We start from the raw sequence: 226335 nt of genomic DNA, 5'->3' as shown, positions 1-226335 counted from the left end.
CATGACCCTGGCGCTCGCGCCCCCCCGCACGGCCGGACCCACGCCTGCGGAGAACGCCCGCCGCGTGCTCGCACGGACGGCGTCCGTCTGGCGCATCGCGCCGGCCTCGCCGCGCGAGGTGGCGCGCCGCGCACCGCACGGCTACGTACCGGTCCGCGTCCTGCGGCGCAATCGCGCTGCGGCCGTGGCCTCCCTCGCGCATTCCTGGTGACACCTCTTCGGACACAACGACCATGTCGAACAACTGGAAATTCGAAACCCTGTCGGTGCATGCCGGCTACTCGCCCGAGCCGACGACCCGCGCCGTCGCGCCGCCGATCTACCAGACCGTGGCCTACGCCTTCGACAGCGCGCAGCACGGCGCCGACCTGTTCGACCTCAAGGTGCCCGGCAACATCTACAGCCGCATCAACAACCCGACGCAGGACGTGCTCGAGCAGCGCGTGGCGGCGCTCGAAGGCGGCATCGCCGCGCTCGCCGTGGCCTCGGGGCAGGCGGCGGTCACCTACGCGATCCAGACCATCGCCGAGGCCGGCGACAACATCGTCTCGAGCACCGCGCTCTACGGCGGCACCTACAATCTGTTCGCGCACACGCTGCCGCAGTTCGGGATCACGACGCGCTTTGCCGATCACCGCGATCCGCTGAGCTTCGAGAAGCTGATCGACGACCTGACCAAGGCCGTGTTCGTCGAGTCGCTCGGCAACCCGGCCGGCAACGTCACCGACATCGCAGCCATCGCCGAGATCGCGCACCGCCACGGCGTGCCGCTGATCGTCGACAACACCGTGCCTTCGCCGTACCTGAGCCGCCCGATCGAGCACGGCGCCGACATCGTCGTGCACTCGCTCACCAAGTACCTCGGCGGCCACGGCACCAGTATCGGCGGCGCGATCGTCGACTCGGGCAAGTTCCCCTGGGCCGAGCACAAGCAGCGCTTCCGGCGCCTGAACGAACCCGACGTGAGCTACCACGGCGTGGTCTATACCGAGGCGCTGGGCCCGGCGGCCTACATCGGCCGTGCGCGCGTGGTGCCGCTGCGCAACACGGGCGCGGCGATCTCGCCCTTCAACGCCTTCCTGATCCTGCAGGGCATCGAGACGCTGGCGCTGCGCGTCGATCGCATCAGCGACAACGCTCTGGCTGTCGCCCGGCACCTGCAGACGAGCAAGGCGGTGAGGTGGGTCAACTACGCCGGCCTCGAAGAGCACCCGGACCACGCGCTGGCGAAGAAGTACCTGGGCGGCAAGGCCAGCGGCGTGCTGACCTTCGGCCTCGACAGCAAGGGAGGCGACGCGCGCGCCGCAGGTGCGCGCTTCCTCGATGCGCTGAAGCTCTTCACGCGGCTGGTGAACATCGGCGACGTGCGCTCGCTCGCCACGCATCCCGCGTCGACCACGCACCGGCAGCTGTCGCCCGAGGAACTGGCGCGGGCCGGCGTTTCGGAAGACACGGTGCGCCTGTCGGTCGGGATCGAGCACATCGACGATCTACGCGCCGATCTGGACCAGGCGCTGGGCGCGGTCTGAGCACGCGCGCTGCCGCCACTCAGGCGGCCAGCAGTTCGCTGGCGCGCGGCACGCCGCATTCGCGGGCGCGCCGCGCCTCGTAGCTCCTCAGGTTCGCGTACGCCACCGGCAGCAGCACGGTGTCGGCGGTCGACCAGCGCCCGCGGCGCAGCAGGTCGCCGAGGATGTGGTCGGCCTCGGTCGGCGCGCCGCGCGCGATGTCCTTGGCCATCGACGCGGTGATCGGCGAGCCTGCCGCGGTGAGCGTCGCGCGGCCGCGCTGGATCGCCGCGGGACTCGGCGCGAAGCCGTTGTGCGCGGCGATGCGCGCGCATTCGGCGAAGAGGTCGAGCGCGAGCTGCTGCGCGCCGGCCTCCACGATGTCGCCGACGCTCGCGCGCATGAGCGTGGTGATGCCGGCGAGCGCGGCGATGAGCGCCCATTTCTCCCACATCGCCTGCAGGATGGATTCGCTCGGGCGGCCGTCGAAATTGGCGCGTGCGAAGGCTTGCGCGATGGCGTCGACGCGCGCCGAGCGCCCGCCGTCGAGCTCGCCGAAGACCAGCGTGTGGTCCTGCCCCAGGTGCCGCACGGTGCCATCGGCGGCCAGCGTCGCGGAGATCATGCCGAGGCCGCCGAGCACGCGCCGGCGGCCGAAGCGCTCGCTCAGGCGGTCGATGTGGCGCAGGCCGTTCAGGAGCGGCAGCACGACGGTGTCGGGGCCGACGGCCGGCGCGAACGCGGCGAGGGTCTCGTCCAGGTCATAGGCCTTGCAGCCGACGATCACGACATCGAAGGGCGCCTTGATTCGGTGAGCGAGCACGCTCGCGGGCGAGGGCAGGTGCAGGTCACCCACGGGGCTGCGGATCGACAGCCCGGTGGCGGCGAGCTGCACGGCCCGCGCGGGCCGCAGCAGGAAGGTCACGTCCTCGCCGGCCGCGAGCAAGCGGCCGCCGAAGTAGCCGCCCAGGGCGCCGGCGCCCACCACGAGAAATCTCATGCCCAGTCCTTTCGGTTCGGTTTGCCGTGTCGATGCTGCCGCAGACGCGGTGGCGAGGGAAGGAACGAAAACGTGCATCGATATGCGCGAGGGTGAGTCGAATCGTGCCGGCCGCACCGGCGTGGCGATATTCGGAATGCGAGCAAGCGTGTGCCTTTTTCTTCGTTTCCAAGCCGCGCGCACGCCTCAAGAATCGTGGGCTTCCCGTCTCGCTGGAGCGCACGCACATGCTGCATCGTCAAACTTTCCTTCGCCTCGCCGCTGCTGCCCTGCTGCTGGCGCCTGCACTTTCCATCGCCGCGCCGGCCGCGGGCGAGCCCGTCTGGTTCGGCGTGAGCGGCCCGCTCACCGGCCAGAATGCCCAGTACGGCGCGCAGTGGAAGGCCGGCTTCGACCTCGCGCTCGACGACGTCAACGCCAACGGCGGCATCGGGGGCCGGCCGCTCGCCTACGTCTTCGAGGACAGCCAGAGCGACCCGCGCCAGGCTGTCGGCCTGGCGCAGAAGTTCGTCAACGACAAGCGCATCAAGATCGAGCTCGGCGACTTCTCAAGCCCGGCATCGATGGCGGCGTCTCCGATCTACCAGCGCGCCGGTCTGGTGCAACTCGGCTTCACGAATTCGCACCCTGACTTCACCAAGGGCGGCGACTTCATCTGGAGCCCGTCGATCAGTCAGGCCGATGCGCAGCCGCTCCTGGCCGACCTCGCGGTCAAGACGCTCGGCTTCAAGCGCGTTGCCGTGCTCTACCTCAACACCGACTGGGGCCGTACCAGCCGCGACGTGTTCGTGAGGGCGGCCGAGGCACGCGGCGCGCAGGTCGCGATCACCGAGGGCTACCAGCCGGACGAGAAGGATTTCCGCTCGACCCTGGTGCGCGTGCGCGACGCGAATCCCGACGGCGTGGTGCTGATTTCCTACTATCCCGACGGTGCGCTGATCGCGAGCCAGGTGCGCAACGTCGGCCTCAGGCAGCCGATTGCCGCGAGCGGCTCGGTCTACTCGCCGAAGTTCATCGAGCTCGGGGGCGCCGCGGTGAACGGCATCTACACCAACACGTCCTTCTTTCCCGACGAGCCACGGGCGGAAGTGCAGGACTTCGTCAAGCGCTTCCGCGCCAAGTACGGCAAGGAGCCGGACGCCTTCAACGCCTATGCCTACGACGCGGTCGTCTATGCCGCTGCCGCGCTGCGCCACGCGGGACCCAACGGCGACCGCAAGGCCGTGCGCGATGCGTTCTACAAGATCAAGGACATCCCGAGCGTGGTCTTCGGCAAGGCCAACTTCGATGCCGACACGCGGCGCGTGATCGGCGTGAAGAGCGTCGACCTGGTGGTGAAGGACGGCAAGTGGGCGCTCGGCGACGGGAAGCCTGCCGTGGTCTCGGCGCGCTGAGCGCACGGCCCTCGGCTGCGGCATGAACTTCTCGTTCACCTCCTTCTTCGACTACACGGTCAACGGCCTGATCATCGGCAACATCTATGCGTTGCTGGCGGTCGGGCTGGCGCTGATCTTCGGCGTCTCGCACCTCATCAATTTTGCGCACGGCTCGGTCTACACGGTCGGGGCCTACATCGGCTGGGCCTCCATCACCTGGCTGCGCACGCCGCTGCCGATCACCATCCTGCTCGTGGTGCTCGGCGCCGGGGCGCTGGGCATGCTGATCGAGCGCGTGGGCCTGCGTCCGCTGCAGGGCGCGGCACGCATCGCGCCGCTCCTGGCGACCATCGGCATCAGCTTCGTGCTCGACATCCTGGTGCAGCTCGTCTTCAGTCCCGACCCGCGCGCACTGACGACGCAGCTGCCCGACTGGCGGCTCGCGATCGGCAGCGGCACCATCGGCGCGCTCGACCTGCTGATCGCCGGCATCGGTCTCGCGACCGCGGCGGTGCTCTTCGGCTTCCTGCGCTTCACCAAGCTCGGCTGGGCGGTGCGCGCCACGGCGCAGGACCGCGACGCCGCGCAGCAGATGGGCGTCGACGTGAACCGCGTGAACCAGGCGGTGTTCGCGATCGCGTCGGCCCTCGGCGGTCTCTCGGGCCTGTTGGTGGGCATGTACTACAACAACATCAGCCCGGCGATGAGCTTCCAGGCCACGCTCAAGGGCGTGGTCGCGACCGTGGTGGGCGGCGTCGGCAACGTGCCGGGGGCGATCGTCGGCAGCCTGCTGCTCGGCCTGATCGAGAGCTACGGCGTCGCGCTGCTGGGCACGCCCTACCGCAATCTCTTCGCCTTCGCGCTGCTGCTGGTCATCCTGGTGTGGAGGCCCAACAGCCTCTTCGGCCGCAAGCGCGCGCTGCCGCCCGAGCCGCTCACCGGCACCTTCATCGCGCCGAGCAAGCCGTGGCAGGTGCCGCGCCGCGTGCTGCTCGCGCTCTTCGTGGCCGCGGCGGCGCTGCCGCTTTTCGACCCCTCGCCCTACGTGCTGCAGACGCTCACCAACTCCTGGCTCTATGCCGCGCTGGCGCTGAGCCTCACGCTGGTGGCCGGCACCATCGGGCAGATCTCGCTCGGCCACGCCGGGCTGCTCGCGATCGGTGCCTACGCATCGTCGCTGCTCGTGCTCGACCTGCACCTGCCTGTGGGTACCGGCATCGTGCTCGCGGGCCTGCTGACCTCGGTGATCGGCACCGCGCTGATCTTCCCGGCGTTCCGGCTGCGCGGGCACTACGTGTCGATTGCGACGCTGGGCATCGGCGAGATCGTGGGGCTCACCATCCTCAACTGGGAGAGCCTCACACGCGGTCCGATCGGCGTGTCCGGCATTCCGCCGCTGTCGCTCTTCGGGCGCGACGCCTCGTCGAACAATGTCTTCTACTGGGCCTCGTTCGGCGCGATGGTGCTGCTGGCCCTGCTGCAGTGGCGCCTGTTGCGCTCGCACCTGGGGCGCACCTTCCGCGCGGTGCGCGAGGACGAAGTCGCCGCGCGGGCGTACGGCGTGAGCCCCGACCGCTACAAGGCCCTGGCCTTCGGCTTCGGCGGCTTCGCGGCCGGCGTGAGCGGCGCCTTCACCGCGCACCTCTATTCGTACATCAACCACGAGACCTTCACCTCGCAGATCTCCATCCTCGCGCTGACGATGGTGATCCTCGGCGGGCTCGGGAACGTCAGCGGTGCGCTGCTCGGCGCGGTCGCGCTGGTGAGCCTGCCCGAGCTGTTCCGCGTGACGGCGGAGTACCGGATGCTGATCTACGGCGTCGCGCTGTTGTTGCTGATCCGCTTCCGCCCGCAAGGTTTGCTGGGCACCGTTTGAACGACTCCACAAGGACACACACCATGAGCCACCTCAACGACTACCTCGCCGAGAAGCGTGCCGCCGTGCTCGGGCGCAACGCCGCCATCGACGCCGGCACGGCGCAGCCGCTGCAGCTGAAGGCGCACGTGCGCGCCGAGGGCCGCAGCGGCGTGCGGCGGCTGCGCATCCGCGACCACCAGGTGATCAGCGACAGCCCACCGGACTTCGCGGGCTACAACCTGGGCCCCAGCTCGCCCGAGCTGCAGCTCGGCGTGCTGGGCACCTGCGTCACGCACATCTTCCTGATCCAGGCGGCCGAGCGGCAGGTGCCGCTGGACAGCCTCGAAGTCGAGGTGACCGGGCTCATCGATCCGCGCGGCGGCCGGCCCGGCCACGAGGCGACGCCGATCTGGCCGCACGAGATCGGCTACACGGTGCACATCGACTCGCCGGCCTCGCAGGAGGACATCAACGCGCTCTTCGAGGCGGTCGAGCGCAACTGCCCGATCCTCAACCTGCTGCGCAATCCGCAGACCATCCGCGCCGAGGTGAAGCGGGTCGGCAAGAAGGCCGCGCCCGCGAAGGAAGCCGATGCCGTCGCTGCTTGAAGTCGGCGGCCTCACGCGGCGCTTCGGCGGACTCACCGCGGTGGATGCGGTCGACCTGCGCGTGGAGGAGGGCGAGCTGGTCAGCGTGATCGGCCCCAACGGCGCGGGCAAGACCACGCTCTTCAACCTCGTCACCGGGCTCGACCAGCCGGACGCGGGCCGGGTGCTTTTCGAGGGCGAGGACGTCACGGGCTGGCCCGCGCCGAAGCTCGCGCAGCGCGGCCTCGCGCGCACCTTCCAGCACGGCCGCGTGTTTGCCAACCTCACGGTGCTCGACAACGTGCTGGTCGGCGCGCACACACGGCTGCGCGCGGTCAAGCCGCGCATGGGCGGCGTGCCGGGCCTGCCGGCGCTGGCCGAGCTCGCGCTCGCGCTGTTGCAGCCGCCTTCGGTGCGGCGTGAAGAGGAGCGCCTGCGCGCCGAGGCGCTCGCGATCATCGCGCTCTTCGGCGAGCGCCTGCAGCCGCGCATCGACCACCCGGCCCACAGCCTCTCGTACGCGAACCGGCGCCGCGTCGAGATCGCCCGCGCGCTGGCGCTGAAGCCGCGGCTCCTGCTGCTCGACGAGCCGACCGCAGGCATGAACGAAAGCGAGACCGCCGAGATGCTGCAGATCATCCGCACGCTCAAGGTGCGGGGCCAGAGCATCCTATTGATCGAGCACAAGCTCGACCTCGTGATGCAGCTTTCCGACCGCGTGGTGGTGCTCGACGACGGTCGCAAGATCGCCGAAGGCCTGCCGGACGCGGTGCGCAACGACCCGGCCGTGATCGAGGCCTACCTGGGCCATCGCCAGGTGGGCGAGCGGGCCGCGGTGGCGGCATGATCGCCACGGTCGCACGAACGGGGCTTCCGCCCGCGCCGCTCTGGCACGAGGGCGGGGACGATGCGCAGCCCGAACGTTCCGTCGCGCCTGTTCAGCGGGCGGGCGAGCAACCCTTGCTCGAGCTCCGGAAGATCAACAGCTTCTACGGCCCGGTCCAGGCGCACTTCGATCTGGACCTCGAGGTGCGCCGCGGCCAGATCGTGAGCCTGCTCGGCGGCAACGCGAGCGGCAAGTCGACCACGATGAAGGTGGTGCTGGGCCTGCTCAAGCCGCGCTCGGGCGAAGTGCGCTTCGACGGCGAATCCCTGCTCGGCCTCGGCACGCCGCAGGTGATCCGGCGCGGGATCGGCTCGGTGCCCGAGGCGCGGCGGCTCTTTCCCGCGATGACGGTGCGCGAGAACTTGCTGATGGGCGCGTACGCGCGCAATGACCGCAAGGCGGTCGCCGAAGACCTCGCACGCATGCTTGATCTGTTCCCGCGCGTGGCCGAACGCATCGAGTTCCAGGCCGGCACGCTTTCGGGCGGCGAGCAGCAGATGGTGGCGATGGCGCGCGCGCTGATGGGCCGGCCGAAGCTGCTGTGCATGGACGAGCCAACCATGGGCCTATCGCCGCTCTACGTCGACCGCGTGCTGGAACTCATCGCGCAGATCAACCGGCAGGGCGTCTCGGTCTTCATGGTCGAGCAGAACGCCAGCCTCGCGCTGCAGATCGCGCACCACGGCTACGTGCTGCAGACCGGCCGCATCGTGCTGAGCGGCCCGGCCGAACGGCTCCTGGCCGATGCGCGCATCCGCGATGCCTACCTCGGCGGCGGCGATGCCGCGCGCACCACATCCTGAAAAAAAGACCGAACCAACACCATGCCGCTTTCGCTCGACCACATCGTCATCGCCGTCCACGACCTGGAGGCCACCATCGCCGACTACACCGCGCTCGGCTTCAACGTCCAGCGCGGCGGCGACCATCCGGGGCGCAGCACGCACAACGCGCTGGTCGTGTTCGCCGACGGCAGTTACTTCGAACTGATCGCCTGGAAGACGCCCGCGCCGGAGGAGCGCTGGTGGCAGCTGCTGCAGCGCCGCGGCGAAGGCATCGTCGACTTCGCGCTGCTGCCCGCAAGCACCGCGCAGACGGTGGCCGAAGCCGCGGGGCGCGGCCTGGCGCTCGATGGTCCGCTCGACGGCGGGCGCGTGCGCCCCGACGGCGAGCACCTGCGCTGGCAGACCGCGCGGCCGCCGTCGCCGGACCTGCCCTTTCTCTGCGGAGATCTCACGCCGCGCGCACTGCGCGTGCCCGAGGGCGAAGCGCGCGTGCATCCCAACGGCACCACCGGCGTCGCCAGTCTCGCGCTGGCGGTGCGCGACCTCGACGCCACGCTGGCACGCTACCGCGCCTTGCTCGGCGCACCGGAAGGCGAGGGCGCGACGCAGGTGGGCGGCGTGGTGAGCCTGCCCGGCGGCCGCACGCGGCTCGCACTGGTCACGCTGGGCGGCAGCACGCTGGTGCTGTCGTCGTCGCGCGCAGGTCGCGGCGCCGAAGAGGGGGACGCGCTTGCCCAGCGGCTCGCGCTGCGCGGCGACGGGCCGTACGCGCTCGTGCTGCGTGCGGATGCCTCGGAAGATCGCGCGGCGCCCGACCTCGCGCTCACCCACGGCGCCAGCATCGAGTTCGACGGCTTCCCCGCGCCCTCACGCCAGCCCGCGCGCACATCGCGATGACGGCGATCCGGCGCCTCGGCTTCTTCAGCCGCCTGCTCGACGACGCTCCCGCCGCCGAACGCTATCGACTGGTGGCCGAGCAGATCGCGCACGCCGAGGCCAACGGCTTCGATTCGGCGTGGGTGGCGCAGCACCACTTCCACGAAGCGGAAGGCGGCCTGCCGTCGCCTTTCGTCTTCCTCGCGCACGTGGCGGCACGGACGCGGCGCATCCGGCTCGGCACCGGCGTCGTGACGCTGCCGCTCGAGAACGCGGTGCGCGTGGCCGAGGATGCCGTCGTGTTGGACCTGCTCTCGTGCGGCAGGCTGGAGTTCGGCGTGGGCACCGGCGGCACGCCCTCGTCCTTCGCGGCCTTCGGCCTGGCCAGCGAGGATCGCGCCGAGGTGTTTGCGCGCCACCTGGCGCAGGTGCGGGAAGCGTGGGCGGGCCGTGCGCTCGCTGGCGGCGATCGGCTCTACCCGGCCTCGCCGCAACTGCTCGACAGGATCTGGCAGGCGACCTTCTCCGTCGCGGGCGGCGCGCGCGCCGGTCTGGCGGGCGATGGACTGATGCTGTCGCGCACGCAGCCGCGGCCGGCCGATGCGCCGCACGCCTCGCTCTCCGAACTTCAGCGCCCGATCGTCGAGGCGTACCTCGAGAAGCTGCCCGCGGGGCGCGCGCCGCGCATCATGGGCTCGCGCTCGGTGTTCGTGGCCGACGACCGGCAGCAGGCATTGCGCCTCGCCGAGCAGGGCCTGCGTCGCAGCGTCGCGCGGCTGGGCGATCCGAGCCGGCCGGGACCCGACGCGACGCTGCGCGAGCTCATCGACGGCTACGACGTGCACGTCGGCACCCCGAGCGACGTCATCGCATCGCTGCAGGCCGACAGCACGCTCGCGCAGGTGACCGACATGGTGTTCCAGGTGCATTCGGTCGATCCGCCGCACCCGCTCATCCTGCGCTCCATCGAGCTGGTCGCCACAAAAGTGGCGCCGGCGCTCGGCTGGCGCCCCGCCGCCGACCCCCTTCGCGACCCCACACCGGAGACCATCGCATGACCGCATCCCACGCACCGGACGTGATCGACAAGCTCGCGGGCCTCGCGCCCGGACACCCGCTCCAGGGCGTTCGCGCGCAGCGCGCTCAGGCGCGCGACCAGAGCCAGGAAAGCTACCGGGCGCTGTTCGAACCGGCCTCGCCGCCCGCCGGCGATTTCACGCTGGCGGAGCGCTTCGCTGTCGCCACCTTCGTGGCGGCGCTGCACGGGCCGGGGCCGGCGGTCGATTTCTATGCCGGCGGCCTCGCGGGCCACGGCGCCGCGCAGGCGCTGGTCGATGCGCTTGTGGGCGAGGCGGCCTTGGGCGCTGCATCCGGCCCCTACGGCCGCTTTCCGGCGGGGCCGTTGAGTGCGGAAGACGCGCCGGGGCCGATCTACCGCGTCAGTGATGCCGCCCGCGCGGTGCTAGGCGACCGGCTCGCTGCCGCGCTGGTGCATGCGCACCTGCTGCTCTTCCATCCGCGCGATGCGAGCGCGCCGGACCTGGCGGCGCTGCTGGACGCCGGATGGTCGCCGACGGACATCGTCACGCTGTCGCAGCTCGTCGCCTTCCTCGGCTACCAGATCCGTGCCGCGGCCGGGCTGCAGGCGCTCGCGTCGTCGCCGAGGGCCGTCCAGTCATGAGCCATTCCACCTTGAGCCATCCCGGCAACGTGCCGCCCGCCGCCTTCACGCAGGAGGAGCTCGAATGGCTGCCATGGCTGCCGCCGTTGCCCGAAGCCGAGCTGACCGACCGACATCGCGCGGGCCTCGTCGACGCCTCGCGCGCGAAGTCGCCTTACTTCATGCTGCTCGCGCGCGACCCGGACATCCTCGGCGCGCGCACGTGCACCGACAAGGACATCTTCCACAACCCCGAAGGCGGCCTGCCGCGCCCGGAACGCGAGCTCGCGGCCGCGGCGACTTCGCGGTACAACGGCTGCATCTACTGCGCGTCGGTCCATGCGCGATTCGCCTCGCACTTCTCGCACCGCACCGACGACGTGCAGCGCCTGCTCGACGAAGGCGTCGGCGCACGAATCGACGAACGATGGGACGCCATCGTGGCGGCATCGGTGGCGCTGACGTCGACACCGATCGCGTTCGGACCCGAGCACGTCGAGCGCTTGCGCACGGCGGGGCTGGACGATCTGGCGATCGTGGACGTCGTCCAGAGTGCGGCCTTCTTCAACTGGGCCAACCGCCTGATGCTGTCGCTTGGCGAGCCGTCGCGCAGTCGTCTCCGTTGAGCCGCTGGCCGCCGGCTGCGTCGAAGAGGTGGGCCTCCGCGGCTGCGGTTCAACGCCGCTGCCGTCGAAACCCTGGAGCTAGCCGGGCGCGTGCTCTGCTGCCCAGAAGACTGCTGAAACCTACGGCGCTTCCTGCTGCAGATGGCGCTCGAAACGCTCAAGGAGCGTGTGCATGTCCTGCCGGGCACGCGTGAATTCTTCGGAGGCGCCGCGCGCAGCCAAGTCGCGGTCGTAGTCCGCACGGGAATCGAACACGCACTCCCACCGCACGTCGGGGCCGCCACCTTCCAACTTCTTGAAGATGCGGCCCGCCGGCAATCCGAGTTGCGCCCGGAGTTCGCTGGCGCGCCGACGCTGCGCCAAGACAGCCTCAGCACGGCCGGGCAGCGCGTAGTAGTTGGTGATCTCGATGACCATGAAGAGGGCCTCCTTGCCCCACGCTAGCCGATCTCCAACGCACGGTGCGGATGCGTGAATCGCGCTATTGACAATCACATTATTTGATCACACACTGTGATCACAATAAAGGTTTCGCAGATGGGCTGCGCGGACCCGATCTCCAAAGTGAGGAATTCATCGATGCCGACGATCCAGTCCATAGACACCCTGCTGGTCCAGCTCCCCACGCGGCGAGAGCACAAGTGGACCGGCCTGACCGAGTCCATTGGTCGCTACCTGCTGACCCGCATTGTCGACAGCGATGGCCGCGTCGGCTGGGGAGAGGCCCCGGCCTTGAAGGACTGGGGCGGCGAGTTCGGCCGCTACTTCGGCGAGTCCACGTCGATCGCCAAGACCGTCATCGAGAAGTACCTCGCGCCCTGCCTGATCGGCGTCGAGCTCGGCAACTTCGCCGAGATGCATGCGCGCATGGACGCGGTCATCCGCGGCTATCCCTATGCCAAGGCCGCGGTCGAGTTCGCCGCTTATGACGTCACAGGCCGCTGGCTCGGCCTGCCGGTGCACATGCTGCTCGGCGGCAAGGCACGCTCGCGCATCATGGTGACCCATTCGATCGGACTGATCCCGATTGCCGAGGCCGAGAAGGAAGTGGCGCAGGTTGCGTCTGAAGGCATCAAGACGATCAAGATCAAGATCGGCGTCGATGCGAAACGCGACATCGACATGGTGCGCACCGTCCGCGCGGCCGTGGGTGACGACGTCGAGCTTTGCGTGGACGCCAACGAAGGCTATCGCACGCCTGGCGAGGCCATCACCACGGTGCGCGCGATGGAGCCATACAGGCTCAAGTACGTCGAGCAGCCAGTGATGGGTATTGAGCGCATCGCCGAGGTCGCGCGTGCCATCGACCAGCCGGTGATGGCCGACGAGTCGGCCTGGAATGCGCACGACGTGATCCAGATCAGCGAGCATCGGGCGGCGCAGATCGTGTCCATCTACAGCACCAAACCGGGCGGCCTCTACAAGGCGATGGAGGTCGCGGCCGTGTGCCGCGCAGCCGGAATCATCTGCAACGTCAACGGCTCGGTGGAGACCGGCGTCGGCAACCTCGCCAACATCCACCTGGCCGCCGCGGCGCCGGCCGCCACGCTGTCCTGCGTGGTCCCGGTGTCGACGCCGGCCGAGTGGCAGAACGGCCAGGTCGGCGGCATCTACTACCGCGACGACCTCATCGTCGCGCCGATGAAGCTCGTCGACGGCGGCATCGAAGTGCCGACCGCGCCCGGCATGGGCATCGACGTCGACCTCGCCAAGGTCGAGAAGTACACCGTCCGCGACTGAGCGTCGCCCTCAACATAAATCCAAGGAAGGTTCCAGATGCGCAAAGCAATCATCGAGCGGCAGGTCAAGGCGATCGCCGAACACAAGCTCGACGCCATGGTGTCATGCTCCCCCGAAAACTACGCGTACGCAACGGGCTTCGTCGTGCCGTCGCAGCCGTTGATCAGGCACCGTCATGCGATGGCGATCGTCACGGCAGACGGCCGCACGGAGCTGTTCTCCGTCGACATGGAGGCCAGCACGGTGAAGCGCCGTGCACCGGACGTGCCGACGCGCATCTGGGCCGAATTCACCGACGACGCGATGGTCGTGCTGGCCGACCAGCTGAGCAGGCTCGGGCTTGCGCGCGGCCGCATCGGCATCGAGATGGACTACTTGCCGGCAGGCGACCTGGCACGCCTGCAGAAGGCACTCCCCGAGGCGCGCTTCGAGCACTGCGAACAGATCCTCGCGCGGCTGCGCCAGATCAAGACACAGGATGAGATCGCCTTGCTGCGCCGGCTGTCGCGCATCGCCGACCAGGCGATCACCGATGCGCTCGCGTCGGTCAAGGCCGGCGACTCGGAGATGGACATCGCCGGGCACCTGACGCGCAACGTCTACGCGCTGGGGGCCGAGCACTTCAAGCTGATGATCATCGCGACCGGCGAGCGCAGCGTGCTGCCCAACGTCGGCCCCAGCGAGCGCAGGCTCAAGCCGCGCGACGTCTGCCGGGTCGAGATCTTCGCCGTGATCGACGGCTATCAGGCGGGCGTGTGCCGCACCGCGGTCGTGCACGAGACGCCGCCGAAGGCCGAAGCCATCTGGCAGCACCTGGTGGACTGCAAATACCGCATCATGGAAATGGTCAAGCCGGGCGCCAGCTGCCGTGCCATCTACGACGCCTTCATCGCCAAGCTGTCCGAGATGGACCTGCCGCCGATCTCGTTCGTCGGCCACGGCATCGGCCTGCACCTGCACGAAGATCCCTACCTGGGCAAGACACCCGTGCTCGGCCGGCCCGGGAGCGACGCGCTCATCGAGGAAGGCATGGTGCTCGGCTTCGAGCCGCTGTGCTATGAAACGGGTCACGGCTTCGGTATGCAGAACAAGGACATGCTGCTGGTGACGGCCAATGGCTGCGAACTGCTGTCCGACTACGCCAACACCGACAAGCTCCTGGTGGTCAGGGGCTGAGCGGCGACCCACAATCCAACCTGGAAGATTCCATGCGCACGCTCATCGAGCACCTTGAATTCGCATTCCTCGTCGATGCCGGCGACACAGTGGTGCGCGACGCCAGCATCCTGGTCGACAACGATCGCATCACCGACATCGGGCCCGCGGCGGAGATTGCGGCCCGACATCGCGGAGAGCGCTTCGACCACGTGATGGACGGGCGCATGCTCGGCATCTGCCCAGGCTTCGTCGACAGCCACGTCCACCTGTCCGAGACCCTGTCACGCGCCGTCTTCCCCGACAACCTGAACACGCGGGCCTGGGTCTTTCACTGGGCCAAGCCCTTCTACGCGCACATCACCGAGGAAGACGAGTACTGGGGTGCGCTGCTCGGCATCACCGAGATGCTGCGCAACGGCACCACCTGCTTCATCGACATGGGCTCGCAGTACGACCCCGGCATCACGGTACGGGCGATGGAGAAGACGGGCATCCGCGGCGTGACTGGCCGCCATGCAGCGGACAATCCGCCGCCCGAGTTGCCGCGGGGTTGGACCGAGGAGATGGCGCGGCACCACTTCTTCCCGAATGCGGAAGCGGCGCTCGCGGAGCTGGAGGCTTGCGTGCGCAAGTACGACGGCGCGCTCGATGGCCGCGTGCGCTGCTGGGTCAACATCGAAGGCAAGGAGCCCTGCACGCTAGAGCTGCATGTCGGCGCGCAGAAGCTCGCCGAGCGGCTCGGCGTCGGCACCACCTACCACCTGGCGACCTCGATCGAGGAGGCGAAGGTCTGCGAGGACAAGTACGGTTGCTGGCCGATCACCCGCATCGACCGCGCGGGCGGCATCGGCTCCAACCTGGTCATCGCCCATGGGGCTGCCGTCAGCGACGAGGAAGTGCAGTTGCTTGCGAGCCGGGGCGCCAAGGTCGCGTTCTGCCCGTGCTCGTCCTTCAAGCTCGGCAAAGGCGCGACGGCGATCGGCAAGTATCCCGAGATGGTCGCCGCCGGTGTCACCGTCGGGCTCGGCACCGATGGCGTGTCGGCCGCCGGCAACATGAACCTGATGCGCCAGATGCTGATCGTCGCCGGCATGTTCAAGGATGCGCGCATGAAGCCCGACGTGTTCACGGCCCGCCAAGCCCTGCGGGCGGCGACCATCGACGGCGCGAAGGCAGCGATGTGGGACCACGAGATCGGTTCGCTCGAGATCGGGAAGAAGGCCGACTTCATCCTGTTCGACCTCGATCACATCGAATGGACCCCGTTCCACGACCCGCTGCAGGCGCTGGTCTTCTCGGCGTCGACCGCGTCTATCTCGCAAACCTGGGTCGACGGCAAGACGCTCTACAGCGAGGGCAAGGTGCATGGGGTCGACGAGCCGGCGCTGCGCCGTAAGGCCAGGGAACTGGCAGCCGCCGCGGTGCAGCGCGCCGGCCTGCACGACGAAAACGTCGAAACAACGACCACGCTGTACGACAACGGCAACTGATGCGGGTCATCCGGTCCGTCGCGCTCATCGATCGAACGGGCAGTTTCGACCTGGCGCGGGGGGGCGATCGCGTGCGCGCCATCTCGGCCGCCGCCGATGCGACACCTCCGCGCTGGCTGGCCATGCCGTCGCTGGTCAACCTGCATGCGCATGCCAATCGCGCCTACGCGGCGCCGGCGCAGCGCCCGCTGTCGCTCGGCGATGCGGTGGCTTCGGCGAAGCGCGAGCGCGCCAGCGCCACTGTCGAGGACATCCAATCGCGCGCCACGCGGCTGATGCGCCGGTCGATCGCGCATGGCGTCTCCTCGGTGCGCACGCACACCGACATCGACGCCATCACCGGCATGCGCGCGATCGAAGGGGTGCTGGCGGCCGCATCCGAGGTGGCGTCATCGCTCGACGTTGAGGTCGTGGCCTTCGCGAGCGCGGCGGCCGACCCCTGCCACCCCGGGACACAGGCACTTTTCGCCGAGGCGGTCGGACGTGGCGCTTCGCTCATCGGCGCCGTGCCGGCGCTGTGCGCCAATCCGGCGGCGGCCCTGGAGGCGCTGCTGGACGCGGCGCTTGCGCTGGGCGTGCCGCTCGACGTTCACCTTGACGAACACCTCGACGCGCCGAAGGCGCTGATCCACCAACTGGTGGACGGAACCGTGGCGCGCGGGCTGCAGGGCCGCGTCACGGTCAGCCATGCCTGCGTGCTTTCGGCCATGTCTCGCGACGACGTCCGCCGGTTGCTCGACCGAATGGCCGAAGCCTGCATCGTGCTGGTGGTGCTACCTGAGCTGAATCTCTATCTGCAGGCGCGCGGCAACGGCGCACCACGCGTTCGCGGGCTGGCACCCGTCGTCGAGGCGCTGAAGGCAGGCGTGGCGGTGCGCTTCGGCACCGACAACGTCAGGGACTGGTTCTTTCCGTTCGGCGATGGCGACATGCTCGAGACCGGCTTCGTGGGTGCGATGGCCGCGCACGTCGATGCCCCCGAGGAGCTCAGCTCACTGATCTGCGGCGGGCGTCGGCGCATCGAGGTCGGCGACGTGGCGGATCTGCTGCTGATACCGGCCTCGTCCCTCGACGATGCGCTCGCGAGGCGCCCGGGCGGGCGCGTGCTGCTGCGCAGAGGATGCGTGGTCGACGCCGCCGGCGGTGCGGGTGCCGCGATCTCAGGCCAGGCTGGCCTCGTAGACGCTGCGGATTGAGTTTTCGATCGCCCGCTGCGTCAGGTCACTTGCGATGAAGACGATCCAGCCGGGCGCTGCCGCGGCGGGCGGCCATGCCGGCAGGCGCTCGATCGGGTAGAGCACGTGCTGCACACCTTGGATGACCACGGGGCGCGCATCGTCGCTCACTGCCAGCAGGCCCTTCACGCGCAGGATCGAATCGCCTCGGCTGGCAAGCAGCAACTCGAGCCACTCGACGAAGGCAGGCCATTCGACCGGTTGCTGCAGCGCGACCGTGAAAGTCTTGATGGCGTCGTCGTGCCCTTGCGCATGAGGCAGCGCCGGCGCCCCGGCTGCGGAGTGAAGAATGGGTCCGAGCTGGGCAGCCACGGGGGCTCGCCATTGCGCGTCGGCCTCCTTCAGGATCTCGCCGGCGGGCAGTTGCGCCTTGCGCGAGACGAGCAGCCCCGCAGACGGATTCATCGCCCGAAGCTTGTCACCCAGCGCATCGCCCTCGAATTCGCCGACCAGATCAGTCTTGGTCAGGATCAGCCGATCGGCCGTTGCCAGCTGCTGCCTGGCTTCTCGATGGCGAGCCAGCGTCTGCTCGCCGTTGACGGCGTCCACCGTCGTGATCACCTGGCCCAGGCGGAACCACGGTAAGAGCGTGGTCTCGCTCAAAATGGCTTGCATGATCGGTGCCGGGTCCGCCAGTCCGGTTGTCTCGACGACGACCCGGGCAAAGGCAGGAATCTCGCCGGCCCGCATCAGTCCATTCAGTTCGGCGAGCGTCGACACCAGGTCATCGCGCACCGAGCAGCACAGGCAGCCCGAGCTCAGCAGCACGACGTCTTCGGCGACCTCGCGCACCAGCAGGTGGTCCAGCCCGACCTCGCCGAATTCGTTGATGACCACAGCCGTGTCCGCCAGGCCGGGATCGGCCAGCAGATGGCGCAGCAGCGTGGTCTTGCCGCTACCGAGGAAGCCGGTCAGCACATGGATCGGTACACGGCCGTCAACCATGGGCGCGGCGTGGTCCATTGTCAGGCCAGCTCGAAGATGGCATCGACCTCGACGGCGACATTGCGGGGCAGCGAATTGCAGCCGACTGCGGCGCGCGCATGCCGACCCGCTTCGCCGAACACCTCGACCATCAGGTCGGAGGCGCCGTTGATCACCTTGGGATGGTCGCCGAACTCGGGGGTGGAATTAACGAAGCCGCCGAGGCGCACGCAGCCCGCGACGCCATCGAGGCTGCCGCCCAGCGCCGTGCGCAGCTGGGCAAGGATGTTGATCGCGCACAGTCGCGCCGCCTTCTGGGCGTTCTCGATCGAGACGTCCTGGCCGACCTTGCCCACGTACTGGTCCTTGCCGCCGGCGGTCGGCACCTGGCCCGCGATGTAGATCAGCGCGCCGCTCTTTCGGGCCGGCACATAGTTCGCTGCGGGGGCGACCGCCTTCGGCAGTTCGATGCCGAGTTGGGCCAGGCGTGCTTCGAATCCTTGCGTTGTCATTCTCTGGTGTCCTTGGGAAGGGTCAGTTGCCGAAATAGAGGTCGTCCAGCGGGGCAGAGAGCAGGTCGTCGGCGTTCGGCTCGCTGAGGGCGGGCGCAAGCGTGCCGCCCGTGGTGCGAATGTCGCGCAGCACGCCTTGCCTGGCCATGGCGGGCTTCTTGCTGCGCAGGCCTTCAAGGATCTCGACGTGCGCTGAAGCGTCCCAAGGGGTACTCGGGGACAGCAGGGACAAGTACATGGTCGGGCCGAACTGGAGCCACAGCGATTCGATCAGCGGCATGACCACTTCGGTGCCTGACGCTTCGTACAGCGTGAAATGGAAGCGCTGGTTCGAGGACAGGCAGCCGAGCAGATTGCGCTTTGCGATCGCCTCGAGCAACTCGTCGTTGATGGCGCTCAGCGTGCTCAGCAAAGCCGGCGTGCAATTGCGGCACGCCATCTCCGCTGCCATGCCTTCGATCAGCTCCCGCACCGCGAAAAGCTCCTTCAGCTTCTTGGGCGTCAGTCTGGGTACGCGAACAGATCCGGAGGGAGTGGCCTCCAGCGCATTGATGACGACCAGCCGCGCCAACGCGTCCCGGACCGGCATCGGACTGGTGCCGAAGCTGCTGGCGAGCTTGCGCAGGCTCATCACCTGGCCGGGCACGAAAGCACCGACCATCAGGCCGCGGCGAATGCGCTGGAAGACTTCCTCGGGGACGCTGCCACGCGCGCGTTTGCTCGGTGCCTCCGAGGCGCGCTGTTCAAGCCGTTCGGCGATCTGTTCCATGTGACTCTCTCTTGCTTGCCGTGATGCGGGTTAACCCGATTGTGTGTGATTATAGCTGTGATCACACTCTGTGATCAAGACGAGTTTACATCTACCCCAGTCGAACCCTAAGCCCCCGGGGCTGCGAGGGCAAGGGCTGATTCTTCAAACCTCAACGTCACGGGCGGTATTCCATGCGACTCCTGCAATCCGGCATTTCCTTGAGCTGCCACCTCAGAGCGGCTGCGCTGGCAGCCCTCATGGTCTCGACTTCCACCGCGTGGGCGACAGACCCGGTCAACGTTCGCTTCAGCTGGAAGCTCAAGGGTGAGTACGCTCACCTCTATCTGGCGCAGGAGCAGGGCGTTTACGCATCGAAGAACCTGGCCGTTCGCATGGGCGAGGGAGCGGGGGCGCCGGCGGCGCTGGGGGCCTTGCTGCAAGGACAGGAAGACGTGGTGGTGATGCCCGCAATCTTCGCGGTCTCTGCCATCCAGAAGGGCATGCCTGTCAAGATCGTCGCGCTCTACCATCCTCGCACGCCGGTCGTGCTGGTCTCGCAGCCCGACAAGCCGGTCGCGCAACCGAAGGATTTGGAAGGCAAGACGGTCGCACACTCGGTGGGCGAAACGGGAACCTCCTACTTGGCGGTCTTCTGCGCGGTCAACGGCATCGATTGCGCGAAGGTCAAGAAAGTCCAGATGGATGCGCAGTCGCGGGTGCCGCAGTTCCTGCAAAAGCAGGTCGACGCGGTGAGCCTCTATCGCACCAGCGATTTGCCGGTGCTCGAAGCCAAGGTCGGCACCAAGTTCACGATCCTGGACCTGGCGCAGAACGGTCTTGCGATCCCTGGTCTCGCCGCGGTCTCGAGCAATGCGGCGATCGCCAAGCGGCCCGACGTTCTGCGGCGCTACCTGGCAGCGGTCAACGAAGGCATCGCCGTAACGCGCAAGGAACCTAAGACCGCCGCGGCAGCATTGATGAAGGCCTGGCAGGGCAGCCCGCCGCAGGATGTCGTGGAGGCGCAGGTACGAGCGACGATGGACGCGGTCCCGTCCGTGCCCGGAAAGCCGGTCGGATGGATCGATGCCAAGGCCATCTCGCAGGCGCTGGATCTTCTCAAGACGGACGAAGCGATCGGGGCGCCCAAGCCCGTCGAAACCTTCTTCACCAACGACCTGCTGCCTGCCCAGTGAACCAAGCAAAGGTCCATGCATGACTCAACTCAAACATTCCCAGGCCGTTCCGATGCCCGCTGTGCGCAAGCCCAAGAAGAGAGCCGCCAGCGGCAGCTTCACGGAGCGCTACGCGTCCGTGCTGCTCGCCGCGGCCATCCTGCTCGTCTGGCAGTTCGCAGTCCCGCTGCTGGGCCTGTCGGAATTCGTGCTTCCGACGCCGCTGGCGATCGGCAAGCGGATGGTGACGGATTTCGATCTCCTGGCCGCCCATTCGTACATCACGCTGCTCGAAGTGCTCGCGGGCTTCCTGGCCGGCGTGTTCATCGGCATACCGCTGGCGCTGGCAATCTTCTATTCGAAGGCCTTCGAACGCGCGGTCTATCCGCTGCTCGTGGCGCTACAGACGGTGCCGAAGATCGCGCTGGCGCCTCTCCTGGTGCTCTACCTCGGCTATGGCTGGTGGCCCAAGATCAGCCTGGCGTTCCTGATCTCCTTCTTTCCCATCGTGATCTCGACCGTGGTCGGCCTGCAGTCCCTCGACAAGGGCCTGGTCAACATGGTGCGCTCGATGGGCTCCACCGAATGGCAGACCTTCTTCAAGGTCAGGTTGCCCGCAGCCTTGCCGAGCATCTTCGGGGGCCTGAAGGTGGCAATCTCCCTGGCCGTGATCGGCGCCATCATCGGCGAGTACATCGCGGCGGAACGCGGGCTGGGCTATCTGCAGCTGCAAGCCAACTCACAGTTCGACACGACGCTGAACTTCGCCACTGTCGTCACCATCTCCCTGCTCGGTGTGCTGCTCTATTTCGTTCTGGCGCTGATCGAGTCCAAGGTTTCCTATCAACGCGAAAGTGCCAAATGATGAAACGCGACGCCGTGCCATCCATGCAGGCCATATCCCTCGGTCAACCGGAGGGCCGCCATGAGTAATGCAGCCAATGTACGGATCGAGGGCGTGTCCAAGACCTATGAAGTGCGCGCCGGCGACGACGTGAAGGCGCTCGACCGGGTCGACCTTGACATCGCACCCGGCAGCTTCGTGGCCATCGTCGGGCCCAGCGGTTGCGGCAAGAGCACGCTGCTGTCGCTGCTGGCCGGGCTGACCCCCGTGTCCTCAGGCCGACTGCGCATCGATGGCGACGAGGTCGTCAAGCCGCATCCGAAGGCCGGCGTGGTCTTCCAGTCCGACCTGCTGCTGCCTTGGAGGAGCATCATCGACAACGTGCTGCTGCCGGTCGAGATCAAGGGGCTGGACCGGGCGGCCAGCGCCAGCCGCGCGCGCGAGCTGCTTGCCCAGGTCGGCCTGCAGGGATTCGACAACAAGTTCCCGTTCGAGCTCTCGGGCGGCATGCGCCAGCGTGTGGCCATCTGCCGCGCCCTGATCCAGGAGCCGGGGCTGCTGCTGATGGACGAGCCCTTCGGCGCGCTCGACGCGCTCACGCGCGAGCAGATGATCATGGATCTGCAGACCATGTGGCTGCGGCTGCGCAACACCGTTCTGTTCATCACGCATGGCATCGACGAGGCGGTATTCCTTGCGGACCGTGTCATCGTCATGTCCCCGCGGCCCGGCCGCGTGGATCTCGACCTGACCATCGATATCCCGCGCCCGCGCCGCTGGAGCGGCATCCACGAGAACCCGGCCTTCCAGCACCACGTGCGCCAGGTGCGGGAGATGTTCGAATCCAAGGGCGTCCTGGTCGCTCACTGAGGCACAGCATGAAAGTTTCAATTCTGGGCGCCGGCGCCGGCGGCGCCGCGGCCGTCGCCGAGCTCACGCAGGCCGGCCATGACGTGGTTCTGTGGAACCGATCCTCCGAAACGCTCGCGCCCTTTCAGGCACTCCAGGGCGTTCGCCACGACGGCGTGCTCGGCACGGGAATCGCACGTCCGCGCCTGATCACCGCCGACCTCAAGGCCGCGATCGAAGGCGCCGATGTTGCGGTCGTGACGCTTCCGACCTTCTCCCACGCGCCGGTCGCTCGTGCGCTGGCCGCTGCAGGCTGGCCCGTGAACCGGCCGGTCGTGCTGAACCCGGGCCACACCGGCGGTGCGCTGGAGTTCGCCCATGCCTGGCGCGAAGTGCGGGCCGACCTGCCGCCGATCGCCGAGTTCTCCACCCTGACCTACGTGGCGCGCAAGTACCAGGCGGACAGCGTGACCGTCACCGGACGTGCACGCCAGGTGCGTGCGGCCGCATTGCCGGGCGGGGATGCGGCATTGGCCGCCGCCTGCGCGCTGTTCCCGGGGGCCTCGCCCGTCGGTGACGTGCTCGCCTCCGCGCTCGCCAACGCCAATCTGGTTCTTCATCCGCCAGGCGCGGTGCTCGCGGCCGCGTGGGTCGAGGCGACGCAAGGCGATTTCACCTTCTACGTCCAGGCCATGACGCCCGGCGTGTCGCGCACGATGCGCGCTCTCGACGACGAACGGCTCGCGGTCGCCGCCGCCTTTGGCCATCAGCTGCCCAACCTGATCGAGGAAATGAAGCTGATCGGAACGGTCGAGTCCTCGGTCGACAACACGCAGGACTTCATGGCCGCGATCGCGGGCGGCGAGGCGAACAAGCGCATCAAGGGCCCCGACTCGCTCCAGCACCGGTATTACCGCGAGGACTTCGGGCATGGCCTGCTGCCGTTCCTGGAACTAGCGGCCATCGCCGGCGTCGCCACGCCGGTAGCGCGATCGCTCTTCACGCTGGCGCAAGCGCTGGTCGGCATCGACTACGTCAAGGGCGGGCGCACCGCTGAGGCGATGGGGATCGAAGGAATGTCCAGAAACGAACTTCTACAACATGTGAGGCAGCCATGAACTGGGATCAAGTCGTCATCGCGATCGTCGGCGGCGATCGCCGAGAACAGGAGATCGCTCGCTGCGCGGTGGCCGCGGGGGCGCAGGTGCGTGCCTACGGCTTCCCGTGGCCCGAACAGGGCATCGCAGGGGTTCGGCATACGGCCAATGCGCGCGAAGCTCTGGAAGGTGCCGATATCGCGCTCTTCCCGATTCCCGGCATCGCGCCCGACGGCGCGCTGTTCGCGCCCCAGTGCGCGCAACGCATCATTCCCGACAGCGCGATGCTCGGCGGCATGCGCCGCCCCGGCCACATCGTCCTGGGCTGGGCCGACGCCAAGCTCAAGGCGCACTGCGAGGCCATCGGCATCACGCTGCACGAGTACGAGTGGGACGAGGATCTGATGCTGCTGCGCGGGCCGGCGATCGTCGAAGGAATGCTCAAGGTGCTGATCGAGAACACCGACATCACGATACACAAGGCCAAGGTGTGCCTGGTGGGGCAGGGCACCATCGGGTCATTGGTCACGCACACCTTGCTGGCGCTCGGCGCGCGCGTCCACGTCGCGGCGCGCAATGCCGTGCAGCGCGCCGCGGCGCATGCCGCCGGCGCCGAGTCGCACGAGCTGCCAGCGCTGGCGGACGTGCTGCCCGACACGGACATCGTGATTGCGAGCGTGCCGGCGCGCGTGCTCGGGCGCGAGCTGCTCGAGAAGCTGCCCCCGCACGCCCTGCTGGTCGATCTGGCCGCGCCTCCAGGGGGCATCGACCGCGATGCAGCGCAGGAACTGGGCCTCAAGTTCGTCTGGGCGCGCGGTCTCGGCGCGCGAGCGCCCATCACCGTGGGCCGCAGCCAATGGAGTGGCGTGCGACGCCGCATCGACGACATCCTGAAGGGAATCCAATGAGCCAAGCCGACCTGGTGATTCGCAACGCACGCGTGGTGCGGCACGACGGAGAGTTTCACGGCGGTGTGGCCGTGAAGGACGGAAAGATCATCCTGACGGGCGCCGACAGCGCCCTGCCCAGGGGCCATCGCGAGATCGACGCCGGTGGCCGCGTGCTGATGCCGGGCCTCATCGACCCGCACTGCCACCTCGGGGTCAAGTACCCCTATGCCGAAGACATGCGCACGGAGATGGCCGCCGCGGCTTCGGGCGGCGTGACCACGGCGCTGCTGTATATCCGCAACCTGAAGCCTTCCTATCTGCCGTTCTACGAGGAGCGCAAGGCGGTCGGCGAAGAGAACTCGATCATCGACTTCGGGTTCCACTTCGGCATTCAGCGCGAGGAGCACATCGCGGAGATCCCCGAAATCGTCGCCAAGACCGGGGTGCGCTCGTTCAAGTGCTACTTCGGCTACGAGCCCGACAACCCGATCGGCATCGTTCCCGCGACCGACGGCTGGGTGTACGCAGCGATGCGCATCCTGGCGAAGATTCCCGGCGGCGTGATCAACGTCCACTGCGAGAACACGCAGATCGCTTCGTGGCTCAAGAACGAGATCAAGGCGACGGGTCGGCAGGACCTGGGCGCCTACACCGAATCACGCCCCGCCTTCTGCGAGGTCGAGACGATCCGCCGCATGATCTTCTTGGCCGAGCGCACGGGTTGCTCGCTGCACCTGGTCCACACGTCGGTCGGCATGGGGCCGGTGCTCGCCGCCGAGGCGCAGGCCCGCGGCGTGCACGTCACGGTCGAGACCTGCCAGCACTACCTCACGCGCACGGCCTACGACAGCGACCTCGACATGCGCGCGAAGATCTCACCACCGCTGCGCGACAAGGAGGAGCAGGAGGGCCTCTGGCGTGGCGTCCTGAACGGCTCCGTCTACAGCCTCGGCACCGATCACGTCCCCTTCCTGCCGAAGAAGCTGGAAGACCTCTGGAGCGAACTGCCGGGCGTGGTCTCCTTCCCCTGGGAACTTTCGCTGATGCTGCACTTTGGCGTTCACCAGCGTGGCCTGCCGCTTTCACGGCTGGTGCAGCTCAATTCCGCCAATCCTGCGCGCCGCTTCGGCCTCTGGCCGCGCAAGGGCAACATCGAGGTCGGCTTCGATGCCGACATGGTGCTGGTCGACCTCGACGAGGAGCGCACGGTCAAGCACACCGGAAAGGGCACCTGCATCTACGAGGGCTGGAAGCTCAAGGGCTGGCCCGTGCTCACCGTGGCCCGAGGCGCGGTCCTCTACGAGAACGGGGCGATCGACGAGAGCCACTTCGGGCGAGGACGCTGCCTCTCCGTTCCCGCCTCGTGACCGCAGAACATGGAAACCGGACTTGACACGCCGATGAGGGGCAGCGCTGCGCCGGCCGCGCGCAGCCTGGGCGAGCGCATCGACGCGCTGCACGCCGCGGCGCGCGACCTCGCGCAGCGCCCGCAGCGCCTGCGACGGGAGCGCCTGTCCGGCATGCACAACCCCTGGGGCCACGGGTCCGCGCTGGTCGATCCCTGGCTGCTGCTGGACCTCTGCGAAGACCCCGAGATCCTGGACGGCGTGGAAGCCCTCATCGGTCCCGACATCGTCCTGTGGGACACCGAGCTGTACCTGGAGGCCGCGGCCTACCAGCGCTTTGTCGGTGAAGGTCGGGAGGGCCGCTACTGGCCGGCGATGCCGCTGCAGGGCGCGGTGGTGCTGGTGCCGGCGGCCAGTGCCGCGCGGCCCCCGACCTGCATGGACCTTGCACAGATGGCACGCGAGGGCTTGCCGGCGCTGGATCCGCTGTCGCCGCTCTATGTGCTGCGCTACATGCCGGCGACGAGCCACTTCGTGCGCGACGGCCGCGCGCTCGCCAACTGGGTGGCGATGGAGGAGCAGCCACTCATCAACTACACAACCCGTCCGCTCTGGCTGATGCGTGGCGAGGATCGGGCCGGCAGTGATTTCGTCACGGGCTTTTCGCCGCCGGTGCCTCGCTGGGCCGGCAACCAACCTAAGGAGAAATGACATGCCATTCGTGATCGTCGAAATGTGGCAGGGCCGCACCGTCGAGCAGAAGCGCAACCTGGTCAAGGCCATCACGCAGGCCATGGTCGACCATGCGGGCTGCAAGCCCGACCACCTGCACGTGGTGATCCACGACACGCCCAAGGACAGTTGGGGACGCGACGGCGTGCTCGGCATCGACATGAAGGAAAACTGATGACACTCGACACTCTCGATCCGCGCAGCTCGGCCCTGTTAGTCATCGACCTGCAGAACGCATTCATCCATGACAAGGGCACCCTCGGCATCTCGGGCGTTGACACGAAGCGCCTCTCGGCGATCGTGCCGACGCTCGCCGAGCTGATCCCGCGCTGCCAGGCCGCGGGCATCCCGGTGATCTGGACCGTGCAGGAACACTTCGCGGTCGATGCGAGCCGCGCCCGCAAGAAGCTGGCCGGCCACACTTCACGGCGCAAGCAGGTCTCCGCGCTCGCGGGGACCTGGGACGAGGAGATCGTCGAGGAGCTCAAGCCGCTCGCCGCCGTCAATCCGGCCTACGTGATCCGCAAGCACCGCTTCGGCGCCTTCTACGAGACGCGCCTGGAGATGATGCTGAAGATGCTCGGAACCCGGACCCTGTTCGTGGCCGGCACCACCACGAACGCCTGCGTGGAGACCAGCATCCGCGAGGCCTACCTGCGCGACTACGACGTGGTGGCGCTCGACGATTGCATCTCCGGCGTCAAAGGCGAATGGGAAGCGACCGCCAAGCAGGTCTGGAAGCAGTACTTCTGCGAGATCTCCGATTCGAAGGAGATGCGCGCATGGATCGATGCGCAGTCGGCCCCCCGCACGCTCGGTTTCGGCCACATGCTGCTGATGGTGCAGGATGTACCGCGTTCGGTGGGCTTCTATGTCGACCAGCTCGGCTTCTCGGTTCGACCGGCGAAGCCGCTCGCGGACGGCAGGCCGTTCACCGCCTTCCATCAAGGCGTGGCCGTCGTGGGCGGGCGTGCGCCGTCGCACCGGCAGATCGACCACATCGCCTTCGAAGTCAACGACGTGCGCGCGCTGCGCGACAAGCTGAAGAAATCCGATGTCGAGTTCCAGCAGGACCTGCATGACGGACCCTACGGGCTCACGATCTACGTGACCGATCCCGACGGCACGCGCGTCGAGCTGTACCAGGTGGGCGCGACCGCCTGAGCGGTCGCCAGCATACGCCCGCAGGCGCGGGCTCCTTCCGCCAGGCGATGCACGGCCATGAGGGCCGTGCATCGCCGTGTCTGATTACAACTCCAGGGGAACATCCCATGCTGATTGGCGTGCCGGCCGAAACTGCGCCAGGCGAAACCCGTGTGGCCGTCACTGCGGAGACGGCCAAGAAACTCGTTGCACAGGGCCACACCGTGCGCATCCAGTCCGGCGCCGGCGTGGTGGCCAGCGTCACCGATGCGGCCTACCAGGCCGCCGGCGCCGAGATCACGGACGCGGCGGGCGCCTTCGGCGCCGACATCGTGCTCAAGGTGCGCGCGCCGAGCGATGCCGAGGCGGCGCTCATGAAGCCCGGCACCGTCGTCATCGGCATGCTCAATCCCTTCGATGCCGCCGGCCTGCCAAGGCTCGCGACGGCCGGCCTCACCGGCTTCGTACTCGAGGCCGCGCCGCGCACCACGCGCGCGCAGAGCATGGACGTGCTGTCGAGCCAGGCCAACATCGCCGGCTACAAGGCCGTGCTGATAGCGGCGACTGGCAGGCCTGTACGAGCGTGCGCCGAAAAATGGCCGGAAGGGCCGCGTTTGGACTTTAAGCTGACCTACCCGGCACGAACGATAGGGGTAAGGACGAGTTGAGCCTCCACAAAATCCCGGGCGATTCAGGACCAAACTCACGCGCTCACTCACGTGAAATGTCGACGTCTTTCGTCTCTGGCAAAAAGAAAATGCCAACAGCCAAAGCCACCGATGCGATTACAACGGGGTACCAGAGTCCGGCGAACATGTCTCCAAAACGATCGCGAGGGCGCTTGCGGGAAGCAGTCCACCGAACCAACCATTCCCCACGTGATACGGCACGCTCATCGACGTGTAGCGGATGCGTGTAGGGAACAGTTCGATGAGAGTTGCTGCCATGGGGCCGTAGATCATGGCGGCATAGATCACCAGGGGGGCGAGGATCGCTACGATGACCGGCTTGTTCATCTTGTTCGGATCCGCCTTGAGAGGATATCCGCTGCGCGACAGGGCAGTCGCTACATCTTTCTTGAAAGCGATCTAGCGGCCTTTGAGGTCCTCCGGCCAAACGCTAGCGGGACTGTACGACTCGATAATTTGATCTCCAACTGTTATCTTGGCTACCCCCGTCGACGCCACCGTGTCATAGCTCACAGAGTTGGCCGAGAGAAGCTGCTTGGCGATGTCGCATGACTTGGTGAATTTCGAAATACCCGTCATGTTGAATTGCACGGAGCAATCAGCTGGATCCGCAGTGACTGTCACACGGGATGCTGCTTGAGCTGCAGCGAGGTCAGGGTTTGCCGCTGCCGTCAGAGCCTTGAACAGCGGGAATATGGTGAGTACAGCCAGCAGAAAGCCGGCCATGATGATGGGCTTGCGACCGATCTTGTCGGACAGGGCGCCGAAGAAAATGAAGAACGGCGTACCGATTGCCAGGGCAATAGCCACCAGAATGCTTGCCGTCGTGCCATCAACCTTCAGCGGACCAAGCAAAAAGAAGAGCGCGTAAAACTGACCGGTGTACCAAATCACCGATTGCCCCATCACCAGCCCGAACAGCGCGATCAACACGAGCTTCAGATTGCCCCACTGGCCAAACGCTTCAGACAGAGGTGCCTTGGACGTGCGGCCTTCGGCTTTCATTTTCTGAAAGGTCGGAGACTCCCTCAGGCTGAGCCGAATCCAGACCGACACGGCAAGGAGCAAGATAGACGCAAGGAACGGAATGCGCCATCCGTAGCGCAGATGGGGGTGGCGTTGCACCACGCCAATGTCGATTCCATCGAGCAGCCAGTGCAGCTGTTCCACTGTCAGCGTGGGAACCACCTCGGCCGAGGGCCAGATGAACTTGTCCTCCTCGAGACGCTTCATCAGAAGCCAGAAGCCGTTGCGCTCCCACCCCAGGATCTTCACCCGATTGCGCCGGCGGTTGCTGAACACGTATGCGCACGAGGCGAAGGGGTCCAGGCCAAGGGCTTGCTCCACCAGCACTGCCAGGCCGTTGATGCTCAGGCGGAAGTCCACCGGCTCGCGGTGCAGGTACACCTTCAGCCCCTCGTCGAGGCGGAACATGGCAGTCGGCTCGACATCTGCACCAGAGTCGGTAGCTGTTGCCTGTGTCATCACCATGCCAATACCACCGATTAGGCGCGCACATAGTGAGCCGACGCTCCGATATCAAGAAGCTGACCGACAGCGCAATCATCGACTTAAGGTCCGACGCGCGTTAGAACTTTCTCTTGAATCACGGATCATCAAGCGCGTCCGATGGGCGGACACGACCCATGCGCTTCGAAAAGAAGGTCGTAGGCGAAACGCTATACCTGTTGTCAGTCCCGACGCCGAGACAGAGCCAATGCGAGCTTGCCTGAGGCAGTTGCAATACGGCCTCTGCAAAAAAATGCACGCGGGCCCTGCAAGAAAGGCTGGCCGTAGGTGCTCGAATTGCACCATCATTTCGCCATGGCCTTACGCAACTGCACACTCCACCGACGATGCACGCTTTTGGTTTACTTCGGCGCGCTGGTGCTGAGCCTCACGTCTGCGAGCGCTGCCGCGCAAGCTGCATCTGCGCAGCGGCTTCGCGTCGTCGGCGGACTCGCCAGCGTGAGTCAATACACGCGGCACGAGGAGCCCTTCTGGAACCAGGAGCTGGCCCGCCTGAGCGGCGGCAAGTACAGCGCAAGCATCGTTCCGTTCAACCAGGCCGGGGTTCCCGGGCCGGAAATGCTCAACCTCATGAAGCTGGGGGTGGTTCCGTTCGGCACGGCGCTGCTGAGCCAGATCTCCAACGACCATGCCGAGCTGGGGGCGCCGGACCTGGCGGGCCTGAATGCGGACATGCCATCGCTGCGGCGTGTCGTCAGTGCATTCCGACCGTATCTGGAGAGCACCTTGCGCGAACGTCACGACGTGGAGCTGCTCGCGATCTACGTCTATCCGGCGCAGGTCGTCTTCTGCAAGCAGCAGATGAAGCATCTGACTGACCTGGCGGGCCGGCGCATCCGCGTCTCGGGTGCCGCGCAAGCCGATTTCGTCCGGGCGCTGAACGGCACGCCGGTCTTCACCGAGTTCTCAGAGCTAATGTCCAACATGAACTCGGGCAACACGGACTGCGCGATCACCGGCGCGATGTCGGGCAACACCCTGGGGCTGCATCGCGTCACGAGCTCTATCTACACGATGCCCATCAACTGGGGGCTTGCGATTTTCGGCGCGAACAAGGATGCCTGGAATGCGCTGCCGACGGAACTGAAGACGCTGTTGCGACGCGAGCTTCCGAAGCTCGAAGCCGCTGTGTGGACCGAGTCGGCGCGCGAGACCAGTGAGGGCGTGGCGTGCAACACCGGTGCCGCCGCATGCACACCCGACAGGAGAGGCGCGATGGTCGAGGCGCGCCCCTCCGCAGAAGATCAACAGCGCGGGAGGGAGATCTTCGCGACGAAGGTATTGGCCAAGTGGCTGCAGCGCTGTGGCTCCCTCTGCGCGCAGGTATGGACCCAGACCGTCGGACCGGCGACGGGAATCAAGGCGCCGGCACAGTGAACAGGCGCCTGCCTCGCCGCACCACCGCATTCATCTACGGTGTGGCGACGCTGTTTCTCCTCGGGATCCTTTCGAGCGCCACCATCATGACATGGGAAATGCGCAAGAAGGCGATGTCCGACAGCGAGAGCCTGGCGATGCGATTCGTGAGCGGATCGGAAGCCGCGCTCAATCGCGGCCTGCTCAGCATCGACATGCTCCTCGCCGTCCAGGGACAGTTTCTGCAGTCGTCCACTGCAGCAACAGTGGCAACGAACGCGCTGAGACCCGACGCCTTGCAGCTGCTGGATGCGGTCGTGCGCCAGAACCTGCTGGTGCGGCACATTGCTCTTCTGCGGCCGGACGGCGCCGTGCTGTCGTCATCCGATCGACGGCGAGACAAGCTGACGGTGCAAGTGCCCCCTGAGTTCCTGGAGCGCGTTGCGGCACAGTCCGTCTCGACGCTGGACATCAGCACGCCGACGATCAGTCAGTTCAGCTCGCAGCAGGTGCTTTACTTTGCCCGCAGCATGCGGCTGTCCGACGGGAGCACGATCATGGCCGTGGCCGAAGTGCCGACTTCCCTGCTGACCACGATCCTTACGCAGGGTGCTGACATCAAGGGGCTGCAGGTCACGCTGGAGCGCAATGCCGGGCCGTTGCTGGCCAGCGTGCCTGCGCACGACGATCGCTCGGGTCGCGCCATCCTGCCGGCACTGAGCGAGCAGACCAGCGACGGACGCGCCATGCGAATGGCCGCGCGCCTCAGCGGCGAGCAGGCCATTGTTGTTGCACGTCCCACGCTGCACCGGAACCTGCTGATCGTCGCGAGCATCCCCCTCAGTTTTGTGCTGGAAGACTGGCGCGCGCAGCGCTCGTTCATCCTGGGAACGGCGCTGAGCTTTGCGCTGATGATCCTGCTGGTCAGCTGCTTCGCCCACATCCAACTGCGGCGCCTGTGGCGCTCCAGCGCTCAGCTTGTGCGCTCGAAATCAACATTGGACCAGGCGCTGGAGTCCATGGTGGATGGCTTCGTGCTGCTCGATGCGCAGGATCACATCGTGACCTGGAACCGGCGCTTCCTGAAAATCTTTCCCCGGGCCGAGGCGACGATCGCTTCGGGCCTGCCATTTCAGTGCGTCATGGACCAGACGCCCGCGCGCCTGGGCCGTGGGGGTCCTGAGAGCCAGCGCCACGCAGACGGCGGCGCGGAGTCGGCTCTGGCGAGCGGGGCGCAGGGCGAAGAGGAGATCGTCTTGCCCGGCGGCCAGATCATCGTCTGCATCAGAAGCCGCACACCCGACGGCGGGCTCGTGTGCGTGTATCGCGACGTCACCGAGAAAAGGCGGCATACCGCCGCCATCGTGGAAAGCAAGGCGCAGTTGCAGGCGACGCTGGATGCGTTGCCAGACCTGCTGCTGGAAGCCGGGCTGGATGGGCGTTGCCATCTGTTCCATGCGCCGCGCGCCGCGCCCTCCGTCGTCGACGCCCAGGACCCCGTCGGCAGGCTGCTGAGCGAGTTCCTGCCCGCGCAGGGCGCGGCGGAGGTGATGGCAGCGCTTCACGAAGCCCATACGGTGGGCTTTTCTCGAGGCCGCCAGTTCGAGCGTCCCGCCGCGCAGGGAGCGACATGGTTCGAGATTTCGGTGTCGCGCAAGTACCTTGACGAGGAGGAGGAACCGCGCTTCATCGTCATCCTGCGCAACATCACCGATACCAAGCTGGCAGCCCGGGAGATCGAGCACCTGGCGTTCTATGACGTTCTCACGGGCCTGCCCAATCGTCGGCTCTTGCTGAATCGGCTGGAGGGGGCCATCGACGCCAATGCACGACATGGCCGGCACGGCGCCCTGCTGTTCCTGGATCTGGACAACTTCAAGCTGGTCAACGACGCCCATGGCCACGAGACGGGCAACGTCCTGCTCAAGCATGTGGCGACGCGGCTCAACGCCAATACGCGCAATGGCGACACGCTTGCCCGGCTCGGCGGCGACGAGTTCGTGATGATGCTGCAAAGCCTCGGCGAGGACCCGGACGTGGCGTTGCGGCAGACCGCGGGCGTCGGCGAGGCGATGCTCGCCGAACTCAGCCAACCCTATCTCCTTGGCGCCCACCAGTACCACGGCACCTGCAGCATGGGGGTCACGCTCTTCGATGGCCAGCAGCAGTCGCTCGAAGCACTGCTGAAGCAGGCCGACATTGCCATGTACTACGCCAAGACTGCCGGCGGAAACGCCATGCGCTTCTTCGAGGCGCCGATGCAGGCCACGATCACGGCTCGCGCGACGCTCGAACGCGAGTTGCGCTCCGCGCTCGCGGGTGATCAGTTCCTGCTGCACTACCAGTCCCAGGTGACCTCGAGCGGTCAGATCGTGAGCGCGGAGGTTTTGCTGCGCTGGCAGCACCCGACGCGAGGCATGGTGCCGCCCTTCAATTTCATCGACCTGGCCGAAGAGACCGGGTTGATCGTGCCCTTGGGTTTGTGGGTCCTGGAGGCAGCATGCGAGCAGCTGGAACGCTGGAGTCATCATCCCGGTCGGCGAGACTTGGGGCTGGCCGTCAACGTCAGTGCGCGGCAGTTTCGGGAAAGCGATTTCGTGCAGCAGGTCCGGGAGGTGCTCAGCCGGACGGGCGCCGACCCGACACGACTCAAGCTCGAACTGACCGAAAGCCTCGTACACGACAACGTGACGGGCACCATCGAGAAGATGAAGTCGCTCGCTGCGATGGGCATCCGCTTCTCGCTGGACGATTTCGGCACGGGCTATTCGTCACTTTCCTACATGACGCAGCTTCCGCTGAACCAGATCAAGATCGACAAGTCCTTCGTCCAGAACATCGGCATCGATCCCAAGGTCGAATCGATCATCCAGACCATCATCGGCATGGCGCGCAACCTAGAGCTGGAGGTCGTGGCGGAAGGCGTTGAAACGCGACAGCAACTCGGCTTTCTCGAGAAGCATCGCTGCACGCTATTCCAGGGCTATCTGTTCAGCAAGCCGGTGCCGCTGCCGGAATTCGAAGCCCAGCTCGACCTCGAGATGGTGGGATGAACTCAGACCGCCGCGGGCCGATTTGCAACAGGAGCCGCTTCGGCCGCTGGGGCGGCCGAAGCCGGTCAACCAGGAGCGCCGGAGTGCAGGAGCTCGGACCTTGATGCTACTTTGCGTATGGATCCGGAACCATCGTAGGGCACTCGACGGGACCCATGCCTGGGTGTCATGGCCTTTGTGGTCGCAGGAGCCCCTGCAAGCCGCGCAGATCGAGGAAGGTCTCGCGCGGGACGCGATGGCGCGCTGGCCGCCGTGCCGCAACGCGCGCATCACCACGAAACCTCCCTGTGTAAGAACATGCGCATCAGCCTGAACACGCGCCTCAGCCTCGGCGTCGCTGCGGTGGTACTCGCAGCCACGCTGGCGGTTGCCACGGTCGCATTGCACCTGGTCAAGTTCAGCAGGCAGTCGTCGATTGCGAACGAGCAGTTCGCCCGCGTCACTGCGATCGCCGACGCGGTGGACCAGAAGTTCGTCAGCCGCCGAACGCTGCTGAACACCCTCGCCGATAGCACGAGGTCGCATGCCTTCGCCGATCCCGAGGCCTTGCAGGCTTTTCTCGGAGAGCACGCATCGCTGCGGGAAGCCTTCGCCAATGTCGCGTTCTTCGACACCGACGGCCGGCTGGTCGCAAGCCTCAACGCCTCGCCTCATATGGGACAGGTGAGCATCGCGGATCGGACGTACTTCAAGGAAACCGTCGCATCCAAGGCGGGCAGGATTTCGCAGCCGTACAGCAACCGCCTCAACGGCCAAGCCCAGGTTGCAATCACGCAGCCGGTGCTCGACCGCGCCGGGCAATTGCAGTTCGTGATATCCGGCGCAATCAACCTGGGAGAGCGCAACTTCCTGGGCGAGCTTGCAGACATCAAGTTCGGCGCCGCCGGCTACCTTTTCATCATCACCACCGACGGCATCGTGATCGACCATCCTCGCAAGTCGCTCATCCTGACGCAGTTCAACGCCGATGGCGGCGAGGACAGCGAGACCGACCAGGCGCTCGCCGGCTTCGAGGGCACGGCCGAAGGGTCCAACCGGGCAGGCCTGCGGGGCCTCTATTCGTTCAAGCGCATCCAGCAGACCCCCTGGATCGTCGGCGCCATGTATCCGCGCAGCGAAGCCTTCGCGCCGATCGAAGCCGTCGCGCGGGTCGCATGGGCCGGCGCGCTCACCCTCTCCTTGCTCGCAGGGGCACTCGGACTGGCCTTCGTGCGGCAGCACCTCAGGCCCCTGGCCGAACTGCACCTGCACATGCGCGTGGCGCAAGACGATCACGTGTCGGCCTCGCGTGCGCCGCCCACCTATGCCCATGACGAGATCGGCGATCTGGCCCGCACCTTCGACCAGCTGATGCAGCAGCAGCGCGCCGGCGAGGCACGGCTGCGCACCATCACGGACAACATTCCGGCGCTGGTCTCGCATGTGGACGCTTCCCTGCACTACACCTTCGTCAACGCGCAGATCAGGGCACTGCACGGCAACGAAGGGCTGATCGGAAGATCGGTGGCCGAGGTGCGGGGCGCGGAGGAATTTGCCGTCGTCGAGCCTCACTACCGCCGCGCACTCGCGGGGGAGACGGTCGTCTTCGAAAAGAACGGGGACCCGGCACGCGGCCTCGGCGATCGGACCCACAAAACGCACTTCATCCCCGACCGGGACACGGGGGGGACGGTCCAGGGCATCTTCGCGATGACCTTCGACATCACGGATGAAGTCAACGCCCAGAAGGCGCTAGGTCTGCAGGAGAAGCGGCTGCGAGACATCACCGACAGCATCCCTGCGCTGGTCGGGTACTTCGATCGCGGGGAGAATTTCCTCTACGGCAACAGCCGGGCGCGGCAGATGGCGGATCTTGGCGATGGAACGCCCGGCGGCGTGACCCTGCGTTCTTCCGTGGGCGATGCGGTATACGCGCAACACGAGCCACACCTCCCCAGCGTTCTTGCTGGAAAGCCCGTGCGTTTCCCGGTGCATGCCCCGCTGCGCGGCAAGGACGGCTACTTCCAGGTGAACCTGATCCCGGACAAGGACCCGGAGGGAAGGGTGTTGGGCTTCTACCTGATGACCTTCAACATCACGGCACTGAAGGAGGCGGAACTGCGGGTGATTGAAAGCGAGAAGCGCCTGCGCACGATCACGGACAACATGCCGGCGCTGATCACCTACATCGACCGCGACCAGAAGATCACCTTCGCCAATGGCACCTACCGGGAATGGCTCGGTGTGGAACCCTCCACCCTGGTGGGCAAGCACATCCAAGACATCGCCGGCCCCGATCTCTATCTCGTCCGCAAGGCAACGATCGAGCGAGCCTTGGCGGGCGAGCGGGTCGAGTTCGAGGCCGAGACCAAGCGCGGGGATTTCGATCGCATCACGCACGTCATCTACGTGCCGGACATCGGCGCAGACGGGAAAACCCACGGCATCTTCTCGCTCAGCCTCGACATCACGGCGCTCAAGCAGGTGGAGCGCAAGCTGATCGAGCTTGCCCGCGTGGACACGCTCACCGGCCTTCCGAACCGGCTTGCTTTCAACGAATACCTGTCCAACACGATCGCGCGCGCCAGGCGTACCGGCAGCGCGCTCGCCCTGATGTTCCTCGACGTGGACCGCTTCAAGTCCATCAACGACACGCTCGGGCACGCGAGCGGCGACGAGGTGCTAGTGGAATTTGCAAGACGCCTGCATGAGAGCCTGCGAAGCTCGGACATGGTGGCGCGCCTGGCGGGCGACGAATTCGTGATCGTGCTCGAGGACATCAACTCGGAGGATGCTGCGGCGCTGATAGCAGGCAAGATCGTCGAGGGGATTCGCGAGCCGGCGTTCCAGGTCGACGGCCAGCTGCTGGAGGTCACAAGCAGCATCGGGGTTGCCTTCAGCCGCCCTGGCGAGGGCCCGCTCACGGCGGCAGAGTTGCTGGCGCAAGCCGACGCCGCGCTCTACAACGCCAAGGCGGCGGGGCGCGATCGCTTCGCAATGGCTCGCAGTGCAGTGCATGCGACTTAGACCAGCAAGGCACGAGATGCTGGGACTTTTCGCTCTTGCCGCATGGAGCATACGCTGATGATCGCTCGGTTCCCTCCACGGACGGTGCGGCAATTGGGCTTTGATCTCCAGGAGCGTCGAAGCAGCGAGGGCGATGCGAATCCCGGGAACGTACCTGGCAGCGGGGCTACCAGAGTGGCAGGCGAGCGTTGGCCATGGCGGGAGCCTGTCCGGGGTGATCTCGGTTTTCATGCACTTTGTGGCGCCCCGGTTCCGCAGCCCTGCCGGGAAGCGCAGAATTCCGGTGCTTCGTCGCTGGCTACCCTGGCCCGGAGCCAGAACCGCAAGAGACCCCCGTGTCCAGCTACCACCTGCGTTTCGTCGGCGCCGACCGGCTTCCTCGGACCCTGTCCGAGTTCGATGTCGCCCGGTTCTTCAGCCTGCTGCCCGACGAAGCAAAGGAGATCAGGGAGCGATTCAGGGCGGACCGGGGCGCCACAAAGTGCATGAAAACCGAGATCACCCCTCATAGACCTGCGCGAGCGCCGAGACATTCGCAAGAGGAGCGAAACGTGACCTTGCCGTTCAACATGCCGGATGAGTTCGTGCAGGGCTTCCTGAAGCTCGGGCAAAGCCTGCTGCCATCAGGCCAGCAGGCCTGGGGCTCGCCCAGCGAGAGCAACCTTGCACGGCTGGTCGGGCTGCAACTGAACCACTTCCAGCAGCAGGTCATGCTGTGGTCGCAGATGATGAGCGGCGCCGGCGCACTTGCCGAGCCGCTCGTTGCGCCCGATCGTGGCGACCGGCGCTTTCACGGCAGCGACTGGCGCGAGAAGCCGGTGTACAGCCTGATCAAGCAGAGCTACCTCCTCAACTCTCGGCTGATCCACGATGTCGTCGAGACCTCCGGCCTCGATGATGCGGCCAAGTGCAAGCTGCGCTTCTACGCCAACCAGCTCATCGACGCCATGAGTCCGGCGAACTTCACGGCCACCAACCCCGACGTGCTCAAGCTGGCCATCGAGACCCTTGGCGAGAGCCTGCGCGCCGGACTCGCCAACCTGCTGGCCGATCTGCGCAACGGACGCCTGACGATCACCGACGAGAACTCCTTTGAAGTCGGCCGCAACGTCGCCGTCTCCGAAGGGTCGGTGGTCTTCGAGAACGACTTGTTCCAGTTGATCCAGTACGCCCCGCTGACCAAGCAGGTGGCGGCACGCCCGCTGCTGATCGTGCCGCCTTGTATCAACAAGTTCTACATCCTCGACCTGCAGCCCGAGAACTCGTTCGTGCGCTATGCCGCCGAGCAGGGGCAGACCGTTTTCCTGGTGTCCTGGCGCAACACCGATGCCAGCTGGGGCCACCTCACCTGGGACGACTACATCGAGCGCGGCGCCATGAAGGCGATCGCTGTGACGCATCAAGTCAGCGGTGCAGACAAGGTCAACGCCGTCGGCTGGTGCGTCGGCGGCACGATCCTGTCGTCTGCGCTGGCCGTACTGCGCGCTCGCGGCGACGTGTCCGTGGCCAGCTTGACCCTGCTGACGACACTGCTCGACTTCCGTGAGCCCGGCGACCTGGGCGTGTTCATCGACGAGCAGGGGGTTCGGCAGCGCGAGCAAGCCATCGGCAAGGGTGGCATCTACCCCGGCGCCGAGCTCGGCTTCGTCTTCCAGACACTGCGCGCCAACGACCTGATCTGGCCCAACGTCATCGACAACTATTTGAAGGGCAAACAGCCCGAGGCCTTCGACCTTTTGTACTGGAACGCCGACGCCACCAACCTGCCTGGTCCTATGTACTCCTGGTACCTGCGCAACATGTACCTCGAGAACAATCTGCTCGTGCCGAACAAGCTGACGGTGTGCGGCACGCCGGTGGACCTCGGGCGCATCGACGTGCCGAGCTTCGTGCTGGCGACCAAGGAAGACCATATCGTGCCGTGGCGCTCGGCCTACGCGACGACGCAGTTGGTCCGGCTGCGCGTCGCAATTCGTGCTCGGCGCCAGCGGCCACATCGCCGGCGTCATCAATCCTGCGAGCAAGTACAAGCGCAGCTACTGGAGCGGTGGCCAGCAGCACACCGACCCCGAAACGAAGTGGTCTACTCCCGAACACCAAACACATCGCCATTCCCAAGCGTTTTGGTCGACAGCAGCGCATGCTTTCGCAACGCGCTTGCAAACAGATCCGCACGATCACGCTCGCCCAGCGCAAGTGCCAGGAGGTCTTCGTGGCTCGCAACGAATTGGGCGCTCCAGCCCGGTGCTGCAGCCGGAAGGCGGCGGAAGTATCGGCTCTGCTGTTGTTCCAGCCATGCCTGCACGACCAGCAGGCGCTTCAATTGGCTGCCTGCAACCATCGCCGCGTGGAACTGATGATGGGCATCAAAGAGCGCAGCGTGATTTTCCGGTATTGCCAAGTCGGCGGTTGCCCTGCGACGCAGGCGCTCCATCGCGGAAATGAGATTGATCTCCCACTCTTCGTCCTTGTGCAGCATCGCATCCATGGCAGCTTCGCTCTCGACGATTCCGCGACTGACTGCAATGTCGATCAAGTCTTCCAACGTGAGCGGCGGGACACGGAAGCCGCGGTTGTTGGAAAGCTCGACCAACCCTTCGGTCTTTAGCCGCGACAGCGCCTCGCGCACCGGGGTCGCGCCCATCGTGTAACGCCGGCTCAACTCTTCAACGCGCAGCTTTGCTCCCGCCTCAAACACGCTGTTGACGATGTCGTGCCGCAAGCGTTGCTCGGCGACGTCCACTAAGCTGTCGTTCATCGCTCTGGTCTCCATCAGGGCTGCGGAATTTGCCTGGCTGTCAATGCAACGCGGGTGTCCGTCGGGCACTGGGCAAAGTTCAGGCGGAATTTATTTTTATCGACAAAACAGCATTGTAACGACAGCATGGCCTGATCGCCCAGGGCATAGGGCAGACATGCTGAGTCGGCGCGGACCGAGATCAGGCCCTGTTCAATGTGGGCCTTCCATCCCGAAATGTTTGAGCACCGCGTAGGCAAGTTTGTGAATCGGCGTCGGAACGCCATGTTCCTTGCCAAGACGGACCAACTCGCCGCTTATGCCGTCCAGTTCCAGTCTCTTGCCTGCGTCGAGGTCAATTCGCATCGATGCCACGGCATCCGGTGGGAAGGACTTCAGGAAGGCGAGGGTGTTCTCTGCGGTGCCTGCTGGAAGTTTGATCCCCACAGCGCTGCCCACGTCGATCACCTCTGCAATCGACTGCTGCACGATCTCTACCAGATCGGGGTCGTGATAAATCACGCCCGCAGGCAATCTGGAAAGACAATTCATGGCGGCGCCCGTCGCCAAACCCACAAATTTCGTCCAGAGAACTTCATTGATGTCGGCTGCGATCCTTGCTTCGACGCCAACTGCCTTCCAATGTTCGACCATCTCTTCGACGACCGGCGGGAGTGCGCATTCCGGGTTGCCCAGGATGGCGCGCTCCGCTCCGCCGTAAGTCACTTCGGTGGCGGACAGCAGCTTGGTCACGGAATAGACAGACCCGATCGCAACGCGCCGGGCTGGCAACAAGGGCTTGAGCGTTCGATAGACGTTGATGCCATTCTGGATTGCGACCAGGGCACCGTTGGGCTTCAACGCCGCAAGCGCCACCTTGGCGCTTGCTTCGACGTCGTAGAGTTTGACCGCAAGCAGCACGACATCCGCAGGCTTGGCGTGTGCCGGATCCTCGACGACCTCGATCTTGTCCAATCCAAACCGAAGGCGGCCCGTGGCGACGATAGGCCCCGCGCCGCAGGGCCTCCAAACGCGCTCCGCGCGCGATGAAGCAAACATCGGCGCCGGCCTTCTGCAGCCACCCGCCGTATAGCAATCCGATGGCGCCTGCGCCCATCACGACAACCCGCATGTTCACTCTCCGGGAAATTGATGTAACGTTGTCGGCCCGCGTAATGCAGCCTGCGTTAGGCCGCCTGTTGATCCGCGATCATGTGCGCATCCCGCTTGTTCCAAGAAAGAAACACAGGCTGCCCCTTTACCCTGGGCTCAGCCGCCTCACTGGTCGCCTCGCGCACCGTCCACGTGACACCTGGGCTGCCCGCGAGTGCCACGCGATAGGTCGTGAATCCGCCCTCATAAACCCATGAGCTGATCGTCGCGGTGACTGGTTGCCCGTTGGCGGGTGCTTCGTCATGCAGGCGCACGCGTTCCGGGCGCACGTTGAGCAGATATCGGCCTGCTGCGCGCGTTTGATGGACTTCGGCGTCGCAAGGCTCGAGGGCGATACCGTCCAAGGTCGTCAAGTTCGTACCCAGCTTGACGGGCAGAAGGTTGGGCGACCCCACGAATTCCGCCACGAACTGTGTTTTCGGCCGCTCGTAGATGTCGCGTGGCGATCCGATCTGGATGATTTTTCCGCCTTGCATGACCGCAATCCGATCACTCAATCGAATGGCTTCCTCCTGATCGTGCGTGACGAACAGGGCGGTGATGCCAACAGACCGAATGACATCGCGCACTTCCTGTTGCATCTCATCGCGCAACTTGCGGTCCAGCGCACTGAAGGGCTCATCCAGCAGCAACAGTTTCGGGTCGGTGACAATGGCGCGGGCCAAAGCAACGCGTTGGCGCTGCCCGCCAGATAACTGACCGGGCATGCGTTCTTCAAAGCCGCCCAAGCGCACGCGTTCGAGTGCAGCGTTGACTTTTGGGGTTCGATCGCGCGGACTCAAACTCTTGCATTTCAAGCCGAATCCGACGTTTTCTGCAACGGTCATGTGTGGAAACAAGGCGAGCGATTGGAACACCATGCCGATCTCCCGCTCGGCCGCCGCCTTGTTGGTCACGTCATGGCCACCGATCAAGATTTTTCCCTCATCCGCGCTCGCCAGTCCGGCAACCATGCGCAGCGTCGTGCTTTTTCCGCAGCCACTGGGGCCCAGCAAGGAAAGGATCTCACCGGAAGGTACCGTGATGGAAATGCCGTCAACCACCGGATAACCATCGTAGATTTTTCCGACCTTCATCAACTCAAGCGCGGCCATGCTCTGCTCCGTACAGGTTTTTAAGTCCGAACATCCGCTCGAGAAGCAGCGCGGCAGCGACGGTCAAGATGACTTGTGCCGCCGATATCGCCGATATCGCCGGGTCAAAGTTGTATTGGAGATATGACAGAACGGCCAGCGGCAAGGTATTGGACCGGGCGTCCGCGAGGAATAAGGAAACGGGAACTTCGTCGAGCGAAATAATGAAGGCGAATACCATGCCCGCGATGATGCCGGGACGCGCAAGGGGCAGCGTCACTTCCAGCAGGATGCGCAGCTCTTTCGCCCCCAGCGTGCGCGCGGCTTCTTCAAGCGTATTGCCTTGCGTCATCAGGCATGAGTAGGTGGTGCGGATGACATAGGGCATGATGACCAATGCATGCCCAGCAATCAGCCGGCCGTGGCCAAGGTCGAAACCGGCAAGCGCGGTCGCTTCCAGAAGGCCGATGCCGGTCACAAGACCGGGCACAAGGACAGGTAAAAGCAGGACCATATCGACCGTGCTTTTCCAGCTTGAAGTCCAGCGGTTCAATCCGATGGCTGCAGATACGCCGACGACAGTTGCGACAAGGGTCGCACAGCACGCCACTAAGGCACTGGTCAAGATGCCCGAGCGGAATGACGCGACCTCCCAAGCCGCTGTGTACCATTTGAAAGTCAGGGCTTGGGTCGAACTCAGCGCGGCGTCAAATCCAAAGGACACCGCCACGATCGCCACCAGCGGCAAGAGTATCCACACCAGCAAGATGACGACGACGGCGTTGAAGGAAATCCGAAGGAAGGAAGCATTCATCTCAAGTGAGAATCTCAAGTGTTCAAGCGCAGGGCCGCCAGACGCTTCCGGTATGGGGTCGTGAGCGCAGCTGTGATGGCGACAGTGCCGACAAGTGCTGCAATGAGGAAGATCATCGCCAGCCCGGCTCCGAAGCCCCAGTCGTAGGAAACGATGTACTTCTGGTAGATGAGCGGCGCCAGGGCGCTGCGTTCGCCGCCCATCAATGCCGGCGTAACGAAGGCCGACATCGCAAGCGTGAACGAGAAGGTGGCGCCAACGGCCACGCCCGGAATCGTCATCGGCAGCAGAATGTCGGCAAAGATTCGCCAAGCGCTGGCTCCGGCCATCTGCGCAGCTTCCAGAATTTCGTCGGTCACGCGGTCCAGGGAAGCGTGTATGGACAGGGCGGGGAAGGCGACGAGCAGATGGGTCAGTCCGAATATCACCGCACCCTCGTTGAACAGGAATTTGACAGGGTGATCGACCATGCCTACCTTCAAAAGGAGCGCGTTCAGCGCGCCCTTTTCACCCAGGACCAGCAACCAGCCGTAAGTTCGCGCAACCACGCTGATAAGCAGCGGGGCGACAACGATCATCATGAGCAGCATGCGCGCGCGTGGCCTGGATTTCCACAATTTCAATGCCAGCAGAAATCCGAGCACGAGCGTCAGCGCCGTGATCGCCAGAGACGACATCAGCGTGCGCGCCAGTACGCGGGGATAGAAATCATCGCGAAAAATGTCGAGGTAGTTCTCAATCGATAAATTCAGCGAGAGCTCGCCCGGCGAAGTTCCGTGATTGAAGCTGTTGACCGCAATCATCAGCAGTGGCAGCCCGAGCAGGACCACCACCATCAATAATGCGGGCGCGAGCAGGTAAAGCGCGCCACTGGAATGCCGGTTCATTTTGTCAGCGCGCGATGGTACGGTTCCACGTCTCGACGTACCTGCGCGTGTTCGGCAGAACCTTGCGCCAGTCAAAAATTATCAAACTTTCAAACGGCGTGACACGCTGAGCAGCTGTCGGTTTGAGCGCGATGTCCGGCCGTGCCGTGCCGCAAACGAGCTCATTGCAAAACGCGGTCTGGCCTTGCACAGAGAGTGCGAAGTCTATGAATTTCTCGCACTTCTCTGTGTGGGCCGTATTCTTTGCGATATGGAATGAGACCAGGGACGGGATCGCCCCCTCGGCAGGGCGTACGAAGCCTATCGGCTTGCCGGCGTCCTGCATGGCATACGCGCGAAAATCGGAAATCACGCCGACGATAGGTGCCTCCCCCGTGTCCAGGAGATTGGCGGCTTCGGTCTGATTCTTGTAGAAGCGCTTCACCCCGCCCCGAATCTTCTCCACTGCGGCGAGTCCGGGGTCGAGGTTGCTTTCGCTGCCGCCGTTCAGTTTGGCGCCCATCATCAACAATTCCCATCCACCGGGCGAGACGATGTCAGGCAGGGCAATTTGATTGGCGAAGCTTGGTGAGAACAGATCCGCCCAGGACTTGGGCGGCGCCTTGACGAGATCAGTTCGGTAAGCGATGCCGAAACTGACAAACTCGTGACCCACGCCTTTTCCGTCGTAGAGGTCTTTCAGACGGGGACGAACACTCTTCATGTTCGGGATTCTTTCCTCCGACAGGGGCTGCACGACATCTTCGGCGACAGCACGTACGGATTCCGGAAATCCAAGCCAAAGAATGTCGATCTCCGGCTTGCGCTTGTTAACGATGGCGCTGGTCAGCCACTCGCTCGGCGAGCCCAGCTTGGGTATCACCTTGATCCCCGTGGCCTTTTCAAACGGCTCAAGCAAGGCGGCACGGAAGGCACGTTCCGACGCTCCTCCATACATGGTCAAGACAATTGGATCGTCGGAGGCAGCCAGGCTGGCTCTCCCGCCCAATGCGAAGGCGCCCATTCCTAACAGCGCTGTGCGCCTCGTCTTCGAAACAATTTCTTTGCCTGTCATAAGGACTCCTGAGCGGTTGTTGAAGGAATGAGGAGGAAGTGACGATCAATGCCACCCAACAGTGCCACTTTGGTGCGGCGGGACTTCATGAGGGGGCAAAGTCGGCCCGGGTACATCTCGACGGCAGTCGCTGGTCGGTGGCTCTCGAGTTCGCCCTGTTTTGGGTCATCGCGCGCGCTCAAGGTGCGCGCATCCCCGCCGCTTGCATTGCCCCGTGGGGCGCTTCTTCGCCAACACGAGGAGGGCCGGCATCGAGCGACAGGCCCTGCCCACGATGTCGCGCATCGGCCGGCCGTCGCAGCGAGCGTCTTGCACCGCTTCTGCAGCCGGACCGAACGCTGGCAAATCGCAGCGGGTGGGTCGGTCCAAGTCGGATTGTCATGGCGCTCGCCGCACGCAGGATTCGGGCCAGCTTACTCGACAAAATTCATAGTTATCGACAAAACTAGAAATCCACGATAACATGCTTGGGCGCCATAGGTAGAGCGACCCCGTCGGTCGCCCAGGTGCCATTCAGCACAAAGGACTCGGCGATGTCGAACCGCAAGGCATTGATTGCAGGAGCAGGGATAGGGGCGCTTGCCACGGGGCTCGCCCTGCTGAAACGCGGTTGGAAGGTGCAGCTGTTCGAGCAGAGTGACGAGATCCGGATCCTGGGCGCGGGCATCTACATCTGGGAGAACGGCCTGCGTGTTCTGGAGTCGCTGGGTGTCTATGCCAAAGTCATCGAAGGCGCCATTCCGGTTCAGCGGCGTGAGCGTCGCGGCGACCGCGGCGAGTTGATGGGCTTCGAGAGCATTTCGCAGAGCGGACGCTGCTACATCCCGCTTCGCCATTCCTTGCTGACGGCCCTGCGCGATGGGTTCATCGAGGCTGGTGGCGAGATCTCATTCGGCATACCAGTCATCGGTGCCGATCCCGAGGGTGAATTGAAATTCGCCAACGGCACGTCGCTGCGGGGCGATCTGATCATTGGTGCCGACGGCATCAATTCGCGCGTTCGCGACAGTCTGGGCCTCTTGCGCTGGCGCCGTTCAGTCGGTCAGTTCGGCTATCGCATCATGATCGATCGCGAGCGTTGGGAGGCCGACGATCCGGTGCGCAGCGTCGTCAGCGAACACTGGAATCGCGGGCGACGGCTGCTCTACGCGCCGTGCACGCGGGAAAAGGCCTATGTGCAACTGACGACGCTGCGGAGCGATCCGCTCTCCGATGCACCGTATGACTGTGGCGCATGGCTGGCAACCTTCCCTCATCTCGCCTGGCTGATAGAGCGCATTCCGTCGAACGGCAAGAGCGACTGGTTCGAGGTCATCCGTTTGAAAGCGTGGTCATCCGGTCGGGTGGCCTTGATCGGGGACGCAGCCAGTGCGCAACCGCCTTTCCTGGGCCAGGGCGGCGGTGTGGCCATGACCTCGGGGCTGGCCCTCGCACACGCACTGACGCGGCACGACGATGTGGCGGCAGGTATCGCCGAATGGGAGCGCGGCGAACGACCATTCGTCGAATGGGTCCAGTCCGTTTCAAGCTGGTATGGCGAACTGGCGCGCCTGCCGCCGAAGCTTCGCCGCATGGCGATCGGCGTCATCGTGGGCAACGAATGGGTGCGTCAGCGCACGATCCGCTGCGCCGCCGTTCGTCCACCGGTTGGTGCCTCGTGATGCCTGCGCATGCCGTCGTCACCTACTTGGAGTGGGCCGCGTGAAACCCAGAGCTTTTCAGTACGAATCGGTGACGACGCTTGATGAGGCCTATGCGCTTCTTGCGAAGCACGGGGATAGCGCGAAGGTATTGGCCGGCGGCCAGAGCCTCGTTCCCATGATGAATTTTCGGGTGAGCTCGCCTGCTGTACTCATCGACATCAACCGGATTGACGCCTTGCGGCTCATCTCCGAGGACAACGGTGAACTGCGCATCGGTGCGCTCACGCGCCATCACCAGATGCAGACGAGCCTCTTGGTTGCGCGCCATGCACCCTTGCTGCGACTGGCGGTCGAGCATGTTGCGCACCTGGCCATTCGCAACCGAGGCACCTTTGGCGGCAGCCTGTGCCAAGCGGACCCGGCCGCGGAGTTTCCGTCTTGCGCTGTGTTGCTGGACGCCACGATGGAGATCGGATCGGCACGCGGCACGCGACTCGTCAAGGCGCGAGAATTCTTTCACGGGCCCTTCACGACGGCCGTTGAGGCCGACGAAATCTTGCTCGCCGTGCGCATCCCGAAGGCGTTGCCAGGCGCACGTTTCGCCATCGATGAAATCTCGCGTCGCCACGGCGATTTCGCAATCGCTGGTCTGGCTGTCAGCGTTTGTCCGCGCGCGGGAGAGGACGTTTTTGAATGGGTGGCGTTCGGTATTGCTGACCGGCCGCTATTGCTCAGCGCATTGCCAGCGCTCTGGGCGAGCCGCCGAGGCACACCCGATCGCCGCGCGCTTGCGCAAGCCATCGCCACCGATTTCGCGCCCCACGTTGACGATGGCGAAGAAGGCCAGTTCAAGCAACGCCTCGCAGCCGAGTTGGTCAGTCGTTGCCTCCAGTCCCTGTCCCAGCCCATACCGCACGGAGCCCCCTGATGGACGAATTTCATGCCGTCACCTTGACGGTCAACGGCCAGGTCCGGCGTTGTTCGGTCGCCGCGCGCACGAGCGCGGCGGACTTCATCCGCCATGATCTTGGCCTGACGGGCACCCACATCGGCTGCGAACACGGTGTCTGTGGCACCTGCACGGTGGTCGTTGACGGAGAGGTCGTGCGCAGCTGCCTGATGTTCGCCGTGCAACTGGAAGGCTGCGTTGTGGAAACCATAGAAGGTGCAACGCAAAGCGGACGCGTCCGAGGGCTACAAAACGCGTTCGTCGAGTGCAACGCGCTCCAATGTGGTTTCTGTACGCCCGGAATGCTGCTGACGGCGGCCGAATTCACTGCCAAGACGCCAACGCCGACGCGCCAGCAGATCCGTGACGCCCTGTCCGGCAACCTCTGCCGCTGCACAGGCTACGAAGCAATCGTGAACGCCGTCGAGCTTGATCTGCAGCGCAGGCCATGAATCCACATCAAACCAAGAAGTCTGGCATCGGGGCTTCCCGTCCGCGTGCCGACGCCCGAGTGCTGGTCGAAGGGCGCGGTCAATATATCGACGACGTCGCGGTTCAGGGAGTTCTTCACGTCGCCTTTCTGCGTTCCCCGTACGCCAAGGCCGAGATCCGATCGATCCGTGTTGACGAGGCAGCGCAATTGGCGGGCGTCGTGCGCGTCGTCGTTGCTTCCGATGTGGCACCGCATTGCAAGTCCTGGGTCACGTCCCAGACCTATCCCGGTCTGACCACGCGCGAGCAGACCTGCCTCGCCACCGACCGAGTCGTGTTCGTCGGTCAGCCTGTGGTTGCGGTTGTCGCGGAAAGCCGCGCCATCGCGGAAGACGCGGTCGAGTTGATCGAGGTTGAATGGGAACCCGAGGACGCCGCCTGCGAACTCGAATTGGCACTCGTTGACGGCGCGGCACGCGCGCACCGTGACCTGGACAGCAACCTTGCGTACCAGGCGCACCTGGGCGACTCCATAGACGATCAGACCTTTCGCCATGCCGCGCTGGTCGTCGAAGACAACTTCCGTTTCCACCGCCTCACGGGATGCTCGATGGAGACACGGGGCGTGGTCGCAAGCTATTTGCCAGGCGACGACAGCATCACCATCCATCAAAGCCACACGGCACCGCACCAATTGCGCTCGCTCTATGCGATGCACCTTGGCATTCCGGAAGGGCGCATCCGTGTCGTTTGTCCTCACATCGGCGGATCGTTTGGCGTCAAGATTCATCTCTATGCAGACGAGATCGCGACCGCCGCGATCTCGCGCTTGCTGGGTCGGCCGGTCAAATTCGTGGCCGATCGCATGGAGTCTTTCATCAGCGATATTCACGCGCGCGAACAGAACCTCTGGGCGCGCTTGGCCTTGGACCACGAGGGCAAGTTCCTCGCCTGGGAGGCGCGCTGCCTGCTGGCCATAGGGCCGTACTCGACGCACCCGGGTTCCAGCGTTCAGGAAGGCGACGAGGCGCTGCGCATTGCCATGGCGCCGTACATGGTTCCGCGTGTCAGCGGCGACCTCGACGTCGTCTTCCAGAACAAGACCATGGTGGGTCAGTACCGGGGCGTCGGCCATCCGATGGGTGCAGCCATTACCGAACACCTGATCGACAAGGCTGCAGCGCTGCTGAAGCTGGCGCCCGAGGAATTACGCCGTCGCAACTTGGCGCCTGACGACGCCTACCCGCTGGTGACACGCACGGGCGTGCCGCTTGAAGCGTTGTCGCATCAAAAATGTTTGAGCCGGCTGTGTGAGTTGATCGATCTTCCGGCGCTGCGCGCCGAGCATGCGGCGCTTCGCGTTCGCGGCATATACCGCGGCATCGGCTTCGCATGTTTCGTTGAACGCACGGCGACCAATGCGCCCACATCGGCGCACATACGCAAGGCCACTGCGCAGGACGGCATCACGCTGAATATCGACCCGTCTGGTGCTGTCCGATGCGCCATCACGGTCACGGACCAAGGTCAAGGCACGCACGAAGTCGTCGCGCAGATCGTCGCCCAAGGGCTGGGCGTGCCTGCCGAAACCATACGCGTGGTTTCGGGTGACAGCCAGGCCACGCCTTACGGTTCGGGGGTGCGTGCCTCGCGCGGCACGGCGGTCGGTGGCGAATTGGCGCTGAAGGCTGCGCGCGAACTTCGCCAAGTGGTGCTCAGCGCGGCGGCGGGTTACCTGAGGGCTTCAGTGGACGCACTCGATCTTCAGGGCGGTGTGTTTTCAGTCGCTGACTCGCCCGACCTGCGCCTGACGCTCGCTGAATTGGCGGAGGTCATTTACTTCAAGCCGCAGTTGCTGCCGCCGGGTCCGCAGATTAATTTCTCCTTGTCGATGCATTTGGGGCACGACTGGCCGTCGGTTGTTCCGACTAACGGCATCCAGGCCAGCCACGTTGAAGTGGACATCAACACCGGCTTCGTGCGGCTGTTGAAGCACTGGGCGGTCGATGACTTCGGCGTCGTCGTGAACCCTTTGCTCCTGTCTGAGCAAGTGCGCGGCGGCATCGCCCAAGGCATAGGTCAATCGCTCTATGAGGAATTGATTTATGCGGGGGCAGGGCAGTTGACGAACGGCACCTTGGCCGACTACCTCGTGCCGGTTGCCGGCGACCTGCCCGACATCGTCGTTGAGCACATCGAAACACCTTGGCCGCACACCAGCCTGGGCGCCAAGGGCGCTGGCGAAGCGGGTGCATCGGGTTCGGTGGGCGCGGTGATGAATGCCGTGAATGACGCGCTGCGCCCGCTGGGCGCCAGCGTGACCGACGTGCCGATGACCCCGGTGCGGATACTGAAGGCGCTGGGGCGTCTCCAGGCGCTTTGAGCTTCAATGAACAACACCTTGAACAATCTGCAATGGCCAGACGCCGGGCGCGTCCACCTGGCGAATGTGAATGTGCCGCGAGGCCTTCTCGATCCTTCAATTGAGCCGGCTGGCTGCAGCGGCCTGACGCGGGTCGATCTGGTCTTGGACCAAGGAACGATTGCCCAAATTCTGCCGGCCGGATCTCCGACCGACGGCGCCCTGGTCGATGCCGATGGCGGCCAATGTTGGCCCACCTTCGCTGACTTGCATACCCACTTGGACAAGGGCCACATCTGGCCGCGTGCACACAACCCGGACGGCACCATCGACAGCGCACGCACCCACGTGCGTGCCGACACGACCCATTACTGGCGCACCGAGGACGTCGAAGCGCGGTTCGAATTCGCGCTCATGTCGGCCTACGCGCACGGCACATCGGCGATACGCACGCACCTCGACTGCTACGTGCCGAGCCAGGAACGCATCAGCTTCGACGTCTTCCGGCGTCTGCGTGATCGCTGGGCGGGCCGGGTGGAATTGCAGGCCGTCGCCCTCGTCAGCACCGACCTCTACGACGACGGGCGCAACGCCGCACTCGTCGGCCTGGTTCAAGAGTCGGGCGGCCTCCTCGGCGGCGTCACGTTTCGCCTGAGTGACGGGGACGACACCCAGCCGCTCGACGGTCGGCTGGACCGGCTGTTCGGCCTGGCCCGGGCGCGGCGCATGAACGTCGATCTGCACGTTGACGAGAACGGTGCGGCAGCTTCGACGACGCTGGCGCAAATCGCACAGGCGGTGATGCGCGCCGATTTCCAGGGCCGAGTGGTGTGCGGTCATTGCTGCAGTCTTTCGGTGCAGGAAGACGCCGTGGCGGCGCGCACCATAGGGCTCGTCAAGGACGCCGGCATCACGCTCGTCAGCCTGCCCCTGGTGAACCAGTATCTGCAAGGCCGCCGGCCCGGGGCGACACCGCGCTGGCGCGGCATTCCGCTTCTGCGTGAGCTGCAGGCCGCCGGCGTGCCGGTGGTATTGGCCAGCGACAACTGCCGCGATCCTTATCACGCATTCGGGGACCTCGATTTGCTGGAGGTTCTGGGCGGTGGCATTCGGCTTGGGCATCTCGACACCGATCTCGCTGAGTGGCCCGGCGCGATCACTCGCCGGCCTTTCGAGGCGATGGGTGTTCAAGGTGGCGTTCTGCGCGTCGGGTCGCCTGCCGATCTGGTGCTGTTCCGCGAGCGCAGCCACAGCGAGCTGTTTGCACGGCGCGGCGCAGGCCGCGTCGTGATCCGCCACGGCAAGCGTATCGATGCGGCACCGCCCGACTACAGAACGCTGGACCACTTGTTCCGGGCGGATATCGAGAAACGTACGGCGCCCTGAAATCCCTATTGAGGAGCAATCAAAATGTCCAGTCAGAGTCTTCAGTCGGCATGGCATCACCTGATGTTGCTGAGCAAGGTCAGTCCCGAAGAGAAAGTGGTGGTCCTGGGCTCGCTCAGTGGCCGCAATCGCTACAAGGATGTAGCGCTGCGGGTGCTCGATGACATGGGTGCTGCGGTCAGCTATGTCGAAGTCGGCAATCCGCACCGTGTCTCGGCATCGGGGCTGCCGGCGCTGCGCGCCGCCGGGCTCATTGTTGACCTGACGCACAGCCACGATCCAGTGTTTCGCCAACTCGGGCGAGACGGCGTGCGCACTTTGACGGCTGTCGAGCCGCCTGAAATTCTGTTGCGCATGTTGCCCCAAGCGTCTGACAAGACGCGCGTCCAGCATGCGCAAAGTTGCATACGCGCGGCGAAAACGATGCGTGTAACCTCGCCCGCGGGTACCGACTTTGAAGTCGCTTTAGGCGAACTCAATGGCAATTGCCAATACGGCTTTGCCGACGACCCCGGTCATTGGGATCAATGCCCAGGCGCCTTTGTCGTCACTTACAGCAACGACGGCTCGGCGCAGGGCACGGTCGTGATTGACGCCGGCGACATGATCTTCCCGCAGAAGGAGTACGTGCATGCACCCATCACGCTGCACCTGGAGAACGGCTACATCACCGCCATCGAAGGCGGCATGGATGCGAAGTTGCTGAAGGCCACGCTGGATGCCTATCGCAATCCCGAGGTGTTCGCCGTGTCGCATCTCGGCTGGGGGCTCAGCCGCAATTCGCGCTGGGACGCTTTGAAATACTTTGACAAGGCAGAGATCGAGGGTCAGGACGGCCGTGGTCATCTTGGCAACTTCCTGTTTTCGACCGGTCCCAATCTCTCTGGCGGCGGTACCCGGCGCGCGCCCATGCATCTGGACATTCCTCTTGCGGGCTGTTCGGTCTATCTGGACGGCAAACCGATGGTGCTCGATGGTGACGTGGTCTCGCCTGAACAGCGCCCGAGTTGAAGTGACGACGCGATGGAACTCACCGGACAACAACTCATACCCGCTACGCTAAAACGCACCTGGCAGGCGCTGAACGATCCGCACACGCTCAAGGCCTGCATCAACGGCTGCGAGGCCATCGAGGAAACAGCGCCCAATGAATATGCCGTGACGATGACGGTGAAGGTGGGCCCTGTAAGCGCCCGCTTCAAAGGCCGCCTGCGTCTGTCAGACCTGAAGCCGCCGACCTCATACACGATATTTTTTGAAGGTCAGGGCGGTGTCGCAGGGTTCGCCAAGGGGACTGCCAGCGTCGAGCTCACGCCCGAAGGCGCGGCGACGCGCCTTGCGTATCGCGCCAACGCACAGGTCGGCGGAAAGCTCGCGCAGATTGGTTCCCGATTGATTGATGCGTCAGCACGCAAGATCGCAGACGAGTTTTTCGTGGCCTTCAATACGCGGCTTGGTGGCGAGCAAGCTGCGCTGGCCGGCGTGCCGGACGCAAAGCCAGACGCCGCGTCGCATCCGAACGAGACCGAGGCTGTCCAGCGGGGATGGTTCCCATCGCTGCTGGCTTTTTGCAGCCGCGTGTGGTCCCGGGTGTGGCAAGGCCGGTCACATCGCGAACCGCACCAGGAGAGCAAATGAAGGTGAACGTGAATCAACCTGCAAGCACGCAATCTGCTGGCGACGCATTTGTCGCAAAGTGCCATGAGGTTCGCGTCATCGAAGACCTGACATACGCCATGGCGGGTATTCAATACACGGCTGAAGGCGGGGCCGCGAGCTACCGGGCACTGCAACTCGACGTTTACGAACCGGTGGACGATGGCCGCGCTCTGCGCCCAGCGCTGGTGATGGCGTGCGGCGGGGCCTTTACGCGCGGCGACCGCAAGAGCGATGTGGTGCCCACGGGCGAGGTGCGAAATACGTCGGCTTCTGAATATTGCCGCGAATTTGCGCGGCGCGGCTATGTCTGCTTCGCTATCGACTATCGGTTGATGCAGGAAGCGCCAGACCCGGGCTGGACGCCGACATTGCCGCCGGGCACGCTGATCAACAGCGAACGCGTGAACTTCGTGCGCGCGCAGGAAGGCTTGATGCCCTGCACGCCGCAAATGATGAACAATACCTACGAAGCAGCGGCCGACGACATCAGCCAAGCGGTTGCGTTCGTGCGAGCCAGCGCGCTTCGTTTTCGCATCGACGCGAGCCGCATTGCATTGGCCGGATTTTCAGCCGGCGCAACCGCCGCGATGAATGCTGCCTATGCCCAAGGCGCTGGCGTCGCGGCCGTCGTCGCGCTGTCTGGCCGCATCATGCTGAGCATGGCCGAGTCGTGCATCCTCGGTGCACCGGGCGAGCCACCGCTCTTGCTCTTCGTCGGCGAGAACGATCTGCCTTCCCAACTGCAGAGCATGGTGGCCCCGGTTGAGCACATCCAGCGGGTCGGGCTTGTTCATCAACTGGTGCGTATCCCGGGAGCTAACCATTTCTATCCGCGCACAGTGGATGTCCATGCCGAAAGCGATGAGCGAACGACGCTCGAATCTTTGATGGCACTCTTTCTTCATCAACATCTGCGACTGAGTGCGATGCGCTGAAGGCTGCCGATGACGCCAGCAGGACAACAGACGAGTAGCAGCCGCACCGGCTGGCAAAGCTGGTAACCCAACTCAATAAAATTCAAGAGAATCGAGGCAGAAATGCGCATTGCAGTGATGGGAGCCGGGGCGGTAGGGCTGCTTTACGGCGGTTGGCTTCAGATGGCTGGCGCTGAGGTCACATTCATTGCCCGCGGCAGCAGGCTGCTTGCACTCAGGAATCAGCCGCTGACGGCTGTGGGTCGCGTTCCGTTTCGATTGGACAGTGTCGACGTTGTCGAAAGCGTCGCCAAACTGGCGCCAGTCGATGTCTTGCTACTGGCCACCAAACTCTACGATCTCCAGGCTGCGGCCGTCTCGGCACTGCCTGCTCTTTCCCGAACAGGTGTCGTCGTTGCAGTTCAAAACGGCATCAGTGCATACCGAGTGCTCAGTGCCTTGGTGCCTTCGACGCAGATCGCTGTCGGCCCCGTCTACGCCCTGACAAAAATGACTGGCCCGGCGTCAGTAGCGTATGGCGGCATTGAGCGTGCCATTCTCGGAAATCCAGATCACGAGGTCAAAGCGCCTGTTGCTGAGCTGGTACGGCTGTGGCGCGACGTTGGCATTGATGCCAGCTTGGCTGACGACATCAACAATGTCTTGTGGACAAAGTTCATTGGTTTAGCGACCAGCGCCGCCCTGAACTGCATCTCAAAGCTACCCGCCGGCATTGTTTATCACGAGGCCAGGCTGGTGGAGCTTGTCAAGCAGTCAATACATGAAGTGATAGCAGTAGGCACTGCGGAAGGCGTCAAATTTGCGCCTTCCGTGGCCCATGACGTTCTTGGCTATCTTCAATCCCTGCCGCCAGAGACCGTCGCATCGATGCGAAGAGACCTGGACGCTGGCCATCGGCTTGAGCTGGAGGGACTGAGCGGAGAGGTGATGCGACTCGGTCAGATGCATGGCATCGCGACGCCACTGCACACAACAACCTACGCCTTGCTGAAGCCGTTCTGTGATGGTCCGCCAGCTGCCCAAAAAGTCGATGGTCGGCCTAAGCCAGAAAGTTCAGGGCAAGACTTTTTTCCCCCCATCGTCTCAACCCTCTGAAGGAATCTACCATGAGCACCCGCAGGCAGGCCCTGAAGTCATTTGGCGCCACCGGTATCGCAGCCGGCCTGGGCTTCCCCCTGGCCGCCCATGCTCAGGCCCCGGCCGTGGAGACATTGCGCATCGTCGTGGGCTTTCCGCCCGGAGGCACCACGGACGCGTTTGCGCGGCGCCTGGCCGAAAAACTGCGCGGCAGCTACGCCGCCAACGTGCAGGTGGACAACAGGTCTGGTGCGGGCGGACAAATCGCTGTCACGACACTGCGAGACAGCGTCGCAGACGGCTCGGTCATGCTGCTCACGCCAGCGGGGATGCTGATCATCTACCCGCACACTTACCCTCGGCTGCCCTACAAGATAGACGATGTCACACCCATCAGCGCCGTGCTGTACAACTCGCATGGCTTCGGTGTCGGCCCGCAGGTGCCCACTTCGGTCAAGACGCTGCGCGAATTCCTGGACTGGGCCAAGGCCAACCCAAACCTGGCCAACTATGGCTCGCCGGGCGCCGGGTCCATGCCCCACTTGGTTGCCGCCCTGCTAGAAAAGGCTTCCGGCGTCCCTATGAGGCAAATTCCCTACCGCGGCTCCGGGCCTGGCATTCTGGAACTGCTAAGCGGTCAGATCGCTTCTTTCTCGTCCCCCCTGGGTGACTACTTGCCCTACCTCGCTAGCGGCCGGTTGCGTCTGCTCGCCCTCACCGGCTCAACACGCTCGCGCTTCGCACCAGACGTGCCAACCTATGCCGAACAGGGTTTCCCAGAGCTCAACATGCGCGAGTGGAGTGGGGTGTTCATGCCGCCTCATACGCCTCCGACCGTGGTAAATCGTGCTCATGCTGCCGTGCGCGCCGCACTGGCACAGAAGGACATGATCGACTCTGGCATACCGCTTGGTATGGACGTCATCGGCTCGCCCAGTCCAGAGGACTTCGGCCGTACCCTCAAGGCAGACGCCGACCTGTGGGGCCCGTTTGTGCGCCGCGTCGGCTTCACGGCCGAATCCTGACTGGAGCGGCGACTTCATGAGCGAAAGAGCCTATCGAATCGAAGCTATCGCGGATGACGGCTCGGGTGCTGCAATACCGAGACGAAATCACCTACCTGCTGAAGGGCAGTGAGTAGTCCGTGTCAAATAAGCCCTTGTGCTGCCATTGCCGTATTGGTCTCTACACAGCAAGACTAATTTTTTTGGGAGTGTTTCCAATGTCAAACGTCACCATTCATGAAGCTGGTAGCTTCCAATTCATCCCTGGTGGCTTGTTCTCTCTGGGTGTGGCTGCACTCCCAGGATATGAACTGCACCGCGTACGATTTCGGCAACCGCAAGCTCTGGGCGCTGGCTTTCGCGTCATCGCAGACTACCTGCAGAAGCAGGGTCGACCGTTAACTGCGCTGGCGGCCTGCGAATTGCGCTCACCTGCCGCTTTGACGCGCGCAGATTTCAATAAATTTAACAATTACTATGTAGATCTTCTAACCTCACTCGGTTTTTCTGGTCAGATCCCATACCCAATTGGGCGCAGCAATCTTGCCCCGCTTTTTAATCCCCCAACGGAGTGTGCGCTGTTTGCTTTCTCGTTCACGACACCAATCCAACAAGAAAGTATTGCAAAGCCCGTTGATTTCGTCATTTCTGGCAAACCGGAAATTATTGAAGAACCGCCAGGTGGTGTCTTTGGTGGCACCGATGTTTCTGCCGAAGGCCTTATAGGAAAGGCCGCTTTCATCATGCAGGCACTGCGCCAGCGGGTTACTAGTCTGGGCGCGGAGTGGTCATCTGTGAACGGTGCGCAAATCTATACCGTGCATCCGCTTGAAGCTGTGATTTCATCCGTGTTTGCAGGCAGCGGACTAACAAATGTAGGCCTCACGCTGTTTCCGAGCTATCCACCCGTCTTGGGTATGGAGTTCGAAGTGGATGTACGCGCTGTTAGCCGAGAACTCGTTCTCTAACGGCACTCCGTGTTGATTGATCTTTCCAAAAGTAGCGACGCGGCAATCAGGTCAGAAAATGTCCTCGCGCGATCAATGCGCGGCATGGTCACCAGCCCGCATGAACTGGCCACGCAAGCCGGCCTTGATGTCTTGAAGTCCGGCGGCAACGCGGTCGAAGCCGCCATTGCCATCGGCGCCAGTATCAATGTGACCTACCCGCATTTCTCCGGCTTTGGCGGCGATGCATTCATGATCATCCGTGACCGCAACGGCAAGGTGCGAACCTTGTCCGGCATCGGCCAGGCGCCGATGGAACTGCCGCAGTACGTCGGCGCGATCCCGGTGCGCGGTGCGCCCTCGATGCTCACCAGTGCCGGCAACGTCGATACGCTGGGCAAGGCGTTTGAAATCAGCCGCAGCGAATTGGGCGGCAAGAAGAGCTGGTCCGAGCTCTTGACGCCCGCCATCACATTGGCCCGCGAGGGCTTTCCGGTGACGCCGTCGGAACGCTTCTGGATGGATTTTCGCCAACAGGAGTTGGCGAGTCTGCCTGCCATTGCGGGCCATTTCATGGTGGCGGGGAAAGCGCCGGAAGTGGGGCAGTCGTTCCGGCAGCTGCAACTGGCCGACACGATGGAGACGTTGGCGGTGAAGGGCCATCGCGACTTCTATGAAGGGGGCCTGGCGGCTCGCATCGCAAAAGGCCTGAAAGACGCCGGCTCGCCGCTGACCGCGGCCGACCTTGCGAAGACCCACGCGCGCGAGGAGGCGCCGCTGCGTGTCGCCTATCGCGACGGCGTCTTGCTCTCGCACCAGCCGCCGACGCAGGGCATCACCACGCTGCAAATCATGGGCGTGCTGGACCGCTTCGACCTCAGCAAGATCGCCGAGGGCAGTGCCGACCATTACCATTTGCTGGCGGAAGCCGTGAAGCAAGCGTTCATCGACCGCAACCGCTACGTCGCCGATCCGGAATTCGCTGACGTGCCGACTGTGAGGCTGCTGTCAAAGGCCAACCTCGACATGCTCGCCGGGCGGATCCAGATGCAAAAGGCCTTGGCCTGGCCGGACACCTTCAAGACCGGGGACACGGTCTTCATTGCCGCCACGGATGCCGAACGCAATTCGGTGGCCATGCTGCAAACGTTGTACTTCGACTGGGGCAGCGGCGTGATCGTCGGGGATACCGGCATCCTGTGGCACAACCGCGGCGCGGCGTTCACCCTGCAGGCGGGGCATCCGAACCGGCTGCAGCCCGGCAAGCGGCCGTTCCATACGCTCAACCCTGGCATGTACCTGAGGAACGGCGACCAGCCGCACATCCTCTACGGCACGCAGGGTGCCGACGGCCAGCCGCAAACGCTGGCCACGATCCTGACGCGGCTGATCGACTACCGCATGGATCCGCTGACCGCGCTGTCGCGACCACGCTTCCTGCTCGGCAAGACCTTCTCCGACAGCCGCGATTCGCTGAAGCTGGAGAGTGATGCTGGCGAGCCGGTATTCCAGGAACTGGCACGACGCGGGCACGAAGTGAGCCCGCTTCCTGCGCAAAGCCCTCTCGCTGGCCACTCCGGCGCGATCGTGATCGATCCGGTCACCGGTGCCTTCTCGGGCGCGCACGATCCGCGCAGCGACGGCAAGGCCCTGGGCGTCTGACAGCGCAGAGGCGAGCACTCTGCGTCGCAGCACCATCGTCAGCTCACCGCGCCGCAGAGCCCGGCATGAACTTTCCCGCACCCGAACAGGGTTTCCTTCCGCACGGAACGGCGACACCAGTCAGGCCGATGCCGCCATCGTTCCCCGGCATTCGACAGATGAGCAGGCGCACGGATAGGCCTCCGGTGCATGGGTCGTGTCGATGGCCAAAGCGTAGTCGATGCACAGTTCTTCGCCGGCGAGAACGTCGCACAAGGTGACGATGTCCAAGCGCAGCGTGCCGTCGGGCGCCCATGTCTCCACTGCTTCGCAGTTCGGGCTGCAGCTATGGTTGAGGTGACGCAATTCATTGCCGCCCTGGGCACCATCGATGACGGTGCCATCGGACAGCCCGAACAGGTACGTGAGATGGCTTTCCCAGTCCGTCGCCTCCACTTCGGCCGGTGACATGCGCCGCCCCTCATACGTGCCCAGCCTGGTGTTCGCCGGCAGCGGCAGCATTGCAAAGAGCCCCACGCCATGGATATCGCTGGTTCGAACGTGGAAGAGGGGAGTAGGGCACGGCATCGGGGTTGGAGGTGGAAGTGGCAGTAACGCCGTCCGATTATCAAGCGATCGGGAAGGAGCGTTGGCGGCAATGACGAGCCTGACGAAGGGCAATCCCCTGGCCTTGGCGTCCGGCAGCAGAGCAAACCCACGGCAGCGCCAAAGTAGCGCAACCTGCCTCGGCTTCGGCTTGTAGCGTCCCTTGTCGTGCACATCCCATCAATGGGCTTAAGGAGGTGCGCGTAGCTCCCGGCGTCAAACAGGCGCACCGGCCGGTCAGCGCTCTCGGTCAGCGCCTCTCGTGCGACCAATTTGAACTCGGGCGCGCTTTGCATCTCGCAGGCGGCGAACGCATTGAAGGAAGCTGCGGCCCCACGGCGCGGCCGCCCTTCCAGGGCCAACGACCCGGTCATCCATCCCGACTTCCAGCGCCCGGGTGAAGAGCGCGTGCTGGAAGTCCACTACCGACGTCGCGCACGCTCGGAGTGATTCGGCTTCCACACCGAATGCCAATGCCCCAGACGAGCTCGTGGGGGCTTGGCCATCTCCTCGGCCTCCAATGCTTGATGGCAAAGAGGTCGTCGTAGGGCGCTATGGTCTTGCGGCGGGCTTCTCGCTGGCAGCCCAGGCTGTCCACAGGTCATCGCTGGCCGCCTTGTTGTCGCATCGATGCTTCCACGCGGCCATTCGGTAGCAGGCCAACTGCGAGAGTTTGCCGGCCGGATACCTCGTCTTGCTGTCCGCAGCGCCATGCTGCTCGACGGACTCGTCTGCGTGGTCGGAGTGGTGCTTTTCGCCGTCCTGACCCTCGTCCTCTGACCCCCGCGAAGCAAGTAGTCGTGCGTCCTTGAGGTCCCATTGCTAGCTCTGCCACACGCCGGCCGAACGTCGCCACTGGTTTCTCCGATGATGCTCCAGAGGGAGGTTGACACGCCCACCGGCGTTCCGCAGTATGGGCCGTTTCCGTGTGGTTCGACGGACGTCCGCGTACAGATAAACGTAAGGAGGTGCCATGGGAGCCACCGTCGTGCAGAAGGACGGCCTGATCAACAGCCGGGTGCGGCTATTTGTGTTCGGCGGCCACGACTGACATGGGCACCGTCACGCAGGAACACCTCGGGCCGGACACGCCCATGGGCGCCACCCTGGTGGCGGAGGGGGCAACATTCCGCGTATGGGCGCCGAACGCACACGAAGTGCACGTGCTGAGCGACTTCACAGGGTGGAACCCCGCGCCCGGTACTCGCCTGCAGCACACCGGCGGCTATTGGTGGGGCTTCGTACGGGGCGCGCGCGATCGCCAGGCTTACAAGTTCTGGGTGGTCGGTGACGCCGGCGGCGGCTGGAAGCGCGACCCCTATGCGCGCGAGCTCGAATGGGGCTCCGGCGAATGCATTCTGCGGCGGCCGGATTTCTCCTGGCACGACACTGGCTTCGTCACGCCCCATTTCGAGAACTTCGTCATCTACCAGGTGCACGTCGGCGCGTACTCGACGCCGCGCTGGCCGCATGGGGTCGGCACCTTTCTCGACGTCGCGGCTCGGCTACCGTATCTTGCCGACCTCGGCGTCACCGCCCTGCAGCTCCTGCCGATCCAGGAGTTCCCCTCCACCTTCAGCCTCGGCTACAACGGGTTGGACTACTTCTCGCCGGAATCGAACTTTGCGGTGCCGGACGCCGAACTGCCTGCCTATGTCGCATCGATCGATGCAATGCTCGCGTCGAAGGGCTTGTCGCCGTATGCAGAAGCGGACCTGAAGGGCGAGATGAACCAGCTGAAGGCGCTGGTGGATCTGGCGCACGTGCAAGGGATCGCAGTGATCTTCGACGTGGTCTACAACCATGCCGGCGGCGACTTCGGCGATCAGAGCTTGTACTTCTTCGACCGGCAGCACGGGCAGCTACTACCCGTGCGGTTCGAGAATTCCCTCTACTTCGGGCTGCGCGAGCACGCCGGCGGGCGCGTGTTCGATTTCGCAAAGCCCGAAGTGCGCGATTTCCTGATCCGCAATGCCTGCTTCCTGATGCAGGAGTACCGCATCGATGGCCTGCGCTACGACCAGGTCAGCGTGATCGACCGCGACGGCCAGCCGCACGGCTGGCGCTTCTGCCAGGACCTGACCTCGACCGTGCGCTACTTTCGTCCCGGCGCGCTGCAGCTTGCCGAATACTGGGACCTGAACCCCTGGGTCGTCCGTCCCGTCAGCGACGGCGGGGCAGGCTTCGACACGACGCTGAGCAACACGCTGCGCATCGCCGTGCGCGACGTGTTGCGGGCGGCAAGCTCCCCCGGCACCGACCCGCTGCCGATGCAGCGGCTCGCCGACAGCCTCTGGCCCGCAGGGTTCGACGAGGCTTGGCGCTTTGTCCAGGGTCCCGAGAACCACGACGTGGTGCTGCGCGATCCGGATGCGTCCAAAGGGCGTGAGCCGCGCATCCCGAGGCTGGCGGATCCGTCCAATCCCCGCTCGTGGTTTGCGCGCTCGCGCAGCCGCGTCGCAATGGGGCTGACGCTGACCTCACCCGGCATCCCGATGATGTTCATGGGCCAGGAATTCCTCGAGGACAAGCAGTGGTCCGATGATCTGGAGAACCGCCCCGAGCTGCGCCTGTTCTGGCCCGGGCTCGAGGCGCCAGACCCGGCGATGCGGGACTTTCTGCGCTGCACCCGCGAGCTGATCCGGCTACGCTGGCGCCTGTCGGCGCTGCGCGCCAACGGCTTTCGCGTGATTGATGCCCACGACGGCAACCGTTTCCTTGCCTTTCACCGTTGGGTACCTGGGGTGGGAGAGGATGTCGTCGTGGTCGTCAGCCTGGCCGACCAGCCCCGGTATAACTACCGCGTGGGCTTCCCGTCCGGTGGGCGCTGGCTGGAAGCCTTCAACAGCGACGTGTACGACAACTGGGTCAATCCGCAGGTCGTCGGCAATGCCGGCGCCGTCGAGGCGAGCCCGGTACCGATGCACGAGTTCGACCACTCGGCCGAGCTCACACTGCCGCCGAACTCCATCCTGGTCTTTTGTCGGACCTTCGCGTGAGAAGCCACTGCTGCGGAGGCTCGGAATGGCCAACGTTGTACACCGCGGCAAGTTCTGGCGGACCGCCGATGCCGGCCGGACTTGAGCGGCGGCTTCGGCCCTTCATCCTCCAGGTCTGATGCAATGCGGTCTCAATCGAGGTTCTGCAACCGGTCTAGCTAGTCACCGGGCGACTCAACGCACCCTCTTTGATCCGTTGTAAGCGTCGCAAGCGGCCGCGTCGCCGGGCAGGTGTCGGAAACCCTAAACCGCAGCCCATGGCCCGCGACCGGCTACAGTCGGCCAGGAGCGGTCCGTCGTTCTTGCGGCGTATGGCTGTCGCTCGACCTGGGCGACGGGCCTATGGCATACCGTCGGCCCTCCAACTGTGAGGTCCGAAAGCGGACTCTCGGTGGCGGCGGACAAGTGAACGTGATCTTGGCCAACGTGCATTCCTATGGCGGCGCCTCGACGGCCCGTTTGCGCTTGGATACTCAGGAGCGCATGATGCTTTGGCGCCCACGACGCAGTCTTTCTGTACCGTGACGGTAGGCTCCAACCGAGGAACACAATGGCGAGCGCCCCGATCCTGCCAAAGCTTTCAGCAGTTCTGCTCGCGGCATGCATGGCCGACGCCGCGCAAACTCAGACTGTGCAAGAGATCTCAGGTGCCGCTCTGGTTGAACTGGTCAGCGGGCGAACCTGGGGACTCTCTATCTATGGGATCCCGGAACGCCCTTCGCACACCAACCTCTTTGACTTTCGCAAGGACCGGTCGGTATGCGCGAGAGCGGTTGGGAGCAAGCATACGGACAAGTGCGCGGACCAGGGCAAATGGGAAGTTAAGAACAACGTGCTCTGCTGGGAACTGACATGGATGGGTGCTGAGTCAGGCTTGAAGGCTTCCTGCGTGTCCGTGAGGCAGGTCGCCGGCAACCGGTTTGAGCTGAGAAGCGAGAAGACGCCGGACCTGGTGTTCGCCGTAATGCAGGTCATGTGAGACTCGACGCGACAGCTCCATTCTCGGCTCCCCGCAGCGACGCTGGTACGGTAGATGAGTCAAAGCCGTGGAGGTTGAGCGCTCCACCGCGCTCTGCATTGAACGTCAACGCCTTCAAGCGGAGTCCCGGCATCCCTCGAACCTCTTGCGGATGCGACGGTTCACGATCGCGAACTGGAACTGTCGGCCAACTCCTGACGTTCGTGAATGGCGGGTTTGCGGAGGTGCGTGAGCGGCGTCATCATCGACGTCAACGGCCGACTGCGAGCGCCAAGGCACGACCCACGCTATTTGCCGCACTGAGCAGGCTGGACGGCACCGTGATCTCCAAGTGCCAGCCTCGCCTCCGGCACGAGGAGTGGCTGACGTCCTGTGGTGACGCCGTCGATCCCGCCCATTACATGCCGCAACCCGTCCACCGAGAAATGGGCGGACACGAGCGTTGCTCATTCATTGCCAACCTGGACGCTTGCATTGCAGCTACGGGCGACCCTGATCCGGTCTGCTGTAGTCGCATACGCCCTGCGGGAAGATCTGCTTGAGCTTCGCGATGGATGCGGGGTCGGGAACCCACGGTTCATAGATGCCGTCGTGTAGCGCCGTGTCCACACTCTTCAGCGCGCATTTGAAGATGCCTCCTTCGAACGGCGCGCCGGCGACGATACGCGAGGTGCTGAACAGCGGGAACGCGCGCGTGCAGGCGCCACTCGGCTTGCTGTCGAGAATACCGTCCCAGACGTTTGGCCCAGAAGCGATCAGATTGCCGTTGACGTCGAAGCAGCTATCTACCGCAGCGGCCGGCCGGTTCTCGCCGACGCTCAAGTTCGGGTTAGCGCGAATGTTGGCCATCCACTGGTCCATAACGTCGACCACGACGAAGTTCTTATCGACCTTCGGCACTCCGGGCATCGTGTCAGTGAACCAGATCACCAGGTGATCGCTGGTCCCCATCTTCTGCAGCACGCGCTTGCGCACCGCGAACGACTGGTGTGCGTTATGCATGTCGGCCTCGCGCTCGAGGTACTGACGACTGTCGATGGTGGGGAGCGGAATGTTGCCGCCGAACACGAGGCCGGAGGTGTAGGCCGCTCGCATTGCCTCGAGGTTGCCCTCGGTACGCGGTGCTGGCACGTCCGCGGCTGGGGAGAGTGTCATATTGCGCCGGCTCCAGGGGTCGAACAGCGTTGGGTCCGCGAGAACCATCGCCAGCGTAATGCCAGGAAACAACGGATAGACCTCCTGAACCATGTCCTTGGGCCTCTTCCAGCCGCCCACCTTGAAGTTTAAGTCGAGGAACTCCATCGGCGTGATCTTGCCTTCCTTCATCGACTTCAGGCCGTACTGGACGCCGATGTTGTCCCACGTATGGCGCGCGTAGCCGTCAGCGTCGAGGCCGTAGATGTTGCGCGCGTCGCTGTAGTGCGTCCACTGGATGGTGGCGATGTCGCTCTGCGGTACGTAGTTCGCCGAATTGGCTGCACGGCCGTACAACGGGTTCATCACCAGCGGGTGGACGCCGCGCCAGCCTTTCACGCATTCGGTCGAGCCGGTGCTCATGCTCGGACCATCCAGGCCGAGGTATGGCTTCACCAGTGACATGGTGTCAACCACCGCCGGTTCGCCATTCATGCCCACCAGCAGCACGCGATTCTTGACATTCTTCCACCGCTCGTTGTTTCGGTCGGTCACGTCCATGTAGTGCTCGAGCAGCTCACAATCGCCGACGTGGGTCACCTGCGAAATCATGTCGGGGTAGGACTGAATTGGCAGCGCGGCGTCCAGAACGCCGGGGTTGTTCTGCGCCAGGATGTACTGCGCGATTGCACCGCCCGAGCCGCCCAGGCCCACGGTGTACAACGGCACGCCGTAGCGTTCAATGAAGCGCTCCTTGGTCATCATCGCGGTCTCGCCGGCCAACTGGAGGTTGTAGTGGGTGCTCGTGACATTTCCGCTCGAGTGCGCAATAGCGTAGCCTCGCTTCAGCACTTCAGGCTCGAGCGAACGGCCATGAACGGCTCCTTGCGAATGGCCGACCCCGACGCCGCCCTGGAAGTAGTAGTTGAGGCGGCCGTTCCACAGACTCGTGTCCGGGTGAGCTGGATCTTCTCCGCGCGGCGCCAGCATCGCGAGGCTATAGAGGAAGCGATTGATGGTGCCGACTTCACGGCGCACGATGAAGTCCACCGTGCGTCCGTCCGCCAGCGTCACCTGAGTCATGTCGGCCGGCACCGAGCCATCGGGGGGCAGCGCCTTCCAGCTGTTATCGGCCGCCCAGTACAAATAGGCAACGACTGTATCGATGGAGCAATTGCGGCTGTAGCCGACGATGGTGACCCCTTCGCCGCGCACAGCGTAGCCAGGCGGGGTGTCCACGTCGATCTTCGGCTGCAGTCCAAACTGGTTCGTGGTGCAGACGAAGGGATGCTGGTGAGGCCCCGAAGACATCGGACCCTCGATCGGGTGATTGGTGAGGCGGAGCGACGCTGACACGCCTAGGCCTTGTCCGTGCGCGTGACGGACCTCGAGCGTGTTGTCGCCGACATCAAAGCCGCTGACGACGCCCTCCAGCCGGTCTCCGCGGGTGACCAGCGTCTGCGAAGTCTTCCGGCCATTGATCCAAATCTCCAGCTCAGCCTGCAGGTCGGGAGCCGCCCGCACCTCGATGCGAGCGTCGCCACCAGATACCCACTGTGGCGCACTCGATAGAAGCCGAATGGACACCGTCATCGGGGTCGCTTTGGCAGGGGTGGTCTGGCCAGCTACGGTCGGCTTGTCCACGGCACTCACAGGTGAACCACCACCACTACCGCCACCACCACATGCGATCAGCGAAACGAAGCCTACACAGGCAATTAACGATTGCATCGCCCTAAGAAGTTATCCGTAAATAATATTCACCGCCAGCGGCACCTTTCGGTAGGCAATGATTGCGGCGGCAAGATGATTCAGTGCGAGGAAGCTGCGTTCGAGCTTCTCGTAGCGCACCAACAGCTTGCGGAAGCGGTTGAACCAACTGTGGCATACCTCGACCACCCAACGGCGAGCCTTCTTCCACGGCTGGCGCCGTTTGGCCTCAGTCTCTTGCCTACGGTCCACGACATGAGGGATATAGCCGTGCGACTCAATGATGTGAAGGGCCTCCGCGCTTCGGTAGCCGGCATCTGCGCACAGGTGTTTGCTGCGTCGAATTGGCGTCCGCTCGCGCTCGACCACGATGGCGCTGAGGACCTCATCGATTCGCTTGCCGTCATTCACGTTGGCCCCGGTCACGATGAACGACAACGGGACGCCACGGCCGTCCACCAGCAGGTGGCGCTTGCTCCCCTTTTTTCCCCCGGTCCGTCGGGTTCGGTCCGACAGATTCTTGCGCCAAGGGAGCCTTGAACATCGCCCCGTCAACGCTCTGCCATCGCCAGGCGATGCCTTGCATCTGGTCATACTCCGCCAGCCCTGCCTTCCACAGTGCCTCGAAGAAGCCTGCCCTCTCCCACTCGAGAAAGCGCTTGTGGATGGCGCTGGCGCTGCCGAAGCGTTCCTTGGGCAATGCTTTCCACTGGCACCCCGTGCGCAGCACGTACACGATGGCCTCGAACACCTGCCGCGCAGGCTTCGGCGGTCGTCCTGCGCCAGGACTTCGAACGTACGCCTTCTTCGGCAATGCGGCGCGCGCCGGAATCAGCGGTTCGACCCGCTGCCAGAACTCATCCGTCACCACCCAGGACTCGACTCGCTTTGCCGTCATCGTCTCGCTCCGACACCGCGCTCAATGCGGCTCGGAGGCGTAGTTTACTATTTACGGATAAGCTCTAAGCGAGCCAAAAGTACCGGACGCGTAGCATTCGTGGTCGGCGGGGACAGACGGTTCGAACATGGCAACTCCTCATTGTTGTTGAGGTAGCCGTGCTGACCTTAGTCAGTAGCTGTGGGCCTGTAAATACAACTTCGAGCGTATTGCGCTCAGGTCCTGATCACGGGATTCTCTGATGACGCAATGAAACGCGCCGGCGAAATTGCATCAACGACTGTCGATCCTGAAGCAGGCGGCCTCGCGATCATCGAGCAGATGCCAACTTGCGGGGCGCCTCCAGCAGCCGGGGGATGACCACCAAAGTCCCTTCACCTACTCTTGGCGACAAATCAGCTTGACAGGAGTTCACAATGGCATCGCCTCGGTGGACGTCCTGATTTCATCCAATCCGCCAACATTCCGAAGTGCGCTTGCGGAAATGAAATGACTTTCTACGCACAACTCGACTCCATCAATGATGAGGTCGTGCTCGCCGACTGCGGAATGATCTACGTGTTCGTCTGCTTCGACTGCTTCGAAACAAAGTCGATACTGCAGTCTTGCTGAGGTCGGGCAGATGCGAGGCGGCGTCAGTTCACCTTGCACCACGGTCGCTTCTGGAGTAGAGATCCATTCCGGAACCGTCGTCCTGATCCAAGCGGTAGTGCCTTGACGCAGGGCTGCGGGTCCGCTTTGCGGATGAACGTGATGGTGTGGGCTTGGATTGGGTGACCATGGTGGATACGATCTTGTCGATCTAGTTAGCTCAGAAAACCCATCTCGCGACTCATCGATGCAACGGAGACAACAATGAGACACGTAGTCTGGCTCTTCTTCGTCTTGCTGGCTGTTGCCATCATCGGTATCGGATCAGCAATCAAGTTGAGTGCCATCGGGCCCGAAGTTATGAAGTATGAGAAGGAGTGGGTGACGGCTCTCCTGCAAGCCGGCCTTATCGCGGTTCTAGGAGCTGTAACCACTGCGGTCCTAGAACTGTTCAAGTCGGGGCTTCAGCAGAGTAAGGACCGTAGCAAGCTACAACTTGACGCTCACTCGGAACTCCGCAGCCACTACCAGAAAGTGAAGCTCATTCGACGCAGCTATCAGGCCACACAAACTCTAACCGCCCGTGACGTCCAGGCGCTCAACGAGGTTCAACTAGCGCTGGAAGGCCTTAGGGATGACAGTGGCTTGTTTGGGCGGAGTTCTGCGCAAGTCCGTGATGCCCTCTCACGTATGGAACGATACCTCAATCACCTCGCAAATGACGCCGCGTCTGATGAACGCACTAATTTCCAAAATAGCAAGCCACCGGATCAGTCGTTCAAGGTGTTCTCGCATGCGTACTCAATGGCCTCAACAGCTATGCGCCTGGAGATCGCGCCCCCTTCACTCTGGGCTCGTATTCGTTTCAAACCTTAGTCTTTTCGCGTATGTCCAAAACTCACGCCACTTCGTGCCGGGTCTGACTGTGCGGGTCTTGTTTGAGCGCCGCGCGATTTCACTTGGGCAAGCCGTTGTGTCTTTCCGCACGCCAATGAAGATCAGTGCACTCAACGTGGCGCAAGAATGCGGGAGGAGTCCATCCCATCATTCAAGCCGACGGCCCTCGGCAAGCCTCGGTCTGCGGCTCAACTCGGCTGTTGGGTGGCTGCTTTTTGCCCTTCCAATCGAGCCCTTGGTAGACCGCTTGGGGCTCCAGAGCCGACTCAGCGGACGTCACCATCGCCGGGAAGCAGCCATTGGGAGACCGGCCCCGCCATCGCCCGTGTACCGTTGAACGAGTCGCTCAAGCTGTCGTCGGCTCAGGCCCAGCCGCTGCCCGGCTTGACCGACGCGTACCATGCGATCCATCACGGCCTGGATCGTCTTGAGGCGGTCTGCTTCGCGCATCGTCATCGTGATCGTCGCCGCAGGTGTCGCCATGGCCGTACCCCAAGCCCAGAACCTGGGTCGGGCGACTTTGCGACATTTGAAATCGGCTAGAACACGACATTACTAAATCGCTCCCACAGTCAGCACAGCAACAAGCCTTGTTATGTTAAATCCACCGACGCACGAGTGAACGGCCGCTGAGAAGGGCCAACGGGGAGCGATACGATGGACCGTTGTGCAGCGATTGCTATCCTCGCCGCCAGCGCTGCAGCGACCGGTTGAATCCGCATCCAGAAAGCTGCCGCTTGCAGGCACGACCTTCAACAAGGCAATCACAACCGCGGCCAACACACCTGCTAGCCAGCTAGCAGCCCGACTCAGCCAGCACCCAGAGACCTACTCATCGCGCGAGTTGGACAGTCGGCGATAAATCGCTAAATCAGATGCTCAGAGAGTTGGAAGAGCAGTTTGCGATTCCGTCAAATGAGGCACTGATTGAGTGAAAGTAGGTTGTTGTTCCACTGGCCGTCCGCGTACGTGCGCAGGTACGGCAGCTTCCCGGACTCACGGACGACCCCGATGTCGGCGCGCTTACCGCTCGCCTGGTCCAGCACGTAGAAGGTGTTGCTCTTGTCCTCGATGCTGGCGATGACCTGCTCACGCGTCCACACCCACTGCCCAGCAGGGTTGCCGAGGTGGGTGATGTGCTCGTGCGGGCTTTGCACGTTCGGTTTGACAATGCAGGTGACTTGGGCGTCGGCCATGGCGTTCTTCCTAGAGCTTTCTAATATAAAGGCAGGCGAAACTTCGCCGTGGTAGCACCCAGGGCGAGGCGAAGCAGGTATCCGGACTGGCTAGCATTCCCAGCGTCTTCCGTGACTTGTTGGCAGGCTCCTCCGACTTCCCTTGGTGCAGCTTGTATAGGGCAAGGCGGGACTCCCGATAGTTCGGAGACGTCGGTGACCACGGGAGGTCCGGCAGCGTTGTCAGCAGTGATACGCCGAAGCCTGCTGCGACGGGCATGAAGGTGGCCGGCCTTATGCTCGCGGCCGGCTATGAACGAGCCAACGACGGCGCCGTTCACTTTCGCGACTCCTTGCGAACACCCTTGAAGGGGTCGCCGTCCTTCTTCTGGTCCATGAAACGACCGCTATCGCTATCGCGCTTGGTCCAGGATTGGTTCTGTGGATTGAAGACCTGCGAACGGTCGCGCACTGCACCGCGGCGGGCGTTGTCACCGATAGGAGGGTTCTTGGCCATGGCGGTTCCTTTCAAACTTCAATGTGATGGGTCCAGCCCGGCAAGCCGCTGCGGGACAAAAACTCGACGAGGGGACGACTGCCGAAGAACTGCGTCCGACCGCCGTTCGAGAAAGCCAATGCGGCTTGGTCTACGCGCAAGTTCGACGCCCTAGCCTGAGCAGTTAGCTGGGCGAGCAACCGCGAGTTGTCTGTGCTCGTTCCGGAGCTGGCACGTGCGTCGAAGACGGCGAAGTTGATCCACCCGCCGCTTTGAGCGCGTTCTCGAAGATGTGCGAAATTGACCCTCATCCTGTACTCCAGATCGGGACCTTCCCGAGCATGGAACGCATTGTTGAGGGGTGACTAGGACAAAGAACGTCCTAGCGAGAGGCCTTCAGAATGTACTTTTCTGCTGCAGCGCACAATACTTCATGCACCTTTTGGCGCAATTCAGGAGGCTCTAGCACCTCCACATCGGGGCCGTGCCGCAGCAGGTCCATGACCAACTCCTGGTCGTTTGAGTACGGCACCTGCAGGATGTAGCTGCCGTCGTGGAGGCTTTCACTAGTCTGATCGGGGTGCCAAGTCTCCAGCGAGACCGTTTCCGCGCGCCGGGGGCTGAATTTCAGGACCGCCTGGTGCTTGGCTTTACCGGCGAAGATGCCGTAACCGCTCTGGAAGTGCTCATGCATATCCTCGCGAGAGACCTTGATGGCGACCTCGTCTAGGACCTGCACCTGCCGAATGGCCTCCAGCGAAAAGGAGCGAAGCCCGTTGCGCTCATGACACCAGGCGTCCAAAAGCCAGTTCTCCCTGTAGTGAACCAGTTGCTGCGGCGAAATGGTACGCCGCGTGAGTTCCTGTCGGTCCAGAACCCAGTACTGTATGGTCATCTTCTTGCCGTCCAGTAAGGCGCTGGCCATGACTTGGAAGTGCTTTGGATCGACCTTGCGCGGAGCAAAGTGAATGAGCTTGACCTTGCCTTCGATGTTTTCCTTGGGAGCACCGACAGCCAGCATACGCCGCAGACGGTTTTCGAGAGGCCCAAGGTGCTCTGCCAGCAGGCCGGGCTGAACCCCCTCAACCAGGTGCAGCATCATGAGAAGGGCGAACACCTCCGAGGCTTCGAACCAGACGCCAGGGAGTTCAAAACGGCCTTCGTCGTCGATCACCCACCCGCCCTTGCCGCGGTGCCACTCAATGGGACACTCGAACCGATCTCGGAGGAAGTCGATGTCGCGAGCGATGGTCTTTTCGGAGAGGCCTTCAAACTCCTCGCGGAATAGTCGCATAGGCACGACGCCCTTTTTACGAATCAGCCGAACAATCTTGGCAATCCGCTGCAGGCTGATTTTTGTGACGCGAGGCTTCGCGGCGCTTACCCGGGCAGGCATGCGCGCGGCAGCTCGCATGACGTCTCCCTCGCCCTTCTGTACTGACGATCGACGCATAACGGCCCTCCTTCGGATTTTTTGCCTCGTCTAGAAAACAATACCTCGCGGGTCATCTATTCGTGTGTTCGACCGGCATCGGCAGGGCACAAGCTGCACTCATCGCACTTGAACAGGCGCGCGTTGCACTGAGCTCTATAGTGTCCAGCGAAATATCCGGCGGAAGAAGTTCTGGTCTCGCAGGAGGGCAAGCAATCAAGGATGTTCGCTTCCGGCAGGTAGTACCTATTCGCTTGCGCACGTTGAAGGTCCTCGGTCTGGAGTCGACTTCATTCACGATCTCTGTACTGAAGCGATCCGTCAGCGATCTTGATCGCGCCAGACGTCTCAAGTTTCGACATCACATCGGCGACTTCTTTAGGTACTGGCTCAGGGCCAAAACGCCACTGAATTCTCTTCTTCAGTGCGTCCAAAGTTTTTGGTTTCCCTGCTTCAACCAAATCCTTGAGTATTTCGGAAGAAATCTGATCCACGGACTTCGACTTCTTGGTCATTGGCACGGAAGGCATGATGACGGCTGAGTTGCTAGCCACAGGCCTTAATGCTGTCGGGGACTGCGAGAAAGTTGCCTGTTGGAGTGGTAGGGACTTGACTTCGACAGGTGCCGGCCCCAAGACTTCCACACGCTCGACCTGCCGCCCCTTCGATCGGGCATGCACGATCGCAGGGTCGTAGTCTCCATCGGCCGCGACGATCACAAAGCGTGCCTCTGGCTCGTGCCGGCCGACCAAGTAGCCTAGGTAGAGGACCAGGTGGAAATCGAGCGAGTTCTTTCCAGGCCTGGAGATGTCGACAAGGGAAACTTGGTCACCGAGTTCCATGTACTGCGCGAGCAGTCCGATCTCTTGTTCCCCAAAAAAGATCCAGGCCTCGCCGTTCGCGCCGATCCACGATGCGACGTCCTCCGGCGCAGGTTGCCGGTTCTGTAGATCGATCAACAAGTAGGTCTTGGTCACTGCCGGATGGCGTTGGCAACCATGAGGCGGGAGGTAGCACGCGTTGCACCGACGTAGAACAATCGCATCTCCTCCAATGCGTCGTCATCCTCGGCGAGCACCTCATCGCCCGCGACTGCTTGACGCGCACCCATCACTGCGACCACCGGAAATTCCAGCCCCTTGCTTGCATGAAGGGTCATCACTTTGATGGTGTCTGCAGTGGGGTCGAAATCGTGCGCGCCCTTGCGCACCTTGTGTGGCAAGCGACGACGGTTCAAGGCCTTGGAGCATTCGTCCATCAGCGCCCAGCTTCGGCACAGCACCGCCATGTCGCCCCAGGCGTGCCCTTCGTTGTGGGCGCTGGCCATGAGTTCCGCGATCCGATCGGCCTGCGCCCGGGCGCTTGGCAGGTCAATGACGATCGGCTCCGGCCCATCCCGGCCGCAGCTCACGGGCTGGAGGCGGGGAACGCCGTCGTCGTCCCTTTCCTGGGGCCGCAGAAGATCAGTCGCCATGGCACTCGCAGCTTGCAGGATCTGCCGGGTGTTGCGGTAGTTGATCTTGAGGATCGTCGTGCGGCCCTGCGCCTGCACCCCCACGCTTCTGAAGCTGAAGGGCTTGCCGCGCCGCTTGTCATAGATGCTCTGGGCGTCGTCATACAGCAGCAGGAGGCTGTTGGTCGTGGGGTCGACCATCTGGGTGACCAGCTTGAGCCACTCGGGCGCAAAGTCGTGGCCTTCGTCGACCAGTACCGCTAGGTATTGCCCTGACGGAATCATCCGGCGGTCAACGCCGTCGATGACGTTGCGCACCATCTGGTCCATCTTGGCGCCCACGTGGAGGTCGTTGGACGGCAGCGGCTGACCGAACGCCACCAACTGGTCCCGGCACCATTTGTGAAAGTGGCGGACGTGGACACGGTCTGCCAGTCCCTTGGCCTGCATCGTCGCCTGCAGCTTGACCGCCAGCGGCTCGTTGTAGCAGAGGATGAGCACGGGCTTGTGGATGTCGGTTGCAGCATTGGCCAGGTACTCGGCACGGTAGCCCAAGATCATGGTCTTGCCAGACCCTGCGACGCCGTGGATCACCCGGTGGCCGTCGCCCAGACTGCGCGCCAGCTGTTCCTGTTGCAGGTCCATCACGCGCAGAAAATCCGGGATGGTCGCCTTGTCGTCCGCATCGTCGAAGAGGGCACCCTGCTCGGGGACGCGCACCTCGGGAAACAGGTTCCAGCGTACCCGGTCGATCTGGGGCAACGACAGCGTGCCGCGCATCAGCTGCGGAAACATGTCCCAGAGCCGGCACTGAAAGGCCTCTGGTTCGGCGTCCTCCAGCATTTCGTCGGAGCAGACAACACGATTGGACTCAATCGCATTTCCGAGACCAGCTGCGTCGAACTGCTTGCGCGTGATGCGCGTAAAGACGACGCCGTAGCTCCACGGGAACGTGAGCATGCCTTGCCATTTGCCCTCATGCTGGACCAGCTGTGCATCGCGCTTGAGGGCATCGACTACCTGCAGCGTTTGATGCCGGGCTTGCTCGATCGGATTGGGGACGCTCTTGGGAACGCCGTCAGGCGCGATCAGCCAGTCGCCGCGACTGGCTTTCTGGATGGTGTCCAGGCGCCAATCCTTGGTTTCCAAGATAAGCAAGCCACGGCGGGGGTGCAGCACGACGAAGTCGGGGTGGCACTGCTTGGGGCCGATGGGAACGTCAAACCGCAGTAGGTAGTCCTCGTCGAGCTTCTGCTGCAGCCGCTCCGCCAAGCGGCGCTCGCCGGACGTCATGCGGGCGACGCATGTGCTCAATGCGGGAATCAAGACAGCCATCAAAGATTCGGTCGCCTGGTGGTGGACTGGGCAAGAGAGACCACAACCTACCGTAACATGCCGATACAGTCAACCACGTTTAGCCGCCGCCCCTGTGCGTCGGCAGCATCAGCGCCAGCAGTTGCTTAGCCCCAGTGCCTAGCCACCGAGCGACCTCAGCGCGGTCCTCATCACTACCCGATTCGGCGAGGTCGGGGGTATCGCCCGCACCGGCGCGCAACTGAGGGAAACCGGATTGACCTCCGTGCTGACATTGTGCGGCCCGACTCGGCGCGCGAGAGCGAGCACCTCTAGAGGCTTAGCGGCCTTCTCTCGCCGCCGATAGGGCGTCCGCAAGCGCAGAAAATCCCCCGTCGCGAGATCCGAGAAACTTGAGGTCAAGGCCCCGGGCGGTCGAGAGATTGAACTCGTTGTACAAACAAATAGGCAACTCACGGTTGTTCTTGAAGCGTTTGTCCGGGCCGCCCTTCTTGTTGACGTACTGCCAGGTTCGACCGACCACGTTGGCATCGACCGGCACCGTCTCGTTCTCAATGAACCTGGTGGCAACACTGTCGGCACGCAGTTCCTTGTACTCGATCGCACCGACAGCCTTGCCCTGGAAAGCAGGTATGCGATCGGGGAAGAATGCCAGAGTGGTACGGTCGGTCTTGAGAATCGGCACCGGGATGTTGGCGACGACACCAGGTGCTTGGCCCAAGAGCAAGGAGGCACCGCCAAACTTCAATCCATGCGCCGCGCCTGCAGAGTATTTGGTATCACGGTACTGCGACGTCTCGGTAACGGACTTCAGCTTGCGCGCGGAAGCAGCCTGCTGCGAGCCCGCAGACAGCTTCTCGAAGATGCGTGTTGCTGCAGGATCGGGTTCGTAGAAGAGCACGGTCAACTTCTTCATCCTATCGCGCCAAGACACCCATAGCGTGCTCCCAACAGCCACGGCACAAGCCGCCAACAGAAGCCACTGAGGTGACTCTCCCTTGAAGAGCCCGAAGACCAGCGCGCCAAACCCGGCCGCCACGAACGGCCACCAAGCTGTTTTGCTGCGCTGTTCATTCATGGACGCCAACAGGCCATCACTCGTTGAATCGCTCAAGTCGAGCACGTCCACTGTTTCATGACGAACCGTGGCGACCACATTCCTATCAGGAGGGGCGGGCTGGGGCGCGCCAGGCATTGCGGATGGCTGCGGTGTGCCATTCGCCACCGAAACGCTCTTCGAGCTGCGAGCGCCAAGACTTCTCCGGTAGCGAAATCCCGCCACGCCGCCACTGATATACGCCCCACGCGGTCCCGTTCCGACTCGGAGCCCTGGAATACCCGCAGACATGCCGATGCCCGAGCCCGAGAAGTTAAACCGGACGGCGCCGAACTTGACGCTCTTTGAGAAAGTGATCGACATGGCAGTTTCGTGAACGTGGGGCAGAGGAAAGAGTTACTGGACGTCGACGCTCAGGGAACGGCGCCCGCGCAGTTGTGTGGCAGCAGCACGGAGTTCATGCAATCAGATTCGCCGAGGCCTGGGAAAGCGCCTGGGCGGCGCGTTGCAACTGCGGCATCAGTTTGGCAACGGACGACTCGACGTCCGACTTAATCCGAGTCAAATGCTCCGGCCCTCCCTGAAGCACGCTTTCTACCTTTTGCCGCTGCGCCGCAACCTCTTGCCGCACCTTGGCAGTCTCTACGTGAAGTGCTTGCGGAGAACTGTTGAAGCGGAAGCCCCTGACCTTGTCTGCTTGCCAACGCATCATGGTCGCTGTGAGCTTCGGACCAAAGCCCTTGACGGCGCTCACACTTCTCGTACTGAGATCGGCGGCGGTTTCGATGCCGAACGAGCGCAGAGCCGCCTTCTTGGCCGGACCCAGGCCAGGGATCGACGCGCTGTCGAGGAAAAACTTCTCGAGGTACTCGGTCAGCTGCCGCTCTCTCGCCTTCTCTTGGACGGATAACAGAAGCTTGGCCTCCTTCGCCGCAAAACCGGCGTGCGTTTGCCTGGCGGCCTCGAGGGACTGCTTGGCTTCTTGAAACCGGTCGAGCTTGGTGGCATCTCTCAGCTGTCCAAGCAATTGCTGGTACGCCCGGTCGGCCTGGGCGTGCGCGGACGTCCGACGGTCCTTCTCCTCGATGAAGCTCTTACCGTTGCCGCCACTTGCAGTCCACCACGTGATGAGGCCACCGATGATCCAGAGCACTGCGATCTTTGGGAACATCACGCTCAACACGCCGATCGCGATAAGTGCAATCACGAGGGATCCTGCCCTGTTGGGCTTCTTTCGAACGCCCTCCGGTAGCGGAGCGGCAGTGGAGGCATAGTCGCCGGGTGCCGGTGGAGTGGGCATCCGTGGCGGCTGGATGCTCTCGATCGCAGCCCAGACTCGGGCGAGGACGAAGGTCGAGCCCTGTCCGGCCGCCACGTGTACGAGGTCAATGAAAAAGTAAGCGCCTGCCGAATCCAGCTTGCACCAGGGACATTCGGGCGAATGATTGGGGTAGACGTGCATGCGCGAACGGCCGCAGGTCTTTAGGCCCGCTCGAATTTTGTCCAGCTCCACCAGCCATTCGCTCGCTTTCGGCCGGCCGTTGGCTTGCGCTCCCACTTCGGTGAAAGCTCGATGGAACATCACCTGCGTGCTGCTGGGCACCAAAGAGAAGGCGATTGAGTTGGGCGGCGGCGCAAATCCTCGCTGTGCGGCGTCGAAACCGTACGCAAATCGGAACGCCTTGATGTCAGGCTCCAGACCGTTGCCGACCTCGTCACGCAGCGGCCTTCCGGCAAACGGATGGCGACCGCCGAAGAGAAGGTGAAAGATCAGCAGGGCCAACCCGAAGGCGTCGTGGTTCGCGGTGCGCGCGACCGTCGCAAACGAGGAGATCCCTTGCAACTCGGGTGGTGTGAAGTGAGAAACACCGACCTCGCACAGATGCAGTCGCCCGGCAGCATTGATCTGCATCGAGTCGCTGTCGATCAGCAACACTCGCGCATCGGCGCCGACCATGACGTTGCCTTGGTTCACGTCCCCGAGCACATGTCCGTGCCGATGGATGGTTTCGAAGGCGGCGGCGGTGTTGCGCGCAGCTACCAACAGGAAATCCCAGGCGGCCTTGGGGTAGTCCTGCTTACGATGAGCAGGGCTGTAGAGCATGTGGATCGGCTGCTTCTCCCGCACCCGCTCCATGAGGAAGCCCGTCACTGCGCCGCCAGGCGATGTGTGGAGGGTGTCCGTTGGCCACGCAGAATATGACAGCAGGTCCTTCGCTGCGCTGCTGGCCATGAACCGCAGCTTCTCCTGCTTCTGCTGCGTTGGCGCTTGGTGATAAAGCTTGGCAACCAGATTCGGTGAGGCCACCACTTCGAAAACGCTTCCCTCGCCACCCTTGCCGAGCTGGCTGCCCAGCGAGAGCGCAGCGCCGCTGCGAGTCCACAGGCTCTTGCTCATCTCAGTTCATTCCACCCACACAGCCAGTGCAAGGCTCTTGTCGTCGTCTGTGCGTTCGTTGACTTGCGGGCTGGCGAGGAACGCTGCGAGCTGGCTCTGCAGCATGTCCTCCTGCTGCGCGGTCGCTTTTGCAAGAACATCAAAGAATGGCGTGAAGAATGGCTCGTGCGGCGTCCCTTGCGCCATGTTGAGCGCAAGCCGCTGGATTCCGTCGCTGAAGACGGCCGCGCGCTGAGTCCGACCTTGATAGATCTTTTGAGCCATCACCTCCAGGTAATCGGGCTGCGTGACGAAGTGCGTCATGTTGGCGTATTCGCCCGTCATCGGCGGGGCCGTGAGCTCCAGTCCGGCACCTACATCCAGGACGATGGCGCCGTCGCCGATCTGAAACGCCAACGTCTTCTCTTTGCTGGAGACCAACCCAAGAAAAGTGCAAGCATAGTCGCGAGCCTGCAACGCATCGGTGGCGGCCTGGCCGTCGATCGCGGTGCGCACGGCTTCCAGGCAAGCGGGCGCCAGCGACTCTGTCAGTTCAAAACCCGGCCCTCGCATGGCAGCCGCCAAGTACGAGACTGCCGTCTGCACGGCTGTAGCCGCCCCCTCCAAACCCTTAGCGGCCGATCCCGCGCCGTCCGCAACAAAGATCGTCAGGACTTCTCCGTCGGATCGCGGCTCAACCATCGCCCAGCATTCATCCTGGCAAGGCGTGCCGTTCGCGATATGGGAGGTTCCAATCGACAGAGCCGAGACGACTCTCCAGGTCACACCGATGCCCAGCCGGTTGGTGCATCCAGCTTCACTTCCTGGCCCGGCGTGGATTGGGAAACCGATTTCAGCGACGACGAAAGCCAAGTGAAGAGCTCGCGGAACTTGAACCCATCGAGCGACAAGGGCGTGCGACTGCTGATCTGACTGAGCACTTCCATGTTCGCGCCCTTGACGCCGATCGCGAAGAACGCGAACGCCTTGGATGCCTCGCCTTCACGCACGGCGGCGGCCGCGCTCTTCCACTCGTCGGTTGGGCCGCCATCGGTGATCAGGAAGACCCATGGACGGTAATACGGAACGCCGTTGCTGCGGTACTCTTCCTTGCGAAGACGAACCAGATCAAGGCCTTGACGGATCGCCTCACCCATTGGTGTCGCGCCTTGAGCGGACAGCGTCGGGGGGTAGAAGCTTTCAGCTCCCGTAAAGGGCTGCAGCACCTGGGTGGGACCAAAGGTCACGATCGCCACCTCCACGCGCTTCATCGCCAAAGCATCTGCTGCGAGCTCGTCCTTGAATGTCACGAGGCCATCGTTGAGGTGCTGCAGGGGCTCTCCACTCATTGACCCCGACACATCGAGAAGAAGCACACACGGACACCGTGGCTCGGCATTGTCCGCGAAGTTCGTTGGGACGCCGAAGCTGATTTGTTCAGTCATTGAAGCAGTGATGGTTGGTTGATCGGGTGGTTTGACTTAAGGGCCATCGCTCTGCGGGCCGACACGCATAGGGTCTACATATCCTTGTTGAGACCGGCTTGACTCGACCGGCTCACCGCGCGTGACTACAACACCGCGTTCGATCGTCCGGCTGGGGAAACGCGAGGTCGTCGCAGGACCGGCGGACTCGTCTGAGGCGTACGCAGGCCCTCGGACCGGAGAAACTGTTGTCAGGCGACCGCGCGGCAACTCCGCAACCTCGCCGCGCGGCTGTATTCCAGTCTCCACCCCGATGGAGAGAGGGTCATCGGCGCCCGGAGGGCTACCTTCATCCACGGAAAGAGCCCGGACCGAACTCACTTGGCTGTGCTCACTAGCGAGCATCGATACCTGCGGCAGCTCGGTGAGATCGGAAACGGCAGGCGCATCCGACGCAGTCGGTGTAGCCGAGGTTGATTCGATGACCTTTGCCTCCTGCAATGGCGCGGTAGAGGCCGTCGACGATGCAGCGGCCGGCCGCCGATCCAGCACGGCGGTCGAGTCGGCGTAGTGAGTGAGACCTTCGGCGGTGAAGTACATGGCGATGCCGCCGACCACGAGGGTCATGCTCATTCGCGCTGCAGTGAAGGCGGCGTTGGAAGTGCCGCTTCGTTGATAGCGGGACCAGAAGTGAGGGTAGAGTCGCCAAGTCGCGAAAGCGGCCATCACGAACACGAGCGCTGAAGCGGCGGGCAGAACGAAAGATTTTCCGGCCAGGCAAGCGGCTGCAATCGCCCACAGCCCTGCCGTCCAGCCCAGTCGTGGCCCCATTGGCATTTGCGTGGGCACGATGTTGTCTTTGAAGCCTGTCTTGAATCGGCCGTCTCGTTTTCCAGAGTCGTAGTTGACAAGAACACCCAGGCCTGCCAGGAGGGCCAGCCATCCGATCGCTTCACTCACTGCTTCTTCTCCTATGCTCGCACAAATGGTAACAAGCCACAGGCAGGCAAACGCCGCGGCCGCAACAAAGCCGTCTGCGATGTGACATAGATCCGGTTGATTGAGCAAAGCTCTGGCGCAATAAGGTCGAAAAGTCCGAACTGTTCCGGTCCGATCGGTAATCCGGCGCCGCCCCAGTCGAGCACCGGCAAGGGGCGCCGTCGGTATCGCGAGATGACGTGCCACGACCGGACCTCGATCCAAGGGAACCCGGCCGCCTGGAACGCCGCCTTCTTGCGACCGGAAACGGCATGGGTGTGCCAGACTTCAATCACCAGCAGGATCCGGTCTGTCTGCGGGCACCGCACGACCAGATCCGGAACGAACCGGCTACTTCCAATCTTGATCGACTTTTCGTGTTCGACGACTACGGGCCTGCTCAGGTCAACGAGGCAGGCCAGGGCGCGCCAAGTGACTCCGGCATGAAACAGCCCCATCAGACCTTCGCGCGCTCTCAGTTCCAAAGTCAGGCGCCGAATCGCCTGATCATGCGGCGTCCCTTGCGGATCCTGAGGTCGCGGATTCTGATGCGTGCGCCGGGCGTTTCGCCGCCTGCGTGAATTCCGAAAAGTCTGCGTTGCCATGAGGGGCCCTTGAGGTGTTGGAGCGCCTTATGCTCTAGAGCATGACCCTCGCCGCGCAGTCCGAAACCCTCCTGGAAGCCTCCGCGGAGGACTCCCGCCCGCCAGAAGTGCAGGCCGCGGCGGTAGTGCTTGCTTACTTGGATAACACGCAGCTCGCGGTCCGACACAAGGCGTTCGAAGTGCTGAAGGAATTGGCCACGCAGACGGTGGCCCGCGCGTTGGAGGGAAAGTCAATCCACATCACAACGCTGAACCTTAAAACCGGCGTTGCGCCGGACATCGCCAAGGACCCCAGCGCATGGCTCAGCCCGCACTGGGCGCGACTGATCGAAGCCGAGAAGGAATGGCGGGAGGGCATGATTGCGGCGGCCCGTCGCGAGAGGTCGGAATTCATTCCGAGGCTCGAGAAGCTCCAAGGCAACCCTTCGACCTACCGGATCTTGGCAGATCCGCTTCCCCATGAAGGAGCGCCGGAGCCAGTGTCTCTCGTGCCGCAGGGCGGGATCTACTACACGCCGGAGAGCATCACTGCGCCAGGCGCGTGGCTAAGCAAGGCGCTGAATGCCGGCATCGTCCCATGGACGGCCGCTGCGCGATGGTCGTTGATGCTGACCGTCATGACGGGTTTGATCGCCGTGCTCATTCTGGCTTGGCTGTTGCTCTACTTCGGGATACGGGTCACACGTCCGCTCAGTCCGGCTGACGTCACGACCGTGTTCGTCTTTCTGATGCTGATCGCAGGCGTCGCATCAGTTTTCCGCTTCTTCGGTGAGCTGTTCGATCTTCGGATCGTCATGGCGCCCTCGCTGCTCACGCCTTTGTCGAAAGACAACGTCACGCTAGAACTCCGCCCGTCCACTGTGGACACCGCTGGCGAACTCGTTTTTGCCCGCTACACATCAACTTGTCCCATCTGCAACGCGAGCGTCGAGCTCTTCGATGGAGGCAAGGACTTCCCCGGCCGAATCGTGGGGCGCTGCCGGCGCTCCGCACGTGAGCACGTTTACAGCTTCGACCATGCGCGCAAGATTGGTCGACCCTTGCGCGAGTCTGCGAGCTGACCGGCAAATCAAGCAGTCTCGGCGCGCGGCTGCACCCAGAGGTCAGCGTCTTAGGTAGCTCTTCGCTCCTGTGTCACTCAAGCAATACTGGCCGCCACGCGGGCCAGTACAGATGTTGCCGGAACGGCAGGAGCATGTTTCGACAGCTCCACGCTGCGGAGTGATCAGGTTCAATGTGGGACTGCTGGATGGTGCGCCCGAACAAATCCTTTTGGAAGCGCTGATGGACCCGTCATTGCACACAAACCTGGCGCCAGCGCAATGCGCAATGCCACCCTTGCTGCCAGAGCAGGGATAGTTCGCGTGCGCCGCGAGGGCTGCCAGCAGAAGCGCGGCGCATATGAAAGCGCTCCGCAACGTCCGTCCGCTAGAGATGGCCATGTTGACGCAGGAGCGCTTCGAACTGTGCGCCGTCCATGACACGGATGTTTGCGCCGGCTGTGTTCAGCTGAGCAGCTTTTCGCTGCTTCGTGCTCATGCCGTCAGCGCCCACCAAAGACAGATCCTGCTCCCCGACCACGACGATGTTGGTTTTCTTGGAGACGCTGCTGCAGCTCCGGAGCCCGAGCGCTGCAGCCTTCGCTTCAGCGACGCCGCGCGGCATCGACAGTTCGCCAGTGAAAACAATCCTGAAGCCGGCCAGTGCTCCTGTGGGATTCGCTTCAGGAGCTGAGGCTTTTTGGGGCCGCATATCGCCGGCACCGGCAATTGCGCCGCGGACCATGTCAAACCAGTCCCGCGCCCAGGTATTGGTGTTCTCCTGCGCCTTGACAAACACCTGCCCGGCTGCGCGCGCATCTGCAAGCGCGTCGTGGTGATTGGATAGGCCGATGCCAAGTTGCGCACAAACCTTCTTCAATGCCCAGCCGCCTGCGGTGAACTCCGCGGGCCATGCCTGCTTGACGACGTGTTGCAGATCCAGCCACTGACCGTCCAGGGCGGGGAAGTTATAGCGCGCCGCAGCTTGAAGGAAAGCGCTGCGATCGAAATCACCGTAGCTGGCGACGCACGACCCATCAAGGCGTTTTCTGACTTCCCCCATAACCTCGGGCAACGTCGGCGCAGATGCAACTGCCCTGCGCCCGATGCCATGGATGCCAACGTTGATGACGTTGAATTCATCCTCGGGATTGACCAGCGTCGTCCACTCGTCAACGATTTTTCTGTTCTCGTAGACGACCAAACCGATTTGGCAGATTGACGCGCGACGGGAGTTCGCGGTTTCAACGTCGACGGCTACAAACCGAGCCATGACATCAACCTTCGTCGCACGGCGCCAAGGCCAACGCTTGAAGGTCATTGGTGAAGGTGACTTGCGTCTGAAAGCGAGTGCAGGTCAGACTGATCGTGGCGTCGGTGTCAATGTCGAGGTCTTCACCGCGCAGGCCCTGCCATGTCGCGAGGTAGTGCAGCGAACCGGTGCGTTTGCCTGCCTTCAGAGGTCTGTCCGACCCGCCCTTCCAGGCCAAGGGCGGCAACTCACCTTTGAGTGCGAGGACGCACAAAGCTGGCGATTCTTTGGCTTTCATAAGACCCCGCGCCCAAGAACAGATCAAACCCCCGTCGCGCCCCTCCCAGCGGTCGGCCCATGTCTCTTGGGGTGGCAGGGGGGCGCCGACAGCGTGGAGTATTCTTGTCATGGGATGTCTGGTTTTGAATATGAAAGGCGGCGGCGTGGATGCTTCCTTTGCCGGCGTCGGACGCAAGTCTTGTTTTCTTCTCTGGAGATCGTAGGCCGGGGTGCACAGTACGAGACGCGAACTTCTTGAAGATCCTCAACAAACGTGAACAAAGGCGCAGCCAGGCGAGCGTGATCGGTCGCCAGCGGAACGCTAAGCTGCTCGGCGCCGATCGGGCATCGCGTTAGCCTTGTCTCTAATGCGCCGCACGTCCGCCACGGCGTCGCCACAAACAAGGCCGTTCTTGCAGACAAAGCGAAGCATGCCGGCCAGCATCTGATAGCTGCTCGTCCCGTCATGGGAGTTCAGTAGGATGATTTCGTTGGCTTCCGCGCCGAGACCTGGGCCGGCCTCGTTGCAACCGTCTTTCCTGAGTTCATCGCCCGCGCAAGACCGAGACCGGGCGCGTGGTGACGGGCCGTCAAGGAAGAATGCGCGGGGTTGGTGCGGCCCGCAGCCGCAGACGAGGACACGGCCTCGCGCGCCTTGACGGCACGGAGGCATGCGCTACGTTCGCTGGAATGGTGATGAAAGAAGGGAAGACAGGGATGAGGCAACGACCGCACTTGGCGCCGACTCCACGCAAGCGAAGCGCGCAGGCCCGGATCAACGAGCCGGACCGAAGACGCCAGCCGACGGAGGGAGGGAACGCTGGATGCCCGAAAGGGGCGACACGCCGCAGGCGGCTCGATGCGCAGCACGACAGCGCGCCCGGTCGCCTTCTTGGCCGGGGACGCCCAGACTTGGATCGGCATTCGGTACCTGAACACCTGTTCGATCGCGGGCATTGAGGTACCGACAGAACTGGCTTGGTCAAATACGCTACCAGCCATCTTCACCATCAAAGACAGGCCATGAGCGCACCTCAATCCAAAAACTCGAAGCAGATCTGCGAGAACATCCTCATCGAGGGGAAGCACTACAACATCGAGCACAGCATCCTGCCCAGCGAGAACGCTGTGGCCGATCGGCTGCTCGCTCGCGGCATCGAGCTGACCGCGGCCTACGATGAACTGCATGGCAAGCTATACGCGCATCCCCACGCGCTGCAAACCTTTCTAGGACTCGTCCTGAGCACCGGCGCATCCTGGAGCCCAGACAAGATCGCGGCGGCGCGTACCGCACGCGGCGATCTCGCCAAAATCAACCAGCAGATTGCGAGGAGGGCGGCAGAGCTGACTGGTCTGCTACAGCAGCGCTCCGATCTGCACAACACCTCCGGCTTCAGCACCGACACCCACTACCACGTGTGCGATGTGATCGAGGCGGCGGCCAAGAGCAACTACCTTTTCATGTCGTACGTCCAGGAGCGCCTCAATGACCTTCACGGCCAGTTCGATCTGAAGTATTGGCCGTCGCTGAGCGACATCCTGCAAGAGCTGGCCTCCGATGCTGAGGACGCCGTCACGGAAGCCACAGACCCTTTGACTGCGGCCGCCACCATGGCTTCGCGCCCGTCCCGGGCCGATTTCATCAAGGCAGTGCTCGCAGCCATCGACGAGAACAGCGGGCGCAACTACGGCCAACTGCCCAAGGACTTCAAAGCCACCGACAACACTCTCGCTTCTTTGGCCAACTGCGTCCTGGACCTGAGCGCCGAAGACCTGGTCGATGGCCAGTACGTGAAGCGGCTCCGTCAGCGTGAACGCGATGGAGCCAAGTAGCCACCGACGGGCCTTCCGGTAACTTTGGTCCGGGCCGATCAGCCGCAGCCTATCCGGTGGCCTTCTGCAACGGGGTGCGCAAATGGCATGGGCCGGGGCCAGCAGTCTGTAGAAGTGGCGGTGGCGGATGTCGCAGTCCGCGAGGGCTTGCAGAGATTGACGCGCAGTGTGCGCCAAGGGGCCTTTCCCACCGCGCTGGCTCGACTGCCTGCGGGCTCGAGGGTGAGCCCCGTCTGGACTGGCGGCCCGTCAGGGACGCTGCTCCACGCTCCAAATTGCACTGCTAAGTGCAGTACATTTAAGCCTTTCTGTATCGGCTCACAGCATCACCAGCCTATGGCCACCACGCGCCGTCCAAAGGTCAAGACCGCCACGCTCACGGTCCGGCTCGACCCCAAGATCAAAGCCGCGGCCGAGGCTGCGGCAGAGCGCGAGCACCGCAGCCTCACCAGCTTTCTGGAGGTGCTCATCGTCAACCATTGCCGGACGCTGGGACTGAGCCCCGAACACTTTGCCAAGGAATCTCGTCAATGACCAAGACGCCGCAGACGGCGCGCAGACGTCCAGCCGCTCAGAGCGCTGCCATCCAGGACATCCGCTTCTATCGCGCCAATGAGAAGCCGTATGGCGCATTCAGCAACCTGTTCAAGCGGCCGATTGAGTTTGAGGGGACGATATATCCCACCTCGGAGCACGCGTATCAGGCCGGCAAGGCGCTCAAGCCCGCGGTGCGCCAATGGATTCTGAGCGCACCGACACCTGCGCTGGCTGCGATGGCCGCGCACGGCCTGTATGTGTGGGACGTGGTGCCCAATTGGGCCCAGATCAAGTTCGACCGGATGCGCGCCGTGCTGCGCGCGAAATTCGACCAGCACACCGATTTGCGAGAGTTGCTGCTGTCCACTGGTCGATCCAGACTGGTAGAGGCCGGGACCGTCAACAACGCCGTCAATCGACTCTGGGGCGAAGTGGATGGCAAGGGCGAGAACATGTTGGGGGTGATGCTGATGGAGCTTCGAACGGAGTACGCGAAGCAGCGCCCGGCAAGCGTACCTGCCGCGAAGAAGACGGCCGCATCCAAAAGGACTTCGGCAGGCCCGAAGGCGGCCTCCAAGCGGGTGACCGCGATCGCATGACCGCCCCCAACATGCTGTTGGCGCCCAATCATTACGAGGGCGAACTTGCGCAGTTGGGGAACAGCTACTCGGCGGCATGCGCTGCCGACATTGAGGCGTTGAAGCTTGCGATCGCCAGTACGGCCGAAGCTAGCATGATCGGCGTCGGCTCGGGAGGATCATTCACGGTGGCGTCCTTGCTGTGCAGCCTCCACGAGGCTTACACCGGCCGGGTTTCTCGCCCCTCGACACCGCTGGAGATCATCTGCACTCCGGCCCTGGCCTCGTCGAGTCCGGTCTTCCTCGTGTCCGCCGAAGGCAAGAATCCTGACATCGTGGAAGCGCTCGAACGCGCGCGCCGGTTCAGCTCGCGGACGGTCCACGTCTTGACCAACCGGCGGGACAGCCCTTTGATGACGCACGTGCAGTCCCTGCCGGGCGTCAAGCCCTACGTCTTCGAACTTGCGAAGAAGGATGGCTATCTGGCCACCAACAGTCTGCTGCTTGATGCAGTTCTGGTGGCGCGGGCTTACGGCGAACTCAACGGCCTCCGGCAGCCGATGCCGCCGGACATCGCAGCATTGCGGGTAGGCGAACAAAGCGTAGAAGAGTGGCTCGCGGTAGCCCAGCCCTTCATCGCCGAGGCGGTGCGGCGTGGCGTTCTCACCGTCGTCTACTCACCTTTGCTGCGGGCCATCGCGACCGACTTGGAATCGAAGCTTTCTGAGGGTGCGCTTCTGCACATTCAACTGGCCGATCTGCGTTCTTATGCCCACGGCCGACACTTGTGGCTCGCGCAGCGCCCGCAGGACTGCGCCATCCTTGCTCTGGTGGAACCGTCGCTGGACAAGCTGTGGGACGGAATGCGCAGCAAGTTCCCCAGCGGCATTCCGACGCTGACCATGTCCTTGTCCGGTGCCGATCCCGTTCACCTGATCGCGGGCCTGGTAGCGCAGATGCACCTGGTGGCTTCAGTCGGGCGCCAGCTTGGCAAAGACCCCGGTCGCCCCGAAGTGCCGACCTACGGGCGTGAGATTCACTACGCAAATCTGCGAGACGTGATACCGCTACCGATGCCGGCAGGACCTGCCGAGGAGCAGTCCAAGTACGAGGTGCTCGGTGCCCATTGGCCTTCGCAGCGAGACCACGGCACGATGCGCCGCGCGGCCCGTGCTTTTGCAGACACGATTCGCACACAGCGTTTCAAGGCCGTGGTGTTCGACTACGACGGCACGCTGTGCAGCTCGCAGAGCAAGGACGGCCCCCCGCCGCCCAGCGTCGTGGATCATCTCGTGCGGTTGAGCCGGGCCGGCATCGTCGTCGGCATCGCTTCGGGGCGGGGAGGCTCGATCCAGGCTTGCCTGCAAGACGTCATGCCGCACGACGTCCTGCCCAAGATCAGGCTCGGTCTGTACAACGGCGGCTGGATCGCCGCGGCGGATGTGCCGCCGAAGCCGGCAGCGGAAACCAGCGAGTTCCTCAGCCACGTGACGCGCATCGTGGTGCGCTTGAAGTCCCAAGGGGTGCCCATCCTGGCTCATCGCACCACCCATCCCTTTCAGGTCAGTGTTCGCTTCCGCGAGGGTCTGGCGACCGATGGCATGTGGTTCGTGATTGCCGACGCGCTGCGCCAAGCGGGTCTCGATCTCTCGACCATGGTTCGCAGCAAACACTCGGTAGACATCCTTGCCAAAGGTGTGAGCAAGTCGGCTCTCGTGGCGGACATCATCCAAAAGGACAAGGTCGACCCCTACGAAATCCTGACGATGGGCGATCAGGGGGCGTGGCCGGGCAACGATGCCGCACTGCTGGAGCACCGGTACTCGCTGAGTGTGGACATGCCCTCGCGTCGCTTGGACCGGGCTTGGAAGCTTGCGCCGGCTGAGAAGCGCGACGTCGATGCTACGTTGTGGTACTTGGAGCGGATGGTGCACGAGGAGGGCGGCGTGTTTCGCCTAGCTTTCCCGGATGCAGGCGACAGCGGGGGTGCCCAAGATGCGTGATCAGAACGCCGCCAAACTGCTGGCCAAGGTGATGGGATGGGAGGACTTGGAAACCGTGCCCCAAGTGTTGCCGACCCTGCAACTGCTGGCCGACTTCAAGTACGACCATTACCAGCGCTTCGGCCCCGGGCGCCGATTCATTGAGAGCCTGGCGTTGTGGCTCCACCAGTTCGAGCCGCAGGATCGGCAGACCGCCTTGCGGCTGGTCCTGGATCACTTAGTGTTCATCTCGGACGATGAATTCTCCCATCTGGTTCGTACCGCCTACCGTGACTGGATCGTTCAGGAACGCATGCGGTTGGTATCCGAGGAACACGAGATCCCGTCGTTCAGGGTCCAGGAAATCGCTCGCCACAGGCGCTTCGAGCAACTGCGTCTGACGTCGTTGTATCTCGGCCTGAGCGATGGTGCGCGCACCAACGAGCTGCGACGCGCCAGCGATGGCGAGATCGGCAACGAGCAGATTTGGCAGGCCTACGAGCTGGGCGACGAGAAAGCCGAAGACATGCTCCAGGACCTCGGCGCGTCGCTGCAACGCGCCGGCTTCGCATCCGAGGACCCGCGCTTCAATCTGATCTGGCTGCTAGATGATTTCTCAGGCAGCGGCAACACCTACATTCGCTATGACAATGTCTCGCGCCGATTCAAGGGCAAGCTGCCCAAGATCTATCAGCGGCTTCACCAGCGCGGCATGGTCGATCCTTCGCACTACGAAGTGTTTTTGATGCTGTACACCGCGACGCGCCAGGCGATCGACCACATCGAATATTGGTCGGAGCGGTTCACGACAGACCACGGCTACAAGCCACTCCAAGTGCGCGTCTTGTGCCCGATTGAGCCCGAAGTTTCGCTCACGTTCAATAGCAGTCCCGAGATGCAGGCCCTGCTGGCCAACCCGGCCTACAGCAACAACAGCGTGGTCGATAAGCACTTCCTTGTCGGTGGAACCGACGATGCCAGCCTGGGCTTTGGCGGATGCGCATTGCCGGTGGTCTTGGGCCACAACACGCCAAACAACTCGGTGTTCTTGTTATGGGGACCGGAGCAGTTCCAGCCGCACGGGCTATTCCCCCGCGTCAGCCGTCATCGGGAGTTCTGATGGCCTACAACGCCAATCCTTTTTTGGAGCGCATGTCAGAGCGCACGACCTCTGACACGGAGTTCGTCCGCCTGTTCTCTCCGAAGATTCTCGAGAAGCTGGCGGAGGATGCCTTTGATGGTGCCGTGCACGTGTTCCGAAGCTCGCCGGGTGCCGGCAAGACGACGCTTCTGCGCGCGTTCACGCCGCCGGCGTTGCGCGCCTTCTGGCATTCCCGCAATCGCCCCGAACTGTCCGAGTCGTTCCAGAAGCTGCTCAACCGCGGGTTGCTGACCGAAGGCGAGAGCCCGCAACTGCTGGGTGTCTATCTCAGCTGCGCGTCCGGATATGCCGATCTGCCCTCCAGCGAGGGCTTGCAGCAGGAGGGGCTTTTCCGGGCGCTGCTGGATTGCCGGATCGTGCTGCGCACGCTGCGCAGCCTGGGGGCGCTGCTGGGCTTCAGCGCCCCCGAGCAGTTGGCGGAGGTGTCGCTCGACCATTCGGCTTTGCCTGGCCTGCAGGGCATCCCGGGAATCTCGAACGCATTGGAACTGGCGACTTGGGCGGAGGAACACGAACAGCAAGTCTATGCGCAGCTCGACACGTTCATGGGGCCTGTCAACACGGCTCTGCCTGCCCAGGTCCGATTTGAGGGCGTGCTTTGGTTGCAATCAATTGCCTTCAGCCACGAGGGCCGGGCCGTCGGTGGCCAACGGCTCCTGATGGTCGACGACATGCACAAGCTGCGCCGCAAGCAGCGAGCGCTCTTGGTAGACGAACTGACGGTGATGCGCCCGTCCATCCCGATTTGGCTGGCCGAGCGCACCGTCGCGCTGGGGACTGAACTGCTGTCGCAGGGTGCCCGCGAAGGCCGCGATCTGCGCGAGTACAACCTAGACCGGATGTGGAGCGATGCCAAGGGGATGAGCCAGTTCGTCTCCTATGCGCAAAACATCCTGGATCGGCGTATGAAGAACCAGGACGCGGTGCCGGTGGGGTCGTTCACCCAATGCCTGCGTGACGAACTGGTCAGCGGCGAGGTGCGAATCCAGGTTGCCGAGGGCATCGAGCGCTTCCGCAATGAGGTGGAGCGCCACCAGTCCAAGCAGCGCTATGCCCAGTGGCTGGCGCGGGCGGACCAGTACACGTCCGACCAGAATCTGGAGTCGCTGCTGGAGCTCTATGTCACGCGAATCCTGCTGGTGCGGGACGAGTCCAAGCGCCAATTGTCCCTGGACCTGACCTTGACCGAGGAAGAGCTGGAGGACCGTGACAGTTCCCAGGTCCGCAGCGCCGCGGAGCTGTTCATGCACGAAGAACTGGGCATCCCCTACTACTTCGGATTCGACCGCTTGTGCGTGATGGCCACGAGCAATGTCGAGGAACTGCTGGCGCTCGCGGCAGCGCTTTATGTCGGCCTGCAGGCAAAGCAAGTGCTTCGCAAGTCCGAACCCATTCTCTCGCCTCTGGAACAGGACAAGCTGCTTCGCGAGGCTGCCGGCCGCAAGCGCGACTTCATTCCCAAGTCGCATACCGAAGGTACCCGGGCCCAGCGACTGCTCGATTCCATCGGCGCGTTCTGCTACGACCAAACATTCGCGCCAAATGCGCCCTATGCCCCAGGCGTGACGGGGGTGCGACTTTCGCGTGCTGAGTTGGCCAAATTGATCGCGCCTGGTGCCTTCGGTCCACCAGGAGTGGCGCTGCAACGCGTGTTGGCCGAATGTGCAGCGGAAAACTTGCTGGTGCAAAGGGAGAGCCAAGCCACCGGGTCGCGCGACAGCGGCACCATCTTCTACCTCAACCGATCGCTGTGTGTCAACTACGGCCTTCCATTGCAGATGGGTGGATGGCGCGACGTTTCCGTGGGTGAGCTGATGAGGTGGATGGAGCGTCGACTCACGCCCGGCCGTAAGAGCCTGGAGACAAGCTAGCATGCTTTGGGATCACTATGTTTTTCGCCGCGGCGATGGCGTCCACGAACTGTGGGACGACCTGCTGAAGGACCGGCCGGTCAAACTGCTGTACATCGCTGGCCGAGGTTTCGACGTGCGCGCGCAGTCGGTAATGCGCGAATTCGTGGCGGGTCAGCAAGGCGCGGGAAGGAAGACCGTGAGCGCCAAACTGCTGCTGCTGGGCTTTCAAGGCTACGAATTGGACGACGAGATCGAGACGCTCACGCAGGAAAACGCCGCAGCGCTGCAGGCGGTGTTCGCCCCTCTGGGCGAAACGGCCACGGTGACCGTCGCGCAGGCTGAGGGCGAGGAAGAGGCCAGTGCCAGCGACGCGCTGCGCCAGCGAGTCAAGGCCGTTCTCGACGAGATCGACGGCAAGACGGACATCGTCCTTGACGTCAGCTCGCTGCCCCGCGCGACCTATCTCGCGCTGCTCACAAATATTCTGCAAAGACTCGTGCCCAACAAGGTGCCGGTGGAGGGGGCGGACCACCCGTTGTATGCCAATGGCGTCAATTTCCAAGTGCTAGTCGCCGAGGATGCCAAGCTGGACGGACAGATCCGGGCCGAAGACCCGAGCAACGACCTCGTGAACATTCCGGGGTTTTTCGCGACCTGGCAGCTCGAGAGCGTGCAGGACTGGCCACTCGTGTGGTTTCCAGTGCTCGGTGAAGGACGGGTGAACCAGTTGCAGAAGATCGCAGCCTCGATTCCGACTGAAGCCGAGGTCTGCCCTGTAGTGCCGCATCCGTCGAAGGACCCGCGCCGCGCCGATCGGTTACTGGTCGAGTACCGGGAGCCGCTGTTTGACAGCCGCAGGACGCCGACGTCGAACATCCTGTACGCCCAGGAGTCTCAGCCGTTCGAAGCCTACCGGCAACTTTTAGGGGCCATGAAGCGCTACCGGAACAGCATGGCGATCCTGGGCGGATGCCGACTCGTGATGACGCCGTTGGGCAGCAAGCTCATCACCCTGGGCACGGGCCTGGCTTGTTTCGAGATGCGGCCGTCGGACTGGAACGCCAAGTATGGCGTTGCGATTCCCCACGCCGAGCCCAGGCGCTACATAGCGTCGGTCGATGCCCTGCGCCAGTCGAAGCCGGAAGTTTCGCTGCTGTTGCTCACGGGTGAAGCATATGGAGCGCCGAAGTGAGCGGGGAGTGCGCGAGCGATCCCCATGGCATCCGGCCCCGCCAGCTGGCCGTTTGGTAGCGTTGAGAACAGGACGACGGGATGCCGATCACTGCGTTTTCGAAGCAATGGGGGCGCGAACTCGATGTCGAACAATGGCTGCGTCTGCATGGGTATGCGGCGCAGGGCGATGCTGAACTGGCTGGCGTCCCAAATGCGTTGCGGGCATTGGCGTCCACCGACATCGAATGCAGCTGCTGCGGCGCCGCAGGCGCCATCCTGGTGGGGAGCGGCCGAGGGCGCGCGACGGACAGGGCGGTCACGCAGACCCATTTCCGCTTTCGGGGGCCGGACGGTAGCAATCCTCACGATCCACTATGCGACTATTTTGATGAGAAAAGAGTCTCTGGCGGCGATTACCTCACCAACTTCGCGAGCGACCGTTCGGCACTGACCCCGGCAATTCGCGAACTGGTATGCCGAGGCATTCAGGGCGGCCTGTTCAGCCTCGTCATCGTGGCCGACATCCGAGATTTCCCCCCAAAGTTCTGAGATGCCGGAGCTTTGCAGACTTTGCGGCCAAGACAAGCCATTGCTGCTTAGCCATATCCTGCCCGCCTTCGTTTTCAAGTGGAAGCGCGAGAGCGCGGGCGGCTCGCACTTGCGCAGCACCGCGGAGCCGAACCTTCGGGTTCAGGACGGCGTCAAGCTCCGCTGGTTATGCGTGGAGTGCGAGGAACTTTTCAGCAAAGACGAGCGCGCGTTCGCCGCTCGCATCTTTTATCCATTCCTTCAAGATTCAAGCCGCCGCCACCCATATGGCCCTTGGCTGCTCCGTTTCTGCTGTTCGGTGTCGTGGCGCCTCCTTCGTTTAGCGCTGGAGAAGAACGAGTTCGACGACTGGGACGCCGAATCCATTGAGCAGTGCAGACGCGTGGAAATTGTCTGGCGAGAATTTCTGCTGGGCAAGCGCGCACATCCAGGCGACTACCGGCAGCACATGGTGCCCTTCGACCTGATCGAGTCGACCTCCATGGATTCGGCCGCGCCCAACATCAATCGATACCTCACGCGAATGATCCAGATGGATCTTTGCCACGGTCGGACCTCCATCTTCACATTCGCGAAGTTGGGCCGCTTCGCCATATTCGGAACGGTGCGCCCCGACACCCAACGCTGGAGAGGCGCAGCAGTCGCAAGCAACGAGGGATGGGTCGGCCCGCGAGACTATGAATTGCCTGGCGCGCTTTGGGGATATTTGACTGATAAGGCCCTGGCGGCGGGCGCCGCATTGGCGGGTGTCACGGAGAAGCAGCAGGCGAAGATCGACGGCGCTTTCGCGAAGAACGTCGACGCTTTCGCAAGCAGCGACGCTTTTCGGGCGATGCAAGCCGATGTTGAAATGTTTGGCGAGGATGCATTTACCTCTCGTCGAGCAACAGTCGGACCGACCTGCCGCCAATAAAAAGTCGGAGGAGGAACGATGAAGGCGTTTTGGAGAAGCCGCGAGCTTTCGACTGTGTTCGGCGCCTCAGGCATCGACGAGAACAGCGCGACGGCTGCTTTGGGCTGGACGCTCGCGCAGTCACCGACCTTTGCGCGCGCCCTGCTGGAAGACTTGTTCGGCGAGCAGGTCGACGCGTCCGAGTTGCGGGTGGATATGCAGCGGCACGAGCCGGGAGCAGGCGGATTCACCGACCTTGAATTGCGCACAGGATCCGAGTGCCACGCGATCATCGAAGCCAAAGTTGGCTGGGTCATTCCGACCGAATCGCAGTTCAGGCTGTATGCCGAGCGCATTGACCCCAAGGTGTCGAGGCTCACTAAGCTGGTGAGCCTCACGGCCATGAATCGCAGGTTCGTGAAACTGCCCCCGAAACTCGCTGGCGTACCGACGACCCATCGGTCATGGGAGGACATCGTTAGGCTGGCGGCGCAGTGCCGTGCGAAGACGCGTCAAGCCGTCGAAAGATTGTGGCTAGAGCAATTAGGCAACCACTTGGAGCGTTACATGCAAATGCAGGACATTCTCAGCAGCATCGTCTACCTCGTTCCGCTTGGCACCAAGGAGATAATCGAAGGCCGAGGTTACACATGGATCGATGTGGCCACGGGTGATCCGCCGCAGTATTTCCATCCCGTGGGCGGCCCAACCTATCCGCGCTTCCCTAAGGTTCCTCAGAACTACATCGGCTTCCGGTATCACGGCAAGGTGCAGAGCGTGCATTTCGTGGAGAAGGTCGACGTGCTGGTAAATCTCAATCGCCTCAACAAGAATTGGCCGGTTGGGCAGGACCCGGTCTTTCTCTACACGCTGGGGCCGGCGATGACCCCAGCCAAAAAGGTTCGGTCCGGCCGCAACATCTGGCCGACGGATTCGCATTACTGCGCGCTCGATACCTTGCTGTCTGGCCGCTATGAGACAGTTGCCGATGCCATCGCCGAGACCAATCGTCGCCGAAGGCTCATGAGGCTCGACGAATCCGATCCGCTCGAACAGCAGTAGTCGAAATGCCTTCCGTTGCTCAATGCACGGTCAAGTCGCCCCAGGCGTGCTCGCAGGGTGAACTTGGCGAGTTCTTCGATCTAGTCGCTTCGGCCGGCAAGGTTGCGACAGCCGGACTCCGAGGTCGACTTCAGGAGGCGCACAGCCTGGCGTTTTTGAGGCTGGATGGCGTTCTCGTCGGCGTCGCCGGCTTGAAGCGCCCGAATCAGGGTTACAGAGAGCGGGTCGCGGTGAGTTCCGGAGAGTCGTTACCGGAGCCGACCTACGCGTTCGAGCTCGGCTGGGTGTCAGTCGCTCCTTCTGCAGTGGGCGGAAAGTCCATAGCGCTTTGCGAGCCGCTCATCTTGTTGACGGCGACTGACGGCGTTTTCGCCACGACGGGCACCGACAACGGCCGAATGCAAACGACATTGGGCAAGCTGGGCTTCGCGCGTGTGGGCGCGGAGTGGGAGTCTAAAGAGGCCGACGAGATGCTTTGCCTGTTCGTCAAGAAGGCGACGGCATATGCCGTCGATTGACTCCGTGCGGCCTCGCTTCAGTCGGCTCCAACTGAAGCATATGTCTTGATCTGCCCACCCCAGAAGACGATCTCAAAAAGCCCACTAACGCCATCTTCAGGCTCTATTGCATGATTGATTTGAATCCCGGGCTGGCGCTCCAAAGTCTTTCCATGTGTCCGGATAACCTGCACAAACTCGCTGCTTGGCATATCGGGGCCATCCGCAAAAAATTGAATTCGTAGCGGTGGCTCGACGAACCGCCCCGTCTCGACATACACGATGCCTCGAACGATTTTCTCCGTGACTTTCTCGAACAGTTCCTTGGGATCAGGAATGGGATTTGGTCGGAGCGGGCCCGTGCCGCTTCAGTGCCAGCAGTCGGATAGACGTTCCGTGCCTCAAACGGTCCGTGGTAGATGCTTGCGGTGACACGCTTGGCTGCAGCCGTCCGCGCCAGTGCATCGACTTCATTTCGTGCGAATTCGGGTTTCAGCGAGCGGAGCACTTTTTGCGGAATGCCGGCGGTCTCCCTCACCTTCGGATCCAGCGTCAAAGCGATCAAAGAGATAAAGCGGCTCTCAACGCGTCCCAGAGCAGAGTTGCATGCCAGGCAGCTTGGCGCCTTCCATTTGTCGATGTTTGCAGGTGTGGTGTCTGGGTACCACCCGACTGGGAACACATGGTCCCAGTTTCGCTCAACGCTGTCTTTTAGACAGTGAACACACTTACCGATGGGCGGTCGCTTGGCCATACGTCATTTTGCCGCCCTGGGCGTACACGGTGCAGCGCGCTCACGTCCACACCTTCGTCGCCTACCCAAGGCTCGAACACCCGCGCATGTCCATTCAGATCGAGTTCAACGTGCAGATTGAGCGAAGCCCATGAACGACAAGTCGGGGTGATCTTACTGTTCGTGCAGTTCGATATGTTCATCTTGAAAAACCCAATGCACGACAACCACTTATGTGAACCATGCCGCACCAGTGGCAGCGGTCGCCACGTCGATCGCTGAGCCTTGACGCTCATGCGCCAGCTGCTCCGCCAGGGCCGTCAATGCCTCGCCCACCGGCTGCACGACCTTCAACGCCAACAGATCGTCGGCACGCGTGCGTCCGAGGTTGACCGCCGCCACCGGCTTGCCTGCGGCCACGGCCGCCTGCACGAACCGGAAGCCCGAATACACCATCAGCGACGAGCCGGCGACCAACACGGCATCGGCTTCACTCAGCGCCGCATAGGCGGCTTGCACGCGCTCGCGCGGTACGCTCTCGCCGAAGAACACCACGTCGGGCTTGAGCATGCCGCCGCAGACCGGACAGGTCGGCACGTCGAAGCTGGCGAAATCCTGGTCTTCGACGTCAGCATCGCCGTCCGGTGCGGCGCGGGCTTCCAGTGCGGCCCACGCGGGGTTGCGCGCACGCAGCGACTGCTGCATTTCGGCACGCGGCGTGCGCGTCTCGCAGCCGAGGCAGCGCACGGTGTCGATGCGGCCGTGCAGGTCGATGGTCTGGCGGCTGCCGGCGGCGTCGTGCAGGCCGTCGACGTTCTGCGTGAGCAGTAGTCCCACGCGGCCCGAGGCCTCGAGGCGGGCCAGCGCGCGGTGCGAGGCGCCAGGCTCGGCTGTCGCCATGGTCGGCCAGCCGACGAGGCTGCGTGCCCAGTAGCGGCGCCGCGTGAGCTCGTCGCCGGTGAAGGCCTGGAGGGTGACCGGCGACGGTCGCTTCCAGTCGCCGTTGACGTCGCGGTAGTCGGGAATGCCCGAGTCGGTGCTGCAGCCGGCGCCGGTCAGCACGAAGAGGCGGGGATGGCGCGCGGCGAAGTCGGCGAGCGAGGTGGAGGCGTCCATGGCAACCGAGCATACGGCGGCCGGCGTCGCCGCGCAGGCGGCGGGGCTCTTCGCGATGTTCAGCGGAACTGCTTGCGCAGTAAGGGCTTGTGCCTGGCGATGTGCGCGAGCTGAGCCTCGGCAATGAGGCCGCCCAGATCCACGCCGTCGCCGTTCAGCACCTCGTTAGCGTGCACCAGCGCACGGGCCACCACCTCGTCCTCGCTCACGCCGAGCTGCGCAGCGAGGTCGAGCGCCACACGCTTCATCGCGCGCTGCGACAGAATCCACATGGCGCCGAAGGCGTCCCACGCAGCGGCCGATTCCTTGAAGCGTTCGCGGTCCGCCAGAATCTCGTTGAGCGGCTTGGCCAGCAACTCGTTGACCGCGTCGAGTTGCTCGGCCAGCACCGCGTGCTGCGCCTGCGCGTCGCGCAGCGCGTCGGCCGCGCTATCCGCCGGCGGCGGCACCGGCGCGGCAAAGCTGCCGTCCGCGTTCGCCGTAGGGATCTGGAGCTTGTCGGTCAGGGACATGGCGTTGCCTTTCGTCGGGCAGCGTGTTGGAGTTCAAACGCCAGGGGCGCGCGGCAGGCGTTGCGTGCTTGACGAGACCGAAGAGTGTAGTGACCGCGCCCCACGGAACCGCGCCGCGCTCATCGTTGTGCCTCACTTCGGCAACAGCATCTTGTCTACCACGTGGAGAATGCCGTCCGACTGGGTCACGTCGGCAACGATCACGGTGGCCGTGCCACCCCTCGTTTGTGATCGCCGGCCGCCGCCGCCGGCCTTGGGCAAGCGTCCGGCCGTCCCATCTTGACTCAAGGTCAGGGCGCTGAGGGATGAGCCCCGGCGTAGGCGAGGCACTCCATTGGCGAGCACAAGAAGATGGATGTGGGAAGGCAGGCGGTGCCGGCGATCACTTCTTTTCCGTTTCAGCTTACGCTCTATGCTCCGTGTTCATGAACGACCATCCCCGACGCTTCGTATTTCAGCAATCGCGGAGGTGGCTGACACGCTCAATTGGAGTTCATATGTCCTTCTGGAAATGGCTTTTGAGCATCGGCGGCCGTCAGGTCCGCAATGGTCGGCGCGGCTCGCTCCCGGTCCGCTACTTTGCCCGTAAGGGCAGCCGCAGCCGCTGGGGTTAGCCTGCGCGCGGCTACGCTGGCCGCGTGTTGTCGTATGCCACCCGGGCTCAAGGCTTCCGCCGTCGACGTGCAGAGGTGTCGCCCTTCGCTGACTTTCTGACCAAAGCCTCGGCCAACATCCGCCGCGTTTGCTCGTGCGAGGCTTTTTCATCGTCGATCCGGCCCTGGAGCGCTTCAACGCTCGCCGCGAGCGCTTCTGCCTGGGTCCGCGTCTGCGCCAGTTCGATGCCTTGGACGGCCAGCTGCTCGCGCAGTCCAGCCTCGGCTTGCCGCGCCGCTTCCCGGAACTGGTGCAGCTTCTCGAGCTCTCCCTCCAGCCGCTTGGCCGCCTCTTCCTCGCCTTTGGCTCGCCGCTGCTGCTCCCTGGCCAACTCGGATTCCAGCGCCTTGGCCGCTTGCCTGGCCCGATCCACCTCCGCCAGCATCCGCCGCTCCTGTACAGCGTGCCGCTCTTCGGCCTGGCGCAGGTCCTGATCGCGCGCGGCCATCGCCTCGGCGTGCTCCCGACGCATCCGTTCCTGGGATTCGCTCGCCTGAGAGAGCAGGGCGGTCAGCCGCTTGATGTCGTCGTCCAGGCCGATGCGCACCCGGTGCGCCTCGATCGCGTGCTCCTTGAGTTGCCGTTCCAGGGCTTCACGCGCCTGCTGAGAGGAGGCCAGCGCCGCATCCAGGCTCACCCGCGCCTGGGCGAAGGCATCCTCGCGCTGCGCGAGCGCTGCCTGAGCCTCGACCAGTGCGTTCCCACGTTCTTGGAGCTCCGAGCGCACCGATTCCAGACCGACGCGCTGAACCTCCTCGGCTTCACGGCGCGCCGTCTCCCACAGCAGCCGTGTGGCGTTGCGCACGCTCATCGGCATGCCGTCGGGGTCGTTGCCGGCCGGACGCCCCGAAGCTGCGCCTGGCGTCGACGCCACCAGCCGTTCGCCGAGCGACGCGAACCAGCGCTCGAGCATCGGGCTCACGGTGTTGGGCGAGCCGCGCCCGATCTTCTGCCGCACGCGCTCGATCGTGGGCCGCAGGCCTTCATGAAGCAGCAGGTCGGCCGCGCCCCAGACGTCGTCTTCCTGGATTCCGCGGGAGATTGTTTGTCGAATTTCAGCCATTTGACCCTCGTACTTTCCGTAAACAGCCGCCCTGCCCCTTCAAATATTTACCATCGATAAGAGAATGTTATCGGGACTTATTGATGTATGATGTAGCAAATCATACGTCGTATGTAAGATCAACGCCATGAAAACAGCCGAAACGCACCCGCTGGCCAACCTGCCCGAGCACCGCCTGGCGCTGGATCCGGCGCGCCTCGCGCAGACGACCGAGGACGCGGCGCGCGCGCTGCTGCGCGAAGGCGAATCGGCCAACACGCGGGCCTCCTACGCCTCGGCGATGCGCTACTGGTGCGCCTGGTACGCCGCGCGCTATGGCCAGGCGCTGCGCATGCCGGTTCCAGTGCCGGTCGCCATCCAGTTCATCGTCGACCACGCCGCGCGCAAGGCGGATGCGCAAGACCCCGACCGCGGGGCCGGCCTGTTGACGGGACTCAAAACGGGCTTGGTCAGCGAGCTGCCGCCCGACGTCGACCAGGCGCTCGTGGCCAACGGCTACAAGACGCGGCTCGGCGCGCCCGCGCTCAATACGCTGGTGCACCGCATCGCGGTGCTGTCCAAGGCGCACCAGCTGGCCCAGGCGCCGAACCCTTGCGCCGATCCGCTGGTGCGCGAGCTGCTGGCCCAGACGAGGCGCGCCTATGCCAAGCGCGGCGCTCGCCCGCGCAAGCAGCGCGCGCTCACCAAGGATCCGCTGCAGGCGGTGCTGGCCACCTGCGACGACACCCTGCGCGGAAAACGCGATCGCGCCCTCCTCCTGTTCGCATGGGCGAGCGGCGGACGACGGCGCTCCGAGGTCGCCTCGGCCACGCTCGAGAACCTTCAGCGTGTCGATGCTCGCTCCTACCTCTACACGCTCGCGCATTCCAAGACCAACCAGGCAGGCGCCGAGCGCCCGGAGGACGTGAAGCCTCTGGTGGGCAGCGCGGCGCAGGCCATGCAGGACTGGCTCGCCGTGCTGACGGACAAAGGGATCACGGAAGGCGCCCTCTTTCGCCGCATCCGCAAGGGCGGGCATCTCGGGGAGCCACTCGCGCCAGCGGCCGTGCGCGACATCGTGAAGGAGCGGTGCGCGATGGCGGGGGTGGAAGGAAGTTTTAGCGCGCACTCGCTGAGGGCCGGGTTCGTGACGGAGGCCGGCCGACAGAACATGTCGCTGCCCGAGACGATGGCCATGACGGGGCACCACAGCGTCGCGACCGTGATGGGCTACTTCAGGGCAGAGAGTGCGCTCGGGAGCAAAGTCAGCCGGATGCTCGACGAGGACTAGCTGCATCGAGCAAATTCGGGAGGGACGGCGATTGTGCGACGAGCCGACCGAGGTCGCAGACGCGTGCATGCAGATGCTGTAGTAGTATGTGTACATTCGAACATTACCTCGGGCCATGTCTACTACCATGACCGTTCGCCTCGACGACGAAGTCAAGGATCGCCTCGACCATCTGGCCGAAGCGACGCAGCGCAGCAAATCGTTCTTGGCCGCCGAAGCAATCCGTGCCTATGTTGAAAACAACGAGTGGCAGATCGGCGAAGTCCAGGAGGCGTTGAAGGAAGCTGACGCCGGCGATTTCGCCAGCGACAAGGAGGTCGCGGCGCTCGCAAGGAAATGGAAGGTGAATGCGGGTTAGGTGGCTGCGCAAGGCGTTGCACAACTTGGACGAAGAAGCCGCATACATCGCCACCGACGATTTGGCTGCCGCGCGGCTGGTCGTCGAGCGCATTCTCGAATCTGTGGCTCTGCTTGCTCATCAACCTGGCCTTGGCCGTCCTGGGCGCGTGGCTGGAACTCGCGAATTGATCGTGCCAAAGACGCGTTACATCGTCCCCTACCACGTGCGTGGAGACGTGGTCGAGATCCTGCGGGTGTTTCACACATCTCGTCGCCTGCCGCAGCGCTGGTAAGGTTGACTGCGCGTGCGCGACGAACGCGTCGATGTCGTGCCGCACCTGGCCGACCTTATCGGCCACTCGTCGTTCATGTGCCAGGTCTACGCGGCCTATTTGCAGCGCCGCCGCAACAGCGCCGCGACGCGCGATGCTCGATTTCCTCGAACAGTTGACGGCTGCTGCCGGCGGCCTGCCTCGGTAAACCCGCTCGGCGGCTTCAACGCCTGCAGCCGCGTTTGCCGGAGACCTTCGCGCTCACTTCTCGTGCACGTCATTCCTGAATCGCTAAGCCCTCCCCGCCTCCGGATCCGACGCATTCTCCTGCATCCACTCCACGAAGCTGGCCACTTCGTTGCGCTGCAGGTGACGAGGCGGACACACCAGGAAATGGGCCTGCACCTTCACACACCAGCGCGGATCGAAGACCTTCGCCAGGCGGCCCTGATGAAGATGGCCGGCGGCGATCGACGAACTGTCCAGGGCCACGCCGAGACCCTGCACCGCGGCGTCCAGCGCCATCGACGTCCGGTCGAAGCGGTAGGCGAACTGCCCCGCCGGAAACTCGATCTTGCGGCTGCGGAACCAGTCTCCCCACTGCACGACGTTGACCATCGACTGGATGAGCGGGACATGCAGCAAATCCTCGGGCGTTCGGAGTTGGTGCCGCTCGATGAAATCGGGGCTCGCCATCGGCTGGATGCTTTCCTCGAACACCGGCTCCACATGGAGATGCGGCCAGTTCGGAATGCCATAGCGGATGTCGATGTCGACCTGCCCGCTCGAGAAATCCGAATGCGTCACGGACGCCGACAGCGATAGCGCGATCCCCGGATGGGCTTGCGCGAAGTCCGCGAGCCTGGGCATCAGCCACAGGCTCGCGAAGCTTGGCGCGGCATGCACGTACAGCGCATTGCGCACTCCCTTGCGCACGTTGTCCGTCGCGGCGCTGATCGCATCCAGCGCGACCGAGACGCGCGCCATGTATTCGCGGCCCGTGTCCGTCAGCGTGATGCTGCGCACCGAGCGCTCGAAGAGCCGCACGTCCAGCAGCTGCTCGAGCTTGGCGATCTGGTGGCTCACGGCCGAGGGCGTGAGGTGCAGCTCAACGGCGGCCGCACTGAAGCTCAAGCGACGCGCCGCGGCCTCGAACGCAAGCAGGCAGCTCAAAGGGGGAAAGGACGACCTCATCGGGTTAACCCTGTATGACGGCAATTCACTCATCGCTGAAGAAGTGTCGTTTGTCTTCATGCGTGCGGATGTTCATAGTTACCCCCATTCCACTCACCCGCATCAAGGAGACAAACAGTGCTGCTCACCGATCGTGTCGCCCTCATCACCGGAGGCGCCGGCCTCAACGGCCTGGGATTCGCCACCGCGCGCCTGCTGGCGTCGCAAGGCGCCCGCGTCGTCATCACCGACCTGGAGGGTGCAGCGCCGGCGCAGGCCGCCGCCGCCCTGGGCGACGACCATCTGGGCCTGGTCGCCAACGTGGTCGTCAAGTCCGACGTCGACGCCGCCATTGCGCGCGTGCTTGAGCGCTTCGGGCGCATCGACATCCTCGTCAACAACGCCGGCATCACCCAGCCGCGCAAGACGGTGGACATCAGCGCCGCCGACTACGACGCCGTGCTCGACGTCAGCCTGCGCGGCACGCTGCTGTGCTCGCAGGCGGTGATCCCCGCCATGCAGCGCCAGCGCAGCGGCTCGATCATCTGCATCTCCTCGGTCTCGGCGCAGCGCGGCGGCGGCATCCTCGGCGGCCCGCACTACTCGGCCGCCAAGGCCGGCGTGCTCGGCCTGGCGCGCGCGATGGCGCGCGAGCTCGGCGCCGATGGCATCCGCGTCAACTCGATCACCCCCGGGCTGATCGGCACCGACATCAGCAAGGGCAAGCTGAGCGAGGAGCGCAAGGCGCAAATCGCCGGCGAGATCCCGCTGGGCCGCATCGGCGTGGCCGCCGACGTCGCGGGCGCCTGCCTGTTCCTCGCGAGCGAGCTGTCGAGCTACTGCACCGGCATCACGCTGGACGTGAACGGCGGCATGCTGATTCACTGATCCATCCCATCACGACAACCGGAGACAAACCATGAAGCGCAGGAACATCGCCGTCCTCGTCGGCGCACTGATCACCACCGGAAGCCTTGCCTTCGCACAGGCGCCCGTCAAGCTGACTCTCGGCCACGGCGCGGCGCCGGGCAATCCGCGGCACGAAGCGGCCGTGAAGTTCGCCGAGACCGTCAAGGCCAAGACCAACGGACGCATCGACATCCAGGTGGCGCACTCCGCCCAGCTCGGCGACGACGCCGCGATGATCACTGCGCTGCGCTCGGGCACGCTGGACATCTCCGCCAACAGCCAGGGCGCGATGGCCAACGTGGTCCCCGAGTACGCGGCACTGGGTCTGCCTTTCCTGTTCACCGATATTCAGAAGGCCTGGCAACTGCTCGACGGGCCGATCGGCGAGGAACTGGCCAAGCGCACTGCCGCCAAGGGCATGGTCGTGCTGGGCTACTGGGACAACGGCATCCGCCACGTCACCAACAACAAGCGGCCGATCAAGACACCGGCAGACATCAAGGGCCTGAAGATCCGCACCCCGCCCGACACGATGACCATGGACATCATGCAGGCGCTCGGCGCGGACGCACAGCAGATCAAGTTCTCGGAGTTGTACGTGGCGCTCCAGCAGGGCGTGGTCGACGGACAGGAGAACCCGCTGACCAACATCGCCTCGGCCAAGCTCTATGAGGTGCAGAAGTACCTCTCGCTGACCGGCCACAAGTACGAAGCCAACCCCTTCGTGATGAGCAAGCGCTCATGGGAGCGGCTGAGTACCGCCGACCAGAAGGTCTTCATGGAAGCGGCTGCCGAAGCGACGCAGATGCAGCGAAAGCTCTCCAAGGAAGCCGACGAGAAGCTCACCACCGAACTGAAGACCAAGGGCGTGCAGATCGACACCGTCGACCGCAAGGCCTTCGTTGAAGCGACGAAGTCCGTCTATACCAAATGGACCGCAGGCCCGGCCGGCGATTTCGTCAAGCGGGTCGTCCAACAAGCGCAGTAGCGCACCCCCAGGCAGGCTGTCACGCAGCGCTTCCACGCCCTGCGGTGGCGTCTGTCGTCCCGAGTCCGTGATGTCGCCCTGGCGCGCGTCCTTTTCCGAGGGTTTTGATATGTCCTTCCTTCATTCAATTGACCGGTGCATCGGCGCAGCGTGTCGCGGTGTGCTCTATGTCACGCTGACCGTCGTGTTCCTGATTCTGAGCATCAACGTGGGCCTGCGCTACGTCGCGGGCACCAGCCTCGCCTCGGCCTCCGAGCTGCCCGAGCTGATGTTCCCGTGGATGATCATGGCTGGCGTCGTGCTGGCGGCCCAGCACGGCTCGCACATCGCGGTCGTCATGTTCACGCAGAAGCTGCGCGCGACGCGCCGGTGGGTTCTGGCTGGCGGGTCCCTGACCGTCGCAGCGCTCTATGGATCGCTGGCGGTGGCGGCCTGGCCCCTGATGGAGATCGCTGCCGACGAACGCAGCCCCATGCTGCAGGTTCCCGGCTCGGTCAGCGTCGGGGCGCTGATGCTGGGCTTTGCGCTGCTGAGCGTGGTGACCTTGTGCAAGGTGCCCGCACTGTGGAGCAGCGCCGGCGCCCAGGAGCCTGACGCCGAAGCCCTTGCTCATGGAGCATAGCCATGACCGCACTCATCATTGGACTCTTCATCGTCACTGCGTTGCTGTCGATTCCGATCGCGCACGCGCTGGTCCTTGCCTCCGTCGGCGGGCTTCTCATCATCGACAAGGTGCCCGTGCACCTGGCGGTCGAGCAGATGATCGCCCAGACCCAGAGCTTTCCGCTGATCGCCATTCCCTTCTTCATGATGACGGGCGCGCTGATGGTCAGCGGCCGGCTCGGCCAGAGCCTGGTCAGCCTGCTGTCGATGATGATCGGGCGCGTCCACGGCGGCCCGGCCCAGGTCGGCGTGTTGTCGTCGACCATCTTCGGCGGCGTCTCGGGCTCGGCCGTCGCCGACGCCTCGGCGATCGGCTCGATGCTGATCCCCTGGCTCAAGAAGCTGGGCTATCCGGCACCCTTCGCGGCCGGCACGCTGGCTGCGGCAGCGACCATCGACATCCTCATTCCGCCGTCCATCCCGATGATCGTCTATGCGCTGGTCTCGGGTGCATCGATCGGGGCGCTGTTCGTAGCGGGCATCCTGCCCGGGCTGCTGATGTGCGCGGGCTTCATGGCGGTGTGCTACGTGCAGGGCCGCCGCCGCAACTTCCCGCGCGACACGACGCCCTTCCAGTGGCCGGCGTTCTGGCGCCTGCTCGCCCACGCGGCGCCCGCGCTGGCAATGCCGGTCCTGATCATCGTTTTCCTGCGCTTCGGCATCGCGACGCCGACGGAGGTGAGCGTGATGTCCACGCTGTACGCCCTGGTCGTCTCGGGCCTGGTCTATCGGGATCTTACGCTGGCCAAGATCAAGACCGCTGCGATCGAAGCGGGAATCTCCACCGGCGTGGTGCTGCTGATCATCATGGCCTCGAGCGTCGTGGGCTGGATCGTGACCTACGAGCAGCTGCCGGCCGAGTTCACCCGCTTTGCGAAGGAGACGCTGCAGTCGCCCTGGCTGATCATCCTGGCGATGAACCTGATCATGCTGGCCACCGGCATGTTCATCGACCTGCCCGCGGCCGTGCTGCTGCTCACGCCGATGTTCGTTCCGCTGGCCGCCGCAGTCGGCATGGACACGGTGCAGCTGGGAATCATGATGATCGTCAACCTGTCGATCGGCCTCTACCACCCGCCCATCGGGACCACGCTGTTCATCACCAGCACCATCGCGAAAGTGCGCATCGGCGACGTGGTGAAGGAGCTGATCCCCTTCTATGCCGTCGCGATCGCCCTGCTGCTCGGCTTCGCCTATCTGCCCTGGCTCACGATTCGCTGAACCCGCTCTCGCTCCACTCTCATCTCAAAGGACCATTCATGTCTGATCCATCGACTCTTTCCGAGCGTGCCTACCGCATTCGGCGCTATGCGCTGCGGATGGGTGAAGTGCAGGGGCAAGGCTATATCGGCCAGGCCCTGGGCTATGCCGACGTGCTGGCCGTGGCCTATGGCCACGCCATGAAGTACCGCCCGGAAGACCCGCAATGGGAATCGCGCGACCGCTTCCTGCTCTCGCACGGCCACTACGCCATCGCCTTCTACGCGGCGTTGATCGACGCGGGGATCATCCCCGAGGACGAACTCGAGACCTATGGCAGCGACGACAGTCGCCTTCCCATGTCGGGCATGGCGACCTACACGCCTGGCATGGAGATGTCCGGCGGATCGCTCGGCCAAGGGCTGCCGATCGCGGTCGGAATGGCGCTCGGCCTGCGCCAGAAGCGCAACCCCGCCTTCGTCTACAACTCGATGTCGGACGGGGAGCTGGACGAAGGCTCGACCTGGGAAGGGGCGATGGCGGCTGCGCACCACCAGCTGTCGAACCTCATCTGCCTGGTCGACATCAACAACCAGCAGGCCGACGGCCCCTCGGGCAAGGTGCTGGGCTTCGAGCCGCTGGCCGACAAGTGGGCCGCCTTCGGCTGGCATGTGCAGCGGGTCGACGGCAACGACCTGCCCGCGGTGGTCGCCGCCTTCGACACCGCGCGCACGCTGGCCGACGCCAGGCCGCGCGTCATCCTCGTCGACACGCTGATGGGCAAGGGTGTGCCCTTCCTCGAGCAGCGCGAGAAGAATCATTTCATTCGCGTCGATCCGCCGGAATGGCAGCAGGCGATCGACCACCTGGACCAGACGCAACGCGAAGGAGCCCTGTGATGAACACCACGACCGACAAGAAGCCGCGCCTCACCACCTCGGCCATGATCGCCTCCATCGCCGGCGAGGGCCAGCGCGTCAAGGCGGCCCCCTTCGGCAAGGCCTTGGTGGAGCTGGCGCGCGAGCGCCCGGAGATCGTTGGCATGACGGCAGACCTCGCCAAGTACACCGACCTGCACCTGTTTGCGCAGGCGTATCCGGAACGCTTCTTCCAGATGGGCATGGCCGAGCAGTTGCTGATGGGGGCCGCCGGCGGCCTGGCCAAGGAAGGCTTCGTTCCCTTTGCGACGACCTATGCCGTGTTCGGCACGCGCCGCGCGTATGACTTCGTGCACCAGGTGATTGCCGAGGAGAACCTCAACGTCAAGATGTGCTGCGCGCTGCCGGGCCTCACCACCGGCTATGGGCCCAGTCACCAGGCGACGGAGGACTTGGCGATGATGCGAGGCATTCCGGGCCTGACCATCATCGACCCCTGCGATGCGCTGGACATCGAGCAGGCCGTGCCGCAGATCGCGGCCCATCCCGGGCCGGTGTACATGCGCCTGCTGCGCGGCAACGTGCCGCTCGTTCTCGACGAATACGACTACAGGTTCGAGCTCGGCAAGGCCAAGCTGCTGCGCGACGGCAAGGATGTGCTGGTCATCGCCAGCGGGTTCATGACGATGCGTGCGCTTGAAGTTGCCGAGCAGCTGCGTGCCGACAACGTGGATGTGGCGGTGCTCCATGTGCCCACGATCAAGCCCCTGGACGAGGCGACGATCCTGTCCGAGGTCCGGCGGCTCGATCGCGTGGTGGTCGCCGCGGAGAACCATTCGGTCATCGGCGGCCTCGGCGAGGCGCTGGCGAGCCTGCTGCTTCGCTCCGGCGTCGCGCCGACGTTCCGGCAGGTCGCCTTGCCCGACGCGTTCCTGGATGCCGGCGCCCTGCCCACCCTGCACGACCGCTATGGCATCTCGGCGGCGGCCATGGTCGATCGCATCCGGGGCTGGATGTAGCGACGGAACGCGGGCTGCGCACATCAGCAGCAAGAAGCCCGCGAGTTGGCAAGCCGGCCCCACCCAGCGCAACGCGCCGATGCCGATCGCATCGATCGCCAGGCCGCCAAGCTCGGAGCCGGAAGCGATGCCGAGGTAGGTGGCCGAGGCATTGAACGAGAGCGTCATCGGCGCCTGCGCGGACGCCAAGCGGATCAGCCGCATCGACTGCGCCGGGCCGAAACCCCAGCCGGCAAAAGCCCAGAGCGCGGCCAGCAGGACGGGCGAGACCGAGCGCACCGAGCGCCGCGAGCACGGTCACCAGCAGCTGGTCCACGCGCCAGCCGCCCCAGCTCGCAGTCCACGCGCCAAGCGGCACGCCGAGCGCGACTGCGACGCTGCCACCGCCGGTCGCACCGCCAGGGCGCGGCCTCGCAGGCTCGGCGCACTCAGCGAGGCCGCAACCGCGCTCGGCACGAAAAAGAGAGCCCCGTGCGTTCGATCAGATCGCTCGCGCCGCCCCTCAGGGTCCAACAACTGTCACAACGAGAACGAATATTGTCATCCTGATGTCGAGCTGACTGCCTTGTGCGCGTGAATCTCGATCACTTCCGACAAAGTGCGCTCACATCGGGGAGACGAGATCGAATCGCAACTCCGGCACGCAGCGTGCGTATCGGTGTTGCTCACGGTTCGGACAATTCGTCGTTCATGCCGGGGCATCAGCACGAAAACAACCTCCTGAGAAAAATGAAGCAAACAAACCTGAAACTGCACCGTTCGCGCGCTGCGGGTGCTCTGTTGACATCGCTCTTGCTGGTGGCATGCGGCGGCGGCGAGTCGGGCTCGCCATCGGTGGCCCAGGCACCGGCACCGGCACCGGCGCCTGCATCTACGCCTGCACCGGCATCTGCATCTGCATCTGCATCTGCGCCGGCAGCGGCACCGGCCACGACCAGCGATAGCGGCGGCTTCGCCGGCCAGGTCACTGGCGGCGGCAACGTCGCGGCGGTGACGGTCTCGACCGCGGCGCAGATGCAGGCCGCCATTAACGCCTACACCGGCAACGGCGGGCTCGTGATCCGCTACAACGGAACGTTCGACTTCGCCAGCATCACCGACGCCTGCACGCAGTGGAAGTTGCCCGCTGGCGCCATCGTCGAGATCAAGGACAAGAGCAACGTCACCATCGAGGGCGTCGATGGCTCATCGGCCAACTTCGGGCTGGCCATCAAGGCGGACGCCACGAACATCGTCATCCGCAACATGACAATCGGCCTGCTGCCAGGTTCGATCGATGCGATCGGCATCGAGGGCCAGGGGGGCAAGTTCCCGGGCTACATCTGGATCGACCACAACACGCTGTTCAGCAGCCTGAAGGAGTGCTCGGGCGCGGGCGACCTGGAGTTCGACGGCCTGCTCGACAACAAGGCCGGCGCCCACCACCTCACCTACTCCTACAACTACATCCACGATCACCACAAAGTCGGCCTCATCGGCTCGAGCGACAGCGATTCCAGCGATCGCTTCATCACCTTCCACCACAACGTCTACGAGAACCTCGGCTCGCGCCTACCGCTGCAGCGCGGCGGCTACACCCACCTCTACAACAACCTGTACAGCGGCGTGATCACGACGGGCGCCAACATCCGCATGGGCGGCTTCTCGCTGATCGAAGGCAACTACTTCGAGAATTCGCAGAACCCCGTGACCTCACGCGACAGCTCGGCCATCGGCTACTGGGAGCTGCGCAACAACAACATCAGGACCCCGGCCGACTTCAGCGGCTTCGGTATCACGTGGGTGGCCAGCGGGTCCTCGCCGTCGCGCGACGCCACCGACTGGATAACGACTGGCGCCTTCCCGGTTGGCATTCCCTACGTGTACACGGCGCAGGATCCCGCCTGCGTGAAGCAGAAGCTGCCCGCGGTGGCTGGCGCGGGCAGGGCGCTCGCCAGTCTCACCTGCAACTGACGGCTCTGGTGCAAATCGCGCCTCCAGTGCGGAACGTCAGTGGACTTGCCTTTCGCTTCTCTGGACTTTGCCTTGGGTCGTCGACTCCCGCTGACGCTCGTTTTCGACCCCCCGCTGATGAAGCCTCATGCGAGCGACGCCCAGCTGAGATCCCAGCTGGGCAGGGCAGAATCGGCCAACCGCCGGATTCGGCTGCGGATTCAACCGGTCGATGCAACGATCTGGCTGAACATCTCAGCCGGTGTTTGGAAGTCAAGAGTCTTCCTGGGACGCTCGTTCAACCTCCGCGCCAACGCATTGAGTTTGGCCTGTGAGTAGGTCGAGACATCGATGCCCTTAGGGGGGTACTGCCTCAGCAGGCCGTTCGTATTCTCATTCGTTCCACGTTGCCACGGGTTCTGAGGGTCGCAGAAATAGACCTTGATGTCGGTTGCCAGTGTGAACTGCTGGTGGCCCGCCATTTCTTTGCCTCGAGCGCCCCGAGGATGTGAAACCCCTGGTGGGCAGCGCGGCGCAGGCCATGCAGGAGTGGCTCGCCGCCAGCGGCATCCAGGAAGGCGCCCTCTTCCGCCGCATTCGCAAGGGCGGGCATCTCGGGGAGCCACTCGCGCCAGCGGCCGTGCGCGACATCGTGAAGGAGCGATGCGCGATGGCGGGGGTGGAGGGGAAGTTCTCTGCGCACTCGCTCAGGGCCGGCTTCGTGACGGAAGCCGGCCGGCAGAACATGTCGCTGCCCGAGACGATGGCCATGACTGGTCATCACAGCGTTGCGACCGTGATGGGGTACTTCCGCGCCGAAAGCTCGCTGAACAGCAAGGCCGGCAGGATGCTCGATGAGGAGTGAGCCGTCGCCGGCGTCCTACCCGGGGTAAACGTACTTCTTGTGTAAATCAGTGCGCTTTTCAATTTCTTGCGGCATAGCAAGATAGCTTCGCGACCGCTGCTACGCTGCCAGTCGTGTGAACTGCGCTCTCGATAGCAACCGTTTGAAGTCGCCGTCGAACGTGGCCAAATGCTCGCCTTGGTGGATGACCGCAGCAGCCAGCCAGGCGTCAGGTATGTCGTTGGCAGAAAGTGCCTTGTCAGCGCACAGCTTGCCGAGCACGGTCCACTCGGTGCCCAGTGTGGGTTGCTCCACACCCGGTGCGGCCAACAGCACATCCACGAAGCGCAAGGCTTCGATGATCGGCGTCGGGTTGACGAATATCTTCGGATGCGTCACAAGCCGCAGGAAGCTTGCGATCACCATGGGTTGCAGCTTCAGCGGCTTCCCTTGGGTTGCGCCGGCTATGGCTTCTTCCAGCCAGCTGCGGGCCACTGTATGGTGCGGATGATCGCTACGCGATGCAGCGACCAGCACGTTAACGTCAGGCGTCACGGTCGGCGGCGTCCAACATTGCCTTGTTGCTCAATCCGTCGAGCCCTGAGGCCAGGCCGCCCTTGCCTCGGTAGACGGGAAGGCGCACGAATTTCTTTTGAGGCGGGCGTGAGCGCAGGCGCAGTTGGAGCCCTTCTTCAATCAGGCGCGTCAGACTCGTTCGCTGCTGCACCGCCAGCGCCTTGGCTTCGGTCAGCAATGTGTCGTTGAGGTTGAGCGTGGTCTTCATGGGCTGCCGAGTCTGGGGACGCGGGTACAGATTTCTGTATTGTAGTGCCGCCCCTGGACGATGCCAAGGTACTTGCCCAAACGGGCCATGAGCAAGGTTGATTGTGCTAAATCAACTCGGCGAATCGATCGAGCTGCACCGACTCTGCCGATCGACCCAGGAAACCACGCTCCATCACGAACCGGATGGCCGCTCCCTGGACGACGACCACGGCAGCACCGGGCGAGCAGACAAACAGGAAGAGCTTGCCTGTGATGCCGATCTTCATCGATGGTGCATCCGCCGGCTACAAGATCCTGTCGCTTCCGAGTGCGTAGCCGCCAAGGAAAACCTGCACCGCGCGGCGGGTGGCCTCGCGCAAATCCTTCCTTGACGGGGGCCCTTCGATGCCGAGCAGGAGCGGCATGGTGACCTCCGAGTCCAGCAACGCAGTCAGGTGGCGCGCCGCTACAAGCGGATTGGCTTTGCGCAAGCGTCCTTCCTGCATCTGCTGCTCCAAAAACCCTGCCAGCTCGAGCAGGCCTTTCTTGGGCCCGCCTTCGAAGAATTGCCGTCCAATGTCGCTTCGCCCGGACTCCGCGATCACCGCCCTCATCGCCTCGATGATTTCCTGCGAGGACACCACGGCCATGATCTTTTCGCCATAGCGCTGCAACACGCGCTCCAGGTCGTCGCTGTCCTTCCCGAGGGCCGCGAAGATCGGGTCGAAGTGCGTCCCGGCAGCTCCGAGGATGACCGCGACGAAGAGCTCTTCCTTGGAGCCGAAGTACCCGTACAGCGTCGCCTTCGAACCCCCCGCCCGCGCGGCGATCTCCGACATGGAGGCGCCTTCGAATCCCATTTCCCCGAAGACTTCCGACGCCGCCTGGACGATCGCATCGCGCTTGGCTTCCGTCTTGACCCGCATCTCGTTGCCTCCTTATATCCGAACCAATGTGTTCATTATTGATTGACATCCGCAGGAAGTCAATCTACATTTCCGTACCGTACGGTTCGTTTAATAAGACGAATCCATCCCTCGTCATCCAGGAGATTCGCCATGCGTCCACCCCTCACCTTCGGCCTGACCTTCGCGGCCGCCCTCGCGTCCGCCTGCCTGCTCGCCGCGTGCGGCAAGCCGCCCGGCGGTCCGCCGCCGGCAGAAGGCACGCCCGTCGTCGGCGTGGTCACGGTGCAGCCGCAGCGCGTGGCCATCACCGCCGAGCTGCCCGGGCGCACCACGCCCTTCCTCATCGCCGACGTCCGCCCGCAGGTCGGCGGCATCGTGAAGACACGCAAGTTCCGCGAAGGCAGCGACGTGAAGGCCGGCGAGACGCTCTACCAGATCGATCCCGCCACCTACAAGGCCACCTACGACAGCAATGTCGCCGCGCTCGCCAAGGCGCAGGCCAGCCTGAAGACCACGCGGCTGAAGGCCGAGCGCTACAAGGAGCTGGTGGCCATCCAGGCGGTGAGCCAGCAGGACTACGACGATGCCGCCGCTTCGCTGCAGCAGGGCGAGGCCGACGTCGCCGCGGCGAAGGCCAATGTCGAGACGAGCCGCATCAACCTCGCCTACGCGCGCATCGACGCGCCGATCTCGGGGCGCATCGGCAAATCGACGGTGACGCCCGGCGCACTGGTCACGGCCAGCCAGGCGACCGCACTGGCCACCATCCAGCAGCTCGATCCGATCTACGTCGACGTGACGCAACCCAGCGCCGCGGTGCTCCAGCTCAAGCAGGCCATGGCGCGCGGCGATCTCCAGAAGAGCGGCGCCAATGCGGCCCGGGTGCGCCTGCTGCTGGAAGACGGCAGCGCCTATCCGCTCGAAGGCAAGCTCGAGTTCTCGGATGTCACTGTGGACCAGACGACCGGCGCCATCACGCTGCGCGCGGTGTTCCCCAACCCGAACGCCGACCTGCTGCCCGGCATGTACGTGCGCGCCGTGCTGCAGGAGGGCGTGAAGGAGCAGGCGCTCCTGGTGCCACAGCAGGCCGTGTCGCGCGACAGCACCGGCAAGCCGACGGCCTTCGTCGTGGATGCCCAGCAAAAGCTGCAGCGGCGCATGCTCGAGACGGAACGCGCCATCGGCGACCAATGGCTGGTGCGCCGCGGCCTGCAGGCGGGCGACCAGCTCGTGGTGGACGGCCAGCAGCGCGCAGCGCCGGGCGTCGAGGTGAAGACGGTGCAATGGAGCCCGAGCGTCAAGCCGGTTGCCGAAACGGCCAAGGCCGCCCTCCCCGCTTCCGGCAACACGGCGAACTGATCGCGAGAGACTGTCATGGCACGCTTCTTCATCGACCGCCCCATCTTCGCCTGGGTCCTGGCCATCATAGTGATGCTGGCAGGAGCTCTCTCCATCTTCACGCTGCCGATCGCGCAGTACCCGAGCATCGCGCCGCCCGCCGTCGCGATCACCGCCAACTACCCGGGCGCTTCCGCCAAGACGCTGGAGGACACCGTCACCCAGGTCATCGAGCAGAAGATGAAGGGGCTGGACCGGCTGAGCTACATGGCCTCGACCAGCGAGTCGTCGGGCTCGGTCACCATCACGCTCACCTTCGAGAACGGCACCAACCCCGACACCGCGCAGGTGCAGGTGCAGAACAAGCTTTCGCTGGCCACGCCGCTGCTGCCGCAAGAGGTGCAGCAGCAGGGCGTCACCGTGACGAAGTCGGCCACCAACTTCCTGAACGTGCTGGCCTTCACTTCGGAAGACGGCAGCATGAACGGCTCCGACCTGTCGGACTATGTGGCCGCGAACGTGCAGGAGGCGATCAGCCGCGTCGAGGGCGTGGGCGACACCACCCTCTTCGGCTCCCAATACGCCATGCGCGTGTGGCTCGACCCGAACAAGCTCGCCAACTTCAGCCTGACGCCGCTGGACGTGAAGACCGCCATCCAGGCGCAGAACGCGCAGGTCTCGGCCGGCCAGCTCGGCGGCCTGCCTGCCGCGGGCAGCCAGCAGCTCAACGCAACGATCACCTCGCAGACGCGCCTGAAGACCGCGCAGGAGTTCGAGGACATCCTGCTGCGCACGCAGACCAACGGCGCCCAGGTCCGCCTGCGCGACGTCGCCCGCATCGAGCTCGGCAGCGAGTCCTACAACACGGTCGCGCGCTACAACGGCAAGCCGGCCGCTGGCCTGGCGATCAAGCTGGCCACGGGGGCCAACGCGCTCGACACGGTCAAGGGCATCGACGCCCGCGTGGCCGAGCTCGAGAAGTTCTTCCCGCAGGGCATGAAGGTCCAGAAGCCCTACGACACCACGCCCTTCGTGCGGATCTCGATCGAGGAGGTCGTCAAGACGCTGATCGAGGCGGTCGTGCTGGTGTTCCTGGTGATGTATCTCTTCCTGCAGAACTTCCGCGCCACGCTGATCCCGACCATCGCGGTGCCGGTGGTGCTGCTCGGCACCTTCGGCGTGCTCGCGGCCTTCGGCTTCACCATCAACACGCTGACCATGTTCGCCATGGTGCTGGCGATCGGCCTGCTGGTGGACGATGCCATCGTGGTGGTCGAGAACGTCGAGCGGGTGATGACGGAAGAAGGCCTCTCGCCCAGGGAGGCGACACGCAAGTCGATGGGCCAGATCACCGGCGCGCTGGTCGGCGTCGCTCTGGTGCTGGCCGCCGTGTTCGTGCCGATGGCCTTCTTCAGCGGCTCGACCGGCGTGATCTATCGGCAGTTCTCCATCACCATCGTCTCGGCCATGACGCTGTCGGTGCTCGTGGCGATGGTGCTCACGCCAGCCTTGTGCGCGACGCTGCTCAAGCCCGTTGCCAAGGGACATGCGATGGCGACCACCGGCTTCTTCGGCTGGTTCAACCGCACTTTCGACCGCGGCAGCCATCGCTACCAGGGTGTGGTGCGCCACATGCTGGGCAAGGGATGGCGCTACATGGTCGTCTATGCGGTGCTGCTGGCCGTGGTGGTCTTCGGCTTCATGAAGCTGCCCGTCGGCTTCCTGCCCGATGAGGATCAGGGCAGCATGTTCGTGCTGGTCCAGCTGCCGCCCGGCGCCACCAGCGCACGCACCGATCAAGTGATCCGCCAGGTCGAGCATCACCTGCTGGAAGACCAGAAGGAGGCTGTGGCCGGCGTGTTCGCGGTGGCAGGATTCAGCTTCGCGGGCAGCGGGCAGAACACCGGCTTCGCCTTCGTCAAGCTCAAGCCCTGGGACGAGCGCAAGGGCGAGACGCTCGCCGTGACGGGCGTGGCCGCGAAGGCCGGCGCCTTCTTCGCGACGATCCGCGACGCGAAGGTGTTTGCCTTTGCACCGCCGGCCGTGTCGGAACTCGGCAACGCGACCGGCTTCGACCTGATGCTGCAGGACCGTGCCAATCTCGGCCACGAGGCCCTGATGCAGGCGCGCAACCAGCTGCTCGGCGAACTGTCGAAGGACAAGCGGCTGGTGGCCGTGCGGCCCAACGGCCAGGAGGACACGCCCGAGTTCAGGCTCGAGATCGATCCGCACAAGGCCCAGGCGCAGGGCCTTTCGATGGCCGACATCAACGACACCTTCTCAGCCGCCTGGGGCAGCAGCTACGTCAACGACTTCATCGACAAGGGCCGGGTGAAGAAGGTGATGCTGCAGGCCGATGCGCAGTACCGCATGCTGCCGGAGGACATCGACCGCTGGTATGTGCGCAACAGCACCGGCGCCATGGTGCCCTTCACCTCCTTTGCCAAGGCGAGTTGGAGCTCCGGCTCGCCGCGGCTGGAGCGCTATAACGGCGTGCCCTCGGTGGAAATCCTGGGCATGGCGATGCCAGGCAGCGCCTCCAGCGGGGAGGCGCTGGCCATCGTCGAGCAGGGGGTGGCGAAGCTGCCCGCAGGCATCGGCTACGAATGGACCGGTCTGTCGCGCCAGGAGAAGGCATCGAGCGGCCAGACCGGCCTGCTCTACGCGCTATCGATCCTGATCGTGTTCCTCTGCCTCGCGGCCTTGTACGAGAGCTGGGCGATTCCGTTCTCCGTCATTCTCGTGGTGCCGCTCGGCGTGCTGGGCGCGCTGGTCGGCGCGATCCTGACGTGGAAGATGAACGACGTGTACTTTCAGGTCGGCCTGCTCACGACCATCGGCCTGGCGTCGAAGAACGCCATCCTGATCGTCGAGTTCGCCAAAGATCTGCATGAACGCGGCAGTAGCCTGGTGGAATCGGCACTGGAAGCCGCCCGCCTGCGGCTGCGCCCGATCCTGATGACGTCGCTGGCCTTCATCCTGGGCGTGCTGCCCCTGGTGCTGGGCAGCGGCGCGGGCGCTGGAGCGCAGCATGCGCTGGGCACCGCGGTGATCGGAGGAATGCTATCAGGCACGGTGCTCGCCATTTTCTTCGTACCCCTTTTCTTCGTGCTGGTGCGCGGCCTCTTCAAGGGGCAGTCCGCCGCGCCGGCATCGCATGCACAACCGGCCGTGGCCGCTTCCTGAGGTGTCTGCCATGAATCCATTCCGCTTTGCTCCGCTCGCGCTCGCCGCCCTGATGGCCGGCTGCAGCCTGATGCCCGCGTACCAGCAACCCGCAGCGCCCGTCCCCGGCAAATTTGCAGGCGACGCCGGCGCCGCCGCCACCACGCCGGTGGCCGACCTTGGCTGGCGCGATGTCTTCAATGACCCGTCGCTGCAGCGCGTGATCGAGATGAGCCTCGCCAACAATCGCGACCTGCGCGTCGCGGTGCTGAACATCGAGAAGGCCCGCGCCCAGTACCGGGTGCAGGATGCGGCGCTCTTCCCAACCGTCAGTGCCAGCGCCGGCGGCAGCGGCAGCCGCACGCCGGCCGACCTGTCGTCCACGGGCGAGGCCCTCACGGCGCACCAGTACAGCGCCACGCTCGGCTTCAGCGCCTACGAGATCGACCTCTTCGGCCGCGTCCGAAGCCTGAGCGCACAGGCGCAGGAGCAATTCCTCTCCACCGCCGAGGCGCGTCGCAGCACCCAGATCAGCCTGGTGGCGGAAGTCGCGACCAGCTACCTCACGCTTGCCGCCGACCTGGACCAGCTGAAGCTCGCGCGCGACACCTTGCGCAGCCAGAGCGACTCCTATCGCCTCAACCAGCGCAGCTTTGAACTGGGCGCGGCCTCCGCACTCACGCTGAGCCAGGCGCAGACCAGCGTCGACACCGCCCGCGTCGATGTCGAGCGCTACAGCGCCCAGGTGGCGCGAGACCGCAATGCGCTGACGCTGCTCGTGGGCGCCGAAGTGCCGGACGAACTGCTGCCGCAAGCCCTGCCCGACGGCGCCGCGGCGGCCGCGAGCCCGCTGGCCAACATACCGCCCGGGCTGCCCTCCGAGTTGCTGCAGCGCCGGCCCGACATCCTGCAGGCCGAGCGAGATCTCAAGGCCGCCAATGCCTACATCGGCGCGGCGCGCGCGGCCTTCTATCCGCGCATCAGCCTCACGGCATCGGCGGGCACGTCCAGCAGCGAGCTCTCGGGCCTCTTCAAGGGCGGCTCGGGCAGCTGGAGCTTCGCGCCGCAGATCACGCTGCCGATCTTCGACGGCGGCGCCAACCGCGCAAATCTCCAGATCGCCACCGTCAGCCGCGACATCTCGGTGGCGCAGTATGAGAAGGCGATCCAGACAGCCTTCCGCGAGGTCTCGGATGCGTTGGCACAACGCAGCACGCTCGGCCGCCAGCTCGAGGCGCAACAGTCGCTGGTGAACGCCACGGCTGAGAGCTACAGGCTGTCGGACGCGCGCTTCCGGCGTGGTGTCGACAGCTACCTGAGCGTGCTGGATTCGCAGCGCTCGCTCTACACGGCACAGCAGAACCTCATCACCACGCGCCTTTCGCGCCTGACCAATCTTGTGACCTTCTACAAGACACTCGGTGGCGGCTGGGTGGAGAGCACCGGCACGCCAGTCGCAAACATGACCCACGACGCCCGGACCTGACGATTGCTAGCCCGTGGCAGCCCAGCTCTTGGGCACCCTGGTCATTTTTTTTAGTCCGAAGTTCCCCGAAGCGGCGGACGAGATTCCCTTGTGACTCAAGCACTTGCTTGAGTTGGCGAGGAAGTTTTCTGTCTACGGTTTGATGTTTTGCACGAGCGCGAGGGCGCGCAGGTGCAGCGGCTGCGCGTTGGTGAGGAGCTCGAAGGTGGGCGCCTCGGGGCCGGCCTGAGGGGTTCGGCAGGTATTGCGCGCGATGGTGGCGAGCTCGGCCATCAGGGTGGAGAAGCTGTGCACGGGGGTGCCGTCGTCCAAGGCGTGGCGCGCCGCCTTGGCCAGCGCCGCCTTGGAGCGCGTAGCCGGTGCCACGGGGTCACGCGTGGCCTTGGCGAGCTGCTCGGTGTCGGCGAACATCAACTCGCGCCAGGCCTCGCGCATGTGCCACTCGACGTAGTAGGCCAGCATGCACAGGAAGATGTGCGCGCGCACCCGATCGGCGGTGCGATGGTGGATCGGACGCACCTTCAGGTCGATGGTCTTGAGCGAGCGGAACGCGCGCTCGACGTTGGCCAGCGACTTGTAGTGGCGCACGCAGTCGGGCGCATCCATCTGTGCGGCGCTCACCGAGGTGCGGATGATGTAGAGGCCGTCCAGCGCCGCCTCGGCGGCGATGGCGTCTGTCTTGCGCGCGAAGGTGAAGGCGTTCTCGCCGATGGCCAGCTCGAAGTGCTTGGCCATCTTGTACTGGTTGATGACCTTGCCCACGCGCAAGCCGATCTCATCCTTGCCGGCGAGCTTGAGCGCGTCCACGCGGGCCTTGATCTTCTGGAGGTTGGCCTCGGTGGCCGCCAGTAACTCCTCGCGCTTGTGCGTGCGCAGCTTGGCGAGTTCCGGATTGCGGCATGCCACCAGGCGCTCGCCCGGATAGTCCGGCGAGCTCAGTTCGAGCAGGTTGCGCTCGTCGAACAAGCCCAGTTGCAGATGGCCCTGCTCGACCAGCGCGCGGATCGAGACGCTCTTCAGCGCGCTGATCCAGCCCACGCCTTCGGTCTCGCGCAGCTCCTGGATCGCCTTGTTGGAGATCATGCCGCGGTCGCCCACCATCACGAGTTGTTCGACGCCGAAGTCTTCGCGCAGCCGCTGGACCTCGGGCAGCAAGGTCTGGCTGTCGGCGACGTTGCCCTCGTGCACCGACACCGCCAGCGGGCAGCCGCGCGCATCGGTGAGCAAGCCGTAGTTGACCTGCAGCAGGCCCTTCTTGCCGTCGCGGCTGTAGCCGAGCTTGGCCAGCGGACAGCAGCTGCCCTCGAAGTAGCTGGAGGACTGGTCGTACAGCACCAGGCCACCGGGGCTCAGATGGCGCGAGGCGAGCTTCTTCTGGATGCGATCCTGGCGCTCGAGCAGCCAGTCCATCGCCGCATACAGGTCGTCCTCGTCGGCGTCGGCGACGCCGAAGTCCTCGGCCAGTGTCGTGGTGTGCCACCAGCGCGTGGTGGCGAGCTTCGTGTGCGGGGCGACGATGCGCGCGGCCACCATCGCCAGCACCAGGTCGCGCTCGCGGCAGGGCCTGGAGGCGAGCAGCGAGGCCATCTCCAGGCTGGCCATCGTGGCGCCTGCCGCCTGCACATGGCCGTGGGGACGCGAGCGCGTGATCTGGAACGCGGAAGCCACGGGCACGAAGGTCTCGCCCTGCAGCGAGCGCCGGATGATCTCGATGAGCTCATCGGGCAGGTGCGAGAGATTGCCCAGGGTCTCGTTCTTGACCTTGCCGTCCTCGCGGTAGCTGCGGCGCAGCAGATGGGTGCGATAGACCTGGTCCTTGTAGGTGCGCGTCGTAGTGACGACGTGAGCGGTACCTGTGCGGGCTGCCATGGGCAGAAATCTAGCCCAAGCACCATCAGTTGTCAAGTATATTTAGTGACTACATGTAGCATCCAAAAAAATCCTCCCAGAAGGAGGATTCATCAGCAGCGACAAGCACTTGTCGCCGTTGGAGTGACTACAGAGGTGGGGAACTTCGGTTTAGTCGGCAGACTCCGCTTTGGGTGATCAGATTTCGGTCGGCGCCCACAAGTCAGTGCTTCAGAACGACCTTGCCCGGACTGCCGGCGGCGACGGTCGCCTGGGCCGCACCGATATGCTCCAGCCGGAACGTCTTGGCGATGGGAATGATCAACACGCCGCGCGAAGCGGCGCTGGCCACCGCCGCCAGCGTGCCCGCGTCGGCGCGGTGGTAGAGCTCATGAATGCGCACGCGGTTGCCGGTGTTGGCCCCCTCGGGCACCGGAACGATGCTGGCGACCTCGCCACCGTCGCGCACGTGCCGTATGAGATTGAGCGCCACCGGGGCCGCAGCGCTGATCGCGTAGTCGAAGGTGGCGCCCGCCGGCGGCGCGGTGATGTCGAGCGCTTCGCCGGCCAGTTGGCGCGCCTCTTCTATCCGATCGGGTCGAACGCCGGCCACCGGCTTCGCACCGATTTCCTGCAGATACTGGATCGCGGCGCGACCGACCGCCCCGAGACCACCCGCAATCAGCACACGGGCACCCGCGCCCACACCAAGCGCATCGACCGACTGGCGCCCCGTCAGACCGGCTTTCGGCAACGTAGCGCCTTGCTCGAAGCTGAGATGGACCGGAAGCTTGGCGACGGCCGTGGCAGGCACCACCCCATACTCCGCATGGGCGCCCCTGCCATTGAGCGCGAAGTCGGCGATCACCCGATCGCCGATTGAGAACCCGCTCACGCCACTCCCAACGCCCGCCACGACACCGGCAGCGTCGCCGCCCAGCACCGCCGGCAGCTCCAACGGGATGAACTGGGCCATGTCGCCCTTGCGGACCATCAGGTCGAAAGGGTTGACCGCGGAAGCTTCGATCTTGATCAGAATCTCGCCGGCTGCCGGCTCGGGAATGGGGATGTCATCGATTGCGAATTGATCGATGTCGCCGTACGAATGAAGACGGGCAGCTTTCATGGATCGGCACCTCGGCAGTTGGTGGTTGATGTGAGATAGGGTTCAGTATCCGGCCGGCCGGATCACTTCAACTGAAGGCGGGTACGAGACCGTCCCAACACAAGTACTTCAGTTCCAGGAATTCTTCGATGCCATGGTGTGAACCCTCGCGACCCAGTCCACTCTGCTTCACCCCTCCGAAGGGTGCCACTTCGTTGGAAATCAGGCCGCAGTTGATCCCGATCATCCCGGACTCGATGGCCGCCGACGCGCGCCAGATGCGTGCGGCGTCGCGGCTGTACAGATAGGCGGCAAGTCCGAATTCAGTCGCATTGGCGATTGCGAACGCTTCCTCGTCCTGCTCGAAACGAAAGAGCGGCGCGAGCGGTCCGAAGGTTTCTTCCCGCGCCAGGGCCATGTTAGACGTAGCGCCAGCAACGACCGTCGGCTCGAAGAAGCGACCGCCGAGCGCATGGCGGCGCCCGCCGTGCAGCACCGTCGCTCCCTGCTCGATGGCGTCTGCAATGTGTTCCTCCACCTTCCGGACAGCGGCATCGTCGATCAAAGGACCGAGCTGCACGTCAGCTTCCAGGCCATTGCCCACCCGCAAATTCCGAACACGCTCGACCAGCTTGGCGGAGAACGCCTCGTACACGCCAGCCTGAACGAGCACCCGGTTGGCGCTGATGCACGCCTGGCCGGTGTTGCGGAACTTCGCCGCGACCACGCCATCCGCGGCAGCGTCCAGGTCCGCATCATCGAAGATGATGAAGGGTGCATTGCCCCCCAGCTCCATCGAGCATTTCTTGATGGTTCCGGCCGCTTGCGCCAGCAATACGCGGCCGACTTCGGTCGAACCGGTGAAGGTGATCTTGCGCACGAGAGGATGCGATGTGAGCTGGTGCCCGATGTCGCGCGTGTCGTTTCCGGTGAGGACATTGAACACCCCCGCCGGGACGCCGGCGCGCCGTCCCAGTTCGGCTAGCGCCAGGGCGGTGAGCGGCGTCTGACTCGCGGGCTTGACCACCATGCTGCAGCCGGCGGCCAGCGCCGGGCCCGCCTTGCGCGTGATCATCGCCGCGGGAAAATTCCAGGGAGTGATGGCAGCGCAGACCCCGATCGGCTCCTTCAGCACCACGATGCGCTGGGTGTCCTTCGGCGCCGGGATCACATCCCCGCGGACGCGCTTTGCTTCCTCGGAGAACCATTGCAGGAACGACGCCGCGTACTGGATCTCGGTTTTCGCCTCGGCCAGCGGCTTTCCTTCCTCCAGCGTGATCAGGGTCGCCAGGTCGTCGCCGTGAAGCATCATCAGGTCATACCAGCGGCGCAGGATCTCGGATCGATGCTTGGCCGTTGTCCGTCGCCACGCAAGGAACGCGCGGTGCGCAACTTCGATGGCGTGTGCCGTCTCGTCCTGCCTGAAGCGAGGCAGGTCCGCGAGCGGCTCGTCGGTGGCAGGGTTGCGCAGGGTGTACTTGCCATGCGGTGTGTCAGCGATCCACTCGCCTCCAACAAATGCGGCGTTGCGCAACAGTTCGGGGTCTTTCAGCAGGTTGTTCATGGTGTGTCGCTTTGCGAGCTGCATCAACCGATGCGCTTCGGTTCGAACCGGATGGGCAGGGGCGTCGCCAGGCCGGCGGAGCGGGCGAGGTCGAGAATCATCCCCGCGACCACCACATCCTGCAGGCCGGAACCGACCGACTTGTACATCGCCACCCCGCCCTCGCCGCTGGTTCGCTTCACCTTGCCGCACATCAGCTCGTTGAGGCTGACGCACTTCGTATCGGGTTCGATGCCCGCCTGCCGGGCGGCCAGCATGTCTCCTGACTCCTCAAGCACCTCTTCGACGTTGTCGCACACGATCAGCTCGGCGCGCGCCACCACGCTGCTGTCGACCTCCCGCTGGTCGGGAAGCGTCGACCCGATGGACACGACGGTGGCGTGGGGCTCCAACCAGGCGCCCTGCAGGATGGGCTTTTCCCCGTAGGAGCGGGCCGCGGCCAGCACGATGTCGGCGCCACCCACTGCTTCGGCAGCCGAATCGACTGCACGCACATGGACGCCCAACTCTGCGCCAATGCCCTCGGCGAACGCAGCCCGCTTCGCGGGCGTCGGGCTGTAGACCCGGATCTCGTGGAGCTCGCGCACTGCGGCAATCGCCAGCGTGTGCATGCGTGCTTCCAGACCGCTCCCCAGGACGGCAAGGCGGGCACCTCCTTGCGGCGCCAGATGATCCAGGGCGGCCGCGGACGTTGCCGCCGTGCGGTACGCGGTCACCAGGTTGCCGTCGAGGATCGCAGCGAGCGAGCCCGTCGTCGCGTCGAACAGCACCACGACGTACTCGAGCTGCCGACCTTCCTGCCCGAAAGCCATGCCCATCAGCTTGGCGCCGTAGTAGCGGGATCCCGGCGGCACCGCCGTCATGGTGCGCAGCGAAGCGCGTTCCGCCACCCCTGCGGCAATCGTGCGTCGAGGAACGGCATGGGGTCCCATGGGCCGTGCATAGGTTTCCTGCAGGGCCCGCACCGCGGGCAGCCACTGGAAAACGGCAGCGGCAGTCTCGGAAGAGACGAACAGGGGCGCGCCGGCCGCGGCGCTCACGGAGGGATTCACGTTAGAGGTGCTCATTCGAACTTGAGGTTGGCGTCGCGGATGACGCGTTGGTAGAGGTCTGTGTCGTAACGTACCTGCTCGATCAGCTCGCGCGGAGACCCGGAACGAGGGATCATCCCGAGTTCGCGGAAGCGCGCTTTCAGCCCCTCGTTCTGCAAGGCGACGTTCAGCGCGTGGTTCAGGCGATCGATGACGGGTTGGGGGGTGCCCAGCGGCGCGAACATGCCGAGCCAGGAGGTCGTCTCCAGTCCTTTCAGGCCCGCCTCGGCGACCGTGGGGACGTCCGGGATGCGGGGATCCCGTTGGTTGCCAGACACCGCAAGAATCCTCACCTTCCCTGCGTTCGCCAGCTGGGTGGCAGTGGCGTCGAAGGTGAGGTCGATGCGGCCTGCCGCCACTTCGGTCAGCGCGCCGGACGTCGATCGATAGGGAATGTGGACGAGGTGGGTGCGCGTCAAGGACTTGAAGAGCTCACCGCCCAGGTGCGCGCCACTGCCTGGGCCGGCGCTGCCGTAGGTCAGCTTGCCGGGGTTCTTGCGGGCGTATTGGATGAACTCCTGCAGAGTCTTCACGGGCAGCGCCGCGTTGACAACCACCGCGACCGGGTACACCGATGCGATGCCCAGGGGCGCAGCCGCCGTGAGTGCGTCGTACTTCACCGATGGGTCGACCAGCGGGAGGATGCTGTAGGCGATATTCGTGAGCAGAACGGTGTTGCCGTCCGGCTTCGCCGAGAGCGCAGCAGCCGTTCCGATACGCGTCCCACCGCCTGGCCGATTCTCGACCAAGACCGGCTGCCCCAATACCTGTCCCAGCTGCTCGCAAATGACCCGCGCGCCGATGTCGGTGATCCCACCCGCCGCATAGGGCACGATCACGCGAAGCACCTCGGCGGCGCTGGCCGATGAAATCAGCAAGCAGCCGAGTGCGCCGAGAAGCGCGCGGCGCGCAAGGGATTTCATGGTCTTGTCTCCGTGACCGCTTCAGCAGGGATGCCGCCCCACCATGAACGCGCTGTCGGGGTCGGATGTCACTGGAAGACCGGAGGCGGCCAATCCCTGGCGGAACAGCTTCATGAAGCGGTCCGGAATGCGCATGGCCGGCGCTCGCAGCGGGCCGCCGTTGAAGCCCGCCAGCCAGTCCTGGTACTTCCACATGGTGCGGTTGAGGACCGAGGTGCCGCCGATGTAGGCCTGGGTCGCCGCTCCGTTCGCACCGCGTGCCGGGTTGACCTTCCAGTACATCTCCATGGCCTGTTCCCACTCGCCCTTGCGGGCGAGTTCGAAGGCGCGGGGATAGTAGTCGCTCATCCACTGCGTGTTGCTGGTGCCGGAGAACTGCATCTTCATCACGCTCATGAGCGGGATGGCGTCACCCTCGATCGGACAGCTGATGACCACTTCGTCTCGGAAGTGGTGGTACATCTCGCAAATGCCTGCTGGCAGTGGAAAGCCCTGCTCGGATTTGATCGCCACGATGTTCGGACACGCCTGCAGGAGTCGCCGCACCAGGGCGACCGACATGCCCGCAGGATGAATGCGTTCGAACCCCCAGGCAGGCAAGGGAAAGAGCATCACAGCCAGGTTGGTCGCGTCGCAGAACTGCTTGGTGTAGTCGTAGACCTCCTGCTCCGTGGTGGGCCAGAACTGCGCGGGATACGAGAGCAGCACCATGGTGGCCCCGGCGGCTTCCGCCAGCTTGACCGCCTCGATGTTCTCCGCCAGCGAGTTGAAGGCCGCATGGAAGAACAGCCCGAAGCCGGGACCTGCCGTTTCCGCCGCCAACGCCGTGAACCTGGCGTTCTCCTCCGGCGTGATGGCGACCTCGGTGCACAGCAGCGTGTACTTGAATCCGAGCTCCTTGGCCAGTGCGACGTCATGGCGAATGCCGCGCTCATTCAGTCTCTTGAGATCCGCCGAGTAGCTGGGGATCGTCACGGCCGAGCAGCCGATCATGTTTTCCCGGGCCCAGGCCCGGGCGTCTGCGCGTTTGTAGGGGATCATGGTTGGTATCGATTCGCTTGTTGAGGGATGGATGGCGCCTTCATGAAGCGCCGCGGGGAATGCGGGAAGACCGGCATGGTCTACATGGGCTGGCCCAGGTACTGGTATGTCTCCAGCAGGAGGGCTGCAGATCTCTGCGGGTTGGGAACCGGCTCCTGCTCGTACTTGCACAGTTGCAGCGACGCGCTCCAGACCGTCTTCACTCGCTCGAACCGTCGCTTCGTATAAGCAGCCAATGCCTCCTGCAGATCGACCTGGTCCTTCACACACTGTGCGAGGACCACGGCATCCTCGATGGCCATGCCGCCGCCGGAAGTCATCTGCGGCGTCGGCGAGTGCGCCGAATCGCCCAGGAGCACGATGCGGCCCTGGTTCCACGGGGCCGGTACGAGCGTGATGTCGAAGGGGCGGACCAGGACCTGTTGGGGCGCGGTCACGAGCGCCAGTGCATCCTGGATCACGGGGGCGGAGAAGCCGGACAGCCGCTCGCGCACGAGGACATGCAACTGGTCGTCCGGCCAGTGAAGGTGTTCGGCACTGTTCTCCAGGAAGAACAAATAGCATGTCTCCTTCGATGTCGGCAGCGCGCCCACGACGCGCTTGCCGTCCGGCGAGCGGTAAAGACAGAAGCCATCGACCTCCGGAGGCCGCGGCGCGTTGAAGCGCCACGCGCTCTGGCCGGCGAACCGCACCCGATGCTCGGCGCCAAAGAACTGTTCCCGCAGCTTGGAATACGCACCGTCTGCCGCGACGACGAAGTCGTACGCGGCCTCGCGTCCATCGGAAAACACAACGTCGACCCGGTCGCCGCGATCGCTCACGGTCGTCGCGGTGAGGCCGCGCTCCACGGTCGCGCCTGCCTCGCTGGCCGCGGACTCGAGGATCCGGGCGAGCTCCGGACGGCGGATACCGATGCCGGGGGGCGTCGGGTTCGACATGAACAGGTTTCCGGCAGCGTCGTGCTGCTTGAACACCTCGAAACGCAGGCCGCTTGCCAGGCACGGCTCGGCCAGCCCGATCTCCGACAGCGCCCGCATCGTGTTGTGAAGCAGGCAGATGCCCGAGCCGACCGTAGACCTGACCGGCTGGATGTCGATGCAATGTGTCTCCACGCCTGCCTTGGCCAGCGCATAGGCCGCCGTGGCGCCGCCAATGCCGCTTCCAACCACAAGCGCCCGTTTGGCTCTACTCATGTTTTGTCTCCTGTTCCTGGTTCTGACGAGGCGGTCCATCGCCTTCGAGAGCTGATTCAAAGAAAGATCACGTCCACCGTCGACTCGATCCGCATGAACTCACGCGCTCTGCGCATGGAGTTGCGCCTTGCGGCTGCGCAATTGCAGGAAGAAGCAGAAGGCGACGGCGCCGATGGCGACGGCGGCCCAGCCAATGGCCCCGTAGCCATAGAACTTGACCAAAGTCCCGCCCAGGATCGGGCCAGTGGCCGAACCCATCATCAGCATCGCTGGCGTTGCGGAAACGGCGCGCCCGGACGGGTCCAGCTTCGCCAGTACGCCGAACGTGAAGATGTGCGTGAAGATGACCGTGGAGACGAAGAAGGCGCCTGCGGCTGCATAGACAGGGAATGCTGAACTCGATACCAGGGTCAACGCCAGTGCCGCCTGCGCCACCACGCCGGCGAGCACGACCTTGCGGGCATCGAGCCTGTGCTGCAGCATGGCAGCGATCGCACCGGGTGCGAGGTTGACCACCCCGACGACGATCAACAGCAAATGCAGATTGGAAGCTGTGTACCCGCGGTCGGCGCCCATTCGCTCCAGGAAACTGAACACCATGGCTTGCGTCACGTTCATCAGGCTGATGCCGGCCATTGCGCACCATGCCGCATTCGGCAGCGGACCCGCGCTTGGAGCGCGCGCCGCTGCTGCGGCCGAGATGGGTTGTACGTTCGGATACGCCAAGGCCGTGATGCCGCACGCGGCGAGCATGATTCCCCCGAAGACGGCAAAGAGCCCCGGGCCCCCGACCGCGACGATGATCTGGGGTGCGCACACCATGTAGGCGATGCCGAAGAACCCCACCGCCACCTGCATGAAGCCAAAAAGCCGATGCGGGTTGCTCGTGAGGGCGACCGTGCCGTGCGTGACGCTCAAGCCGACCCCGGTGGCGATACCACCCACCGCGTGCAGGACGGCAAGCGTTTCGAACTGGCTGGTGCGCATGCAGGCCAAGAATGCGGCGCCTGCAGCGGCGTAGGCAACGGGGACGATCCAGCGCCCGCGCAAGCGGTGGAAACGTGGCGCCACGACCATGCTCGCCAAGACGGCGCCCGCCAGGAACAAGGTTGCCAACGCACCCGCCTGCTGGGGGTCGAAACCAAAGCGCGCGATCAATGTGCCGACCCACACCGGCAGCGCGACGATGTCCACCATGCCCGCACAGTGAGCCGCCATGAGTGCAATTCGCGTGCGCAGGTTGTCCGTCGAATTCATTGCAAGCCCCTTGGAAAGGTTGTCATTCATCAATGGCTGGTGCACTGATCCATAGCGCACCTGCCGCATCGCGCTCCACCATGACAGGCGTGAGCGATTGCCCGACACACGGGCCCTTCGTGCAGAACCCGGTGTCGATGTCGAACACCGCGCCATGCCCGTAGCAAACGATCGATTGCCCGTCGGCGCTCAGGTACGCGTCCTTTCGCCAGGCCAGCGGCGCCCCGTCGACATGCGGGCAGGCGTCCAGCCATCCCCTCACGCCATCACCGCGCCGGACCACGAACATCGTGTCCCGCAACACGCCTCGCGGGTCGAATCCGCGCGCTGCCCCGTCGGGGAGCTCGTCGACCCTGCACAGGTACGTTCGCATGGCTGCTCTTCAACTCGCCTGACCGGACGGCGGCGGACCACCGGGCGCCCACTTCTCACGGTGCTGGAGCAGAAAGATCTGCGATTCATCCACCTGCATGGGCGCTTCGCGGGCGACCCAGGCGTCGTCGTGCAGGTCCATGTCCGCGTCGTACTCCACGTGGCAGCCCACGGGGCTGTTGAAGTACCAGAACCAGTTGGATCCGAACTTGTGCCGCCCAGGACCCCAGAAGGTCTGATAGCCCTTGGCGGCAAAGCGATAGCCGCATTGCAGCACCGCGGTAGGGCCGCAGAGGTGGAAGGTGAAGTGCTCCACGCCCTTCATGAAGGCGGGAGTCTGGATCAGGAAGAGCGTGTGGTGATCCAGCGTGCCAGCGGGACGCAGGAAGCTGCCGGCGTTCGTGAACCGGTCGGTGCAGCGGAAGCCGAGCCGCTCCGTGTAGAACTTCGAGGCCTCGGCCAGATCGGGCACGAAGTACACCACGTGCGAGAGGGTCAGCGGCCGGAACTCGGCATCGGCGTTGGCTCCAAGGGTGTTGGGTCCGCGGCCGGGCTTGTTGCCGGGCGAGTTGACGGCTTCACCCGGGACGTCGATCTTGCGCCGCACCGACAGCTGGAAGCCGAGAACGAAGCCCATGTCGTCGGAAGCTTCGATCGAACCATCGGGCAAGCGCTTGACCTCGCGGTCGCGGCCGAGTTCGGCCGCAATAGCGTCCAGCGTCTGGCGATCTGCGACGCCGTAGATCGTCTTGCGCAGCATCGTTCCGGTTTCCATCGCCGCAGGCAGCGAGGGGTCGTCGCGGCGTGCAATGACGATGGATGTGCCATCGACAGCCTCGAAGCGCCCGCCGGAATCGCTCACACCGATCGGCGTCAGGCCGTAGTCGGTGAAGTACTGGACGCAAGCGGCGACATCATCGACGCCAAAGACCAGGGAATCAGGTCCAAGGATGTTCATCCGGTTTTCCTTTTTTCGACAGTGAAACGGCCCGAGGCCGACATGTGAACCGGTGCAATCCTATACGCTACGTCTCGTTATGATTTAGGGATAAACCCTTGATGACCTGTTCCGCATGGAAGGCTCACCCGTGACGGCGATTCACGTCGGAGATCCAGTCCCGGCGATTGAAATCGAGCGTCTTCGGGGTTTTCCCGGTATATTTCAATACGGTGCGTATTGTATTATTCACCATCAAACTCCGGGCGCTGAAATCGACCCGACGCCCGATCCACGGAGACGATTCATGATGATCTCGAGACGGCAGGCGCTGGGCGCCGCGGCCGCAATGCTGATGACCGGCGTTGCCGGCAAATCACTGGCGCAGGACTACCCCAGCAAGCCCGTGCGCCTCATCGTCGCGAACCCACCCGGGTCCGGCCTCGACGCCGATTCGCGCTTTTGGGCCGCAGGGCTCACAGCCGTCCTGGGCCAGTCGGTATTTGTCGAGAACCGCCCGGGCGCAGCGACGACGATCGGCACCTCGCTGGCAGCCAAGGCACCTGCGGATGGCTACACCTTGCTCATGGGGATTCCGAGCTCCCTGTGCTACATGTCCGAGCTGTACACGAAGCTGCCGTACAAGCCCTCGGACTTCGACGCCATCAGCCAACTCACGACCTTGCGCAGCGTGATCGTTGCCCACCCCAGCCTGCCCGCGTCCACGGCGTCCGACCTCGTCGCGTTGGCCAAGGCCAGTCCCGGGAGCATCAACGCAGGAACCGTCGGTGTGGGCACCTTCCAGCATCTGCTGGGCGAGTGGTTCGGCGCGATCACGGGGACGAACTACAAGTTCGTGCCGTACAACACCACCAGTCCCTACACGGCGCTGCTTTCGGGCGAGACGCAGGTGATGTTCGATGCACTCGCGGCCTCCATGAGCAATGTGCGCGGCGGCAAGCTGAAGGCGCTGGCGGTGACGGGCAAGAGCCGTCACCCGCTTCTTCCCAACGTGCCGACGTTCGAGGAACTTGGCATCAGGGACTACGACGCCTCGACATGGTTCGGACTCCTCGCCCCCGCAGGCACGCCTCAGGCCGCGCTCGACAAGCTGGCCGCCGCATGCGCCACCATCGCGCGTAAGCCCGAGGTCGCACAGCGGTACTACGACTATGGCGGCGAGCCGGTCGGGAGCACACCGGCGGAGTTCTCAGCCCATATCCGCGCTGAGCGCGACAAATGGATTCCAGTGGTCAAGCGCTCGGGCATCAAGCTCGAACTGAGCTGAAGCAAGTGGAGGCACGCATGTTCATCAAGAACACCTGGTACGTCGCTGCCTGGGACAAGGAAGTCACCGGGGACGGCCTCTTCGCGCGCACCATCATCGGCGTGCCGATCCTCATGTACCGCACTGCGGACGGAACGCTGGTCGCCATGGAGGACCGCTGTTGCCATCGCGGGGCGCCGCTCTCAGTCGGCAGGCGCGAGGGCGACTGCGTGCGGTGCATGTACCACGGCCTCAAGTTCGACTCGAACGGCCAATGCATCGAGGCCCCGGCGCAGCCCCGCATTCCGCCTCAAGCGAAGGTGCGCACTTTCCCCGTAGTCCAGCAGCATCGCTGGATCTGGATCTGGATGGGAGAGCCCGCGAAAGCAGACCCTGCCCTGATTCCGCAAACACCATGGCTGGACCATCCGGATTGGCGCAGCCTCGACGGCTACATCCACTACGACGTCAACTATCTCCTCATTTGCGACAACCTTCTCGACTTCTCGCATCTGCCGTTCGTTCACCCGACCACCCTCGGCGGCGGCGCCGACTATGCCTCGTTCCCGCCCAAGGTGGAGCGTCTCGATAACGGCGTACGCATCACGCGCTGGGCACTGGACACGGAAGCTCCACCGTTCGTCAAGGCAGTGAAGGACTGGCCCGGCAAGGTGGACCGCTGGAACATCTACAACTTCACCATCCCGGCCGTTCTCCTCATGGACTCGGGCAATGCGCCGGCCGGCACGGGCGCGCCGGAGGGCAACCGTGTCGATGCCGTGGAATTCAGAGGATGCCAGGCGATCACGCCGGAGACGGAAAACTCCACGCACTACTTCTTTGCGCATCCGCACAACTTCTCCATCGACAAGCCGGAGGTGACGAAGTCCATTCACCAGAACATCGTGACTGCGTTCGAGGAGGATCGGGCGATCATCACGGCCCAGCAGAAGAACCTCGCGCTGGATGCCGAATTCAAGATGACCCCCTTCGCGATGGATGCGGCGCTGTCGCAGTTCCGCTGGGTCGTGGCGCGGCGCCTGGAGCAGGAAGCGGCCGAAGTCGCGGCCACCGTCGCGGCCGGCGGGTCCCAGCCCGTCACCCTGTACCGACAGCCCGCCTGACCATGCATGACGTGGTCGTGTCCCGCCTCACGCACGAGGCAGAAGGCGTGCTCGGCATCGAACTGCGCGCGGCGGACGGCGGCGCGCTGCCCGCGTTCACGGCGGGAGCGCACGTGGACGTGCATCTTCCCGGCGGCTTGTGCCGGCAGTACTCCCTCACCAACGGTTCTGCGCAGGCAGACCGCTACTGCCTTGGGGTCGGGCTCGCCCCCCACTCGCGGGGCGGTTCCCGGCACTTGCACGAACGCCTGCGCACCGGCGATCGACTGCAGGTCAGCGCGCCGCGCTCCCTGTTCGGCCTGGCCTCCGACGCCCCGGAGCACGTCTTCATTGCCGGCGGCATCGGCATCACGCCGATCCTGAGCATGATCGAGGCCTGCCAGGCTGCGGGCCAACGCTGGCGACTGCTGTACTGCGTGCGCTCGCGCGCCCGCGCGGCCTACCTGTGGCGGCTGGTTGCCCACCATGCCCGCGTGCAGCTGCACGTGGACGAAGAGCAGAACGCGCTTCCCGATGTGGCCGGCTTCCTGCGCGCCATCCCGCGCACGGCCCATGTCTATTGCTGCGGGCCCGCGCCGCTGATGGACGCGGTGGGCCGGGAGGCGGCGGCAGCCAGCCTGCCCGCGCAGGCCGTCCACTTCGAGCGCTTCTCCGCCGACGCCGCTCCAGCCGATGCAGCAACGGACAGGGCGTTCCGGGTGACGCTGCGCCGCCGGGGGGCGACCTACGTGGTGGCGCCCGGGCGGTCGATCCTCGAGACGCTGGAGGAGAACGGCATTGCGCACCCCTGCTCCTGCCGCGAGGGCCTGTGCCGCACCTGTGAAGCGCCGCTGCTCGCCGGCAAGGCGGACCATCGCGACTTTGTGCTGAGCGAGGAAGAGCGCGTCGCGAACACGTCCGTCATCCTTTGCGTCTCACGCGCGCTCGACAACGAGCTGTTCCTGGACCTTTGATCCCGGCTCCATGCTTCTGAGCCTTCTCCCCTTCAAAATGCACACACTGCGAGTTCTCTGGTTCGTTCCTTCCCCATTGGCCGTGGTGGCCGACGCGTTGAAGCTGACAGCAGATGTGACCCTGCACGCGGAGCGCAACCCGTCTTCCGACGCCCAGTTCGAGGCACTCGCCACCGGCCGAGTGGATGCCGTGGTCACGGCAATGGACAACGTGATGGACTGGAACCTGCGCCCGGGACCACACGATCTCCGCGTCGTCGCACAGCTGGAGCGCACCACCCCGTTGACCCTCGTCGGACAGAAGGTCCGAGGGAAGCTCCAGGATCTGTGCGGCGCCACCCTGCTCGTCGACGCACCCCACAACGGCTTTATCGTGGCGTTGCGCGCGATGCTGGCCGAGGAGGGGATCAGTCCCGATGCATATGCGTTGGAACCGGTTGGCGGGGTGACGGAACGCTATGACGCGATCGTGGCCGGGCGCGGCGATGCCACTCTCCTCGGCCCTCCGTTCGACGCGATGGCACTTCAGGCAGGCCTCAGCCGCATCGCAAGCGTGCAGGAGCGTTACCCCACTTTCCCTGGACAAGGCCTCGTGGTGAGCGCGGGTGCGCTGGAGCGGCTGCGCCCCACCCTTTTCGCATGGCTGCGCGGCCTGGAGAGCGCGCGCAAGCGCATGGGCAGCGACCCCGACGCGGCACGCCAAGCCTTGGCCTTTGCAGGCTTCCCCGCTACGGCCGTGGAAGCCATGGTCCGCTCCGCGCCGGTCTCGCTGCGCCCGGATCGCGCCGGGGTCGAGCTGCTCATCGAGCAGCGCCGCCTTGTCGGCCTGCCAGGCGCCGATACGGTCTACGAGGAACTGGTGAATCCCTCGGTTCTGCCCGAGGACTGAAGCCGCCTCGCCCCGGAGCTGGCCAGAAGCCTAGGCAGCCTTGCGCCGCCTGGCCGGCGCCGCAGCGGGCTCCTGCTGCGAAGGAGCCAGCACCTGCATGATCGCGGCGCAGTGCGCATCCGCGAACTTCTTGTCCAGCGGCAGGTGCCCCATGAGCAGTCGGAAGTAGATCGGGGCATACATGACATCCATCTGCAGTTCCGTGTCGATGTCACTGCGGAACTCGCCGCGCAGGCGCGCTTGTTCCACCACTTCGCGAACGACGGCGCGCCGCCCGTACCAGAAGCGCTCGCGGAATTCGCGCAGCACGTCCGGGTCGCCCTGCCCCTCCGCCATGATCTGCGAAACGATCCGACCCGACCAGCCGCTGTACTCTTCCACCAGCAGATGGATATGGCGTATGAGTGCCTCGCGAGGGCTTATGCCCTTCGGCATGGGCGTGTGGCTCACGTGGGCATGCAGGAACGCCTCGATGACCACCGCAGCCTTCGAGTTCCACCACCGGTAGATGGTGGCTTTGCCTACTCCCGCCTCGCGCGCGATCGACTCGATCGAGATCTGCTGCAGGGGTGTCGTCTCCAGCAGCTTCAGCGCCGCATCGAGGATGGCCACGCGCGATGCGTCGCTGCGCACCCGCCCGGGCGAGCGCGGGCGCAGCGCGCCTGGGCCCGTGCCCACAGCAAGTCTTGCCGTGGTCGATGCAGAAGAACGGGCGCGAGCCTTGGCTGCGGCCCCCTTGGAAGAACTTTTGGTAGGCAAGGAAATCCCGATGCTAGTAAGACGGCTCCATTATCCGGGCCCCCATGCGCACAGCTGCACCGCGCAGAGGAGGCAGCCGGCCGGGCATTGCAGCGACGATGCGGCGTACCGTTCGCGGACGCGCCGGGCTCTTTCGCGTTCTGCTTGCATAGTTGCCTCAGTATCCACGCCAGGCACCTTCCTGGTTGGAATGTATCGAGTCGTCCCGTATTCTATTACGCGAGATCAGCCTCGCCGCTACCGCGCACGCGTATTGCGCTACTTGCCCGAACCTTCGATGTCCCGGTCGACAATGGCACCCGTATTCGGCGTTGCCGTCGCAAGGGTGCATCGAGCTGGCGGAAGAACGCCGAACCGATGGCGACGTCTGATGCCCCTAGGAAGTCCTTCCAGCAGAGACACCACACGCAGTTCCAGTCAACGAACACCTCGTTCATATCCGACACACCGAAGCAGATGGGGCCGAAGCCGGTCGTGTGCGGCGACGGCCGAGTGCATCGCCGCGCTGGAAAGTGGACCGTGTCGTGCTTCAGCCGGGAAAGTGACCTGGCAGGCGGCTCACACCTGGATGTCGCCGACGCAGAAGTCGAACTTGTTGCGAGAAAAGACCCTCAACTTCTCGAAGTTCTTGACTCGCCACACGATGTGGCCGATCAAAGGACTCGCACTACGCCGGCGATGTCTCCGGCGTTTCAGCACGATACGAACCCTCTTCCAAGCGGAAGCGGGTTTGCGCGTCCGTGCATCCGACAATGTCGAGACCGAAGTCCCGGTGGAAATGGGGTGGACGACTCCAGATCGTCCATACCGTAGATGGAACTGCAAGGTACTCAGCGCACGCTGTCGCCAGCCAGTGCGTCGGGCGAGAAATGCTTCTCGGGCAAAGGCTTCGGCAGGAGTCGATATTGCTCCTTGGAAGAATTCATCAGCTCGGCAACGAAATAGGTCCCCGAGAGCAGGTCATAGGTGCCCCATGCGGTGCCGACGACCGCGGGAATATCGGGCATCGCAACCGGAATGGAAAAAGGCATGCGCCAAAGTTGTCCATTGGCGTCCCAGCGGTCCGCAACAACCGGCCACCAGCTGTCCTCATCGACGTAGTAGCGACTCTTCGTGGAAGTGTGGCGCTGCCCAGGCTTCAGCTCGGCTTCTACCACCCAGACGCGGTGCAGTTCCCAGCGGACATGCTCAGGATGAAGATGGTGCGGACCCAACACATCCGTGTCCTTGGTGGGCACGAGCAGCCGGTTCGAGTTGTATGGGATGTACATCTCCTTCTTGCCCACCAGCTTCCAGTCGAAGCGCTCCAGGCGGGTGGCGAAAGTCTCGATCTCGTCGAACGTCACGATACCCGCGGACGTGGGATGCGGCGTGTCGCAACAGGAATTGGGCAGCTTGCGGACACGCCGCTGTCCCGTCAGGTAGACCCAGGTCGCGGTCTTGCTCTCATCGACGAACAGGTGCCCCAGGATCGCTTCGCCAGCCCGCAGAGCTGGAGCCGAAGTGGCAACTCGCACCATCCAGTAGGCGCCATCGAAGTTCTCCGCCGAACCCTCGCGGTAGTAGTAAGGGGCGATGTTGTCGACGTTCACCGTATGCACCAGAACCGGACGGCCATCGGCGGTCACCTGGTAGCCGCTGCTTTGCTGGTTCCATGCGGCGCCGCGCCAGCGCACCTGGGTGTTCAGCATGACTTCGGCTCCGTTCTTCGGGATGGGGAACGGAATGCCGCCGAACGCGCCCTTGGTGACGGGACCGGCGGACGTGTCCTGCGCTGTGGCCCGTGTCGCATTCTGGAAGGTGTTGTCATACACCCACTGCGGTGCCGCAGCGGTGCGGTGCGTGGGATACACATCGACCCGGAAACTGTCCGGGTACTTCCGAAGCATGGCCTTGGTGCCCTCGGTCAGCTTGTCCGCAAACTGATCCATGTTCTTCGCGGTAATCTGCAGCGTTGGCTTCTCTGACGCAAACGGGTCCGGCCTGCGGTCGCCATTGCGAAATCCCAGCGTCGCCGCCGTCAGGCCGCCATTCCAAGCCGGGATGGTGCCGTCACGGTTGCCGGCCCGCTCGGCGCCCAAGGGCGTCAGTTCGCCCTTGAGCTTGGCCGCCTCGGCGGCGCTCACGCCGGCGTGGGCGGCCCCGGCGGTGAAGAGTGCGGCAAGGATAGCGGCGCTGCACTTGATCGTGGTGGATGTCATGGAAATGTCCTCACTGGCGAATGTCACAGGGTGCGGCTTACCGACAGCGCGACGAAATCGCGGTCGCGCAGAAACTGGCGGTACGAGAAATTGTTATTAGTGTCCAACAGCGTCCCCTTGGAGCCGAAGAACCGCGTGTAGGCAAGACTGAACTTCCACACGCCCAGGTAAGTGCCGTTCAGACCCACGGTGAGGTCTCCGCCGTTCTCCGGAGGCATGGCGATGCCCAGCGCACGCGAACGCGAGCCCTTGGGGCTGTAACCAATGCCGATGGGAACACCGAGATCCAGCCCGGACACGACCTGGCGATACAGCGGTTCAAACTGCATGCGCAGCGCGACAGCATCGCGAGTGGAGTTGGCGTCCACCGCGCCGGGGTTCTTGCTGATCGACAGGACACGGTTCCAGCCGATCTCGCCCAGGAAGGTCGCTTCATTGAAGAGCGGTGTGCGCGGAACGGTCCACAGCGCGTTCAAGTTGAGGTGCGCCGTCTTGCCGACTGCATAGGCGGGGTTGCCACTGTTGTTGCTGGGCAGTCCACCGAAAAAGGACGCATCCACGGCACGGCTGCTGCTGGCGAGATCCTGGTTATGGCGAATCGAACCTTCGGCAGCGACGTTGACGTCGCCGAACGTGCGCGAAGCGCTGGCGCCGAATGCCGTGATGTTCTGGGGGTACACCAGCCGGTAGCTGACCGGCCCGGGAATGACACCACCAAAGGCCGCAGGCGCCAATCCAACGGAGATGATCTGCTGATGGGTCTTTTCATGAAAGCGGATCAGGTACAGGCCATAGTCGGTCTCGTCCGAGCGCAGCCGCAGTTGAACGCCGCCCTGGCCGCTGTCGCGGGCGCGCTGGTCATCAAGGCGCGGCGCGTTGGCTGCGAAAGGGCTGCCCGGGCCTGCGAGGAGGAGCCGCTCGGCACCTTCAGGATTGGCATCGACCCCCGAAAAGTAGCTGCCTACCGCCGGCAGGCGATTGGGTCGCCACTTGAACTGGTAGTACGCGCCGATCGAGAACGTGGGAGTGATCTGAAACTGAGCCGAGACCTGGGGAACCGGGCGAATCGCCTCCTTGAACTGCGTATTCGGCACGGACACGAGCTTGGTTACGTCGACCGGGTTCATGCCGCCCGCGATGGCGTTGTTTCCGAAGAATAGGCTTTCACCCCAGACCAAACTGTGCTGCCCGAGCCTCACAGTGCCCCGCGTGGATCCCATGTCGAAGCCGCCGAACACAAATGCGTCCAGCGCCTCGAGCTTGCGCCCATGCAACCGGCGTGTCGCATCCGTGAACGCATTGAAAGGAACCGAGACCTGATTGGGAAAGGCTCCGCCGGCGAAACCAGGGTTGTCGTTGGTTTGGTTGTAGACGTTGTCGTACCAGCCGGCGGCGCTGAAGCGCAGGCCGTGACGCTTGGCGTAGACGGCGTCGAGCTCAGTAAGAAGATCCAGGCGGTTGGAGATCAGGCCCTTGTTGAAGTTGCGGTCTCCGTCATCGTTGTTCGGTCGGCGCAGCAAGGCTGAATCCTGCCCTCGCAGCCGCGCGGCCGCACTGTACTTGATCGTGTTGTCCCAGCGCACACTGAGATCGGGGTTGCCCGTGTCGAACTCGATGGCGAACGCATTGGCTCCGGCCACACATGCCGTTGCCCCCAGCGCAAGCCGCCGCAGTCTGGCGGACCCCGGTAGACGGTTTCTTTTCACCTTGTTCTCCTCGTTGATGTAATCGTTGGTGGCAATGCGCGGGGTCTCGCTCGTCGGCACTAAGGCAGCACGGCCCGATGCTCCGCAGCTGCGAGGTGCTGAAGAGGATGGGCTGACGCGCCTGGATGCGTCGAGCGCTGCACTCGAGAGCATTCCCGGTTCCTATCGGGCGGTCGTCACGTGGGATGACCCAGGCGTTGGTAGGTCTGCAGCAGCAACGCCGCCGAACGCTGGGGGCTTGGAACAGAAGCAGGCTTCACTGTGACTCCGACAAGATCGAACCGAATGCGAAACTGTACGTCTCGATTTACTACAAGTTATTCGGTGTTTACCCCGATCTCCCAGTCACGCAAGACGCCGGTTTTCCCCATTGACGTCACAGTCACCCGCACCTAGCATTCGACGACGATACGGTCCGTATCAGTTCGCTTGGCGCATGGGACGTCGATGGTCGCCCTTCGAAAGCCGCTCTGCAAAACAATGGAGAAGTTGAAATTGAGCCCCCGACTAGGCACCGCGCTGCAAATGGCGTGCGAGCAAGGCGATCCCCTGCCGGAAGAACGCTCGCGCATGAACGAGGTTGCGACATGAAGCGACGTACGCTTCTTTTGTCGCTGGCAACATGCGGAAGTGCCTGGTCGGCCCCTGTGAGTCCGGCCCTGGATCGACGAGCGGTGACGGTTCGGGCCCCCTCTCGCGCGGTATTGCTGGGGGCAGCGCTCGCGGGCGAGCGCTTTGTGGCAGTGGGCGAGAGGGGCCTTGCCGTGGTTTCGGACGACGGCTGCCGCACGTGGCGCCAGGCGCAGGTGCCGGTCAGCGTGTCGCTGACTGCCGTCGCTTTCGCCGATGAACGACATGGCTACGCAACGGGCCATGGTGGCACCGTCCTCCGCACAACTGACGGCGGTCTGACCTGGGCGCGCCAGCTGGACGGACGTGCGATCGCCACGATGATGCAGGAATCCGCCATGCGCGGAGGAGACGCGGCCCAGCGCAAGGCGGCGGACCGAATGGTGGCCGACGGCCCCGACAAGCCATTGCTGGATCTCGTCGTGTCCAGCCCGTCGGAGGTGTTCGTCGTGGGCGCTTTCGGCATGGCACTGGCCACCGCTGATGGCGGCAACACATGGGCGGTGCGCTCAGGCCTGTTGGACAATCCGAAAGACTTGCATCTCTACGCTGTACGACGCCGCGCCCAGGTCATCGCGATCGCCGGTGAGCAGGGCCTCTTCCTGCGCTCCGACGACGGAGGTCATAGCTTCCGCAAGCTAACCCTGCCCTACCAAGGCAGCTTCTTCACCCTCGAACTGCCCTCCGAAAGGGACATCATCACGGCAGGCATGCGCGGGAATGTTTGGCGCTCCGCCGACGCGGGCAGCAGCTGGCAGCAGCTTTCATCGCCTTCCCCGGCCGCCATCATTGCCTCCACCTTGCGCCAGGACGGCAGCTTCGTCCTAGCGAGTCAGGCGGGCCAGTTGCTCTCCAGCACGGGCGCATCTCTCGAGGTGCTGAAGACTCCCTCACTGCCGCCGCTCACGGGCGTGCTGCCCCTTCCCGGCAAAGCACTTCTCGCGCTGAGCGTCGAGGGAGTGCATCTTCTGCCTCCCGTGGTCGCCCTCAAAAACACCAACTGATCCCTCCATGCATCCTTCGGCAGACAGCGCACCCGATTCGGGGTCGCAATTGAACCCGGCTTCCGGCTCATTTCTCGAGCGCGCGATCTTCAATCACCGCGGCATCATCGTGCTCCTGTGCGCGCTCGTCACCCTCGTGCTCGGCTGGCAGGCCACGCGGCTGCAACTCAATGCGAGTTTCGAAAAGACGATCCCGGTCCATCATCCGTACGTCCAGAACTATCTCAAGCACCAGGCGGACCTGAGCGGCCTCGGCAATGCCGTGCGGATCGCGGTGGCGAACCCCAAGGGCACGATCTACGAGGCCACGTACCTCGATGCGCTGCGCCGCTTAAGCGACGAAGTGTTCCTCGTCCCCGGCGTGGCACGCAACCAGATGAAGTCGCTGTGGACGCCCACAACACGATGGATTGGTGTCACGGAGGAAGGGCTGGAAGGCGGACCGGTGATTCCCGACGGCTACGACGGCTCGGCGAAAAGCTTCGCGCAGTTGCAGGCCAATATCGCACGGTCCGGCGAGATCGGCCAGTTGGTGGCCTTGGACGCTCGCTCCAGCGTCATCTACGTTCCCTTGCTGGCGAAAGACCCCGAGGGGCGTCCTACCGACTACGCCCGACTAGCCAACAGGCTCGAGGAGCTGCGCGAGAAGTACGAGGCGCAGGGTGTCACCATCCATGTGACCGGCTTCGCCAAGATTGTCGGCGATCTGATCGAGGGCGTGCGCTCCGTGCTGCTGTTCTTCGGCTTCGCCGTTGTGATCGCGGCAGGCATGGTGTTCTGGTTTACGCGATGCGTCCGTTCGACCGCGCTCGTGCTGGTCGCATCCCTGACTGCCGTAGTGTGGGAGATTGGACTCCTGCCAACGCTCGGGTTCGCGCTCGACCCATACTCGATCCTCGTGCCCTTCCTCGTCTTCGCGATCGGCATGAGCCATGGCGCGCAGAAGATGAACGGCATCATGCAGGATGTCGGCCGGGGCATGGACAAGCTCGTCGCCGCACGGCTCACTTTCCGACGCCTCTTCCTCGCGGGGTTGACGGCGCTGCTGGCCGACGTCGTCGGCTTCGCCGTGCTGCTGGTGATTGACATTCAGGCCATCCGCGAACTGGCCGTCGCAGCCAGCCTGGGGGTCGGCGCCCTGATCTTCACGAACCTGATCTTGCTGCCGGTGCTTCTGAGCTACACCGGCGTCAGCGCAAAGGCGGCACAACGCAGCCTGAAGTCGCAGCAAGTCGGTACGGCCAAACACCCCGTCTGGACCGCACTCGACCTGTTTACGCAGAAGCGGTACGCCACTCTGGCGCTGATTGCGGCCATGATCATGGCCGGGGCAGGGTTTCTTGCAAGTACGCAGCTGAAGATCGGCGATCTCGACCCGGGCGCCCCGGAGCTGCGCCCGGACAGCCGCTACAACCGGGATGCCGCCTTCATGAATGCTGCCTATGGCGCATCGAGCGACGTCCTCGCCGTCATGGTAAGGACGCCGGACGGCCAGTGTTCCGCGTACGAGACCCTTAACAAGATCGACGCGCTGGAATGGGAGTTGCGCCAGCTGGAAAGCGTCGAAAGCACTAACACGCTCTCACTGCTGAATAGGCGCGTACTCACCGGTTTGAATGAGGGGAATCCGAAGTGGTTCGAATTCCTCCCCAACCAGGACATGCTGAACACGGTGACGGCGGGCGCCCCGCGGGGACTCTACAACGACGCGTGCAACCTGCTGACGATATACGTGTTCCTCAAGGACCACCGTGCCGACACGCTGACGCGCGTGCGGGAGCACGTGGAAGCTTTCGCCCGGGAGAACGACACGCCTGACGTGCGCTTCCTGCTGGCCGCAGGCAATGCCGGCATCGAGGCCACTACCAACATCGTGGTCAAGGATGCGTGGCGACAGATGCTCTTGCTCGTCTACGGCGCTGTCATCCTCCTGTGCTTCGTCACATTCCGCTCCTGGCGAGCGGTGGTGGTTGCTGTTCTGCCCCTGGCGCTCACCTCCATCCTGGCAGAAGCCTTGATGGTGGCGCTGGGCATGGGCATCAAGGTGGCCACCCTGCCCGTCATCGCCCTGGGCGTCGGCATCGGCGTCGACTACGCGCTGTACATCCTCTCGGTGACGCTCGCGCAGCTGCGCGAAGGCAAGTCGTTGTCAGAGGCTTACTACAAGGCTCTGCTCTTCACCGGCAAAGTCGTGATGCTCACCGGGTTGACCCTCGCACTGGGCGTCGTGACGTGGATGGCGAGTCCGATCAAGTTCCAAGCCGATATGGGCGTGCTCCTCGCGTTCATGTTTCTTTGGAACATGCTCGGCGCCTTGGTGCTTCTGCCGGCTCTCGCGTGCTTCCTCCTGCCTGCGGCCGTTGCTCGCAATGGCACTGACGCCGCGCGAAAGCATTACGCGGGGCCGACCGCCGTGACGCGCGACCTGCTGAAGGTATGACGCGATGTCGTTTCCGTCCCCTCCTTCGTTTAAGGCCGCTTAGCGCTGCTGCCGCAGCCGCGGCAGCAACTCACGGGTTCAGGCAGGGCCGACTCCCGAATCGCGCCATCGGCGCCCGGTTCGTGAGGCCCTCTACGCCGGACGGCTACACACTGCTCATGGCGCCCATGACGTCCAACGCCATGTCAGAGAAGACGTTTGGCGCCGAAGCTGCTGGATACGAGGTCGCAAAGGATGTTTAAGCCGGCGGCCGCCGTCGGCAAACTCCCGCTGGTCATGCTCGTTTCAAAGCAAAGCGGCATTGGCGCCTATGCGGACCTGGACGCGCGGGCCAAACAACATGATCCACCGAGCACATCGTCGCCGAATGGTTCGGGCAGCAGGCGGGGATTGATCTTCTACGTGTTCCCTACAAGGGGTCCGCGCCCGCGATTGACCGATCTGTGCTCCGGCGAGATCCAGATCATGGTGACCACGTCGCCGACTGCCCTGATCGACCCCGGCACAGGCTGCATCGCTGCGATCTGAGTGTCCAGCCCGCAGCGGTTGGCCATCCCGCCGGACGTGCCGACCCTTGCAGAGGAAGGTCTGCCGCAGTTCGTTGCGGCATCGGTGTGTGCCGTGTTGGCCGAAGGGAACGCCTGACGATGCGATCGCGGCCTTGAACTCAGCGCTCAATGAAGCTTCGAGTTCCACCACCGGTAGATGGTGGCTTTGCCTACTCCCGCCTCGCGCGCGATCGACTCGATCGAGATCTGCTGCAGGGGTGTCGTCTCCAGCAGCTTCAGCGCCGCATCGAGGAGGGCCACGCGCGCGATGCGTCGCTGCGCACCCGCCCGGGCGAGCGCGGGCGCAGTGCGCCTGGACCCGTGCCCACAGCAAGTCTTGCCGTGGTCGATGCAGAAGAACGGGCGCGAGCCTTGGCTGCGGCCCCCTTGGAAGAACTGTCGGTAGGCAAGGAAATCCCGATGCTAGCAAGACGGATCCAGTATCCGAGCCCCCATGCGCACACCTGTTCCACCCGCGCCGGGGCGAGCTCAGGTCTTGGCGCCAGGCTACAGGTCCAGCAGCACAAAGGCCATGCGGCAAGGCTTGCCGGAGCGGTTCGACCAGCTGTGGTTGGTCGCCCGCTGGATCAGGATGTCGCCGGGGCGCATGAGCGTCTCGCCCTCATCCATCAGCGCATAGATCTCGCCCTCCAGCACGATCGCGTAGTCCAGGGACTGTGTCTTGTGGAACCAGAAATGCCGGGCTTCGCCCTTGTCGCGCACCCCGTGCTCGTCCAGGAACCGCGCCAGCTGCGACACGTCGTAGTTCTCGTCGGGCGGAAAGTCGACCACGCGCAGCAGCGAGCCATCCTTCGAGTGGAAGCCGAACGCATGACCTGCAGGAGCGGGATCGGCACCGGACGCAGCTGCCTCGCCCGTCGCCCAGAGCACCTGGGCCAACGGTGTGGCCGAATCGGTGGTGTGGTTCGGGGCCGGTCCGTCCGACACGAACACGGACTTGCCGTGCTCGTTCTCGCCAGTGACGATGCGGCGCACCGATCGCGGACGCACCGGGGTCTTTCCACGTTGTTCTTGGATAGTTGCTTCAGTATTCACGCCGGGGACCTTCCTGGTTGGTATATTTCGAGTCGTTCCGTATTCCATTGTGCGCGATCAGCCTCGCCGCTACTGCACACACGCATTGCGCTGCTTGCCCAGGCCCTCGATTTCCGAGTCGATGACATCGCCTTCCCGAAGGAAGCGGTTGTAGTGCGTGCCATTCCCCGCGGGCGATCCGGTCGCAATGAGATCGCCAGGCCAGAGCTGCACATGCGCCGTGATGTATTCGATCTGCCGTGCCACGTCGAACAGCATATCGGCCGTGGATTCGTCTTGCATCGTCTGGCCGTTCAGCTTCAAGGTGATCTGCAGCTTTTGCGGATCCGGCACAAAGCACGCGGGCACCAGGGTGGGACCGAAAGGCATGAAGCTCGGCGGAGACTTCGATCTCAGCCAGTCGGTGCCCAGCATCTTGTAGTCCGTGCGAGCGATAAGATCCCGCGCCGACACATCGTTCACGATCGAGTACCCGGCGACGTAGTCAAGCGCCTCTTCGCGGCGCACCTTACGGGCCGGCCGACCCATGATGACGGCGAGTTCCAGTTCCCAATCCGGCTTCTGCGTGGTGGCAGGGAGCACGAGGGGATCGAAGGCGCCCGTGATGGCCGAAGGCAGCTTCGGGAAGACGTAGGGCTCTCCCTGTGCCGCCCGCTCGTCCATCATGTCTTCGGCCCACTTCCGCAGGGCCGCGCCCTTCAGGCCCTCCGGCCCGACACCCATGTCGAGTGTGAGGTCGACGACGTGTTTGCGATAGTTGGCCCCCGTGCAAAGCACCTGTCGCGGCAGGTCCACGGGGGCATGGACCTGCAGGCTGGACATGGGCACGCTCGATTCGTGCCGGGCAGAAAGTTGCTCCGCCATGGCGCGCAGCACAGCCAGGTTTCGGTCCCAGTCCTGCAGGAGGTCGAAGACGGATGCGCCTTCCGACCACCGCGCGCCGAAGCGCGCCGCCTGCGCATGCAGCGAACGCAGAGGAAGCACATGTTCGCCGAAGCACAAGGCAGCGAATCGTTCGCCGCCGTCCTGCGAGAAGGTTCCCAGAGAGAATTTCACGTCTGTCTTCCTACATGAAAGGCTTGCGCGGGGTCGGCCACCATGTGCCCTCCTCACGCTGGCCCATGCGGTTGCGCAGCACGCCGACGCCCGCCACCTCCAGCTCCACGACATCGTCAGGGTTGAGGCTGCGCCCCAGCTCCAAGGCCGATCCATTGCCCATGGTGCCTGAGCCGATCACGTCGCCCGGCTGCACGTGGTCGCCCAAAGACACGTAGGCGATCAGCTCCTCGACGCTCCAGAGCATCTCCGAGGTGTCGCCCTCGCCCCAGGTCTCGCCGTTCACCCGCACGGCCATGCGGATCTGATCCAGCCGCGGGAACTCGTCGATCGTCGTGATCCACGGCCCGATGCCATAGGCGAAGTCCTTGCTCTTCGTCGGCCCCATGCCGATCGCAAATTCATTGGCCTGCAGGTCACGGGCCGAGAAATCATTGAAGATCGTTACACCGAAGAGATGGGAGCGGGCGGTGTCGGGAGTGATGTTGTGGGCGACTCGCCCGATCACCCAGCCGATCTCCAACTCATAGTCCATCTTCTCGGCGCGCGCCGGCCACGGCACCTCGGCGTCGTGACCGATCACCGTCCAGGGCGAACCCTTGAAGTAACCCGGGACCTGCAGCAACGCAGGCGCGGGCGTCAACTTCATTCGTTCATGAAACTGCCGGATGTGCTTCACGAAAGTGAGACCGTCGCGCACGATCGACGGGTCGCAGGCGGGTGCCCAATGCAGCCCTTCGAAGGGCAGCGACGCATCGTCTCCGTGGCGGGTTGCCGCCTCGTTCGCAGTCTCGAGGAACTCCTCTCCGAGCGCGATGGCCGCCGACATGCTTTCGGGGAAAACGACCGAGGCGTATCGCAGCGCAGCCTCGCGGCTCGCCCCGCGCGACTGTTGTCGCACAACCTCTGCCGCACGCAGATCGATGACGCGGGATTGCTCGGGCAGCACCATGCAGATGCGCTGAACCGGACCGTCAAGACCCTGAACCACAAACCTTCCGAGCTTCATTGATACTCCAATACAAAGATAGTTGCGATACTGTACGTCTCGGTTCTATTTCAATCAAATAAGTGCTTACCCCTAATCCTTAGAGGCAGAAGAAGCGTCGCTTTCGATTGACGCAGCCCCCGGCAGTCACCTAGTATACGCTGCGAGACGAATCGTATTGTAATTAATGGGGGCTTTGCTGCATTGCGCGATACCGCTCCAACTGGTCCTTGTCACCTTATTCCAACCCCTACCATGAGCAAGCGCCTTCCCGTCATCATTTCCTGCGCCCTGACCGGAGCGGGGGACACCCGAGCGAAGAATCCCGCCGTCCCTGCCTCGCCTCGTGAGATCGCGGACCAGGCCATCGCCGCCGCACGTGCCGGCGCATCCATCGTCCACATCCATGTGCGAGATCCCGAGACCGGCAAGTCCTCGACGAAGTTCGCATACTATGAGGAGGTCGTGCAGCACATCCGCGCCTCCCGCTGCGACGTCCTGATCAATCTCACGACCGGTCCGGGCGCCATGCTGACGGTGCCTACCGATGCGCCGTTCCGGGTCGTCTCCATCCCGGATGCCGAGCTCATGACGCCGCACGAACGGGTTGCGCATGTGGTGAAGCTGAAGCCCGACATCTGCAGCCTTGACGTCGCGACCATGAACTTCGGCGAAGCCGCCTTCGTGAATCCGGCGAACCACCTGCGCGAGATGGCCGCGGAGATTGCCGCCTGCGGCGTCACAATGGAGCTCGAGGTCTTTGACTTCGGTCATGTACGACTGGCGAGTCACCTCATCGCCACCGGTGCCATCCCGAAGAGCGCCTATTTCCAGCTGTGCATGTCGGTGCCCTGGGGCGCGCCAGCCACGCCTGCAGTGGTGGACGAGATGCAGCGCCTGTTGCCAACAGGCGCGCACTGGAGCGCGTTCGGCATTGGCCCCGACCAGTTCCCGATGGTCGCCATCGCGGCGGTGCTCGGCGGGCACGTGCGGGTGGGTCTCGAGGACAACCTGTATCTCTCGCCAGGCCAGCTCGCGCGCGACAACGCTGAGCTCGTCACCAAGGCGGCCAGGATCATCGAAGACCTCGGCTACGAGGTCGCCACCCCCGAACACGCCCGGGCCACGCTGCTGGCCTGAGTCTCAGAGCGACAGCAGATGTCGGAACGTTTGTTGGAAGGGGACAACCCGACCCGGGCTTACGTGGCAGAGGCGGTGTCTTCCGGCCGCCGTAACGTCCCCCTCGAGGTCAATCCTGCACTGGCGAGCCTGTCGGCCCTGCTTGTTGAGAGCCGCGACGGCGAACTTGTCATCCGCTTCACCGCGCCGCGAACTGCGACGCAGGGAAACGGCGTCGTGGGCGGGGGAACCTTGGCAAGCATGCTGGACATCGGCATGGCGATGGCGGTCCTGTCACGGCTGAAACCAGGCTACACATGCTCCACCATCAGCTTGACGGTGAACATGCAGAGCGCTGGGCAGGAAGGCCATTACATTGCCGTAGCGGGGGTGGATAGAGTCGGTCGGCAGGTCGCCTTCGCGCACGCGAAACTTTATGACGCGGAGCGCTCCCGCCTGATAGCGAACGCGACCTCTTCGCTCGCCGTCATTCCCGTGCGACCGTGAGGTCGTGCATCACGGGTCGAGCCGCGTTGAGCCGACACCGAAGCTGCATGCTGGAGCAAGGCCGACTGGGGGATGCCCGGCTCTTGAGCAGGCGGTTGTGCTGGCGCATGACCCGGCGCCGCTCTCCCTCGCATGACGATAGGCCAGCCGGTCCGGATCGGCATAGAGCGCGGCGCGCCGCCGATCGCGGTCGGCCGTGCTCTCGTCGCGCCGCAGGCGCACGAATTGGTTCAAACGCGCGGGTCGGTGGTGTCACGATGCTGGAGATCGCCGGGGGCCTCTCTCTCATTCGGGCTTGAAGCCCTCTTTCATGACGATCCGACCCTACTTTGCGAAGTCGGGCTCGGGAAAACCATGCATTTGGTTGATCGCCCTGTTGGTTGACATACCAACTATCTGCTCGGAGACTCCGTCTGGTCGTCACGTCGCTTCGAAGGTCAGTGACGGTCCATTCCACAAGACAGGAGACAAGGCATGAGCAAGACCACACGGCGTTGCGCGGCGGCATGGTGCGCGGCGTTGGCACTCGGCGGGACAGCGCTGCCGGCGCTGGCGCAATCCGCCATCAAGGTGGGCATCGTTGGCCCGTTCTCCGGGCCCTTCGCCCACTACGGCACGCTGTTCAAGACGGGCGCTCAGGCCTATGTGGATGCCCAAGGCGGCAAGTTGGACGGCCGGTCCATCGAGTTCATCTACCGTGATACGGGCGGCCCCAACCCGGGCCTGACCAAGAGCCTGGTTCAGGAGCTCATCGTCAAGGACAAGGTGGACTACCTCGGCGGCTTCGTGTTCACGCCGAACGCGATGGCAGTGGCGCCGCTGATCCAGCAGTCGCAAACGCCCACGGTCATCTTCAACGCCGCCACTTCGGCCATAACGGAGAAGTCCGACTACTTCATCCGTACCTCCTACACGCTCTGGCAGGTGACGGTGCCCCTGGCCAGATGGGCGGCTGGGCAGGGACTCAAGAAGGTGGTCACCGCCGTGACCGACTTCGCCCCCGGACTGGACGGAGAAGCAGCCTTCAAGGCCGAGTTCACCCGCCAGGGCGGAACGGTGGTGGAGAGCATTCGCATGCCGATCGCCACCACCGACTTCGCACCCTTTGTTCAGCGGATCAAGGCCAGCGGCGCGCAGGCGGTCTACACCTTCCTGCCGGGTGGGCCACCGAACCTGGGCTTCGTGAAGGCCTACAACGAGAACGGGCTTGCGAAGGCCGGCGTTCAGTTCCTCGGGACAGCAGAGACAGACGAGTTCGATCTGCAGAAGTTCGGCGATGCTGCGCTGGGCCTGACCACCGCCTTCCACTACTCTGGCACGCACGATTCGCCGGCCAACCAGAAGTTCGTCGCCGCCCTCAAGGCCGCCGATGCGCAGGCAGTCCCCAACTACGCCTCGGTGGGTGCATGGGACGGCATGCACGTGATACACAAGATGATCGAAGCCACGGGCGGCCGCAGGGATGGCCCCAAGGCGCTTGCCGCCGCCAAGACACTTCAATGGGACAGTCCGCGCGGTCCGGTGAGCATCGATCCAAAGACACGCCATATCGTGCAGAACGTGTATCTGCGCAAGGTTGAAAAAGCAGGCGGCATGCTGGTCAACCGCGAACTGCAGAGCTTTGGCCCGCAGCCCGACTTCGGCCTCGAGACCAAGTAGCGAAGCAACCCGGAGGCTTCGAGTGAGCACGATCCTGAACGTCGGCATTGACGGTGTGGCCTACGGCATGGTGCTGTTCGTCATCGCCGTGGGCATGTCCGTCACGCTGGGGCTGATGCGTTTTGTCAATCTCGCGCACGGCGCCTTCGCGATGGTGGGTGGCTATGCGGCGGCATGGCTCACGCGCGACGTGGGCTGGAGCTTTTGGCTGGCTCTGCCGCTGGCCGTGCTGGCCGCCGGCGCCTTGGGAGCGCTGCTGGAGATGCTGGTGCTGCGCCACCTGTATCGCCGCAAGGAATTGGACCAGGTACTGTTCACCATCGGACTGACCTTCTTCCTGATCGCCGCCACCAATGCCATCGCCGGCCCGCAGGTACAGCTCATCGCGCTGCCGCCACTGCTTGCGCAACCGGTGGATCTGGGCTTTCGCACCCTGCCAGCACAGCGGCTGTTGGTCATCGCTGCGGGCTTGGCCGTCGCCGGCGGGGCCACCTACACCGTGCTGCGCACTCGCTTTGGGGTGTGGCTGCGCGCAGCGGTGGACCATGCGGAGACCTCCGCAACGTTGGGGATCCCGATTCGCCGCGTGCAGTGCCTGAGTTTCGCCGCCGGCGCGGCGCTGGCGGGCCTGGGAGGAATTCTCGGCGCGGAGTTGATGCCTTTGGAGCCCTACTACGCGCTCAAGTACCTGGTGCTTGTGCTGGTGGTAGTCGCCGTGGGAGGCATGGGCAGCATCGCCGGCACGTTGGCTGCAGCCCTGGTTCTGGGAACAGTGGAGACGGCCAGCAAGTACTGGGCTTCCGACTGGGGCAGCCTGTTCTTCTTCCTTGCCATGGCGCTGCTGCTTGCCTGGCGTCCCAGTGGGCTGCTGAAGCGATGACCCCGAACACCTTGCGCACCGCGCCCGCCTGGCGTGCTCCCCTGGTCGTGCTGATCCTGGGCGTGGGAGTCGGGCTGCTGCTGCCCGAGCAGTTGGGCCTGATCGTGCGCATCGCCGTCATGGCGCTGCTGGTTGTCTCCCTTGACCTGGTCGTGGGCGTGGCCGGCCTCGCCACGCTGGGTCATGCGGCTCTGTATGGCGCTGGCGGATACGCGGCCGCGCTGTTTGCGCTCCATGTGCAGGCCGATCCTCTGCTGGGACTGCTGGTGGGCGTCGCGGCCGGAGCAGCGGTAGCGCTGGTATCAGGCGCCTTGCTGCTACGCTACCAAGGCTTCACTTTCCTGATGCTCACCGTGGCCTTCGCCCAGATCCTGCTGGCGCTGGCGCAGAAGTGGCGCGACTGGACGGGTGGCGACGACGGGCTGTCGGGCTTCTCGATGGCGCCGTTGCTCGGCTTGTTCGCCTTCGACCTGGAAGGACGTACTGCGGCTTTCTACGCCATCGCGGTGCTCGCGCTGGGGCTGTACCTCGCGCAGCGACTGGTCGCCTCGCCCTTCGGCCTGTCGGTGCGCGGCATCCATGAGAGCCGGGCTCGCATGGCAGCTCTGGGCACGCCGGTTCGCACGCGGCTGCTCGCCATCTACACCGCGGCCGGCGCCCTGGCCGGCGCCGCGGGCGCCCTGGCAGCACAGACCAACGCCATCATCGGGCTGGACAGCCTGGGCTTCGGCCTCTCCGCCGAGATCCTGGTCATGCTGGTGCTGGGCGGCGCGGGGCGCTTGCATGGCGCACTGGTCGGCGCGCTCATCTTCACGCTGCTGCATCACACGGCCGCTTCCATCAATCCCTACCACTGGCTGTTCGCGGTGGGACTGGCCCTGATGGCAGTGGTGCTGGTGCCGCCTCGCGTGCTGTGGCTGCGGCTGCGCGCGCGCCTGGGCGCTGCCGGACGTCGTGCTCCGCTCGCCTCATCGCAAGAGGTTCTGCCATGACGCCGCTGCTGCAGGTCGAATCACTGGAAAAGCATTTCGGCGGGCTGCACGTCACGCGCGGCGTCTCGCTGACCATCGCGCCGGGAGAACGCATCGCGCTGATTGGACCCAACGGCGCGGGCAAGACCACGCTGGTCAACCTGATCAGCGGCGTCATTGCCCCTTCCGCCGGGCGCGTGCGCCTCGCCGGGGAGGATGTCACGTCGCAAAGTCAGGCGCGACGCGTGCGCTCCGGGCTCGTGCGTACGTTCCAGATCACCACATTGGCGCCGCACCTTCCGGTGCAGCGGCAGGTGGAGCTCGCGCTGTTCGAGCGCGAGGGCCTGGCCCACCGTGCATGGCGCCCGGTCGAAGCCTATCCAGCGCTGGCCGGCGAGGCGCGCGCCATATTGGCCACCTTCGGCTTGGCGAACCATGCAACCGTGCCGACCGGCCAGCTGGCATACGGCGAGCAGCGGTTGGTGGAGATGGCACTCGCGCTGGCCCTGCGCCCCCGTGTGCTCTTGCTGGACGAGCCCATGGCCGGCGTGCCACGAGACGACGGCCACCGGCTGCTGGCAGCACTGGATGCGCTGCCGCCAGAGCTGGGCGTACTCATCATCGAGCACGACATGGACCTCGTCTTCCGATTCGCACACCGCATCGTGGTGCTGGCCGAAGGGGCTGTGCTGGCCGCAGGGACACCCGAACAAATCCGAGGCGACGCCCGAGTGCGCGCCGCCTACCTGGGGCAGGGACTGCCATGATCACTCCCCTGCTGCAGTTCGACCAAGTGGTCGCGGGCTACGGGCCGACCACCATCCTCGACCGGCTGAGCTTCACCGTCCAGCCCGGCGAGCGATTGGCCATGATCGGCCGCAACGGTGTAGGCAAGAGCACCACTCTGCGGGCCATCATGGGCCTGGCGCGGCTGTCTTCCGGTCGTATCGTGTTCGATGGTGAGGACACGAGCGGCCTGGCGCCACACCAGCGCGCGCAGCGCGGGCTAGGCTACGTGCCGCAAACGCGCGACATCTTTCCCTCGCTGAGCGTGGAGGAAAACCTGCTGGCGGGCCTGAAGCAACGACCGCGCGCCGCGCTGGCCGAAGCCTACGCGCTCTTCCCGCGCCTGGCCGAGCGCCGTCACAACGGCGGGGCGCAGCTCTCGGGTGGCGAGCAGCAGATGCTCTCCGTCGCCCGCACCCTGCTCGGGCGGCCCCGCTTGCTCCTGCTGGATGAACCCTTGGAAGGCCTGGCGCCCATCATCCGCCAGGAATTGCTCGCGGCCTTTGGCCGGCTGGCAGGCGAATCCAGCGTCACCGTGCTCATCGTGGAGCAGCAGGTGAGCGAGGTGCTGGCCTATGCCGACCGCGCCCTCATCCTGGACCACGGCCACGTGGTGCACGAAGCACCCGCCGCGGACTTGCGCGCGGACCAAGCCACCTTGGAGCGCCATGTGGGCATGGCAGTCCATTGAACGTGAAGGAGCCCCCGACATGACGACCCTCAGTTCCGAACTCGACATCCCGGTCCTCGACATCGACCCCTATGCGTCGGCGAACCTGATCGACCCGTATCCGATGCACGAACGCCTGCGCGAGGCCGGGCCGGTCGTGCGCCTGGCACCGTATCCCTCGGTGGTGGCGTGTGCGCGCCACGACGAAGTGCGAGCCGTGCTCAATGACCACGCCACCTTCATCTCGGGCGCCGGCGTCGGCTTGACCAACTTCAACAAGGAGACGCCCTTCCGGCCTCGCAGCCTGATCCTGGAGGCCGACCCGCCGCTGCATACACAGACGCGCACCGTGCTCTCGCGCATCCTGAGTCCCAAGACGGTGATGCAGATCCGCGATCGCTTCGCCCAGGAGGCCGAGGCCCTGGTCGAGCGATGCGTCGCCAAGGGCGAGATCGATGGCATCCACGATCTGGCGCAGGTCTATCCGCTCAAGGTGTTCCCCGACGCGGTGGGCGTGGAGGAAGCCGGGCGCGAGAACCTCCTGCTTTATGGCGACATGATCTTCAATTCGATGGGACCACGCAACGAACTGCTGGCCAAGAGCGCCGAGCGCGTCGTCGCGGTAACCGACTGGATCATGGCCCACTGCCAGCGCGATCACCTTCGTCCGGGCGGCTTTGGCGACCAGATCTATCAGGCAGCCGACGCTGGCGAGATCTCTCACGAACAGGCGCCGATGCTGGTGCGCTCCTTCCTCTCGGCGGGGGTGGACACGACCATCAACGGCATCGGCAACGCCGTGTTCGCGCTGGCACACCATCCGGCCGAATACGCGAAACTGCATGCCGATCGGCAGCTTGCCCGCCCCGCCTTCGAAGAGGCGCTGCGGTGGGAATCCACTGCGCAAACTTTCTTCCGTACGGCCTCGCGCGACTGCGAGATGGCCGGTGTTGCGTTGGCGGCCGACACCAAGGTGCTGTGCATGCTCGCCTCGGCCAACCGGGACCCGCGCAAGTGGCCTGAGCCGGATCGGTACGACGTCGGTCGCCGACCGACCGGCCACATGGCCTTCGGCTCGGGCATCCACGGCTGCGTGGGGCAAGTCATCGCACGGCTGGAAGGCGAGGTGGTGCTGCAGGCACTCGCGCGCCGCGTCAAGGCGATCGAGATCACCGGCGCGCACACCCGCCGGCTCAACAACACGTTGCGCGCGCTGGACACGCTGCCGCTGCGGCTTATCCCTGTCTGAGAGCGTACTGACGCAGGCATTCGAAGGAGACACCATGCCCACGATCCGATTCATCCTGGCCGATGGCAGCGAGCGCGATGTTCAGGCGCCAGTCGGCCACACCGCGATGCAGGTTGCCACGGGTGCCGGCCTGTCCGGCATCATCGCCGAGTGCGGCGGCTCGGCCATGTGCGCCACCTGCCATGTGTATGTCGACGACGCCTGGACGGCCCGGCTGCCCGAGGCGCTTTCCAACGAGCGGGAGATGCTCGAATGCACCGCCGCCGAGCGTCGGGCGAACAGTCGATTGTCCTGTCAGATCCGGCTGGACGACGCACTGGACGGGCTCGTGCTGCATCTGCCCGAGGCGCAGCAATGACCCCCGCTGCGCTCGGCGCGACATGGGCCACACTGACGCGCATGCCTTCTACTCGCACGAGCTCCACCCGGTACGTTTCCATCGACCTGGAACGCTACGTTCCGGCCTTCTTCACCTGGATCGCCAACAAGCTCTCGCGCGGCGCCTCGCAGCATTACCTGCGCAGCTTCGGCGTCGGCATCGAGACCTGGCGCTGCCTGGTGCTGCTGGCGATCGAACCCACGATCTCTGCCAACAAGGTGTGTCGCATCATCGGGATGGACAAGGCCTCCGTGAGCCGCTGTTTTTCCGGCATGGAGGCGCGGGGCCTGATTCGCATCGCACCGGATCCCGCGGACGGCCGTGCGCGCGTGGCCACCCTCACCGAGGAAGGCCGGGCGCTGCATGACCAGATCATCGGCGTGGCGCTGGAACGTGAACGCGCCTTGCTCTCCGTACTCAGCAGTGAGGAACGCGAAGTGCTGATCGCCCTGCTGCGCCGACTGCACGAGAACTTGCCTGAGGTCGAAGCTGCCACCGACCGCTATGTGGCGCGCATGCAAGCGCCGGTCAAGCGCAGGGTGCGACCTCAGGCCGGCAGGGCCTGAGCGTTCTCGCGAGGCACTCCATCGTCTTTTTTTCATTCCCAGGAGCCATCCCATGAGATCCCGAGCCGCCGTTGCCTTTGAAGCCGGCAAGCCCCTGCAGATCGTCGAGATCGACGTCGCGCCGCCGAAGAAGGGCGAAGTGCTGGTGAAGATCACCCACACCGGCGTGTGCCACACCGATGCCTTCACGCTCTCGGGCGACGACCCGGAAGGCCTGTTCCCCGCCGTGCTGGGCCACGAAGGCGCCGGCATCGTGGTCGAGGTCGGCGAAGGCGTCACCAGCGTCAAGCCGGGCGATCACGTCATCCCGCTCTACACCGCCGAATGCGGTGAATGCCTGTTCTGCAAATCGGGCAAGACGAACCTGTGCGTCGCGGTGCGCGCCACCCAGGGCAAGGGCGTGATGCCCGACGGCACCACGCGCTTCAGTTACAACGGGCAGCCGGTCTATCACTACATGGGCTGCTCCACCTTCAGCGAGTACACGGTGGTGGCCGAGGTCTCGCTCGCGAAGATCAGCCCCGACGCCAATCCCGAACAGGTCTGCCTGCTGGGCTGCGGCGTGACCACCGGCCTGGGCGCGGTGAAGAACACTGCCAAGGTGCAGGAGGGCGACACGGTCGCGGTCTTCGGCCTCGGCGGCATCGGCCTGGCCGTGCTCCAGGGCGCCAAGCTGGCCAAGGCCGGCCGCATCATCGCGATCGACACCAACCCGTCGAAGTTCGAGCTTGCCAGGACCTTCGGCGCCAGCGACTGCGTGAACCCCAAGGACCACGACAAGCCCATCCAGCAGGTGATCGTCGAGATGACTGGCTGGGGCGTGGATCACAGCTTCGAGTGCATCGGCAATGTGCAGGTGATGCGCGCGGCGCTGGAGTGCGCGCACCGCGGCTGGGGCCAATCGGTCGTCATCGGCGTTGCCGGCGCGGGACAGGAGATCTCCACCCGCCCCTTCCAGCTCGTGACCGGCCGCCGGTGGCTGGGGACTGCCTTCGGCGGTGTGAAGGGCCGCAGCCAGTTGCCTGGCATGGTGGAGGACGCGATGGCCGGACGAATCCAGCTCGCACCCTTCGTCACGCACACGATGCCGCTCACCGGCATCAACGATGCCTTCGATCTGATGCACCAGGGCAAGTCGATTCGCGCGGTCGTCCACTACTGAATCCTGAACTAACATGGAACGCGACATCGTGGTCATTGGCGGCGGCCATGCGGCGGCGCAGTTCTGCGCCGGCATGGCCGAGGCCGGACAGGGCGCGCGGGTGCATCTGGTGTGCGAGGAGCCGGACCTGCCCTACCAGCGCCCGCCGCTATCCAAGAGCTTCCTCAAGCGACCAGACGAGGCAGCCCAGTCCATTCGCGGCGAAGCCTGGTACCCCGAAGCGGGCATTGAGCTCCACCTCGGTACGGCCGCTGAAGCGATCGATCGGGAGGCGCGTGTTGTGCGCCTGGCCGGCGGCCGCAGCCTGCCTTACGGCGTGGTCGTTCTGGCCACCGGCACGCGTGCGCGCGTGCTGCCGGGCCTGCCCAGCGGGCTCAGCAACGTAGTGCTGTTGCGCACCGCCGCTGATGCCCGCGCGCTGCGCACGCATTTGGGCGAGGCCCGGCAGGTGGTGGTGCTGGGGGGCGGATTCATCGGTCTGGAGATCGCCGCCACCGCGCAGGCCCTGGGCCGCCAGGTGACCGTGCTGGAGGCCGCGCCGCGCCTGCTCTCGCGCTCGCTGTCGCCGGAGATGGCCGAGCATGTGCTGCTCAGCCATCGCGCCGCGGGCGTGGACATCCGCCTGGGCGAGAAGGTGAGCGACTTCGAGGTTGCTCAGGCGAGATTGCGGGCGATCCATCTGGGCGCGCAGCGGGTGCCGCTGGACCTGCTGATCATCGGCATTGGCGCCAGGCCCGAAACCACGCTGGCGCAGGCGGCAGGCCTGGACTGCCGAGATGGCGTCGTGGTCGATGCGTTCATGCGCAGCAGCGACGCGCGCATCCTGGCGATAGGAGATTGCGCGCGCTTCCCGCTGTCGGGACAAGGGAGCGATCGCCGACTGGAGTCGGTACAGAATGCGCACGACCAGGCACGCACCGCGGTGGCCACGGTGCTTGATCGGCCAGCGCCGTATGCAGCGCTTCCTTGGTTCTGGTCTGAACAGGGCAGCATGCGCCTGCAGATGGCGGGCTGCATGCCCGCGCAGTCGGTGCGGCACCTGCGTCCTGGCGCGCGGGGGGACGCATTCTCCATCCTGCACTACACACCGCAGGGGCGACTGGCCTGTGTGGAGAGCGTGAACGCGCCCCAGGACCACATGGCGGCGCGCAAGTTGCTCGAGGCAGGACATTCACCGGCACCGGCGGCCGCCTGCAACCCGGCGACGGCACTCAAGACATTCACATAGGTCGGAGCCGCCACATGGCAAAGCACTGGGCGCGAGTCGGTATCGACGAAGACAGCACGGTGCCGTCCGCGGCGATGATTGCCCTCCTCGACCAACTTCGCGCCGGGCCGCCCGCGCTTGCTGCATTGCGATTCATCGCGCATCTGGTGCCGGTGGAGTACATCTCGCTGGTGGAGTACGCGGGCGGCGGCGCGCCAAGGCAGCTCGAAGGGCATGCGCGGAGTTCACAAGTCCAGGACACCACGGCGCGTTGCTTTTCGCTGTACCGGTTCGCCTTCTTCCGTGAAGACGAGGTCACCGCGTTGGCCGGCGAACTGGCTTCTATGAGCGAGAAAGCGCCTAGAGTGGACATGTTCCACTACCGCCAGCGCGACATTCCCAACCGGGACTGGCGCAACGAGATCTTCGTGCGCGAACGATTGGCCGGACGGGTGAGCCTGGTCTTCGCAGGGGCTGACCATCGAGCCTACGCGCTCAACCTGTACAGGCACACAGCGGCCGGCGAATTCGAATCCGATGAACTCGCTCGCCTGCGCACGGTGGCGCCGATCGTGAGGGCTGTGCTGCAGCCGCGGCTGGATTCGAAGTCCCGGACTTCGGATGCGAATCGCGTGGCGATGGCGTCCATCCGCCTGGGGCAGCAGTCGGACAGACTTTCGAAACGCGAACTGGAAGTCGCGGCGCGCATTGCGGCGGGCCTCAGCACGGACGGCATCGCCCAGGATCTGGGCATTGCCACCTCGACGGTGCTCACGCTGAGAAAGCGCGCCTATGCCAAGCTGAACGTCCACAGTCGGATGACTTTGGCGTGGGGGCTTGATATAGGGGATTCCCCGTCCCAATCGCTGGGTACAGACGCGCGCAGTGACGACGCCTAGAGTTCCGGGACGCCGCCCTCCGACGGCAAGAGGAGACATCCCCATGGACCGCCGCACGATGAACCAGATGCTCGCCGCCGCCGCCCTGGCGCCACTGGCCGCAAGCGCCCAGCCGAGCTTTCCTACACGCCCTATACGCATCGTCGTGGCCTATCCTGCAGGTGGGGCCTCGGACTTCATCGCCCGCATGGTGGGTGACCGCCTGTCCAAGACACTCGGCCAGCCCGTCGTGGTGGACAACCGCACCGGCGCATCGGGTGCGCTGGGTGTGTCCGAAGTGGCGAAGGCACCGCCCGACGGCTACACGCTCGGCGTGACCCTCGGCGATTCGCTGATCAACAACGTGGCGTTGTTCAAGGCGCTTCCATACGACCCCCAGCGCGACTTGGCTCTGATGACGCAGGCGGTGTTCAGTCCCGCACTCATCAGCGCCAACACGGATCTGCCGGTCAAGAACATCGCCGAACTGCGCCAATACGCTGCGCAGCACAAGGGGCAGCTGAGCTACGGTTCGTGGGGGATAGGCAGCCTCGGTCACATTGCCGGCGAGGCCTTGAGTCAGCGCCTGGGTGCGAACATGGTTCATATTCCCCAGCGCGGCGAAGGCCCCGTGCTGCAGGATCTGTTGTCCAAGACGATCAGCCTCGGCCTGAGCTCGGCCGGTCTGGCCAAGCAGCACGTACTCGCGGGAAAGATCACGCCCCTAGCCATTCTGGGACGGGAGCGTTCGAAGGCACTTCCCGGCGTCCCTACCTTGCGGGAACAGGGAATCGACGATCCGATCTTCGATGCAGCGGTATGGATCTGCTTCATCGCCCCAGGCAAGACGCCGCAGCCGGTGCTGCAAAAGCTCATTCAAGAGATCCGGACCATCCTGGCCTTGCCGGATGTGGATGCCGCCGTCGTCGATCGCGGCCTGGAAGTGATGGCCACCACGCCGGTGCAATTCCGCACCAGCTATCGCGGCGAGTTCGACATCATCACGCGCCGCATCCGAGAGATCGGCATCGAGCCGCAATAAGACCCAAAGGAGAAGCGAGCGTGTTTATCCGCAACCTCTGGTATGTGATCGCTTGGTCCCACGAAGTAGGCGCCGACGCGCTGTTCACGCGCACGGTGCTGAGCGAGCCCATTCTTCTGATGCGCAAGCAGGATGGCAGCCTCAGCGCTCTTCAGGACCGTTGCTGCCATCGCCTGCTGCCATTGTCGCGCGGTGCCCGCGAGGGCGACGCGGTGCGCTGCGGCTACCACGGGCTGAAGTTCGATTGCGGCGGCCAGTGCGTCGAAGTCCCCGGGATGGAGCGGGTGCCCTCGTACCTGAAAATCAAGAGCTACCCGGTGGTCGAGAAGAACCGTTGGATCTTCGTTTGGATGGGTGACCCGGAGCGCGCAGACGAGGCGCTGTTGCCGGACAACTTCGCCAACGACGATCCGCAATGGTGCAACAAGCCGGGCTACATGCACTACGAGGTCCCCTACCTGCTGATATGCGACAACCTGCTGGATTTCTCGCATCTGAGCTACGTGCACGCCAACACCCTCGGGGGCTCTCCGGAGATCGCGCGATCGCGGCAGAAGATCGATCGGGTCTTCGTTCCAGACGGCCGCCAGGTCGGGTTGAAGGTGACGCGCCGGGTCAGCGATGTGCCGCCCTCACCCTACTGGAAGAGTTTTCGCGATGGCCTGCGAGACGAAATGTACGAGCGGTGGTTCGACTATGACTTCGTGTTGCCCGGAACGCTGTTGATGGACTCGGGTGGACGTCCCATCGCGGCACCCGACGACGAAGCCCGCACCGTCCGGCTGCTGAGTTGCCAGACCCTCACGCCGGAGACCGAGACCAGCACCCACTACTTCTTCCAACAGTCCTGCCAGAGCGCAGACTTTGAACGCGCGCCAGAGACAGTCGACCGCATGTATGCCACCCTTGTTCGGGCCTTCCATGAGGATCAGGACACCATCACGGCGCAATATCGGGCGTTGCAGGCAACACCGGGAATGAAGATGCATGCCGTGCCGCCGTTCGATGGCGCGCTTGGGCATTTTCGTGGGCTGGTGGAGCAATGGGTAGCGGCAGAATCTTCGGCAAGTCTCAGCCAAGGCCAGTGATCGTGCGCTGGCTGCGGACGACGTCTACGTTCGCCTTCTGGAGTCACTGGGCGCGGACGTCGTTCTGACGCGGCCCGACTTCGTGGTGTATGGGCACGCCGATCGCGCAGGTCTCGCGCCTCTGGCCGAACGCTCCTGCAACAGCTGCAGTATTCCTCGACGAGGACGCATCACCGTGCCATCAGCGTCCTTTGTCCTTGAAGAGGCCGACGAAGAGATTCCGCATCCACTGGTGTGCCGGATCCGACTCGAAGCGGCGGCTCCAGTGGATCGAGACGGTCGTAGCAAAAACCAACTGTGTCACTCTTGCGCAGGCAAATGTGTCACTCGTCTTTTTGACACAGACCCGATTGGGGGCAAAGTCGCGTGCAGTAAGGGTTTGCGCGATTCCGCAGGAAATGTGTCAATCGCTCCTCACCGCCAGACCTGCAAAGACAATGTCGAGGCTCTTTTCCAGCGCAGGCGCCGTGTACAGCCGACCTTCTGCTTCGGCGACCATGGCCACCTCGTTCTTGTCGTCTTTCATCTTGTGCTCCGTTGCCCGTGCAATGTTCGCACTTTCGCTTCAATCGAAAACCCTCCTGCGTCAGATGCTCGCGCAAAACCAAAACGACTCTTGAGATCGAAAGCCTAGGCTCGGGGGCCGTTCAGACCGGCGTGATCCTTGGATCTTCGGAAGCCCCCTGTGCATTTTTCATTCGCCCACCGCGTTGGACGCCGGCAGAACTCAACGTGCTCCACCACCGGCGGCTGCGCAAAAAAGGCCTCACGATGGCGCGCCATTTCCCATAGGCTGGCGAGTTCCGGAAGCCGACCGTGTGGTCTTCCAGGCTGGCCCAGTGGATCAGCAGCACGTAGCGTTCAGCCGACTCGATGCTGCGCCGCACTTCGTAGTTGCGAAATTCCGGTGCCTTGGAAAGCACGGTGTCCAAGCCGCGTCGCGCGGCCTATTCGTCCTGCCGGCCGGGATGGATGCGTATATCTGCAAGTTCCAAGATCATTGTTTCGTCCTCGTGTTCAAAGGGCCATTTCCTTCTGGATCCAAGCAACCGCCGATTCGTGGCGCGGCGACCATCCCAGTTCGCGCCGCGCACGCGTAGCGCGGACCCGACTGTTGCTTCCGTAGGAGTAGTAGGCACGAGCCTGACCCCACATCGCCGCGGCCTCGTCCGCGGGCAGCGACTCGACACGGCCCAGTCCGAGGCGCTGGGCAATGGCTTCGCCGATTTCGACGAACGACGCTTCGCCGTTCTCGGCAAAGTAGAAGGCACCCGCTGGTGCCTTGTCGAGCGCCAGCAGGTACAGATCCGCCAAGTCGTCGATGTAGACGGTCGACCAGCGGTTGATGCCCTTGCCGACAACGCGTACCACACCATTTGCGCGTGCCTGCTCCACAAGAAACGGGATCTGGATGCTGCGCGTGTTCAAACCCGCGCCCACGCCATAGGTCAGCGTGGGACAGACGACGACCGAGCGCACGCCGCGCGCTGCGGCAGCGAGGACCGTGCCGTTCAGCGCGTGCCGCGCCTGCTTGGCGGGCGCGACGACGAAGGGCGTGTCTTCGTCGAAGACGCGCTCCGAGAGCCGGTCGCCATGGGCGTCGTCGCCGACAACGCTCGATCCGCTGGTGTGAATCAACGGCTTTCCGGAGCCCTCCAGCGCCGCGATCATGGCTTGCAGCGACGGGAGATGATCCGCGTTGGCCGTATTGACCACGCCGTCGGCCTCGCGCGCCTCGCGGGCAAGCACCTGCGCATCGTCCAGGCTGCCGATCACGGGTTCGATGCCGCATGCGAGAAGCGCGGAGGCCTTCGAATCGTTCCGCAGCAAGCCGCGCACGGTGTGGCCCCGGGCGACGAGGCATGCGGCGATGCTGCCTCCGGTGTAGCCGGCGGCGCCGGTCATGAAGAGTTTCACTACGATATTTCCTAGAGGGCGACGGTCGAAAGCCACGGCACGGTCGCGATCACGACCACGCTCACCAGCAGCGCGGCCATGTAGGGCCAGATAGCCCGCATCACTTCTTCCGGCTTGCCCTCCCCGATCCGGCACGCCACGGCGCGGCCGTCCCACCAGGGCATGCTGATCGCGATGCCGTTGCTCTTGTGGCCACCGTCAGGTGCTTTCTCCTGCGCGCCTGGGCGAGTTCGTAGGCGTACCTCAGCACGCGGTCGGTGCCGTGGCGCGAGAAGACCGATTCCTGGATCACGATCTCGCGCTCGGTGCCTTCGTACATCACGCCGCCGAGCGAGGTAATTGGTGTTTGTTGGGTCGACCGTGTCAATCTGTCGAAAAAATACTACTACCCCGAGGGCGAGTCGGCCAACACGCGCGCGTCCTATGCCTCGGCCATGCGCTACGGGTGCGCTTGGTACGCCGCGCGCTATGGCCGCGCGCTGCGCCTGCCGGTGCCCGTGGTGATCCAGTTCATCGTCGACCACGCGGCGCGCAAAGCGGACGAGGATTCCGAAGCCGGCCTGGTCAGCGAACTGCCACCCGACGTTGACCAGGCGCTCGTGGCCAACGACTACAAGACGCGGCTCGGCGCGCCCGCGCTCAACACGCTCGTGCGCCGCATCTCCGTGCTGCCCCAGCAATTCGTCAGCCTCGTCGATTCGCTGCGCTGACTGCCACGATGAATTGAGTCCGGCGCCCAATGTTCCCCCAAAGAGTCTGTGGAGTCGGCGTGTGGGCCCAGCAGAGCCGCCACATCCCTCACCTGAACAGCGTCAATGACCGAAGAGGGCTTGCTCGCGCTTCCACTCAGCCGCCCGCTGGCGCGTAGACAAATCTGGGCCCAAGCTGGGTGCACAACCAGTTTCGGCCTCGTAGACAGACATCATGTCGGTAGGCAAATAGATACTGGAAACACAACTCAATTGCTGATGCGAGTCGTAGTCGCCTTGCCGGGCTCGGAGCTCAAGGAGGCATCTGCGGAGTAAAGCCATAATTTTCTCCTTCAACGGGGTATCGCTCGGCACACAGGCAGCACTCAACCAGCTCTCGACTGGAGGGAGCAGGCGGTCCGGCGCTCTATCCGATCCACAGTCCGCCACCGTGACCACACTGCGACACCCGAGTCATGTCGCAGCCTCGCCTCACTCGATCCTTACAAACACCCTGCCGTCTTCAATCTTGACCGGATAAGTCCGCACCGGCGTTGCCAGCGGAGGGCCCTTTACGCACGTCGCCCTTCGCCGCGCATGATGGACTGGGCGAATGAGACAAGTACAGCCGCGGCCTCCGAAACCTTCTCCGGGAGAAGTGCGTGGCCAGAACCATGAATGATTTCCATCGTCGTCAGGTGGCCTACACGATCTCGCAAGTAATCTTCTTCGGGTACGGGTGCAATCTTGTCAAATTCAGGCGCAACATAAAGCACCGGCAAATTTTTGCCTACTTCGGTCCAACTACTGTCGGCCGTTGCATTCGTCGCCGCGAGCTGGAATTTAGAGACCTCTGTATGCCACCCGCTCAACCAAACGGAAGCATCGTGCCCCGGAGCGAAGAAGTCGCGCTCCAAATAAAATAGGCGGTCTGCTTCCGGCTTGGAATTGTCAGATACGACATTCACGGAAATCAAGAGCTCGGGCGATATTGTGCTGCCAATAATCGCCGCGAGAAGTGCGACAGATTTTGTCATCGAAGGCCAATGATGGGCGAGAACCCGCGCGACCCAGTTGCCGAACGCGTGGCCCACCACACACAATGCTTCAGGCTTCTCCGGCGCACAATCGGCTTCGATCGCAGCAACGACATCGGCGGCAAGATCGATCAATGTGATGCCTTCGGTCGGCCCCGAACTCGCGCCTATGCCGCGTGGCTGCGGTCGCAACACGCGGAATCCAGCCGCAGCAATTAATGGTGCAATTTCATCGAAATCAGTAGCGCCTCTCGCCAGCGAGGGGAGCAGGACAATGCGTGGGCCCTTGCCTTCGACTAGAAGTTCGACCTGACCTTCAGGCGTGGGGATCAGTTTGCGCTCGAGTTTTGACATTTTGTATCCTAATTTGGTCCGTTTAGATAGAATTCCTTGGCTATTAATATTGATCGATGCTCGCATGTGACTAGGCGTAGCTCGAACTCGCCGCTTCACTCCAAACCGCAGGTTATCGGGTCGACCATCAACAGCATTTTCGCCCGAGTGTGTTGGAATTGATAGAATTGCGAAGCCGTGAGAATATGAAAGCTCCGCCGCCGTATCCGATGACGTCGCAATCATCCAAATTCAGGCGCGCATTCGTCCTATTCCGCCGGGCTGGGAGCGCGATATCGTTCCAAGCAGTCAGTTACTTGGGATTATCTTCATGCGTTTCCTAGCAAAGTGCATCGTCTCCACGCTCATGGGTCTACCCCCCAATGAGGCTGGCCTCCCTCGGGAAGCCCTGCAGGAGGCCGCATGACGCGCGACGCCGCACTGGCCCAGGCTGCCGGCCACTTCGACAGCGGCGACTTCGTGCGCGACCTGTCGCGCCGTGTCGCCTTCCGCACCGCCAGCCAGGAGCCGGACTCCGGGCCGGCGCTGGCCGCCTACCTGCAGGACGAGATCGGCCCTTCATTGGCCAAGCTGGGCTTCAGCTTCAGCATCCACCCCAACCCCGAGCCCGCCTACGGACCGTTCCTGGTGGCCAGCCGCCATGAAGGCGATGATCTGCCCACGGTGCTGATGTACGGCCACGGCGACGTCATCCGCGGCCAGGACAAGAGCTGGACCTGCGGCGAGGGACCGTGGACGCTGGCGGTGGACGGTGAGCGCCTTTATGGACGGGGCACGGCCGACAACAAGGGCCAGCACAGCATCAACATCGCCGCGCTGGCCACCGTGCTGGCGCTGCGCGGCCAGCTGGGCTTCAACGTCAAGTGGCTGCTGGAAACCGGCGAAGAGACCGGCTCGCCGGGCCTGGCAGCGTTCTGCTCTGCGCACCAGGAACTGCTGGCCGCCGATGCGCTGATCGCCAGCGACGGCCCGCGCGTGGGCCGCGACCAGCCCACCGTCTTCCTGGGCTCGCGCGGTGTGGCGAACTTCAGCCTGACGCTGAACCTGCGCGGCGGCGGCCACCACAGCGGCAACTGGGGCGGCCTGCTGCGCAACCCCGGCACGGTGCTGGCCAACGCAATTGCCAGCATGGTGGACGCCCACGGCGTGATCCGTGTCCAGGGCCTGCGCCCGCCGCCCATCCCGGCCAACGTGCGCACCGCGCTGCAGGGCCTGCGCTTTGGTGATGACGCCGGCGACCCGGAAGTTGACCCCGGCTGGGGCGAGCCCGGCCTGACTCAGGCCGAACGGGTGATCGCCTGGAACACGCTGGAAGTGCTGGCCTACAAGACCGGCAACCCGGACTTCCCGGTCAACGCCATCCCGCCCGCAGCACAGGCCTTCATGCACATGCGCTTTGTCGTCGGCACCGACGTGAGCCGGCTGCGTGACGTCGTGCAGCAGCACCTTTCGACGCACGGCTTCGAAGGCGTCGAGGTCAGCGAACCCGAGGTCATGCACGCCACCCGGCTGGACCCGGACAACGCCTGGGTGCGCTTCACGCTGGCCAGCATCGAGCAGAGCACTGGCAAGAAGCCCGTGCTGCTGCCCAACCTGGGCGGCAGCCTGCCCAACGATGTGTTTGCCGACATCCTGGGCCTGCCCACCGTGTGGGTGCCGCACAGCTACGCGGCCTGCCAGCAGCACGCACCCGACGAGCACCTGCTGGCACCGGTGGCGCGCGAGGCGCTGCAGCTGATGACGGGCCTGTTCTGGGACCTGGCAGCGGCCGCGCCGGCGCTACCGCGACGCTGAGCGCGCCGTCTTCGGCGGCTCGCCCAGCGTGCCGCGGAATCCAGCCGCGATGAAGGCGCAGCGGCGCAGCATGGACCCTGATCCTGCGCGCGTTTGCCGAGCGGGCCGGCGCCACCCGCATCGGCCTGGGCGAGTGCCGCGGCACGGTGCGGCAGGTGCTCGCCAGCGATGCCCGGCGTGTCCTTCAGCGCGTTCCTAAGAAACACTCTGCGTTGCTGCCTCTTGGAGGGTGAAGCCGAATTCTGCGGCGCGGCGATGCAGCTGCTTGACGACCCGTTCCCGGTATCGGCGCTCGTAGTGGTCTGCACCGGGGTCCTGGTAACGGATGCCGAACCGCATGGCGTTGTAAAAGAGCACCGCGATCTTGCGCGCGGTCGCGGTTACGGCCTTGGCCTTGCCAACGCGCGCCGCCAGACGTCGATAGAACGCGCCCAGCGCGGTGTTGGTTCGACCGACGGTGACGGCGGCGAGTCGCAGGTGCGCACTCACCCGGTTGGTCGTCTTGCGCGTGTGCGCGGACAGCACCTTGCCACCGCTGATTTTGCAGCCTGGCGCCAAGGTCAACCACGACGTGAAGTGCTTGGCCGTCGGCCACCTGCTCAGGTCAGTCCCGCACTCAGCGATCAAGCGCAGTGCCAAGTAGGGCCCGATACCGTGAATCTGAGTCAAGTCCACGCCTGTGAGCTGATACAGCGGTCCTCGGGTATCGAAGCTCACGGCATTGGGCTGGACTGTCTTGTGCCGTGGTTTGGGCAGCGGCTCGACGGGGTCCTGCTTGTCGGCGTTCAACACGACCAGCGTGCGTTCGATCTGCGCATCGCATTCGCTAAGGCGCAGTTGGTAGAAGTCGTACAGGGTCAACGCCTGCGTCAACGCGAAGACGTGCTCGGGTTGGTAGTTCCCAACCAGCGCGGCGCGCACAGTCGCCATGCTGGCCTTGCAGCGCACGTCTCGCATCGTCGCGAGCACGTCTGGATTGCGTTGGCCATTGACGATGGCACGGACGATCTTCATTCCTGTTACGCCAGTCACGTCGCAGACCACATGGTGCAGCTGCAGATTCATCAGGGTCAGCGCCTTCTGCATGTGCTGGATGTGAGCGGCGGCGTAGTCAAGATGACTCTCGCGCAGCCGCAGGTAAGCCCTCAACGCAGCGATGTCGCGTTCGGGCCGGAAGCTCGGGCGAAGCAGGCCACAGGCATGCAGCCGCTGCAGCCACTGCGCATCGTTGACGTCACTTTTGCGGCCAGGTACCGCACGAGCCTCACGGGCATTGGCGACGATGACTTCGATGCCCCGACTCTGCAATATCTCGTACACGGGCACCCAATACACGCCGGTGGATTCCATGGCCACGGTCTCGATGCCAATCGACATCAGCCAATCTGCCATTCGCTCGATGTCACCGGTAAAAGCCTGGAACGTCTGCACGGCCTCCTCACACAACTCGGGCGCGACACCGACCACATGGAATCGCGAGCCGATGTCGATGCCCGCAGCGCGGTCATGAATAACGGGAAGGCCCGCCGGCTTGATGGATCGTCTTGCCATGATCACCTCCTATCGGTTGAGCACGCCGGACGGGGACTCGGATCAGATCAATTTCCTAAACGGGGTCACGCAAGGTGCCACCACAGCTGGGTCCGCAGCTTCCCCTGGGCCATGTTTTCCGACGGGATGAATGTCTCCAAAAAGCGAGCGGCCTCTGTCCAACGCAATCGCAGTCTAGGACCGTTGCGTGTTTCTATCCATCTGGGGCGCGGCGAGCCGCGTGGGCCGTTTTCCAGCAGGTTGGCCACGGCGCGTTCGAACAGCTCCACGTCGACTACGGCACCGGCGCGTCATCGCCCTGCTGCTCGAAGTCAGGGCCATGCCCTGGCGGCGCGCGCGTTCGGCAAAACGCAGCGTGATGTCGTCCAGCACCTCGCCCAGGTCCAGCTTCATGGGGCGCAGTTGTAAGTCCGGCTCGTCCAGCTGCGCCAGGTGGCCCAGCGTGCGCACCATGCCGGCGGCGTTGCGGGTGTTGCGCAGCGCGGTCTCCAGCAGTTGGTTGTCGGCCGCGCGGACGGCGTCACCCTGCCAGCGCGTCTGCAGCGTCTCCAGGCAGGCCATGGTGGCTTCAGCGGGCTGCGCAGGTCGCGTGAGAGGTTGCTGACGCTTTCGCGGCGAAAGCTGTCGAGCCGGCGCAGATCGTCCCACTGCTCGTGCGAGGCGGCCAGCAGGGGGTGGAAGCCACCACGCAGGCGGCTGAACTCGTCGTCGGCGCTGCCCTGGGCTGGCGCGACCACGGCCACGGCGCCGCTGAATCCTTCGCGCGCGGCGCTGGCCACTCGTCGCTCAGCACGCGCAGGGGCCGCATCACGGTGACGATGATCCAGCCGCCAGCGCCGACGCCAGCAGGATCCCCAGACTCGTTCGCGATGGCGTGCAGCGCCGGTCATCTCGCTGCGCCTGGATCGCCTGCGCCGCGCGCAGCGCATGATCCAGGCGCTTGTTCTCCACGACGGCAGCGGTGTCGATCTGCGGCAGATTGTCATAGAGCACGTAGGGCGGGCTCGGCCGCCCGCGCGCACCTCGATGCGCCCTCTGGGAAACTCGTACACGTCGATGTGTCGATGGATCAGCCTCCGGTTGCCTGGAAGCTGAGTGGCGACAGCTTGCGCCAGGCCGGCGTGATTCCGCAGTGCGCGTGGAGACGGAATCGGTGGAGGCGTAGCTGGGCGTATGCCGCGTGGTGATCTGGCCATCATCGTCCCCAAACGTGCTGCGCGCCAGGCGCCAGGGACTTGCACGCCATCGTTCGGACCGCGCTGCAGATGGCGCTTCAAGCGGAAATTTTCTGGCGTTGCGGTGCTTTTCGCAGCGCAACGGCTAGAGAATCTGCAACCCGGCTGCGCGTGAAGCCCTTAAACCGAATGCAGACTGAAGGCGGACCGTTGCGGCTCCCTAGGCAGGCAGTCCTGCCCAGAACTCGGTGAGCAGGCGCGCGAAGGCATCGGGCTGCTCCACTGCACTCAAATGTGCCGCGTCAAGAAAACGCAGCTGCGCGCCCGGGATGCGCCGGGCAATTCCCTCCGACATCACCGGCGGCGTCGCCTCGTCGCTACTGCCGGCGATCACCAGCGTGGGGCACGCGATGCTGGCGTTGCTGGTGTCGAGGTCGATATTGGAGACCGCCCCGCACGCGGCTGCGTAGAGCTCGGGTGAAGTGGCCTCCAGAACGGCACGTAAAGCGTTCACCTGAGCCTCATCATGTTGATGAAATCCCGGCGTAAACCAGCGCTGCATGGCGCCTGCGGCAATCGACGGCACACCCTGCGTCAACACCGTTGTGATACGGGTCTGCCACATAGCGCGTGCGGCATCGTCGTAGCTGCTGGCCGAGTTGGCAATCACCAAGCTGCGTACCAGTCGTGGGTGGCGAGCGCCCAGCGATTGGGCCGTCATGCCGCCCATCGAAAGACCGACGAAATGCACCGGCCCCACCGCTTGGCTGCGGATCAACTCGGCCGCGTCATCGGCCAAGTCTTCCATGGTGTAGGTACCGGCGCTGGCCGGGCTACGACCATGGCCCCGGTGGTCGTATCGCAGCACGGTGTAGCGGTCTTCCAACGCGACGGCTACGTCGTCCCACATGGTCAGATCACAACCCAGGGCATGGCTCAGCACCACCAGCGGGCCTTGCCCTTGTTGCACAAAATTCAGGTGGGGCATCACGCTTTCCAGCAAAGGGCGGTCAGTCGAGTTTGGCGCCGGATACTTTCACCCGTTCAGCCTGCACTTTGAAGTCTCGCGCCAAGTAGTTTTTGTACTCCTCGGGCGTGGAGCCAACGGCCACATAAGAATAGGCGTCGATTTGAGTGCTGCGGAAATCGGGGGCCATCAGAATCTTGCGAACGTCGCTGGCGATTTTCTCCACCACGGCCGAGGGCGTTCCCACGGGTGCCACGAGCCCGATGTTGAAAGCACCGTTGATGTCTTTCACGCCCGCTTCCTTGAACGTTGGCACTTCTGGCAGGGCAACACTGCGATTGTCGCCGGAAATAGCCAGCGCCTTCAGCTTGCCCGATTTGACATGTTGCTCGATGACTGAAACACCGAGGATCGCCGAGTCCACCTGACCCGAAATGACCTCGGGGATCAGCGGCGCTGCGCCTTTGTAGGGTACGTGCACCATCTCCAGATTCTCCTGTTTAGCAAACATTGCCAGGGGCAAATGGACAATGCCGCCGGCGCCGGAAGAGCCGTAGCTCATCGGCTTGTCTTTGGCGTTACGTGCCAATTGCACAAACTCTTTGAGCGTATTGGCCTTCGAGTTTTGCGGCACGATAAAGACCATCGGCACGGTGATCAGCCACGAGATGGGCGCAAAGTCCTTTTCAGCGTTATAGGGCAATTTCTTGTACAGGTGCGGGTTCATGGTCAGGGCCGCCTCCGTCGCCGCAAACAAGGTGTAGCCATCGGCCGGGCTCTTGGCGACGAACTCGGCACCAATAATCTCATTAGCGCCTGTTTTGTTGAGAACCAGGACTGGCTGGCCCCACTCCTTGTTCAGCCTGACGCTCAAGGCCCGAGTCAGGTTGTCCACAGGGCCGCCCGCGGAGTAAGGAACCACGATGGTCACCGGCTTGGCAGGGAAAGTCTCGGCAACCACGCCGTGCGAAGCAGCAACAACGACAAGGGATAGTGCAATTTTGAAAAGATTTTTCATAGAAGTTGTGTGAAACGGGATCGGGTTACAGAAGCAAGACGACAGGTTGATCTTTTGTCAGAACGCTCGAAATATGGCCGTTAGAGATGATGCACTTTGCTAGGAAGCGCATGAAGAATGCTCCCATGCAAACTGACTGCTTAGAACGATATCGCGCTCCCAACCAGGCGCGATAGAACAAATGCGCGCTTGAACTTGGATTATTGCGACATCATCGGATGGGGCGGCGGAGCTTTCATATTCGCACGGCTTCGCAATTCTATCGACCCCGTCACACTCGGACGAGAATTCCGTTATTGGTCGACCTGATGACCTGCGGTTTGGAGTGATGGCGGCGAGTTGTCGCCAAGGGAAGCGCGCTTGGTCACAGGCGCATCGATCAATGTCCCGGATTAATAGCCTAGGAATTCTTCTTCATGAAACTATATTGGTCATCAACATCTCCATTCGCAAGAAAAGTTACCGCAAGCGCCCACGAGCTAGGGCTAAGCGACAGGTTAGAAACGATTTCAACTCGAGTCGCACCGAACAAGCCTGACTTAGCTTTATTGCCATATAACCCGCTTGGGCAACTTCCAACACTCGTTTTAGATGACGGGACCGCGCTCTACGATAGTCTCGTAATCATCGAGCACCTCATTCATATGGCAGGTGGTGCTAAGCTTATTCCGTTGTCGCCGGAAGCGCGAATTGAAGAGCTTCGGCTGCATGCGTTGTGCAATGGTTTTCTCGACCTGTTGGTGCAATGGCGCATCGAATCAATGAAGGATACGAAGCAGATTGCGCTTATTAATGCGTTCAACTTGAAGTCGAGCATGGTATGGACAAGACTGGAGGCGACAGTCGAGCGAGTCGCGCAACGGCCTTTCGGGTTGGCCTCCATTACGCTGGCTATCGTTGCTGAATACGCTGACTTTCGGTTTCCAAGGCTCGGTTGGCGAGAAAAATACCCGGCGCTCTCTAGCTGGCATCAATCTATACAGTCACGGCCCTCTTTGGCCTCTACCAGATTTTTCGATAGCTCGAAGCCACAATAGGAAGGAAAGTATGGACCGCTGGTAATAACCTGCGATGTAATGAATCTTGATCATTGACGCAAGATGTTGCCGCGCGGCAATTGCAACGGTCCATATTGATGCTTCTTACAAGGTGACTACGGCTTACGGTCTCAACAGCTACCACCAAATTAGGATACTAAATGTCAAAACTCGAGCGCAAACTGATTCCTACGCCTGAAGGTCAGGTCGAACTTCTCGTCGAAGGTAAGGGCCCACGCATTGTTCTGCTCCCGTCGCTGGCGAGAGGCGCTACTGATTTCGATGAAATTGCACCCATAATTGCAGCGGCTGGATTCCGCGTGTTGCGGCCTCAGCCACGCGGCATAGGCGCGAGTTCGGGGCCGACCGAAGGCATCACATTGATCGATCTTGCCGCCGATGTCGTTGCTGCGATCGAAGCCGATTGTGCGCCGGAGAAGCCTGAAGCATTGTGTGTGGTGGGCCACGCGTTCGGCAACTGGGTCGCGCGGGTTCTCGCCCATCATTGGCCTTCGATGACAAAATCTGTCGCACTTCTCGCAGCGATTATTGGCAGCACAATATCGCCCGAACTCTTGATTTCCGTGAATGTCGTATCTGACAATTCCAAGCCGGAAGCAGACCGCCTATTTTATTTGGAGCGCGACTTCTTCGCTCCGGGGCACGATGCTTCCGTTTGGTTGAGCGGGTGGCATACAGAGGTCTCTAAATTCCAGCTCGCGGCGACGAATGCAACGGCCGACAGTAGTTGGACCGAAGTGGGCAAAAATTTGCCGGTGCTCTATGTTGCGCCTGAATTTGACAAGATTGCACCCGTACCCGAAGAAGATTACTTGCGAGATCGTGTAGGCCATCTCACGACGATGGAAATCATCCATGGTTCTGGCCACGCACTTCTCCCGGAGAAGGTTTCGGAGGCCGCGGCTGTGCTTGTCTCATTCGCCCAGTCCATCATGCGCGGCGAAGGGCGACCTACCTAAATCTACCTAGTCGCACGTGTGCTTCAAAGAGCCAGCATCTTTGCGGCTAAAGATTTTCCCGGCCCCGCTTTTCGCGCGGGGCCTTTTCCCACAGCTCAATTTTTCCAGGAGAACTCCATGAGCATTCAGCGCATCGAACCGGGCGCCCGCATGAGCAACGCCGTCGTCCACGGTAACATCGTCTATCTCGCCGGCCGGGTCGGCGAAGGCGAGAGCGTCACTGACCAGTGCAAGAGCGCACTTGCCGACGTTGACCGCCTGCTCGCTGCCGCCGGCAGTGACAAGTCGAAGATCCTGCAGACGATCATCTATCTCTCGGATATCGCCACTTTCGGCGAAATGAACGCCGTCTGGGAAGCCTGGATCGATCCAGTCAACCCGCCGGCCCGCGCCACCAGCGAAGCCAAGCTCACCACACCGAAATTCAAGGTGGAGTTCATCATCACGGCGGCGATCTGATCGCTCCGATATAGGGAACCGGAAAGCCGGCCTATCGCTCTGATAGGCCGGCAATCGGGATTCGAGGAGTATCCTTTAAGGGTACGGGAGAGATCGGTCACCTGCCCCCTCCCAACCGTACCAGCGTAGTGGCAGGGAAGTCCGTCAACTTGGAATGACGGATTGATGAAGCGAGCCAGGCTTACCGGATGTGCAGATCATTGAAGTTTCGAGCAGGCGGCGGGTGCGAAGCCCGTCGATCTCGGCCGCGAGCACGGCGACTCGGAAATGACGCTGTATAGCTGGAAGGACCGTCACGGCGGCATGGACGCTTCCGAAGCGAAGCGCCTGAAGCAGCTCGAGGACGAGAACGCCAAACTCAACAAGCTGCTTGCCGAGGAGTTGTTAGAGGTGGCTCGGTTGTTTGAACAGTTTTCGGGCTGTCGCTAAGTGCATTTCTGGCTCGGTCAAGCCGCCATCGTGATTGATCCTGCTTGAAGAACCAACTACTGAGTGAGCCAGATTTGTGTAAACTGACTTCCTCGATCGCGATAAGTCTAAATCCTGATCACTCTTTACAATGCTTTCGTAGAGAGAAGCCCATTGCGGCGATATAACGTCATCCACGCTTACCTTTGATTGTCGTGCTTGTGATGGGGTCGTTGCAAATTGAGCCCGGAAACATCGATTGAAGTGAGAGCTATCGGAGAAACCGGTGATTGTCGCGATTTCCGTTATTGACTTGGGGCTATTTAAAAGAAGCCAATATCCATAAGCAAGTCGAAACTGACGGCAATATTGCTGGACCGGCTGCTTCATTTCCTGCTGGAAAAGCCGTTCTATCTGCCGCTTAGAAACCCCCAAGGTTGACGCAAGAGATTCAACCTTCAATGGCTGCTGTCCAAGATTTCTTTCGATGATCTTGAGCGCCCGAAGTACTCTCGCATCGAGTGGATTTTCTCTTGTTCCAGAATTCTGCTCAGTTTCGGTGGGGGAGGCCGAAAGCTCTTGCGGCGCGGGAATCTCGGCGCCGATAGCGGAATAATGACGTTCTAAAAGCCATGATCCGAGTTCCAGTGCCGCTAGCCCTCCCGCACAGCTAACTCGCCTGCCGCTCACGACCAAGTTAAGGCCTGAGATTTGCTGCACCTCCGCGAAACGGGTATCTCGGTCGGCGCCGCGATACCAATCTGTTGCGCAGGGCAATCTATCGAAAAATCCGGCTTCGATTAGCACAAATAGTCCGGAACCTATTCCCGCAAGAGTTGCGCCCTTCATATCGGCGCTTGTGAGTGCTTCCAGAATCGATCTGCGGTCCTCGACAGGAGCAGCTGTCTTCCCGCCTATCACGAAAACGTAGTTGCAATCGCGAGCAGCGTGCAGGGGCGCTGTCGGAGGTACTTGGACCCCGCAGGTCGTTTGCGCTGGCTTTTGTCCTAGAACGACATATTCAAAGTCGACTCCGACCGCGGCTGCCGGGTCGGTGCAATGCTTCAAGATATAAACCAGGGCAGAGTACGAAAACATCGTGAAGCCTGGAAGGAGGATGAAGCCGACCTTCACTCGCCGCCGCGCCAGCTTGGCGGATTCGGCCTTCACACCAGAAACCGGCATCATCGTGGACTCTCCTGCCATAAGGTCGGCAATCGTAGCAGTTGCAGTATGTCCGCGCGCAATCGGATGCTCATGGCACTTGTCGCATAGAAGGTAAGCGGATGGCCGTCCGATCCTTGACGACTGCGACCGGCGGCACGCGGCAATTGGCCGCTCACGGCGGTCTCGCCGGGAGGGCACTTCATCGATTGCCAGCGGTGCGGCAGGAGATTGTCGATGCGCTGGCCATGTGCGTGGGCAGGCGCTGCAGGACGTCTTTAGGTACGCGTGCGGATCGGGGCCGCAGAGCTTGCCGCCTGCACCAGGCTCATCACGACGGCCGCGCGATGGCCGGCCAGTTCTGATTTTTTCAACTCCCCTGCCTCACGTTCCAGGCTTGGCGCTCGAACAACGAGAGGCTGGTTGGCTCCCGACCCCTTGCGGCACTATCGACTTCCAGCAACGATCCGAATAGACTTCGATATAGCAGGAGAGCGGGCCGCGCGAAGCGGCTCCACCGAAGGCGCAAACTCCCATAAACGCTCAGGTCGGCTCACGCGATGAGCCTGTACTGCATCAACTGTCAAAGCCGTCTGGAGAGCCATCACGCCATGTGATGCACCGAAGGAGCAAACCTGCTGCGGGCGCAGCGGGTGAATCTCTCAGGTACCGAGGACAGGGGGAGCGGCAACTTGGACGCATGGTCCGGTTGCTTTCTTTTCGAGCTTCCGTTTCTCCGCGTTCAAGCGCTGCGACCTCATAGGTTCACGAAATGCGCGTGATCGTTCTCGGCGCCGGCATGCTCGGGATATTCGTACCACAGGCAGCGCGCTCGCGCCCGCCCTGAGCGAGCCGAATGCCGACGATCAGCTCTCCGCCCCACTCGACGACCCCTATTTCGGCAATTGACCACTTACTTCCAAGGACACCAGAGAATGACAACGCAAGGACCCGACGTACGCCTCACCCAACTCGGCATCGAATTGCCGAAGGCGGTCGCCCCCGTCGCCAACTATGTGCCGGCCCGAAAGAGCGGCTCGCTGATCTACATCGCGGGCCAGGTGCCGACCGCCGGCGGCAAGGACCAGTACGTGGGCAAGGTCGGCCAGGACGTCTCGATCGAGAACGCCCAGAAGGCGGCGCGACTGTGCGCGATCAACATCCTTGCCCAGCTGCGCACGGCCCTGGGCGGCAGCCTCGATGGCGTCGCGGGCTGCGTGCGCCTCGGCGGCTTCGTTAATTCCACCCCCGAGTTCGGCGACCATCCGAAGGTGATCAACGGCGCCTCCGACCTGATGGTCGAGGTGTTCGGCGAAGCGGGTCGGCATGCGCGCGCCGCAGTCGGCTGCAATTCGCTACCGCGCAACGTCGCTGTCCAGGTCGATGCCATCTTCGAGTTGGCCTGACGATGAACCACGCCGCGGCCTGGGCTGACGGCTGTGTACCGATAAATGCGCTGACCGGCTTCCTCGGCAGCGGCACCCACGCTGCTACGCCATTTGCTGGCCGATGCCGGCGTGGCGGACACGGTGGTCGTCATCAACGAGTTCGGTGAGGTCGGGCACGACCACCTGTTGGTGCGCGCGAGCTCGCTGAAGACGTCGTCCTGGTGAGCTTGGGCACTCTACGAGTTCGGCCGGGCTCTATTGGCTAGACTGCGTTTCAGCGCGGGCGCAATACACGACGCGACGCGGACCAACCGTGAAGACCGCCTTTTTAGATGAAGGACTCGGTAAATCTAGAACACTGCTAGGGAAATGCTTATATGGCGCCTCCCGGATTACAAGCAACTTGTGTGTAAAGGATCAGGAGGCAGAGCTGCAGTCTCATATTCGGCCTGTTGTGCAGGCGTGATGCCTGCTGGCCCTGATGGTATTCGCTGACGAGGCTCCCTGATCATCGAGATTGGTGCTCTTGATCCCTATCGGAGTGTCCCCATCCCGGTCCGACCTGTCTGGCGCATCACACGCGTGGTCGCTTGCTCTCCTTCGAAGCGGTAGTTTCTAGGTTCCTGCCAGTGCACTTGCTGCCACGCCGCAGGTCTCCACGCCTGTCCGCGTGCCAACACCACCATATCGTTCGCGCCAGCTTGTTGGCCACCGCCGACGACTACGCTGTATGGCCGGCGCTGGGCTTCAAATTTGACCCGCGTGTTCAGCCTACCCCGATGCTTTTTTAAGCGGTGCCACCGCAAGAACAAGGCGGTGCGCGAGATCGTGAGGGCCACAAGCCTGTCGCGCAAGACGGTGCACAAGTACTTGCGCACGCCGGTGGCGCAGCTCCGAAGTACCGGCGCAATTCGGCGTCCCAGAAGCTGCATCGTCAGGTCCACAGCCCGCCATAGCTTTTCGGCATCGTGCCCTCCGCGAATGCTATTTGCCGCGCGGATGACGCTGCCCTAACCTTTTGGTCATTCGAAACGGAGGTCCTACGTGACTGTTTGCATGATTGCAATATGACATGGCACTTGACATAGCTGGTGAGTACGTCGTCCCTGCCTCCCTGGCGACTGTGTATTCCGCTGAACGACCCCGCGATCCTGAAGCAGTGCATCCCCGGCTGCGAAGAGATCGAGGAGAGGTCCAACGGCGAGTTCGCCGCGATCATGCGCTTCGAGTTCGGACAGCTAAAGGCGCGATTCAGGGGCAAAGTCCACCTCTTCGATCGGGATCCGCCGAACGGCTATCGGCTGGTCGGCGAGGGCGAGGGAAGCGTTGCGGGTTTTGCCAAGAGCTCAGCCGTAGTGGCCCTGGCGGACACACCGGAAGGGACAAGGTTGACCTACCAACTGGGAGCGAATGTCGGCGGCAAGATCGCTCAGCTTGGCCAACGCTTGCTCATGTCAACGACCAAGAAGATGCAGGAAGGAGGAGGCTAGTCGATCTCGCCGCGAATGAGGTGCTCGAGGCGCCATGATGCTTCGGGAACTCAGCGCGCCGCGATGCACTCCACTTCGACACGAGCATTAAAGGCCAGTCCGCTCGATCCGAACGCGCTGCGTGCGGGAAATTTCCCCGCCGAGAAATATGTCTTGTAGACGTCATTGAAGGCGTTCCATTCATTCATGTCGGCCAACATCGCGGTGCACTTCACTATGTCGGCAAACGTGTATCCATGCACCTCCAGTGATGTCTTGATGTTCTCCATCACTTGTTTGGCCTCCGGCTGAATGCCGCCAGGTGGCAGCTTGAGGCTGCCGGGGATGTTCCCAATTTGGCCTGACAGGTAGAGTGTCGAGCCCACTTGCACTGCTTCGGAAAATGGAAGTGTTGTGGGAAGAACCTTTCCGGAGTTCAAGTGCTTCGGAGCCGCACAGCCGCTGATTAAAACGATCGCCAGGCCAGCGAGCGCTACGGGAAGTATCAAGCGGCCGGCAGCGCCAACGCCGCAAGACAGTGGATTTGCTTGAAAGTGCTTGGAACTCATGGGGTACCGATCGCTGCAAGAAACTTATCGATGTCGCTCATGTCGTTGAAGACGGACGGCGAGATGCGTGCGTGATTTGCGCGCAAGGTAATTTCGATCTTCGCGGGTGCAAGGCGAGGCGCCAGCTGGGATGCGTTGAGATAGGCGAATGTCACGATGGCGGAGTTGGAATCGGTCGGCGTCACCACTTGAAAGCCTCTGGCCCTCAGGCCGTTCTGCAAAGCGTCGGTCATAGGCTTTCGATAGGCTTGGATCTTGCCGGGGCCCACGCTCTGAATCCAGTCGATCGATGCCGCGCAGGCAGCCTCGACCGCACTTGCCGGGAAGGATCCCATGAAATACCCAGCGACCGAGTTGATCTGAACGCTCTCGTATGGGACGCTGCCCGGCGGATCAAGCGGATACACATGAAGAATTGGAGCCGCAAAGTTGCGAGTCTGGCGATAGCCATACCATGGGCGCTGGAGTTGGGGCAGAAGGCTCTTGCGCACGTACAGAAACGCGAAGCCGAAGTCGCCCATGAGCCACTTGTAGGTTCCGCATGCGGCGAAGTCCACACCTGCCGCCTTGACGTCAATCGGCATGTTGCCGGCGGACTGAATCAGGTCGACGTACACGAGCGCCCCACGCGAATGCGCCAGGTCGCATACGGCCTTGAGGTCATGGGTAAATCCGTTGTACAGCGACACATGCGAAATCGCAACGAGCTTGGTTCCGGGTGAGATTGCCGCATCCAGAGCGGAAAGTGAGATGCGGTAGTCCGCGTCCATTGGAACGGTGATGACGTTCACCCCCCGGAGCCGATACTGCTCGTACATGTAGAAAGACCCGACGAAGTGAAGCGCGTCGGTCACTACCCGCCCGCCAGACTCGGGCAAGCCGAGGGCCTTCGTGACGAGGTACTCACCCATCGATGTACTCGGAACGTACGTGACCTCATCCGCATCGGCATTGATCAGGGCCGCGAACTTTGCCGTGGCCGTTGCGCTTCCGCCCGCAAGCGTTGTTTTCGATTGCGCATAGGACGCCAGGGCATCCTTGGCATAGGTGTTCCATGGGTGATCAGCGGCTCCGTTGAGGAAGATGCGGTCAGCCACGCCAGGGAAAAGCGCCTTCGCCGGCAGCGTCGGCGTGGACGCGGGTGGCTCGGCCGCAGTTGCTGTGCCGATCGGCAGGATTCCACCCGAACCGCCACCTCCACCCCCGCAAGCGGCGAGTTGTCCGCCCAGGACGCCCGCTACCGACGCGCTGCCCACAGTCTTCAGCCAGCGACGCCGAGAAGTAGCAGGCGCTGTCGTGTTTTCCGAATCGCTCATAATTGAAACTCCATGTTGAGAAGTCAACAAATCGTTGAATCTTGGTGCGTAGACGACCTACAGCGGAGCGACTCGTCCAAGCCGAGCTTGCGTTGCGCAAGCCGCATGCCAGAATTCAACATTGCGTTTATTGTTCTACATTTTGTTGAAACGTCGACTAGGGATTCCACTCACTATGCCCCGTTCCCCAACCAACACAAAGACTCTGCCCCGGCCGACGGCTACCGCGAAGCCCCGCCGTATCAAGCGACAAACATCCAACAGCGCCGAAGACGCATCTGTTTCCGCAGCCCTCAAGGAAGAGCGTCGGCGAATCATGGAAGTTCTCAAGCCCGTGGTGCACATGATGGGTTCAATGCTGGGCCCGAACACCGAGCTGGTCCTCCACGACCTCACCAACCCCGACGCGTCGGTCATCGCGATTGCAAATGGCCATGTTTCGGGTCGCGATGTCGGCAGCCCCATCCTGACCGGACCGAAGGACGACCGTGCGTTCTCTGCTGCATTGACTTCCGCCACTCACGCAGCGCACAGCGGTCATTCGGTCGTCGACGCTTATCCAACCATCAGTCCGAAGGGCACGCCCCTGCGTTCTGCGACCGTCGTCTACAGGGACGCGGAAGGAATCCCCTTTGCTGCGCTGTGCATGAACGCCGACCTTACGGTGCTGAAGCTTGCCCATGCCTGGCTTGAGCAATCCATTCATGGCCGGCCACCCTCTGCCGCGGCGAATGAGGTGCAAAGCGATCCGCCCGACATGGACGCATTGATGGACGAGATCATTCAGTCGGCCGTACAGAAATTTGGCAAGCCCGTGCAGTTCATGTCAAAGGACGAGAAAGTGCACGCCGTCGAAGAAATGCTCAAACGGGGCCTCTTCATTGTCAAGGGCGCAGTGGGCCGGGCGGCAGCGGCGCTTCATATGTCACGCTTCACGATCTACAACTATCTGGATGAGATTCGAGAGCGAGATGCGAAATAGACCCCACCCTTCAGAGCACAGCACCCACATCTCGCTACTTCCACTTATCTATGCACACCGACGAGGGGTTGTAGAACTGCCACGCCTGTGACATTGGGTTGGTCCGGCCGCCGACTACAACGATTTTGATCGAATCCTTCGGGTAGACCTGAATCTCCAGGTCGTCCGGCGCAGTCAGGTAGGACTCTGGCCAGCGCTTCGTTTGGTACGAAGCGCCCTGTCCTTTGATACCTTGCTCCATGAACGCGGTGTAGAAGTAGTCGCTTCTAAAGTCTCGCGCTGTTCGGGTTGCGCGCCTCCATAAATACTCGGATACGTCATCCTTTGTATAGCCGGCGTTCGCGAGCTTGTCGGCCACGATGGGATCGAGAAGTAGCAACGCTCCACGCGGCATCTCAAACTGGGCCAGCCCCCGCGCCATCGAGTCCAGTCCCAACTTCACGTCCGACATGAAGCGAGCGAAGGGCGACAGGAAGTTCCAACCGCCGTACATAACGGTCACCACATCTTCATCGGCCGAATAGCCATGGGACTCATGCCACGACGGCCAAGGACTTTCCTTTACGTTTTCGCTGAAAGCCAAGCTGTACTTCGTGGGGTTTCCGATGCTGCTCAGATCGCTCACGCCCGTTTTGGAGCCCCCTAAGCAGATCAAGGCCAGGCGCAGGAAGCGGCCCATGCATGCATTGACGGCGTTGCCTGTTCCGGCACCCAAAGCATTGGCTCCGACGTTCATCCCAAGCTCTGCCGCGATCGGCCCGCCGACGAGAGTTGCCAACGAGAACGAGGTCGTCGATCGCACGCACGACGCAAATGCCGGAGCGCTGACCGCTTCAACGATCGAAAGAAGAACCGGCATTTGCTGTGGGCTGCAGTTGGCCATCGCGCCAACAACTGCCACTTTCTCCACGGTGACCCGATAGCCTTCGGGGTGGAACCGTTCGACCACAATCTCCTCCGGAGACTTGGATGTGCCCTTGAGCATGCGATTGACCGCGGCTTCGGTAGGCGGAATGATCGGCAGGCCGTCAGTCCAGTCACGACGCGTGAAGAACCGGTTAACCTCTTCCAAGGTGCCGCGAAACGCAATGCGTTCTTCCCGGTGCTCGGTCCGCGAGCCCGCTGCGATTTCCAAGGGCGAAAGCGGTCTCGTGAGGCCAGCCACTAATTCCGAAGCGATTTTCCTCATGACAGGCTCATCGATCATGTCGCATGGATGCGGCACATGCACCCGCCTCAACGCCGGCATGCCCTCCTTCGCACACGTAAGTTCAACGTCCGACCGGAACGGCTCGTCAACTACATACACGCAGGGGATGCCGCGTTTCTCCAGTTCCACGGACCAGTGTGTTCCCCACATCGAACAAGATCCGCAGGCGCCGCAACCGTAGATCACCGCATCGGCTTCGGACTCAACACGCGCCCAGAGCTCGGGCTCGTCTGACATATAGGTACTTTGGCGGCGGACGAACACGCCAGTCACACCAGGAGCCACCGCAGGGAGATACTCGGCCATCCATTTCATGAACGAATCGGCTCCTCCGATGACCTGACTGATGCAGAAGACGACTTTGCCGTTCAAGTCGCTCAACCTTGTTTGCGGCGCGGCGACGGTACGGTGATTGGGCTCTCCTGCAGGACTGAGAACTTCGTAGTTCATTGAACGATCAACAACGACTTGCTCCATACGGATCCTTTGGTGATGCTGGGTCTCATTCGATGCGGATTCCCGCATCCTTGATGACCTTGCCCCAGACGGCGTAGTCCTGTTGAATGACCGCCGCGAATTCCTTGGGACTGGTGCCCGTGATTTCCACCCCGAGCGGCACGAACTGCCTTTGAACTTCCGGCGACCTGACAGCAGCCACCAGCGCCTTATTGAGCGCAGCGACGGTCGACCGATCCATGCCGGCAGGCCCGAAGACGCCAAACCAACCTGAGATATTGAGCGCGCCGAGGCCGAGCTCGACGCAATGAGGTACCTCAGGCAGCGCTTCAATTCGCGTCGATCCCGTAATCGCCAGCGCTTTCACGCGCCCTGCCTTGACGTGTGGAATCGCCGAAGACACCGAATCGAAATAGACCTGAACGATGCCGCCTTGAAGATCGCGCTGACCTTCTGAGGCGCCCTTGTACGGAATGTGATTCAGCCGAGCGCCGTATAACCGGTTCAGCATCTCGATGTAGAGATGCCCGCTCGTTCCGATGCCAGCGGATGCCGCTGAAATCTGCCCTTCCGACTTGGAAAGTTCGACAAGTTCCCTCAGATCCTTCGCCTTGAGCGACGGCTGAGCGCATACGACTACACCACTACGAAAGAGCTGCGTGATCGGCGTGAAGTCCTTGAGCGGGTCGTAGGGCAACTTTGCCAGTAGGTGCGGAACCTGAGTGTGCGTGCTGCTGATCGTCAAGAGCAGCGTGTGGCCGTCTGGTGGGGCCTTGGCCACGATGCCGGCTCCAAGGACGGTCGCCCCCCCGGGCTTGCTCTCGACCACAACAGGCGCCCCGCCTAGATGTGAGGTCAGCGTTGGACTCAGGGCCCGCGCCATAAGGTCCGCCGGCCCACCGGGGGCCGCAGGCACTATGATTCGAAGCGGACGGCCCGCAATTGGAAAATCAGAAGCCCAACCGCGTGTAGCGACAAGCGCCGCACCGGCACCCAGCAGTGTTCGACGGGTAAGTTTCAAGCTTGTCTCCTCAGGCGTTATCGACGTTCTCGGCTCTTGAGCAATCTATGCGTCGGTCAAATGGGACGCTCGAATCGCATTGGCGACTGTTCTGGCATCGGCTTCCGCGTTCGAAACCGTGAATCGAGCCCCGCATCGCGCGTCGCCTATCGCGAACACGTTCGGCACATCTGTCTGCATGCGTTCGTCTACCTCGATGTAGCCGCGCGCATCAAGGCCAACCGTATTGATCAGGAAATCCGTCGCTGGAGTGCGGCCGACCTGAACCACCAGTCCCTGGGCTGCCAATGACCTCGCCGAGCCAGATGAATCCCGCAGCTGTATGAGTTCGAGGCCGCTCGACCCCGATGCGCCGGTAAGCAGGGTGTCCCTGAGCACGCGAATGTTGGGCGAGGACTTCAATAGCGCTTCCAGATCCGCGCCACAGTTCAGTTGCGCTCCCTGCTCAACCAAAGTGACGGCGGCGGCGAAACGCGCCAGATGCAATGCGTCCACAACTGCACCTTGCCCTCCGCCACAAACGACCACCGACTGACCCCTGTAGAAGACCGCCTCGCAGGCTGCGCAGTCGATCAGGCCTCTTCCCTTGAATTGGTCCAGCGACATGGCTTCGATCTGTCGCCTCTTTCGCCCCGGAGCGAGCACCATGAAGGTGGCGGTGAGCGCGCGACCATTGGTGAGAACCGCAGCATGGGAGCTCGAATAGCTTTCGAGTTCCTGAACCCTCCCCTCGATGAATCGAACCCCTGCAGCCTGGGCATCATCGATCAAGCGCGCAGCGAACTCAGAACCCTGCACCCTGTGTCCATCGCGTGGGAAGTCATTCAGCCACTCCAAGTTTGGAAGATCGCCGACAAGCGACCCCTCAGACACCAAGGCTACCCGCAGGCTCTCGCCGGCCAGCATCTGGGCTGCAGTCAGCCCGGAGGCACCGCCTCCGATGATCACCACATCGTGTTCCAAGAATCGTCTCCTTATCTGCGTGATATCTGCACTTTGCAGCTATTATGCCGATAAGTCAAGTTTTGAGGCCTACAATGACGGGCATGGCGACAACCCCTCTTGACAGGCGAATCAACTACAGGCTGAACCGGATCTCTGATCGTTGGAGCGCGCTGGTCGTTTCCATGGCGCGCTCGAAATATCGGCTGAACCCGGCAGCGATGAAAGTGCTATCTGTCATCGCTTGTTACCAGCCTCTTTCCCCGGGGGAGTTAATCGAACGCACGTCCTCGGACTCACCAAAGGTTGCACGAAACATCGGCTATCTGACAGAGCAAGGACTGATCGAGCGCATTCCCGACCAGATGGACGGGCGCCGTGCCCTGGTGCGTGTCACTGCGAAGGGGGCGAAAGTCAATGCTGATATCGAGAAACTGTCCAACCTTGTCGAGAAGAGAATCACTGCAGCTCTGACCGAATCAGAGTTGAAGACCTTCTACCGAATCCTGGACACCATCGAAGTCGCCGTCCATCAGCAGCTCGGGAACTCCAGTTGGATGTCCCTTGTGAACGGTGTCGAAACCGGCGACGAGTAGCTCTCAGATGAAAGCAAGGACGACTCGGTCTGGCGACAGCTCGTAAGGCCACCCTCCACGCCGGAGCAGGCAGCGGGGGGACAGGATCGTCGGTACGCGCGGTGATCCCGTCTTGAGTTGCGGGCTTGTGTCCATGACGATGGTGTCCAAAACGATTTAGGTGAACACCATGGAAGACTCCAAGCGCGTGAGCCGGCGGCGCCACGCGCGGCCGATTTGGGGGCAAGTGCTGGCCGCGTGCGCGAAACCTGGAGCGTCGGTGGCTCAGGTGGCGCTGGGCTCGACCGATCTTGCGCGCATGGTCGAAGCTGTAAAGTAAGCGTCGGCTCGACACCCCCTTGACTGCCTTCTGATCGAGGGTCGCTCATCAGGGGCGTCAAGTTTGAATCAGCATCAATCGCGACGAGCCTGCAACGCGGCAGAGCGCAGTTAGTCGCACTGGTGTCCCAACCCTCGGACGTGCTTGACGAGGACTGCAACGAAGGCCGATGCCGCTGGACCCAACGGGCGCCTTGGATGCGTCACACAGACGATCTGGCGCGCGAGCCGCGGAGCAGTCAACGCATGGCCACGCAATGACGCATGCTCAAGTGGCTTCCGAACGGCCACGCGCGGGAGCACCGTGCAGAAATCGCTCTGGTGCACCAGGTTGAGGATGGCGCTGATCGAGTCGATCTCGACGCTCGGGGCCAACACCACATCTTCGGCTTGACCAATGCTTTCGATGATGCCGCGCAGGCCATGCTGACGAGTGGGCAACACGAGTTTGAGATGCGCCAGTTCACTGAAGACGACCGTGTCGGGCAAGGCCGCGTGCAGCGGCCCGGTGACGAGCAGCAGATCTTCTTCGGCGATCAGCTCGGAGTTGAGCGCCAGCGATCGCCGCGGCTTGTTGATGATCGCCGCGTCGAGTTGACCGACCGACACCGCATCGGTCAATGTGCCGCTGAAGCCGTCGGTCAGTGAAAGCTCCACTTTGGGATGCAGTGCCGAGAACTCGAGCAGGGCATCGACCAGCACACCCTGCGCGATGGTCGCGATCATGCCCACGCGCACTTGGCCGCTCAACTCAGCGCTGGTCTGCATGACCTGCTCGCGCGCCCGTGAAAAATCCCCCAGCACGGGCAGGAACAGGCGGTACATGCGCCGCCCGTCACCGGTCGGCTGCATGCCCTGCGGCGTTCGCACGAACAGCTGCTGCCCGATCTCTTCCTCGAGCTTGGCGATCTGCATGCTGAGCGCTGGTTGGACGATGTTGAGCCGCCGCGCCGCGCGCGTCACCGAGCCTTCTTCGTAGAGGCAGACGAAATACTGGATCTGACGAAATTCCATTGGACATCCCGTGAGGATGCATCAGTCTAAGTGATTGACCACATCATTTAATATTAATTGACCTGATGCAAGGCGATTTCTAGACTTTCTCCCAGACGGCCACCACTGCGCCGCTTGCCGGAGACAAGTCACATATGCCCTCATCGTCCGTGCCGAACGCGGCGGCTGCTGCAACGCCTGCCGCGAGCGGCTGCGCCATCGCCGACATCCAGGCCTGGGCCACGTCCTTTCCAGTTCCGACCGAGCACAGCGTGCGCCTGGGTGTAGGCCGCACGCTCAAGCGCGACGCGGTGATCGTCAAGGTGACGACCGAGGGTGGGCTGGTGGGATGGGGCGAGTCGCACCACGGCCGCGCGCATTCGAGCATCGCGCACTTCGTCACCCATGCGCTGCGGCCAATGGTCCTCGGCATGGACGCGACCGACGTCCACGGCGTGTGGCAGCGCATCTATTCGCGCCAGCTGGCGAGCCACGGCATCGGCGCCGGCTGCGCCATCGCCATGAGCGGCATCGACATGGCGTTGTGGGACATCCGAGCCAAGGCCGCAGGCTGGCCGCTCTACAAGCTGCTGGGCGGTGCATCGAAGCCGATCCCCGCCTATGCGGGCGGCGTGGCGCTGGGCTGGCAGGACCCGTCGGCACTGGTTGACGAAGCTTCGGCCCACGTGCAAGCCGGCTACAAGGCGGTGAAGCTGCGGCTGGGCGACACGGTCGAGCGCGACGTGGCGCGCGTCGCCGCGGTGCGCAAGGCCTTCGGCGAAGGCATCGAGATCCTGACGGACGTGAACGCCGCCTACACCCTGGCCGATGCCCGGCGCGCCATGCCGCAGCTGGACGCGCTGAACGTGGGCTGGCTCGAAGAACCCTTTCCCGCACACGACTACCGCAGCTACGAGCTGGCGCGCGCCTATGGCCGCGTGCCCTTCGCCGCCGGCGAGAACCACTACACGCGCTTCGAGTTCAACCGCCTGGTCGATGACCGCGTGGTGTCGATCCTGCAGCCCGACCTGTCGAAGACCGGCGGCATCAGCGAGACGATGCGCATCGCGGCGCTGGCCTCGGCGCACAAGCTGCCGATCCATCCGCACTCGTCGATGACGGGCATCAACATGGCCGCGACGCTGCACGTGCTCGCGGCCATCGAGGGCAACGGCTACTTCGAGGCCGACGTATCACGCGGCAACCTGTTTCGCGACGCGCTGGTCGCCACGCCCTTCGCGATCGGCGCCGACGGCTGCGTGCGTCCATCCGATGCGCCCGGCATCGGCGTCGAAGTCGACGAAGCCTTTCTCGACGCGCACCCCGCCATCGAAGGCCCGGCATACGTCTGACACATCCCGCATTCGCATCGCCCCACAACAACTTCCGGAGACAACACCCATGCAGACATTCCAGCGCCGCCGAGCGCTCCTGGCGGCCGCCGCCGGCACCGCTGTCGCGCTCGCCTTCGTCGCCGGTCCGGCACGGGCGCAGGAGAGCTACCCCTCCAAGCCGATCCGCATCGTCGTGCCCTACCCGACAGGCGGCTTCAACGACACGCTCGGCCGGCTGGTCGCGAACAAGCTGTCGGTCGCATGGAAGCAGCCCGTGATCGTCGACAACAAGCCGGGCGGCGGCACGGTGATCGGGACGCAGGCCGCGGCCACCGCACCGGCCGACGGCTACACGCTGCTGGTGGTGCAGTTCCCGTTCGCGGCCAACCCGTGGCTCTACAAGTCGCTGCCCTACGACAGCGCCAAGGCCTTCGCGCCGGTGGTGCTGGCAGGCCGCTCGCCGATGCTCATCGTGTCGCATGCCGCCGGCCCGTTGCGAACGCTGGGCGACGTGCTCGCCGCGGCCAAGGCGAAGCCGGGCGCGCTCAATTACGGCTCCTCCGGCGCCGGCTCTTCCAACCATCTCGCGATGGCATTGTTCGAGAGCGTCTCCGGCACGCGCATGACGCAGGTTCCCTACAAGGGCAGCACGCCGCTGCTGACCGATCTGGCCGGTGGGCAGGTCGACCTGGCCGTCGACCTCTTGCCGCACGCGCTCCCCTTCATCCAATCCGGCAAGGTGCGTCCGTTGGCCATCGCAAGCACCAAGCGATCGCCGCTGATGCCAGAGCTGCCCACGGCAGCCGAAGCGGGCCTGCCGGGCTACGAAGTGACCTCGTGGCATGGCTTCGTGGTGCCGGCCGGCACGCCGCAGCCGGTGATCGACAAGCTCAACCGCGAGCTGAACACGATCTTCGCGATGGAGGACGTCAAGAAGGTCTTCGCGCAGCAAGGCGTGGTGCCCGACGGCGGCACGCCGGCGGCGTTCAAGCGCTTCATCGACTCGCAGATGGCGCTGTGGAAGAAGGTAGTGCAGGACGGCCGCATCACCGCCGAATGACGCGCCCACCTCAGCCACATTTATGAACGACCTACAAGCCCTCAACCTCATCCACGGCGAGTGGCAGCCCGCGCAATCCGGCGCCTGGGGCACGCGCCGCAACCCGGCAGACGGCACCGAGCTCGGCCGCTACGCCGCCTCCGGCCGAGCGGATGCCGACGCCGCCATCGCTGCAGCGCGCCGCGCCTTCGACCAGCCGGGCTGGGCACAGAACCCGCGCCTGCGCCAGATGGTCATGCTGCGCTGGGCCGACCGGCTCGAAGCCCGGGCGGAAGAACTGGCACGCCTGCTCACGCTGGAGAACGGCAAAGTCATTGCGCAATCGCGCGGGGAAATCGGTGCGGCCGTTTCCGAGATCCGCTACTACGCGGGCCTCGCGCGCTATATGCCGGGCCATGTTTTCGAGGTGGAGCCCGGTGCCTTCTCCACGCTGCTGAAAGAGCCCGCCGGGGTGGCCGGCATCATCGTGCCGTGGAACGCGCCGGCCGTGCTGCTGATCCGCTCGCTCACGCCCGCGCTCGCCGCCGGCTGCACCACGGTCATCAAGCCGGCGCCGCAGACTGCGCTCGTCACGGCCGCGCTCGTTGCCGAGCTGCATGCCGTCGAAGCACTGCCCCCCGGTGTCGTCAACCTCGTGAGCGAGGACGGCCACGAGGTCGCCGCGCGCCTGGTCGAGTCGGCCGAAGTCGACGTCATCAGCTTCACCGGCTCCAACGCGACCGGCCAGCGCATCATGGCCGCGGCCGCGCCGACGATGAAGAAGCTGTCGCTCGAACTCGGGGGCAAGTCGGCCTGCCTGGTGTTCGATGATGCCGACGTCCAGGCCGTGGCGCCGGCGCTCGCGGCCGCCGCCACCATCATCAGCGGCCAGCAGTGCACCGCCGCACGCCGGGTGCTGGTGCATGCGAGGCACTACGACGCGATGAAGCTCGCGCTGACGGCCGCGCTGCAGTCGCTCAAGGTCGCTCCCGGCATGACCGAGGGCGCGCACATCGGCCCGATGATCGACGACGCCTCCGCCCGCAGCGTCGGCCAGCGCATCGACGAGGCCATGGCGGCGGCCGACGAGGTGCTGCTGCGCGGCGGCCGCGGCACCGGCGCGCTGGCGGGCGGCGCCTTCCTCACGCCCACGCTGGTCGCGCACCGCGACACAGGCGCCTTCTTCGTGCAGGAGGAGATCTTCGGCCCGCTGCTGGTGCTCGAGCGTTTCGAGGACGAGGCCGAGGCGGTGGCGCGCGCCAATCATTCGGAATTCGGCCTGTCCGCCAGCGTGTGGACGCGCGACGGCGCACGGGCCATGCGCGTGGCGCGTGCGCTTCGCAACGGCACCGTGTGGATCAACGACCACAACAAGCTCTTCGCCGAGGCGGAGACCGGCGGCTACCGCCGCAGCGGCCTGGGTCGCCTGCACGGCTACGACGCGCTGATCGACTTCCAGGAAATCAAGCACATCTACCAGCAGGTCGGCACGGCCTGAGCCGCAACACCACGCACCCGATCCACAGGAACGCAGACACCATGCACAAGAAGACCTTCCTCCATGGCCTCGCGGCCATCGCCATGGCGCTCGCGCTGCCCGCCGTCCAGGCCCAGCCAGGCAACTACCCGGACAAGCCGATCCGCATCATCGTGCCGTACACGCCGGGCGGCTTCAACGACACGATGGCGCGCGTCTTCGCGCGCAAGCTCCAGGACGGCCTGGGCCAGCCGGCAGTGGTCGAGAACAAGCCGGGCGCGGGCACCGTGCTCGGCACCGACGCCGGCGCCAAGGCTGCGCCCGATGGCTACACCCTGGTGGTGGTCGGCTTCCCGCTGGTGGTCAACCAGTACGTCTACACCAGGCTGCCCTACGACACCAAGAAGGACTTCGTGCCGGTCATCCTCGGCGGGCAGACGCCCAACCTGCTGCTGGTGCGCGCCGATTCGCCCGTCAAGTCGATGGCCGACCTGATCGCCAACGCCAAGGCCAACCCCGGCAAGCTGAACTATGCCTCGGCCGGCAACGGCACCTCGCTGCATCTCGCGATGGAGTACTTCAAGAGCGTGACGGGCACGGACATGAACCAGATTCCGTACAAGGGCAGCGCGCCGATGGTGACCGACCTGCTTGGAGGCCAGGTCGACGTCATGTTCGACAACCTGCCCAATGCCCTGCCCCACGTGAAGGCCGGCAAGATGCGCGCGCTGGCCGTGACGACCCCGAAGCGCCTGGCGGCGGTGCCCGATGTCCCCACGGTGGCCGAGCAGGGCTATCCCGGTTTCGAGGTCGCGGTGTGGTACGGCCTGGCTGCGCCCAGGGGCACGCCGAAGCCGGTCCTCGAAAAGCTCAACGCGGAACTGCAGAAGGCGCTGAAGTCGGACGACGTGAAGGCCATCTTCGCGGCGCAGGGCGTCGAGGTGCTGGGCGGCTCGGTGGGCGACTTCGAGAAGTTCTTCCAGGCGCAGGACGCGAAGTGGGCGCCGGTGGTCCAGAAGGCCGGCATCAAGGCGGAGTGAACCCTGTGCTGATGAGCGTACCTGCCCTCGCCGACGCGCCCGCGCGTCCCCATCTCGGCCGCCCGGCCGAGCGCGTGGAAGACCGCGCGCTTCTCACCGGCCGCGGCCGCTATGGCGACGACGCGCCCGTGCGCAGCGACACGCTGCACGCGGCCGTGCTGCGTTCGCCGCATGGACACGCGCGCCTGCTGGCCGTGCGCACTGCGCGAGCCGAAGCCATGCCCGGCGTGCGCGCGGTGCTCACGGGCGCGGACGTGCAGCGCTGGTCCAAGCCCTTCATCGTCGGCGTCAAGCAGCCGATGGAACTGTGGGCGCTGGCCGTGGACAAGGTGCGCTATGCCGGCGAGCCGGTCGCGGTGGTGGTGGCCGAGAGCCGCTACCTCGCCGAGGACGCGCTGGAGTTGCTGGAGGCCGACTACGAACAGCTTCCCGCCGTCGTCGACATCGAGTCGGCCGCCGCCGCTGGCGCACCGGTGCTGCACGAGCGCGTGGGCAGCAACGTGGTGAGCGACCGTTCTTTCTGCTACGGCGACCCGGACGCGGCCTTTGCCGCCGCGCCGCACCGCGTGGCGCTCAGCGTGCACTACCCGCGAAACTCCTGCACGCCGATAGAGACCGCGGTGGTCATCGCCGAGTTCATGTCGGAGCAGGACGGCTACGACATCCAGTCCAACTTCATGGGCCCCTTCTCGCTGCATACCGTGATGGCGATGGCGCTCAAGGTGCCCGGCAACCGGCTGCGGCACCGTACCTTCGCCGATTCGGGCGGCAGCTTCGGCGTCAAGCAGGCGGTGATGGCACCGGCCGTGCTGATGTGCCTGGCCGCACGCAAGGCCGGCGCCCCGGTGAAATGGGTCGAAGACCGGCTCGAGCACCTGAGCGCGGCCACCTCGGCCACGGGCCGGCTGTGCCATGCCGAGGCCGCGGTGGAAGCCGACGGGCGCATCACGGCGCTGTCGCTCGACCAGTTCGACGACTGCGGCGGCTACCTGCGCGCGCCGGAGCCGGCGACCTTCTATCGCATGCACGGCTGCCTCACCGGCGCCTATGCCATCGAGAACCTGCGCGTACGCAACAGGGTGGTGCTCACCAACAAGACACCCACCGGCCTGGTGCGCGGCTTTGGCGGACCGCAGGTGTATTTCGCGCTCGAACGCCTGGTGCAGCGCATCGCGGTCGAGCTGGGGATCGACCCGCTCGACGTGTATCGCCGCAACTTCATCACGCGCGATGCCTTCCCCTACCGCGCAGCGGCCGGCGCGCTGATCGACTCCGGCGACTACCAGACTGCCCTCGACCTGGCAGTGCGCGACGGAGGGCTGGCCGAGCTGCGCCTGCGGCAGGAAGCGGCACGCGCGGAAGGCAGGCTCTACGGCATCGGCTTCGCGGCCATCGTCGAGCCTTCGGTATCGAACATGGGCTACATCACGACCGTGATGCCGCGCGAGCAGCGCGCCAGGGCGGGCCCGAAGAACGGCGCCATCGCTGCCGCGACCGTGGGCATCGATCCGCTGGGCGGGCTTACCGCAGTGATCGCCTCGTCGCCGGCGGGCCAAGGCCATCGCACGGTGTGCGCGCAGGTGGTGGCCGATGTGTTCGGCGTCGAGCCGGCCGAAGTGTCGGTCAACGTCGAGTTCGACACACAGAAGGATGCCTGGTCGGTGGCAGCGGGCAACTACTCGAGCCGGTTCGCCGGCGCCGTGGCCGGCACCCTGCACCTCGCATGCGTGCGGCTGCGCGACAAGCTGTCCGTCATTGCCGCGGCGGCGCTCGGCTGTGCGGCGGCGGACATCGTGTTCGCCGAGGGCAAGGTTTACGCCAGGCACGCACCCGAACACAGCTTGCCCTTTGCCCGCTTCGCTGCCAGTCCGCACTGGGCACCGGGCCTGCTGCCGGCAGGAACCGACCCCGGCCTGCGCGAGACGGCGTTCTGGACCCCGCCGCAACTCACGGCGCCCGACGATGAGGATCGCGTCAACACCTCGGCCGCCTACGGCTTCGCCTTCGACATCTGCGCAGTGGAAGTCGACCGCGACACCGGCCGCGTGCGCATCGACCGTTACGTCACCACGCACGACGCCGGTACCCTGCTCAACCCCGCGCTGGCCGATGGCCAGATTCGCGGCGCCTTTGCGCAGGGGCTGGGCGCGGCGCTGATGGAGGAGTTTCGCTACGGCGCCGACGGCAGCTTCCAGTCGGGCACCTTCGCCGACTACCTGGTGCCGACCACCTGCGAGGTGCCCGACCCCGTGATCCTGCACCTGGAAACGCCCAGCCCCTTCACGCCGCTGGGCGCCAAGGGCCTGGGCGAAGGCAACAACATGAGCACGCCGCCCTGCATCGCCAACGCGGTGGCCGATGCGCTCGGCCGCGCCGACATCGTACTGCCGCTCACGCCCTCGCGCGTGATGCAACTGCTGGGCATGAACGACCCGCCGCCATCCGCAGGCAGCGTCGCCGCAGCCATGCCGACTTCGGAGCCAGTGGCGAATCTGAAAGGGAGCAAGGGCAAGGCACTGTCGGCGCGGGGCGAGATCCTGCTGCCCGCCACGCCCGAAGCGGTGTTCGCCGTGCTGCTCGACCCGGCCGCGCTGGCCCGCGTCATCCCTGGCTGCAACGCGCTGGAGCCGGTCGGGCCGAACCGCTATCGCGCCGACGTGACGGTAGGTGTCGGCATGATCAAGGCACGCTACGCGGCAGAGATCGCGCTCAGCGAGATCGAGGCGCCTCAGCGCCTGCGGCTCGCCGGCTCGGGCCTGTCGAGCATGGGCGCTGCCAAGGGCAGCGGCCTGGTTTCGCTCGCGCCCAAGGAGGGCGGCACGCTGCTGCGCTACGACTACGAGGCCGAGGTCTCGGGCAAGGTCGCTGCGGTCGGCGGGCGCATGCTCGAGGGCGCGGCCAAGATCGTGCTCAAGCAGCTGTTCGAGCAGCTCGGCCGGCAGGCCGGCGGCCAGGGCGCGGCGGCGGTGGCCGATCCGTGGTGGCGTCGCCTGCTGCGCATGCTCGGAGGCACGAAGTGAAGCCCGCGGCCTTCGACTACGTGCGCGCCGAATCGGCCGACGAGGCCGTGCAGCAGCTGCGTGCGCTGGGTGCCGATGCGCGCATCCTCGCCGGCGGCCAGTCGCTGATGGCCGTGCTCAACATGCGCCTGGCCCAGCCCAGCGCGCTGATCGACATCTCGCGCACCGCCGACCTCGACTACGTGCGCGTGGACGGCGGCATGCTCGCTGTCGGCGCGGCGGCTACGCAGGGCAGCGTCGAGTGGCGCCAGTCGCTCGTGCAGGAGGTCCCGCTGCTGGCGCAGGCCCTCCCCTTCATCTCTCACTTCCAGATCCGCAACCGTGGAACCATCTGCGGCTCGGTCGCGCATGCCGACCCGAGCGCGGAGATTCCGCTGGTGCTGCTGGCGCTCGGCGGCGAAGTCGTGCTGCGCAGCGCCTCGAAGCGCCGCACGCTGCCGGCCGCGGATTTCTTCCAGGGCATGCTGATGACAGCGCGCGCACCGGACGAGCTGCTGGCCGAGGTGCGCTTCCCGCTGGCCGCTGCCGGCCAGCGCAGCGCCTTCACCGAGTTCTCGGCGCGGCACGGCGACTTCGCCATCGTGTCGGCCGCGGCCACAACCGATGGGCGCGGGCTGCGCCTGGCCGTGGGCGGTGTGGCCGACCGGCCGCGGCTCGCGCAATGGCCCGCCGGCCTGCGTGGCGCCGACCTCGACAGCGCCCTCAACGACTTCGCCTGGGAGCTGGAGGCGCAGGACGACGCGCACGCCAGCGCCACCTTCCGGCGTCACCTGGTGCGCAGGCTCGGCGCACAGGTGCTCGCCCGGGTCACGGAGAACCGCTCATGAAACAGATCGGCCGCGACAGCCTGCACACGGTGCGGCTGCAACTCAACGGCACCGCGCGCAGTGCGCCCTGCACGCCGCGCATGCTGCTGTCGGACTTCCTGCGCGAGGGACTGGGCGCCACCGGCACGCATGTGGGCTGCGAGCACGGCGTGTGCGGCGCCTGCACGGTGCAGATCGACGGCATCGCCGGCCGCTCGTGCATGACGCTCGCGGTGCAGGCCGAAGGCCGCCACGTCGCCACGGTCGAAGGCCTGTGCGATGCCGACGGCCCGCTCTCCGACCTGCAGGAGGCCTTCAAGCGCCACCATGCGCTGCAGTGCGGCTTCTGCACCGCCGGCATCCTGATGTCCTGCGACGACTACCTGCGCCGCCGCCCCGACCCGAGCGAGGCCGAGGTGCGCGACATGCTCTCCGGCCACCTCTGTCGCTGCACCGGCTACACGCCCATCGTCCAGGCGGTGCTCGAGACCGCCGCCCTGCGCCGCACCGCCGCCGGCGCCCAACCCCTCCCGGCGGAAAACTGAGATGCTCGACCTCGCAACCACATTCCTTCAAAGCGTGGAGCGCAGTCCCCACGCGCTCGCGCTGGTGGACGACGGCGTTCGCCTGACCTATGCACAGTGGCGAGACCAGGTGGCGCGCGCCGCCGCCGGCCTGCGCAAGCTCGGCCTGTCGCGCGGCGACCGGCTGCTCTCGGTGCTGCAGAACCGCCACGAGGCGGCGACGCTCCACTGGACCTGCCAGTTCGTCGGCGTGGTGATCGTCCCGCTCAACTGGCGCGCCAAGCCGGAGGAGATCGACTACTGCCTGGCCGACGCGGGCGCCAAGGCCCTTGTCTTCGAGGCCGCGAGCGAAGCGGCCACACAGTACAGCAGCGGCGCGCGCGCCGTGCCGCGCATCGGCGTGGGCGCGTTGGAAGGCGACGATGCGACGCTGACCTGGAGCGCCCTGCTGGACGGCGAAGCCGCCGCGCTGGAATCCGCCGCCGAGGCCGACGACGTGTCTTTGATGCTCTACACCTCCGGCACCACCGGCAAGCCCAAGGGTGTGCCGAGGCGCCACCGCCAGGAGCGCGCCGCCGCGCTGGCGCACGTGGCGCAGAACCTCTACCGCCGCGGCGAACGCACGCTCGGCGTGATGCCGCTCTATCACACGATGGGCGTGCGCTCCCTGCTCGCGATGGCGCTGGTGGACGGCACCTTCGTCTGCCTGCCGCGCTTCGACACGCAGGCCGCACTGGCGCTGATCGCGCGCGAGCGCATCACCTGCCTCTACCTCGTGCCGACGCTCTATCACGACATGCTGACGCAACGGCAGCGCGCCGGCGGCGGCGACGGGCCGGGCGAGGACATCGCGTCGGTCACCAAGCTGGGCTTCGCCGGTGCGCCGATGAACGACGCGCTGCTGCAGCGCCTGACGCGCGCCTTCCGCCCCGAGCTCTTCGTCAACCACTACGGCTCGTCGGAGATCTACACCGTCTCGATCGACCAGGACGCGGTGAAGAAGCCCGGCAGCGCGGGACGCGCCGGCCTCAACACGCGGCTGCGCATCGTGCGGCTCGACGCGACCGGCGCGGACGACCGCGTCGGCCCCAACGAGGAAGGCGAGATCATCGCGGACCTGCGCGGCGACGAGGCCTTCGAGGGCTACTGGAACCGGCCCGACGCCAACGCCCGCGCGCTGCGCAACGGCTGGTACCACACCGGCGACATCGGCTACTTCGACGACGACGGCGATCTCTATGTCACCGGCCGCGTCGACGACATGATCATCAGCGGCGGCGAGAACATCTCTCCGGTAGACATCGAGTCGGTCATCTCGCTGTGCCCCGGCGTTGGCGAAGTCGCGGTGGCCGGGCTCTCGGACGAGCGCTGGGGCCAGCGCGTGGTGGCCTTCGTGACCCGCAGCGGCGAAGAGGCCGGGCTCGACGCGCAGACGCTCGACGCACACTGCCGCAGCTCCGACCTGCCCAACTTCAAGCGTCCGCGCGAATACGTCTTCGTCGCGGAGATCCCCAAGTCGCCGGTCGGAAAGATCCTGCGGCGCAAGCTCGTCGCCGGCGAATACGAAGCGCTCGGCAGCCATCCCGATACCCCAGCGGCCTGAGCGCCGCCGCCTCGCCACACCTTCCCCAGGCCGGAGAATATCCATGACTACCTCCTCGACGTCGACATCACAGGGCGCGCCCTTCACCGATCTGCGCCGCTGGCTCGCCCACCTGAGCGACAGCGGCCGCGTCGCGGTCATGCGCGAAGACACGCCGTTGCAGCACACGTTGGCCGCCATCGCCAAGCGCCTCGACGGCCGGCAGGCCGCCTACTTCCCCAAGCCGGGCGGCCACGCGGTGCCGGTGGTGTCCGGCTTCATGTCGCGTCGCGCCTGGATCGCCGAGGCCATGGGCGTGCCGGAGTCCGAACTGCTGCAGCGCTTCCGCGACGCGGCGGAGCGTCCCCTGCGCTGGCAGGAAGTGACCAAGGGTGAGGCCCCCTGCCAGCAGGTGGTGCATCGCGACCGCGACGTGCGCGAGGTACTGCCGGTGCCCACGCACAGCGAGCACGACAACGGCCCCTACATCACGGCCGGCCTGGTAATCGCCCGCAACCCGGCGACCGGCGTGCAGAACGTGTCGATCAACCGCATCCAGGTGCATTCCAGGGAGCGCATGGCGATCCTGATGCTGCCGCGCCACCTGTGGGCCTTCTACAAGGCGGCCGAGGCGCGCAACGCGGCGCTGGAAGTCGCGGTCGTGATCGGCATCGACCCGCTCACGCTGCTGGCCTCGCAGGCCATCGCGCCGATCGACTGCGACGAACTGGAGATCGCGGGCGCGCTGCACGGCGCGCCGCTGCGCGTGACGAAGTGCCTGACCAACGAAGTGCGCGTGCCGGCCGACAGCGAGATCGTGATCGAGGGCCGCATCCTGCCGGGCGTGAAGGAGCCCGAAGGCCCCTTCGGCGAATTCCCCAAGTACTACAGCGCGCGCGAGCACCGCGAGGTGATCCAGGTCGATGCCATCACGCACCGGCGCGACCCGATCTACCACACCATCGTGCCGGCCGAGATGGAGCACCTGCTGCTCGGATCGATCCCCCGGGAAGCCACGCTGCTGGCGCACCTGCAGCGCAGCTTCCCGAACGTGCTCGACGTGCACCTGGCCATCGGCGGCGTCGGCCGCTACCACCTGTACGTGAAGATTCGCAAGACGCACGAGGGCCAGCCGAAGAACGTGATCTGCGCCGCCTTCGGCGCGCACTACGACATCAAGCAGGTGATCGTGGTCGACGACGACGTGCAGGTGCACGAGCCGCAGCAGGTCGAGTGGGCCGTGGCGACGCGCTTCCAGGCCGACCGCGACCTGGTCGTGATCCAAGGCGCCCAGGGCTCGGTGCTCGATCCGTCGACCACCGTCGGCCAGGACTTCGGCGACGGCACCGCGCCGCCGCCGCACCTGCAGGGCCTGAGTGCCAAGATGGGGCTGGACGCCACTAGGCCGGTGGTCTACCACGAGCATGTCTTCACCAAGGTGCGCGTGCCGGGCGAGGACGAGGTCGACCTCGCGGCGGTGATCGACACGGCCGCGCGCGTGGACTTCGCCGCCGGAGCCGTGCGATGAGCCAGAGGAAGCGCCTCATCGTCGCCATCACCGGCGCGAGCGGCACCATCTACGGCGTGCGCCTGCTGCAGCTGCTGCGCGCCATGCCCGATTGGGAGACGCACCTGGTGATGTCCTCGTCGGGCGCGCTGACCGCCTCGCAGGAAATCGACATGAAGCGCGCCGACATCGAGGCCTTGGCCGACGTGGTGCACAACGTGAAGGACATCGGCGCGGCCGTCTCCAGTGGCTCGTTCCGCACCGCCGGCATGGTGATCGCGCCCTGCTCCATGAAGACGCTGGCCAGCGTGGCGCACGGCCTGGCCGACAACTTGATCAGCCGCGCCGCCGACGTGATCCTGAAGGAACGCCGCCGCCTCGTGCTGATGGCGCGCGAGACCCCCTTCAACCTCGCGCACCTGCGCAACATGACGGCCGTCACCGAGATGGGCGGCATCGTGTTTCCACCGGTGCCCGCCTTCTACGCGCGGCCGGACTCCATCGAAGCCATGGTCGACCACACGGTCGGCCGCGTGCTCGACCTGTTCGACATCGAGCACCACGACCTCGTGCGCCGCTGGGAAGGACTGCAGCGCCCGACCTTCGGCACCTGAGCCCCCCCTTTCATCCACCTTCGTCCCCGAGGAAACGACATGACCCAGCTCGCCCACCCTGCCCATACCCTGCTCGAGAAGCTCGACGGCTTCCGCGTCGAGATCGACGCCGCGCGCGAACGCGCCGACATCGTGCTGCAGCGCCCGCCTTTCAACATCATCTCGATGCCGCAGCGCGACCAGCTGCGCCTGGTCATCGAGTCGCTCGATGAGAACCCGGCAGTGCGCGTGATCGTGCTGCGCGCCGAGGGCGGGCATTTTTCCAGCGGCGGCGACATCAAGGGCTTTCTCGAGGCTTCGCCCGAGCACGTGTCGAAACTGGCATGGAACATCGCCGCACCGGCGCGCTGCAGCAAGCCGGTGATCGCCGCCAACCGCGGCTACTGCTTCGGCGTCGGCTTCGAGATTTCGCTCGCCTGCGACTTCCGCATCGTGACCGAGACCACCCTCTACGCCCTGCCCGAGCAGAAGCTCGGCCAGATCCCGGGCTCCGGCGGCTCCGCGCGCCTGCAGAAGATGGTCGGCATCACCCGTACCAAGGACATCGTGATGCGCTCGCGCCGCATCCCCGGCAAGCAGGCCTACGAATGGGGCGTGGCCACCGAGTGCGTGGCCGACGCGGAGCTCGAAGCCGCGACCGACCGCCTGGTCGACGAGCTGCGCACCTTCTCACCGCTCGCGCAGCGCACGGCCAAGAAGCTGTTGAACGACACGGAGGACGCGACGCTCAGCGTGTCGATCGAACTCGAAGGCCACAGCTACAGCCGCCTGCGCAGCTCCGACGACTTCCGCGAGGGCGTGGAGGCCTTCCACGGCAAGCGCAAGCCGAGCTTCAAGGGCAGCTGAGCGGCGATGCGGGCTGAACGCGCCCTTTCCATCGCCGAGCTCGCCGACGCCGCGCGCCGACGCCTGCCGCCCAGCATCCACGGCTATGTCAGCGGCGGATCGGAAGACCATGCGTCGCTCGACGCGAACCGAGCCGCCTTCGGTCGCTGGCGCTTCCTCACGCGGCCGCTGGTCGACGTGTCAAAGCGCACGCAATCGGTCGATCTCTTCGGCACGACGCATGCATCGCCGGTCGGCGTCGCGCCGATGGGCGTGTCGGGACTGTGCTGCTTCGACGGCGACGTGGCGCTCGCGCGCGCGGCGGCGAAGGCCGGCGTGCCCTCGGTGCTCAGCGCCGCGTCGACCGTCCCGCTGGAGCGGGTGATGCGCGAGGCGCCGGGCACCTGGTACCAGGCCTACCTGCCGGCGCAGCATGCGGTGATCGACCCGCTGCTCGCGCGACTGAAGGCTGCCGGGGTTGCCACGCTCGTTATCACCGTCGACGTCCAGATCGCGTCGGTGCGCGAAAACGAGTTGCGCAACGGCTTCAGCATTCCATTGCGCTTCACGCCGAGGCTTCTGGCCGGCGGGCTGGCGCGCCCGCGCTGGATGGTCGAGACTTTCGCACGCACGCTGTGGAAGCAGGGCGTCCCGCGCTTCGAGAATTTCACCGCGACGCGGGGTGGCCGCATCATCACCGCCGCCAAGGGCGACCACCGCGCGGGCCGCGCCGCCATGACCTGGGACGAGGTCGCGCGCATCCGCGAGCGCTGGCCGGGCCGGCTGCTGGTCAAGGGCCTGCTGCGGCCCGAGGACGCGCTCGCTGCGCATCGCATCGGCGCCGACGGCATCTTCGTGTCGAATCACGGCGGCCGCCAGCTCGACGGCGCGGTCGCACCGCTCGACGTGCTGCCGGCCATCGTCGCCGCCGCGCCGCAGCTGACGGTCTTGCTCGATGGCGGCGTGCGCCGCGGCACCGACGTGCTCAAGGCGCTGGCGCTGGGTGCCCGTGCCGTCTTCGTCGGACGCCCGGCGATGTACGGTCTCGCGGCCGGCGGCGAAGCCGGTGCGGCGCATGCGCTGGCGCTGCTGCGGCGCGAGATCGACACCGACCAGGCCCTGCTCGGCTGCGCAGATGTGCGGCAGCTCGGCCCCGACTGGCTGGTGCGCGACGACCGGCTGCCGCTGCAGGATGGCGAGCGCGCGGCCTTCATCCATCCTGCCCCATTGCTGAAGGCATCATGACAACCCCCACACTCCCCGAACGCACCGGCGGCCAGATCCTGGTCGATGCATTGCGCATCCACGGCATCGACACCGCCTACTGCGTGCCGGGCGAAAGCTTCCTGGCCGTGATCGACGCGCTGTACCACGCGCGCGAAGCCATCCGCCTCATCGTCTGCCGCCAGGAAGGCGGCGCCGCGCACATGGCCGAGGCGCACGGCAAGCTCACCGGCGAGCCGGGCATCTGCTTCGTCACGCGCGGGCCGGGCTCCACCAACGCGAGCATCGCCGTCCACACCGCACGGCAGGACTCGACGCCGCTGATCGTCTTCATCGGCCAGGTGGGCCGCGACGCGTTGGGACGCGAAGCCTGGCAGGAGATCGACTACCGCCACATGTTCGGCCACATCGCCAAGTGGGTCGACCAGGTGGACGACGCGCGGCGGCTGCCCGAGTACATCAGCCGCGCCTTCCACGTCGCGACCTCGGGCCGGCCCGGCCCGGTGGTGTTGGCGCTGCCCGAGGACATGCTGACTGACCTCGTCGCGGTGCCGGACGCGCCGCGCTACCGCCGCAGCGGCGCCGCGCCGACGCAGGAAGCGATGGACGGGCTGGCGGCCGAGCTGCAGCGCGCCGAGCGGCCGCTGGTGGTGCTCGGCGGCGGGGGCTGGACGCGCGAGGCCAGCGCCGACATCACCGCCTTCGCATCGAACTTCGACCTGCCGGTGGCATGTGCGTTTCGCCGGCAGGACCTGATCGACAACTTCGACGACCGCTACATCGGCGAGGCCGGCCTGGGCATGGACCCGCGCATCGCGCAGCGCGTGCGCGATGCGGACCTGGTCATCGCCGTCGGCGCGCGCCTGGGCGAGACCACGACACAGGGCTATGCGCTGCTCGAGGTGCCGCACCCGAAGCAGCGGCTCGTGCACGTGCACGCCGATCCCGGCGAGCTCGGCCACGTCTACCACGCCGACGTGCCGGTGAACGCCTCGATGCCGGCTTTCGCACGCGCCGCGCGGGCGCTGAGACCGGCGGGCCCCGCGCGTTGGAGCGACTGGACGCGCGCCGCGCGCGCCGATCAGCTCGACCACATCGAGCCTCCGGCGAGCATGCCAGGCGACGTCGACCTGGGGCACATCATGGTCCACCTTCGCGACACGCTGCCGGCCGACACCATCGTCAGCAACGGCGCAGGCAACTACACCCTGTGGGTGCAGCGCTTCTGGCGCTACCGCGGCATGCGCACCCAGCTCGCGCCGACCAGCGGCGCCATGGGCTACGGCCTGCCCGCGGCCATCGCCGCGAAGCTGGTGCACCCCGGGCGCACCGCGCTCTGCTTCGCGGGTGACGGCTGCTTCCTGATGAACGGCCAGGAGCTGGCGACGGCCGTGCAGTACGCGCTGAACGTGATCGTCATCGTCGTCAACAACGGCATGTACGGCAGCATCCGCATGCACCAGGAGCGACACCATCCGGGCAACGTATGGGGCACCTCGCTGAGAAACCCCGACTTCGCCGCGCTGGCGCGCTCGTATGGCGCGCACGGCGAGACCGTGACGCGCACCGGCGACTTCCCCGCGGCGCTGGAGCGCGCCCGCTCGGCCGGCAAGCCGGCCCTGATCGAGCTGCAGGTGAGCCCGGAGGCGTTGTCGCCGAAGCTGACGGTGTCGATGCTGCGGGGCTAGACCGGTTCAGTCCCGCTCCTTCGACACGTGGCTCGCGAGCACGCCGGCGTGCCGCGCGCCGACCGTCATCGCCCGCCGCAGATAGAGGCCTGCGTCGTACTCGTCGGCGAAGCCGATGGCGCCATGGAACTGGACGACTTCCTTCGTGACGCGCAGCGCCGCCGCGGCTGCACGATGCACGCTGGCGGCCGCGGCCCAGGCCTCTCGCGCGCTGCCGAAGGCGCGCGCCGCCTCGTGCGCCAGCGCGCGGGTGGCCGACGCGTCGACATGGCAGGCGGTGGCGCGATGCTGCAGCGCCTGGAAGCTGCCGATGGGCACGCCGAACTGCCGGCGCAGCCGCATGTAGTCGAGGGCGAGCTGCAGCGCGGCGTCCATCAGCCCGCAAAGGTAGGCCGCATCGCCGAGCCGCTGCAGGTTGCGCGCCCGCTTCCAGGCGGCCTCTCCCGCCAGGCCCGACAGCACGCGCGGCGCGCCGGCCCAGGCGGAATGCGCGATGGCGGCATCGGCGAGCCGGCTGCCGTCGACCGCCGCGCAATCGCTGCGCACGGCGCCCGGGGTATCGAAACGGACGATCCGCGCACCGAAGGCCTCTCCCTCTCCGGTCGCCACCAGCCATGCCGAGGCCGCCTCGCCGTCGGGTACCAGCGATGCACAGACGGCGCCGTCGCCATCGTCGGCAGTACCGTCGGCCAGCACCACATGCGCGTCGCCGCTCAGCAGCGCGCCCAGCGCCTCGCCGGCCGGACCCGCACCTTGAGCGAGCACACCGGCGGCCGCGATGCCCATGCTGAGGGGTACCATCATCAAGGCGCGCCCCGCCTGCTCCGCCACCACGGCCAGCGCCGGCGCGCCGAGGCCCAGGCCACCCTTGTCCTCGGGCACGGCGATGCCGGGCCAGCCCAGTGCGGCGATCGCCTTCCACGTCGCCGCGTCCCACGCCGAGGCGCCCTCGTGCACCCGGCGCGCGCGGGCGCTGCCGCCGTGGGCAGCCGCGAAGCTCGCGGCGCTCTCGCCGATCATGCGCAGCTGCGCGATGTGCTCCGCGTTCATGGCTTGCCGGCGGCCGCCGGGAGTCCGAGCACCCGCGTGGCGATGATGTTGCGCTGCACCTCGCTGCTGCCGCCGTAGATGCCCAGGCGGCGCGCCTGCAGGAACATCTCGCTCGTATCCAGCAGGTCGTCGCCCGCACGCACCGGTTCGCGCAGCGCGGCGGCCGGGCCGGCCACCTCGCGCACCAGGTCGAGCAGATGGTGCACGGTCTCGGTGGCCAGCAGCTTCAGATAGGAGCTGTCGACGGCGCCGGCCGGCGCATCCTCGGCCGCCTCAGCCGCGTCGAGGTAGGCGGCTACGAGCGTCTCCACCTCGACCTCGGCCAGCGCGGCCGCCTCCCGCACGCTCTCGCGCACGCTGCGGGCCGGCGCGTGACGCAGCATCATGCGCAGCCGCTCCCGGGCACGCAGCGCCTGCGCGGGCGAGCCGATGCGCAGGCGCTCCTCGCTCAGCACGGCGGTCGCGACCTGCCAGCCCCTGTCGATCTCGCCGACCACGTTCTCCAGCGGCACGTGCACGTCGTCAAGGAAGACCTCGGCGAATTCCTCGTCGCCGGCGATGGTGCGGATCGGCCGGCGGCGGATGCCCGCCGTGGCCATGTCGATCAGCACGAAGGTGATGCCGTGCTGCGGCTTGCCGGCGCCGGAGGTGCGCACCAGCGCGAACATCCAGTCGGCATGGTGACCCCAGGTGGTCCAGATCTTGTGGCCGTTGACGACCAGCGTGTCGCCGCGCACTTCGGCGCGGGTACGCAGGCTCGCGAGGTCGGAGCCGGAGTCGGGCTCGGAATAGCCCTGGCACCAGATCGCATCGCCGGCCAGGATGGGCGGCAGGTGGCGCTGCTGCTGCGCTGGCGTGCCGCGCGCGATGAGCAGCGGACCGATGTGGTTCAACCCCTGCGTGGGGATGTCGGGCGTGCCGGCACGCGCCATCTCTTCCATCAGGATGACCTGCCGGACCGGGCTCGCGCCCATGCCTCCGTGCGAGCGCGGCCAGTGCGGCGCGATCCAGCCGCGCTGTGACAGGGCGCGGTACCACGGCATGCCGTCGACCGGCAGCGGGCGAAATGTCTTGTGACGAAGCGCGGCGGGCGTGTGCGCTTCCAGCCAGCCGCGCACCTCGGCGCGGAAGTCCGCGTCCGCGGCAGATTCGGGTCTCAGCATGACGTCCGTCCCGCTCAGCTCACCGGCTGAAGCAGGCGCGTCAGCGCCATCTCGCGCAATTCGCCCTTCAGCACCTTGCCCACGCCGTTGCGCGGCAGCGCATCGACGAAGAACACGTGCTTCGGCTTCTTGTAGCTCGCGATGCGCGACTTGGCGTGCTCCTGGATCGCCTCGGCGTCCACCACCCGGCCCGGCCGGCGCTCGATGAAGGCCGCCACCGCCTCGCCGAAGATCTCGTCGGGCACGCCGACCACCGCAGCGTCGGCCACGTCGGCATGCTCGACCAACACCTGCTCCACTTCCTTGGTGTAGATGTTGAAGCCGCCGCTGAGCACCATGTCCTTCTTCCGGTCGACAATGTAGAGGTAGCCGTCAGCATCGAAGCGCCCCATGTCGCCGGTGTGGACCCAGCCGTCGATGATGGTCGCGGAGGTCGCCTCGGGGCGGCCGAAGTAGCCCCTCATGGTGGTGAAGCGCCCGGCCTCGCCGGAGCGCACCAGGATCTCGCCCACATCGTCGACCGAGACCTGCTGCCCCGTGTCGTCGACCAGCTTCACCTGCACGCCCGGCGTCACGCGGCCGACCGATGACGGGTGAGTGAACTGCTCCTCGTGGTCGAGCACCGTGACCGAGCCGACCTCGGTCATCGCGAAGAAGGAATGGAGCCGCGCGTTCGGGAGGTAGCCGATCATGCGGCGCTTGAGCTCCACCGGGAAGGCCTCGCCTGTCACGATGATGTGGCGCAGGCTCGCGCAACGCGCGGCCTGCTGCTCGAGCACCGGCATCAGCATGCGCGCGACGGTCGGCACCATGCCGGCGGCGCTCACCTGCTCGCGCTCGATGGTGTCGACGGCCGCCTGCGCGTCGAAGCGCTCCATCACCACCAGCTTGGCGCCGAGACACATGGAGTTCATCAGCCGCGCCAGCCCGGTGCGGTGCGCGAGCGGGGTCGTGACCAGGAACACGTCGTGCACCGTCACGCCCCACTCCACCGCATTGACGAAGGCATTGCCGATCACGAAGTTGGCATGCGTCAGGATCGCTCCCTTGGGCTTGCCGGTGGTGCCGGAGGTGTAGAGGATCATGGCGTCGTCGGACGACAGCGCCAGCTCGGGCAGGCGCTCGTCGGAGCGCGTGCGCAGCGTCTCGAAGGATTCAGCGCCCGCCACCTCGCCGCCCACCGCCACGCGGCGGATGCCGCGCAGGTCGCCGGACAGCGCGTCAATGGCCGCCGCGCTGTCGGCATGGAACACCAGCACGCGAGCCTGGCTGTCCTGCGCGAAATAGACCAGTTCGCGCGGCGTGTTGCGGGTGTTCACCGGGATCACGATGGCGCCGACCGAGAAGGCGGCGTACATGATCTGGACGAACTCCACGCAGTTGGGCAGGTAGACCACGATGCGATCGCCCTGCACCACGCCGGCGCGACGCAGGCCTGCGGCCAGCGAGCGCGAGCTCGACTGCAGCTCGCCATAGCTCAACGTCTGCGCACCGACCACCACGGCGGGCTTGGCGGGCGTGCGCAGAGCGTGCGCCGCCATGAAATGTTCGAGACGCATGACGCTCCCTAGGCGAGTTCGAAGGCCGGGTACGCATGCTCGGGCGCGAGCTGGTCCACCGCCAGCTTGACGCGCCGCCCGATCGCCAGATCGCTTGGAGCGCAGCGCAGCACGTTGGCGATGATGCGCACGCCCTCGTCCAGCTCGACGGTCGCCACGCACAGCGGAATTCGCCCCTCGACGCCGGGCCCCGGAATGCGCACCACGGTGCATGCGTAGATCGTGCCGGTGCCCGCGACCTCGCGCCACTCGAGCGTGCGGCGCCCGGTGAAGCCGCTGACAGGCTTCGGGTAGTGCTGGAATCGTCTGGCGACGGTGCAGTACTGCAGCACCAGCTTGCCCTGGGCGATGCCGTCCCAAAAAGGCTTGCTGTCGACGTAGACGCCTTGCTTCGGGATCGGGCGAGCCGGCGCGGCCGGCGGGACGGGGGTGGTGTTCGTGGTGTCGCTCATGCTCTTCATGCCTCCAGGACCATGGCCGAGCTGGTCCCCCAGTTGCGGCCGTAAGGGATCACGCCGATGCCCGTGACCAGCGCATTGTGCGGGTCCTTCACCTGGCGGCTGCCGCCTTCGCCGAACATCTGGCGCACGGCCTCGGCGAGGTTGAGCCCGCCGCTTGCGAGCCCCGGCTGGCCGGCCGAGATTTGCCCGCCGCCGGTGTTGAGCGGCAGCTCACCGTCGAAGGACAGGTCGGAGCGCAGCGTGTAGGCGCAGCCCTCGCCAGGTTCGCAGAAACCGAATGCCTCGAACTGCATCATCACGGCGATGGTGAAGTCGTCGTAGGGCTGGAACATGCGCACGTCCTTGGGCGCCAGCCCCGCCTTGCGCAGCACCTCGGGGCCGATCTTCGTAAAGCCCGAGCGCGTGATGTCAGCCAGCGGGTCGGCGCCGTTGAAGTTGGTGACTTCGCCATAGGCGACCGGGTACACCATCTTCGTCAGACCCAGGCGCTTCGCGTTCTCCTCGGTCGTCACGATGAAGGCGTTGGCGCCGTCGCAGAACATCACGCTGTCGAGTACTCGCAGCGGGTCGGAGATGACGCGCGACTTGAGGTACTCCTCCATCGTGAGTTCTTTCTGGAACTTCTTGTAGCCGTTCGGGTTGTGCAGCGCATGAGCGCGCTGGGTGATGGCGATCTTGCCGAGCGCCTCGGGGTCGAGCCCGTACTGGTGCGCGTAGCGGCTCATCAGCAGGCCGAAGGTCGCAGGCGGGCCCTGCACGCCGGGCGGGTCCTGGAATTCGCCGCGGTAGGCGCCGTAGTTGGAGCGCCAGTCGGAGCTGGGCGCATCGGACGACATCACCACCGCCAGCTTGCACATGCCGTCGCGGATGGCCGACATGGCGCGCGCCACGCCGCCTGTGGCCGAGCAGCCGCCCATGCCGCCGTAGTTGAGCCAGGTCGGCGTGATGCCCAGCGCTTCGGTCATGTAGACCGCGAAGAAGGGGTTCTGCGCCTCCGACAGCGCAGTCGTCACCGACAGGCCGTCGATCTCGGCCTTGTCGATGCCGGTGCGCTCCAGCAACTGGTCGAGCGCTTCGCCCGCCAAGTCGTAGGCACTGCGGCCGGTCTTGAAATCGATGGGTGTCTCGGCATAGCCGGCGATCACGATGTCTCTCTTTTTCATGTCCTACTCTCCTCGGAATGCGGGTGTGCGCTTCTCGCGGAAGGCGCCCAGGCCCTCCTGGCGGTCTTTCGTGAAATACAGCATGAAGGACACGTCGCCTTCCGCGGCCATGCCCTCGGCCAGCGGAAGGTCCATGCCGCGGTCGATCACCGCCTTGGTGAACATGACCGACAGCGGCGCGTTGCCGGCGATGGTGCGAGCCAGCTCGCGGGCCTTGTCGATCGCCTGGCCGGCCTCGGTCACGTGGTTGACCAGCCGGTACTCGCGCGCCTCGGCCGCGCTGATGCGGCGACCGGTCCACATGAGCTCCTTGGCCAGGGCCGGGCCGACGAGCCGCGGCAGCGTCTGCGTGCCGCCGCCGCCGGGCATCAGACCCAGCCGGATCTCGGGCAGGCCGAACTTGGCGTTGGCGCCGGCGACGATCATGTCGCCGACCAGCGCCAGCTCCAGGCCGCCGCCGAGCGCGAAGCCCTCAATCGCACTGATGACCGGCTTGGTGTAGCCCGGCAGCGCGCGGAACAGCTCGTTGACCTTGCGCGACCGCTTGCGCTTGCGATAGAAGTCGAAGTACTCGTTGTCGCCGATGGTGAATTCGCTGGTGTCGATGCCGGTGCAGAAGGCCTTGTCGCTGCCCCTCAGGATGACGGCGGCAATCTCGCGCTTCGACTCCGCCTCGCCCATCGCGTCGAGGATCTCCTCGGCGGTGGTCTCGCGCAGCGAGTTCAGCTTCTCGGGCCGGTGGATGGTGATCTCCAGCCAGCCCTCCACCTGCTCGGCAATGATGTCCTGGTAGCTCATGGGAAGTTCCGCTTTCTCTTAGTGCTCTGTCGTTGTGATGAGGGAGTGGGTCGGGGCGCCGTCCGCGTGCGCAGCGGTCGCATCGGGTGCCTCGCCGCCGATGGCGCGCTCGATCTGCTGGTGCATGCGGGCCATGCAGTTCGCGTCCCGCCGCTGCGCGGCGCCCACCTGCAGCTCCAGGCACACACGCGCCGGCGCGGCGAGCACCAGGATGCGGTCTGCGATCTCGAGCGCGTCCTCGATGCGGTGGGTGACGAAGACGCAGGTCTTGCGCTGCTCGCGCACGATCTCGGCGAAGTCGCGGCGCAGGGTCTGCGAGGTCACGTGGTCGAGCTGGCTGAAGGATTCGTCGAGCAGGACCAGCGCCGGATCGACCGCCAGGGCGCGCGCCAGCGACACGCGCTGACGCATGCCGCCCGAGAGCTCCGAAGGGTACTTGTGGCCGGCATCGCCCAGTTTCACGCGGCGCAGCCATTCGGCCGCCCGTGCGCGCGCCTCGGCCTTCGGCCGGTCGAGCAGCAGCAGGCCGAGCTCGACGTTCTCCTGCGCAGTGCGCCAGGGAAGCAGTCGATCGGTCTGGAAGCTCACGGCCAGCTTGCCGCGCAGCGCAACGAAATCGCGCGCAGGATCGGCGCCGGCAACGCGCACCGTGCCCTCGTCGGCGGACGAGGTGCCCATGAGCAGCGACATCACGGTGCTCTTGCCGGCGCCCGTCTGGCCCAGCAGCGCCACGGTTTCGCCCTCGCGGACTTCCATCGACAGGTGGTCGATCGCCGTGTGGTCGCCGAAGCGCTTGCTGACGTCGCGCAGCTCGATCAGGGATGTGGAGGTCGTCGTCATGTCAGCGCACCTTTGCTTCCTTGCGCCAGCCGAGGAAACGTGCCTCGGCCAGGGTCGCGAGCCACTGGATCAGCAGGTTCAGCACGACCAGCAGGACAGTCCATGCCAGCACCTGGTCGATGCGGAAGGTCGACTGCGCGAAGCTCATGCGCGAGCCGATGCCGAAGGCCGAGGCCACCAGCTCCGCGAAGATCACCATGCGGATCGCGTAGCCAATCACCGACTTCGTCGTGAGAAAGATGTACGGCACGATGTGCGGCGCGACCAGGTAGCGCAGCATCTTCCAGCGGCTCGGGCGAAAGCTCTCCAGCATGTCCACCCAGTCGGTCGACAGTGCCCGCACGCCTTCGTACACGTTGAGCGCATAGAAGGGCAGCAGGATCACCGTGAGGATGAAGAAGATGCGCGCCTCCGGATCCTTGAACCAGAACACGGCCAGCAGCATCCACGACAGCGCGGGGATGCCGGTATCCACCACCACCAGCGCCTTCAGATAGGGTCCCACCTGCTTGGAGGTGCCCATCAGCAGTCCGATCGCCACGCCGGCCACTGCCGAGAAGACGATGGCCACGCACAGCCGGCCGAGCGTGATGGCCACGTGCATCAGGTCGGTGGTGAGCAGCTGGGCCAATGCCTTCACGATCACCGTCGGCGACGGCATCACGTATTCGGGCACGTACCAGCTGCCGACCTCCATCGCGCCAAAGATCAGCACGACGACGACCAGCAGCGCCTTCAGCTCGCTGCGATCGCGCACCTTGGGCACGGTGATGGCGGCGGTGGTCGGCGACTTCCGGCCCGCCGCAGCGGAGGAGGAAGAGACAGGCTTGGCCATGTCGACGGCCCGGAGTTCGGCCTGCTTCATGCTGCGAAGAACCCGTTGTCGACCACCTTGGTCAGCGCGCCATTGCGCACCAGGAATTCGCTGGCGGTCACGATGCTGCGGCGGCCCTCCGCGGACTGCATCGAGACATGCTTGAATTCCAGGCGCTTCGAGGCGATGGCCATCTTCAGCACGTCCGGCGGAATGCCGGAGTTGGCGCCGGCGATCTTCACGGCCTCGTCCGTCTTGCCGTTGATGCCCTCGATGCAGTCGCCGAAGGCCTTGTTCAGGCGGGCCACCAGGCCCGGGTCGCGGGCTATGGCTTCCTTGCGCACTGCCACGCCGAAGTACGGCAGGTCGAGGTTGACGCGGCGTCGGTATTCCTCGCCGGCGTTGTAGAGCACGCGCATATCGGATACGCGAGCCAGGCCGACCGATACGTTGGGCTCCCAGGTCAGTCCGGCGTCTGCACGATTGGCCATCACCAGCGTGACTGACGCGGCGGGGTTGTCGACGTTCTGAACCACGGCATGGGTCTCGAGGTCGATCCCGGCGAGGTCCTTGACCACGGCGCGCATCATCCGGTAGGTGCCCGTGGACTGCGGGGCGGCCAGCGTCTTGCCCTTGAGTGCCTGGATCGTCTGCGGCCCCTTGGCCTGCGTAATGATGTTGATCATGTTGCCGGTGGTGACCGAGCACACGTACTGCAGTGGCACGCCGGAGAGGTGGCGCGAGGCGAAAGTGTCCCAGCTGCCGATGCACACGTCGTAGTTGCCGGCGACGAAATCGTTGTAGTAGGTGGTCACCGCGGTGTACGCGGTCGGCTTGCCAAGTTGGAGCCCGTTGGCCTTGTCGAGCTCCTTGGCGATCATGTAGTCGGTCAGCAGCGTGGTGAAGCCGGGCGTCAGGTTGGCCCACTTGAGCGCGGGCTGTGCCCTCGCAGTTCCGCCGGCCAGCGTGCCGAGCCCGAGGAGCGAGGCTGGTGCGAAGGCCGAGGCCCCCTTGAGCAGCGTCCGGCGCGAGAGTGCATGTCTCTTCATTGGCTTGTCTCCGTCTTGTGGTGGATCACGGAGCGCGGTGCCGTCAGCGGCCCGTGCTCTCTGTCTGTGTCGTGGGTCATCGTAGGAACAGGACAACGTTCCGAATAGCTGCAGGGATGGACCGGGCGTTCCATTCATGGAACGCCCGGATACCGCTTCGCCCGTCATGTCGACTACCCTCGGCACCTGTCCCAGCTTCCCGAACACACAACGATCTGCATGGCCGACAAACTCGATCTGAATTCGCTGCGCCTGTTCTACGACGTCGTCAACGCGCAGAGCATCACGCGGGCCGCAAGCGAGCTGAACATGCCCAAATCGACGATCAGCCGCAAGCTCACGCAACTCGAGCAGCAGGTCGGTACCGTGCTCCTGAAGAAGGGCCAGCGGCGGCTCACGACGACCGAGATCGGCACGCGCTTCTACGACCACTGCAGGCGCGTGGTGGACCAGGTCGAGCAGGCCGGGCTGGACACCCTGCAGCTGCAGACCGCCATGCGCGGCGCGCTGCGCGTGAGCATCCCGATCGACTTCGGTGTGTCGTGGATCGGCAAGGCGATCGCCGAGTTCGTGCTGGCCTACCCCGAGCTCGAACTGGAGGTCGACGTGAACAGCCGCCAGGTCAATCCAAGGGAAGACCCCTACGACCTGACGATCCAGCTCGGGCCGCTGAAAGACACGGACCTCACCTACCGGCGCATTGCGACCATCACACGCGGCGTCTACGCCAGCCCGGAGTATCTGGCGCGCCGCGGCGTGCCGCTCTCGGTGGACGATCTGCACCGCCACGACTGCATCATCACCGCGCAGCAGCGCATGGATGGCATCTGGACCCTGCGCAACCAGGCAACGCACCGCTTCGCCAACATCGAGGGGAAGGTGGTGGTGAACAACATCTCCATTGCGCGCGAGATGGCCATCGGCCACGTCGGCATGAGCATGCTGCCCAACGTCATGTGCGCCAACGACCTGCGCAGCGGGCGCTTGCAGCGCGTGCTGAAGGACTGGGAGAGCCCGTCGATGCATGCCACCGCGCTGGTGCTCAGCCGAAAGGGCATGCCCAGCAAGATCCGCGCTTTCCTGGACTTCCTCGCCGACAGGCTCAGCCTGGACCAGCAGGAGTCGCGCGGCACGTGAATGCGGCCGGACCTGTGCGCCTCCGCAAACGCCACGTATCCCCTGCCCCTTCCCCCGACCCATGACCGATACCGCATCCGATGCCTTCTCCCTCGAGTTGAACCATGTCCTGCGCGTCTACGCGCAGCCGGGAGTGGCCGAGGCCTGCCTCCTTCTGCAGGATCGCGCGGGCGTCGACGTGGTGGTGCTGCTGCACGCCATGTACCTCTTTGCCGCCAAGGGCATCGCCCTCGATGAACAGGCGCTTGCCAGCGCCGAGGCGCGTGTCGGATCGTGGCGGCGCGAGGTCATCGCACCACTGCGAGCGCTGCGCGCAGCCCTCAAGCCCGGTTTCGCCGGGTTGCCGCCTACCTCCGTGGAGCAGACCCGTCAGAAGATCATGGCAGCGGAACGCGATGCAGAGTTCGCCGCGGTTGCCGCGTTGTGCGGGAATGCCGAAACGCATCGGCAGGGATCGATTCCGGCGACCGATAGTGCAGGCCCACTGCTGGCTCGCGTGCTGCGTCTGTATGCAGCCAACGCCCCTCCAGCATCGCAGCACGATGTGGCGGTGGAGGCGGCGGTTCGACGCCTGCAAAGCCTACTCGATAAGGAAAGCTAGGCTCCGCAAAGCAGCCTGCGACCAGGGTGTCACAATTGCGCGGAGGCGTCGGGGCCGATCCTCCTTGCGACGTTGTTCACCACGACCAGGCGCCTGGTCGCGAGATTCGTTGGGGCACGCGTCTTGAACTGCGCAAAGTGCTCAAACGGCTGCACTATCCTTTGGAAGTGATGTTGGTCTGCGCCCGCTGGTATGCAGCCTGCCCTTTAAGTTTTCCCCATTCGGAGAAAATGATGAAGGCGCGCGGCGTCTTTGTAGATCACTCCACGGGTGCACCGCTGGGCTTTGAGAATCTGTCTATGCAGCCAACGCCTCGGACAACGCTTGTGCCAAATCTTCTCGCAGATCGTCAGCGCTCTCCAGGCCGATCGAGAACCGCAGCAGATGTCCGGCATAACTGTGCTTGCCGCTACGCAGGCTTCCCATGTCATAGGGCATGACCAAACTCATGGGACCGCCCCAGGACAGACCAACCCCGAACAATCGAAGACGATCGCAGAAGGAATCAACTTGTGCGGAGGTATGGGACTCGTCGATGAGCACCGAGAAGAGGCCGGCGGCTGCACTGCAGTGCGTCGCCCAGTATTCGTGCCCTGGACAAGATTCCAGCGCTGGATGCAGGACCCGGAGAACGCCCTTTTGCTTGGCCAACCAAGAGGCGAGCGCTCGAGCCGTAGCGTCGTGGAGGTCATAGCGAGCCTTGATGGATGCCAACCCCCGCAGGACCAGTTCCGCATCATTGGCACCCACGCCCATGCCGAGATCCAGGTAAGCGACGCGGAGTTTGTCATGCAACTTGTCGTCGTTCGTGATGATTGAGCCCATCAAGATATCGGCACCGCCAGAAGGGTACTTTGTCAGCGCGTGGACGCTGATGTCCACTCCCATCTCGAAGGGAGCGAAAGCGATGCCCGCACCCCAGGTGTTGTCGAGCCCGACTATCGCGCCAGCGTTCTTGATGGTCGCCACCAACGAGCGAAGGTCCGGAAATTCCATGGTGATCGAGCCGGGCGCCTCGACCCAGACGAGCTTGGTACGCACGCTGAGCTTGGCCTCCAGATCAGCGAGGTCCATCGGGTCGTAACACTGATGGGTGATACCCAACTGCGAGAGGGTCGTGCGTGCATGGCGCAGCGAAGGCCCATAGACGTTGGTCGGCAAAAGCACCTCATCACCGGCCGACAGCAAGGCGAGGTTGACCGTGGCAATGGCAGCCTGCCCGCTCGGGCAGAGCAGGCAGTGCCGGCCGCTTTCCAGCGTACACAGACGCTGTTCGAGGGTGTACGTTGTAGGCGTGCCGTAGAGGCCGTAGCTGTACCCGTCGCGGTGACCGAATGCCTTGGCACGTTCGCGCACCGTCGCCGCGTTCGGGAACAAGACCGTAGACCCCTTGAACACGCCGGGCGGAACCGCCGCATATCCGGCAGGCGGGACATAGCCGTGGTGAATCAATTTGGTGCTGATGTCTTGAGACATGGCGAGAGCTCTTCTACTGGTGAGGAGCCTCAATGTATCGGATCACGCGGCTGCCACCGATGCGGGCGTCCCCAGGCAAAATCGCACATCGGGTTGCGCCTATGTGGCAAGGCGGCCTTGGGCAACTTCTGCACGCTCCATTGCGCAGATTCGCCTTGCGTAGGCTTCGGCATGATCAACATACTGCGATTCCCGCCGGAATTTCGCTGCGCAGGGGATGGGCCTCACCTTGGCGGCATCCGGCAAAAGAAGCTATGACTGCAAAGCTGATCGAGAACGCGCCCGCGGAAGCCTATGGCCCGTCAGAGCGAGGGTTTCCGTTGCGCAAGCGCGAGGACTTCGTTCCTCAAGTGCAGCGCTGGTCTTTCCAATTGCCGCCCGACTGCATGCAGATGCGCGTGGGCTTTTGGGCAGTGCAGGGCACGGACGACGGAGCGCTCGCGCGGAGTGCGTTCTTCCGCTGGGCACAGGATGCGCTGTCGCATGCCGCCGGTCCCACGACCTTCGATATCGCGCGCTTCACCGATAGACAGGGACTGCGCAACCATGTCATCGCCGCCTATTGGGTTGACGAGGGCCGGTTTGAACGTTGGCGATCCGACGACGTACTGCAATCGTGGTGGGCCTCGAAAGAGCGCCTGCACGACCAGACGGGCGTGTGGCGCGAGGTTCTGCGTGTGCCGCGAGAGCGCCAAGAGAGCATCTACTGGCAGGACTACCCCGCAGGCTTGATGTCGAGCGATGAGGTTGCGATCTACCCTACTCCCTACTGTGGCTACTACGGTGCGATGCGCGACCGGATTCCCCTGGCTGCGCGCGATCCTCTGGATGCACCGGAAGGCGCCATGCTGGTCGCGCAGTCCGGGCGTGCCGGGTACGGCGAGCGCTGGCGGATCACGCCGCCTCACAATCTCGCCGTGATCCGGTCCGCCAATACGTGGGGGCGCATGGACGAAGAGCAACTGGCCGACTACGAGAGGAATCTCCAGCAGCCGCTGCAAGACGGCATGGCGTATCTGCGCGAATCACCGTTGCCCACAGGCTGTGCTTCGCTGAGGATGCAGCGCAAGTTCGACGCACAGGGGCGCCCACTGCCCGAGGAGCATGCGCTCGGGCATTTTTTATCGCTGCGGCACATGGAGGCGTGGGCGGAGAACCACGCGACGCACGCGGCAATCTTCAAGGCTGCGACCTCTCGCTACAAGCGCTATGGCGAGGACAACCAGCTGCGTACCTGGCATGAAGTTTATGTGCTTCCGGCCGGCGATCAGCTCTTCGAGTACATCCATTGCGGTCCGGAGACCGGTCTGCTGCGATGGTTCGACGGCGAGCGTGTGGGCTGAGGGGGCCTCACGTGTTATGCAACCCACTTGAAATACGGCGGGCCCGCCTTCTTGGTATTCGCCGAGAACCATAAGGGGCGCGCAGCGCTGCGCATCAAGAGGCGGCATCGAACCACGTGGCGTCGCCACCGAAAAGATCGGTCAGCTTGCGTGCCCCGGCGAAAAGCGCCTGAAGCATCGGCGCCTGATCGACGTTCTCGAAGCGATAGCGCGGTCCGGAAATCGTCAGCGCGCCTACCAACTGTCGATTCACGCTCAGCACCGGAACCGACAAGGCCGCGATCTCCGCGTCGTACTCGCCGAACGAGGCGCAAGACATCTCGGCGCGGATGCGGTCATATTTCTTTCCGGTCTTCTTCTCACCGAAAGCCAGAAGCACCTGTGGGGCGGCGCCCTTGTCGATTGGCAAGCGGTCGCCTTCGCGGATCGCATCCCGGATCATGCGGGCCGAGTCGACCCGATGAAGGCACACCGCATGTTCACCGTCGCGGATATAGAACGATGCGCACTCGTAGGTTGCCTCGACCACTTCGCGCAGCACCTCGGGGACGTGTTCCGAGGTGCGGCATTGCCGCTGGTAGATCGCACCGAGCCGCAGTGGCGCGGCACCCAACTGAAAAGAGCCGTCGGCCAGGCGCTTGAGGTAGCCCATGCGTTGCAGTGACTCGGCCAGCCGCAGGATCGTGCTCTTGTAGAGCCCCGTGCGCCGCGCAAGATCGGCGAGCGTCAACGCATAGTCCAGTTCGTTGAAAGCGTCGAGCAGGCTCAACGCTCGTTCCACCGCGCTTACCCCGGAATCATCGGCCATCGAATGCCACCCTGAAGAAGTTCGATCGAGTTTAGCGCGCCCTCCCGGACACCACGCCCCCGTTGGCTACTCTCAATGCGCGTCCACGTCCAGGCCCAGGAAGCGCTCGAGCAGCGAGGCGTCGGCATCGAGATCTTCCGTTCGGCCTTCGTAGACAACAACACCTTCCTCGAGGATGTAGTGCCGCCGGGCGAGCGTGCGGCAGACCGCGAAGCTCTGCTCCACCAGCACGATCGGAGTGCCCGATGCGCCAACGCCGCGAATGAGTTCCGTGAGCTCGTCCACGATCACCGGCGCGAGGCCTTCCGTCGGTTCGTCCAGCAACAGCAGCCTGGGGCCCTGCACCAGCGCGCGCGCGATGGCGAGCATCTGCTGCTCGCCACCGGAGAGCGCGCCGCCGAGGTTGCGACGGCGCTCGCGCAGACGCGGAAACTCATCGTAGACGCGGTCGAGTGTCCACCCCGCGTGTTTGCGCTGCGCGATCTGCAGGTTCTCCTGCACCGACAGCAAGCTGAAGATGCCGCGGTGGGCGGGCACCAGCGAGATGCCGCGGCGCGCAATGTCGTCGACCGCCATGCCGGCGATGTCGACGCCTTCGAAGCGCACCGAGCCGGCATGCGCACGCAGCAGTCCGACGATCGTGCGCATCGTCGTGGTCTTGCCCATGCCGTTGCGACCGAGCACGCTCACGATTTCGCCCGCATTCACGTGCATTGAAACGCCATGCAGGACGTGGCTCTTGCCGTAGGACGCATTCACGTCTTCCAGCACCAGGATGGCGTCGCTCATGACTGACTCCCCAGATAGACCCGCCGCACCTGGGCGTTCTCGCGGATTGCCGTCGGTGCGCCTTCGGCGATCACGTTGCCCTGGAACATGACGGTGATGCGATCGCTGATCCCCATGACCACGCGCATGTTGTGCTCGACCAGCAGCACCGCGTACCGGGCCTTGAGTCGCTGCAGCAGTTCGGTGATGCGAGGCACGTCCGCAAGGCCGAGTCCGGCCAGCGGCTCGTCCAGCAGCAGCAGGCGCGGTCGGGCGGCGAGGCACATGCCGATCTCCACCACGCGCTGCACGCCATGCGCGAGTGCGGCGACCGGTGTCGCAGCATGGCGCGTCAGTTCCAGCTCGCGCAGCACGTCCATGGCAACGTCGAGCCTTTGCGTCTCGCGCGTCCAGTTGCTCCAGAACCTGTAGGACCGCGACGGCTCGACGCCCATCGCCGCCATCTGCAGGTTGTGCAGCACGCTGCTTTCACCGAACAGGCTCGTCACCTGGAAACTGCGCGCCATGCCGAGCCGGGCTCGCCGATGCGCCCCGCAGCGCGTGATGTCCTGCCCCTCGAAGATCAAGCTGCCGCGGCTGGCCGGCAGGCGGCCGCTCACGATGTTGAAGAAAGAGGTCTTGCCCGCGCCGTTCGGGCCGATCAGCGAGTGCAGCCCGGTCGTGCCCAGTTCGAGGTCGATCTTGCCGACCGCGGTGAAGCGACCGTAGTCGAGCCCGAGCCCGCGCGCGCAGAGAAAGGGGTTGCCCGTGGTCATGCGTGATCTCCCGCGCGCACGCTGCGTCGAGCCCGCCAATGCGCCAGGGCGCCGCCGAGCCCGCTGGGCGCGAACAGCACCACGGCGATCAGCACAAAGCCGACGATCATCTGCCAGCGCGACCACAACTGAGACAGCTGCTCGGCCATCAAGGTCATGGCGAGCGCGCCGAAGGCCGCGCCAAGAAGCGACCGGCGTCCGCCGAGGATCGCCATGATGAGGATGGTCTCGGAGGTCATGAGATCAATGTTGGACAGCGGCGCCGAACGCAGCTGCAGCGCATAGAGCGCGCCGGCCAGCGCGGTGATGCCCCCCGAAAGGCAGAAAGCCAGCAGCTTGAGCTTCTGAACGTCGTAGCCGGCGGTCTGCGCGCGCACCTCGTTTTCGCGCACCGCATCGAGTGCGCGGCCAAAGGGCGAACGCACCACGAGGCGCAAGAACGCGATTGCAAGCACGAAAACCATGGCGATCAACGCATACTGGCTAGCGCCTTCGCCGACGATACCCTCAAGGCCCGTGATGGGGCGCGGAATGTCGAGCAACCCGTTTTCGCCGCCGGTAAGCTGGGGGAACGACAGCGCCGCAAAGTAAGCGAGCTGCGCCATCGCAAGCGTGATCATCACGAAATAGATGCCACGCTGGCGAATGCTCAGCATGCCAATCGCCAGGGCCACGATCATGCCGGCCATGATGCACACGAGCAGTGCCGCCATGCCCGCGCCCGGTGCCGCCTTCAGCACCATGCCGACGGCATAGGAGCCCACGCCGAAGAAGCTGCCCTGCGCGAAGCTCAACAGACCGGCGTAGCCCAGCAACAGGTTGCAGGCGGCCGCCGCAATCGCGAACACCAGCACCACGCCGGCCGTGGCCGTCGAGCCCATCACCAGCGGCATGGCCAGCGCAAAGGCAGCCAGCGTCACGCAGAACAGGCCGGAAGAATGTTTGATCTTTTCAAGCACGGCCGAACAACCCTTTGGGCATGACGAGAAGGATCGCCGCCATGACGATGAAGATGGCGAGGCGTGCGCCCTCGGGCCAGATCGCGCTCATCATGCTTTGCGTGACGCCGATGATCAGTCCGCCCACCAACGGCCCGCTGAAGCTGCCGATGCCCCCCAGGACAACGACGACGAACGCGATCACGATTGCCTCTGCGCCCATCGAGGGATCGGCGCCGCGCAGCGGTGCGGCGAGGCCGCCCGCCAGCCCCGCCAGGCCGGTTCCCAGTGCGAAGGTCAGGGCATAGACCCTGCTGACCCTGATGCCGAGCAGGTTGAGCATCTCGGACGATTCGTTGCCTGCACGCACCCGCGCGCCGAACAGCGTGCGTTCGAAGAGAAACCACAGGCCCAGCCCCACCACCGCACAGACCGCGAAGATGAAGATGCGGTAGACCGGCACCGGATAGGCGCCGAGCATCAACACGCCGGCAAGCATGTCGGGCATGGGCACCTGCTGCGACTCGGGCCCGAAGATCATCACCACGCCTTCGGTGAGGATGAATGTCAGGCCGACTGTGATGAGGATCTGCGACTCGTGCGGCATGCGATAGGTGCGCCGCAGCAGCCAGCGCTCCGCCACCACCCCGATGACGGCCACAGCCGCGAACGACGCGGCAAGGCCGAGCAGGAAGCTGCCGGTTTGCGCAGTGACGAACATCGCGGTGTAGGCCCCGATGAGGAACAGTGCACCATGCGCGAAGTTCACGAATCCGAGTAGCCCGAAAATGATGCTCAGGCCCACGGACAGCAGGAAATAAACCATGCCGACCCCCAGCCCATTGAGCGCCTGGAACAGGTAGATGTTCATGGCGTGCTCACACCAGCTTGCAATCCGACTCGGCCTGGGGAACCAGTGCACGCGACGAGGAGAGGATGTCGGCGTAATCGTCCGCGTCTTTCATCGCCGCTTTCTTCTTGCCGCGCACCAGCAGGTAATTCTTGGAAACCTGGTGATCGAAGGGGCGGATCTGCTCGTCGCCGGTGAGGCCCTGGTAGCTGTGGCCCTCCAGCGCCTTCACGATCGCGGCCGGCTCGTCGCTGCCGGCGCGCTTGGCGGCGTCGAACATGAGCGTGGCGACCTGGTAGTCGGCGGCCGAGTAGAAGCGCGGATTCTCCTTGAACTCGCCCTTGTAGACGCGCACGAAATCCTTGTTCGCGGGGGTATCCAGCGTGTGCCAGTACTGCAATCCGAAGTACATGCCGTCGGTCACGTCGGCGCCGAGCGCCTGGAAAGTGTCGAGTCCGGAGAACCACACGACCACCACAGCCATGCGCTGCTTCAGGCCGAAGGTGGCGGCCTGGCGCAGCAGGTCGAGCGTGTTGGCGCCGAAGTTCAGTACCACCAGCACATCGGCCCCGGACCCCATGGCGTTGCCAAGGTAGCCCGAGAACTCCTTCTCGGCCAGTGAGTGGTAGCTGTTGCCCACGTGTTCCAGCTTCGTTTCCTGCATCACCGCCTTCGCGTTGCGCAGCAGCGCTTCGCCGAACACGTACTGGCCGGTGATGGTGTAGACCTTCTTCCACTTGGGGTTCTGCTGGATCAGGGGCCGCATCACGGTGTTGACCGCTCCGTAGGTCGGCAGGCCCCAGCGGAACGTGGAGCGGTTGCAGTCCTTGCCGGTGACTTCGTCGGCACCGACATAGGTGATGTAGACGCCCTTGTTCTTGTCGATCTCCTTCATGATCGCCAGGGCCTCGTTCGACAGCGCGGCGCTGCCGAAGTGCCGCGCCTTGTCCTGGTCGATGGCCTGCTGCACCTTGCGCACGGCGATGGCGGGGTTGCCTTCGCTGTCGATCTTGCGGTAGTCGATGGGCCGGCCCAGCCCGTTGCCGAAGGCCGTGACTGCCGCGCGCACGCCAAGGTCGCTGTACTTGCCGCTGGTGGCAAAGTTACCCGAGAAGGCGTTGACGCTGTAGTAGCTGAAAGGCTTGGCCTGCGCGATAGCGAAGCGCGGCAGCATCAACGAGCCGGTCGCGACGCTGCCCGCGACGGTGAGAAAGGAACGACGGTCCATGGTGTGTCTCCGTTGGTTTTTTGAAGTGGATGCGCGCGCGGTTGCGGGACTCAGGCCGGCTGCGTGGCCGCGGCATGCCGGCCCGCGCGGCGGCCGAAGACCAGGCCGCGCAGCACCGAGGTCGAGCCTGTGTAGACCTGGTGATAGATGCCCATGGTTTCCCCGGCGGCATACAGCCCTGCGATGACACGGCCGTCCTGATCGAGCACCTGCGCGTCGCTGTTGACCTTGAGGCCACCGAAGGTGAAGCAGTTGGTGGAAATGATCGGATAGGCCTGGAACGGGCCCTTGTCGATCGGCCGCGACCAGTGGCTCTTGCGGACTGCAAGGCCGGTGGTGGCGCGGTGATCGACGTGCAGCGGATCGAAGTCGCCCTCGTCTTTCGGGCAGGCCGCGTTGAACTCGCTCACGGTGCGCGCGAGGCTGTCTGCGGGAACGCCGATCTGGGCGGCCAGTGCCTCCAGCGTGGGCGCGGTGATGGAGGGCTGGTCGGAGCGGATGCTGGTTCGCCAGCGCGGGATGTCCTCGACCTTCGCGTCGAAGATCACGTAGCTGATGCCGTCGGGTTGATCGGCAATGCAGCGTGAGATGTTGTCGTAGTGCGCGTCCACCGTGCCAGGGGCCTCGTCGGTGAAGCGGTGCCCGTGCTTGTCGACCAGGATGCCGTAGGGATAGATGAAGACCACCGCTTCGGCCATCTTCGAGCGTGGGTCCACCGGCTCCGCGTGGTACGAACCGTACTCGCCGGCGGGTGCCGCGCCGGCAGCCAGCGCCATGCGAATGCCTTCGCCCTTGTTGTAGTAGCCCCCGATGGCCACCGGACGGATATGCTTGCTGCGAAGGCCGATGTAGCGGGTCATCATTTCGGGATTGCCCTGGAAACCACCGCTGGCGAGCAGCACCTTCCTCGCGCGCAGCACCTCGCGCACGCCGTCGGGACGGGTTGTGACGACGCCATTCACTGCGCCCTCCTCCCCACGCACCAGGTCGATCGCAGTGGTCTGATAGCGAATCTCGCCACCAAGCGCGAGTGCTTTCGCGCGCAGGGTTTCTATCAGCGCCAAACCGCCGCCCATTGCCGCTATCCGCGTGGTGTTCTGGGTCAAGAGGTATATCGGCTGGGGGCCGAACTTCAATCCCAGTTCCTTGAGCCATGCAAGCGTGGACGGCACCGACTGCGCAAAGGCTGATATCACTTCTGGATCGGGCAGCGAATGCGCCTTTGCGAAAGCCGGCTGAAGCGCCGCGTCGTCCGTCAGTGCGTTGAGCACGTTGGGATCGATGTTCCAGCCAGCGTTGTGAGCGAAATGCTCTTCGAAGTCGTCCGAGACTTCCGAGTCGTTCTTCATGCGCATGTAGGCTTCGGTCCAGCGCGAATTGCCGCCGAAGTGCTCTTCCTCCGAGCGCTCGAGGTTGACGACTTTGAGCCCCGCTTCCAGCGCAGTGACCGCGGCCGAGAGGCCGGCGACGCCGCAGCCGACGATCAGCAGGTCGGTTTCCATCTTTGAATTCATGTTGTCTCCGGAGGTGGCGCGCGGGCGCCGGGGTTGGGGGTCAGCCGAGCACGAATGCGTTGGTGCGTGACGGTTGCGTGGTGATCCAGACGCTCTTGCTTTGCAGGTATTCCTTGATCGCGTCGACGCCGCCCTCACGCCCGATGCCGCTGCGCTTGTAGCCTCCGAAGGGCGTGGTGAAACTGGTGGCGCGGTAGTTGTTGACCCACACCGTGCCTGCCTTCAACCGATCCGACATGTGGAACGCGCGATGCAGGCTCTGCGTCCATACGCCGGCTGCGAGACCAAACTGCGTGTCGTTGGCGATGCGCAGCGCATCGACCTCGTCGTCGAAAGGAATCACCGAGAGCACGGGGCCGAAGACTTCTTCCTGCGCAATGCGCATGTCGTTGGTGACGTCGGTAAAGATGGTGGGCGCCACGAATTGGCCTTGTCCGTAGCCTTCGCCGGTGAGCGCATGGCCGCCGAGCATGCACTTGGCACCGCCAGCCTTTGCGATCTCGATGTAGCCCAGGATCTTCTGGAATTGGGCTGCTGTAGCGATGGGCCCGACCTGGGTTTCCATCTTCGCCGGGTCGCCCACGATGGCTTTGCTTGCGACGTCGATGAGCATCGCGACGAAGCGGTCGTGGATGCCGCGCTGTACCAGCAGCCGCGAGCCGGCCATGCAGGTCTGCCCGGCCGCACCGAAGATGCCAGCCACCGCGCCCATCACGGCCTGATCAAGGTCCGCGTCGTCAAACACGATGTTGGCGGACTTGCCTCCGAGTTCGAGCGTGACTTTCTTGAATTCCCGGGCGGCAATCTCGTTGATCTTCTGGCCGGCAACGTCGCCGCCAGTGAAGGCCACCTTGGCCACCAGAGGGTGGCTCACGAGCGGCTCCCCGACTTCACCGCCAAAGCCGGTAATGACGTTGAAGACGCCCGGCGGGAAGCCAGCCAACTTCACCAGGGCGGCCAACTCCAACAACGAGCTCGACGTGTACTCCGAAGGCTTGACCACCATTGTGTTGCCTGCTGCAAGCGCCGGCGCGATCTTCCATACCGTCAGGGCGAGCGGAGAGTTCCAGGGTGTGATCGCCGCGACCACACCAAGAGGTTCGTGCTTGACGTAATTGAAGACGCCGGTCTTGTTGATCGGCACCACCGCGCCCTGGACCTTGTCTGCCAGGCCTGCGTAGTAGTGAAACCACTGGGCAACGTTGTGGACTTGCCCACTGACCTCGGCGATGAGCTTGCCGTTGTCGCGCTGCTCGGTCTCTGCCAGAACGTTGACGTTCTGGCTCACCAGGTCAGCAAGCTCGCGCAGCAAGGCGCCACGCTGCGTTGCCGTCAGATCGCGCCAAGCAGGTGCTTCAAGCGCGTCATGCGCGGCGCGCACCGCGAGGTCGACATCTGCCACCCCTCCCCTCGGAACCTCGGCCCATGCTTTGCCAGAGTAGGGCTCGGTCGATTCGAACCAGACACCGGAGGCCGGGTCGATCCATTCGTTGTTGATGAACAGCTGGTATCGCTTCATGCGCCTGTCTCTCGTGTGTCGATGGCCGAAAGTCTAGGACAATTCTAAAATACATGCAAGCATTCTGCGCGGTAGAACGCCAGAACCGTGACAGCCGTGGCTGCGCGCAACCTAGGCGTTGTCATTGATCGTCGTGTTCTCGAAGGAAAACGCTGGGCTCACGCTGGCGCAACTTGCCAGGCACGAGGATCAGCCTGACGCTGCCGCCGGAGCCGTCGTCGGGGATCTGCCTTGGCGCCACCGCAGCGTTGGTTGATGACATCCACGCAAGCGAAGAACGGTCTTGCTAGCGAGCCTCGAACTCACCACACTAGCCGCGCGGATCAACGTCCGGGGGGCCGTTGAGCCATTCTTGCTTCGACTCGAACAGCCGCCGAAGATGCTCGGTGACGGCTCGGATCCGGGACGAGTATTGGAGGTCATGGTGCACGCTCACCCAGAGCGTTCGCATCACCCTCGCCGTGTCGGCAAGCACCGGCACCAGCGTGTCCTCTTTCACTACGGAGAACTTGGGAAGCAACACCAGGCCCAGCCCAGAGGCTGCGGCGGCCATCTGCGCCAGCATGCTGTTGGATTGGAAGCTCATGTTCGGTCTTGTGATCAGCTCGTCGAGCCAGCGTACGGCGTCGAGCTGGATCAAGTCGTCCAGATATCCCACGAACCGATGCTTTGGGAGGTCGGCCAGACTCGCGGGTGTTCGGTAGTTCTCGAGATAACTCCGCGAGGCATACAGATACAGCGCGAACGAGCCCGCTGTCTCGCATGCCAATCCCTGGCCGATCGGTTTGAAAAAGCTGACGAAGATATCGGCTTCCCTGCGGCTCACATTGACGATCGAAGAGGAAGTCACCAGTTCCACCCGCAGCTTGGGGTACTTGCACAGCAGCGATTCGAGGTGGCGAGCGACGAAGGTGGTGCCGATCCCCTCCATCATGGCCACACGCACGCTGCCCGAAGGCTCCCTGTCGGTTCCGCCGAGCTCCTCCTGAAGCGACAAGACCGCCCGCTCCATGTTCTCGGCCTGGAGCGCGAGGAGATGCGCCAGCTCGGTAGGCTTGAGTCCGGCGCGGTGACGTTCGAAGAGCGGGCCGCCCAGGCACAGCTCCAACTGCGACAGCCGTCGGCTGACCGTGGAATGATCGATATGAAGCTGCCTGGCCGCCTGGGACAGGCTGCCGGTGCGGTTGATATGCAGAAACAGGCGCACATCGTCCCAATCGAGGTTGGCGAGGGGTACCTTTTTGGTCGTCATGCGCCCTTCTCGTGCATCGTCGTGTGCAATCTTGCTCCTTTGGCCGGTCGGCCAGTGGTTACTAGATAGCATTTCACATGGAGATGCGCAATACAAGGGAACGCGCGGCCACGCGTGGCGGCTTCTTAGT

At 64.5% G+C, this 226335-nt stretch carries 204 protein-coding genes, 12 pseudogenes and 2 riboswitches; of the genes and pseudogenes, 121 read left to right on the top strand and 95 right to left on the bottom strand.

Annotated features, from left to right (window positions below):
• Nucleotides 1-64: 64 nt before the first annotated feature.
• Nucleotides 65-211, top strand: coding sequence for a hypothetical protein (locus tag ACSQ86_RS35175; protein WP_436306598.1), 147 nt, complete (start codon nt 65-67; stop codon nt 209-211).
• A 22-nt stretch (nt 212-233) separates the two neighbouring features.
• On the top strand, nt 234-1529 hold the full coding sequence (locus ACSQ86_RS35170) for an O-acetylhomoserine aminocarboxypropyltransferase/cysteine synthase family protein (protein ID WP_436310768.1): 1296 nt from the start codon (nt 234-236) through the stop codon (nt 1527-1529).
• A gap of 19 nt (nt 1530-1548) precedes the next feature.
• Here ACSQ86_RS35170 and panE read toward each other — a convergent pair whose 3' ends face one another.
• On the bottom strand, nt 1549-2508 hold the full coding sequence (gene panE / locus ACSQ86_RS35165; protein WP_436306600.1) for a 2-dehydropantoate 2-reductase: 960 nt from the start codon (nt 2506-2508) through the stop codon (nt 1549-1551).
• A 227-nt stretch (nt 2509-2735) separates the two neighbouring features.
• Between panE and ACSQ86_RS35160 the strand changes: the two genes are divergently transcribed.
• From ACSQ86_RS35160 to ACSQ86_RS35120, 9 genes are read left to right on the top strand one after another with little or no spacing between them, the layout of a single operon-like run.
• Complete coding sequence (locus ACSQ86_RS35160) at nt 2736-3902, top strand: ABC transporter substrate-binding protein (protein WP_436310767.1); 1167 nt, start codon at nt 2736-2738, stop codon at nt 3900-3902.
• Nucleotides 3903-3924: 22 nt separating this feature from the next.
• Nucleotides 3925-5760 carry an ABC transporter permease gene (locus ACSQ86_RS35155; RefSeq protein ID WP_436310766.1) on the top strand — a complete coding sequence of 612 codons (1836 nt, stop codon included), beginning with the start codon at nt 3925-3927 and terminating at the stop codon, nt 5758-5760.
• Between the two features lie 23 nt (nt 5761-5783).
• A complete protein-coding gene (locus ACSQ86_RS35150; protein ID WP_436310765.1) occupies nt 5784-6350 on the top strand; it encodes an OsmC family protein in 567 nt (188 codons plus the stop codon).
• Entirely contained in the window at nt 6334-7176 is an 843-nt protein-coding gene (locus ACSQ86_RS35145; RefSeq protein ID WP_436306604.1) for an ABC transporter ATP-binding protein, read from the top strand. The genes ACSQ86_RS35150 and ACSQ86_RS35145 overlap by 17 nt, the downstream gene beginning before the upstream one ends.
• Entirely contained in the window at nt 7173-8018 is an 846-nt protein-coding gene (locus ACSQ86_RS35140) for an ABC transporter ATP-binding protein (protein ID WP_436310764.1), read from the top strand. The genes ACSQ86_RS35145 and ACSQ86_RS35140 overlap by 4 nt, the downstream gene beginning before the upstream one ends.
• A 21-nt stretch (nt 8019-8039) precedes the next feature.
• Complete coding sequence (locus ACSQ86_RS35135; protein ID WP_436310763.1) at nt 8040-8897, top strand: VOC family protein; 858 nt, start codon at nt 8040-8042, stop codon at nt 8895-8897.
• Nucleotides 8894-9934, top strand: a complete 1041-nt coding sequence (locus tag ACSQ86_RS35130; RefSeq protein WP_436310762.1) for a putative FMN-dependent luciferase-like monooxygenase — start codon at nt 8894-8896, stop codon at nt 9932-9934. The genes ACSQ86_RS35135 and ACSQ86_RS35130 overlap by 4 nt, the downstream gene beginning before the upstream one ends.
• Nucleotides 9931-10557 carry a CMD domain protein gene (locus ACSQ86_RS35125; protein ID WP_436306608.1) on the top strand — a complete coding sequence of 209 codons (627 nt, stop codon included), beginning with the start codon at nt 9931-9933 and terminating at the stop codon, nt 10555-10557. The genes ACSQ86_RS35130 and ACSQ86_RS35125 overlap by 4 nt, the downstream gene beginning before the upstream one ends.
• The gene (locus ACSQ86_RS35120; protein ID WP_436310761.1) at nt 10554-11162 is read left to right on the top strand and encodes an alkylhydroperoxidase domain protein; all 609 of its coding nucleotides are present in this window, start codon (nt 10554-10556) and stop codon (nt 11160-11162) included. Before ACSQ86_RS35125 ends, ACSQ86_RS35120 begins: the two co-directional genes overlap by 4 nt.
• A gap of 120 nt (nt 11163-11282) precedes the next feature.
• Here the strand turns inward: ACSQ86_RS35120 and ACSQ86_RS35115 are convergent, their stop codons facing one another.
• The gene (locus tag ACSQ86_RS35115) at nt 11283-11579 is read right to left on the bottom strand and encodes a hypothetical protein (RefSeq protein ID WP_436306610.1); all 297 of its coding nucleotides are present in this window, start codon (nt 11577-11579) and stop codon (nt 11283-11285) included.
• Nucleotides 11580-11741: 162 nt separating this feature from the next.
• On the opposite strand from ACSQ86_RS35115, the gene ACSQ86_RS35110 reads away from it, so the two are divergent.
• The 4 genes from ACSQ86_RS35110 to ACSQ86_RS35095 are packed head-to-tail and all read left to right on the top strand — an operon-like array spanning nt 11742 to nt 16746.
• Nucleotides 11742-12902, top strand: a complete 1161-nt coding sequence (locus ACSQ86_RS35110; RefSeq protein WP_436310760.1) for a mandelate racemase/muconate lactonizing enzyme family protein — start codon at nt 11742-11744, stop codon at nt 12900-12902.
• Between the two features lie 36 nt (nt 12903-12938).
• Nucleotides 12939-14078 carry a M24 family metallopeptidase gene (locus ACSQ86_RS35105; protein WP_436310759.1) on the top strand — a complete coding sequence of 380 codons (1140 nt, stop codon included), beginning with the start codon at nt 12939-12941 and terminating at the stop codon, nt 14076-14078.
• A 32-nt stretch (nt 14079-14110) separates the two neighbouring features.
• Complete coding sequence (locus tag ACSQ86_RS35100) at nt 14111-15550, top strand: amidohydrolase family protein (protein ID WP_436306613.1); 1440 nt, start codon at nt 14111-14113, stop codon at nt 15548-15550.
• Complete coding sequence (locus ACSQ86_RS35095) at nt 15550-16746, top strand: amidohydrolase family protein (protein WP_436310758.1); 1197 nt, start codon at nt 15550-15552, stop codon at nt 16744-16746. Before ACSQ86_RS35100 ends, ACSQ86_RS35095 begins: the two co-directional genes overlap by 1 nt.
• Here the strand turns inward: ACSQ86_RS35095 and ACSQ86_RS35090 are convergent.
• The 3 genes from ACSQ86_RS35090 to ACSQ86_RS35080 are packed head-to-tail and all read right to left on the bottom strand — an operon-like array spanning nt 16711 to nt 18990.
• A complete protein-coding gene (locus ACSQ86_RS35090) occupies nt 16711-17730 on the bottom strand; it encodes a CobW family GTP-binding protein (RefSeq protein ID WP_436310757.1) in 1020 nt (339 codons plus the stop codon). The two genes, ACSQ86_RS35095 and ACSQ86_RS35090, sit on opposite strands and share 36 nt — an antisense overlap.
• Before the next feature lie 20 nt (nt 17731-17750).
• A complete protein-coding gene (locus ACSQ86_RS35085; protein ID WP_436310756.1) occupies nt 17751-18221 on the bottom strand; it encodes a RidA family protein in 471 nt (156 codons plus the stop codon).
• Nucleotides 18222-18243: 22 nt separating this feature from the next.
• On the bottom strand, nt 18244-18990 hold the full coding sequence (locus ACSQ86_RS35080) for a GntR family transcriptional regulator (protein WP_436310755.1): 747 nt from the start codon (nt 18988-18990) through the stop codon (nt 18244-18246).
• A 239-nt stretch (nt 18991-19229) separates the two neighbouring features.
• On the opposite strand from ACSQ86_RS35080, the gene ACSQ86_RS35075 reads away from it, so the two are divergent.
• The 10 genes and pseudogenes from ACSQ86_RS35075 to ACSQ86_RS35030 form a co-directional block, all read left to right on the top strand.
• Nucleotides 19230-20165 carry an ABC transporter substrate-binding protein gene (locus ACSQ86_RS35075; RefSeq protein WP_436306618.1) on the top strand — a complete coding sequence of 312 codons (936 nt, stop codon included), beginning with the start codon at nt 19230-19232 and terminating at the stop codon, nt 20163-20165.
• A 19-nt stretch (nt 20166-20184) separates the two neighbouring features.
• On the top strand, nt 20185-21009 hold the full coding sequence (locus tag ACSQ86_RS35070; protein ID WP_436306619.1) for an ABC transporter permease: 825 nt from the start codon (nt 20185-20187) through the stop codon (nt 21007-21009).
• A 60-nt stretch (nt 21010-21069) separates the two neighbouring features.
• Entirely contained in the window at nt 21070-21858 is a 789-nt protein-coding gene (locus ACSQ86_RS35065; protein WP_436306620.1) for an ABC transporter ATP-binding protein, read from the top strand.
• A gap of 8 nt (nt 21859-21866) precedes the next feature.
• Nucleotides 21867-22955, top strand: coding sequence for an NAD/NADP octopine/nopaline dehydrogenase family protein (locus tag ACSQ86_RS35060; RefSeq protein ID WP_436310754.1), 1089 nt, complete (start codon nt 21867-21869; stop codon nt 22953-22955).
• Nucleotides 22952-23842 carry a dipicolinate synthase subunit DpsA gene (locus tag ACSQ86_RS35055; RefSeq protein WP_436306622.1) on the top strand — a complete coding sequence of 297 codons (891 nt, stop codon included), beginning with the start codon at nt 22952-22954 and terminating at the stop codon, nt 23840-23842. Before ACSQ86_RS35060 ends, ACSQ86_RS35055 begins: the two co-directional genes overlap by 4 nt.
• Nucleotides 23839-25191 carry a dihydroorotase gene (locus ACSQ86_RS35050; RefSeq protein ID WP_436306623.1) on the top strand — a complete coding sequence of 451 codons (1353 nt, stop codon included), beginning with the start codon at nt 23839-23841 and terminating at the stop codon, nt 25189-25191. Before ACSQ86_RS35055 ends, ACSQ86_RS35050 begins: the two co-directional genes overlap by 4 nt.
• 9 nt (nt 25192-25200) lie before the next feature.
• On the top strand, nt 25201-25881 hold the full coding sequence (locus ACSQ86_RS35045; RefSeq protein WP_436306624.1) for a hypothetical protein: 681 nt from the start codon (nt 25201-25203) through the stop codon (nt 25879-25881).
• A gap of 1 nt (nt 25882) precedes the next feature.
• The gene (locus ACSQ86_RS35040; protein ID WP_309974565.1) at nt 25883-26077 is read left to right on the top strand and encodes a 2-hydroxymuconate tautomerase; all 195 of its coding nucleotides are present in this window, start codon (nt 25883-25885) and stop codon (nt 26075-26077) included.
• Nucleotides 26077-27066: an isochorismatase family protein gene (locus tag ACSQ86_RS35035; protein WP_436306625.1), complete on the top strand. Its 990-nt coding sequence runs from the start codon at nt 26077-26079 to the stop codon at nt 27064-27066. Before ACSQ86_RS35040 ends, ACSQ86_RS35035 begins: the two co-directional genes overlap by 1 nt.
• 107 nt (nt 27067-27173) lie before the next feature.
• A pseudogene (locus ACSQ86_RS35030) lies at nt 27174-27608 on the top strand (NAD(P)(+) transhydrogenase (Re/Si-specific) subunit alpha); the annotation flags it as partial.
• 148 nt (nt 27609-27756) lie between these two features.
• Here ACSQ86_RS35030 and ACSQ86_RS35025 read toward each other — a convergent pair.
• A pseudogene (locus tag ACSQ86_RS35025) lies at nt 27757-28835 on the bottom strand (MFS transporter); the annotation flags it as partial.
• Between the two features lie 33 nt (nt 28836-28868).
• A pseudogene (gene tnpB / locus ACSQ86_RS35020) lies at nt 28869-29168 on the bottom strand (IS66 family insertion sequence element accessory protein TnpB); the annotation flags it as partial.
• A gap of 363 nt (nt 29169-29531) precedes the next feature.
• On the opposite strand from tnpB, the gene ACSQ86_RS35015 reads away from it, so the two are divergent.
• The 4 genes and pseudogenes from ACSQ86_RS35015 to ACSQ86_RS35000 all read left to right on the top strand — a co-directional run.
• Entirely contained in the window at nt 29532-30641 is a 1110-nt protein-coding gene (locus ACSQ86_RS35015) for a TRAP transporter substrate-binding protein (RefSeq protein ID WP_436310753.1), read from the top strand.
• Complete coding sequence (locus ACSQ86_RS35010; protein WP_436310752.1) at nt 30638-33673, top strand: bifunctional diguanylate cyclase/phosphodiesterase; 3036 nt, start codon at nt 30638-30640, stop codon at nt 33671-33673. The genes ACSQ86_RS35015 and ACSQ86_RS35010 overlap by 4 nt, the downstream gene beginning before the upstream one ends.
• Before the next feature lie 297 nt (nt 33674-33970).
• On the top strand, nt 33971-36679 hold the full coding sequence (locus ACSQ86_RS35005; RefSeq protein WP_436310751.1) for a diguanylate cyclase domain-containing protein: 2709 nt from the start codon (nt 33971-33973) through the stop codon (nt 36677-36679).
• Nucleotides 36680-37230: 551 nt separating this feature from the next.
• A pseudogene (locus ACSQ86_RS35000) lies at nt 37231-38732 on the top strand (PHA/PHB synthase family protein); the annotation flags it as partial.
• Between the two features lie 30 nt (nt 38733-38762).
• On the opposite strand, the gene ACSQ86_RS34995 reads toward ACSQ86_RS35000, so the two are convergent.
• The 7 genes and pseudogenes from ACSQ86_RS34995 to ACSQ86_RS34965 all read right to left on the bottom strand — a co-directional run bounded on the left by ACSQ86_RS34995 (nt 38763) and on the right by ACSQ86_RS34965 (nt 44417).
• The gene (locus tag ACSQ86_RS34995) at nt 38763-39437 is read right to left on the bottom strand and encodes a GntR family transcriptional regulator (protein ID WP_436297397.1); all 675 of its coding nucleotides are present in this window, start codon (nt 39435-39437) and stop codon (nt 38763-38765) included.
• Between the two features lie 192 nt (nt 39438-39629).
• On the bottom strand, nt 39630-40391 hold the full coding sequence (locus tag ACSQ86_RS34990; RefSeq protein ID WP_436306630.1) for a ketopantoate reductase family protein: 762 nt from the start codon (nt 40389-40391) through the stop codon (nt 39630-39632).
• Nucleotides 40392-40419: 28 nt separating this feature from the next.
• A pseudogene (locus ACSQ86_RS34985) lies at nt 40420-40533 on the bottom strand (ketopantoate reductase family protein); the annotation flags it as partial.
• Between the two features lie 70 nt (nt 40534-40603).
• Entirely contained in the window at nt 40604-41683 is a 1080-nt protein-coding gene (locus tag ACSQ86_RS34980; RefSeq protein WP_436297394.1) for an ABC transporter ATP-binding protein, read from the bottom strand.
• Nucleotides 41670-42476: an ABC transporter permease gene (locus tag ACSQ86_RS34975; protein WP_436297393.1), complete on the bottom strand. Its 807-nt coding sequence runs from the start codon at nt 42474-42476 to the stop codon at nt 41670-41672. Before ACSQ86_RS34975 ends, ACSQ86_RS34980 begins: the two co-directional genes overlap by 14 nt.
• A gap of 14 nt (nt 42477-42490) precedes the next feature.
• Nucleotides 42491-43363, bottom strand: a complete 873-nt coding sequence (locus tag ACSQ86_RS34970) for an ABC transporter permease (protein WP_436310750.1) — start codon at nt 43361-43363, stop codon at nt 42491-42493.
• Nucleotides 43364-43367: 4 nt separating this feature from the next.
• On the bottom strand, nt 43368-44417 hold the full coding sequence (locus tag ACSQ86_RS34965; protein ID WP_436297391.1) for an ABC transporter substrate-binding protein: 1050 nt from the start codon (nt 44415-44417) through the stop codon (nt 43368-43370).
• Between the two features lie 533 nt (nt 44418-44950).
• On the opposite strand from ACSQ86_RS34965, the gene ACSQ86_RS34960 reads away from it, so the two are divergent.
• The 12 genes from ACSQ86_RS34960 (at nt 44951) to ACSQ86_RS34905 (ending at nt 58473) form a co-directional block, all read left to right on the top strand.
• On the top strand, nt 44951-46078 hold the full coding sequence (locus ACSQ86_RS34960) for an FAD-dependent oxidoreductase (RefSeq protein WP_436310749.1): 1128 nt from the start codon (nt 44951-44953) through the stop codon (nt 46076-46078).
• Nucleotides 46079-46118: 40 nt separating this feature from the next.
• Complete coding sequence (locus tag ACSQ86_RS34955; RefSeq protein ID WP_436297389.1) at nt 46119-46988, top strand: FAD binding domain-containing protein; 870 nt, start codon at nt 46119-46121, stop codon at nt 46986-46988.
• Nucleotides 46988-47461 (top strand): (2Fe-2S)-binding protein, encoded by a 474-nt coding sequence (locus ACSQ86_RS34950; RefSeq protein ID WP_436297388.1) that lies wholly within the window; start codon nt 46988-46990, stop codon nt 47459-47461. The genes ACSQ86_RS34955 and ACSQ86_RS34950 overlap by 1 nt, the downstream gene beginning before the upstream one ends.
• Entirely contained in the window at nt 47458-49824 is a 2367-nt protein-coding gene (locus tag ACSQ86_RS34945; RefSeq protein ID WP_436310748.1) for a xanthine dehydrogenase family protein molybdopterin-binding subunit, read from the top strand. The genes ACSQ86_RS34950 and ACSQ86_RS34945 overlap by 4 nt, the downstream gene beginning before the upstream one ends.
• A 6-nt stretch (nt 49825-49830) precedes the next feature.
• On the top strand, nt 49831-51189 hold the full coding sequence (locus tag ACSQ86_RS34940; RefSeq protein ID WP_436310747.1) for a cytosine deaminase: 1359 nt from the start codon (nt 49831-49833) through the stop codon (nt 51187-51189).
• A gap of 24 nt (nt 51190-51213) precedes the next feature.
• Nucleotides 51214-52200: a 2,5-dihydroxypyridine 5,6-dioxygenase gene (locus ACSQ86_RS34935; protein WP_436310746.1), complete on the top strand. Its 987-nt coding sequence runs from the start codon at nt 51214-51216 to the stop codon at nt 52198-52200.
• A gap of 12 nt (nt 52201-52212) precedes the next feature.
• Complete coding sequence (locus ACSQ86_RS34930) at nt 52213-52827, top strand: SRPBCC family protein (protein WP_436310745.1); 615 nt, start codon at nt 52213-52215, stop codon at nt 52825-52827.
• On the top strand, nt 52824-53783 hold the full coding sequence (locus ACSQ86_RS34925; RefSeq protein ID WP_436310744.1) for an alpha/beta hydrolase: 960 nt from the start codon (nt 52824-52826) through the stop codon (nt 53781-53783). The genes ACSQ86_RS34930 and ACSQ86_RS34925 overlap by 4 nt, the downstream gene beginning before the upstream one ends.
• A gap of 102 nt (nt 53784-53885) precedes the next feature.
• On the top strand, nt 53886-54878 hold the full coding sequence (locus ACSQ86_RS34920) for a ketopantoate reductase family protein (RefSeq protein WP_436297382.1): 993 nt from the start codon (nt 53886-53888) through the stop codon (nt 54876-54878).
• A gap of 11 nt (nt 54879-54889) precedes the next feature.
• Nucleotides 54890-55885: a tripartite tricarboxylate transporter substrate-binding protein gene (locus ACSQ86_RS34915; RefSeq protein WP_436297381.1), complete on the top strand. Its 996-nt coding sequence runs from the start codon at nt 54890-54892 to the stop codon at nt 55883-55885.
• A gap of 197 nt (nt 55886-56082) precedes the next feature.
• Nucleotides 56083-56832, top strand: a complete 750-nt coding sequence (gene cnbZ, locus ACSQ86_RS34910) for a 2-amino-5-chloromuconate deaminase CnbZ (RefSeq protein WP_436297380.1) — start codon at nt 56083-56085, stop codon at nt 56830-56832.
• A gap of 84 nt (nt 56833-56916) precedes the next feature.
• Nucleotides 56917-58473, top strand: a complete 1557-nt coding sequence (locus ACSQ86_RS34905) for a gamma-glutamyltransferase family protein (RefSeq protein WP_436297844.1) — start codon at nt 56917-56919, stop codon at nt 58471-58473.
• A gap of 120 nt (nt 58474-58593) precedes the next feature.
• Here the strand turns inward: ACSQ86_RS34905 and ACSQ86_RS34900 are convergent, their stop codons facing one another.
• The gene (locus ACSQ86_RS34900; protein WP_436297843.1) at nt 58594-59040 is read right to left on the bottom strand and encodes an SET domain-containing protein; all 447 of its coding nucleotides are present in this window, start codon (nt 59038-59040) and stop codon (nt 58594-58596) included.
• A 1070-nt stretch (nt 59041-60110) separates the two neighbouring features.
• Here ACSQ86_RS34900 and ACSQ86_RS34895 point away from each other — a divergent pair.
• Entirely contained in the window at nt 60111-62057 is a 1947-nt protein-coding gene (locus ACSQ86_RS34895; protein WP_436310743.1) for an alpha amylase C-terminal domain-containing protein, read from the top strand.
• Between the two features lie 550 nt (nt 62058-62607).
• Complete coding sequence (locus ACSQ86_RS34890) at nt 62608-63036, top strand: hypothetical protein (protein WP_436310742.1); 429 nt, start codon at nt 62608-62610, stop codon at nt 63034-63036.
• Between the two features lie 480 nt (nt 63037-63516).
• On the opposite strand, the gene ACSQ86_RS34885 is transcribed toward ACSQ86_RS34890, so the two are convergent.
• Nucleotides 63517-65763, bottom strand: coding sequence for a DUF6351 family protein (locus tag ACSQ86_RS34885; RefSeq protein WP_436310741.1), 2247 nt, complete (start codon nt 65761-65763; stop codon nt 63517-63519).
• 150 nt (nt 65764-65913) lie between these two features.
• Nucleotides 65914-66778, bottom strand: a pseudogene (locus ACSQ86_RS34880) (IS5 family transposase).
• Nucleotides 66779-67267: 489 nt separating this feature from the next.
• On the opposite strand from ACSQ86_RS34880, the gene ACSQ86_RS34875 reads away from it, so the two are divergent.
• Together ACSQ86_RS34875 and ACSQ86_RS34870 are read left to right on the top strand one after the other, a co-directional pair.
• A complete protein-coding gene (locus ACSQ86_RS34875) occupies nt 67268-67390 on the top strand; it encodes a hypothetical protein (RefSeq protein ID WP_436306640.1) in 123 nt (40 codons plus the stop codon).
• A 243-nt stretch (nt 67391-67633) separates the two neighbouring features.
• Nucleotides 67634-68245 (top strand): hypothetical protein, encoded by a 612-nt coding sequence (locus ACSQ86_RS34870; RefSeq protein ID WP_436310740.1) that lies wholly within the window; start codon nt 67634-67636, stop codon nt 68243-68245.
• A 297-nt stretch (nt 68246-68542) separates the two neighbouring features.
• Here the strand turns inward: ACSQ86_RS34870 and ACSQ86_RS34865 are convergent, their stop codons facing one another.
• The 12 genes from ACSQ86_RS34865 to ACSQ86_RS34810 form a co-directional block, all read right to left on the bottom strand.
• On the bottom strand, nt 68543-68716 hold the full coding sequence (locus tag ACSQ86_RS34865; RefSeq protein WP_436310898.1) for a helix-turn-helix domain-containing protein: 174 nt from the start codon (nt 68714-68716) through the stop codon (nt 68543-68545).
• 461 nt (nt 68717-69177) lie between these two features.
• Entirely contained in the window at nt 69178-69462 is a 285-nt protein-coding gene (locus ACSQ86_RS34860; protein ID WP_436310739.1) for a DUF3892 domain-containing protein, read from the bottom strand.
• Between the two features lie 316 nt (nt 69463-69778).
• The gene (locus ACSQ86_RS34855) at nt 69779-69958 is read right to left on the bottom strand and encodes a hypothetical protein (RefSeq protein ID WP_436310738.1); all 180 of its coding nucleotides are present in this window, start codon (nt 69956-69958) and stop codon (nt 69779-69781) included.
• Between the two features lie 361 nt (nt 69959-70319).
• On the bottom strand, nt 70320-71351 hold the full coding sequence (locus ACSQ86_RS34850; protein ID WP_436310737.1) for a helix-turn-helix transcriptional regulator: 1032 nt from the start codon (nt 71349-71351) through the stop codon (nt 70320-70322).
• Nucleotides 71352-71659: 308 nt separating this feature from the next.
• Nucleotides 71660-72346 carry a PIN domain-containing protein gene (locus tag ACSQ86_RS34845; RefSeq protein ID WP_436310736.1) on the bottom strand — a complete coding sequence of 229 codons (687 nt, stop codon included), beginning with the start codon at nt 72344-72346 and terminating at the stop codon, nt 71660-71662.
• Nucleotides 72343-74157, bottom strand: coding sequence for a 3'-5' exonuclease (locus ACSQ86_RS34840; protein ID WP_436310735.1), 1815 nt, complete (start codon nt 74155-74157; stop codon nt 72343-72345). Before ACSQ86_RS34840 ends, ACSQ86_RS34845 begins: the two co-directional genes overlap by 4 nt.
• Nucleotides 74158-74455: 298 nt before the next feature.
• Nucleotides 74456-75556, bottom strand: a complete 1101-nt coding sequence (locus ACSQ86_RS34835) for a DUF4236 domain-containing protein (RefSeq protein WP_436310734.1) — start codon at nt 75554-75556, stop codon at nt 74456-74458.
• A 94-nt stretch (nt 75557-75650) separates the two neighbouring features.
• Entirely contained in the window at nt 75651-77591 is a 1941-nt protein-coding gene (locus ACSQ86_RS34830) for a helix-hairpin-helix domain-containing protein (protein WP_436310733.1), read from the bottom strand.
• A gap of 6 nt (nt 77592-77597) precedes the next feature.
• The gene (locus tag ACSQ86_RS34825) at nt 77598-78443 is read right to left on the bottom strand and encodes a PP2C family serine/threonine-protein phosphatase (protein ID WP_436310732.1); all 846 of its coding nucleotides are present in this window, start codon (nt 78441-78443) and stop codon (nt 77598-77600) included.
• Nucleotides 78353-79015, bottom strand: a complete 663-nt coding sequence (locus ACSQ86_RS34820) for a vWA domain-containing protein (RefSeq protein ID WP_436310731.1) — start codon at nt 79013-79015, stop codon at nt 78353-78355. The genes ACSQ86_RS34825 and ACSQ86_RS34820 overlap by 91 nt, the downstream gene beginning before the upstream one ends.
• A 36-nt stretch (nt 79016-79051) precedes the next feature.
• Complete coding sequence (locus ACSQ86_RS34815) at nt 79052-79954, bottom strand: hypothetical protein (protein ID WP_436310730.1); 903 nt, start codon at nt 79952-79954, stop codon at nt 79052-79054.
• An 11-nt stretch (nt 79955-79965) separates the two neighbouring features.
• Nucleotides 79966-80577, bottom strand: coding sequence for a hypothetical protein (locus tag ACSQ86_RS34810; protein WP_436310729.1), 612 nt, complete (start codon nt 80575-80577; stop codon nt 79966-79968).
• A gap of 41 nt (nt 80578-80618) precedes the next feature.
• Here ACSQ86_RS34810 and ACSQ86_RS34805 point away from each other — a divergent pair, with 41 nt between their 5' ends.
• Nucleotides 80619-81638 (top strand): hypothetical protein, encoded by a 1020-nt coding sequence (locus ACSQ86_RS34805; RefSeq protein ID WP_436310728.1) that lies wholly within the window; start codon nt 80619-80621, stop codon nt 81636-81638.
• 367 nt (nt 81639-82005) lie between these two features.
• Here the strand turns inward: ACSQ86_RS34805 and ACSQ86_RS34800 are convergent, their stop codons facing one another.
• From ACSQ86_RS34800 to ACSQ86_RS34790, 3 genes and pseudogenes are all read right to left on the bottom strand, one after another.
• A complete protein-coding gene (locus ACSQ86_RS34800; RefSeq protein ID WP_436310727.1) occupies nt 82006-82938 on the bottom strand; it encodes an exonuclease domain-containing protein in 933 nt (310 codons plus the stop codon).
• Nucleotides 82895-83167, bottom strand: a complete 273-nt coding sequence (locus tag ACSQ86_RS34795) for a hypothetical protein (RefSeq protein ID WP_436310726.1) — start codon at nt 83165-83167, stop codon at nt 82895-82897. The genes ACSQ86_RS34800 and ACSQ86_RS34795 overlap by 44 nt, the downstream gene beginning before the upstream one ends.
• Nucleotides 83168-83470: 303 nt before the next feature.
• A pseudogene (locus ACSQ86_RS34790) lies at nt 83471-83653 on the bottom strand (DUF932 domain-containing protein); the annotation flags it as partial.
• A 518-nt stretch (nt 83654-84171) separates the two neighbouring features.
• On the opposite strand from ACSQ86_RS34790, the gene ACSQ86_RS34785 reads away from it, so the two are divergent.
• The 11 genes from ACSQ86_RS34785 to ACSQ86_RS34735 all read left to right on the top strand — a co-directional run bounded on the left by ACSQ86_RS34785 (nt 84172) and on the right by ACSQ86_RS34735 (nt 95287).
• The gene (locus ACSQ86_RS34785) at nt 84172-84981 is read left to right on the top strand and encodes a hypothetical protein (RefSeq protein WP_436310725.1); all 810 of its coding nucleotides are present in this window, start codon (nt 84172-84174) and stop codon (nt 84979-84981) included.
• Nucleotides 84982-85317: 336 nt separating this feature from the next.
• The gene (locus ACSQ86_RS34780; RefSeq protein ID WP_436310724.1) at nt 85318-85515 is read left to right on the top strand and encodes a type II toxin -antitoxin system TacA 1-like antitoxin; all 198 of its coding nucleotides are present in this window, start codon (nt 85318-85320) and stop codon (nt 85513-85515) included.
• Nucleotides 85512-86117 carry an NADAR family protein gene (locus ACSQ86_RS34775; protein WP_436310723.1) on the top strand — a complete coding sequence of 202 codons (606 nt, stop codon included), beginning with the start codon at nt 85512-85514 and terminating at the stop codon, nt 86115-86117. Before ACSQ86_RS34780 ends, ACSQ86_RS34775 begins: the two co-directional genes overlap by 4 nt.
• Entirely contained in the window at nt 86114-88099 is a 1986-nt protein-coding gene (locus ACSQ86_RS34770) for an HAD family hydrolase (RefSeq protein ID WP_436310722.1), read from the top strand. The genes ACSQ86_RS34775 and ACSQ86_RS34770 overlap by 4 nt, the downstream gene beginning before the upstream one ends.
• On the top strand, nt 88092-89198 hold the full coding sequence (locus ACSQ86_RS34765) for a phosphoribosyltransferase-like protein (RefSeq protein ID WP_436310897.1): 1107 nt from the start codon (nt 88092-88094) through the stop codon (nt 89196-89198). The genes ACSQ86_RS34770 and ACSQ86_RS34765 overlap by 8 nt, the downstream gene beginning before the upstream one ends.
• Nucleotides 89198-91111, top strand: a complete 1914-nt coding sequence (locus tag ACSQ86_RS34760) for an ORC-CDC6 family AAA ATPase (RefSeq protein ID WP_436310721.1) — start codon at nt 89198-89200, stop codon at nt 91109-91111. The genes ACSQ86_RS34765 and ACSQ86_RS34760 overlap by 1 nt, the downstream gene beginning before the upstream one ends.
• Nucleotide 91112: 1 nt before the next feature.
• On the top strand, nt 91113-92285 hold the full coding sequence (locus ACSQ86_RS34755) for a hypothetical protein (RefSeq protein WP_436310720.1): 1173 nt from the start codon (nt 91113-91115) through the stop codon (nt 92283-92285).
• Between the two features lie 80 nt (nt 92286-92365).
• Complete coding sequence (locus ACSQ86_RS34750; protein WP_436310719.1) at nt 92366-92815, top strand: hypothetical protein; 450 nt, start codon at nt 92366-92368, stop codon at nt 92813-92815.
• 40 nt (nt 92816-92855) lie between these two features.
• Nucleotides 92856-93728, top strand: coding sequence for a hypothetical protein (locus ACSQ86_RS34745; protein WP_436310718.1), 873 nt, complete (start codon nt 92856-92858; stop codon nt 93726-93728).
• Nucleotides 93729-93746: 18 nt separating this feature from the next.
• Nucleotides 93747-94769: a hypothetical protein gene (locus ACSQ86_RS34740; protein ID WP_436310717.1), complete on the top strand. Its 1023-nt coding sequence runs from the start codon at nt 93747-93749 to the stop codon at nt 94767-94769.
• Nucleotides 94770-94774: 5 nt separating this feature from the next.
• Complete coding sequence (locus ACSQ86_RS34735; protein WP_436310716.1) at nt 94775-95287, top strand: hypothetical protein; 513 nt, start codon at nt 94775-94777, stop codon at nt 95285-95287.
• A 17-nt stretch (nt 95288-95304) separates the two neighbouring features.
• Here the strand turns inward: ACSQ86_RS34735 and ACSQ86_RS34730 are convergent, their stop codons facing one another.
• The 4 genes from ACSQ86_RS34730 to ACSQ86_RS34715 form a co-directional block, all read right to left on the bottom strand.
• The gene (locus tag ACSQ86_RS34730; RefSeq protein ID WP_436310715.1) at nt 95305-95547 is read right to left on the bottom strand and encodes a hypothetical protein; all 243 of its coding nucleotides are present in this window, start codon (nt 95545-95547) and stop codon (nt 95305-95307) included.
• Nucleotides 95548-96230: 683 nt separating this feature from the next.
• Nucleotides 96231-97172 (bottom strand): NAD-dependent protein deacetylase, encoded by a 942-nt coding sequence (locus ACSQ86_RS34725; protein ID WP_436310896.1) that lies wholly within the window; start codon nt 97170-97172, stop codon nt 96231-96233.
• A 2-nt stretch (nt 97173-97174) separates the two neighbouring features.
• Nucleotides 97175-97627, bottom strand: a complete 453-nt coding sequence (locus ACSQ86_RS34720; protein ID WP_436310714.1) for a hypothetical protein — start codon at nt 97625-97627, stop codon at nt 97175-97177.
• A 661-nt stretch (nt 97628-98288) separates the two neighbouring features.
• The gene (locus ACSQ86_RS34715) at nt 98289-99344 is read right to left on the bottom strand and encodes a DNA-binding protein (RefSeq protein ID WP_436310713.1); all 1056 of its coding nucleotides are present in this window, start codon (nt 99342-99344) and stop codon (nt 98289-98291) included.
• A gap of 127 nt (nt 99345-99471) precedes the next feature.
• Between ACSQ86_RS34715 and ACSQ86_RS34710 the strand changes: the two genes are divergently transcribed.
• The 3 genes from ACSQ86_RS34710 (at nt 99472) to ACSQ86_RS34700 (ending at nt 101246) form a co-directional block, all read left to right on the top strand.
• Nucleotides 99472-100614, top strand: coding sequence for a site-specific integrase (locus ACSQ86_RS34710; protein ID WP_436310712.1), 1143 nt, complete (start codon nt 99472-99474; stop codon nt 100612-100614).
• A 127-nt stretch (nt 100615-100741) separates the two neighbouring features.
• Entirely contained in the window at nt 100742-100972 is a 231-nt protein-coding gene (locus tag ACSQ86_RS34705) for a CopG family ribbon-helix-helix protein (RefSeq protein ID WP_436306696.1), read from the top strand.
• A 25-nt stretch (nt 100973-100997) separates the two neighbouring features.
• Nucleotides 100998-101246 carry a type II toxin-antitoxin system RelE/ParE family toxin gene (locus ACSQ86_RS34700; protein ID WP_436310711.1) on the top strand — a complete coding sequence of 83 codons (249 nt, stop codon included), beginning with the start codon at nt 100998-101000 and terminating at the stop codon, nt 101244-101246.
• A gap of 270 nt (nt 101247-101516) precedes the next feature.
• On the opposite strand, the gene gcvA is transcribed toward ACSQ86_RS34700, so the two are convergent.
• Nucleotides 101517-102419, bottom strand: a complete 903-nt coding sequence (gene gcvA / locus ACSQ86_RS34695; RefSeq protein ID WP_436310710.1) for a transcriptional regulator GcvA — start codon at nt 102417-102419, stop codon at nt 101517-101519.
• Between the two features lie 117 nt (nt 102420-102536).
• On the opposite strand from gcvA, the gene ACSQ86_RS34690 reads away from it, so the two are divergent.
• The 7 genes from ACSQ86_RS34690 (at nt 102537) to ACSQ86_RS34660 (ending at nt 110008) form a co-directional block, all read left to right on the top strand.
• On the top strand, nt 102537-103286 hold the full coding sequence (locus tag ACSQ86_RS34690; protein WP_436306699.1) for an SDR family NAD(P)-dependent oxidoreductase: 750 nt from the start codon (nt 102537-102539) through the stop codon (nt 103284-103286).
• A gap of 31 nt (nt 103287-103317) precedes the next feature.
• On the top strand, nt 103318-104295 hold the full coding sequence (locus tag ACSQ86_RS34685) for a TRAP transporter substrate-binding protein (protein WP_436306700.1): 978 nt from the start codon (nt 103318-103320) through the stop codon (nt 104293-104295).
• A 109-nt stretch (nt 104296-104404) separates the two neighbouring features.
• Nucleotides 104405-104917, top strand: a complete 513-nt coding sequence (locus ACSQ86_RS34680; protein ID WP_436306701.1) for a TRAP transporter small permease — start codon at nt 104405-104407, stop codon at nt 104915-104917.
• Nucleotides 104918-104919: 2 nt separating this feature from the next.
• Nucleotides 104920-106179 carry a TRAP transporter large permease gene (locus ACSQ86_RS34675; RefSeq protein WP_436306702.1) on the top strand — a complete coding sequence of 420 codons (1260 nt, stop codon included), beginning with the start codon at nt 104920-104922 and terminating at the stop codon, nt 106177-106179.
• Nucleotides 106180-106217: 38 nt separating this feature from the next.
• Nucleotides 106218-107057: a transketolase gene (locus ACSQ86_RS34670; RefSeq protein ID WP_436310709.1), complete on the top strand. Its 840-nt coding sequence runs from the start codon at nt 106218-106220 to the stop codon at nt 107055-107057.
• On the top strand, nt 107057-108055 hold the full coding sequence (locus ACSQ86_RS34665; protein WP_436306704.1) for a transketolase family protein: 999 nt from the start codon (nt 107057-107059) through the stop codon (nt 108053-108055). Before ACSQ86_RS34670 ends, ACSQ86_RS34665 begins: the two co-directional genes overlap by 1 nt.
• Nucleotides 108056-108784: 729 nt before the next feature.
• A complete protein-coding gene (locus ACSQ86_RS34660; RefSeq protein ID WP_436310708.1) occupies nt 108785-110008 on the top strand; it encodes a pectate lyase family protein in 1224 nt (407 codons plus the stop codon).
• A 200-nt stretch (nt 110009-110208) separates the two neighbouring features.
• Here the strand turns inward: ACSQ86_RS34660 and ACSQ86_RS34655 are convergent.
• Nucleotides 110209-110481: pseudogene (locus ACSQ86_RS34655) on the bottom strand (IS30 family transposase); the annotation flags it as partial.
• Here ACSQ86_RS34655 and ACSQ86_RS34650 point away from each other — a divergent pair.
• Nucleotides 110481-110852: pseudogene (locus ACSQ86_RS34650) on the top strand (tyrosine-type recombinase/integrase); the annotation flags it as partial. The pseudogenes ACSQ86_RS34655 and ACSQ86_RS34650 sit on opposite strands and share 1 nt — an antisense overlap.
• Before the next feature lie 99 nt (nt 110853-110951).
• On the opposite strand, the gene ACSQ86_RS34645 reads toward ACSQ86_RS34650, so the two are convergent.
• The 4 genes from ACSQ86_RS34645 to ACSQ86_RS34630 form a co-directional block, all read right to left on the bottom strand.
• Nucleotides 110952-111386, bottom strand: a complete 435-nt coding sequence (locus ACSQ86_RS34645; protein WP_436310707.1) for a TA system VapC family ribonuclease toxin — start codon at nt 111384-111386, stop codon at nt 110952-110954.
• Nucleotides 111376-111615: a DUF6364 family protein gene (locus tag ACSQ86_RS34640; RefSeq protein WP_436306707.1), complete on the bottom strand. Its 240-nt coding sequence runs from the start codon at nt 111613-111615 to the stop codon at nt 111376-111378. The genes ACSQ86_RS34645 and ACSQ86_RS34640 overlap by 11 nt, the downstream gene beginning before the upstream one ends.
• Nucleotides 111616-111721: 106 nt before the next feature.
• Nucleotides 111722-111883, bottom strand: a complete 162-nt coding sequence (locus ACSQ86_RS34635; RefSeq protein ID WP_436310706.1) for a hypothetical protein — start codon at nt 111881-111883, stop codon at nt 111722-111724.
• 18 nt (nt 111884-111901) lie between these two features.
• Nucleotides 111902-112522: a TetR/AcrR family transcriptional regulator gene (locus ACSQ86_RS34630; protein ID WP_436310705.1), complete on the bottom strand. Its 621-nt coding sequence runs from the start codon at nt 112520-112522 to the stop codon at nt 111902-111904.
• Nucleotides 112523-112654: 132 nt separating this feature from the next.
• Between ACSQ86_RS34630 and ACSQ86_RS34625 the strand changes: the two genes are divergently transcribed.
• Genes ACSQ86_RS34625 through adeC form a run of 3 tightly spaced genes read left to right on the top strand, consistent with a single transcriptional unit; the run spans nt 112655 to nt 118493 of the window.
• Nucleotides 112655-113863: an efflux RND transporter periplasmic adaptor subunit gene (locus ACSQ86_RS34625; RefSeq protein ID WP_436310704.1), complete on the top strand. Its 1209-nt coding sequence runs from the start codon at nt 112655-112657 to the stop codon at nt 113861-113863.
• A 15-nt stretch (nt 113864-113878) separates the two neighbouring features.
• The gene (locus ACSQ86_RS34620; RefSeq protein ID WP_436310703.1) at nt 113879-117028 is read left to right on the top strand and encodes an efflux RND transporter permease subunit; all 3150 of its coding nucleotides are present in this window, start codon (nt 113879-113881) and stop codon (nt 117026-117028) included.
• 10 nt (nt 117029-117038) lie between these two features.
• Nucleotides 117039-118493, top strand: a complete 1455-nt coding sequence (gene adeC, locus ACSQ86_RS34615) for an AdeC/AdeK/OprM family multidrug efflux complex outer membrane factor (RefSeq protein ID WP_436310702.1) — start codon at nt 117039-117041, stop codon at nt 118491-118493.
• A 132-nt stretch (nt 118494-118625) separates the two neighbouring features.
• Here the strand turns inward: adeC and ACSQ86_RS34610 are convergent, their stop codons facing one another.
• The 10 genes from ACSQ86_RS34610 to ACSQ86_RS34565 form a co-directional block, all read right to left on the bottom strand.
• Nucleotides 118626-120362, bottom strand: a complete 1737-nt coding sequence (locus tag ACSQ86_RS34610) for an IS1634 family transposase (RefSeq protein ID WP_436310516.1) — start codon at nt 120360-120362, stop codon at nt 118626-118628.
• Between the two features lie 202 nt (nt 120363-120564).
• Entirely contained in the window at nt 120565-121467 is a 903-nt protein-coding gene (locus ACSQ86_RS34605) for an NADP-dependent oxidoreductase (RefSeq protein WP_436297331.1), read from the bottom strand.
• A 67-nt stretch (nt 121468-121534) separates the two neighbouring features.
• The gene (locus ACSQ86_RS34600; RefSeq protein WP_436297330.1) at nt 121535-123010 is read right to left on the bottom strand and encodes an NAD-dependent succinate-semialdehyde dehydrogenase; all 1476 of its coding nucleotides are present in this window, start codon (nt 123008-123010) and stop codon (nt 121535-121537) included.
• Nucleotides 123011-123033: 23 nt separating this feature from the next.
• Nucleotides 123034-124077 carry an ornithine cyclodeaminase family protein gene (locus ACSQ86_RS34595; protein ID WP_436297329.1) on the bottom strand — a complete coding sequence of 348 codons (1044 nt, stop codon included), beginning with the start codon at nt 124075-124077 and terminating at the stop codon, nt 123034-123036.
• Nucleotides 124074-125024, bottom strand: a complete 951-nt coding sequence (locus ACSQ86_RS34590) for a Bug family tripartite tricarboxylate transporter substrate binding protein (RefSeq protein WP_436297328.1) — start codon at nt 125022-125024, stop codon at nt 124074-124076. Before ACSQ86_RS34590 ends, ACSQ86_RS34595 begins: the two co-directional genes overlap by 4 nt.
• A gap of 21 nt (nt 125025-125045) precedes the next feature.
• On the bottom strand, nt 125046-126065 hold the full coding sequence (locus ACSQ86_RS34585) for a dihydrodipicolinate synthase family protein (protein ID WP_436297327.1): 1020 nt from the start codon (nt 126063-126065) through the stop codon (nt 125046-125048).
• 80 nt (nt 126066-126145) lie between these two features.
• A complete protein-coding gene (locus tag ACSQ86_RS34580) occupies nt 126146-127258 on the bottom strand; it encodes an FAD-dependent monooxygenase (protein WP_436297326.1) in 1113 nt (370 codons plus the stop codon).
• 99 nt (nt 127259-127357) lie between these two features.
• Nucleotides 127358-128545 (bottom strand): MFS transporter, encoded by a 1188-nt coding sequence (locus ACSQ86_RS34575; protein ID WP_436310701.1) that lies wholly within the window; start codon nt 128543-128545, stop codon nt 127358-127360.
• Nucleotides 128538-128888: a Rieske (2Fe-2S) protein gene (locus ACSQ86_RS34570; RefSeq protein WP_436297324.1), complete on the bottom strand. Its 351-nt coding sequence runs from the start codon at nt 128886-128888 to the stop codon at nt 128538-128540. The genes ACSQ86_RS34575 and ACSQ86_RS34570 overlap by 8 nt, the downstream gene beginning before the upstream one ends.
• A gap of 9 nt (nt 128889-128897) precedes the next feature.
• Nucleotides 128898-129845 (bottom strand): VOC family protein, encoded by a 948-nt coding sequence (locus ACSQ86_RS34565; protein ID WP_436297323.1) that lies wholly within the window; start codon nt 129843-129845, stop codon nt 128898-128900.
• A 130-nt stretch (nt 129846-129975) separates the two neighbouring features.
• Between ACSQ86_RS34565 and ACSQ86_RS34560 the strand changes: the two genes are divergently transcribed.
• The 4 genes from ACSQ86_RS34560 to ACSQ86_RS34545 are packed head-to-tail and all read left to right on the top strand — an operon-like array spanning nt 129976 to nt 134057.
• Complete coding sequence (locus ACSQ86_RS34560; RefSeq protein ID WP_436310700.1) at nt 129976-131112, top strand: Bug family tripartite tricarboxylate transporter substrate binding protein; 1137 nt, start codon at nt 129976-129978, stop codon at nt 131110-131112.
• Between the two features lie 17 nt (nt 131113-131129).
• Nucleotides 131130-132215: an aromatic ring-hydroxylating dioxygenase subunit alpha gene (locus ACSQ86_RS34555; RefSeq protein WP_436310699.1), complete on the top strand. Its 1086-nt coding sequence runs from the start codon at nt 131130-131132 to the stop codon at nt 132213-132215.
• A gap of 2 nt (nt 132216-132217) precedes the next feature.
• Nucleotides 132218-133168: a PDR/VanB family oxidoreductase gene (locus tag ACSQ86_RS34550; protein ID WP_436310698.1), complete on the top strand. Its 951-nt coding sequence runs from the start codon at nt 132218-132220 to the stop codon at nt 133166-133168.
• Between the two features lie 10 nt (nt 133169-133178).
• On the top strand, nt 133179-134057 hold the full coding sequence (locus tag ACSQ86_RS34545) for an ABC transporter substrate-binding protein (RefSeq protein WP_436310697.1): 879 nt from the start codon (nt 133179-133181) through the stop codon (nt 134055-134057).
• A gap of 30 nt (nt 134058-134087) precedes the next feature.
• Here the strand turns inward: ACSQ86_RS34545 and ACSQ86_RS34540 are convergent, their stop codons facing one another.
• The 3 genes from ACSQ86_RS34540 to ACSQ86_RS34530 form a co-directional block, all read right to left on the bottom strand.
• Nucleotides 134088-134669 (bottom strand): TetR/AcrR family transcriptional regulator, encoded by a 582-nt coding sequence (locus tag ACSQ86_RS34540; RefSeq protein ID WP_436310696.1) that lies wholly within the window; start codon nt 134667-134669, stop codon nt 134088-134090.
• Between the two features lie 977 nt (nt 134670-135646).
• Nucleotides 135647-137017 (bottom strand): DUF1329 domain-containing protein, encoded by a 1371-nt coding sequence (locus tag ACSQ86_RS34535; RefSeq protein ID WP_436310695.1) that lies wholly within the window; start codon nt 137015-137017, stop codon nt 135647-135649.
• 23 nt (nt 137018-137040) lie between these two features.
• Nucleotides 137041-138876, bottom strand: coding sequence for a DUF1302 domain-containing protein (locus ACSQ86_RS34530; protein WP_436310694.1), 1836 nt, complete (start codon nt 138874-138876; stop codon nt 137041-137043).
• A gap of 611 nt (nt 138877-139487) precedes the next feature.
• Here ACSQ86_RS34530 and ACSQ86_RS34525 point away from each other — a divergent pair.
• The 3 genes from ACSQ86_RS34525 (at nt 139488) to ACSQ86_RS34515 (ending at nt 143325) form a co-directional block, all read left to right on the top strand.
• Complete coding sequence (locus tag ACSQ86_RS34525; protein WP_436310693.1) at nt 139488-140357, top strand: WD40/YVTN/BNR-like repeat-containing protein; 870 nt, start codon at nt 139488-139490, stop codon at nt 140355-140357.
• A gap of 7 nt (nt 140358-140364) precedes the next feature.
• A complete protein-coding gene (locus tag ACSQ86_RS34520; RefSeq protein ID WP_436310692.1) occupies nt 140365-142797 on the top strand; it encodes an efflux RND transporter permease subunit in 2433 nt (810 codons plus the stop codon).
• Between the two features lie 198 nt (nt 142798-142995).
• Nucleotides 142996-143325: a hypothetical protein gene (locus tag ACSQ86_RS34515; protein ID WP_436306742.1), complete on the top strand. Its 330-nt coding sequence runs from the start codon at nt 142996-142998 to the stop codon at nt 143323-143325.
• Between the two features lie 146 nt (nt 143326-143471).
• Here ACSQ86_RS34515 and ACSQ86_RS34510 read toward each other — a convergent pair whose 3' ends face one another.
• The 4 genes from ACSQ86_RS34510 to ACSQ86_RS34495 form a co-directional block, all read right to left on the bottom strand.
• A complete protein-coding gene (locus ACSQ86_RS34510; RefSeq protein ID WP_436310691.1) occupies nt 143472-143606 on the bottom strand; it encodes a TetR/AcrR family transcriptional regulator in 135 nt (44 codons plus the stop codon).
• A 246-nt stretch (nt 143607-143852) separates the two neighbouring features.
• A complete protein-coding gene (locus ACSQ86_RS34505) occupies nt 143853-144356 on the bottom strand; it encodes a cupin domain-containing protein (RefSeq protein ID WP_436310690.1) in 504 nt (167 codons plus the stop codon).
• 114 nt (nt 144357-144470) lie between these two features.
• Entirely contained in the window at nt 144471-145457 is a 987-nt protein-coding gene (locus ACSQ86_RS34500) for a fumarylacetoacetate hydrolase family protein (protein ID WP_436306745.1), read from the bottom strand.
• 10 nt (nt 145458-145467) lie between these two features.
• Entirely contained in the window at nt 145468-146466 is a 999-nt protein-coding gene (locus ACSQ86_RS34495) for a fumarylacetoacetate hydrolase family protein (protein ID WP_436310689.1), read from the bottom strand.
• 234 nt (nt 146467-146700) lie between these two features.
• Here ACSQ86_RS34495 and ACSQ86_RS34490 point away from each other — a divergent pair, with 234 nt between their 5' ends.
• From ACSQ86_RS34490 to ACSQ86_RS34420, 15 genes are all read left to right on the top strand, one after another.
• The gene (locus tag ACSQ86_RS34490) at nt 146701-147585 is read left to right on the top strand and encodes a 3-keto-5-aminohexanoate cleavage protein (RefSeq protein ID WP_436310688.1); all 885 of its coding nucleotides are present in this window, start codon (nt 146701-146703) and stop codon (nt 147583-147585) included.
• An 18-nt stretch (nt 147586-147603) separates the two neighbouring features.
• The gene (locus ACSQ86_RS34485; RefSeq protein WP_436310687.1) at nt 147604-148071 is read left to right on the top strand and encodes a PaaI family thioesterase; all 468 of its coding nucleotides are present in this window, start codon (nt 147604-147606) and stop codon (nt 148069-148071) included.
• A 474-nt stretch (nt 148072-148545) separates the two neighbouring features.
• A complete protein-coding gene (locus tag ACSQ86_RS34480; RefSeq protein ID WP_436310686.1) occupies nt 148546-149730 on the top strand; it encodes an ABC transporter substrate-binding protein in 1185 nt (394 codons plus the stop codon).
• A 22-nt stretch (nt 149731-149752) separates the two neighbouring features.
• Nucleotides 149753-150610, top strand: coding sequence for a branched-chain amino acid ABC transporter permease (locus ACSQ86_RS34475; protein ID WP_436297306.1), 858 nt, complete (start codon nt 149753-149755; stop codon nt 150608-150610).
• A complete protein-coding gene (locus tag ACSQ86_RS34470) occupies nt 150607-151602 on the top strand; it encodes a branched-chain amino acid ABC transporter permease (RefSeq protein WP_436310685.1) in 996 nt (331 codons plus the stop codon). Before ACSQ86_RS34475 ends, ACSQ86_RS34470 begins: the two co-directional genes overlap by 4 nt.
• Nucleotides 151599-152348: an ABC transporter ATP-binding protein gene (locus tag ACSQ86_RS34465; protein WP_436306750.1), complete on the top strand. Its 750-nt coding sequence runs from the start codon at nt 151599-151601 to the stop codon at nt 152346-152348. Before ACSQ86_RS34470 ends, ACSQ86_RS34465 begins: the two co-directional genes overlap by 4 nt.
• Nucleotides 152348-153058, top strand: coding sequence for an ABC transporter ATP-binding protein (locus ACSQ86_RS34460; RefSeq protein WP_436307738.1), 711 nt, complete (start codon nt 152348-152350; stop codon nt 153056-153058). The genes ACSQ86_RS34465 and ACSQ86_RS34460 overlap by 1 nt, the downstream gene beginning before the upstream one ends.
• 19 nt (nt 153059-153077) lie before the next feature.
• Nucleotides 153078-154286, top strand: a complete 1209-nt coding sequence (locus tag ACSQ86_RS34455) for a cytochrome P450 (RefSeq protein ID WP_436306751.1) — start codon at nt 153078-153080, stop codon at nt 154284-154286.
• A 34-nt stretch (nt 154287-154320) separates the two neighbouring features.
• Nucleotides 154321-154644, top strand: a complete 324-nt coding sequence (locus ACSQ86_RS34450) for a 2Fe-2S iron-sulfur cluster-binding protein (protein WP_436310684.1) — start codon at nt 154321-154323, stop codon at nt 154642-154644.
• A complete protein-coding gene (locus ACSQ86_RS34445) occupies nt 154641-155231 on the top strand; it encodes a MarR family winged helix-turn-helix transcriptional regulator (protein ID WP_436306753.1) in 591 nt (196 codons plus the stop codon). Before ACSQ86_RS34450 ends, ACSQ86_RS34445 begins: the two co-directional genes overlap by 4 nt.
• A gap of 52 nt (nt 155232-155283) precedes the next feature.
• Nucleotides 155284-156393, top strand: coding sequence for an S-(hydroxymethyl)glutathione dehydrogenase/class III alcohol dehydrogenase (locus ACSQ86_RS34440; protein WP_436306754.1), 1110 nt, complete (start codon nt 155284-155286; stop codon nt 156391-156393).
• A gap of 13 nt (nt 156394-156406) precedes the next feature.
• Entirely contained in the window at nt 156407-157621 is a 1215-nt protein-coding gene (locus ACSQ86_RS34435) for an NAD(P)/FAD-dependent oxidoreductase (protein ID WP_436297299.1), read from the top strand.
• A 14-nt stretch (nt 157622-157635) separates the two neighbouring features.
• A complete protein-coding gene (locus ACSQ86_RS34430) occupies nt 157636-158499 on the top strand; it encodes a helix-turn-helix transcriptional regulator (RefSeq protein ID WP_436306755.1) in 864 nt (287 codons plus the stop codon).
• Nucleotides 158500-158542: 43 nt separating this feature from the next.
• Nucleotides 158543-159520: a Bug family tripartite tricarboxylate transporter substrate binding protein gene (locus ACSQ86_RS34425; protein ID WP_436297297.1), complete on the top strand. Its 978-nt coding sequence runs from the start codon at nt 158543-158545 to the stop codon at nt 159518-159520.
• Between the two features lie 20 nt (nt 159521-159540).
• A complete protein-coding gene (locus ACSQ86_RS34420; protein ID WP_436297296.1) occupies nt 159541-160608 on the top strand; it encodes a Rieske 2Fe-2S domain-containing protein in 1068 nt (355 codons plus the stop codon).
• Between the two features lie 403 nt (nt 160609-161011).
• Here ACSQ86_RS34420 and ACSQ86_RS34415 read toward each other — a convergent pair whose 3' ends face one another.
• From ACSQ86_RS34415 to ACSQ86_RS34400, 4 genes and pseudogenes are all read right to left on the bottom strand, one after another.
• Nucleotides 161012-161134 carry a hypothetical protein gene (locus tag ACSQ86_RS34415; RefSeq protein WP_436297295.1) on the bottom strand — a complete coding sequence of 41 codons (123 nt, stop codon included), beginning with the start codon at nt 161132-161134 and terminating at the stop codon, nt 161012-161014.
• A gap of 121 nt (nt 161135-161255) precedes the next feature.
• Nucleotides 161256-161531, bottom strand: coding sequence for an antibiotic biosynthesis monooxygenase family protein (locus ACSQ86_RS34410; RefSeq protein WP_436297839.1), 276 nt, complete (start codon nt 161529-161531; stop codon nt 161256-161258).
• A gap of 94 nt (nt 161532-161625) precedes the next feature.
• On the bottom strand, nt 161626-162525 hold the full coding sequence (locus ACSQ86_RS34405) for an NAD-dependent epimerase/dehydratase family protein (protein ID WP_436310683.1): 900 nt from the start codon (nt 162523-162525) through the stop codon (nt 161626-161628).
• Between the two features lie 134 nt (nt 162526-162659).
• Nucleotides 162660-162865: pseudogene (locus tag ACSQ86_RS34400) on the bottom strand (tartrate dehydrogenase); the annotation flags it as partial.
• Here ACSQ86_RS34400 and ACSQ86_RS34395 point away from each other — a divergent pair.
• Nucleotides 162783-163235, top strand: a complete 453-nt coding sequence (locus ACSQ86_RS34395) for a hypothetical protein (protein ID WP_436307783.1) — start codon at nt 162783-162785, stop codon at nt 163233-163235. The pseudogene ACSQ86_RS34400 and the gene ACSQ86_RS34395 sit on opposite strands and share 83 nt — an antisense overlap.
• 551 nt (nt 163236-163786) lie before the next feature.
• On the opposite strand, the gene ACSQ86_RS34390 is transcribed toward ACSQ86_RS34395, so the two are convergent.
• Complete coding sequence (locus tag ACSQ86_RS34390; protein ID WP_436310682.1) at nt 163787-164605, bottom strand: alpha/beta fold hydrolase; 819 nt, start codon at nt 164603-164605, stop codon at nt 163787-163789.
• Nucleotides 164606-165007: 402 nt separating this feature from the next.
• Here ACSQ86_RS34390 and ACSQ86_RS34385 point away from each other — a divergent pair, with 402 nt between their 5' ends.
• Nucleotides 165008-166399, top strand: coding sequence for a M20 family metallopeptidase (locus tag ACSQ86_RS34385; RefSeq protein WP_436310681.1), 1392 nt, complete (start codon nt 165008-165010; stop codon nt 166397-166399).
• A gap of 195 nt (nt 166400-166594) precedes the next feature.
• On the opposite strand, the gene ACSQ86_RS34380 is transcribed toward ACSQ86_RS34385, so the two are convergent.
• The 5 genes from ACSQ86_RS34380 to ACSQ86_RS34360 all read right to left on the bottom strand — a co-directional run bounded on the left by ACSQ86_RS34380 (nt 166595) and on the right by ACSQ86_RS34360 (nt 171110).
• On the bottom strand, nt 166595-167950 hold the full coding sequence (locus ACSQ86_RS34380) for an IS110 family transposase (RefSeq protein WP_436306626.1): 1356 nt from the start codon (nt 167948-167950) through the stop codon (nt 166595-166597).
• A 174-nt stretch (nt 167951-168124) separates the two neighbouring features.
• Nucleotides 168125-168511: a hypothetical protein gene (locus tag ACSQ86_RS34375; RefSeq protein ID WP_436310680.1), complete on the bottom strand. Its 387-nt coding sequence runs from the start codon at nt 168509-168511 to the stop codon at nt 168125-168127.
• 246 nt (nt 168512-168757) lie between these two features.
• Nucleotides 168758-168943: a hypothetical protein gene (locus ACSQ86_RS34370; protein WP_436310679.1), complete on the bottom strand. Its 186-nt coding sequence runs from the start codon at nt 168941-168943 to the stop codon at nt 168758-168760.
• A gap of 402 nt (nt 168944-169345) precedes the next feature.
• Nucleotides 169346-170113: a 3-oxoadipate enol-lactonase gene (pcaD, locus tag ACSQ86_RS34365; protein WP_436310678.1), complete on the bottom strand. Its 768-nt coding sequence runs from the start codon at nt 170111-170113 to the stop codon at nt 169346-169348.
• Nucleotides 170114-170135: 22 nt separating this feature from the next.
• Complete coding sequence (locus ACSQ86_RS34360; protein ID WP_436310677.1) at nt 170136-171110, bottom strand: Bug family tripartite tricarboxylate transporter substrate binding protein; 975 nt, start codon at nt 171108-171110, stop codon at nt 170136-170138.
• 416 nt (nt 171111-171526) lie between these two features.
• Here ACSQ86_RS34360 and ACSQ86_RS34355 point away from each other — a divergent pair, with 416 nt between their 5' ends.
• The 4 genes and pseudogenes from ACSQ86_RS34355 to ACSQ86_RS34340 all read left to right on the top strand — a co-directional run.
• A complete protein-coding gene (locus tag ACSQ86_RS34355; protein ID WP_436310676.1) occupies nt 171527-172147 on the top strand; it encodes a glutathione S-transferase family protein in 621 nt (206 codons plus the stop codon).
• 161 nt (nt 172148-172308) lie between these two features.
• Nucleotides 172309-173127, top strand: a complete 819-nt coding sequence (locus tag ACSQ86_RS34350; RefSeq protein ID WP_436310675.1) for an alpha/beta fold hydrolase — start codon at nt 172309-172311, stop codon at nt 173125-173127.
• Between the two features lie 117 nt (nt 173128-173244).
• Nucleotides 173245-173586, top strand: coding sequence for a RidA family protein (locus ACSQ86_RS34345; RefSeq protein WP_436310674.1), 342 nt, complete (start codon nt 173245-173247; stop codon nt 173584-173586).
• 210 nt (nt 173587-173796) lie between these two features.
• A pseudogene (locus ACSQ86_RS34340) lies at nt 173797-173994 on the top strand (transposase); the annotation flags it as partial.
• On the opposite strand, the gene ACSQ86_RS34335 reads toward ACSQ86_RS34340, so the two are convergent.
• The gene (locus ACSQ86_RS34335) at nt 173971-175179 is read right to left on the bottom strand and encodes a GlxA family transcriptional regulator (RefSeq protein ID WP_436310895.1); all 1209 of its coding nucleotides are present in this window, start codon (nt 175177-175179) and stop codon (nt 173971-173973) included. The pseudogene ACSQ86_RS34340 and the gene ACSQ86_RS34335 sit on opposite strands and share 24 nt — an antisense overlap.
• A gap of 456 nt (nt 175180-175635) precedes the next feature.
• Nucleotides 175636-175726: riboswitch (glycine riboswitch) on the top strand.
• A gap of 15 nt (nt 175727-175741) precedes the next feature.
• A riboswitch (glycine riboswitch) is annotated at nt 175742-175847 on the top strand.
• Nucleotides 175848-176093: 246 nt separating this feature from the next.
• Between ACSQ86_RS34335 and ACSQ86_RS34330 the strand changes: the two genes are divergently transcribed.
• A complete protein-coding gene (locus ACSQ86_RS34330; protein WP_436306770.1) occupies nt 176094-176564 on the top strand; it encodes a RidA family protein in 471 nt (156 codons plus the stop codon).
• 1073 nt (nt 176565-177637) lie between these two features.
• Nucleotides 177638-178036: an SRPBCC family protein gene (locus tag ACSQ86_RS34325; RefSeq protein ID WP_436310673.1), complete on the top strand. Its 399-nt coding sequence runs from the start codon at nt 177638-177640 to the stop codon at nt 178034-178036.
• A 50-nt stretch (nt 178037-178086) separates the two neighbouring features.
• Here the strand turns inward: ACSQ86_RS34325 and ACSQ86_RS34320 are convergent, their stop codons facing one another.
• Both ACSQ86_RS34320 and ACSQ86_RS34315 read right to left on the bottom strand, forming a co-directional pair.
• Nucleotides 178087-178584: a RidA family protein gene (locus ACSQ86_RS34320; protein WP_436310672.1), complete on the bottom strand. Its 498-nt coding sequence runs from the start codon at nt 178582-178584 to the stop codon at nt 178087-178089.
• Nucleotides 178581-179900 carry an aminotransferase class V-fold PLP-dependent enzyme gene (locus ACSQ86_RS34315; RefSeq protein ID WP_436310671.1) on the bottom strand — a complete coding sequence of 440 codons (1320 nt, stop codon included), beginning with the start codon at nt 179898-179900 and terminating at the stop codon, nt 178581-178583. Before ACSQ86_RS34315 ends, ACSQ86_RS34320 begins: the two co-directional genes overlap by 4 nt.
• A gap of 316 nt (nt 179901-180216) precedes the next feature.
• On the opposite strand from ACSQ86_RS34315, the gene ACSQ86_RS34310 reads away from it, so the two are divergent.
• Nucleotides 180217-180882: a helix-turn-helix transcriptional regulator gene (locus ACSQ86_RS34310; protein ID WP_436310670.1), complete on the top strand. Its 666-nt coding sequence runs from the start codon at nt 180217-180219 to the stop codon at nt 180880-180882.
• Nucleotides 180883-180916: 34 nt separating this feature from the next.
• On the opposite strand, the gene ACSQ86_RS34305 is transcribed toward ACSQ86_RS34310, so the two are convergent.
• The 3 genes from ACSQ86_RS34305 to ACSQ86_RS34295 form a co-directional block, all read right to left on the bottom strand.
• Complete coding sequence (locus tag ACSQ86_RS34305) at nt 180917-182569, bottom strand: UGSC family (seleno)protein (RefSeq protein ID WP_436310669.1); 1653 nt, start codon at nt 182567-182569, stop codon at nt 180917-180919.
• Nucleotides 182570-182594: 25 nt separating this feature from the next.
• Nucleotides 182595-183431, bottom strand: a complete 837-nt coding sequence (locus ACSQ86_RS34300) for a Bug family tripartite tricarboxylate transporter substrate binding protein (RefSeq protein ID WP_436310894.1) — start codon at nt 183429-183431, stop codon at nt 182595-182597.
• 183 nt (nt 183432-183614) lie between these two features.
• On the bottom strand, nt 183615-184532 hold the full coding sequence (locus ACSQ86_RS34295; protein WP_436310668.1) for an NAD(P)/FAD-dependent oxidoreductase: 918 nt from the start codon (nt 184530-184532) through the stop codon (nt 183615-183617).
• 83 nt (nt 184533-184615) lie between these two features.
• On the opposite strand from ACSQ86_RS34295, the gene ACSQ86_RS34290 reads away from it, so the two are divergent.
• Both ACSQ86_RS34290 and ACSQ86_RS34285 read left to right on the top strand, forming a co-directional pair.
• Nucleotides 184616-185107 (top strand): MarR family winged helix-turn-helix transcriptional regulator, encoded by a 492-nt coding sequence (locus ACSQ86_RS34290; RefSeq protein WP_436306777.1) that lies wholly within the window; start codon nt 184616-184618, stop codon nt 185105-185107.
• Nucleotides 185108-185276: 169 nt separating this feature from the next.
• Entirely contained in the window at nt 185277-185426 is a 150-nt protein-coding gene (locus ACSQ86_RS34285; RefSeq protein ID WP_436310667.1) for a hypothetical protein, read from the top strand.
• Nucleotides 185427-185536: 110 nt separating this feature from the next.
• Here the strand turns inward: ACSQ86_RS34285 and ACSQ86_RS34280 are convergent, their stop codons facing one another.
• Nucleotides 185537-186439, bottom strand: a complete 903-nt coding sequence (locus tag ACSQ86_RS34280; protein WP_436310666.1) for a LysR family transcriptional regulator — start codon at nt 186437-186439, stop codon at nt 185537-185539.
• Nucleotides 186440-186573: 134 nt separating this feature from the next.
• On the opposite strand from ACSQ86_RS34280, the gene ACSQ86_RS34275 reads away from it, so the two are divergent.
• Genes ACSQ86_RS34275 through ACSQ86_RS34215 form a run of 13 tightly spaced genes read left to right on the top strand, consistent with a single transcriptional unit; the run spans nt 186574 to nt 203098 of the window.
• Entirely contained in the window at nt 186574-187770 is a 1197-nt protein-coding gene (locus ACSQ86_RS34275) for a mandelate racemase/muconate lactonizing enzyme family protein (protein ID WP_436310665.1), read from the top strand.
• Between the two features lie 49 nt (nt 187771-187819).
• Nucleotides 187820-188812, top strand: a complete 993-nt coding sequence (locus tag ACSQ86_RS34270; protein ID WP_436310664.1) for a tripartite tricarboxylate transporter substrate binding protein — start codon at nt 187820-187822, stop codon at nt 188810-188812.
• Between the two features lie 22 nt (nt 188813-188834).
• Nucleotides 188835-190289, top strand: a complete 1455-nt coding sequence (locus ACSQ86_RS34265) for an aldehyde dehydrogenase family protein (protein ID WP_436310663.1) — start codon at nt 188835-188837, stop codon at nt 190287-190289.
• A 41-nt stretch (nt 190290-190330) separates the two neighbouring features.
• Nucleotides 190331-191308, top strand: coding sequence for a Bug family tripartite tricarboxylate transporter substrate binding protein (locus ACSQ86_RS34260; RefSeq protein ID WP_436310662.1), 978 nt, complete (start codon nt 190331-190333; stop codon nt 191306-191308).
• 11 nt (nt 191309-191319) lie between these two features.
• The gene (locus ACSQ86_RS34255; protein ID WP_436310661.1) at nt 191320-194328 is read left to right on the top strand and encodes a xanthine dehydrogenase family protein molybdopterin-binding subunit; all 3009 of its coding nucleotides are present in this window, start codon (nt 191320-191322) and stop codon (nt 194326-194328) included.
• On the top strand, nt 194325-195155 hold the full coding sequence (locus ACSQ86_RS34250; RefSeq protein ID WP_436310660.1) for an FAD binding domain-containing protein: 831 nt from the start codon (nt 194325-194327) through the stop codon (nt 195153-195155). Before ACSQ86_RS34255 ends, ACSQ86_RS34250 begins: the two co-directional genes overlap by 4 nt.
• Nucleotides 195152-195679, top strand: coding sequence for a (2Fe-2S)-binding protein (locus tag ACSQ86_RS34245; protein ID WP_436310659.1), 528 nt, complete (start codon nt 195152-195154; stop codon nt 195677-195679). The genes ACSQ86_RS34250 and ACSQ86_RS34245 overlap by 4 nt, the downstream gene beginning before the upstream one ends.
• A 1-nt stretch (nt 195680) precedes the next feature.
• The gene (locus tag ACSQ86_RS34240; RefSeq protein WP_436310658.1) at nt 195681-197261 is read left to right on the top strand and encodes an AMP-binding protein; all 1581 of its coding nucleotides are present in this window, start codon (nt 195681-195683) and stop codon (nt 197259-197261) included.
• Nucleotides 197262-197304: 43 nt separating this feature from the next.
• Nucleotides 197305-198768 (top strand): UbiD family decarboxylase, encoded by a 1464-nt coding sequence (locus tag ACSQ86_RS34235; protein WP_436310657.1) that lies wholly within the window; start codon nt 197305-197307, stop codon nt 198766-198768.
• On the top strand, nt 198765-199361 hold the full coding sequence (locus tag ACSQ86_RS34230; RefSeq protein ID WP_436310656.1) for a UbiX family flavin prenyltransferase: 597 nt from the start codon (nt 198765-198767) through the stop codon (nt 199359-199361). The genes ACSQ86_RS34235 and ACSQ86_RS34230 overlap by 4 nt, the downstream gene beginning before the upstream one ends.
• 39 nt (nt 199362-199400) lie before the next feature.
• Nucleotides 199401-200207, top strand: coding sequence for an enoyl-CoA hydratase/isomerase family protein (locus tag ACSQ86_RS34225; protein WP_436310655.1), 807 nt, complete (start codon nt 199401-199403; stop codon nt 200205-200207).
• 6 nt (nt 200208-200213) lie between these two features.
• Complete coding sequence (locus ACSQ86_RS34220; protein ID WP_436310654.1) at nt 200214-201431, top strand: alpha-hydroxy acid oxidase; 1218 nt, start codon at nt 200214-200216, stop codon at nt 201429-201431.
• On the top strand, nt 201428-203098 hold the full coding sequence (locus ACSQ86_RS34215; protein ID WP_436310653.1) for a thiamine pyrophosphate-binding protein: 1671 nt from the start codon (nt 201428-201430) through the stop codon (nt 203096-203098). Before ACSQ86_RS34220 ends, ACSQ86_RS34215 begins: the two co-directional genes overlap by 4 nt.
• A gap of 6 nt (nt 203099-203104) precedes the next feature.
• Here ACSQ86_RS34215 and ACSQ86_RS34210 read toward each other — a convergent pair whose 3' ends face one another.
• The 9 genes from ACSQ86_RS34210 to ACSQ86_RS34170 are packed head-to-tail and all read right to left on the bottom strand — an operon-like array spanning nt 203105 to nt 211995.
• Entirely contained in the window at nt 203105-204148 is a 1044-nt protein-coding gene (locus ACSQ86_RS34210; RefSeq protein WP_436310652.1) for an acyl-CoA dehydrogenase family protein, read from the bottom strand.
• The gene (locus ACSQ86_RS34205; protein ID WP_436310651.1) at nt 204145-205311 is read right to left on the bottom strand and encodes an acyl-CoA dehydrogenase family protein; all 1167 of its coding nucleotides are present in this window, start codon (nt 205309-205311) and stop codon (nt 204145-204147) included. Before ACSQ86_RS34205 ends, ACSQ86_RS34210 begins: the two co-directional genes overlap by 4 nt.
• Before the next feature lie 14 nt (nt 205312-205325).
• Nucleotides 205326-206852, bottom strand: coding sequence for a class I adenylate-forming enzyme family protein (locus ACSQ86_RS34200; RefSeq protein ID WP_436310650.1), 1527 nt, complete (start codon nt 206850-206852; stop codon nt 205326-205328).
• 26 nt (nt 206853-206878) lie between these two features.
• Entirely contained in the window at nt 206879-207322 is a 444-nt protein-coding gene (locus ACSQ86_RS34195) for a Zn-ribbon domain-containing OB-fold protein (RefSeq protein ID WP_436310649.1), read from the bottom strand.
• Nucleotides 207323-207327: 5 nt separating this feature from the next.
• Entirely contained in the window at nt 207328-208494 is a 1167-nt protein-coding gene (locus ACSQ86_RS34190; RefSeq protein WP_436310648.1) for a thiolase family protein, read from the bottom strand.
• A gap of 3 nt (nt 208495-208497) precedes the next feature.
• Nucleotides 208498-209292: an enoyl-CoA hydratase/isomerase family protein gene (locus ACSQ86_RS34185; RefSeq protein ID WP_436310647.1), complete on the bottom strand. Its 795-nt coding sequence runs from the start codon at nt 209290-209292 to the stop codon at nt 208498-208500.
• Between the two features lie 18 nt (nt 209293-209310).
• A complete protein-coding gene (locus ACSQ86_RS34180; protein ID WP_436310646.1) occupies nt 209311-210132 on the bottom strand; it encodes an ABC transporter ATP-binding protein in 822 nt (273 codons plus the stop codon).
• Between the two features lies 1 nt (nt 210133).
• Nucleotides 210134-210997: an ABC transporter permease gene (locus ACSQ86_RS34175; protein WP_436310645.1), complete on the bottom strand. Its 864-nt coding sequence runs from the start codon at nt 210995-210997 to the stop codon at nt 210134-210136.
• On the bottom strand, nt 210994-211995 hold the full coding sequence (locus tag ACSQ86_RS34170) for an ABC transporter substrate-binding protein (RefSeq protein WP_436310644.1): 1002 nt from the start codon (nt 211993-211995) through the stop codon (nt 210994-210996). Before ACSQ86_RS34170 ends, ACSQ86_RS34175 begins: the two co-directional genes overlap by 4 nt.
• 219 nt (nt 211996-212214) lie before the next feature.
• On the opposite strand from ACSQ86_RS34170, the gene ACSQ86_RS34165 reads away from it, so the two are divergent.
• The 3 genes and pseudogenes from ACSQ86_RS34165 to ACSQ86_RS34155 form a co-directional block, all read left to right on the top strand.
• Nucleotides 212215-213132: a LysR family transcriptional regulator gene (locus ACSQ86_RS34165; RefSeq protein ID WP_436310643.1), complete on the top strand. Its 918-nt coding sequence runs from the start codon at nt 212215-212217 to the stop codon at nt 213130-213132.
• 61 nt (nt 213133-213193) lie between these two features.
• The gene (locus ACSQ86_RS34160; RefSeq protein ID WP_436310642.1) at nt 213194-213733 is read left to right on the top strand and encodes a TIGR02444 family protein; all 540 of its coding nucleotides are present in this window, start codon (nt 213194-213196) and stop codon (nt 213731-213733) included.
• 104 nt (nt 213734-213837) lie between these two features.
• A pseudogene (locus ACSQ86_RS34155) lies at nt 213838-214027 on the top strand (hypothetical protein); the annotation flags it as partial.
• Nucleotides 214028-214030: 3 nt separating this feature from the next.
• Here ACSQ86_RS34155 and ACSQ86_RS34150 read toward each other — a convergent pair.
• Nucleotides 214031-215209 carry a PLP-dependent transferase gene (locus ACSQ86_RS34150; RefSeq protein ID WP_436310641.1) on the bottom strand — a complete coding sequence of 393 codons (1179 nt, stop codon included), beginning with the start codon at nt 215207-215209 and terminating at the stop codon, nt 214031-214033.
• Nucleotides 215210-215463: 254 nt separating this feature from the next.
• Between ACSQ86_RS34150 and ACSQ86_RS34145 the strand changes: the two genes are divergently transcribed.
• The gene (locus ACSQ86_RS34145; RefSeq protein WP_436306809.1) at nt 215464-216552 is read left to right on the top strand and encodes a phenylacetaldoxime dehydratase family protein; all 1089 of its coding nucleotides are present in this window, start codon (nt 215464-215466) and stop codon (nt 216550-216552) included.
• A 94-nt stretch (nt 216553-216646) separates the two neighbouring features.
• Here the strand turns inward: ACSQ86_RS34145 and ACSQ86_RS34140 are convergent, their stop codons facing one another.
• The 9 genes from ACSQ86_RS34140 to ACSQ86_RS34100 all read right to left on the bottom strand — a co-directional run bounded on the left by ACSQ86_RS34140 (nt 216647) and on the right by ACSQ86_RS34100 (nt 226205).
• Nucleotides 216647-217360, bottom strand: coding sequence for an IclR family transcriptional regulator (locus tag ACSQ86_RS34140; RefSeq protein WP_436297775.1), 714 nt, complete (start codon nt 217358-217360; stop codon nt 216647-216649).
• A gap of 72 nt (nt 217361-217432) precedes the next feature.
• Nucleotides 217433-218149, bottom strand: coding sequence for an ABC transporter ATP-binding protein (locus tag ACSQ86_RS34135; protein ID WP_436310640.1), 717 nt, complete (start codon nt 218147-218149; stop codon nt 217433-217435).
• Nucleotides 218146-218904 (bottom strand): ABC transporter ATP-binding protein, encoded by a 759-nt coding sequence (locus tag ACSQ86_RS34130; protein WP_436310639.1) that lies wholly within the window; start codon nt 218902-218904, stop codon nt 218146-218148. The genes ACSQ86_RS34135 and ACSQ86_RS34130 overlap by 4 nt, the downstream gene beginning before the upstream one ends.
• A complete protein-coding gene (locus ACSQ86_RS34125) occupies nt 218901-219761 on the bottom strand; it encodes a branched-chain amino acid ABC transporter permease (RefSeq protein ID WP_436310638.1) in 861 nt (286 codons plus the stop codon). The genes ACSQ86_RS34130 and ACSQ86_RS34125 overlap by 4 nt, the downstream gene beginning before the upstream one ends.
• Nucleotides 219762-219855: 94 nt before the next feature.
• A complete protein-coding gene (locus tag ACSQ86_RS34120) occupies nt 219856-220713 on the bottom strand; it encodes a branched-chain amino acid ABC transporter permease (RefSeq protein ID WP_436310637.1) in 858 nt (285 codons plus the stop codon).
• Nucleotides 220714-220720: 7 nt separating this feature from the next.
• Nucleotides 220721-221920, bottom strand: coding sequence for an ABC transporter substrate-binding protein (locus tag ACSQ86_RS34115; protein ID WP_436306811.1), 1200 nt, complete (start codon nt 221918-221920; stop codon nt 220721-220723).
• 50 nt (nt 221921-221970) lie between these two features.
• Complete coding sequence (locus tag ACSQ86_RS34110) at nt 221971-223434, bottom strand: FAD-dependent oxidoreductase (RefSeq protein WP_436306812.1); 1464 nt, start codon at nt 223432-223434, stop codon at nt 221971-221973.
• Between the two features lie 40 nt (nt 223435-223474).
• Nucleotides 223475-224953 carry an aldehyde dehydrogenase gene (locus tag ACSQ86_RS34105; RefSeq protein ID WP_436310636.1) on the bottom strand — a complete coding sequence of 493 codons (1479 nt, stop codon included), beginning with the start codon at nt 224951-224953 and terminating at the stop codon, nt 223475-223477.
• Between the two features lie 310 nt (nt 224954-225263).
• Nucleotides 225264-226205: a LysR family transcriptional regulator gene (locus ACSQ86_RS34100; protein ID WP_436310635.1), complete on the bottom strand. Its 942-nt coding sequence runs from the start codon at nt 226203-226205 to the stop codon at nt 225264-225266.
• Between the last annotated feature and the right edge of the window lie 130 nt (nt 226206-226335).

Origin of the sequence: Variovorax sp. LjRoot130 (genome assembly GCF_964253755.1) — a bacterium.
Classification (GTDB): Bacteria; Pseudomonadota; Gammaproteobacteria; order Burkholderiales; family Burkholderiaceae_C; genus Variovorax.
Note: the sequence above shows the minus strand (reverse complement) of the source record. Positions and strands in the feature narration are given on the sequence as shown.

What these genes read in the sequence shown, in the direction of transcription:
- ACSQ86_RS35170 (WP_436310768.1), top strand. Translation starts at nt 234, where the DNA reads ATGTCGAACAACTGGAAATTCGAAACCCTGTCGGTGCATGCCGGCTAC.
- panE (WP_436306600.1), bottom strand. Translation starts at nt 2,508, where the DNA reads ATGAGATTTCTCGTGGTGGGCGCCGGCGCCCTGGGCGGCTACTTCGGC.
- ACSQ86_RS35160 (WP_436310767.1), top strand. Translation starts at nt 2,736, where the DNA reads ATGCTGCATCGTCAAACTTTCCTTCGCCTCGCCGCTGCTGCCCTGCTG.
- ACSQ86_RS35155 (WP_436310766.1), top strand. Translation starts at nt 3,925, where the DNA reads ATGAACTTCTCGTTCACCTCCTTCTTCGACTACACGGTCAACGGCCTG.
- ACSQ86_RS35150 (WP_436310765.1), top strand. Translation starts at nt 5,784, where the DNA reads ATGAGCCACCTCAACGACTACCTCGCCGAGAAGCGTGCCGCCGTGCTC.
- ACSQ86_RS35145 (WP_436306604.1), top strand. Translation starts at nt 6,334, where the DNA reads ATGCCGTCGCTGCTTGAAGTCGGCGGCCTCACGCGGCGCTTCGGCGGA.
- ACSQ86_RS35140 (WP_436310764.1), top strand. Translation starts at nt 7,173, where the DNA reads ATGATCGCCACGGTCGCACGAACGGGGCTTCCGCCCGCGCCGCTCTGG.
- ACSQ86_RS35135 (WP_436310763.1), top strand. Translation starts at nt 8,040, where the DNA reads ATGCCGCTTTCGCTCGACCACATCGTCATCGCCGTCCACGACCTGGAG.
- ACSQ86_RS35130 (WP_436310762.1), top strand. Translation starts at nt 8,894, where the DNA reads ATGACGGCGATCCGGCGCCTCGGCTTCTTCAGCCGCCTGCTCGACGAC.
- ACSQ86_RS35125 (WP_436306608.1), top strand. Translation starts at nt 9,931, where the DNA reads ATGACCGCATCCCACGCACCGGACGTGATCGACAAGCTCGCGGGCCTC.
- ACSQ86_RS35120 (WP_436310761.1), top strand. Translation starts at nt 10,554, where the DNA reads ATGAGCCATTCCACCTTGAGCCATCCCGGCAACGTGCCGCCCGCCGCC.
- ACSQ86_RS35115 (WP_436306610.1), bottom strand. Translation starts at nt 11,579, where the DNA reads ATGGTCATCGAGATCACCAACTACTACGCGCTGCCCGGCCGTGCTGAG.
- ACSQ86_RS35110 (WP_436310760.1), top strand. Translation starts at nt 11,742, where the DNA reads ATGCCGACGATCCAGTCCATAGACACCCTGCTGGTCCAGCTCCCCACG.
- ACSQ86_RS35105 (WP_436310759.1), top strand. Translation starts at nt 12,939, where the DNA reads ATGCGCAAAGCAATCATCGAGCGGCAGGTCAAGGCGATCGCCGAACAC.
- ACSQ86_RS35100 (WP_436306613.1), top strand. Translation starts at nt 14,111, where the DNA reads ATGCGCACGCTCATCGAGCACCTTGAATTCGCATTCCTCGTCGATGCC.
- ACSQ86_RS35095 (WP_436310758.1), top strand. Translation starts at nt 15,550, where the DNA reads ATGCGGGTCATCCGGTCCGTCGCGCTCATCGATCGAACGGGCAGTTTC.
- ACSQ86_RS35090 (WP_436310757.1), bottom strand. Translation starts at nt 17,730, where the DNA reads ATGGTTGACGGCCGTGTACCGATCCATGTGCTGACCGGCTTCCTCGGT.
- ACSQ86_RS35085 (WP_436310756.1), bottom strand. Translation starts at nt 18,221, where the DNA reads ATGACAACGCAAGGATTCGAAGCACGCCTGGCCCAACTCGGCATCGAA.
- ACSQ86_RS35080 (WP_436310755.1), bottom strand. Translation starts at nt 18,990, where the DNA reads ATGGAACAGATCGCCGAACGGCTTGAACAGCGCGCCTCGGAGGCACCG.
- ACSQ86_RS35075 (WP_436306618.1), top strand. Translation starts at nt 19,230, where the DNA reads ATGGTCTCGACTTCCACCGCGTGGGCGACAGACCCGGTCAACGTTCGC.
- ACSQ86_RS35070 (WP_436306619.1), top strand. Translation starts at nt 20,185, where the DNA reads ATGACTCAACTCAAACATTCCCAGGCCGTTCCGATGCCCGCTGTGCGC.
- ACSQ86_RS35065 (WP_436306620.1), top strand. Translation starts at nt 21,070, where the DNA reads ATGAGTAATGCAGCCAATGTACGGATCGAGGGCGTGTCCAAGACCTAT.
- ACSQ86_RS35060 (WP_436310754.1), top strand. Translation starts at nt 21,867, where the DNA reads ATGAAAGTTTCAATTCTGGGCGCCGGCGCCGGCGGCGCCGCGGCCGTC.
- ACSQ86_RS35055 (WP_436306622.1), top strand. Translation starts at nt 22,952, where the DNA reads ATGAACTGGGATCAAGTCGTCATCGCGATCGTCGGCGGCGATCGCCGA.
- ACSQ86_RS35050 (WP_436306623.1), top strand. Translation starts at nt 23,839, where the DNA reads ATGAGCCAAGCCGACCTGGTGATTCGCAACGCACGCGTGGTGCGGCAC.
- ACSQ86_RS35045 (WP_436306624.1), top strand. Translation starts at nt 25,201, where the DNA reads ATGGAAACCGGACTTGACACGCCGATGAGGGGCAGCGCTGCGCCGGCC.
- ACSQ86_RS35040 (WP_309974565.1), top strand. Translation starts at nt 25,883, where the DNA reads ATGCCATTCGTGATCGTCGAAATGTGGCAGGGCCGCACCGTCGAGCAG.
- ACSQ86_RS35035 (WP_436306625.1), top strand. Translation starts at nt 26,077, where the DNA reads ATGACACTCGACACTCTCGATCCGCGCAGCTCGGCCCTGTTAGTCATC.
- ACSQ86_RS35005 (WP_436310751.1), top strand. Translation starts at nt 33,971, where the DNA reads ATGCGCATCAGCCTGAACACGCGCCTCAGCCTCGGCGTCGCTGCGGTG.
- ACSQ86_RS34995 (WP_436297397.1), bottom strand. Translation starts at nt 39,437, where the DNA reads ATGAACGACAGCTTAGTGGACGTCGCCGAGCAACGCTTGCGGCACGAC.
- ACSQ86_RS34980 (WP_436297394.1), bottom strand. Translation starts at nt 41,683, where the DNA reads ATGGCCGCGCTTGAGTTGATGAAGGTCGGAAAAATCTACGATGGTTAT.
- ACSQ86_RS34975 (WP_436297393.1), bottom strand. Translation starts at nt 42,476, where the DNA reads ATGAATGCTTCCTTCCTTCGGATTTCCTTCAACGCCGTCGTCGTCATC.
- ACSQ86_RS34970 (WP_436310750.1), bottom strand. Translation starts at nt 43,363, where the DNA reads ATGAACCGGCATTCCAGTGGCGCGCTTTACCTGCTCGCGCCCGCATTA.
- ACSQ86_RS34965 (WP_436297391.1), bottom strand. Translation starts at nt 44,417, where the DNA reads ATGACAGGCAAAGAAATTGTTTCGAAGACGAGGCGCACAGCGCTGTTA.
- ACSQ86_RS34960 (WP_436310749.1), top strand. Translation starts at nt 44,951, where the DNA reads ATGTCGAACCGCAAGGCATTGATTGCAGGAGCAGGGATAGGGGCGCTT.
- ACSQ86_RS34950 (WP_436297388.1), top strand. Translation starts at nt 46,988, where the DNA reads ATGGACGAATTTCATGCCGTCACCTTGACGGTCAACGGCCAGGTCCGG.
- ACSQ86_RS34945 (WP_436310748.1), top strand. Translation starts at nt 47,458, where the DNA reads ATGAATCCACATCAAACCAAGAAGTCTGGCATCGGGGCTTCCCGTCCG.
- ACSQ86_RS34940 (WP_436310747.1), top strand. Translation starts at nt 49,831, where the DNA reads ATGAACAACACCTTGAACAATCTGCAATGGCCAGACGCCGGGCGCGTC.
- ACSQ86_RS34935 (WP_436310746.1), top strand. Translation starts at nt 51,214, where the DNA reads ATGTCCAGTCAGAGTCTTCAGTCGGCATGGCATCACCTGATGTTGCTG.
- ACSQ86_RS34930 (WP_436310745.1), top strand. Translation starts at nt 52,213, where the DNA reads ATGGAACTCACCGGACAACAACTCATACCCGCTACGCTAAAACGCACC.
- ACSQ86_RS34925 (WP_436310744.1), top strand. Translation starts at nt 52,824, where the DNA reads ATGAAGGTGAACGTGAATCAACCTGCAAGCACGCAATCTGCTGGCGAC.
- ACSQ86_RS34920 (WP_436297382.1), top strand. Translation starts at nt 53,886, where the DNA reads ATGCGCATTGCAGTGATGGGAGCCGGGGCGGTAGGGCTGCTTTACGGC.
- ACSQ86_RS34915 (WP_436297381.1), top strand. Translation starts at nt 54,890, where the DNA reads ATGAGCACCCGCAGGCAGGCCCTGAAGTCATTTGGCGCCACCGGTATC.
- cnbZ (WP_436297380.1), top strand. Translation starts at nt 56,083, where the DNA reads ATGTCAAACGTCACCATTCATGAAGCTGGTAGCTTCCAATTCATCCCT.
- ACSQ86_RS34905 (WP_436297844.1), top strand. Translation starts at nt 56,917, where the DNA reads ATGGTCACCAGCCCGCATGAACTGGCCACGCAAGCCGGCCTTGATGTC.
- ACSQ86_RS34900 (WP_436297843.1), bottom strand. Translation starts at nt 59,040, where the DNA reads ATGCCGTGCCCTACTCCCCTCTTCCACGTTCGAACCAGCGATATCCAT.
- ACSQ86_RS34895 (WP_436310743.1), top strand. Translation starts at nt 60,111, where the DNA reads ATGGGCACCGTCACGCAGGAACACCTCGGGCCGGACACGCCCATGGGC.
- ACSQ86_RS34890 (WP_436310742.1), top strand. Translation starts at nt 62,608, where the DNA reads ATGGCGAGCGCCCCGATCCTGCCAAAGCTTTCAGCAGTTCTGCTCGCG.
- ACSQ86_RS34885 (WP_436310741.1), bottom strand. Translation starts at nt 65,763, where the DNA reads ATGACGGTGTCCATTCGGCTTCTATCGAGTGCGCCACAGTGGGTATCT.
- ACSQ86_RS34875 (WP_436306640.1), top strand. Translation starts at nt 67,268, where the DNA reads ATGACTTTCTACGCACAACTCGACTCCATCAATGATGAGGTCGTGCTC.
- ACSQ86_RS34870 (WP_436310740.1), top strand. Translation starts at nt 67,634, where the DNA reads ATGAGACACGTAGTCTGGCTCTTCTTCGTCTTGCTGGCTGTTGCCATC.
- ACSQ86_RS34865 (WP_436310898.1), bottom strand. Translation starts at nt 68,716, where the DNA reads ATGCGCGAAGCAGACCGCCTCAAGACGATCCAGGCCGTGATGGATCGC.
- ACSQ86_RS34860 (WP_436310739.1), bottom strand. Translation starts at nt 69,462, where the DNA reads ATGGCCGACGCCCAAGTCACCTGCATTGTCAAACCGAACGTGCAAAGC.
- ACSQ86_RS34855 (WP_436310738.1), bottom strand. Translation starts at nt 69,958, where the DNA reads ATGGCCAAGAACCCTCCTATCGGTGACAACGCCCGCCGCGGTGCAGTG.
- ACSQ86_RS34850 (WP_436310737.1), bottom strand. Translation starts at nt 71,351, where the DNA reads ATGCGAGCTGCCGCGCGCATGCCTGCCCGGGTAAGCGCCGCGAAGCCT.
- ACSQ86_RS34840 (WP_436310735.1), bottom strand. Translation starts at nt 74,157, where the DNA reads ATGGCTGTCTTGATTCCCGCATTGAGCACATGCGTCGCCCGCATGACG.
- ACSQ86_RS34835 (WP_436310734.1), bottom strand. Translation starts at nt 75,556, where the DNA reads ATGTCGATCACTTTCTCAAAGAGCGTCAAGTTCGGCGCCGTCCGGTTT.
- ACSQ86_RS34830 (WP_436310733.1), bottom strand. Translation starts at nt 77,591, where the DNA reads ATGAGCAAGAGCCTGTGGACTCGCAGCGGCGCTGCGCTCTCGCTGGGC.
- ACSQ86_RS34820 (WP_436310731.1), bottom strand. Translation starts at nt 79,015, where the DNA reads ATGACTGAACAAATCAGCTTCGGCGTCCCAACGAACTTCGCGGACAAT.
- ACSQ86_RS34810 (WP_436310729.1), bottom strand. Translation starts at nt 80,577, where the DNA reads ATGGCAACGCAGACTTTTCGGAATTCACGCAGGCGGCGAAACGCCCGG.
- ACSQ86_RS34805 (WP_436310728.1), top strand. Translation starts at nt 80,619, where the DNA reads ATGACCCTCGCCGCGCAGTCCGAAACCCTCCTGGAAGCCTCCGCGGAG.
- ACSQ86_RS34800 (WP_436310727.1), bottom strand. Translation starts at nt 82,938, where the DNA reads ATGACCTTCAAGCGTTGGCCTTGGCGCCGTGCGACGAAGGTTGATGTC.
- ACSQ86_RS34795 (WP_436310726.1), bottom strand. Translation starts at nt 83,167, where the DNA reads ATGAAAGCCAAAGAATCGCCAGCTTTGTGCGTCCTCGCACTCAAAGGT.
- ACSQ86_RS34785 (WP_436310725.1), top strand. Translation starts at nt 84,172, where the DNA reads ATGAGCGCACCTCAATCCAAAAACTCGAAGCAGATCTGCGAGAACATC.
- ACSQ86_RS34780 (WP_436310724.1), top strand. Translation starts at nt 85,318, where the DNA reads ATGGCCACCACGCGCCGTCCAAAGGTCAAGACCGCCACGCTCACGGTC.
- ACSQ86_RS34775 (WP_436310723.1), top strand. Translation starts at nt 85,512, where the DNA reads ATGACCAAGACGCCGCAGACGGCGCGCAGACGTCCAGCCGCTCAGAGC.
- ACSQ86_RS34770 (WP_436310722.1), top strand. Translation starts at nt 86,114, where the DNA reads ATGACCGCCCCCAACATGCTGTTGGCGCCCAATCATTACGAGGGCGAA.
- ACSQ86_RS34765 (WP_436310897.1), top strand. Translation starts at nt 88,092, where the DNA reads ATGCGTGATCAGAACGCCGCCAAACTGCTGGCCAAGGTGATGGGATGG.
- ACSQ86_RS34760 (WP_436310721.1), top strand. Translation starts at nt 89,198, where the DNA reads ATGGCCTACAACGCCAATCCTTTTTTGGAGCGCATGTCAGAGCGCACG.
- ACSQ86_RS34755 (WP_436310720.1), top strand. Translation starts at nt 91,113, where the DNA reads ATGCTTTGGGATCACTATGTTTTTCGCCGCGGCGATGGCGTCCACGAA.
- ACSQ86_RS34750 (WP_436310719.1), top strand. Translation starts at nt 92,366, where the DNA reads ATGCCGATCACTGCGTTTTCGAAGCAATGGGGGCGCGAACTCGATGTC.
- ACSQ86_RS34740 (WP_436310717.1), top strand. Translation starts at nt 93,747, where the DNA reads ATGAAGGCGTTTTGGAGAAGCCGCGAGCTTTCGACTGTGTTCGGCGCC.
- ACSQ86_RS34735 (WP_436310716.1), top strand. Translation starts at nt 94,775, where the DNA reads ATGCCTTCCGTTGCTCAATGCACGGTCAAGTCGCCCCAGGCGTGCTCG.
- ACSQ86_RS34720 (WP_436310714.1), bottom strand. Translation starts at nt 97,627, where the DNA reads ATGTCCCTGACCGACAAGCTCCAGATCCCTACGGCGAACGCGGACGGC.
- ACSQ86_RS34715 (WP_436310713.1), bottom strand. Translation starts at nt 99,344, where the DNA reads ATGGCTGAAATTCGACAAACAATCTCCCGCGGAATCCAGGAAGACGAC.
- ACSQ86_RS34710 (WP_436310712.1), top strand. Translation starts at nt 99,472, where the DNA reads ATGAAAACAGCCGAAACGCACCCGCTGGCCAACCTGCCCGAGCACCGC.
- ACSQ86_RS34705 (WP_436306696.1), top strand. Translation starts at nt 100,742, where the DNA reads ATGACCGTTCGCCTCGACGACGAAGTCAAGGATCGCCTCGACCATCTG.
- gcvA (WP_436310710.1), bottom strand. Translation starts at nt 102,419, where the DNA reads ATGAGGTCGTCCTTTCCCCCTTTGAGCTGCCTGCTTGCGTTCGAGGCC.
- ACSQ86_RS34685 (WP_436306700.1), top strand. Translation starts at nt 103,318, where the DNA reads ATGAAGCGCAGGAACATCGCCGTCCTCGTCGGCGCACTGATCACCACC.
- ACSQ86_RS34680 (WP_436306701.1), top strand. Translation starts at nt 104,405, where the DNA reads ATGTCCTTCCTTCATTCAATTGACCGGTGCATCGGCGCAGCGTGTCGC.
- ACSQ86_RS34675 (WP_436306702.1), top strand. Translation starts at nt 104,920, where the DNA reads ATGACCGCACTCATCATTGGACTCTTCATCGTCACTGCGTTGCTGTCG.
- ACSQ86_RS34670 (WP_436310709.1), top strand. Translation starts at nt 106,218, where the DNA reads ATGTCTGATCCATCGACTCTTTCCGAGCGTGCCTACCGCATTCGGCGC.
- ACSQ86_RS34665 (WP_436306704.1), top strand. Translation starts at nt 107,057, where the DNA reads ATGAACACCACGACCGACAAGAAGCCGCGCCTCACCACCTCGGCCATG.
- ACSQ86_RS34660 (WP_436310708.1), top strand. Translation starts at nt 108,785, where the DNA reads ATGAAGCAAACAAACCTGAAACTGCACCGTTCGCGCGCTGCGGGTGCT.
- ACSQ86_RS34640 (WP_436306707.1), bottom strand. Translation starts at nt 111,615, where the DNA reads ATGAAGACCACGCTCAACCTCAACGACACATTGCTGACCGAAGCCAAG.
- ACSQ86_RS34635 (WP_436310706.1), bottom strand. Translation starts at nt 111,883, where the DNA reads ATGAAGATCGGCATCACAGGCAAGCTCTTCCTGTTTGTCTGCTCGCCC.
- ACSQ86_RS34630 (WP_436310705.1), bottom strand. Translation starts at nt 112,522, where the DNA reads ATGCGGGTCAAGACGGAAGCCAAGCGCGATGCGATCGTCCAGGCGGCG.
- ACSQ86_RS34625 (WP_436310704.1), top strand. Translation starts at nt 112,655, where the DNA reads ATGCGTCCACCCCTCACCTTCGGCCTGACCTTCGCGGCCGCCCTCGCG.
- ACSQ86_RS34620 (WP_436310703.1), top strand. Translation starts at nt 113,879, where the DNA reads ATGGCACGCTTCTTCATCGACCGCCCCATCTTCGCCTGGGTCCTGGCC.
- adeC (WP_436310702.1), top strand. Translation starts at nt 117,039, where the DNA reads ATGAATCCATTCCGCTTTGCTCCGCTCGCGCTCGCCGCCCTGATGGCC.
- ACSQ86_RS34610 (WP_436310516.1), bottom strand. Translation starts at nt 120,362, where the DNA reads ATGGCAGCCCGCACAGGTACCGCTCACGTCGTCACTACGACGCGCACC.
- ACSQ86_RS34605 (WP_436297331.1), bottom strand. Translation starts at nt 121,467, where the DNA reads ATGAAAGCTGCCCGTCTTCATTCGTACGGCGACATCGATCAATTCGCA.
- ACSQ86_RS34600 (WP_436297330.1), bottom strand. Translation starts at nt 123,010, where the DNA reads ATGAACAACCTGCTGAAAGACCCCGAACTGTTGCGCAACGCCGCATTT.
- ACSQ86_RS34595 (WP_436297329.1), bottom strand. Translation starts at nt 124,077, where the DNA reads ATGAGCACCTCTAACGTGAATCCCTCCGTGAGCGCCGCGGCCGGCGCG.
- ACSQ86_RS34590 (WP_436297328.1), bottom strand. Translation starts at nt 125,024, where the DNA reads ATGAAATCCCTTGCGCGCCGCGCGCTTCTCGGCGCACTCGGCTGCTTG.
- ACSQ86_RS34585 (WP_436297327.1), bottom strand. Translation starts at nt 126,065, where the DNA reads ATGATCCCCTACAAACGCGCAGACGCCCGGGCCTGGGCCCGGGAAAAC.
- ACSQ86_RS34580 (WP_436297326.1), bottom strand. Translation starts at nt 127,258, where the DNA reads ATGAGTAGAGCCAAACGGGCGCTTGTGGTTGGAAGCGGCATTGGCGGC.
- ACSQ86_RS34575 (WP_436310701.1), bottom strand. Translation starts at nt 128,545, where the DNA reads ATGAATGACAACCTTTCCAAGGGGCTTGCAATGAATTCGACGGACAAC.
- ACSQ86_RS34570 (WP_436297324.1), bottom strand. Translation starts at nt 128,888, where the DNA reads ATGCGAACGTACCTGTGCAGGGTCGACGAGCTCCCCGACGGGGCAGCG.
- ACSQ86_RS34565 (WP_436297323.1), bottom strand. Translation starts at nt 129,845, where the DNA reads ATGAACATCCTTGGACCTGATTCCCTGGTCTTTGGCGTCGATGATGTC.
- ACSQ86_RS34555 (WP_436310699.1), top strand. Translation starts at nt 131,130, where the DNA reads ATGTTCATCAAGAACACCTGGTACGTCGCTGCCTGGGACAAGGAAGTC.
- ACSQ86_RS34550 (WP_436310698.1), top strand. Translation starts at nt 132,218, where the DNA reads ATGCATGACGTGGTCGTGTCCCGCCTCACGCACGAGGCAGAAGGCGTG.
- ACSQ86_RS34545 (WP_436310697.1), top strand. Translation starts at nt 133,179, where the DNA reads ATGCTTCTGAGCCTTCTCCCCTTCAAAATGCACACACTGCGAGTTCTC.
- ACSQ86_RS34535 (WP_436310695.1), bottom strand. Translation starts at nt 137,017, where the DNA reads ATGACATCCACCACGATCAAGTGCAGCGCCGCTATCCTTGCCGCACTC.
- ACSQ86_RS34530 (WP_436310694.1), bottom strand. Translation starts at nt 138,876, where the DNA reads ATGCTCTCGAGTGCAGCGCTCGACGCATCCAGGCGCGTCAGCCCATCC.
- ACSQ86_RS34520 (WP_436310692.1), top strand. Translation starts at nt 140,365, where the DNA reads ATGCATCCTTCGGCAGACAGCGCACCCGATTCGGGGTCGCAATTGAAC.
- ACSQ86_RS34495 (WP_436310689.1), bottom strand. Translation starts at nt 146,466, where the DNA reads ATGAAGCTCGGAAGGTTTGTGGTTCAGGGTCTTGACGGTCCGGTTCAG.
- ACSQ86_RS34490 (WP_436310688.1), top strand. Translation starts at nt 146,701, where the DNA reads ATGAGCAAGCGCCTTCCCGTCATCATTTCCTGCGCCCTGACCGGAGCG.
- ACSQ86_RS34485 (WP_436310687.1), top strand. Translation starts at nt 147,604, where the DNA reads ATGTCGGAACGTTTGTTGGAAGGGGACAACCCGACCCGGGCTTACGTG.
- ACSQ86_RS34480 (WP_436310686.1), top strand. Translation starts at nt 148,546, where the DNA reads ATGAGCAAGACCACACGGCGTTGCGCGGCGGCATGGTGCGCGGCGTTG.
- ACSQ86_RS34470 (WP_436310685.1), top strand. Translation starts at nt 150,607, where the DNA reads ATGACCCCGAACACCTTGCGCACCGCGCCCGCCTGGCGTGCTCCCCTG.
- ACSQ86_RS34465 (WP_436306750.1), top strand. Translation starts at nt 151,599, where the DNA reads ATGACGCCGCTGCTGCAGGTCGAATCACTGGAAAAGCATTTCGGCGGG.
- ACSQ86_RS34455 (WP_436306751.1), top strand. Translation starts at nt 153,078, where the DNA reads ATGACGACCCTCAGTTCCGAACTCGACATCCCGGTCCTCGACATCGAC.
- ACSQ86_RS34450 (WP_436310684.1), top strand. Translation starts at nt 154,321, where the DNA reads ATGCCCACGATCCGATTCATCCTGGCCGATGGCAGCGAGCGCGATGTT.
- ACSQ86_RS34445 (WP_436306753.1), top strand. Translation starts at nt 154,641, where the DNA reads ATGACCCCCGCTGCGCTCGGCGCGACATGGGCCACACTGACGCGCATG.
- ACSQ86_RS34440 (WP_436306754.1), top strand. Translation starts at nt 155,284, where the DNA reads ATGAGATCCCGAGCCGCCGTTGCCTTTGAAGCCGGCAAGCCCCTGCAG.
- ACSQ86_RS34435 (WP_436297299.1), top strand. Translation starts at nt 156,407, where the DNA reads ATGGAACGCGACATCGTGGTCATTGGCGGCGGCCATGCGGCGGCGCAG.
- ACSQ86_RS34430 (WP_436306755.1), top strand. Translation starts at nt 157,636, where the DNA reads ATGGCAAAGCACTGGGCGCGAGTCGGTATCGACGAAGACAGCACGGTG.
- ACSQ86_RS34425 (WP_436297297.1), top strand. Translation starts at nt 158,543, where the DNA reads ATGGACCGCCGCACGATGAACCAGATGCTCGCCGCCGCCGCCCTGGCG.
- ACSQ86_RS34415 (WP_436297295.1), bottom strand. Translation starts at nt 161,134, where the DNA reads ATGAAAGACGACAAGAACGAGGTGGCCATGGTCGCCGAAGCAGAAGGT.
- ACSQ86_RS34390 (WP_436310682.1), bottom strand. Translation starts at nt 164,605, where the DNA reads ATGTCAAAACTCGAGCGCAAACTGATCCCCACGCCTGAAGGTCAGGTC.
- ACSQ86_RS34385 (WP_436310681.1), top strand. Translation starts at nt 165,008, where the DNA reads ATGACGCGCGACGCCGCACTGGCCCAGGCTGCCGGCCACTTCGACAGC.
- ACSQ86_RS34380 (WP_436306626.1), bottom strand. Translation starts at nt 167,950, where the DNA reads ATGGCAAGACGATCCATCAAGCCGGCGGGCCTTCCCGTTATTCATGAC.
- ACSQ86_RS34375 (WP_436310680.1), bottom strand. Translation starts at nt 168,511, where the DNA reads ATGGCCTGCCTGGAGACGCTGCAGACGCGCTGGCAGGGTGACGCCGTC.
- pcaD (WP_436310678.1), bottom strand. Translation starts at nt 170,113, where the DNA reads ATGCCCCACCTGAATTTTGTGCAACAAGGGCAAGGCCCGCTGGTGGTG.
- ACSQ86_RS34360 (WP_436310677.1), bottom strand. Translation starts at nt 171,110, where the DNA reads ATGAAAAATCTTTTCAAAATTGCACTATCCCTTGTCGTTGTTGCTGCT.
- ACSQ86_RS34355 (WP_436310676.1), top strand. Translation starts at nt 171,527, where the DNA reads ATGAAACTATATTGGTCATCAACATCTCCATTCGCAAGAAAAGTTACC.
- ACSQ86_RS34350 (WP_436310675.1), top strand. Translation starts at nt 172,309, where the DNA reads ATGTCAAAACTCGAGCGCAAACTGATTCCTACGCCTGAAGGTCAGGTC.
- ACSQ86_RS34345 (WP_436310674.1), top strand. Translation starts at nt 173,245, where the DNA reads ATGAGCATTCAGCGCATCGAACCGGGCGCCCGCATGAGCAACGCCGTC.
- ACSQ86_RS34335 (WP_436310895.1), bottom strand. Translation starts at nt 175,179, where the DNA reads ATGCCGGTTTCTGGTGTGAAGGCCGAATCCGCCAAGCTGGCGCGGCGG.
- ACSQ86_RS34330 (WP_436306770.1), top strand. Translation starts at nt 176,094, where the DNA reads ATGACAACGCAAGGACCCGACGTACGCCTCACCCAACTCGGCATCGAA.
- ACSQ86_RS34320 (WP_436310672.1), bottom strand. Translation starts at nt 178,584, where the DNA reads ATGAGTTCCAAGCACTTTCAAGCAAATCCACTGTCTTGCGGCGTTGGC.
- ACSQ86_RS34315 (WP_436310671.1), bottom strand. Translation starts at nt 179,900, where the DNA reads ATGAGCGATTCGGAAAACACGACAGCGCCTGCTACTTCTCGGCGTCGC.
- ACSQ86_RS34310 (WP_436310670.1), top strand. Translation starts at nt 180,217, where the DNA reads ATGGAAGTTCTCAAGCCCGTGGTGCACATGATGGGTTCAATGCTGGGC.
- ACSQ86_RS34305 (WP_436310669.1), bottom strand. Translation starts at nt 182,569, where the DNA reads ATGGAGCAAGTCGTTGTTGATCGTTCAATGAACTACGAAGTTCTCAGT.
- ACSQ86_RS34300 (WP_436310894.1), bottom strand. Translation starts at nt 183,431, where the DNA reads ATGGCGCGGGCCCTGAGTCCAACGCTGACCTCACATCTAGGCGGGGCG.
- ACSQ86_RS34290 (WP_436306777.1), top strand. Translation starts at nt 184,616, where the DNA reads ATGGCGACAACCCCTCTTGACAGGCGAATCAACTACAGGCTGAACCGG.
- ACSQ86_RS34285 (WP_436310667.1), top strand. Translation starts at nt 185,277, where the DNA reads ATGGAAGACTCCAAGCGCGTGAGCCGGCGGCGCCACGCGCGGCCGATT.
- ACSQ86_RS34280 (WP_436310666.1), bottom strand. Translation starts at nt 186,439, where the DNA reads ATGGAATTTCGTCAGATCCAGTATTTCGTCTGCCTCTACGAAGAAGGC.
- ACSQ86_RS34275 (WP_436310665.1), top strand. Translation starts at nt 186,574, where the DNA reads ATGCCCTCATCGTCCGTGCCGAACGCGGCGGCTGCTGCAACGCCTGCC.
- ACSQ86_RS34270 (WP_436310664.1), top strand. Translation starts at nt 187,820, where the DNA reads ATGCAGACATTCCAGCGCCGCCGAGCGCTCCTGGCGGCCGCCGCCGGC.
- ACSQ86_RS34265 (WP_436310663.1), top strand. Translation starts at nt 188,835, where the DNA reads ATGAACGACCTACAAGCCCTCAACCTCATCCACGGCGAGTGGCAGCCC.
- ACSQ86_RS34260 (WP_436310662.1), top strand. Translation starts at nt 190,331, where the DNA reads ATGCACAAGAAGACCTTCCTCCATGGCCTCGCGGCCATCGCCATGGCG.
- ACSQ86_RS34255 (WP_436310661.1), top strand. Translation starts at nt 191,320, where the DNA reads ATGAGCGTACCTGCCCTCGCCGACGCGCCCGCGCGTCCCCATCTCGGC.
- ACSQ86_RS34245 (WP_436310659.1), top strand. Translation starts at nt 195,152, where the DNA reads ATGAAACAGATCGGCCGCGACAGCCTGCACACGGTGCGGCTGCAACTC.
- ACSQ86_RS34240 (WP_436310658.1), top strand. Translation starts at nt 195,681, where the DNA reads ATGCTCGACCTCGCAACCACATTCCTTCAAAGCGTGGAGCGCAGTCCC.
- ACSQ86_RS34235 (WP_436310657.1), top strand. Translation starts at nt 197,305, where the DNA reads ATGACTACCTCCTCGACGTCGACATCACAGGGCGCGCCCTTCACCGAT.
- ACSQ86_RS34230 (WP_436310656.1), top strand. Translation starts at nt 198,765, where the DNA reads ATGAGCCAGAGGAAGCGCCTCATCGTCGCCATCACCGGCGCGAGCGGC.
- ACSQ86_RS34225 (WP_436310655.1), top strand. Translation starts at nt 199,401, where the DNA reads ATGACCCAGCTCGCCCACCCTGCCCATACCCTGCTCGAGAAGCTCGAC.
- ACSQ86_RS34220 (WP_436310654.1), top strand. Translation starts at nt 200,214, where the DNA reads ATGCGGGCTGAACGCGCCCTTTCCATCGCCGAGCTCGCCGACGCCGCG.
- ACSQ86_RS34215 (WP_436310653.1), top strand. Translation starts at nt 201,428, where the DNA reads ATGACAACCCCCACACTCCCCGAACGCACCGGCGGCCAGATCCTGGTC.
- ACSQ86_RS34210 (WP_436310652.1), bottom strand. Translation starts at nt 204,148, where the DNA reads ATGAACGCGGAGCACATCGCGCAGCTGCGCATGATCGGCGAGAGCGCC.
- ACSQ86_RS34205 (WP_436310651.1), bottom strand. Translation starts at nt 205,311, where the DNA reads ATGCTGAGACCCGAATCTGCCGCGGACGCGGACTTCCGCGCCGAGGTG.
- ACSQ86_RS34200 (WP_436310650.1), bottom strand. Translation starts at nt 206,852, where the DNA reads ATGGCGGCGCACGCTCTGCGCACGCCCGCCAAGCCCGCCGTGGTGGTC.
- ACSQ86_RS34195 (WP_436310649.1), bottom strand. Translation starts at nt 207,322, where the DNA reads ATGAGCGACACCACGAACACCACCCCCGTCCCGCCGGCCGCGCCGGCT.
- ACSQ86_RS34190 (WP_436310648.1), bottom strand. Translation starts at nt 208,494, where the DNA reads ATGAAAAAGAGAGACATCGTGATCGCCGGCTATGCCGAGACACCCATC.
- ACSQ86_RS34185 (WP_436310647.1), bottom strand. Translation starts at nt 209,292, where the DNA reads ATGAGCTACCAGGACATCATTGCCGAGCAGGTGGAGGGCTGGCTGGAG.
- ACSQ86_RS34180 (WP_436310646.1), bottom strand. Translation starts at nt 210,132, where the DNA reads ATGACGACGACCTCCACATCCCTGATCGAGCTGCGCGACGTCAGCAAG.
- ACSQ86_RS34175 (WP_436310645.1), bottom strand. Translation starts at nt 210,997, where the DNA reads ATGAAGCAGGCCGAACTCCGGGCCGTCGACATGGCCAAGCCTGTCTCT.
- ACSQ86_RS34170 (WP_436310644.1), bottom strand. Translation starts at nt 211,995, where the DNA reads ATGAAGAGACATGCACTCTCGCGCCGGACGCTGCTCAAGGGGGCCTCG.
- ACSQ86_RS34165 (WP_436310643.1), top strand. Translation starts at nt 212,215, where the DNA reads ATGGCCGACAAACTCGATCTGAATTCGCTGCGCCTGTTCTACGACGTC.
- ACSQ86_RS34160 (WP_436310642.1), top strand. Translation starts at nt 213,194, where the DNA reads ATGACCGATACCGCATCCGATGCCTTCTCCCTCGAGTTGAACCATGTC.
- ACSQ86_RS34150 (WP_436310641.1), bottom strand. Translation starts at nt 215,209, where the DNA reads ATGTCTCAAGACATCAGCACCAAATTGATTCACCACGGCTATGTCCCG.
- ACSQ86_RS34145 (WP_436306809.1), top strand. Translation starts at nt 215,464, where the DNA reads ATGACTGCAAAGCTGATCGAGAACGCGCCCGCGGAAGCCTATGGCCCG.
- ACSQ86_RS34140 (WP_436297775.1), bottom strand. Translation starts at nt 217,360, where the DNA reads ATGGCCGATGATTCCGGGGTAAGCGCGGTGGAACGAGCGTTGAGCCTG.
- ACSQ86_RS34135 (WP_436310640.1), bottom strand. Translation starts at nt 218,149, where the DNA reads ATGAGCGACGCCATCCTGGTGCTGGAAGACGTGAATGCGTCCTACGGC.
- ACSQ86_RS34130 (WP_436310639.1), bottom strand. Translation starts at nt 218,904, where the DNA reads ATGACCACGGGCAACCCCTTTCTCTGCGCGCGCGGGCTCGGGCTCGAC.
- ACSQ86_RS34120 (WP_436310637.1), bottom strand. Translation starts at nt 220,713, where the DNA reads ATGAACATCTACCTGTTCCAGGCGCTCAATGGGCTGGGGGTCGGCATG.
- ACSQ86_RS34115 (WP_436306811.1), bottom strand. Translation starts at nt 221,920, where the DNA reads ATGGACCGTCGTTCCTTTCTCACCGTCGCGGGCAGCGTCGCGACCGGC.
- ACSQ86_RS34110 (WP_436306812.1), bottom strand. Translation starts at nt 223,434, where the DNA reads ATGAATTCAAAGATGGAAACCGACCTGCTGATCGTCGGCTGCGGCGTC.
- ACSQ86_RS34105 (WP_436310636.1), bottom strand. Translation starts at nt 224,953, where the DNA reads ATGAAGCGATACCAGCTGTTCATCAACAACGAATGGATCGACCCGGCC.
- ACSQ86_RS34100 (WP_436310635.1), bottom strand. Translation starts at nt 226,205, where the DNA reads ATGACGACCAAAAAGGTACCCCTCGCCAACCTCGATTGGGACGATGTG.